194 protein-coding genes (2 of these 194 cut by a window edge) are annotated in these 230,686 nt (G+C 64.0%); 74 read left to right on the top strand and 120 right to left on the bottom strand.

Features of this window, described 5'->3' with window-relative positions; all coding sequences use genetic code 11:
• Positions 1-1,006, top strand: the 3' portion of a protein-coding gene (locus ACLRDN_RS06750; protein WP_413459517.1) for a c-type cytochrome. Its footprint begins 296 nt before the window's first position; the window shows 1,006 of its 1,302 coding nt (coding positions 297-1,302); its start codon lies beyond the left edge, outside the window; its stop codon occupies positions 1,004-1,006.
• A gap of 68 nt (positions 1,007-1,074) precedes the next feature.
• Here the strand turns inward: ACLRDN_RS06750 and ACLRDN_RS06745 are convergent, their stop codons facing one another.
• The 5 genes from ACLRDN_RS06745 to ACLRDN_RS06725 all read right to left on the bottom strand — a co-directional run bounded on the left by ACLRDN_RS06745 (position 1,075) and on the right by ACLRDN_RS06725 (position 7,274).
• Entirely contained in the window at positions 1,075-1,767 is a 693-nt protein-coding gene (locus ACLRDN_RS06745) for a winged helix-turn-helix domain-containing protein (RefSeq protein ID WP_413459516.1), read from the bottom strand.
• 25 nt (positions 1,768-1,792) lie between these two features.
• On the bottom strand, positions 1,793-3,127 hold the full coding sequence (glmM, locus tag ACLRDN_RS06740) for a phosphoglucosamine mutase (protein WP_413459515.1): 1,335 nt from the start codon (positions 3,125-3,127) through the stop codon (positions 1,793-1,795).
• Between the two features lie 134 nt (positions 3,128-3,261).
• Positions 3,262-4,110 carry a dihydropteroate synthase gene (gene folP, locus ACLRDN_RS06735; RefSeq protein WP_413459514.1) on the bottom strand — a complete coding sequence of 283 codons (849 nt, stop codon included), beginning with the start codon at positions 4,108-4,110 and terminating at the stop codon, positions 3,262-3,264.
• A 257-nt stretch (positions 4,111-4,367) separates the two neighbouring features.
• Positions 4,368-6,257, bottom strand: coding sequence for an ATP-dependent zinc metalloprotease FtsH (gene ftsH, locus ACLRDN_RS06730; RefSeq protein ID WP_145606504.1), 1,890 nt, complete (start codon positions 6,255-6,257; stop codon positions 4,368-4,370).
• Positions 6,258-6,626: 369 nt separating this feature from the next.
• On the bottom strand, positions 6,627-7,274 hold the full coding sequence (locus ACLRDN_RS06725; protein WP_413459513.1) for an RlmE family RNA methyltransferase: 648 nt from the start codon (positions 7,272-7,274) through the stop codon (positions 6,627-6,629).
• A gap of 76 nt (positions 7,275-7,350) precedes the next feature.
• On the opposite strand from ACLRDN_RS06725, the gene yhbY reads away from it, so the two are divergent.
• Positions 7,351-7,809, top strand: a complete 459-nt coding sequence (yhbY, locus tag ACLRDN_RS06720; RefSeq protein ID WP_413459512.1) for a ribosome assembly RNA-binding protein YhbY — start codon at positions 7,351-7,353, stop codon at positions 7,807-7,809.
• Positions 7,810-7,963: 154 nt separating this feature from the next.
• Here yhbY and greA read toward each other — a convergent pair whose 3' ends face one another.
• The 4 genes from greA to ACLRDN_RS06700 all read right to left on the bottom strand — a co-directional run bounded on the left by greA (position 7,964) and on the right by ACLRDN_RS06700 (position 13,967).
• Positions 7,964-8,440 carry a transcription elongation factor GreA gene (gene greA / locus ACLRDN_RS06715; protein ID WP_013233401.1) on the bottom strand — a complete coding sequence of 159 codons (477 nt, stop codon included), beginning with the start codon at positions 8,438-8,440 and terminating at the stop codon, positions 7,964-7,966.
• A gap of 407 nt (positions 8,441-8,847) precedes the next feature.
• The gene (gene carB / locus ACLRDN_RS06710; protein WP_413459511.1) at positions 8,848-12,081 is read right to left on the bottom strand and encodes a carbamoyl-phosphate synthase large subunit; all 3,234 of its coding nucleotides are present in this window, start codon (positions 12,079-12,081) and stop codon (positions 8,848-8,850) included.
• Entirely contained in the window at positions 12,074-13,237 is a 1,164-nt protein-coding gene (carA, locus tag ACLRDN_RS06705; protein WP_013233399.1) for a glutamine-hydrolyzing carbamoyl-phosphate synthase small subunit, read from the bottom strand. Before carA ends, carB begins: the two co-directional genes overlap by 8 nt.
• A 322-nt stretch (positions 13,238-13,559) precedes the next feature.
• Positions 13,560-13,967 (bottom strand): GlcG/HbpS family heme-binding protein, encoded by a 408-nt coding sequence (locus ACLRDN_RS06700; protein ID WP_034338629.1) that lies wholly within the window; start codon positions 13,965-13,967, stop codon positions 13,560-13,562.
• Positions 13,968-14,318: 351 nt separating this feature from the next.
• Between ACLRDN_RS06700 and ACLRDN_RS06695 the strand changes: the two genes are divergently transcribed.
• A complete protein-coding gene (locus ACLRDN_RS06695; protein WP_413459510.1) occupies positions 14,319-14,921 on the top strand; it encodes a C40 family peptidase in 603 nt (200 codons plus the stop codon).
• A gap of 91 nt (positions 14,922-15,012) precedes the next feature.
• On the opposite strand, the gene ACLRDN_RS06690 is transcribed toward ACLRDN_RS06695, so the two are convergent.
• On the bottom strand, positions 15,013-15,984 hold the full coding sequence (locus tag ACLRDN_RS06690; protein WP_413459509.1) for a patatin-like phospholipase family protein: 972 nt from the start codon (positions 15,982-15,984) through the stop codon (positions 15,013-15,015).
• 156 nt (positions 15,985-16,140) lie between these two features.
• Here ACLRDN_RS06690 and ACLRDN_RS06685 point away from each other — a divergent pair, with 156 nt between their 5' ends.
• The 3 genes from ACLRDN_RS06685 to ACLRDN_RS06675 all read left to right on the top strand — a co-directional run bounded on the left by ACLRDN_RS06685 (position 16,141) and on the right by ACLRDN_RS06675 (position 18,743).
• A complete protein-coding gene (locus ACLRDN_RS06685) occupies positions 16,141-17,034 on the top strand; it encodes a hypothetical protein (RefSeq protein WP_413459508.1) in 894 nt (297 codons plus the stop codon).
• A gap of 13 nt (positions 17,035-17,047) precedes the next feature.
• Positions 17,048-17,638 (top strand): IMPACT family protein, encoded by a 591-nt coding sequence (locus tag ACLRDN_RS06680; RefSeq protein WP_034338619.1) that lies wholly within the window; start codon positions 17,048-17,050, stop codon positions 17,636-17,638.
• 247 nt (positions 17,639-17,885) lie between these two features.
• Positions 17,886-18,743: a hypothetical protein gene (locus tag ACLRDN_RS06675; RefSeq protein ID WP_413459507.1), complete on the top strand. Its 858-nt coding sequence runs from the start codon at positions 17,886-17,888 to the stop codon at positions 18,741-18,743.
• Between the two features lie 13 nt (positions 18,744-18,756).
• Here ACLRDN_RS06675 and ACLRDN_RS06670 read toward each other — a convergent pair whose 3' ends face one another.
• The 6 genes from ACLRDN_RS06670 to ACLRDN_RS06645 all read right to left on the bottom strand — a co-directional run bounded on the left by ACLRDN_RS06670 (position 18,757) and on the right by ACLRDN_RS06645 (position 25,842).
• Positions 18,757-19,464, bottom strand: a complete 708-nt coding sequence (locus ACLRDN_RS06670) for a transcriptional regulator NanR (RefSeq protein ID WP_413459506.1) — start codon at positions 19,462-19,464, stop codon at positions 18,757-18,759.
• A 96-nt stretch (positions 19,465-19,560) separates the two neighbouring features.
• Complete coding sequence (gene oiaK / locus ACLRDN_RS06665; RefSeq protein ID WP_413459505.1) at positions 19,561-20,949, bottom strand: 3-oxo-isoapionate kinase OiaK; 1,389 nt, start codon at positions 20,947-20,949, stop codon at positions 19,561-19,563.
• Positions 20,946-22,190, bottom strand: a complete 1,245-nt coding sequence (locus ACLRDN_RS06660) for a ribulose-bisphosphate carboxylase large subunit family protein (protein ID WP_413459504.1) — start codon at positions 22,188-22,190, stop codon at positions 20,946-20,948. Before ACLRDN_RS06660 ends, oiaK begins: the two co-directional genes overlap by 4 nt.
• Before the next feature lie 12 nt (positions 22,191-22,202).
• A complete protein-coding gene (locus tag ACLRDN_RS06655) occupies positions 22,203-23,033 on the bottom strand; it encodes a phosphogluconate dehydrogenase C-terminal domain-containing protein (protein WP_171939640.1) in 831 nt (276 codons plus the stop codon).
• Positions 23,034-23,103: 70 nt separating this feature from the next.
• Positions 23,104-24,441, bottom strand: a complete 1,338-nt coding sequence (locus tag ACLRDN_RS06650; protein WP_413459503.1) for an MFS transporter — start codon at positions 24,439-24,441, stop codon at positions 23,104-23,106.
• Between the two features lie 450 nt (positions 24,442-24,891).
• Positions 24,892-25,842: a LysR family transcriptional regulator gene (locus ACLRDN_RS06645; protein ID WP_413459502.1), complete on the bottom strand. Its 951-nt coding sequence runs from the start codon at positions 25,840-25,842 to the stop codon at positions 24,892-24,894.
• A 128-nt stretch (positions 25,843-25,970) separates the two neighbouring features.
• Between ACLRDN_RS06645 and ACLRDN_RS06640 the strand changes: the two genes are divergently transcribed.
• From ACLRDN_RS06640 to ACLRDN_RS06630, 3 genes are all read left to right on the top strand, one after another.
• Entirely contained in the window at positions 25,971-26,891 is a 921-nt protein-coding gene (locus ACLRDN_RS06640; RefSeq protein WP_145606537.1) for a dihydrodipicolinate synthase family protein, read from the top strand.
• Positions 26,892-27,142: 251 nt separating this feature from the next.
• Positions 27,143-27,838, top strand: coding sequence for a hypothetical protein (locus ACLRDN_RS06635; RefSeq protein ID WP_413459501.1), 696 nt, complete (start codon positions 27,143-27,145; stop codon positions 27,836-27,838).
• A gap of 100 nt (positions 27,839-27,938) precedes the next feature.
• Complete coding sequence (locus tag ACLRDN_RS06630) at positions 27,939-28,541, top strand: flavin reductase family protein (protein WP_413459500.1); 603 nt, start codon at positions 27,939-27,941, stop codon at positions 28,539-28,541.
• A gap of 17 nt (positions 28,542-28,558) precedes the next feature.
• Here ACLRDN_RS06630 and ACLRDN_RS06625 read toward each other — a convergent pair whose 3' ends face one another.
• A complete protein-coding gene (locus ACLRDN_RS06625) occupies positions 28,559-29,200 on the bottom strand; it encodes a winged helix-turn-helix domain-containing protein (RefSeq protein WP_413459499.1) in 642 nt (213 codons plus the stop codon).
• Positions 29,201-29,792: 592 nt separating this feature from the next.
• Positions 29,793-30,119, bottom strand: a complete 327-nt coding sequence (locus ACLRDN_RS06620; protein WP_413459498.1) for a hypothetical protein — start codon at positions 30,117-30,119, stop codon at positions 29,793-29,795.
• Between the two features lie 480 nt (positions 30,120-30,599).
• Between ACLRDN_RS06620 and ACLRDN_RS06615 the strand changes: the two genes are divergently transcribed.
• Entirely contained in the window at positions 30,600-31,394 is a 795-nt protein-coding gene (locus tag ACLRDN_RS06615) for a helix-turn-helix domain-containing protein (protein WP_413459497.1), read from the top strand.
• A gap of 10 nt (positions 31,395-31,404) precedes the next feature.
• A complete protein-coding gene (locus tag ACLRDN_RS06610; protein ID WP_413459496.1) occupies positions 31,405-34,125 on the top strand; it encodes an ATP-binding protein in 2,721 nt (906 codons plus the stop codon).
• Between the two features lie 59 nt (positions 34,126-34,184).
• Here ACLRDN_RS06610 and ACLRDN_RS06605 read toward each other — a convergent pair whose 3' ends face one another.
• The 3 genes from ACLRDN_RS06605 to ACLRDN_RS06595 all read right to left on the bottom strand — a co-directional run bounded on the left by ACLRDN_RS06605 (position 34,185) and on the right by ACLRDN_RS06595 (position 38,109).
• Entirely contained in the window at positions 34,185-34,412 is a 228-nt protein-coding gene (locus tag ACLRDN_RS06605; protein ID WP_413459495.1) for a hypothetical protein, read from the bottom strand.
• Between the two features lie 129 nt (positions 34,413-34,541).
• Positions 34,542-36,362, bottom strand: a complete 1,821-nt coding sequence (locus tag ACLRDN_RS06600) for an EAL domain-containing protein (RefSeq protein ID WP_413459494.1) — start codon at positions 36,360-36,362, stop codon at positions 34,542-34,544.
• A gap of 13 nt (positions 36,363-36,375) precedes the next feature.
• Complete coding sequence (locus ACLRDN_RS06595; protein WP_413459493.1) at positions 36,376-38,109, bottom strand: methyl-accepting chemotaxis protein; 1,734 nt, start codon at positions 38,107-38,109, stop codon at positions 36,376-36,378.
• Between the two features lie 251 nt (positions 38,110-38,360).
• Here ACLRDN_RS06595 and ACLRDN_RS06590 point away from each other — a divergent pair, with 251 nt between their 5' ends.
• A complete protein-coding gene (locus ACLRDN_RS06590) occupies positions 38,361-39,374 on the top strand; it encodes a MerR family transcriptional regulator (RefSeq protein WP_413459492.1) in 1,014 nt (337 codons plus the stop codon).
• 224 nt (positions 39,375-39,598) lie between these two features.
• Here the strand turns inward: ACLRDN_RS06590 and ACLRDN_RS06585 are convergent, their stop codons facing one another.
• Complete coding sequence (locus tag ACLRDN_RS06585; RefSeq protein WP_413459491.1) at positions 39,599-41,320, bottom strand: methyl-accepting chemotaxis protein; 1,722 nt, start codon at positions 41,318-41,320, stop codon at positions 39,599-39,601.
• Between the two features lie 431 nt (positions 41,321-41,751).
• Between ACLRDN_RS06585 and ACLRDN_RS06580 the strand changes: the two genes are divergently transcribed.
• Positions 41,752-43,350 (top strand): diguanylate cyclase domain-containing protein, encoded by a 1,599-nt coding sequence (locus ACLRDN_RS06580; protein WP_413459490.1) that lies wholly within the window; start codon positions 41,752-41,754, stop codon positions 43,348-43,350.
• A gap of 11 nt (positions 43,351-43,361) precedes the next feature.
• Here ACLRDN_RS06580 and ACLRDN_RS06575 read toward each other — a convergent pair whose 3' ends face one another.
• From ACLRDN_RS06575 to ACLRDN_RS06560, 4 genes are read right to left on the bottom strand one after another with little or no spacing between them, the layout of a single operon-like run.
• On the bottom strand, positions 43,362-44,501 hold the full coding sequence (locus tag ACLRDN_RS06575) for an NAD(P)/FAD-dependent oxidoreductase (RefSeq protein WP_413459489.1): 1,140 nt from the start codon (positions 44,499-44,501) through the stop codon (positions 43,362-43,364).
• Between the two features lie 20 nt (positions 44,502-44,521).
• The gene (locus ACLRDN_RS06570; protein WP_413459488.1) at positions 44,522-44,872 is read right to left on the bottom strand and encodes a RidA family protein; all 351 of its coding nucleotides are present in this window, start codon (positions 44,870-44,872) and stop codon (positions 44,522-44,524) included.
• A gap of 42 nt (positions 44,873-44,914) precedes the next feature.
• Positions 44,915-46,435, bottom strand: coding sequence for an amidase (locus ACLRDN_RS06565; protein ID WP_413459487.1), 1,521 nt, complete (start codon positions 46,433-46,435; stop codon positions 44,915-44,917).
• A 19-nt stretch (positions 46,436-46,454) separates the two neighbouring features.
• Positions 46,455-47,690 carry an MFS transporter gene (locus ACLRDN_RS06560; protein WP_413459486.1) on the bottom strand — a complete coding sequence of 412 codons (1,236 nt, stop codon included), beginning with the start codon at positions 47,688-47,690 and terminating at the stop codon, positions 46,455-46,457.
• 140 nt (positions 47,691-47,830) lie between these two features.
• Between ACLRDN_RS06560 and ACLRDN_RS06555 the strand changes: the two genes are divergently transcribed.
• Positions 47,831-48,751 (top strand): LysR family transcriptional regulator, encoded by a 921-nt coding sequence (locus ACLRDN_RS06555; RefSeq protein WP_413459485.1) that lies wholly within the window; start codon positions 47,831-47,833, stop codon positions 48,749-48,751.
• A 4-nt stretch (positions 48,752-48,755) separates the two neighbouring features.
• Here the strand turns inward: ACLRDN_RS06555 and ACLRDN_RS06550 are convergent, their stop codons facing one another.
• From ACLRDN_RS06550 to ACLRDN_RS06535, 4 genes are read right to left on the bottom strand one after another with little or no spacing between them, the layout of a single operon-like run.
• Entirely contained in the window at positions 48,756-49,358 is a 603-nt protein-coding gene (locus tag ACLRDN_RS06550) for a TetR family transcriptional regulator (protein WP_413459484.1), read from the bottom strand.
• Positions 49,355-50,857: an AdeC/AdeK/OprM family multidrug efflux complex outer membrane factor gene (gene adeC, locus ACLRDN_RS06545; RefSeq protein ID WP_413459483.1), complete on the bottom strand. Its 1,503-nt coding sequence runs from the start codon at positions 50,855-50,857 to the stop codon at positions 49,355-49,357. Before adeC ends, ACLRDN_RS06550 begins: the two co-directional genes overlap by 4 nt.
• A 1-nt stretch (position 50,858) precedes the next feature.
• On the bottom strand, positions 50,859-54,008 hold the full coding sequence (locus ACLRDN_RS06540; RefSeq protein WP_413459482.1) for an efflux RND transporter permease subunit: 3,150 nt from the start codon (positions 54,006-54,008) through the stop codon (positions 50,859-50,861).
• A 16-nt stretch (positions 54,009-54,024) separates the two neighbouring features.
• The gene (locus ACLRDN_RS06535; protein WP_413459481.1) at positions 54,025-55,209 is read right to left on the bottom strand and encodes an efflux RND transporter periplasmic adaptor subunit; all 1,185 of its coding nucleotides are present in this window, start codon (positions 55,207-55,209) and stop codon (positions 54,025-54,027) included.
• Between the two features lie 143 nt (positions 55,210-55,352).
• Between ACLRDN_RS06535 and ACLRDN_RS06530 the strand changes: the two genes are divergently transcribed.
• Both ACLRDN_RS06530 and ACLRDN_RS06525 read left to right on the top strand, forming a co-directional pair.
• Positions 55,353-55,967, top strand: a complete 615-nt coding sequence (locus ACLRDN_RS06530; RefSeq protein ID WP_413459480.1) for a TetR/AcrR family transcriptional regulator — start codon at positions 55,353-55,355, stop codon at positions 55,965-55,967.
• Between the two features lie 325 nt (positions 55,968-56,292).
• A complete protein-coding gene (locus tag ACLRDN_RS06525; RefSeq protein WP_413459479.1) occupies positions 56,293-58,431 on the top strand; it encodes a type VI secretion system Vgr family protein in 2,139 nt (712 codons plus the stop codon).
• 12 nt (positions 58,432-58,443) lie between these two features.
• On the opposite strand, the gene ACLRDN_RS06520 is transcribed toward ACLRDN_RS06525, so the two are convergent.
• The 9 genes from ACLRDN_RS06520 to ACLRDN_RS06480 form a co-directional block, all read right to left on the bottom strand.
• Positions 58,444-59,220 carry a class II aldolase/adducin family protein gene (locus tag ACLRDN_RS06520; protein WP_413459478.1) on the bottom strand — a complete coding sequence of 259 codons (777 nt, stop codon included), beginning with the start codon at positions 59,218-59,220 and terminating at the stop codon, positions 58,444-58,446.
• 38 nt (positions 59,221-59,258) lie between these two features.
• Positions 59,259-60,341, bottom strand: a complete 1,083-nt coding sequence (locus ACLRDN_RS06515; protein WP_413459477.1) for a ketopantoate reductase family protein — start codon at positions 60,339-60,341, stop codon at positions 59,259-59,261.
• A 41-nt stretch (positions 60,342-60,382) separates the two neighbouring features.
• Positions 60,383-61,132: an ABC transporter ATP-binding protein gene (locus ACLRDN_RS06510; RefSeq protein WP_413459476.1), complete on the bottom strand. Its 750-nt coding sequence runs from the start codon at positions 61,130-61,132 to the stop codon at positions 60,383-60,385.
• Entirely contained in the window at positions 61,122-63,026 is a 1,905-nt protein-coding gene (locus ACLRDN_RS06505) for an ABC transporter permease subunit (RefSeq protein WP_413459475.1), read from the bottom strand. Before ACLRDN_RS06505 ends, ACLRDN_RS06510 begins: the two co-directional genes overlap by 11 nt.
• On the bottom strand, positions 63,023-64,057 hold the full coding sequence (locus tag ACLRDN_RS06500) for a branched-chain amino acid ABC transporter permease (protein ID WP_413459474.1): 1,035 nt from the start codon (positions 64,055-64,057) through the stop codon (positions 63,023-63,025). Before ACLRDN_RS06500 ends, ACLRDN_RS06505 begins: the two co-directional genes overlap by 4 nt.
• 133 nt (positions 64,058-64,190) lie before the next feature.
• Positions 64,191-65,366 carry an ABC transporter substrate-binding protein gene (locus ACLRDN_RS06495; RefSeq protein WP_413459473.1) on the bottom strand — a complete coding sequence of 392 codons (1,176 nt, stop codon included), beginning with the start codon at positions 65,364-65,366 and terminating at the stop codon, positions 64,191-64,193.
• 95 nt (positions 65,367-65,461) lie between these two features.
• The gene (locus ACLRDN_RS06490; RefSeq protein WP_413459472.1) at positions 65,462-66,205 is read right to left on the bottom strand and encodes an SDR family NAD(P)-dependent oxidoreductase; all 744 of its coding nucleotides are present in this window, start codon (positions 66,203-66,205) and stop codon (positions 65,462-65,464) included.
• A gap of 2 nt (positions 66,206-66,207) precedes the next feature.
• Positions 66,208-66,579 carry a hypothetical protein gene (locus ACLRDN_RS06485; RefSeq protein WP_075257467.1) on the bottom strand — a complete coding sequence of 124 codons (372 nt, stop codon included), beginning with the start codon at positions 66,577-66,579 and terminating at the stop codon, positions 66,208-66,210.
• A gap of 51 nt (positions 66,580-66,630) precedes the next feature.
• A complete protein-coding gene (locus ACLRDN_RS06480; protein WP_413459471.1) occupies positions 66,631-67,791 on the bottom strand; it encodes an acyl-CoA dehydrogenase family protein in 1,161 nt (386 codons plus the stop codon).
• A gap of 224 nt (positions 67,792-68,015) precedes the next feature.
• On the opposite strand from ACLRDN_RS06480, the gene ACLRDN_RS06475 reads away from it, so the two are divergent.
• Positions 68,016-69,557, top strand: coding sequence for an ATP-binding protein (locus ACLRDN_RS06475; RefSeq protein WP_413459470.1), 1,542 nt, complete (start codon positions 68,016-68,018; stop codon positions 69,555-69,557).
• Between the two features lie 338 nt (positions 69,558-69,895).
• A complete protein-coding gene (locus ACLRDN_RS06470) occupies positions 69,896-70,954 on the top strand; it encodes a porin (protein ID WP_413459469.1) in 1,059 nt (352 codons plus the stop codon).
• Positions 70,955-71,065: 111 nt separating this feature from the next.
• On the opposite strand, the gene ACLRDN_RS06465 is transcribed toward ACLRDN_RS06470, so the two are convergent.
• Complete coding sequence (locus ACLRDN_RS06465; RefSeq protein ID WP_413459468.1) at positions 71,066-71,995, bottom strand: LysR substrate-binding domain-containing protein; 930 nt, start codon at positions 71,993-71,995, stop codon at positions 71,066-71,068.
• A gap of 337 nt (positions 71,996-72,332) precedes the next feature.
• Between ACLRDN_RS06465 and ACLRDN_RS06460 the strand changes: the two genes are divergently transcribed.
• The 4 genes from ACLRDN_RS06460 (at position 72,333) to ACLRDN_RS06445 (ending at position 76,378) form a co-directional block, all read left to right on the top strand.
• The gene (locus ACLRDN_RS06460; RefSeq protein WP_413459467.1) at positions 72,333-73,499 is read left to right on the top strand and encodes an amidase family protein; all 1,167 of its coding nucleotides are present in this window, start codon (positions 72,333-72,335) and stop codon (positions 73,497-73,499) included.
• A 66-nt stretch (positions 73,500-73,565) separates the two neighbouring features.
• A complete protein-coding gene (locus tag ACLRDN_RS06455) occupies positions 73,566-74,852 on the top strand; it encodes an aromatic ring-hydroxylating oxygenase subunit alpha (RefSeq protein ID WP_413459466.1) in 1,287 nt (428 codons plus the stop codon).
• 5 nt (positions 74,853-74,857) lie between these two features.
• Positions 74,858-75,358, top strand: a complete 501-nt coding sequence (locus ACLRDN_RS06450; RefSeq protein WP_088757127.1) for an aromatic-ring-hydroxylating dioxygenase subunit beta — start codon at positions 74,858-74,860, stop codon at positions 75,356-75,358.
• Between the two features lie 51 nt (positions 75,359-75,409).
• Entirely contained in the window at positions 75,410-76,378 is a 969-nt protein-coding gene (locus ACLRDN_RS06445) for a PDR/VanB family oxidoreductase (protein WP_413459465.1), read from the top strand.
• 170 nt (positions 76,379-76,548) lie between these two features.
• Here the strand turns inward: ACLRDN_RS06445 and hpaC are convergent, their stop codons facing one another.
• Positions 76,549-77,106, bottom strand: coding sequence for a 4-hydroxyphenylacetate 3-monooxygenase, reductase component (gene hpaC, locus ACLRDN_RS06440; RefSeq protein ID WP_252696961.1), 558 nt, complete (start codon positions 77,104-77,106; stop codon positions 76,549-76,551).
• A gap of 316 nt (positions 77,107-77,422) precedes the next feature.
• Between hpaC and ACLRDN_RS06435 the strand changes: the two genes are divergently transcribed.
• Positions 77,423-78,055, top strand: a complete 633-nt coding sequence (locus ACLRDN_RS06435) for a response regulator transcription factor (protein WP_276840897.1) — start codon at positions 77,423-77,425, stop codon at positions 78,053-78,055.
• 96 nt (positions 78,056-78,151) lie between these two features.
• On the opposite strand, the gene ACLRDN_RS06430 is transcribed toward ACLRDN_RS06435, so the two are convergent.
• Entirely contained in the window at positions 78,152-79,699 is a 1,548-nt protein-coding gene (locus ACLRDN_RS06430; RefSeq protein ID WP_413459464.1) for a methyl-accepting chemotaxis protein, read from the bottom strand.
• A 417-nt stretch (positions 79,700-80,116) separates the two neighbouring features.
• Here ACLRDN_RS06430 and ACLRDN_RS06425 point away from each other — a divergent pair, with 417 nt between their 5' ends.
• The gene (locus tag ACLRDN_RS06425; protein ID WP_413459463.1) at positions 80,117-80,722 is read left to right on the top strand and encodes a nucleotidyltransferase family protein; all 606 of its coding nucleotides are present in this window, start codon (positions 80,117-80,119) and stop codon (positions 80,720-80,722) included.
• Positions 80,723-80,772: 50 nt separating this feature from the next.
• On the opposite strand, the gene ACLRDN_RS06420 is transcribed toward ACLRDN_RS06425, so the two are convergent.
• From ACLRDN_RS06420 to ACLRDN_RS06350, 15 genes are all read right to left on the bottom strand, one after another.
• On the bottom strand, positions 80,773-81,558 hold the full coding sequence (locus tag ACLRDN_RS06420; protein ID WP_413459462.1) for a molybdopterin-dependent oxidoreductase: 786 nt from the start codon (positions 81,556-81,558) through the stop codon (positions 80,773-80,775).
• A complete protein-coding gene (locus ACLRDN_RS06415; protein WP_413459461.1) occupies positions 81,555-82,169 on the bottom strand; it encodes a cytochrome b/b6 domain-containing protein in 615 nt (204 codons plus the stop codon). The genes ACLRDN_RS06420 and ACLRDN_RS06415 overlap by 4 nt, the downstream gene beginning before the upstream one ends.
• Before the next feature lie 12 nt (positions 82,170-82,181).
• The gene (locus ACLRDN_RS06410; protein ID WP_413459460.1) at positions 82,182-82,811 is read right to left on the bottom strand and encodes a DUF5666 domain-containing protein; all 630 of its coding nucleotides are present in this window, start codon (positions 82,809-82,811) and stop codon (positions 82,182-82,184) included.
• 217 nt (positions 82,812-83,028) lie between these two features.
• On the bottom strand, positions 83,029-83,442 hold the full coding sequence (locus tag ACLRDN_RS06405) for a hypothetical protein (RefSeq protein WP_413459459.1): 414 nt from the start codon (positions 83,440-83,442) through the stop codon (positions 83,029-83,031).
• A gap of 142 nt (positions 83,443-83,584) precedes the next feature.
• Positions 83,585-85,135 carry a dynamin family protein gene (locus ACLRDN_RS06400; protein WP_413459458.1) on the bottom strand — a complete coding sequence of 517 codons (1,551 nt, stop codon included), beginning with the start codon at positions 85,133-85,135 and terminating at the stop codon, positions 83,585-83,587.
• Positions 85,132-86,403 (bottom strand): GTPase, encoded by a 1,272-nt coding sequence (locus tag ACLRDN_RS06395; protein ID WP_413459457.1) that lies wholly within the window; start codon positions 86,401-86,403, stop codon positions 85,132-85,134. The genes ACLRDN_RS06400 and ACLRDN_RS06395 overlap by 4 nt, the downstream gene beginning before the upstream one ends.
• An 18-nt stretch (positions 86,404-86,421) precedes the next feature.
• Positions 86,422-87,642 carry a benzoate/H(+) symporter BenE family transporter gene (locus ACLRDN_RS06390; RefSeq protein WP_413459456.1) on the bottom strand — a complete coding sequence of 407 codons (1,221 nt, stop codon included), beginning with the start codon at positions 87,640-87,642 and terminating at the stop codon, positions 86,422-86,424.
• A 48-nt stretch (positions 87,643-87,690) separates the two neighbouring features.
• Entirely contained in the window at positions 87,691-89,058 is a 1,368-nt protein-coding gene (locus ACLRDN_RS06385; protein ID WP_413459455.1) for an MFS transporter, read from the bottom strand.
• Positions 89,059-89,156: 98 nt separating this feature from the next.
• Positions 89,157-89,567 (bottom strand): RidA family protein, encoded by a 411-nt coding sequence (locus tag ACLRDN_RS06380; RefSeq protein WP_413459454.1) that lies wholly within the window; start codon positions 89,565-89,567, stop codon positions 89,157-89,159.
• 34 nt (positions 89,568-89,601) lie between these two features.
• Entirely contained in the window at positions 89,602-90,390 is a 789-nt protein-coding gene (gene benD / locus ACLRDN_RS06375; protein WP_413459453.1) for a benzoate diol dehydrogenase BenD, read from the bottom strand.
• A complete protein-coding gene (benC, locus tag ACLRDN_RS06370; protein WP_413459452.1) occupies positions 90,387-91,412 on the bottom strand; it encodes a benzoate 1,2-dioxygenase electron transfer component BenC in 1,026 nt (341 codons plus the stop codon). The genes benD and benC overlap by 4 nt, the downstream gene beginning before the upstream one ends.
• A gap of 21 nt (positions 91,413-91,433) precedes the next feature.
• Positions 91,434-91,928, bottom strand: a complete 495-nt coding sequence (benB, locus tag ACLRDN_RS06365; RefSeq protein WP_413459451.1) for a benzoate 1,2-dioxygenase small subunit — start codon at positions 91,926-91,928, stop codon at positions 91,434-91,436.
• A complete protein-coding gene (locus ACLRDN_RS06360) occupies positions 91,925-93,298 on the bottom strand; it encodes a Rieske 2Fe-2S domain-containing protein (RefSeq protein ID WP_413459450.1) in 1,374 nt (457 codons plus the stop codon). The genes benB and ACLRDN_RS06360 overlap by 4 nt, the downstream gene beginning before the upstream one ends.
• A 112-nt stretch (positions 93,299-93,410) precedes the next feature.
• Positions 93,411-94,346, bottom strand: a complete 936-nt coding sequence (catA, locus tag ACLRDN_RS06355) for a catechol 1,2-dioxygenase (RefSeq protein WP_413459449.1) — start codon at positions 94,344-94,346, stop codon at positions 93,411-93,413.
• Between the two features lie 49 nt (positions 94,347-94,395).
• The gene (locus tag ACLRDN_RS06350) at positions 94,396-95,589 is read right to left on the bottom strand and encodes a muconate/chloromuconate family cycloisomerase (protein WP_413459448.1); all 1,194 of its coding nucleotides are present in this window, start codon (positions 95,587-95,589) and stop codon (positions 94,396-94,398) included.
• A 144-nt stretch (positions 95,590-95,733) separates the two neighbouring features.
• Between ACLRDN_RS06350 and ACLRDN_RS06345 the strand changes: the two genes are divergently transcribed.
• The 3 genes from ACLRDN_RS06345 to pcaD all read left to right on the top strand — a co-directional run bounded on the left by ACLRDN_RS06345 (position 95,734) and on the right by pcaD (position 98,062).
• Positions 95,734-96,687 (top strand): LysR family transcriptional regulator, encoded by a 954-nt coding sequence (locus ACLRDN_RS06345; RefSeq protein WP_034339111.1) that lies wholly within the window; start codon positions 95,734-95,736, stop codon positions 96,685-96,687.
• Between the two features lie 224 nt (positions 96,688-96,911).
• Positions 96,912-97,199, top strand: a complete 288-nt coding sequence (gene catC / locus ACLRDN_RS06340; RefSeq protein WP_013233325.1) for a muconolactone Delta-isomerase — start codon at positions 96,912-96,914, stop codon at positions 97,197-97,199.
• A 77-nt stretch (positions 97,200-97,276) separates the two neighbouring features.
• Complete coding sequence (gene pcaD, locus ACLRDN_RS06335; RefSeq protein WP_413459447.1) at positions 97,277-98,062, top strand: 3-oxoadipate enol-lactonase; 786 nt, start codon at positions 97,277-97,279, stop codon at positions 98,060-98,062.
• A gap of 10 nt (positions 98,063-98,072) precedes the next feature.
• Here the strand turns inward: pcaD and ACLRDN_RS06330 are convergent, their stop codons facing one another.
• Genes ACLRDN_RS06330 through ACLRDN_RS06305 form a run of 6 tightly spaced genes read right to left on the bottom strand, consistent with a single transcriptional unit; the run spans position 98,073 to position 104,199 of the window.
• Positions 98,073-99,635, bottom strand: a complete 1,563-nt coding sequence (locus ACLRDN_RS06330; protein WP_413459446.1) for a response regulator — start codon at positions 99,633-99,635, stop codon at positions 98,073-98,075.
• A 51-nt stretch (positions 99,636-99,686) separates the two neighbouring features.
• On the bottom strand, positions 99,687-101,501 hold the full coding sequence (locus ACLRDN_RS06325) for an ATP-binding protein (RefSeq protein WP_413459445.1): 1,815 nt from the start codon (positions 101,499-101,501) through the stop codon (positions 99,687-99,689).
• Positions 101,498-102,547 carry an ATP-binding protein gene (locus ACLRDN_RS06320; RefSeq protein WP_413459444.1) on the bottom strand — a complete coding sequence of 350 codons (1,050 nt, stop codon included), beginning with the start codon at positions 102,545-102,547 and terminating at the stop codon, positions 101,498-101,500. The genes ACLRDN_RS06325 and ACLRDN_RS06320 overlap by 4 nt, the downstream gene beginning before the upstream one ends.
• Entirely contained in the window at positions 102,532-102,945 is a 414-nt protein-coding gene (locus ACLRDN_RS06315) for an ATP-binding protein (protein WP_413459443.1), read from the bottom strand. The genes ACLRDN_RS06320 and ACLRDN_RS06315 overlap by 16 nt, the downstream gene beginning before the upstream one ends.
• A 30-nt stretch (positions 102,946-102,975) precedes the next feature.
• The gene (locus ACLRDN_RS06310; protein WP_413459442.1) at positions 102,976-103,332 is read right to left on the bottom strand and encodes an STAS domain-containing protein; all 357 of its coding nucleotides are present in this window, start codon (positions 103,330-103,332) and stop codon (positions 102,976-102,978) included.
• Positions 103,333-103,335: 3 nt separating this feature from the next.
• Positions 103,336-104,199 (bottom strand): STAS domain-containing protein, encoded by an 864-nt coding sequence (locus ACLRDN_RS06305; RefSeq protein ID WP_413459441.1) that lies wholly within the window; start codon positions 104,197-104,199, stop codon positions 103,336-103,338.
• 344 nt (positions 104,200-104,543) lie between these two features.
• Here ACLRDN_RS06305 and ACLRDN_RS06300 point away from each other — a divergent pair, with 344 nt between their 5' ends.
• Positions 104,544-104,834, top strand: coding sequence for a hypothetical protein (locus tag ACLRDN_RS06300; protein WP_413459440.1), 291 nt, complete (start codon positions 104,544-104,546; stop codon positions 104,832-104,834).
• Positions 104,835-104,886: 52 nt separating this feature from the next.
• On the opposite strand, the gene ACLRDN_RS06295 is transcribed toward ACLRDN_RS06300, so the two are convergent.
• The 15 genes from ACLRDN_RS06295 to ACLRDN_RS06225 form a co-directional block, all read right to left on the bottom strand.
• Positions 104,887-107,700 (bottom strand): ATP-binding protein, encoded by a 2,814-nt coding sequence (locus tag ACLRDN_RS06295; RefSeq protein WP_413459439.1) that lies wholly within the window; start codon positions 107,698-107,700, stop codon positions 104,887-104,889.
• On the bottom strand, positions 107,700-108,428 hold the full coding sequence (locus ACLRDN_RS06290; RefSeq protein WP_413459438.1) for a hypothetical protein: 729 nt from the start codon (positions 108,426-108,428) through the stop codon (positions 107,700-107,702). Before ACLRDN_RS06290 ends, ACLRDN_RS06295 begins: the two co-directional genes overlap by 1 nt.
• Positions 108,421-109,785 carry a hypothetical protein gene (locus tag ACLRDN_RS06285; protein ID WP_413459437.1) on the bottom strand — a complete coding sequence of 455 codons (1,365 nt, stop codon included), beginning with the start codon at positions 109,783-109,785 and terminating at the stop codon, positions 108,421-108,423. Before ACLRDN_RS06285 ends, ACLRDN_RS06290 begins: the two co-directional genes overlap by 8 nt.
• A gap of 174 nt (positions 109,786-109,959) precedes the next feature.
• Positions 109,960-111,123, bottom strand: a complete 1,164-nt coding sequence (locus ACLRDN_RS06280; protein ID WP_413459436.1) for an alginate O-acetyltransferase AlgX-related protein — start codon at positions 111,121-111,123, stop codon at positions 109,960-109,962.
• Between the two features lie 7 nt (positions 111,124-111,130).
• On the bottom strand, positions 111,131-112,561 hold the full coding sequence (locus tag ACLRDN_RS06275; RefSeq protein ID WP_413459435.1) for an MBOAT family O-acyltransferase: 1,431 nt from the start codon (positions 112,559-112,561) through the stop codon (positions 111,131-111,133).
• A 46-nt stretch (positions 112,562-112,607) separates the two neighbouring features.
• Complete coding sequence (locus ACLRDN_RS06270) at positions 112,608-113,276, bottom strand: alginate O-acetyltransferase AlgF (protein ID WP_413459434.1); 669 nt, start codon at positions 113,274-113,276, stop codon at positions 112,608-112,610.
• A complete protein-coding gene (locus tag ACLRDN_RS06265) occupies positions 113,273-113,944 on the bottom strand; it encodes an SGNH/GDSL hydrolase family protein (RefSeq protein WP_413459433.1) in 672 nt (223 codons plus the stop codon). Before ACLRDN_RS06265 ends, ACLRDN_RS06270 begins: the two co-directional genes overlap by 4 nt.
• Before the next feature lie 33 nt (positions 113,945-113,977).
• On the bottom strand, positions 113,978-118,015 hold the full coding sequence (locus ACLRDN_RS06260) for a cellulose synthase subunit BcsC-related outer membrane protein (RefSeq protein WP_413459432.1): 4,038 nt from the start codon (positions 118,013-118,015) through the stop codon (positions 113,978-113,980).
• Positions 117,991-119,208, bottom strand: a complete 1,218-nt coding sequence (bcsZ, locus tag ACLRDN_RS06255; RefSeq protein WP_413459431.1) for a cellulose synthase complex periplasmic endoglucanase BcsZ — start codon at positions 119,206-119,208, stop codon at positions 117,991-117,993. Before bcsZ ends, ACLRDN_RS06260 begins: the two co-directional genes overlap by 25 nt.
• Positions 119,201-121,510, bottom strand: a complete 2,310-nt coding sequence (gene bcsB / locus ACLRDN_RS06250) for a cellulose biosynthesis cyclic di-GMP-binding regulatory protein BcsB (RefSeq protein ID WP_413459430.1) — start codon at positions 121,508-121,510, stop codon at positions 119,201-119,203. The genes bcsZ and bcsB overlap by 8 nt, the downstream gene beginning before the upstream one ends.
• Positions 121,510-123,789 (bottom strand): UDP-forming cellulose synthase catalytic subunit, encoded by a 2,280-nt coding sequence (bcsA, locus tag ACLRDN_RS06245; RefSeq protein WP_413459429.1) that lies wholly within the window; start codon positions 123,787-123,789, stop codon positions 121,510-121,512. Before bcsA ends, bcsB begins: the two co-directional genes overlap by 1 nt.
• Before the next feature lie 50 nt (positions 123,790-123,839).
• Positions 123,840-125,186: a cellulose biosynthesis protein BcsQ gene (gene bcsQ / locus ACLRDN_RS06240; RefSeq protein ID WP_413459428.1), complete on the bottom strand. Its 1,347-nt coding sequence runs from the start codon at positions 125,184-125,186 to the stop codon at positions 123,840-123,842.
• Between the two features lie 596 nt (positions 125,187-125,782).
• Positions 125,783-128,089: an ATP-dependent DNA helicase gene (locus ACLRDN_RS06235; protein WP_413459427.1), complete on the bottom strand. Its 2,307-nt coding sequence runs from the start codon at positions 128,087-128,089 to the stop codon at positions 125,783-125,785.
• Complete coding sequence (locus tag ACLRDN_RS06230) at positions 128,086-129,738, bottom strand: VRR-NUC domain-containing protein (RefSeq protein WP_413459426.1); 1,653 nt, start codon at positions 129,736-129,738, stop codon at positions 128,086-128,088. The genes ACLRDN_RS06235 and ACLRDN_RS06230 overlap by 4 nt, the downstream gene beginning before the upstream one ends.
• Positions 129,739-129,860: 122 nt before the next feature.
• Complete coding sequence (locus ACLRDN_RS06225) at positions 129,861-130,742, bottom strand: LysR family transcriptional regulator (protein ID WP_413459425.1); 882 nt, start codon at positions 130,740-130,742, stop codon at positions 129,861-129,863.
• A gap of 182 nt (positions 130,743-130,924) precedes the next feature.
• On the opposite strand from ACLRDN_RS06225, the gene ACLRDN_RS06220 reads away from it, so the two are divergent.
• Positions 130,925-131,680: an SDR family oxidoreductase gene (locus ACLRDN_RS06220; RefSeq protein ID WP_413459424.1), complete on the top strand. Its 756-nt coding sequence runs from the start codon at positions 130,925-130,927 to the stop codon at positions 131,678-131,680.
• 108 nt (positions 131,681-131,788) lie between these two features.
• A complete protein-coding gene (locus ACLRDN_RS06215; protein WP_413459423.1) occupies positions 131,789-133,306 on the top strand; it encodes a lyase family protein in 1,518 nt (505 codons plus the stop codon).
• Positions 133,307-133,353: 47 nt separating this feature from the next.
• On the opposite strand, the gene ACLRDN_RS06210 is transcribed toward ACLRDN_RS06215, so the two are convergent.
• The 3 genes from ACLRDN_RS06210 to ACLRDN_RS06200 all read right to left on the bottom strand — a co-directional run bounded on the left by ACLRDN_RS06210 (position 133,354) and on the right by ACLRDN_RS06200 (position 136,631).
• Entirely contained in the window at positions 133,354-134,397 is a 1,044-nt protein-coding gene (locus tag ACLRDN_RS06210) for an alpha/beta fold hydrolase (protein ID WP_413459422.1), read from the bottom strand.
• 147 nt (positions 134,398-134,544) lie between these two features.
• Positions 134,545-135,894 (bottom strand): ATP-binding protein, encoded by a 1,350-nt coding sequence (locus tag ACLRDN_RS06205; RefSeq protein WP_413459421.1) that lies wholly within the window; start codon positions 135,892-135,894, stop codon positions 134,545-134,547.
• The gene (locus ACLRDN_RS06200) at positions 135,891-136,631 is read right to left on the bottom strand and encodes a response regulator (protein WP_413459420.1); all 741 of its coding nucleotides are present in this window, start codon (positions 136,629-136,631) and stop codon (positions 135,891-135,893) included. The genes ACLRDN_RS06205 and ACLRDN_RS06200 overlap by 4 nt, the downstream gene beginning before the upstream one ends.
• 360 nt (positions 136,632-136,991) lie before the next feature.
• Between ACLRDN_RS06200 and ACLRDN_RS06195 the strand changes: the two genes are divergently transcribed.
• The 3 genes from ACLRDN_RS06195 to maiA are packed head-to-tail and all read left to right on the top strand — an operon-like array spanning position 136,992 to position 139,585.
• Positions 136,992-138,755: a cytochrome c biogenesis protein DipZ gene (locus ACLRDN_RS06195; RefSeq protein WP_413459419.1), complete on the top strand. Its 1,764-nt coding sequence runs from the start codon at positions 136,992-136,994 to the stop codon at positions 138,753-138,755.
• A gap of 28 nt (positions 138,756-138,783) precedes the next feature.
• Positions 138,784-138,915: a hypothetical protein gene (locus ACLRDN_RS06190; protein WP_413459418.1), complete on the top strand. Its 132-nt coding sequence runs from the start codon at positions 138,784-138,786 to the stop codon at positions 138,913-138,915.
• 34 nt (positions 138,916-138,949) lie between these two features.
• On the top strand, positions 138,950-139,585 hold the full coding sequence (maiA, locus tag ACLRDN_RS06185; protein ID WP_413459417.1) for a maleylacetoacetate isomerase: 636 nt from the start codon (positions 138,950-138,952) through the stop codon (positions 139,583-139,585).
• A 13-nt stretch (positions 139,586-139,598) separates the two neighbouring features.
• Here the strand turns inward: maiA and ACLRDN_RS06180 are convergent, their stop codons facing one another.
• The gene (locus tag ACLRDN_RS06180) at positions 139,599-140,507 is read right to left on the bottom strand and encodes an SDR family NAD(P)-dependent oxidoreductase (protein ID WP_413459416.1); all 909 of its coding nucleotides are present in this window, start codon (positions 140,505-140,507) and stop codon (positions 139,599-139,601) included.
• Between the two features lie 38 nt (positions 140,508-140,545).
• Positions 140,546-141,316 (bottom strand): SDR family oxidoreductase, encoded by a 771-nt coding sequence (locus tag ACLRDN_RS06175; RefSeq protein ID WP_413459415.1) that lies wholly within the window; start codon positions 141,314-141,316, stop codon positions 140,546-140,548.
• Positions 141,317-141,426: 110 nt separating this feature from the next.
• Between ACLRDN_RS06175 and ACLRDN_RS06170 the strand changes: the two genes are divergently transcribed.
• Positions 141,427-142,353, top strand: a complete 927-nt coding sequence (locus ACLRDN_RS06170; protein WP_413459414.1) for a LysR family transcriptional regulator — start codon at positions 141,427-141,429, stop codon at positions 142,351-142,353.
• A 24-nt stretch (positions 142,354-142,377) separates the two neighbouring features.
• On the opposite strand, the gene ACLRDN_RS06165 is transcribed toward ACLRDN_RS06170, so the two are convergent.
• Positions 142,378-143,433, bottom strand: coding sequence for an aldo/keto reductase (locus ACLRDN_RS06165; RefSeq protein ID WP_413459413.1), 1,056 nt, complete (start codon positions 143,431-143,433; stop codon positions 142,378-142,380).
• A gap of 171 nt (positions 143,434-143,604) precedes the next feature.
• On the opposite strand from ACLRDN_RS06165, the gene ACLRDN_RS06160 reads away from it, so the two are divergent.
• The gene (locus ACLRDN_RS06160; RefSeq protein ID WP_413459412.1) at positions 143,605-144,501 is read left to right on the top strand and encodes a LysR family transcriptional regulator; all 897 of its coding nucleotides are present in this window, start codon (positions 143,605-143,607) and stop codon (positions 144,499-144,501) included.
• Here ACLRDN_RS06160 and ACLRDN_RS06155 read toward each other — a convergent pair.
• The 3 genes from ACLRDN_RS06155 to copC all read right to left on the bottom strand — a co-directional run bounded on the left by ACLRDN_RS06155 (position 144,490) and on the right by copC (position 146,290).
• Complete coding sequence (locus ACLRDN_RS06155) at positions 144,490-144,912, bottom strand: EamA family transporter (RefSeq protein ID WP_413459411.1); 423 nt, start codon at positions 144,910-144,912, stop codon at positions 144,490-144,492. The genes ACLRDN_RS06160 and ACLRDN_RS06155 overlap by 12 nt on opposite strands.
• Positions 144,913-145,043: 131 nt before the next feature.
• Complete coding sequence (gene copD / locus ACLRDN_RS06150; RefSeq protein WP_413459410.1) at positions 145,044-145,928, bottom strand: copper homeostasis membrane protein CopD; 885 nt, start codon at positions 145,926-145,928, stop codon at positions 145,044-145,046.
• Positions 145,925-146,290: a copper homeostasis periplasmic binding protein CopC gene (copC, locus tag ACLRDN_RS06145; protein ID WP_413459409.1), complete on the bottom strand. Its 366-nt coding sequence runs from the start codon at positions 146,288-146,290 to the stop codon at positions 145,925-145,927. Before copC ends, copD begins: the two co-directional genes overlap by 4 nt.
• A 329-nt stretch (positions 146,291-146,619) precedes the next feature.
• Here copC and ACLRDN_RS06140 point away from each other — a divergent pair, with 329 nt between their 5' ends.
• From ACLRDN_RS06140 to ACLRDN_RS06120, 5 genes are all read left to right on the top strand, one after another.
• Positions 146,620-147,099, top strand: a complete 480-nt coding sequence (locus ACLRDN_RS06140) for a DUF305 domain-containing protein (RefSeq protein ID WP_413459408.1) — start codon at positions 146,620-146,622, stop codon at positions 147,097-147,099.
• A 39-nt stretch (positions 147,100-147,138) separates the two neighbouring features.
• Positions 147,139-148,530: a hypothetical protein gene (locus tag ACLRDN_RS06135; protein ID WP_413459407.1), complete on the top strand. Its 1,392-nt coding sequence runs from the start codon at positions 147,139-147,141 to the stop codon at positions 148,528-148,530.
• 323 nt (positions 148,531-148,853) lie between these two features.
• On the top strand, positions 148,854-149,237 hold the full coding sequence (locus ACLRDN_RS06130; protein ID WP_413459406.1) for an acyl-CoA thioesterase: 384 nt from the start codon (positions 148,854-148,856) through the stop codon (positions 149,235-149,237).
• Between the two features lie 122 nt (positions 149,238-149,359).
• On the top strand, positions 149,360-150,607 hold the full coding sequence (locus ACLRDN_RS06125; protein ID WP_413459405.1) for an MFS transporter: 1,248 nt from the start codon (positions 149,360-149,362) through the stop codon (positions 150,605-150,607).
• Between the two features lie 62 nt (positions 150,608-150,669).
• The gene (locus tag ACLRDN_RS06120; protein ID WP_413460356.1) at positions 150,670-151,590 is read left to right on the top strand and encodes a LysR family transcriptional regulator; all 921 of its coding nucleotides are present in this window, start codon (positions 150,670-150,672) and stop codon (positions 151,588-151,590) included.
• A 109-nt stretch (positions 151,591-151,699) separates the two neighbouring features.
• On the opposite strand, the gene ACLRDN_RS06115 is transcribed toward ACLRDN_RS06120, so the two are convergent.
• Both ACLRDN_RS06115 and ACLRDN_RS06110 read right to left on the bottom strand, forming a co-directional pair.
• Positions 151,700-152,389 carry an SDR family NAD(P)-dependent oxidoreductase gene (locus tag ACLRDN_RS06115; RefSeq protein ID WP_413459404.1) on the bottom strand — a complete coding sequence of 230 codons (690 nt, stop codon included), beginning with the start codon at positions 152,387-152,389 and terminating at the stop codon, positions 151,700-151,702.
• Between the two features lie 225 nt (positions 152,390-152,614).
• Positions 152,615-153,535, bottom strand: a complete 921-nt coding sequence (locus ACLRDN_RS06110) for a LysR family transcriptional regulator (RefSeq protein WP_413459403.1) — start codon at positions 153,533-153,535, stop codon at positions 152,615-152,617.
• Positions 153,536-153,678: 143 nt separating this feature from the next.
• On the opposite strand from ACLRDN_RS06110, the gene ACLRDN_RS06105 reads away from it, so the two are divergent.
• The 5 genes from ACLRDN_RS06105 (at position 153,679) to ACLRDN_RS06085 (ending at position 157,350) form a co-directional block, all read left to right on the top strand.
• Positions 153,679-154,239, top strand: coding sequence for a carboxymuconolactone decarboxylase family protein (locus ACLRDN_RS06105; protein ID WP_413459402.1), 561 nt, complete (start codon positions 153,679-153,681; stop codon positions 154,237-154,239).
• Between the two features lie 135 nt (positions 154,240-154,374).
• Positions 154,375-154,908 carry a carboxymuconolactone decarboxylase family protein gene (locus ACLRDN_RS06100; protein ID WP_413459401.1) on the top strand — a complete coding sequence of 178 codons (534 nt, stop codon included), beginning with the start codon at positions 154,375-154,377 and terminating at the stop codon, positions 154,906-154,908.
• A gap of 38 nt (positions 154,909-154,946) precedes the next feature.
• Entirely contained in the window at positions 154,947-155,579 is a 633-nt protein-coding gene (locus tag ACLRDN_RS06095; protein ID WP_413459400.1) for a glutathione S-transferase family protein, read from the top strand.
• 64 nt (positions 155,580-155,643) lie between these two features.
• The gene (locus ACLRDN_RS06090; protein ID WP_413459399.1) at positions 155,644-156,315 is read left to right on the top strand and encodes a peroxiredoxin-like family protein; all 672 of its coding nucleotides are present in this window, start codon (positions 155,644-155,646) and stop codon (positions 156,313-156,315) included.
• A gap of 93 nt (positions 156,316-156,408) precedes the next feature.
• Positions 156,409-157,350, top strand: a complete 942-nt coding sequence (locus ACLRDN_RS06085) for a DMT family transporter (protein WP_413459398.1) — start codon at positions 156,409-156,411, stop codon at positions 157,348-157,350.
• A gap of 21 nt (positions 157,351-157,371) precedes the next feature.
• Here the strand turns inward: ACLRDN_RS06085 and ACLRDN_RS06080 are convergent, their stop codons facing one another.
• The 5 genes from ACLRDN_RS06080 to ACLRDN_RS06060 form a co-directional block, all read right to left on the bottom strand.
• On the bottom strand, positions 157,372-157,770 hold the full coding sequence (locus ACLRDN_RS06080; RefSeq protein WP_413459397.1) for a hypothetical protein: 399 nt from the start codon (positions 157,768-157,770) through the stop codon (positions 157,372-157,374).
• Positions 157,757-158,230, bottom strand: a complete 474-nt coding sequence (locus ACLRDN_RS06075) for a hypothetical protein (protein WP_413459396.1) — start codon at positions 158,228-158,230, stop codon at positions 157,757-157,759. Before ACLRDN_RS06075 ends, ACLRDN_RS06080 begins: the two co-directional genes overlap by 14 nt.
• Positions 158,231-158,283: 53 nt before the next feature.
• Positions 158,284-160,509 carry a TonB-dependent siderophore receptor gene (locus ACLRDN_RS06070; RefSeq protein ID WP_413459395.1) on the bottom strand — a complete coding sequence of 742 codons (2,226 nt, stop codon included), beginning with the start codon at positions 160,507-160,509 and terminating at the stop codon, positions 158,284-158,286.
• Between the two features lie 219 nt (positions 160,510-160,728).
• Positions 160,729-161,583, bottom strand: a complete 855-nt coding sequence (locus ACLRDN_RS06065; RefSeq protein WP_413459394.1) for an AraC family transcriptional regulator — start codon at positions 161,581-161,583, stop codon at positions 160,729-160,731.
• A 138-nt stretch (positions 161,584-161,721) separates the two neighbouring features.
• Complete coding sequence (locus ACLRDN_RS06060) at positions 161,722-162,630, bottom strand: LysR family transcriptional regulator (RefSeq protein WP_413459393.1); 909 nt, start codon at positions 162,628-162,630, stop codon at positions 161,722-161,724.
• Positions 162,631-162,739: 109 nt separating this feature from the next.
• On the opposite strand from ACLRDN_RS06060, the gene ACLRDN_RS06055 reads away from it, so the two are divergent.
• Both ACLRDN_RS06055 and ACLRDN_RS06050 read left to right on the top strand, forming a co-directional pair.
• On the top strand, positions 162,740-163,375 hold the full coding sequence (locus ACLRDN_RS06055; RefSeq protein WP_413459392.1) for an SRPBCC family protein: 636 nt from the start codon (positions 162,740-162,742) through the stop codon (positions 163,373-163,375).
• A gap of 102 nt (positions 163,376-163,477) precedes the next feature.
• On the top strand, positions 163,478-164,503 hold the full coding sequence (locus ACLRDN_RS06050; RefSeq protein WP_413459391.1) for an aldo/keto reductase: 1,026 nt from the start codon (positions 163,478-163,480) through the stop codon (positions 164,501-164,503).
• A 41-nt stretch (positions 164,504-164,544) separates the two neighbouring features.
• Here ACLRDN_RS06050 and ACLRDN_RS06045 read toward each other — a convergent pair whose 3' ends face one another.
• Positions 164,545-164,991 carry a winged helix-turn-helix transcriptional regulator gene (locus tag ACLRDN_RS06045; RefSeq protein ID WP_413459390.1) on the bottom strand — a complete coding sequence of 149 codons (447 nt, stop codon included), beginning with the start codon at positions 164,989-164,991 and terminating at the stop codon, positions 164,545-164,547.
• 78 nt (positions 164,992-165,069) lie between these two features.
• Here ACLRDN_RS06045 and ACLRDN_RS06040 point away from each other — a divergent pair, with 78 nt between their 5' ends.
• The 4 genes from ACLRDN_RS06040 to ACLRDN_RS06025 all read left to right on the top strand — a co-directional run bounded on the left by ACLRDN_RS06040 (position 165,070) and on the right by ACLRDN_RS06025 (position 169,153).
• On the top strand, positions 165,070-166,011 hold the full coding sequence (locus ACLRDN_RS06040; protein WP_413459389.1) for an aromatic alcohol reductase: 942 nt from the start codon (positions 165,070-165,072) through the stop codon (positions 166,009-166,011).
• Positions 166,012-166,154: 143 nt separating this feature from the next.
• Complete coding sequence (locus ACLRDN_RS06035) at positions 166,155-166,937, top strand: alpha/beta fold hydrolase (RefSeq protein WP_413459388.1); 783 nt, start codon at positions 166,155-166,157, stop codon at positions 166,935-166,937.
• An 84-nt stretch (positions 166,938-167,021) separates the two neighbouring features.
• Complete coding sequence (locus ACLRDN_RS06030; RefSeq protein WP_413460355.1) at positions 167,022-167,696, top strand: heavy metal response regulator transcription factor; 675 nt, start codon at positions 167,022-167,024, stop codon at positions 167,694-167,696.
• The gene (locus tag ACLRDN_RS06025) at positions 167,693-169,153 is read left to right on the top strand and encodes a heavy metal sensor histidine kinase (RefSeq protein ID WP_413459387.1); all 1,461 of its coding nucleotides are present in this window, start codon (positions 167,693-167,695) and stop codon (positions 169,151-169,153) included. Before ACLRDN_RS06030 ends, ACLRDN_RS06025 begins: the two co-directional genes overlap by 4 nt.
• A 60-nt stretch (positions 169,154-169,213) precedes the next feature.
• Here the strand turns inward: ACLRDN_RS06025 and ACLRDN_RS06020 are convergent, their stop codons facing one another.
• On the bottom strand, positions 169,214-170,341 hold the full coding sequence (locus ACLRDN_RS06020) for a porin (RefSeq protein ID WP_413459386.1): 1,128 nt from the start codon (positions 170,339-170,341) through the stop codon (positions 169,214-169,216).
• 28 nt (positions 170,342-170,369) lie between these two features.
• A complete protein-coding gene (dctA, locus tag ACLRDN_RS06015) occupies positions 170,370-171,698 on the bottom strand; it encodes a C4-dicarboxylate transporter DctA (protein WP_413459385.1) in 1,329 nt (442 codons plus the stop codon).
• Positions 171,699-171,890: 192 nt separating this feature from the next.
• On the opposite strand from dctA, the gene leuC reads away from it, so the two are divergent.
• Genes leuC through ACLRDN_RS06000 form a run of 3 tightly spaced genes read left to right on the top strand, consistent with a single transcriptional unit; the run spans position 171,891 to position 174,834 of the window.
• Positions 171,891-173,309 (top strand): 3-isopropylmalate dehydratase large subunit, encoded by a 1,419-nt coding sequence (leuC, locus tag ACLRDN_RS06010; RefSeq protein WP_413459384.1) that lies wholly within the window; start codon positions 171,891-171,893, stop codon positions 173,307-173,309.
• The gene (leuD, locus tag ACLRDN_RS06005; RefSeq protein WP_413459383.1) at positions 173,309-173,914 is read left to right on the top strand and encodes a 3-isopropylmalate dehydratase small subunit; all 606 of its coding nucleotides are present in this window, start codon (positions 173,309-173,311) and stop codon (positions 173,912-173,914) included. The genes leuC and leuD overlap by 1 nt, the downstream gene beginning before the upstream one ends.
• Complete coding sequence (locus ACLRDN_RS06000) at positions 173,902-174,834, top strand: alpha/beta fold hydrolase (protein ID WP_413459382.1); 933 nt, start codon at positions 173,902-173,904, stop codon at positions 174,832-174,834. The genes leuD and ACLRDN_RS06000 overlap by 13 nt, the downstream gene beginning before the upstream one ends.
• Here the strand turns inward: ACLRDN_RS06000 and ACLRDN_RS05995 are convergent.
• Entirely contained in the window at positions 174,816-175,715 is a 900-nt protein-coding gene (locus ACLRDN_RS05995) for a LysR family transcriptional regulator (RefSeq protein ID WP_413459381.1), read from the bottom strand. The two genes, ACLRDN_RS06000 and ACLRDN_RS05995, sit on opposite strands and share 19 nt — an antisense overlap.
• 806 nt (positions 175,716-176,521) lie before the next feature.
• Between ACLRDN_RS05995 and ACLRDN_RS05990 the strand changes: the two genes are divergently transcribed.
• The 5 genes from ACLRDN_RS05990 (at position 176,522) to ACLRDN_RS05970 (ending at position 182,401) form a co-directional block, all read left to right on the top strand.
• Positions 176,522-178,015 carry a hypothetical protein gene (locus ACLRDN_RS05990; RefSeq protein ID WP_413459380.1) on the top strand — a complete coding sequence of 498 codons (1,494 nt, stop codon included), beginning with the start codon at positions 176,522-176,524 and terminating at the stop codon, positions 178,013-178,015.
• Positions 178,012-179,328: a hypothetical protein gene (locus ACLRDN_RS05985; protein ID WP_413459379.1), complete on the top strand. Its 1,317-nt coding sequence runs from the start codon at positions 178,012-178,014 to the stop codon at positions 179,326-179,328. Before ACLRDN_RS05990 ends, ACLRDN_RS05985 begins: the two co-directional genes overlap by 4 nt.
• Positions 179,329-179,345: 17 nt before the next feature.
• Complete coding sequence (locus tag ACLRDN_RS05980; RefSeq protein WP_413459378.1) at positions 179,346-180,377, top strand: hypothetical protein; 1,032 nt, start codon at positions 179,346-179,348, stop codon at positions 180,375-180,377.
• A gap of 278 nt (positions 180,378-180,655) precedes the next feature.
• Positions 180,656-181,501 carry a fumarylacetoacetate hydrolase family protein gene (locus ACLRDN_RS05975; protein WP_413459377.1) on the top strand — a complete coding sequence of 282 codons (846 nt, stop codon included), beginning with the start codon at positions 180,656-180,658 and terminating at the stop codon, positions 181,499-181,501.
• Positions 181,502-181,648: 147 nt separating this feature from the next.
• Complete coding sequence (locus ACLRDN_RS05970) at positions 181,649-182,401, top strand: SDR family NAD(P)-dependent oxidoreductase (RefSeq protein WP_413459376.1); 753 nt, start codon at positions 181,649-181,651, stop codon at positions 182,399-182,401.
• 155 nt (positions 182,402-182,556) lie between these two features.
• On the opposite strand, the gene ACLRDN_RS05965 is transcribed toward ACLRDN_RS05970, so the two are convergent.
• From ACLRDN_RS05965 to pstS, 8 genes are all read right to left on the bottom strand, one after another.
• Positions 182,557-184,197 (bottom strand): methyl-accepting chemotaxis protein, encoded by a 1,641-nt coding sequence (locus ACLRDN_RS05965; RefSeq protein ID WP_413459375.1) that lies wholly within the window; start codon positions 184,195-184,197, stop codon positions 182,557-182,559.
• A gap of 448 nt (positions 184,198-184,645) precedes the next feature.
• Positions 184,646-185,962 carry a phosphate regulon sensor histidine kinase PhoR gene (phoR, locus tag ACLRDN_RS05960; RefSeq protein WP_413459374.1) on the bottom strand — a complete coding sequence of 439 codons (1,317 nt, stop codon included), beginning with the start codon at positions 185,960-185,962 and terminating at the stop codon, positions 184,646-184,648.
• Between the two features lie 105 nt (positions 185,963-186,067).
• On the bottom strand, positions 186,068-186,745 hold the full coding sequence (locus ACLRDN_RS05955) for a response regulator (protein ID WP_413459373.1): 678 nt from the start codon (positions 186,743-186,745) through the stop codon (positions 186,068-186,070).
• A 93-nt stretch (positions 186,746-186,838) separates the two neighbouring features.
• Entirely contained in the window at positions 186,839-187,549 is a 711-nt protein-coding gene (gene phoU, locus ACLRDN_RS05950; RefSeq protein WP_413459372.1) for a phosphate signaling complex protein PhoU, read from the bottom strand.
• 179 nt (positions 187,550-187,728) lie between these two features.
• The gene (pstB, locus tag ACLRDN_RS05945) at positions 187,729-188,529 is read right to left on the bottom strand and encodes a phosphate ABC transporter ATP-binding protein PstB (RefSeq protein ID WP_413460354.1); all 801 of its coding nucleotides are present in this window, start codon (positions 188,527-188,529) and stop codon (positions 187,729-187,731) included.
• A 35-nt stretch (positions 188,530-188,564) separates the two neighbouring features.
• The gene (pstA, locus tag ACLRDN_RS05940) at positions 188,565-189,461 is read right to left on the bottom strand and encodes a phosphate ABC transporter permease PstA (protein ID WP_039788929.1); all 897 of its coding nucleotides are present in this window, start codon (positions 189,459-189,461) and stop codon (positions 188,565-188,567) included.
• Complete coding sequence (gene pstC / locus ACLRDN_RS05935; protein WP_413460353.1) at positions 189,461-190,471, bottom strand: phosphate ABC transporter permease subunit PstC; 1,011 nt, start codon at positions 190,469-190,471, stop codon at positions 189,461-189,463. Before pstC ends, pstA begins: the two co-directional genes overlap by 1 nt.
• A 171-nt stretch (positions 190,472-190,642) precedes the next feature.
• Complete coding sequence (gene pstS, locus ACLRDN_RS05930) at positions 190,643-191,692, bottom strand: phosphate ABC transporter substrate-binding protein PstS (RefSeq protein ID WP_413459371.1); 1,050 nt, start codon at positions 191,690-191,692, stop codon at positions 190,643-190,645.
• Between the two features lie 415 nt (positions 191,693-192,107).
• On the opposite strand from pstS, the gene ppk1 reads away from it, so the two are divergent.
• Complete coding sequence (gene ppk1, locus ACLRDN_RS05925; protein ID WP_413459370.1) at positions 192,108-194,228, top strand: polyphosphate kinase 1; 2,121 nt, start codon at positions 192,108-192,110, stop codon at positions 194,226-194,228.
• A gap of 41 nt (positions 194,229-194,269) precedes the next feature.
• Entirely contained in the window at positions 194,270-194,749 is a 480-nt protein-coding gene (sixA, locus tag ACLRDN_RS05920) for a phosphohistidine phosphatase SixA (protein ID WP_039788936.1), read from the top strand.
• A gap of 132 nt (positions 194,750-194,881) precedes the next feature.
• Here sixA and ACLRDN_RS05915 read toward each other — a convergent pair whose 3' ends face one another.
• The 5 genes from ACLRDN_RS05915 to ACLRDN_RS05895 form a co-directional block, all read right to left on the bottom strand.
• The gene (locus tag ACLRDN_RS05915; RefSeq protein ID WP_413459369.1) at positions 194,882-196,621 is read right to left on the bottom strand and encodes a methyl-accepting chemotaxis protein; all 1,740 of its coding nucleotides are present in this window, start codon (positions 196,619-196,621) and stop codon (positions 194,882-194,884) included.
• 352 nt (positions 196,622-196,973) lie between these two features.
• Positions 196,974-198,710, bottom strand: a complete 1,737-nt coding sequence (locus ACLRDN_RS05910) for a methyl-accepting chemotaxis protein (protein ID WP_413459368.1) — start codon at positions 198,708-198,710, stop codon at positions 196,974-196,976.
• 403 nt (positions 198,711-199,113) lie between these two features.
• Positions 199,114-200,163, bottom strand: coding sequence for a glycosyltransferase family 4 protein (locus ACLRDN_RS05905; protein WP_413459367.1), 1,050 nt, complete (start codon positions 200,161-200,163; stop codon positions 199,114-199,116).
• 50 nt (positions 200,164-200,213) lie between these two features.
• Positions 200,214-201,104: a UDP-2,3-diacylglucosamine diphosphatase gene (locus ACLRDN_RS05900; RefSeq protein WP_413459366.1), complete on the bottom strand. Its 891-nt coding sequence runs from the start codon at positions 201,102-201,104 to the stop codon at positions 200,214-200,216.
• The gene (locus tag ACLRDN_RS05895) at positions 201,101-201,868 is read right to left on the bottom strand and encodes a GNAT family N-acetyltransferase (protein ID WP_039788946.1); all 768 of its coding nucleotides are present in this window, start codon (positions 201,866-201,868) and stop codon (positions 201,101-201,103) included. Before ACLRDN_RS05895 ends, ACLRDN_RS05900 begins: the two co-directional genes overlap by 4 nt.
• Positions 201,869-202,365: 497 nt before the next feature.
• Here ACLRDN_RS05895 and ACLRDN_RS05890 point away from each other — a divergent pair, with 497 nt between their 5' ends.
• The 3 genes from ACLRDN_RS05890 to ACLRDN_RS05880 all read left to right on the top strand — a co-directional run bounded on the left by ACLRDN_RS05890 (position 202,366) and on the right by ACLRDN_RS05880 (position 206,258).
• On the top strand, positions 202,366-203,148 hold the full coding sequence (locus ACLRDN_RS05890; RefSeq protein ID WP_413459365.1) for a 3-hydroxybutyrate dehydrogenase: 783 nt from the start codon (positions 202,366-202,368) through the stop codon (positions 203,146-203,148).
• Between the two features lie 164 nt (positions 203,149-203,312).
• Positions 203,313-205,445, top strand: a complete 2,133-nt coding sequence (locus tag ACLRDN_RS05885) for a DNA/RNA non-specific endonuclease (RefSeq protein ID WP_413459364.1) — start codon at positions 203,313-203,315, stop codon at positions 205,443-205,445.
• A gap of 48 nt (positions 205,446-205,493) precedes the next feature.
• Entirely contained in the window at positions 205,494-206,258 is a 765-nt protein-coding gene (locus tag ACLRDN_RS05880; protein WP_413459363.1) for an AraC family transcriptional regulator, read from the top strand.
• Here the strand turns inward: ACLRDN_RS05880 and ACLRDN_RS05875 are convergent.
• Both ACLRDN_RS05875 and katG read right to left on the bottom strand, forming a co-directional pair.
• Complete coding sequence (locus tag ACLRDN_RS05875) at positions 206,246-206,824, bottom strand: phosphonate degradation HD-domain oxygenase (RefSeq protein ID WP_413460352.1); 579 nt, start codon at positions 206,822-206,824, stop codon at positions 206,246-206,248. The two genes, ACLRDN_RS05880 and ACLRDN_RS05875, sit on opposite strands and share 13 nt — an antisense overlap.
• Before the next feature lie 165 nt (positions 206,825-206,989).
• Positions 206,990-209,239, bottom strand: coding sequence for a catalase/peroxidase HPI (gene katG, locus ACLRDN_RS05870; protein WP_413459362.1), 2,250 nt, complete (start codon positions 209,237-209,239; stop codon positions 206,990-206,992).
• Between the two features lie 581 nt (positions 209,240-209,820).
• Here katG and ACLRDN_RS05865 point away from each other — a divergent pair.
• Complete coding sequence (locus ACLRDN_RS05865) at positions 209,821-210,381, top strand: DUF4337 domain-containing protein (RefSeq protein WP_413459361.1); 561 nt, start codon at positions 209,821-209,823, stop codon at positions 210,379-210,381.
• Positions 210,382-210,534: 153 nt separating this feature from the next.
• Complete coding sequence (locus ACLRDN_RS05860; RefSeq protein WP_413459360.1) at positions 210,535-211,473, top strand: DMT family transporter; 939 nt, start codon at positions 210,535-210,537, stop codon at positions 211,471-211,473.
• A gap of 18 nt (positions 211,474-211,491) precedes the next feature.
• Here the strand turns inward: ACLRDN_RS05860 and tcdA are convergent, their stop codons facing one another.
• From tcdA to yajC, 4 genes are all read right to left on the bottom strand, one after another.
• Positions 211,492-212,340: a tRNA cyclic N6-threonylcarbamoyladenosine(37) synthase TcdA gene (tcdA, locus tag ACLRDN_RS05855; protein ID WP_413459359.1), complete on the bottom strand. Its 849-nt coding sequence runs from the start codon at positions 212,338-212,340 to the stop codon at positions 211,492-211,494.
• A 132-nt stretch (positions 212,341-212,472) separates the two neighbouring features.
• Positions 212,473-213,417, bottom strand: a complete 945-nt coding sequence (gene secF, locus ACLRDN_RS05850) for a protein translocase subunit SecF (protein WP_039788956.1) — start codon at positions 213,415-213,417, stop codon at positions 212,473-212,475.
• Positions 213,418-213,487: 70 nt separating this feature from the next.
• The gene (gene secD / locus ACLRDN_RS05845; RefSeq protein ID WP_413459358.1) at positions 213,488-215,392 is read right to left on the bottom strand and encodes a protein translocase subunit SecD; all 1,905 of its coding nucleotides are present in this window, start codon (positions 215,390-215,392) and stop codon (positions 213,488-213,490) included.
• 164 nt (positions 215,393-215,556) lie between these two features.
• Positions 215,557-215,889 carry a preprotein translocase subunit YajC gene (gene yajC / locus ACLRDN_RS05840; RefSeq protein WP_039788960.1) on the bottom strand — a complete coding sequence of 111 codons (333 nt, stop codon included), beginning with the start codon at positions 215,887-215,889 and terminating at the stop codon, positions 215,557-215,559.
• 266 nt (positions 215,890-216,155) lie between these two features.
• Between yajC and chrA the strand changes: the two genes are divergently transcribed.
• The gene (gene chrA, locus ACLRDN_RS05835) at positions 216,156-217,397 is read left to right on the top strand and encodes a chromate efflux transporter (protein WP_413459357.1); all 1,242 of its coding nucleotides are present in this window, start codon (positions 216,156-216,158) and stop codon (positions 217,395-217,397) included.
• A 22-nt stretch (positions 217,398-217,419) separates the two neighbouring features.
• On the opposite strand, the gene ACLRDN_RS05830 is transcribed toward chrA, so the two are convergent.
• A complete protein-coding gene (locus tag ACLRDN_RS05830) occupies positions 217,420-217,719 on the bottom strand; it encodes a hypothetical protein (RefSeq protein WP_413459356.1) in 300 nt (99 codons plus the stop codon).
• A 364-nt stretch (positions 217,720-218,083) separates the two neighbouring features.
• Here ACLRDN_RS05830 and ACLRDN_RS05825 point away from each other — a divergent pair, with 364 nt between their 5' ends.
• From ACLRDN_RS05825 to ACLRDN_RS05800, 6 genes are all read left to right on the top strand, one after another.
• On the top strand, positions 218,084-220,261 hold the full coding sequence (locus ACLRDN_RS05825; protein ID WP_413459355.1) for an ATP-binding protein: 2,178 nt from the start codon (positions 218,084-218,086) through the stop codon (positions 220,259-220,261).
• Complete coding sequence (locus tag ACLRDN_RS05820) at positions 220,258-221,295, top strand: HD domain-containing phosphohydrolase (RefSeq protein WP_413459354.1); 1,038 nt, start codon at positions 220,258-220,260, stop codon at positions 221,293-221,295. Before ACLRDN_RS05825 ends, ACLRDN_RS05820 begins: the two co-directional genes overlap by 4 nt.
• Positions 221,292-222,260: an HDOD domain-containing protein gene (locus ACLRDN_RS05815; RefSeq protein WP_413459353.1), complete on the top strand. Its 969-nt coding sequence runs from the start codon at positions 221,292-221,294 to the stop codon at positions 222,258-222,260. Before ACLRDN_RS05820 ends, ACLRDN_RS05815 begins: the two co-directional genes overlap by 4 nt.
• Positions 222,247-223,728 (top strand): PAS domain-containing sensor histidine kinase, encoded by a 1,482-nt coding sequence (locus ACLRDN_RS05810; RefSeq protein WP_413459352.1) that lies wholly within the window; start codon positions 222,247-222,249, stop codon positions 223,726-223,728. Before ACLRDN_RS05815 ends, ACLRDN_RS05810 begins: the two co-directional genes overlap by 14 nt.
• A gap of 131 nt (positions 223,729-223,859) precedes the next feature.
• Positions 223,860-224,471 carry a response regulator gene (locus ACLRDN_RS05805; protein ID WP_413459351.1) on the top strand — a complete coding sequence of 204 codons (612 nt, stop codon included), beginning with the start codon at positions 223,860-223,862 and terminating at the stop codon, positions 224,469-224,471.
• A gap of 3 nt (positions 224,472-224,474) precedes the next feature.
• Positions 224,475-226,292 carry a hybrid sensor histidine kinase/response regulator gene (locus ACLRDN_RS05800; protein WP_413459350.1) on the top strand — a complete coding sequence of 606 codons (1,818 nt, stop codon included), beginning with the start codon at positions 224,475-224,477 and terminating at the stop codon, positions 226,290-226,292.
• A 24-nt stretch (positions 226,293-226,316) separates the two neighbouring features.
• Here ACLRDN_RS05800 and tgt read toward each other — a convergent pair whose 3' ends face one another.
• Positions 226,317-227,447: a tRNA guanosine(34) transglycosylase Tgt gene (tgt, locus tag ACLRDN_RS05795; RefSeq protein ID WP_039788974.1), complete on the bottom strand. Its 1,131-nt coding sequence runs from the start codon at positions 227,445-227,447 to the stop codon at positions 226,317-226,319.
• A 26-nt stretch (positions 227,448-227,473) separates the two neighbouring features.
• A complete protein-coding gene (gene queA, locus ACLRDN_RS05790) occupies positions 227,474-228,490 on the bottom strand; it encodes a tRNA preQ1(34) S-adenosylmethionine ribosyltransferase-isomerase QueA (RefSeq protein WP_413459349.1) in 1,017 nt (338 codons plus the stop codon).
• A 223-nt stretch (positions 228,491-228,713) separates the two neighbouring features.
• Here queA and recG point away from each other — a divergent pair, with 223 nt between their 5' ends.
• Positions 228,714-230,686, top strand: partial view of an ATP-dependent DNA helicase RecG gene (recG, locus tag ACLRDN_RS05785; protein WP_413460351.1) — the 5' portion only. The gene runs 136 nt beyond the window's last position; 1,973 of the gene's 2,109 nt are visible here — the first part of the coding sequence; its start codon is at positions 228,714-228,716; the stop codon falls past the right edge of the window.

Genomic DNA, 230,686 nt, shown 5'->3' with positions numbered 1-230,686 from the left:
CCTGGGGGACTGGAATGCGGACGACTTCTGGCGCGCCCTGCACCACGGACGCGGACGCGACGGCCGCTTCCTCTATCCCGCCTTCCCCTACACCAGCTACACCAGCCTGACCCGCGAGGACAGCGATGCCCTGTTCGCTTACCTGCGTGCACTGGCACCGGTCGCTCAAGCAAATCGTTCACATGATGTGCGCTTCCCCTACGACCAACGCCAGCTGCTGGGGCTATGGCGCGCATTTTTCTTCACACCGGCCGTCTACCAGCCTGATCCGGCCCGCTCCGCGCCATGGAATCGTGGCGCTTACCTGGTGCAAGGTGCCGGCCACTGCAGTGCCTGCCATAGCGCGCGCAACAGCCTGGGGGGCAGCATCGCCCCGCTGGCGCTGGAAGGCGGCATGATCGCCGGCCTGGACTGGTATGCGCCCCCCTTGCACGGCGGTGACGGCGGCCTGGGCAGCTGGAGCGAGGCCGACATCGCTGCCCTGCTCCGGACGGGGGTCTCGCCGCGCGGCAACTCGCTGGGGCCGATGTCGGAAATCGTCGGGCGCAGCCTGCAGTATCTGAACGATGAAGACATCAATGCCATGGCGGTCTACCTGAAGTCGCTGCCGGCCCAGCCCCTGCCCTCTGCCAGCACCGCCGCGCAGCCGGAGCCCGCCGAAGCGGAACGCATCCTCAAACAAGGCAAGAAGCTCTATGGGGAATTGTGCGTGGACTGCCACGGCGGCAAGGGCCAAGGCAGTGCCCCGGACTATCCGCCGCTGGCGGGCAACCACGCCATCGGCGGGCCACAGCCGGTCAATGCCATCCGTGCGGTGCTCAATGGCGGCTTCCCGCCCTCGACGGCCGGCAATCCCTATCCCTTCGGCATGCCGCCCTTCGGTCCGCAACTGAGCGACCAGGAAGTGGCGGCATTGGTCTCCTATGTCCGCAACAGCTGGGGCAACCAAGGGGGATTCGTTTCGGCGTCAGACGTGAACCGCTATCGCAGCGTGCCGCTGGACTGATCAGATGCAAAAAAGGCGATCCGGGGATCGCCTTGTTCATTCATCTTGCTGGCAGACGGTAGCTCACCTCACTGCTCGGCGCTCAGCTTGTAACCCATCCCGCGCACCGTCTGCACGTAATGCGCCAGATCGCCCAGCGACTTGCGCAGCCGCATGATGTGCACATCTACCGTACGCTCCTCGATGAAGGTATGGTCACCCCAGACCTTGTCGAGCAACTGGGCGCGCGAGAAGATGCGTTCCGGATGCGCCACCAGGTAACGCAGCAGCTTGAATTCGGCCTGGTCCAGCGCCACTGGCCGGCCCGCCACCTCCACCTGGCGGCGTTCGACGTCGATGCTGATGTCGCGATATCTGAGCGCCTGGCTGCCGATCTCCGGCGCCTTGCGGCGCAAGAGGGCCTGCACTCGCGCCACCAGCTCCTTGGGAGAAAACGGCTTGGTGACGTAGTCATCCGCACCTTCGTTCAAGCCCTTGACCTTGTCTTCTTCCATGCCCTTGGCGGTGAGCATGATGACCGGCAGCGCCGCCGTGCGCTGGTCGCGCCGCAGTTCCGAGAGCAGCACCAGCCCGGAGCTGTCGGGCAGCATCCAGTCCAGCAGCACCACATGGGGCAGCGACTCGGCAATGAGCTTGCGGGCCTGGGCCACGTCGGTGGCGATGGTGGTGGCAAAGCCCGCCCCCTGCATCGTGAAGCGCAACAGCTCCGCGATGCTGGGTTCGTCTTCAACCATCAGGATGTGAGGGAGCTCTTTTGACATCGTCCTTGGATCCGCAACAACTGACTCAGAGCACCTTGGCCGCGATACGCTGGGCCATGCTGCGTGCCAGCTCGGCTTCCTGCGCCTCCACCATCACGCGGATCAGCGGCTCGGTGCCGGACGGACGCAGCAGCACGCGGCCGCGCTCGCCCAGTTCTTCTTCCACGGCAGCCTGTTCGGCTTGCAGGGCGGTGTTGGACTTCCAGTCGTAGCCGGCAGGAATCTTCACATTGATCAGCGATTGCGGATACAGGGTGATGTCGCCGGTCATCTGCGCCAGGGTCTGGCCGGCGCGCTTCAAGGCACACAGCACCTGCAGCGCCGAGACGATGCCGTCGCCGGTGGTGTGCTTGTCCAGCGCCAGCAGGTGGCCGGAACCTTCGCCACCGAGCAGCCAGCCCTTTTCCTGCAGCACTTCCAGCACGTAGCGGTCGCCCACCTTGGCTCGCGCAAAGGGCACGCCCATCTTCTTGAAGGCCACTTCCAGGGCCATGTTGGTCATGAGGGTGCCGACGGCGCCATCGACCGGGCCGGTGGCCAGGCGATCCTTGACCATCAGGTAGAGCAGCTCATCGCCGTTGTAGATGCGGCCGCTGCCATCGACCATGATGAGTCGGTCGGCATCGCCATCGAGCGCAATGCCGAGGTCGGCACGGTATTCGCGCACCGACGCCACCAGCGACTTGGGGGCGGTGGCACCGCAATCCTCGTTGATGTTGAGGCCATCGGGCTGGTTGCCGATGGTGATGACTTCCGCACCGAGCTCATGGAACACGTGCGGGGCGATGTTGTAGGCCGCACCGTTGGCACAGTCCACCACCAGGCGCATGCCGCGCAGGTCCATGGCACTGGGGAAGGTGCTCTTGCAGAATTCGATGTAGCGGCCGGCTGCGTCCGACAGGCGGCGCGCCTTGCCCAGCTTCTCGGAGGGTACGCACTCCATGGGCTGGTCCAGCGCCGCTTCGATGTCGGCCTCGACCTGGTCGGGCAGCTTGTTGCCCTTGGCCGAAAAGAACTTGATGCCGTTGTCGTGGTAAGGATTGTGCGAGGCCGAGATCACCACGCCCACCGAAAGACGCTGGGCACGGGTCAGGTAGGCCACGGCCGGGGTCGGCAGCGGGCCGGCCAGCCACACGTCCACGCCGGCAGCGGCGAAACCGGCTTCCAGCGCGGCTTCGAGCATGTAGCCGGAGATGCGGGTGTCCTTGCCGATCAGCACGGTCGGTCGGGCCACGCCATCCTTGGACTTGGCCAGTACCTTGCCGGCCGCATAGCCCAGGCGCATGACGAAATCAGGAGTGATGGGCGCCACGCCCACGCGGCCGCGCACGCCATCGGTGCCGAAATATTTTCCTGCCATGTTGGTCCCTTATTGCTTATCGCTTGTCGCGTATTGATGTCTTGCAGGCCCAGCGAGCGCACTGGCCTGTCTCCAATGAAATCTGTTGTCTTGCTTGAATTTCGATCACGTTTGCACGCGTACGGCGGGCCGCATCACAGGTCGCCGCGCCCTGCCTGCCACATGGCCAGCGCATCGACCGTTTCGGCCACGTCGTGCACGCGGATGATCATTGCTCCCTGCTGCGCCGCCGCAAGCGCCGCGCCGATACTGCCAGCCATGCGCCGTTCCAGGGGCTTGCCGGTGACCGCGCCGATCATGGACTTGCGGGACATGCCGGCCAGCAGCGGCAGCTCCAGCGTATCGATCAGTCGCCGCGTGTTCTTGAGCAAAGCCAGATTATGCTCCACAGTCTTGCCGAAACCAAAACCGGGGTCGATGCAGATTCGTTCACGTCCGATACCGGCGGCCTTCATCAAGCCGACCTGGGTCTGCAGGAATTGCTCGACCTCCGTGACCACATCGTCATATCGGGGTTCCTGCTGCATGGTCTGCGGCTGGCCCTGCATGTGCATCACGCACAGGCCGGCTTCGCTGTCCTTGACCGCATCGATGGCCCCCTCGGCCCGAAAACCGTTGATGTCATTGATCATGTCCACCTCGGCGGCCAGCGCCTCGCGCATGACGGCCGGCTTGTAGGTATCCAGCGACAGGGGCTTGCCGCAGTCGCGCAGGGCGTAGATTACCGGCATGACGCGCTCCAGCTCTTGCTGCAGCGACAGCGGCGCGATGCCCGGACGAGTGGATTCGCCACCGATGTCGATGATGTCCACACCCTCGGCAATCATCTGTTCGGCATGGGTCAGGGCCAGTTCCAGCGAATGATGGCGGCCGCCATCGGAGAAGGAATCGGGCGTCACGTTGAGGATGCCCATGACCAGCGGCCGGCGGCCGTACTGGACCGGCAGGCGGAACCTGCCGCATTTGAGGAAAGCTTGCGTCATCTTGCTGTGGTGGGTGATGCGGATGAGTTGCCCGAGGTGGCGGCTCTATCAATGCTGCGCCGCGCACCGTCGCCGTGCGGCAGCATGATACACCGCCGATGGACCGCCTTTACACTTTTGTCCGGCAAGGGCGCCATCGGCTGCACCATTTTTCATCTGCCAAATACATTCGCCAAATAAAAAAGGTGAGGATTTCTCCTCACCTTCATCGGACTGCGGCTTCAGGCATTCACGCCTTGCGCCTCACGCTGCACGCTTCAGGCCGGGGCCGTGGCGTTGGGCGAGACGTCGCCGGAGCGGTTGTTGTCCGAGGACGACTTCTTGGCCGGGACACCATTGCGCGGCGGACGCGGTTCGTCGCCGTTCATGATGTCGTTGACCTGGTCGGCGTCCAGGGTTTCCCATTCCAGCAGGGCCTTGGCCATGACGTCGACCTTCTCGCGGTTCTCTTCCAGCAGGCGGCGGGCCAGGGCGTATTGCTCATCCAGGATGCTGCGGATTTCAGCGTCCACCTTTTGCTGGGTGGCTTCGGACACGGTCTTGGAGGACATGCGGCCGAAGTAGGCATCCTGCTCGGAATCTTCATAGACCATGGTGCCGAGCGTGACGGACATGCCGTAGCGGGTAACCATGGCGCGAGCCAGCTTGGTGGCACGCTCGAAGTCGTTGGAGGCGCCGGTGGACATCTGGTGCATGAAGATTTCTTCAGCGATACGGCCACCGAAGAGGATCGAGATCTCTTCCAGCATCTTGTCCTTGTACATGTTCACGCGGTCATGTTCCGGCAGCTGCCAGGTCAGGCCCAGGGCATAGCCACGCGGCATGATGGTGACCTTGTGGACCGGATCGGCCTTGGGCAGCAGCTTGGCGACGACGGCGTGGCCGGACTCGTGGTAGGCGGTGTTGCGGCGTTCTTCCTCGCGCATCACGGCCGACTTGCGTTCCGGACCCATGACGATCTTGTCCTTGGCATCTTCGAAGTCCTGCATTTCCACCAGGCGCTTGTTGCGGCGCGCAGCGAAGAGCGCAGCTTCATTGACCAGGTTGGCCAGGTCGGCACCGGAGAAACCGGGGGTGCCGCGGGCCAGGATGTCGGCCTTGACGTCAGGGGCGATGGGCACCTTGCGCATGTGGACGTAGAGGATCTGTTCGCGGCCACGGATGTCGGGCAGGCCGACCATCACCTGGCGGTCGAAGCGGCCCGGACGCAGCAGTGCCTTGTCCAGCACGTCGGCGCGGTTGGTGGCGGCGATCACGATGACGCCGGAGTTGGCTTCAAAGCCGTCCATCTCCACCAGCATCTGGTTCAGGGTCTGTTCGCGTTCATCGTTGCCACCGCCCATGCCGGCGCCGCGATGGCGGCCGACGGCGTCGATTTCGTCGATGAAGATGATGCAGGGAGCGTGCTTCTTGGCGTTCTCGAACATGTCGCGCACACGGGAGGCGCCGACACCAACGAACATTTCCACGAAGTCCGAACCCGAGATGGTGAAGAACGGGACCTTGGCTTCGCCGGCGATGGCGCGGGCCAGCAGCGTTTTACCGGTACCCGGGGGGCCAACCATCAGCACGCCGTGGGGGATGCGGCCGCCCAGCTTCTGGAACTTGGTCGGGTCACGCAGGAATTCGACCAGCTCCTGGACTTCTTCCTTGGCCTCGTCGCAGCCAGCGACGTCGGCGAAGGTGACCGAGTTGCTGTTCTCATCCAGCATGCGCGCCTTGGACTTGCCAAAGGAGAACGCGCCGCCCTTGCCGCCGCCCTGCATCTGGCGCATGAAGAAGATCCAGACGCCGATCAACAGCAGCATCGGGAACCAGGAAATGAAGATTTGCGACAGGAAGGACTGCTCTTCCGGCTGGCGCACGTCGAACTTGACGCCATTGTTGAGCAGGTCGCCGACCAGGCCGCGGTCCAGGATGGTGGTCGCGGTCTTGACCTTGGTGCCGTCCTGGGTGGTAGCGATGATGGTGCGATCCTCGATGGTCGCATCCTTGATGTGTCCGGCCTTGACCTCGGAGATGAAGTCCGAATACGCGATCGACTTGGCGTTGGTCGCCAGGCTGCGGTTGTCGAACTGTTTAAAGACCATAAACAGCACGAGCGCGATGACTACCCAGATGGCAGCCTTGGAAAACATATTGTTCACTGGAACTCCTCCGACGCCTGCGCGCCACGTTGCCTTTGTATCGTCCGATTTTACCCGGATTCAACCACCCTTACACGGAAAACCGCCGTCCGCCTGGCCTCGCCCTGCCCCGCTGTGCCACCGCGCAACGCACAAACACGCGTCACACACGGCGGCCGCCGCCATTTACTTGCCATTCCAACATCAGGATGGAAACTGCCGGGGAAGAATTCTTGCCTGCGATTCAGCCAGACTAACGATTCACAAAAATCGATATAAGGCTGAAATCAGGCAAAACAAGGCAGGAAAATTCACTAAATTGCCGGGTTTCCAGCAGATTTTGCGCCAGATTGCGGAAAGCGAAACCGCTCTGTGTCAACTTTAACCGATTTAGCTGCGAGGATTTTTAAGGATTTTCCCGAGCAGGAAGATTTCGGAAGACTTGTCGCGGCTGGCCTTGGGCTTCTTGGACATCACTGTCTTGAATTCGGCCCGGAATTTGTGCACCAGTTCGTTGTAGCCGGTCCCGTTGAAACACTTGACCAATAAAGCGCCGCCAGGTTTCATGTGCAGCTGCGCAAATTCGATGGCCAGGTCGATCAGGTACTCCACCCGTGCGGCATCGGCAATGGCCACGCCTGACAGGTTGGGCGCCATGTCCGACAGCACCAGGTCGGCCTTGCGGCCATCCAGCAGGGCTTCGAGCTGGCGGACCGGTTCGTCTTCGCGGAAGTCGCCCTGGATGTAGTGCACGTCGGCAATCGGGTCCATGGGCAGGATGTCCAGGCCGATGATGGTGCCGTGGATGCCGCCGCCCTCGGCCCCGGCCAGCTTGTTGCGGGCGTACTGGCACCAGCTGCCGGGGGTGCAGCCGAGGTCGACGATGACCTGCCCGGGCTTGATGAGACGCTCTTCCTCGTCGATTTCCTTGAGCTTGTAGGCGGCACGCGCGCGATAGCCTTCCTTCTGTGCCAACTTCACATAAGGGTCGTTGATATGGTCGTGTAACCAGTTTTTGTTCAGTTTGTTCTTTGCCATTCGCGTAGAATACTGGTTTTATCTCATTGAGGGACAACTTGGCTTCGCCGAGACCTCGTCCCGAACCCGCACTCCCATGTTGAATCTGACTCCCGCCGAGCGCAGCGAACTGCGCGCCCAGGCCCATGGCTTGAACCCCGTCGTGATGGTAGGCGAAAGTGGCCTGACCGAATCCGTCATGAAGGAAATCGACAAGAGCCTGAACGCCCACGGCCTCATCAAGGTCCGTGTCTTCGGCGACGACCGCGAAGCGCGCATCGCGATTTATGAAACCATCTGCGCCGAGCTCAAGGCGGCCCCGGTACAACACATCGGCAAGCTGCTGGTGCTGTATCGCCCGCAAAAGGACGAAGGCAAGAAAGCCGCTGCCGGTGCCAAGGGCGGCCTACGCGAAGTGACCATCGTCAAGTCGCACGCCACCAAGCGTCCTTCGGTGAGCAAGGTCATGCTCAAGGGCAATGAACGTATCACCTCCGGTGGCCTGGTCAAGAAGGCCAAGCCGCGCCAGCGCAGCACCAAGAAGTCGCTCGGCTGATCCTTCGATCGTCCGTCGCACCGGGCTGCAGCTTGCTGCAGCCCACAAAACAGAATGCCCGCTGATGCGGGCATTTTCATTTCCGGCGTCGGTGTTGCGGCAGGATCATTGCCGCATCCGTCAGGCGTTGGCCGGACGGATGCGGCGCGCTACGTCAGACGTAGCGCACTTCCAGGATTTCATATTCCTTCAGGCCCGACGGTGCTTCCACGGCCACCACGTCACCGGCGCTCTTGCCGATCAGGGCACGGGCGATGGGCGAGGTCACCGAGACCTTCGATTCCTTGATGTCGGCTTCGTCCAGGCCCACGATCTGGTAGGTCACCTTCTCGCCGCTGTCCAGGTTTTCCAGGTCCACGGTGGAGGCAAAAACCACGCGGCCTTCGGCATTCAGTTCGGCCGGGTCGACGATCTGGGCCGCGCCCAGCTTGCCTTCCAGGTCAGCGATACGGCCTTCGATGAAGGCCTGGCGCTCCTTGGCCGACTCGTATTCAGCGTTTTCGGACAAGTCGCCCTGCGCACGCGCTTCGGCGATCGCGTTGATGACTTCCGGACGGTCTTTGGTTTTCAAACGGTGCAATTCTTCCTTCAGAAGTTCGGCGCCACGCTTGGTAAGGGGAACTGTGCTCATAAGTCTCTTGCTCAAGGTTAGGGTTACACGGAAGACGCATCCAAGGTCCGCCGGCAGCTGAACACGCAAAAAGAGAGCCGCGCCGCCAACCTGGCGGACAAGCGTTGTTTTTACGGGAACAGTCTGGCTGGTGAACGGACCGTTGCTGCAGGATTCCGTCAGCTCTTCAACAACACGCGCTCTGACTCAGAGCCGCTAAGGACATGACGCCACGCGCAAGCCCAAAAGAATGTGGCCCGATGGCGTCATGTCCTTAGCGTCCCCGGACGGATCTGCCCTGCAACATTGAACATGTTGTGGCCGCAGGGTGTCGTCCAAAAGTCAGAGAGGGCATCGATTGCTCAGATGCCCTCTTTGCCTGCCGGCGCCTATCAAACTAACGCCGGCAAAAGTAACGTGTTGTGGGTTTAGTGTATAGCTTTATGCAGGCCTTGTAAATCGTAGACGTCCAGCGCGTCCAGATGGCGCATGCCTTCCACTGCCGCTTCGGCACCGGCGATGGTGGTGAAGGTGGTCACGCGGGCGGCCAGGGCCGAGGTACGGATCGCTCCGGAGTCGGCAATGGCGTTGCGCTTTTCTTCAACGGTGTTCACCACCAGGGCGATCTCGTTGTTCTTGACCATGTCCACGATGTGCGGACGGCCTTCCACCACCTTGTTGACGGTGGCCACCGGGATGCCAGCTGCGCTGATGGCAGCCGCCGTCCCCTTGGTGGCAACGATCGAGAAGCCCAGGGCGACCAGGTCGCGCGCCACTTGCACGGCACGCGGCTTGTCGTTGTTCTTCACCGACAGGAACACCTTGCCCGACTTCGGCAGCTTCACGCCCGCACCCATCTGCGACTTCACGAAGGCTTCGCCGAAGGTCTTGCCCACGCCCATGACTTCACCGGTGGACTTCATTTCAGGGCCGAGGATGGTGTCCACGCCCGGGAACTTGACGAACGGGAACACGGCTTCCTTGACGCTGTAGTAAGGCGGCACGACTTCGTTCTTGATGCCCTGGCTGTCCAGCGACTGGCCGACCATGCAACGCGCGGCGATCTTGGCCAGCTGCAGGCCGGTGGCCTTGGAGACGAAGGGCACGGTACGCGATGCACGCGGGTTCACTTCCAGCACGAAGACGGTATCGACGGTCTTGCCATCGACTTCACTTTGCTGAATGGCGAACTGCACGTTCATCAGGCCGACCACGTTCAGGCCCTTGGCCATCAGTGCGGTCTGGCGCTTCAGTTCTTCAATCGTTTCCTTGGACAGCGAGTACGGCGGCAGCGAGCAAGCCGAGTCACCCGAGTGCACGCCAGCCTGTTCGATGTGTTCCATCACACCGCCGATGAAGGTACGTTCACCGTCGGAGAGGCAATCGACGTCCACTTCGATGGCATCGTTCAGGAAGCGGTCCAGCAGCACCGGAGAGTCATGCGAAACCTTGACGGCTTCACGCATGTAGCGCTCCAGGTCCCGCTGCTCGTGGACGATTTCCATGGCGCGGCCACCCAGCACGTAGGACGGGCGCACCACCAGCGGGTAGCCGATTTCCTGCGCCAGTTGCAGCGCGTCGGCTTCGGTACGGGCGGTACGGTTGGGCGGCTGGCGCAGGCCCAGGTCCTGCAGCAGTTTCTGGAAACGCTCGCGGTCTTCGGCAGCGTCGATCATGTCAGGCGAGGTGCCGACGATGGGCACGCCATTGGCTTCCAGGTCCAGCGCCAGCTTCAGCGGGGTCTGGCCGCCGTATTGGACGATCACGCCGACCGGCTTTTCCTTGTCGACGATTTCCAGCACGTCTTCCAGCGTCACCGGCTCGAAGTACAGGCGGTCGGAGGTGTCGTAGTCGGTCGAGACGGTTTCCGGGTTGCAGTTGACCATGATGGTTTCGTAACCATCGTCACGCATGGCCAGCGCGGCATGCACGCAGCAGTAGTCGAATTCGATACCCTGGCCGATACGGTTCGGGCCACCGCCCAGCACCATGATCTTCTTCTTGTCGGTCGGGTTGGATTCGCACTCTTCGTCATAGGTCGAATACATGTAGGCGGTATCGGTGGAGAACTCGCCCGCACAGGTATCGACGCGCTTGAAGACCGGACGCACACCCAGCTTCTTGCGCTGTTCGCGCACGGCGGTGTCGGTGGTCTTCAGCAGCTTGGCCAGGCGGCGATCCGAGAAGCCCTTCTGCTTCAGCTGGAACAGGGTGGCCTTGTCCAGCGACTCCAGCGCCACATCCTTTTCCAGCCACAGTTCGATGTCGACGATCTCCTTGATCTGCGACAGGAACCACGGGTCGATGTGGGTCAGGCCGTGCACTTCTTCCAGCGAGAAGCCTTGAGCAAAAGCGTCGCCCACGTACCAGATGCGGTCCGGACCGGGTTCGCCCAGTTCCTTCTCGATCAGCTCGCGGTCGGTGGTCTTTTCGTTCATGCCATCCACGCCCACTTCCAGGCCGCGCAGGGCTTTCTGGAAGGATTCCTGGAAGGTGCGGCCGATGGCCATGACTTCACCGACGGACTTCATCTGGGTGGTCAGGTGCTTGTCGGCCTGCGGGAATTTCTCGAAGGTGAAGCGCGGGATCTTGGTCACGACGTAGTCGATGGACGGCTCGAAGGACGCCGGGGTCGCGCCGCCGGTGATCTCGTTGCGCAGTTCGTCGAGGGTGAAGCCCACGGCCAGCTTGGCGGCGATCTTGGCGATCGGGAAACCGGTGGCCTTGGAGGCCAGTGCCGAGGAACGCGAAACGCGCGGGTTCATTTCGATGACGATCATGCGGCCATCGGCCGGGTTCACCGAGAACTGCACGTTGGAGCCGCCGGTATCCACACCGATTTCACGCAGCACCGCCAGCGAGGCGTTACGCATGATCTGGTATTCCTTGTCGGTCAGCGTCTGGGCCGGTGCGACGGTGATGGAGTCACCGGTGTGCACGCCCATCGGATCCAGGTTTTCGATGGAGCAGACGATGATGCAGTTGTCCGCCTTGTCGCGGACCACTTCCATTTCGTATTCCTTCCAGCCGATCAGCGATTCCTCGATCAGCAGTTCGGAGGTCGGCGAAGCTTCCAGGCCGCGCTTGCAGATGGTTTCGAATTCTTCGGCGTTGTAGGCGATACCGCCGCCGGTGCCGCCCATGGTGAAGGACGGACGGATGATGACCGGGAAGCCGATGGTCTTTTGCACTGCCCACGATTCTTCCATCGTGTGCGACACGCCCGAACGGGCCGAACCCAGGCCGATCTTGGTCATGGCTTGCTTGAACTTGGAGCGGTCCTCGGCCTTGTCGATGGCTTCCGGAGTGGCGCCGATCAGTTCGACCTTGTACTTGTCCAGCACGCCGTTGCGGTGCAGGTCCAGTGCGCAGTTCAGCGCGGTCTGGCCGCCCATGGTCGGCAGGATGGCGTCCGGCTTTTCCTTGGCGATGATGCGCTCGACAGCTTGCCAGGTGATCGGCTCGATGTAGGTGGCATCGGCCATTTCCGGGTCGGTCATGATGGTGGCCGGGTTGCTGTTGACCAGGATGACCTTGAAACCTTCTTCACGCAGGGCCTTGCAGGCCTGGGCGCCGGAATAGTCGAATTCGCAGGCCTGGCCGATGATGATCGGGCCAGCGCCAATGATCAGGATGCTTTTGATGTCAGTACGCTTAGGCATTTTGTTTCTTCTCCATCATCGCCACGAACTTGTCGAACAGGGGAGCGATGTCATGCGGTCCAGGGGATGCTTCGGGGTGGCCCTGGAAGCAGAAAGCAGGTTTGTCGGTGCGCTCGAAGCCTTGCAGCGAGCCATCGAAGAGCGACACGTGGGTCACGCGGCAGTTGGCCGGCAGAGTCGCCTGGTCCACGGCGAAACCGTGGTTCTGCGAGGTGATCATCACCTGCTTGGAATCCAGGTCCTGCACCGGGTGGTTGGCGCCGTGGTGGCCGAACTTCATCTTGAGGGTCTTGGCGCCCGAGGCCAGGGCCATGATCTGGTGACCCAGGCAGATGCCGAAGGTCGGGATGCCGCGCTCGATCAGTTCCTTGGAGGCGGCGATGGCGTAATCACAGGGTTCCGGATCGCCAGGACCGTTGGAGAGGAAGATGCCGTCCGGGTTCAGGGCCAGCGCTTCGGCGGCGGTGGCTTGCGCCGGCAGCACGGTTACCTTGCAGCCGCGCTCGGCCAGCATGCGCAGGATGTTGTACTTGACGCCGTAGTCGAAGGCGACCACGTGGAATTTCGGGGTGATCTGCTGGCCATAGCCGCGGCCCAGGCGCCATTCGGTCTCGGTCCAGTTGTAGGCCTTCTGGGTGGAAACCACCTTGGCCAGGTCCATGCCGGCCAGGCCCGGGAAGGCGCGCGCCAGTTCCAGTGCCTTGGCGGTCGCCGCAGCGATGTCGGCTTCACCGGCGACGATGGCGCCGTTCTGGGCACCCTTCTCGCGCAGGATGCGGGTCAGCTTGCGGGTATCGATGCCGGCGATGGAGACGATGTTGCCTTCTTTGAGGTAATCCGACAGCGATTGCTGGCTGCGGAAGTTCGACAGCAGGCGCGGCAGGTCCTTGATGATGAGACCGGCGGCGTGGATCTGCGAAGCTTCGACGTCTTCACGGTTCACGCCCGTGTTGCCGATGTGCGGATAAGTGAGGGTGACGATCTGGCGGCTATAGCTGGGGTCGGTCAGGATTTCCTGGTAGCCGGTCATCGCGGTATTGAACACGACCTCACCGGTGGTGTTGCCTGCGGCGCCGATGGAAAAACCTTGGAAGACAGACCCGTCTGCGAGCGCGAGGACGGCCGGAATCGCGGGACCGGAAAGAAGAGGCAGCAAGGGTAACTCCTGAGATTGTTACCGCCGCGGCTGGATGACCGGTAGACCTTTGCGCGCCAAACTGACCGGCGCGAACACCCCGACTCATTCGGTACGGAAGCGTGGCTGGGCCTGTTGGGAACGAGGAAGAGGAATGGGTATGCGCTACGGCGGATAAAATTGGCTAAACCGCTCGATTATAGCGCAAAAGCCTCCCTCCGGCAAATCGTCGATTGCCGAAAGTTGGCGCAAATTGCACCGGGACCGCACCGGTATTGCACCGCAACGGGGTGCAAGCAAGGCGGGAACGCCGGCCGGCAAGGCCGCCGGCGTCGAGGGGAAATTACAGGCCCAGGGCAGCGATACCGGCCTTGGCGATCTGCACGTCTTCCGAGGACTTCACGCCGGAAACGCCGACGGCGCCCACGTAATGGCCTTCAACCACGACCGGCACGCCGCCTTCGAGCAGGCCGTCCAGGCCGGGGGCGCTCAGGAAGGAGACGCGGCCGTTGTTGATCATGTCTTCATAGATCTTGCTTTCGCGGCGGCCCAGGGCAGCGGTGCGGGCCTTGGCCGGGGCGATCTGCGAGGAGATCGGGGCGGCGCCGTCCATGCGCTGCAGCCACAGCAGGTGGCCACCGTCATCGACCACCGAAATGGCCACGTTCCAGTTGTTGGCACGGGCTTCGGCTTCAGCGCCGGCAGCGATCTTCTTGACGTCGTCCAGCGACAGGAACGGTTTGGTTTGCATGTTTGCTCCGATAGGCAGAAAAAATTGAACGCTGATTGTACGGCCAGAATATCTTTTTTGACATCCCGCCCGGCCAACTCATCCTTCACCAATAGATGAAGATTTTTGCATCATGCCGGCCCTGCCGATTTGTTTTTGCATGCATCACGGAAACTTTCCGTAAAAACGTAAATCATTTAGCGGAAATATTTTCCTACCCCGTGTAGGAAAAACGCTTACTGGGAGAAGCCGGCAAATACCCTGCTTTTGCCCCATAAATGATTTCAGTTTGACAAGCTGGCACGAATCCAGCTTTTGACAAGCCGTAAGATTTACCTTACAGTCCCGCAATCCTATTTTGAGAGGATCCCGATGACCCTACGCCGATCTGAACGAATCCGACGACAAACCGCTCGTGCGTGCGCGCTCGCAGCCGGCCTCTGGATCAGTGCATCGGCCTACTCCGCTGACCTTTCCCTGGCAGCGCAGGATCTTCCCCCTCCCCAAGCGTCCTCCCCGCAAGCCCAGCTGCTGATCAGCAAGACCAATCTTGCGATCGCCCGCCTGCAAGACATCACCAACCGCGCTTCCGAACTGGCGACCCAAGCCCTGGCCATGCTGGGCATCAATTACCGCTACGGTGGCAATTCGCCCGATACGGGCCTCGATTGCAGCGGCCTGGTGCGCTATGTCTTCAAGGAAGCATGGGGCACCGACCTGCCGCGCACCTCGCTGGAAATCAGCCGCGTGGGCGAGAAGATCGGCAGCGACAATCTGCAACCGGGCGACCTGGTCTTCTACAACACACTGCGCCGTGGTTTCTCGCACGTGGGCATCTACCTGGGCGACGGCAAGTTCATCCACTCCCCCTCGGCCGGCGGCCAGGTGCGTATCGAGAGCATGGACGAGTCCTACTGGAAGAAGCGCTTCAATGGTGCACGCCGCATCATCGCAGGTGAAGAAGAGCAGAAATGATCACCATCGCGGTGCAGACCGCATGGCAAAAGGCCGCTGGAGACAGCGGCCTTTTTTTTCGTTCATATCACGGCCAAAAACGGCCAAGCCGTCAATTCCCGCCAGTCGCCATGAGCTTGAGCTTGCGCTTGATTTCCGGCATGGCAGCGGTGGCGGCCTGCTCGCCAGCCAGAATGGCCACGTTGCGGCTGGCGAAGTCGCTGCCCTTCATCGAACCCAGGCCCGGCTGCAGGACGATGTCGGCGTTCTTCAACTCATACTGGTTGATGGTCTGGCCCATGATGGCGAAGGTCTGCAGCAGCACGTCGATGGAGCTGCTGGAGGCTGCCTGCGCCTCCGGATTGGCCGAGATGTTGACGGCGATCACGAAGTCCGCCCCCATCTGCCGCGCGAAACGCACCGGCACCGGCGACACCAGCCCGCCATCGACATAGGTGTGGTCGCCTATCCTGACCGACTGGAACACCCCCGGCACGGCCGAGGAAGCCCGCACGGCGGTGCCGGCATTGCCACGCTGGAACAGGATGGGCTGGCCGGTGCGCAGGTCGGTCGCCACCGCGCCGAAGGGAATCTTGAATTTCTCGATGGGGACGTTGTGCACGGCCTTGTTGACGTAGTTCTGCACACCCTCGCCCTTGAGCACGCCGCTGACCTTGGAGAAGAGCGGCACCGACCAGTCCGAGATGGCCGCCTCGTCCATGGCCAGCGCCAGCTTCTGCAGGGCGAAGCCATCATTGCCGGCTGCGTAGAGCGCCCCGACCAGGCTGCCGGCGCTGGTGCCGGCCACCACATCGACGGTGATGCCCTGGGCTTCCAGCGCCTTGATCACGCCGATGTGGGCAAAGCCGCGCGCTGCGCCGCCGCCCAATGCCAGGCCGACCTTGATCTTGCGCGCAGTGGGTGCGGCCGTGGCGCTGGGCGCGACAGGCGTGACGGCAGGCGTGGAAGCGCTGGCCTCGACCGGCTTGGACGCGCTGCCGGGCAGCAATGAGGTGGTACCACAGGCAGAAAGAAGGAACACCGAAGCGATGGCCGCAGCCATCAAGCGAGAGGAGAGGCGCATGACGCGAGGGAAAGCAGTGACGAAGCCCGACATTGTACTGCAAGCGCCCTGCCCGGCCGGCGGCTGCGAGGGGCGGTGGTGTAGAATGCGGCCCCTGGCTTTACGATCCGGTCCAGCCCATCCAGGCATCATAGGCATCATAGGCAGCACAGGCACATGAATATCGTCATCAACGAAGAACTCAAGCAGTACATCGATCCCCTCACCCCCAACGAATACGCGGCGCTGGAACGCAGCCTGCTGGCTGAAGGCTGCCGCGATGCGCTGGTACTGTGGGGCGATGTGCTCATCGATGGTCACAACCGTTACGAAATCTGCAGCAAGTACGACCTGCCTTTCAAGACGATCCAGAACGACAGCTTCGGCTCGCTGGAAGACGTGCTGCTCTGGATGATCGACAACCAGCTCGGCCGCCGCAGCGTCTCGGACTTCCAGCGCGGCATGCTGGCCCTGCGCAAGCGCGACATCATCGCCGCCCGCACCAAGGCCGAGGCCACGCCAGCGAAAAACACCAGCACTGAAGAGAACGAAGGCGCGGCTGCCAGCGATGCGCCTGCGACCAGTGACGATCCCTGGCACGCCGACGACAACACCGGCCGCATCAAGACCCGCGAAGACATCGCCCGCGCCGCCGGCATCAGCAGCGCCACCATCGGCCAGATCGACCGCATCCGCAAGACGGCGGCGCCCGAACTGGTGGAGGCCGTGCGCAGCGGCGCCATCTCCATCAATGCCGCAGCCGCCGTGGCGACCCTGCCCAGCGAGGCACAGGTCAGCGCCGTGGCCGGGGGCAAGAAGGAATTGCGCGAAGCCGCCAAGAAGGTACGCGAACAGAAAGCCGCCACCCGCCCCCCGCGCGCACCCAAGCCCGATGAGGCGATCACGGAAAACGCCATCCCGCTGGTGGAGGGCCAGGAAAACGAACTCACAGCCACCCTGCGCCGCGAAATCGCCGCGCTGCAGTCGCGCGTGAGCCGCCTGTCAGAAGAGAACCAGGGGCTGCGCGCCGAGCTGGCCCTGCTCAAGGGCGCCGCTCCCCAGCAGGACTGAACCGCCCTCCCTCATGGCCACCTTCACCATCGCCCGGCGCGCCGAGATCGAACTGGAGATCCGCAAGAGCCGCTTCATCGGCATCGTCACGCCGGTCCCGGGCCGCGAAGCCGCCATGCAGGAAATCGCCAGAATGCGCGATGCCCATCGCAGCGCCACCCACGTCTGCTGGGCATTGATGGCCGGTGGCCAGTCCGGCATGTCCGACGACGGCGAACCTTCAGGGACTGCGGGACGCCCGATGCTGGAAGTGCTGCGCCATCATGAACTCGATGGCGTGCTGGCCATGGTGGTGCGTTACTACGGGGGCGTCAAACTCGGTGCAGGCGGCCTGGTGCGCGCCTATACCGAGGCGATTGCGACTGCGCTCAAGAGTACCGAGCGCACCGAACGCGTAGCACAAGCCGAGATCGAGATCGGCGTGGTCTATTCAGCCGAACCGCAGCTGCGCCACTGGCTGGCCCAGCAGAAATACGAATTGCTGGACAGCCGCCACGACACCCTGGCCCATCTTCACCTGCGCTTGCCCGAAGCGGCGCTGTCGCAGGCCGAGGAGGCGATCCGCCGGCTGTCCTCGAACGCCGAGATCAAGCGCATCATCTGAACCATGCGCGCCCGCAGGGCCGCCTCAACGGTCGCGGGTCACACTGGGTGCCACGACGACGGCCAATGCCGGCGTCAGCGCAAACAGTACCAGCAGCAGCGCGTCGGCATGCGCCATCGCTTGCGCACCGCCCTCTCCCAGCCCTGCCGGAAATGTGCGAAGATCGCGCTCGCCGCGCCGCCTCGGGGGAGGCCGCACGGCCATCGCCACAAGCCAACGCGCCAACGTACCAACACCAGGGGAAGCCATGCCGCCAGACCAGAGTGATTTCGATCCCGTACTCTTCATCAAGGATGGGCCGTCAAAGCCCTTGCTCGACCCCAAGCAATATCCGTACATGCGCAACGACAGGGGCGTGGGCAGCCAGAGCGAGACCGCCGTGGGCGAGATCATCACCCTGGCGCCTGAAGCGCCGGCCCTTGAACGCGGCGCGACCTACCGCGACATCGCCCATTGGCAACGCACCGTCACACCCAAGGACTGGCCCTCTTACGAGATTACCGAATTCGATTTCCGTGTTCCCGAGGTGCGCTACGAGCCGCTGCCCGCCACCCCGGAGAACGCCCAGGCCTTCGGCGCGACCCTGTTGCGCGACGGCCAATGCCTGCACTTCCCCTTCGACAACCTGGTGATGGCCGACTACACCTATGGCAAGTGGGCCGGCTATGAATCGCCCTACCTGGGCGATGGCCGCAGCCGCGAGCTGCTGAGCTGGAATGCCACCGACCTGGAGTATCACGATTTCGCGCACATCTTCTTTTCGCGCGGGCCCGAACCGCTGGTGATCACGGTGGCGCGCTGGCGTCCCTACGTCAATGAAATCAGCCTGGCCGACCTGTGGGTGGAACCGGGCGATGCCCTGGTGATCCCGCCCAAGCGCATGGCGCCGCCGCCCACGCCGGGCATGAGCGAACAGGAGAAGCGCCTGCTGGTGGTGGACATGCACAACAACCGCAATTCAGCCCAGGCCTGCCGCCGCTACGACGGCCCGCCCGCCCTGTTCACGGTCACGGTGCTGGCCGATGCAGCGGTGATGTCGGCACCGCTGACCCGCCCTTATTATCACGAAGAAAAACAGCCGACCTGGCACGGCATGCTGCGTTAGGGCCTCTTCCCCTTTACTGCTGGCCCAGCTCCCGGTACAGGTCATTGGCCCGCATCAGGTGCGCGCGCATGGCTTCAGCGGCGGCATCGCCGTCATGCGCGGCAATGGCGTCGACGATGCGCTGGTGCTCGGCCAGGGTCAGTTCCTCCGCGCCGGGGGCGCGCACCAGGGTGGTGTAGAACTCGCTGGCCCAGCGGAACATCGACTCCACCACCGAGGGGAAGATGGGATTGCCGCTGATGTCGGCGATCTCGCGATGGAACGCCATGTCGCGTTCGATGAATTCCTCCAGGTTGACCATCGACGCGCGGTGCGCAGCGATGGCCTCGCGCAGGCGTGCGACCTGCTCCTCGGTGGCGCGTTCGGCTGCCATGCGGGCGGTGCTGGTTTCCAGGAAAACGCGCGCTTCCTTCATATGCCTGAGCATGTCCGGCTTGGTACGCAAGAGATGCTGGGCGCCGGCCGCGATTTGGGCGATCAGGCGGTCGGCCGTGGGATCGACCACGCGCGCCCGTTCACCATGGGCAATTTCCACGAAGCCGGAGCGCTCCATGGCCTGCAGCGCTTCGCGCACGGCCGGGCGGCCCACGCCGTACTGGTCCATCAGGTCGCGTTCGGAAGGCAACTGGGTCCCCGGCGGAAATTCCCCTTGATGAATGCGCGCCATCAGGCGCTCCAGGACTTCCTGGTAAAGCTTGCGTCGCTGTATCGGTTCCGGCATGGCTGCACTGTCTCAATTGTAGGTTTCGTTGGACGCGCACTCTACCACAATCCCGCGCCAGCACTGTGATTGCGGCCGTCCGACGAAACTCTTCTTTCAACTGCGCCGGCCCTCCAGCACGTCGCCGAAGAAGCTGCGTGCACCGACCTGCCCGCCCTTGAGCACCAGCTGCAGGCCATCGCGTCCCGGATGATCCGACCACGCCCGGCACAAGGGCGCGCCCGGTGCCAGCCCGGCACAGACCGACAGTGCCGCAATGTCCAGCGCACTGGCCACCTCGCCCGAGCTGTCGCCGCCGGCAATGGCGATGCGTTGCACGGGGTTGGCATCGAGCAGGCGGCGCATGGTGGCGGCCAGTGCCATGCCGACCTTCTGCCCGGCCTGCGGGCGCGCCAGTCCGGCAGCAGCGGCGATCGCATCAAAACCGGCCACCTGGGGATCGTCCGGCCCTTCGGCCGAAAACACCAGCGGACTGCGTCCGTCCTGCAGCGCCGCCACGGCCGACGTGACCAGCCGTGCCAGTTCCGCCTCCTGCGTGGCCTCGGACAAGACCGCCGGCAAGTCCATGCGCAGGCACACGAAGCCATGTTCGCGCGCCCAGCCGATCTGCCCTGCGGTGACCGGCGAACAGCTGCCGCTGACGGCCGCGATCACCGGTACCGGGCCCGCCTGCGGCAGTCCGGCTTGGGGAGCGATCCATCCGCGTGCGCGCCAATAGGCCGTGAGCGAATATTGCAAACCCGATGAAGAGGCCGTGAAGACGCCCGCCCCACGCCCTTCCCAGACCAGCCGCCCGGCTTCGCGCAGGGTCTCCTCATCGAGCACATCGATCATCACCACCGGCACATCCTTGCCACGCAAGCAAGGCAGGCGCGCATGCGCGGCCTCGCCCCCCTCGCGCAATTGCAGCATGTCCACCAGTTCGATGCGGCGTGCCGTCTGGCGCCGCAGATGGCGGCGCAGATCGGACTCGTCCATGGGCGTGACGGGATGACGGGCCATGGTGGGATGGCGATCAAGCCGATGGCCCTCACCGTCAACAGCCGCAAACAGGTTACCGAAGACCTGATAGCGCTTCAGCCGTGGCGCGCCCACGATCATGGGGGAGAAGTCGCCCGCCATGTGGCGTACGCCCAGGTCGATGGCGCGGCCAATGGAGCCGATGGCCGGCGAGGAATCAAAGGTGGAGCACACCTTGTACTGCATCAGCGGCGCGCGCAGCGATGCCAGCGCGGCAAAGGGGGCGGGCAGGTGTTCGTCCATCCACTGCGGCGAACGTCCGCGCGAGGCCCCCGCGATGCCGATGCAGCGGGCCTCGGGAAAGCGCGCCAGCAAGGCCGCATCGGGCGTCCGCAAAAACAGTACCGTGGACAGGCCGGCCGCGCTCATTACCTCCATGGCATCGGTGGAGCCGGTGAAATCATCGCCGTAATACGCCAGCAGCAAGCCCGGCGGCAGGCCGTCATGATCGGGCAGCAGGCTCATTTCCAGAACTCCAGCGCCGCCTGCAAGGCCGGATGCTTGCTCGCATGCTGCTGCAGCGGCACGCCTTCGATGGCCGCCACCCAGGCCTCGCGCAGCGCCTGCACCCCGGCGGCTACGCCTTGCGGATGGCCGAAGATGCCGCCACCGGCCGTGTGGATCAGGTCGGCGCAGCCGATGGCCGCATAGGTATCGGGCGCCTGCAGGCCGGTCTGGCCCGAGCTGAACACCGGCATGGTGCTCACCATCTCCACCCCCGGCACCACCGGCTGCAGAACCGAGCGCGCAGCGGCGACGACGCTGTCGTCCGGCTCGCTGAACTTGTTGCGCAAGCCGTTGACGTGCATGTGGTCGGCCCCGGCCAGTCGCCACAGCTGCTGCCATGGTGCATAGTCCCAGCCCAATTGCGGGCTGCGCGTGAGATAGCCCCAGCCGGCGCGGTGCGCGTGGATCGGCAGCTGCGCATGGCGGCGCAATTCCTGCAGGCCGACCAGGCCGATGGAGTTCAGCACCGCCATCACGCAGGTACCGCCTTCGGCCAGCACCAGGTCGTGGCGGCGGCGCATCTGGTCGAGGTCGCCGGTCAGGTTGAAGGCCACCATCACCTTCTTGCCGGTACGTTCGGCGTGCTCGTTGACCACCCGCATCACTGCCCGCACGCGCTCATCGAAGGGACAGCGGCCACCATCGGCCTGCAATTCATCATCCTTGATGAAGTCGATGCCACCGGCCACCAGTGCGCGCACCTGCTCTACCGTCTCCTCGACCGACAAGCCGATGCTGGGCTTGATGATGGTGCCGATCAGCGGCCCGTGGGTGACGCCAGTGAGCTTGCGCGTCCCCGCAATGCCGAAGGCGGGGCCGGGATAGGCTTCCACGAAAGCGCGCGGCAAGCGCAGTCCGGTCAGGCGCAAGCCCGAAACCTGGCGCAGTTCGAACAGGTTGCCGGCCACCGTGGACATCAGGTTGGGCAGCGAGGCGCCGGTGTTTTCCAGCGGCCAGGATAGTTCCAGCCGGCACTGCGTATAGCGCGCGGCGGGCATGCCGCCGGGCAGGCTGGGCGAGGTGCTGTGTCCGAGAATTTCCAGCTTTTCCACCCGCGCGCCGGAGCGCTCCTTCAGGGCGGGCGTTTCGGTGGCCAGGGCCACGAAAGTGCCGCTGGATTGTTCGCCTGCGATGACCTCGGCCGCGCGGGCCGGATCGTCGCCGGTTTCCAGCCAGTAGCTGGCGTAGATGCGTTCCATGCGCGCTCCTGGTCAGGTGATGCGGCGGATGCTCTCCGCGATCTCGTCGTGGTCGAAGACCTTGAGCCAGTCATCGCGCAACAGGCGCGGCAAGCCGTTCTGGATGGCCTTGTTGCAGGCATCCGAAAACGCGCCCGGGATTTCCTTGAAGATCACCGCGCCCAGGATATTCATGTGGCCCAGCAGGAAGTCGCGCGCCGCCTCTTCCGGTACACCCCGGCGCACGGTCTCGTCCATGGCCTGCTTCATCGCGTAGAGCAGCGTGGCGCAGACCGTCTCCGACAGCCCCGGCTCGAGGATGGCCATCTGTTCCACGGTCAGGCGATAGCTGCGCAGGATGGGCTGGTAGATCACCTTGGCCACCTCTTCCCCGAGATCGAAGGCCGACTCCGGTCCCTGCATCAGGGCGCTGGTGATCGATTGCCGGGCCGCGCCGCCGCCGAAGAAATCGCGCCGTCCTTCGGCCGTGGTTTCATCGTTGAAGATGGGCGGATGGCAGGGGTGCGCCACGAAGTAGACCAGGTCCGGCCGGTCCGGCAGATGGCCGGCGAAGGGTGCTGCGGCGTCCAGGGTCATCACCATGACGCCGGCGCGCAGCTTGGGCGAGATCTCGGCGGCGATCCTGCCGATCAAGGTATCGGGCACGGCCAGGATGACCACGTCCACATTGTCCAGCGCGGCATCGATGCTGACGCACTCGACACCGACTTCGTCGCGCAGGCGCTGCTGGCCGGCTGCACTCACCTCCACGTGAGCCACGCGGTAGTCGGATTTCTTCAGGTTCTTCGCCAGGCGCACGCCCATCTTGCCGCCTGCGCCGAAGAGTGCAATTTTTTCCTTCATTTCAGTTCTCCTGTGATCGTTGGCGGCCCGTTCGTCCATTGAACGGGCCGATTCTTTGCGTGCGCCGACCTCACTCGGCGATCACGCGTCCTTGCAACTCGCTGGCCTCTTGCCGGGCGCCGGCGCCGATGGCGAAGATCACCAGGGCCGACACCGCCATGAGCGCGCCCACCACGAACATCGGTGCCTGGTAGTTGCCGGTGGCATCCTTGATGGCGCCGGTGATGAAGGGCGCCATGAAGCCGGCTGCATTGCCCACGGTATTGATGAGCGCAATGCCCGCCGCCGCAGCCGCCCCCGAGAGGAAGCGCGCCGGAATCGACCAGAAGGCCGGCAAGGCCGAGAAGATGGCGCAGGCCGTCACGGTAATGGCCAGCACCGTGGTGGCCGGGCTTTGCATGTAGAGGGCGGCCGGGATGCTGATGGCGCCCAGCAAGGCGGGCAGCCCGACGTGCCAGCTGCGCACGCCGCGCCGGGTGGCGTCACGGCTCCACAGGAACAGCGCGAAGGCGGCCGGCAGGTAGGGAATGGCTGTGATCAGGCCCTTCTGGAAGACATTGAATTTGCTGCCGAACTGCGCTTCGAAGCCGCCGATGATGGTCGGCAGGAAGAAGGCCAGCGCATAGAGGCCATAGATCAGCCCGAAATACACCAGCGCCAGCAGCCACACGCGCGGGTTCTTCAGCGCGGCACCGGCATGGGCCACATGCTCGACACGCTTGCTGCTCTGTTCGGCCTGCAGGGCGGCGGTCAGCCATTTGCGCTCGGCCGGGTCCAGCCATTGGGCATCGGCCGGCCGGTCGGCCAGGTAGAACCAGGCGATCACGCCCACCACGATGGCCGGCAGCGCCACCCCGGCAAACATCACGCGCCAGCCTTCCAGCCCGAACAGGCCGTGCGCCTCGATCAGCAGGGCCGCCACCGGCGCGCCGATGACGATGGTCAGCGGCTGGGCCAGGTAAAAGAGCGCCAGGATATGGCTGCGGTGCCGCGCCGGGACCCACAGGCTCAGGTAGAGGATGGCACCGGGGAAGAAGCCGGCCTCGGCCACCCCCAGCAGGAAGCGCAGCACATACAGCCCCTCCACGCTGCTGACCCAGGTGAAGAGCAGCGCCACGATGCCCCAGGTGACCATGATGCGGGCCAGCCAGCGGCGCGCGCCGTACTTGTGCAGGGCCAGGTTGCTGGGGATTTCCAGCAGCACGTAGCCGATGAAGAAGACCCCGGCCGCAAACCCGAACTGGGCAGCGGTCAGGGCCAGGTCACGGCTCATGCCGTTGGGTCCGGCAAACGAGATCGCCGTGCGATCCAGGAAGTTGATGAAAAACATCAGGCCCACGAAGGGCACGAGCCGCATTGCGACCTTGCGGATGGCCGATCTTTCGACGGCGCTTTGGGGCGTCTCCATTGTTGTCTTGTCTCCTGTCGGGTTGAGAGGCTGTGCCTGTTCAACGACAACCTCTGCGGGTGGGGCCAGGAAACGCGGGGGCTATGCGCCTCGCAGTCGCCTGGCTGCCTTGGTTGTTTCTTTATTATTTCTTTGAGCTTCTTCGTCTTTGCCAGCAGGCAACCTATCCAAGAATACGGAGAGCACCAACTGGTATAATCACTATACCATTACACCAGATTGGAGATGCCTCAATTTTTTGCATGGATGAGGTGAATATCCTTTCACCACGGCCGGACTCCACCGTCGCACGGCACTTTGCGGCGGGGGCAGGATTCGTCCAAGGGCATGCAGAAGGGCGAACGCGCCCTTCCCGCGACCGCTTGGGCGGCGCAGGTGAAGCTTTGCGCGTTGAAGTGGGGATGAAAGAAAACGGTTAGCCGGAGATCAGCTCCGTGCCAGCGGACAAGCTCAGGCAACCCGGGGTCTTGGGCGCAACAAGTCCACGAAGGCCTCCCCTGCCCTGGACAACTGCCCGCCCTTGCGCGTGACAATGCCGATGGTCTGCGACATCGAGCGCAGCGTCACCGGCAGGATGCGCAGCATGCCGCGCTTGACGAACATCTCGGCCACCGCCGTGGGCAGGATCGAGACCATGTCGGTCCCCTGCTGCAGCAGCGCCACCGTCACGAAAGTGGAGGCGGTGGAGATCGCATTGCCCGGCATGCTGACCCCGGCCAGGTCCATCTCGCGCTCCAGCACTGCATGCAGCGGCATGTGGCTGGGATAGGTGACCCAGCGATAGCCGGCCAGCGCCGCCAGGCTCATCTGCTTGCCGCGCACACGCGGATGCTCGCCCGAGACCACCACCGACAGCGGCTCTTCCGACAAGGGCTGGTAGTGATACTTGCCGGGATTGTCCGAGACGCTGGCGCGCGCCACCAGCAGATCGAGATGGCCTTCGTCCAGGAGGCTCAGCAACTGCACGCTGGTCTCTTCGACGATATCGATGGAGAGCTCCGGATGGCGCCGCTGCAAGGCATCCACGGCCGGCACCACCAGTTCCGGCAAGGCCCCCATGACCGCCCCGATGGCCAGCCGTCCGCCGCGTCCGGAGCGGATCTGCGCCATCTCTTCGCAGAGCGACCCGAGATCGGTAGCCATCAGACGCGCATAGCGGATCACGCAGTGGCCGAACTGGTTGGGGATGAGGCCGGATTTGGTGCGCTCGAACATTTGCGCATCCAGCATCGATTCGAGCTCGGCCAGCGACTTGCTGGCCGCCGACTGCGTCATCGCCAGGGCGCTGGAGGCCTTGTGCAGGGATTGATGATCGTCCAGGGCGATGAGCAACTGCAGCTGCTTCATGCGCAGGCGGGACAGGAGGCTGTTGAGGCTTTGCTGGCTGGGCGCGGGTTTCATGGGTGATTCCAAAAAGCGATCACATGATGGAAAGTCTTCACTATACAGTCCATCGGGCCCCACGTATATTCAACGCCATCGCACCCGCCATCGCTGTGATGGCCCATGACAACCAAGACGGAGACTCCATGAGCACCCCCATTTACCGCGGCGTATTCCCGGTCGCCCCGACCATCTTTGACGAAAACGGCAAGCTGGACCTGGAAGGCCAGAAGCGCGCCATCGACTTCATGATCGATGCCGGTTCCAACGGCATCTGCATCCTGGCCAACTTCTCGGAGCAGTTCGTGCTCTCCGACGAAGAGCGCGTGCTGGTGCAGGACACGGTCTTGAAGCATGTGGCCGGCCGCATCCCCGTGATCGTTACCACCACCCACTTCGGCAGCCAGATCTGTGCCGAGCGCAGCCGCGCCGCGCAAGATGCGGGTGCGGCCATGGTGATGGTGATGCCGCCGTATCATGGCGCCACCTTCCGCGTGTCGGAAAAACAGATTTACGAGTTCTATGGCCGCGTCTCCGACGCCATCGACATCCCCATCATGATCCAGGATGCGCCGGTGGCCGGCACGCCCCTGTCGGCGCCCTTCCTGGCCCGCATGGCCAAGGAGATCGAGAACGTCTCCTACTTCAAGATCGAGACCGCCGGCGCCGCCTCCAAGCTGCGCGAACTGATCGAGCTGGGCGGCGACGCCGTGGTTGGCCCGTGGGATGGCGAAGAAGCCATCACCCTGATCCCCGACCTGGATGGCGGTGCGACCGGTGCCATGACCGGCGGCGGCTATCCGGACGGCATCCGCAAGATCGTCGATGCGTATTTCGCCGGCGACACCGAGAAGGCCGCCGAGCTGTACATGCAGTGGCTGCCGCTGATCAACTACGAGAACCGCCAATGCGGCCTGGCCGCCTGCAAGGCGCTGATGCTCGAAGGCGGCGTGATCAAGTCCGACATGCTGCGCCATCCGCAAGCCCCGATGCACCCCAAGGTGCGCGAAGGCCTGCTGCGCGTGGCGCGCCGCCTGGATCCGATGGTGTTGAGCTGGGGCAAATAAGGCCGGGTACGCCTGCCATATGCAGGGCGTCATCGGTCTCATCAAAGACGGGAGCTGCGGCTCCCGTTTTTTATTTTGTTGTCGCCTTGGAGCGAAGACGGCTTCCCATTCATCAAAATAGTTTGTAGTTTCCTCAAAACATTTCCTTCATTTCCACCAACGTCCCTCCCATCCCCCATCATCGCGCCTTCACACCGGACGCCTTCTCCAAGCGTGCATCCGGACTCCCTGAACTGCTCCCCGTGAAGACCATGCATCTCGAATTGAGCTACCCCTCGCCGCATGCCACGCTACCTGGCGTGGCCGATCATCTGCGCCAGTTGCTGCCGCTGCTTGAGTGGCTGGCCGTACAGGGACTCGCGCTGGAAAGCTGGTATGCACCGGCCGCCGAAGCCGGCTCGCCGGAATACCTGGCCTGCCCGCCCGCCTTCACCGGACAGGCGCCCACATCCGCCGCCATCGCGGTCTTGCACGATGAGGATGCGCTGCGCGACGACGACCGCTTTCGTCCGCTGGCCTTGTGGAGCGGAGAGGAAGACAGCGCCGGCGCCTTCCTGCTGCATTCCCTGGGCACGCAGCGCTACGCTGAGCCGTGCCACCTGCTGTTGCAAAGCCAGTTCATCCCGCAACTGGAGCAGCGGGATACGCTGATCTCACTGGTCAGCGCCATGGTGCAATGGTGGCCGGCATCCCGGTTGGAGATCGGCGTCAGCAGTCCACAAGGGGAGGATGCCCTCCTCGATGATCCGCTCGATGCGGTCTGGATGCGCTATCTCCCGCAGGTGATCGATGCGTCTGAAGTTGTCGCCGGCAACGGCCTGCGCGCGCTCCATGCTGCCGATGGCAGCCGGCTGGGAACGCTGATCCTGGCGGTGGATGCGGACCGGTTTGATCCCGCCAATGATGCGCATGGCCAAGCTGCCCGCGAACTGGCCGCACGCACATGATGATAGAGACGGCCCGCGCAGCCCCCTGCCACCGGGCGCATGAGCACGCCGCAGGCGGTTCTGTGGCATGCTTTCCCTTTGTCCCTGCAGAGGAAAATCCATGTCGCAGCCCCTCACCGGCGCCCCTTCCGGCCACTTCCGTCCTGTGGCCCTGGAACACGCCAGCCGCCTCATCAACCATGGCCCAACGGTCTTGATCAGCAGCGCCCATGGCGCACACCGCAACATCATGGCGGCCGCCTGGTCGATGCCGGTCGAGTTCACGCCCCCGCGCATTGCCGTGGTGATCGACAAGAACACCTGGACACGTGAACTGATCAAGCAATCAGGCCACTTTGGCATCATCGTTCCGGGCGCGGCGCAAATGGACCTGACCTACGCGGTCGGCAGCGCCAGCGGCCGCGACGAAGACAAGTTCGCCCGCCATCAGATTGCCGCCTTCACCGGCCCGGTGCTGGGTCTGCCTGTGCTGGAACAAGGCTGCGCGGCCTGGCTGGAATGCCGCTGGCTGCCGCAGGGCCAGACCGAAGATGCCTACGACACCCTGTTCGGTGAAGTCGTCAGCGCCGCTGCCGATGCGCGCATCTTCGAGAACGGCCACTGGAACTTCACCGAAGAGAACGCCGACCTCCACACCCTGCACCACCTGGGCGCGGGCAAGTTCGTGGTGGCCGGCAACCAGGTCCAGGCACGCCTGGGCTGAGATGCCGGGCAGCCGCGCTAGCAGGCCTGGATCGCTTCAGTGAAGCAGTAGCCCACGCCATGCACGGTACGCAGCGGCAGGTCACACATGGTGCTGTCGCGCCATTTGCGGCGCAGCCGGCTGACGGTTTTTTCCAGGATGCGCTCGTCGAAGCTGACCCACTCGACCCCGAAGGCATGCGCGATGGCGCAGCGGTCGGCCGCATGCCGGGAGCTCTCGGCCAGCGCTTTCAACAAGGCCACTTCACGCGAATTGATGCCCACGGCGTCGTGCTGCGGCGCGCGCAGCGTGCGTGCGCCCACGTCCAGTTGCCAGGCCTGCGGCGTTACGCGCCTGAGCATGGCGTCGAGGTAGGCGTTGAGCAGTTCGAGCCGCTGCGGCAATACTTCGCAGAAGTCGGCACCGCGTTCCAGTCCGGTGATGCGCACCGTCGCACTCTCATGCGGGGCGGCCAGCAGGAGAATGCCCATGCGGGCGTCGGCGCTGCGCAGTTGCCGCGTGAGCTGGTAGCCCGCCGCGCTGGCGCTGCCTACGTGGATGATGGCGATATCACTCTTGGGTATCGGCACCAGCAACTGCTCACCTTCGGCTCGCAGGCGGCCGACATTATGTCCCTGGTCTTCCAGAAAATTGCAAAGACTGCGGTTGCGATAGTTCATCAAAATATCTTCTACCAACAATATGCTGGCCATTTGGCTCTCCCTGATCTCATAGCGACGCATGTTCGATGGCGGACCTTGTACCCCGGTCCGTTCTGATGGTGGGCTGGGACGCGATCGCAGTTGCGGGGATCGGCTCCGGCTGCGGCAGCGATGCCATGCTCACCACGGAGAGGCAATCTAGCGCAAGAAAGCCGTGGGGTTTTCTCCCGGGTTTTGCGGGGTGGACGCCTGATTTTGCTGCAGGGAAGAATTTTTCGAATGGCAAATATCCGGCACCCGGCTTCAAGCTTGTTGAATTCAGCAGACTCTCTCTAAACCATCGCTGAGAAAATGCCTGCACCGAAACAAACAACCGATGGTCAACAGATCGAACAATGAGACTCCCTCCAGATGGAGCAAAGTCAGCGATACGGCGCCGCCCCCAAAATACGCATGCGGCAATTTCATGCACGACCCTTAATACCAAGTTAAAAATCGCACCTGATCATCAATATCGATTACTTCAACCATCCCTGACTGGCCCCTCTCCTGCCGGTTCTGACAATGAGTCTTCCCGTTGACTTCAGTCCTCGCATTTCGTAAATCAATTTCAAGTATCCTCGCGCGGAATTGGCGTCATGGAGTCATTCTTTTTTTGTTTTCGTCGCTGCGCGGCAAAATGTGCGAGAAGAAGGATCAGATAAACCATGAACGAAAACGCCAATGAAATCATCAGCAACCCGAACCATATATTGCCCCTCGGGTTGGGCGACGGAAACAACAGCTCGTTTAGGCCAAACACACAAAAAGCAGAACAACCAGCCAAGACTGAAAATTTTATCTTTTGAGAATGACGCCAAGCTGCCCCTCTCTCATGGCAGAGACCTGCAAAGAGCCCGCCTAACGCCTCCATGAGCGCCGCAATGACATCCGTCATCTGTACTCCCGAAGATGGTTAAAAAATCGGGTGAGTCACCCCACGTACAAGCTCTCATTCTTGCTGGCGCCGTCAGTACAAATGGACTCCAACGTTGCAAACGAGCGCATGCTGACACAGGCTCTATTCCCCGCCGCGATTCGCTACGAAATCCGTTCGCAATTTCGAAGCTATTCGAGATTTCCAGCCTTTTACGTTTTATGGATTGACAAATCGTTTTTATAAAACGCGGCCAGCCTGTCCGACGCCACATCGCGCTTGCCTGATGGACGCATCCGGCATCTGATCAAGCGACCACCGCCTGATGCCGGCCGCCTGACAACTCTGCGCTATCGAATTTTTTCGATAATTTCCTCGACGATGTTTTGCCCATCGACCGCATAGTTTTGATCCCGGGAAAAATATTTCCTGCCCGGCCGTTTTCGCTTCGTGTCTTCGATATTTCGCGGTAACTTCCCGCTCATTCAAGATGAGGCGAACATGGTCTACAAATCGATACACCCGGTGTACGCCGGGCCTTTGGCAGGGCAACGCATCCTGGTCGTCGACGACGCCGAGGAAGATCGCATGCTGCTCTCGGATTTCCTGCTGCGCCATGGTGCGCGGCTCTACGTGGCACGGGATGGACAGGACGGCTATCGCAAGGCACAGACGGTGCGGCCGGACCTGATCCTGATGGACATCCGCATGCCGGTCTATGACGGACTCACCAGCGCCCGCCTGCTCAAGGCCAATTCCTCCACGCGCAACATTCCGCTGATCTTCCTTTCGGCGGCTGCGGCCACCGAAGAAAAGGTCAATGGCTTGAGCGTGGGTGCCGTGGACTACATCACCAAACCCTTCGATTTCGAAGAAGTGCGGCTGCGGCTATGCGTACATCTGCGCTCGCCCATGCATGTGGATCTGCCACCGGTCACCCAGTCGCCCATCGGCCCGGCGCCACAAGGCGGCTCCAGCACCTTCGACATGGTGCTGTTCCAGGCGGCGCGCCGCCTGATGATGGACAAGCTCGACCAGCCGCTGGGACTCAATGCCCTGGCGGCGGCCGTGGGCACCAATGCGCGGCGCCTGTCGAGCGCCTTCAAGCATTGTGCCGGGGTGACCGTGTTCGACTTCCTGCGCGAGGAGAGGATGAAGGAAGCCCGCCGCCTGCTTTCTGAAAGCACCCTCGACATCGGCGCCATTGCGCTGGCCCTGGGCTACAGCAATACGGCCAACTTTTCTACGGCCTTCCGCGAACGCTTCGGCATGCCGCCCAGCCAGTTCCGGCGCTGACGAGAGGACGATGTCACGCCTGCGCGCAGCACTGCAATGGCCGTGGCTGCTGCTATGCGGCCTGCTGTCGCCGCTGGTGCTGGCCACGCCAGTGCCACCGTCCATCAACTTGGCGGGCATCGCCGCGCACCAGGTCATCACCCCGCAATTGCAGGTGCTGCGCGACGCCCGCGCCGGCGAGCTGCTCTCGGCTGCGCTGGCCAGCGCGCAATGGGAATCCATCAGCGTCCCCATGCTGCAGGAGGGCTACAGCACCGGCGCCTTCTGGCTGCGCGGGCAGGTCCGCAATGACAGCAGCGAGCATGTCACGCGCTGGCTGGCCCTGGGCTCGGCACGCTTGCAGGACGTGCGGCTGTACTGGCTGCCACCGTCCCCGTCGTCGTCCGCACGCCAGGCCGATGCGCTCATCCCGCGCTACGCGGGCACCCTGCATCCGCTCGGCCAACGCGACATCGCCAGCCGCACTCCCCTGTTTCCGCTGACGCTGGCCCCGGGTGAAGAGCGGCAGTGGGTGCTGCGGGTGGCCGGCGATTCGGCCATCGATCTCAATGTGGCGCTCTGGGAAAGCGCCGCGTTTCGCCAGGATGAAGGGCGCGAGCTGGCCATCCAGGCGTTCGTGCTGGGCGTGTCGCTGTTGCTGGTGACCTATGCGCTCATCCAGGGCATCGCCTGGCACGACCGCGGCTTCGTGCTCATGGCCGCGTGGATCGTGACGGCGCTGGCCTACATCTGGACCTTCCAGGGCTATTTGCAGCTCTACCTGTTTCCCCAGGGTGGCGCCTGGCTGGTGCGCACCCCGGCCACCCTGGGCTGCCTGGCCACGCTGCTCTACGTGCGCATGAGCTATGTGCTGGTCGGGCTGGAGCGCCTGCGCCCCTGGAATGGCATCTATGCCGTCATGCAGGCGCTGCTGATCGCGGTGATCGGCGGGACCGCGCTGGGCGACTACCGGGTCGCCGCCCCGCTGGCCAATGCTACCGCTGCGCTGGCCTATGTGATGTGGCTGGCCTCGCTGCTGCACGCCTGGCGATCTGGCCTGCCACATGCCCGGGTGTTGACGCTGTCCTTCGCCCTGGCCTGGCTGGGCATGTCGGTCAAGCTGCTGGAACTGAACGGACTGGTCGACCGCAGCCTGCTGCCGGACTGGCATTTCGCGGCGCTGTTCCAGATCGGGCTGTTGTGCATGACGGCCCTGGTGATCATCGGCCGCGCACTGGAACTGCATCGCAAGCATGACCAGATGCAGTGGGCCATGCTCTACCTGCGCGTGCGTGAGCAACTGAAACTGGAACAGGCCGTGGCCGCCCGCACCCGCGAACTGCGCGAAGCGCTGGAGGCGGCCGACCAGGCCAACCAGGCCAAGACCGGCTTCCTGACCCGCATCAGCCACGACCTGCGCACCCCGCTGACGTCCATCCTGGGCTTTGCCGACATGCTGCAGACGGGCGGCGACGAGCGTGCGCGTCACGGCCGCATCATCGTACGCAGCGCCCGTCACATGCTGGCCATGGTCAATGACCTGATCGACTATGCGCGCGGCGACCGTCCCGACCTGCCGCACCCGGCCCCGGTCTACGCCCACGCGCTGCTGCAGGAGATCGGCCAGGAAGCCAGCCTGCTGGCCCAGCGCCAGCACAATGCCTTTCGCCTGCAGGTGGCCCCGACGCTGCCGCCGGTGCTCACCCTTGATGCCCGGCGCGTACGGCGCATCCTCGGCAACCTGCTGGACAACGCCGCCAAGTACACCCGCGATGGCCGCATCGTGCTACAGGTGCAATGGCATCCTGCCTCGGCGCAATCGGGCATGGGGGTCATGGAAATGCAGGTGCGCGACACGGGCTGCGGCATCCCGCTGCATTTCCAGAAACGGGTGTTCGAACCCTTCGAGCGCGCCCATGCGGACCGCTCGCAGCCGGGCATCGGCATGGGCCTGGCCATCGTGCGCCAGTGGATCCAGCAGATGGGCGGCCAGGTCGCACTGTCGAGCCGGCCCGGTGAAGGCACCACGATGACGCTGCGCCTGCCGGCGGCCATCGGCAGTGAGCGCGACGTGGCCCGCCATGATGCCCCGGAAGACGCCTGCGGCCGCCTCCTGATCGATGGCGAGGGGCGCCTGGTGCTGGTGGTGGAAGACCATGCCGACATCGCCCACTTGCTGGGCGACCAGCTGAGCAGCGTCGGCTTCGCGGTGGAACTGTATGCCGACGCCGAGCGCGCCATCGCCCGCATCGCCGCACCCGATGCCCCCGCCGTGGCGCTGGTGCTGACCGATTACCAGTTGCCGGGCCTGCATGGCGATGCCGTACTGCAGGCGGCACGGCACCATCTGCCGGGCATACCGGTCCTGCTGCTGTCGGCCACGCTGCAGCCCGAACGCAGCGAAGGGGAGAGTGAACAATTCGATGCCTGCCTGCTCAAGCCGGTCAATTTCCTGGAACTGCAGGAGACCATCGGCCGGCTGCTGGGCCTGCAAAAACAGGATCCGTCAAGCGAGGACAGCCCCGGCCCGCCCTTGCAGCGCCCGGCAGCGGCCGACCTGCAGGAGGCGCTGGCCCTCATCGAGATGGGGGCGGTGTCGGATTTGCTGGACTGGTGCGATACGCTGCAGCAGAGGAATCCGATCTGGAGCGGTTTTGTGGCCATGGCGCGGCAGCTGGTCATGGATGCGGACCTGAGCACCCTGGAGGCGCTGTGCCAGACGGATCAGCCGGTGCGATCCATTGATGAGTGAAGCCTGAAAGATAGAAAGGCCGTTCGCAAACACACCAAAGAAGCGCCGGCCCGCGGCTGCTAATCCCGCTCCCGGCTACGTTCATCCTCCCCCGCTGACTCGCCTTCAGGACGGCTGCGCGCCAGCTCCGCATTGCGCTGGTTGATCTGGTACTGCTCCTCGGCATGCTGGAAAGCCAGTTGCTCCTTGGGCGAACGGCTGCACGCCCCCAGCGTCAAGGGCAGTACCACAGCCAGGGCCAGGAGGGCGAGCGAGGCCAACGGGAGGGGGGCCGGTTGGATTGTCACGTATAGTCTCCAAATTTATATTTCTATCCGGCAATATACCCCTCACCAATCCTCACTGCAAGTCTCTCCTTCCTGCGCTACGGGCAGTCAAGTCAACCGGTCCGCTCCTGCGATACAGCCGGCAGATGCTCAATGGCGCGCCGCGATCCAGTCCCAGGTATCGGCCGCCTTCATCGGCCGTGCGATGCCATAACCCTGCCCGTATTCGCAACCGAGATGATGCAGGATGCGCCGGCACTTCTCGGTTTCCACGCCTTCGGCCACTACCGCAAAGCCCAGCTTCTGGCCGAGGTGGATCATCGAGGGCACTATCTGCTGGTCTGAATAATTGCTTTCCATGGTGCGGATGAAGGACTGGTCGATCTTCAGGTAATCCGCTGGAATGTTCTTGAGGTAGCTGAGATTGCTGAATCCGGCACCGAAGTCATCGATGGCCACCTTCACGCCCAGGCGCTTGATTTCCTCGATCCGGCCGTAGAGTTTTTCCGGGTTCTTGCTCATCGCGCTTTCGGTGAACTCGATCTCGATCAGGCCGGCCGGAATGCGATGCCGGCGCAACTGCACGGCTAGCGTCTGCACCAGGTCATCGTTGTCGAAGTCGCGCGCCGACACGTTGATGGCCACCGCAATGGCTCGCCCCTGGCGGGCCCACGCGGCAGCCTGTTCGATGCCATGCTGCAGCACCCACAAGGTGACCTGGCGAATCAGCGCGGTCTTCTCGGCCAGCGGAATGAAGAGTGCCGGCGAGATCACGCCGTGCACCGGATGGCGCCAGCGCAACAGCGCTTCGACGCCAGCGCACTGGCCCGAGGACAACGCAATCTTGGGCTGGTATTCCAGCCACAGCTGATCCTGCGCCAGCAAGGCCGCCGGCATGGCCGACAGCAATTCAAAAGAGTGCTTCTGCTGGCGCCCCAGCGGCTGCTCGTAACTGCATTGCAGCCGGCCGGACTCGCGGGCCATGTCGGCGGCCGTAAGCAAAGACGGTACCAACTCTCCGATCTCATCACATTGGGCCAGCGGCACGATGCCCACTGAAATCTGCAGACGATGCGGAATGCCCTGGTGCTCCACCGTGCCGGCAAAGGCCCGATCGACCCGCTCGACCTGGGCCTGCCAGCCATCTCGCCGCTCCAGGTAAGCGAAGGTGGTGGTCCCGATGCGATAGAGCGCCACCTCCCCGAGCGCCTGCCGCAGTTGGCCCATGGCCTGGATCAGGAAGCCCTCGACGTAGTCCCAGCCCAGCGCCTTGATCATGTCGCGCAGGTAGGTGCGGTCACAGATGTCGACTGCCACCGCCGTGAGCTTGCCCGAGAGCACCCCGGCCCCCTGCCCGAAGGCAGCCAGCTCCTGCAGATCAGCGTCCAGTCGGCTGCGATTGGGCAGCGCGGTCAGGCTATCCATGTAGCTGGCCGCCCGCAGCGTATCGAGGCGTGCCATCACCACGGCCGCCAGCTGCCGCAGCGTGAGCCGCTCGGCCCGGGTGAACGCGGTACGGGGGGAGGTGCTGATCACGCACAGCGTCCCCAGCCTGACCCCATCGGCCGTCTCCAGCGGTGCGCCGGCGTAGAAGCGGATGCCCGGTGCACCGGTGACCAGTGGATTGCCGGAAAATCGCGCATCCAGGCTGGCGTCCGGCACCACCATCACTTCGTCCTGCTCGATGACGTGGCTGCAGAACGATTGCGAACGCGGTGTGCCGGCCGCTTCCAGCCCGCGCCGCGACTTGAACCATTGACGCTTCTCGGCCACCAGCGAGACCAGCGCAATCTCGGTTCCGAAGAGCGTGCAAGCCAGTTCCGTCACCAGGTCACAGAGCACATCGGGCTGCGTGTCCAGCACGCAGTACGTGTCCAGTACCGCCAGGCGCTGCTGCTCGTGCGGCAGTGGCGCGTCCCGCGGGATCGCCGCTGTCAGCGCGGGCGGCAGGCGAAGGAGCTCGGCGTGCATGCGGCCGCCCTGTTCAGAAAGTGACCCATTCGTCGGAAGCGCCTGCCGCGTGACGGCTCGCCAGGGCGGGGGCTACCGGCTTGCTCAGGCGCGGCTCACGGGCTGTTGCTCGCGGTTTCGCAGCGAGCGGGGCCGGCTTGGCCGGTGATGCCGAAGCGATGTTCGCATCCAAGGCAGGCTCCTGCGCAGCATGGCCATCCAGGCGGAACACACTGACAGCCTTCGCCAGTTCTTGCGCCTGTTCCTGCAACGCTTGGGAGGCGGCAGCGGCTTCTTCCACCAGAGCCGCATTCTGCTGCGTGACCTGGTCCATCTGGCCCACGGCCTGGCTGACCTGTTCGATGCCGGAACGCTGTTCTTCGCCTGCGGCACTGATCTCGTTGATCATGCCGGTCACGCGCTGCACGCTTTCGACGATCTCGCGCATGGTGTCGCCGGCTTCGTTGACCAGCACGCTGCCCGATTCGACCTTGGCCACGGAGTCGCTGATGAGGGACTTGATTTCCTTGGCCGCGGCTGCCGAACGTTGCGCCAGGCTGCGCACTTCGGTGGCCACCACCGCAAAGCCACGCCCCTGCTCGCCGGCGCGCGCCGCTTCCACGGCGGCGTTCAAGGCCAGGATGTTGGTCTGGAAGGCGATGCCGTCGATGACGCTGATGATGTCGACGATCTTGCGCGAGGAGGCGTTGATTTCTTCCATCGTTTCCACCACGCGGCTGACCACGCCGCCACCGCTGCTGGCAATGTCGGAAGCGGCTTGCGCCATGCGGTTGGCTTCACGGGCATTGGCGCTGTTCTGCTGCACCGTGGAGGTCAGTTCTTCCATCGAGGAAGCGGTTTCCTCCAGGGAGCTGGCCTGCTGCTCGGTACGCGAGGAGAGATCCAGGTTGCCGGTGGCGATCTGCGAAGAAGCAGTGGCGATCATGTCGGTGCCACGGCGTACGCCGGAGACAATGTGCACCAGGCTGGCATTCATGTCCTTCAAGGCGCCCAGGAGTTCACCGGTTTCATCCCGCGAACGCACCTCGATGCGTGCGGTCAGGTCACCGCCAGCCACCTGGCGGGCCAGGCGCACGGCCAGTGCCAACGGACGGGTGATGTTGTTGGCCAGCCACCAGGCCAGCAGCATGGCCAGCACTACTGAAACGATGCCACCGACGATGAGGGTATTGCCGGTCACCGATTTGAGGGCGGCCGCTTCCTCAGCACGCGCAGCCAGCAGCGACGACTCGGCACCGTCCATCTCGGCCACCAGACGGCGCATGTTGTCCATCTCGGTCTTGCCCTTTCCGGCCTGCTCCAGCGCGGTCACGGCCGCCATCTGCTCGCGCCCGTCACGTACTGCACGGCGCAGGGTGATGGCCGGATCGATGGCCGTATTGAGCCAGCGCTGTTCGGCCTCCGTAATCTGCTGCAGTCGTTGCTGCTGGGCCGGGTTATCGGCGGTCAGCTCGCGGGCTTTTTCGAGGTATTTCTTGAAGTTGGCGTTGCCCAGCTGGTACGGTTCCAGCGAGGCGTCATTGCCGGTGAGCGAAAATCCGCGCTGGCCGGTTTCAATGTTGATGAGGCTCTCGATCATGCCTTGCAACTGGTCGCGCACGTCATAGGTATGCACGTTCCAGTCATTGGCCGCACCCAGCCGCGCAAAATTGGCATAAGCCACGCTGACCAGGATGACCAGGATGGCGGAGACGACGCCAAAGCCGATGTAGAGACGGGTGCCGATTTTCAGGTCCGATAGTTTCATGATGGTTCTTTCAGGAGACGGCAAGGTTTCTCGAATGGATCGACCCGTGTCCATCAGGAACGGGCCGATTCTTTTTATTGATCACAATGTTTCACATTCAGGCAGAAGCGTGACATACTGGGAAAAATCACAAAAACAAACAGTAATTTTTCACAGATCGCCTGCAACAAATCTGATTTGCAACGACTCTGAACAGATATATTTAAAAAATATCCGTACATTACAAAATATTTTTCGTTGGAAATATGACAATGACGAATCAACAATCCCCCTCTTCCCCCTTGGCAGCCCCTGAAACGGTAGAGCTGTCGGACCTGCCACTGCTGCGTCCCGGCGCGGTGGCGCGCCAGCTGGGCATGTCGGTCGAGACCCTGCGCGCCTGGGAACATCGTTACGGCATCACCTCTTCGCAGCACAGCGGTGGCGGCCAGCGCCTGTATTCGCAGGAAGACCTGCAACGGCTGCTGTGGATCAAGGCGCTGGTGGATGCCGGCCACCGGATCGGCAAGCTGGCCAGCCTGGCGCCGCAGGACTTGCAATGCCTGGCCCAGTCACTGCCTGCCGGACACATCGCTGCAGTGAGCACCGGCGCCGCCGATCCCCACACCAACCCGCCCGCACGGCTGGTGCTGGTCGGCCCCTGGATTGCCACCAAGGCGCTCGGCCAGGCGCTGGGGCAGCGCCAGTTGAGCGTGACGGCCGCCGTCGAGTCGCTCGACGAACTGGACCTGGCGCACTTCGAAGGCGACCTGCTCCTGCTGGAAAGCACGGTCCTCGACAGCGATCTCGACCAGCGTCTTGAATGCCTGCGCAACGCATCCGTCCAGGTACCCGTACTGATCCTGTATCGCTTCGGCTCGCCCGAGGTGGTGGCGCGCCTGACCGAGGCGGGACACCGGGTCGTGCGCAAGGCAGCCGAAGGCATCGACGTGGAATGGCTGTGCGAGATGATCCGGCGCATGGAGCCGGCAGCCGGCCAGGCCGAGGGCGGGCAGGACGCCCTGCCGGAGCCGCGCTTCAGCGAGAGCACGCTCGCCTCGGTGTCCGAGCAGTCCGATCGCATGCAATGCGAATGTCCGCGCCACCTGGCTGAACTGCTCACGGCATTGGCTGGCTTCGAGCGCTACAGCCGCCAGTGCGAGGACGACTCCGCCGAAGAAGCGGAGCTGCACCGTGAACTGCGCATCGCTGCCGCACGCGCGCGGCTGCCCCTGGAAGATGCCTTGCAGAAGCTGGTGCGCTTCAAGGGAATTTCGCTGGGTTAGACAGGAATGCGGAAGAGGGAAGCCGATGAAATCACGTACTCAATTCCGCCCCGAACAGACGCCTCAATTGAGCTCTGAATTCGGCCCCGAAATCTGCCCTCAATTCGCGCTTGAATTCAGCCTTTGATTCCGGCCTCAATCAGGCACGCAATCCGTACAAAAAAACAGCGCGCCCAATGGACGCGCTGCTTGTTCACTCTCCTGCTACCCTGCATTGAGCAAGCTCAGAACTGCTCCCAATCTCCCTCAGCGGCCGCCGGCTTCAAGGCCGGCTGCGCTGCCGGCAAGACCTTGGCCGGGGCACTCGCCTTGGGAGCCGGTTTGCGCGGGAGGGCCGCTGCCCGCGGGGTGACATCGACCGTACGCGGCGCACTCACGGGGGCTGCACGTCGCACTTCATGGCTGCTGAGCTTGAAGATGCTGACCGTTTGCACCAGGCGGCCGGACTGTTCCTGCAGCGATTGGGCTGCCGCTGCCGCCTCTTCCACCAACGCGGCGTTCTGCTGGGTCACTTCATCCATCTGCACGATGGCCTGGTTGATCTGTTCGATGCCATCGCTCTGCTCGCTGCTGGCCGCGGTGATCTCGGCCACCACATCGGTGACGCGCTTGACGCTGGCCACCACTTCATCCATGGTCGTGCCGGCCTGTTCGACCAGCCGGCTGCCGTTATCCACGCGCTCCACCGAGGCGTCGATCAAGGACTTGATTTCCTTGGCGGCGGCCGCGCTGCGCTGGGCCAGGGTGCGCACTTCGGAAGCCACCACCGCAAAGCCGCGCCCCTGCTCGCCGGCCCGCGCCGCTTCCACGGCCGCATTCAGGGCCAGGATATTGGTCTGGAAGGCAATGCCGTCGATGACGCTGATGATGTCCACGATCTTGCGCGAAGCATCATTGATCTGGCTCATCGTCTGCACCACTTCACCGACCACGCTGCCGCCCTGCATCGCTACCTGCGAGGCGGTCGCGGCCAGGGTATTGGCCTGGCGGGCGTTGTCGGCATTCTGCTTGACGGTGGAGGTGAGTTCCTCCATGGCCGAGGCGGTTTCTTCCAGGGCGCCGGCCTGCTGCTCGGTCCGCGAGGACAGGTCCAGGTTGCCGGTGGCGATTTCGCCGGAGGCCGTGTTGATGGTATCGCTGCCCTGGCGCACTTCGGTCACGATGCGGTGCAGGTTGTCATTCATGGACTTGAGCGCGCCCAGCAGTGCGCCGGTTTCGTCCTTGGCGGTATCGTTGATCTGCACCGTCAGGTCGCCGGCAGCCACTGCTGTTGCCACCTGTACCGCCTCATTGAGCGGACGGGTGATGGAGCGAGTGATCAGCAGCGCACACAGCGCCGAGAGAAGGATCGCCACGCCAGACAACACGAGCACCGTATTGACGGCATTGGACGAGACATCCACGCCCTTGACCACGCTCTGATCCATGATCGACACCTGGAAGGCAATCATTTCCTTGAGTACCACCAGGTATTTGTCCTGCGCCGGAATCAATTCCTTGAAGAGGAAATCTCCCGCCTCGGCTTTCTTTTGCTGACGCAGCAATTCAAGCATCCGGTCACGCGACTTGGCATACTCCGCACGCACATCCCTGAGCTTGGCAAACAATTCCTTGCCGCGCGGCGTATTGAGGCGCTTCTCCAGATCCGCCATGTGCTCGGTCACCTCGCGCGTATTGTTCAAGGCGCGCTCCACATATTTGTCCACGTTGGCCTGGTCAGGGGCGATGATGGCATTGCGCAAGGCACGAGCGGCCGTATTGACCTTGTCGTTGATCTGGTTCACCAGCGCTACCTTGACGTAGCGGTCATTGACGATTTCATCGGTGATCGCGCTGACCGCCCACAGATTCTTCACCGCCACAAATCCGATCACGCACATCACCACGATGAGGCCCGCAAAGGCCGCGCCGAGCCGAGTACTGATCTTGATATCCGAAATTTTCATACTGCCCCCTTGATCGTTTTACACCTGAGTCATCCCAAGAAACCCCTGGTCCCGGCAACGCCATCCGGCACGGGAACAGATTGACTATAAACGATTTATTTAACGAATTCGACAAAAATGTTTTTAAGGGGAATTTTCGTCGTTTTTTTACGGCAGAGTTGCCAAAGCGCTTATCCGGGCGTGAACAATGGCGAGGATTGATGCGCGGAAAATGCCGTTCCGCAAGGAAAAGCCTTGTGCAAGGCAACACGCCCGACTTCCCTCAAAAGCAACACCCGGTTTAACGCACATCAAACTTCGCGCGCTTAGCCGGTCGATTTGTATTGCAAAAAAGGAAATCAAAACACATCTGTATTAAAATACAAATGGTGAATTTGATTAATTTGATTTCAGATTGACATGACTCACCAGAAGTCAGCCCGGAGTAAGCCATGCCCCTCAAACGTCTCAACAACAAAGTCAGGATCACCTCGCTGGTGCTGGCCGTTCTCGGCAGTGCGCTGTTCGGCTATGCGCTGCTCAACGGCAGTCTCTCCAGCAGGGAAGCGGCCCTCAAGAGCGGCGAAACCGCGACCCTCAACATTGCCACGGGCTTGGCGACCCAGGTCAACCTGAGCTTTCGCGCGGCCGACTTGTTGATTCAGGAAATCGCCGAGCTGGAGGCCAACCGCAGCCTGCCGCAGGCCGAACTGCAGCGTCTGCTGCAAGACCTGCTCACGCGCCAGAGCCAGCTCTTTCCGGAGCTGGACAGTCTTTTGGTCATCGATGACCAGGGCCGCACCGTGCAACGCTGGCCCAGCCAGGCAAATGCAGCCGGCCTGCCCGGCATGGAACCGGCGGCCGCCGTGGCGCGCGTGCAGGCTGCTGCTGAGGGGCGCGGCAACGGCCTGCTCATCGGCACTCCCGTCATCAGCAGCGTCACCGGACGCTGGATCATTCCGCTCACGCGCCAGCGCCTGCGCCAAGGCAGGCCAGCCGGCACGATCCGTGTGGGCGTGAGCCTGGACCATTTCATGCACCTGTTCAACGAAATCAACATCGGCAAGCAGGGTTCGCTGGTGCTGGCCAGCACCGAGGGCAGCATGCTGCTGCGCCGGCCCTACAGCGCCGAGTTCCTCGGCAAGAGCATGGCCGAGCTGCCGCTCTACCGGGACCATGCCCAGCAGCGCCAGTCGGGCTGGGCCGTGATCCAGTCGGCCCAGGACGGGGTGCTGCGCCTGAATTATTTCACGCGGGTGCCGGACTATCCGCTGTTCGTGACGGCGGCCCTGGCCCATGAGGACATGCTGGCCGACTGGCGCGAGGCACAGCGTGCGCAATTGATGGTAATCGTCGCAGCGGGGCTGCTGGTGGGCCTGCTGACGGCCTATCTGCTGCGCGTGGTGCGCATGCGCGACCGCGCCGAGGAAGAAATCGAAAAGAAAAACCTGTCCCTGAAACTGCTCACCGAAAACCTGCGGGCGCAGGCCATGCTCGACGGCATGACCGGCATTCCCAACCGGCGCTACCTGGATGAACAGCTGCAACTGGCCATGCAGAATGCTAGCCGCAGCAAGAGCGCCTTGTCGCTGGTGATGTTCGATGTGGATTACTTCAAGAAATACAACGACCTGTACGGACACATCCAGGGCGACTACTGCCTGCAGGACATCGCCCGCGTACTGCGCGCAATGCAGCGCCGGCATGGCGACCTGGCGGCGCGCTATGGCGGCGAGGAATTTGCCCTGCTGCTGCCCGACACCGACCTGGGCGCCGCCCACCGCATCGCGCAGAAGGTCCTCGATGGCGTACGCGCCTTGCAGATCCCGCATGAAGGCAATGCCGGCGGCGTGGTCACCATCAGCGCCGGCGTCATGACCTGCGTGCCACGCCCGGACATGCGCATCGAGGATCTCTTTGCCGGGGCCGACCGGGCGCTCTACCGTGCCAAGGACAACGGCCGCGACCGGGTGGAAGACTGTCAGCTGCCGCGACCGGTGAAGGCGGCGCCGGCGGCCCGGACCGACATGTCTTCCGGCAACGGCAACTGAGAACGTCCGCCTCAGCCCAGCCGCGCCGGGCTCAAGGCGGCGGCATCGACCCCGAAGCGCGCGATATGCGCCGGCACCGGTTCGCCCCGGATCAGGGCCGCATAGGCCTCGCCGGCTGCCGGTGACGACTGGATGCCATACCCGCCCTGCCCGGCCGCCCAGAAGAAATCCGGCACCTGGGTGTCGTAACCGCCGACGAAACTGCCATCGCTCACGAAGGAACGCAGGCCGGCCCAGACGTGCGCCGGGCGGCGGATCTCCAGCGTCGTGCCGTTCTGGATATGGTCGATGGCGATGGCGATATCCAGCTCCTCGGCCTGCACGTCGTGCGGTCCGACCGGATCGGCATTGGCCGGCGAACCCAGCAGCAGGCCGGCATCCGGCTTGATGTAGAAAGATTCATCGACCGGCATGAACATCGGCCAGTGGGCGCTATCGGCCGGTGCCGCGAAGGTAAAGGCTGAACGCCGCTTGGGCACCAGGCCGATGGTGGCGGCTCCGGCCAGTTGCCCGATCTCGTCGGCCCAGGCACCGGCGGCGTTGACGATGACGCCCGCGCGCAACTCGCCCTGGCTCGTCCGCACATGCCACGTACTCTCGCCCTGCTCATGGTCATGTTGCAGCGACTGCACCTCGGCATTGCACAGTACGCGCGCGCCCGCTGCCCGCGCACCGCGCAGGAAGCCCTGGTGCAAGGCATGCACGTCGATGTCGCTGGCGTCTTCTTCGTAGACCGATCCGATCAGGTCTTCTTCACGCAGCACCGGCACCATGGCGCAGGTCTGCGCCGCATCGAGCCGCTGCACCTTGTCGGAGACGGAACGCACCAAGGCCTCATGGGCGTCGAGTTTTTCACGCAAGGCGGAGGTGGCGTAGAACAAGGCGCCCCGTGGCGTGAGCAGGGCATGTTCCGTAAAGCCCTGGGGCGGATGATCGAAGAAGGCGCGGCTGGCGCAGGTCAGTGCGCGCACTTGCGGCGGACCGTAGCTCTCCATGTAGAGTGCGGCCGAGCGGCCGGTGCTGTGATAGCCCGGCAGCGATTCGCGCTCCAGCAGCAGCACGCTGCCGTGACGCGCCAGCCAGTAAGCGATGGAGGCACCGGCGATGCCGGCGCCGATGATGAGATAGTCGACGCGACCTTGCTGGCTCATGGACAGGCTCCCCGGATCGGTCAAAGCGCGGCGATGACAGCCACTTCCACATCCAGCCCCGGCGCCATCAGCAAGGCCTGCACGCAGGCGCGCGTGGGCGCGTGGCCGGCCGGTACCCAGGCGTCCCACACGGCATTGAAGGCGGCGAAATGCTCGGGACTGGAGAGCCACACATTGGCGCTGACGATACGCTCACGGCCGATGCCCTGGGCCTGCAATTGCGCATCGACCTTGGCCAGCACTTCGCTGGCCTGCTGCGGGATGGGGGCGCCGGCGTGGTCGGCCACCTGGCCGGCGACGAAGGCAAAACCATTGGCCAGCACCAGCTGGCTCATGCGGGCATTGGTATTGAAACGTTGGATCGTGTTCATGGAATCGCTCTAATCGGTCAAGAGTCAAATAAGCTAAATGATTTATACCGCTGCCTGCCCTGCCGCCGCCGTCGCCTCGCCATCGAAGATGGGAGGATGCGTGACGATGGAGGTCAGCGGCGCGTGGACCGTCTTCAGCTTCGCCAGGTCAGGCCGTGGCCGACGCAATGTCTCATCGCCCGCGAACGCTGCCTCCAGCGCGGCGGCCCAGGAAAGCAGGCGCGCATCGTCACGGAAGGAGCCGGTGACCTGCAAGCCGAAGGGCATGCCGCGATGATCGCGGCCGCAGGGCAGCGAGATCGAGGGATTGGTAACCAGTGTGACCACATAGGTCAGGGCCAGCCAGCGATAATAATTTTCAAGAGGCGCGCCGTTGACCTCCTTCAGGTACAGCTCGCTCCACGGGAAGGGCGAGACCGGCGTGGTGGGCGAGAGGATCAGGTCATAGCGCGCATACAACTGCTGGAAGCGGCGGAACAGGCGCGTCTGCTCACCCTGCGCCCAGGCGCAATCAGACAGGCTCATGGCCGCGCCCATCTCGTAGTTGGCGCGGGTATTGGGGCCCAGCGATGCAGGATCGCGGCGATAGGCCGCCTCGAACCCGGCCACGAAGGCTTCGGCACGGATCACGTCGAAGGCGCGATGGGCCTCTCCCATGTCCATCTCCACGGGTTCGCAGACCTGCACAAAACGACTGATGGCGGCCATCTTCTGGCGGAATACCGCGCGAATGCCCTCGTCCACTGCGCACACGCCGAAGTCTTCGGTATAGCCGATGCGCAGGCGCGACAAGTCCAACGGAAGCAAGGCCGCAAAGCTGCCTTCATCGACGCCATAGCTCAAAGGATCGCTGGCGTGCAGGCCCAGCGTTGCGCGCAACTGCAGCACGGTATCGGCCACGTCGCGGCCCATCGGACCGACCACCGAGATCGGCGTCCAGCCCAGCAGCTTGCGCTCGCTGGGCACCAGTCCCGGCGAGGGGCGGAAACCGACGACGCCGCACTTGGCCGCCGGAATGCGCAGCGAGCCACCGGTGTCCGACCCCGAGCACAGGGGCAGCAAATCCACCGCCAGCGCCGCCGCCGAGCCGCCCGAGGAACCACCCGCATTGAGCAGCGGATTGAAGGGATTGCCGGTGGCGCCCCACACCGTATTGCGGCTGTTGGCGCCGGCCCCCATCTCGGGCACGTTGGTCTTGCCTGCCACGATGGCGCCGGCTGCACGCAGGCGGGCCACCAGTGCGTTGTCGCGCGAGGGCACATTGCCGCGATAAATGGGCGAACCGTAGGTGGTGAGCAGGCCCTCGGTCTCTTCAAGATCCTTGATGCCGATGGACAGGCCGTGCAGCAGGCCCAGCGGGCGACCATCCATCACGGCCTGCTCGGCCGCGCGCGCCTCCTGGCGGGCGCGCTCGAAGCAGGTGGCGGTCACGGCATTGATATGGGGATTGAGGTCTTCGATGCGGGCGATGCAGGCTTCCAGCAACTCGACCGGTGAGACCTGCTTGCTGCCGATCAGCTGGCGCAGTTCGACGGCAGTTTTTTCGACGAGGGAATCAGACATGAATTTCCTGGTGAGTGAATCAGGCCGGCTGCAGCTGGCTGCCGGTCTTGCCGGTACGGATGAACAGGCTCACCAGTACCGAGAACAGGGCTGCGCTGATCAGGAAGGCGAAGGCGTAATCGTAGTTGGCAAAGGCGCTCACCAGGAAGCCGATCACCAGCGGCGAAATGAAGCCCGCCAGTTGCCCGCCCAGGTTGACCATGCCCACGCCGCTGCCCACCAGTTGCGCCTGCAGCAGCTTGGTCGGCAGCGCGATGCAGGTGGCCAGCACGAAGGACTTGAAGAAATAGGCCAGGCATTGCCAGGCGATGACACCCTCCACCGTCTGCGCCGTGTACATGCAGTAGACGAAGACGGCTGTCAGCAGCGAGGCGGCGATCAGCAGCACTTTCTCGCGGCCGTCGAAGAAGCGCACCATCACCCAGCCGCCGATGGCGGTCGACAGACCGGCCATGATGTAGGGCAGCGGCAGCAACAGGCCCACCGCCTTGAGGTTGAGGCCGCGCACGGTCATCAGGTAGGTCGGCATCCAGGTATCGAGCCCCTTGTTGATGATGGACAGGCCAAACCACACCGCCACGATCTTCCACATCAGCGGCATCTTGAGCAGGGCCGCGAAGGCTTCCTTGTTGATGGCCTTGGGACCGTCCTTGCCAGGCCGCACCGGACGCACGCAGAACCAGTACACGAGGGCGAACACCAGTCCGGCAATGCCGATGGTATGGAACACCGCGCGCCAGCCGAAATGCAGGATCAGCGGTGCGATCAACAGCGGCGCCAGCATGCTGCCGATGTAGTTGGAGGACATGAGCAGCGAGGACATCTTGGGCCGTTCCTCACGGCTGAAATTTTCTGCCACGCCCTTGACGCTGGCGGCCGGAAACGCGCCCTCGCCCAGACCGAAGATGAAGCGGATCACCACCAGGCTGGTAATGGACCAGGCCATGCCGGTCACGCCGGTGAAGACCGACCACAGCAGGATGGAGATGACGATGACCGGCCGCGAACCATAGCGGTCGGCCAGCCAGCCGCCGGGCAGTTGCAGCAGGGAATAGCCGAGGAAGAAACTCGACAGCAGGATGCCGAGGTCGGAAGGCTTGAGCGAAAATTCGCTGGCGATCTGGGTCGCCGCAAAGGTGATGGCGGCGCGGTCGATGTAGGACACGCACCAGCCCAGATACAGCAGCACCAGCACCAGATACTTGTAGCGTCCCTCGACCTGCGCCTTCGTCATTGCAGCCTGTGCAGCATCCATGAAGCCTCCCTCGCGGCGTGACGGCGGGCACCTTGCCGCCGAATCGATGATGCATCCTATGCCGGAGAAGTGCTTTGCCACAAGTACAAGTTTTCGAATTAGCGATTGCCGAATCGGCAAACCATTCCTACAATTCATGGATGTCCATCATCCATACCCGTGTGCTGCAGGAGACGGCCGTGCGCTACTTCCTCGAAGTGGTGCGGCGCGGTTCGATCACCGAGGCGGCCAATACGCTCAATGTCGCCTCCTCGGCCATCAGCCGCCAGATCGCGCGGCTCGAGGCCGAACTCGACACGCCGCTCTTCGAGCGCGTCTCGCGCGGGATGCGGCCCAATGCCGCCGGGGAACTGCTGGCGGCGCACGCGCTGCGCCAGCAACTGGAAGCCGAACGCATCGGCAACGAGCTGGCAGCCCTGAAAGGCTTGCGGCGCGGAGAAGTGAAACTGGCCACCACCGAAGGCTTCGCGCTGGAATTCGTACCGGCGGCGATCGAACAATTCTGCCGCCAGCACAAGGGCATCCGTTTCCAGCTCTCGGTGGGCAATGCAGTCCACGTGGCGCAGCAGATCCGCGAAGGCGCAGTGGACCTGGGCCTGACCTTCACCATGGCCCCGGACCCGGACATCAAGGTCGAGTTCGCCCAGCGCGCGCCCATCATGGCGGTGATGCGGCCAGACCATGCACTGGCCCATCGCAAACAGGTCAGCCTGTCGGAGCTGGCCCCGTATCCGCTGGCCATGCCGCAAAAGAGCATCACCATGCGGCGCCTGATCGATGCCTGCTGCAGCCGCCGCAACGTGCTGCTGGAACCGACCCTGGCGGCGGACTCCATCAGCGCCCTGCTGTGCTTCGTGATGTCCGGCGACGGCATCGGCTTCTCGGCGGCGCTGCCCATCCGCCGGCTGGTGCGCGAAGGACAGCTGGCCGCCCTGCCCATCCGCGACAAGGACATGAACACCCTGCAGCTGGAAATCCAGTCCCTGGCCGGCCGCACCCTGCCCAATGCGGCGCGCGCTTTCCTCAACGCCCTGATTGCGCGCGCCAGCGGGCGGCACTGAACTTTTACGCCACTTCAGCGCCTTGCAGGACCAATAATGGCGCCAGGTGGAAGGAATGTTCCAGGCGCGCCTGCGGGTCTTCCATGTGCTCGGCAATGACACCCATGCAGGCCGCCACCAGGCAGCGCGCCACATCGATGGGCGTGAGCCCGCGCCGCAACTGGCCGCGTTCATAGGCGATATTGAGGGCGGCGGTGAGATGCTGCAAGGCGCGCAGGTTCAGCGACTCGATACGTTCACCCAATTGCTCCGGCAGCTCGGGGGTACCGCGATAACGCAGCACCACTTCCATGCGACGACGCTGCTGCAGGTTGCGCAGGAAATCGAGCATCTTCAGCCACAGCACCTCCCGCAGCAACAACAAGGGCTGCTCGCTCTGGCGGTAGACCGCCAGTTCCGGACCGATGTCGAAGGGCCAGACCAGGTCATCGAACACCGCATTGACCAGCGCCAGCTTGTCCGGAAAATGCCAGTACACCGCCCCGCGCGTCAGCGCCGCGCTGGCGGCTACATGTTCCAGCGTGGTGGCCCGCACGCCGCGCCGGGCGAACGCGGCCAGCGCGGCATCGAGCAGGATGGCGCGGGTCTTGCCGGCGCGCGGGCTCATGGCGCGGCCGTGGCCAGGTCACTGGCGACCGGATTGCCGGAGCGTTCCACCCAGCCGCCACCGAGCGCCTTGTAGAAGGTCACCAGATTGGTCCAGCGCGACAGGCGCGTCCCGATCAGGGTCTTCTGCGCCGAATACAGCGTGCGCTGCGAGTCGAGCACGGTGAGATAGCTGTCCACGCCGTTGTTGAAGCGCGCCTGCGAGAGCCGGTACGAAGCATCGCTGGCCTCCACCAGATCCTCCTGCGCCTTCAACTGGCGGCCCAGGGTATTGCGCTGGGCCAGTGCATCCGAGACTTCCTGGAAGGCGGTCTGGATGGCCTTCTCATACTGGGCCACGCTGATGTCGCGGCTGATGGTGGCGATATCCAGGTTGGCCTGGTTGGCACCGCCATCGAAGATCGGCAAGGAAATCTGCGGCACGAAACTCCACGAGCCCGAACCGCCCTTGAACAGGCCGGCCAGCCGCGCACTGGCCGTGCCCGCATCGGCGGTCAGGCTGATGCTGGGATAGAAGGCCGCGCGCGCCGCACCGATGTTGGCATTGGCGGCACGCAGCGTGCGTTCGGCCTCGACGATGTCGGCGCGCCGCTGCAGCAGGTCCGAGGGCAGCCCCGGCGGAATGGTCGCCAACGGACTGGCGGCAGCCAGTGCCGTATCGGGCAAGCCCTGCGGCAGCAGCCGCTCCGGCAGGTCCTTGCCCACCAGCAGCACCAGGGCATTGCGGTCCTGGTCGACCTGGGCGGTGTAGCTCTCCACGTCCACGCGCGCACTCTCCACGCTGGTCTGCGCCTGGCGCAAGGTCAGCGCCGAGGACGAACCCAGCTCGAAGCTGCGCCGCGTGAGTTCGTAACTGCTGCTCTGGCTGGCCAGCGTGTCCCTGGCCAGGCGCAGGCGGTCCTGGTCGGAGGCCAGCGTCAGCCAGGCGGTGGCGACTTCGGCGATCAGGCTGATCTGGGTGCTGCGGCGTGCCTCGGCGGTGGAGAGGAAGGATTGCAGCGCCTGTTCCTTGAGGCTGCGCACTCTCCCGAACAGGTCCAGTTCGTAGGCGCTGAAACCCAGCGTGGCGGTATAGCTGCGCGAGGTCAGCGCACGGCCGGTGGCCGACAGGTCGGCCGGCGTGCGGCTGGCCGATTCACTGGTGGCGGCGTTGATGGTCGGGAACAGTGCGGCGCGCTCCACGCCATATTGGGCGCGCGCCTTCTCGATGTTGAGTACGGCCACGCGCAGATCGCGATTGTTGGCCAGACTGAGGCTTATTACCTCCTGCAATGTCGGATCGGTGAAGACATCACGCCAGCCGATATCAGACACCGCCATGGCCGGCGTGCCGCTGGCGGCCGCTGCGCTGTGGTCGCCCGCGAACTGGCTCGCCACGGGGGCGGCGGGCCGCTGGTAGTCCGGCATCAGGGTGCAGCCGCCCAGCAGCATGGCCAGCAGCAGCGGTGTCATCCGCGCGCGGGGACGATGCGCGGCGCGATGGGTGAGAGAAAGATTCATGTCAATGCTCCGGGGAAATCGCGGGTTGGCCTTGCGGCGCGGAGGAAGGCTTGCGGGCGAACAGCTTCATGATGATCACGAAGAACAGCGGCACGAAGAACACCGCCAGCACCGTCCCCGAGAGCATGCCGCCGATCACTGCCGTGCCCAGCGCATGCTGTGCGCCGGCACCCGCACCACTGCCCAGCACCAGCGGCAGCACGCCGAGGATGAAGGCCAGCGAGGTCATCAGGATAGGACGCAAGCGCATGCGCACTGCATCCATGGTGGCGTCCACCAGGCTCTTGCCATGCTCGTGCAGATCCTTGGCAAATTCCACGATCAGGATGGCGTTCTTGCAGGCCAGGCCGATGGTGGTCAGCAGGCCCACCTGGAAATAGACGTCATTCATCTTCCAGGTCAGGATCGCGCCCAACAGTGCGCCGAACACGCCCAGCGGTACCACCAGGATCACCGAGAACGGCACCGCCCAGCTTTCATAGAGGGCCGCCAGCGCCAGGAACACGATCAGGATCGAGATCGAATACAGCAAGCCGATCTTGCCGCTGGAGGCCTTTTCCTGCAGCGACAGGCCGGTCCACTCATAGCCGATGCCGGGCGGCATCTTGGCCAGGGCCGCTTCCACGATGGCCATGGCTTCACCGCTGGAGGCCGCACCCGGCAGGGCCATGCCGAGGATTTCCATGGAGGGCACGCCGTTGTAGCGCTCCAGGCGTGGGGATCCGGAAGTCCAGCTGGCGGTCGAGAAGGCGCTGAAGGGCACCATGGTGCCGGCGCTGTTGCGCACGTACCAGCGATCGAGGTCGGAGGGCAGCATGCGGTATTGCGCATCGGCCTGCAGCATCACCTTCTTGACGCGGCCCTTGTCGATGAAGTCATTGACGTAGCTGCTGCCCCAGGCGGTAGCGATAGTGTCATTGATGTCGGACATGGCCACGCCCAGTGCTCCGGCCTTGTCGGTATCGACATTGAGGCGGAATTCCGGCGTGTCCTCCAGACCGTTGGGGCGCACCGCTACCAGGCGCTTGTCCTGCATCAGCGTGCCCAGCAACTGGTTGCGCGCCTGCATCAGGGCAGCGTGGCCGAGGTTGGCTTCATCCTTCAACATCAGGTCGAAGCCGGTGGCATTGCCCAGTTCGGACACGGCTGGCGGGGCGAAGGCAAACACGCGGGCATCGCGGATCTGCGCGAAGGCTGCACCGGCCTTGGCCGCCACATCGGTCACCGACAGTCCGGGGCCCTTGCGCTCATCCCAAGGCTTGAGCTTGATGAAGGCGAAGCCCATGTTCTGGCCGCTACCGGCGAAGCTGAAACCGGAGACGGCGAACACGCCTGCTACCGCATCCTTCTGGTCCACCAGGAAATGATGTTCGACCTGTTCAATGACTGCATCGGTGCGCGCCTTGGTGGCGCCGGAGGGCAACTGCAGGATCGCAAACAGCGTGCCCTGGTCTTCATCCGGCAGGAAGCCCACCGGCAGCTTCATGAAGCCCGTCACCACCAGTGCCAGCAGTACCGCGTAAGCGGCCATGTAGCGCCAGCCGCGCCCCAGCATGTGACGCACGATGCCCTGGTAGCGCAGGTTGCCGCGATCGAACTGGCGGTTGAACCAGCCGAAGAAACCGGTCGTGGCCAGCGCATGACCCTTGGCCGCGGGCTTGAGCAGCGTGGCGCAGAGGGCTGGTGTCAGCACCAGCGCCACCAGCACCGACAGCGTCATGGCCGAGACGATGGTGATGGAGAACTGGCGATAGATCACGCCGGTCGAGCCGCTGAAGAAGGCCATCGGCACGAACACCGCGGCCAGCACCAGCGCCACGCCGACCAGCGCGCCACTGATCTGGCCCATGGACTTGCGGGTGGCTTCCTTGGGCGGCAAGCCTTCCTCGGACATCACGCGCTCGACGTTTTCCACCACCACGATGGCGTCGTCCACCAGCAGGCCGATGGCCAGCACCATGGCGAACATGGTGAGCGTGTTGATGGTGAAGCCGAACGCCGCCAGCACGCCGAAGGTTCCCAGCAGCACCACCGGCACGGCGATGGTCGGGATCAGCGTGGCGCGGAAATTCTGCAGGAACAGGTACATCACCAGGAACACCAGCACCACCGCTTCGATCAGGGTGCGTACTACTTCCTCGATGGAGATGCGCACGAAGGGCGTGGTGTCATAGGGCTTCTGCACCTTCATCCCGGCGGGGAAAAACTTCTCCAGCTGGGCCACGCGGGCATCGATGGCCTTGACGGTATCGAGTGCATTGGCACCGGTGGCCAGCTTGATGGCCAGGCCGGCTGCGGGCTTGCCGTTGTAGCGGCCGACCGAGGTATAGCTCTCGCTGCCCAGCTCGATGCGGGCGACATCGCGCAGCTTGACCCGGGCGCCGTCGGAGAGCGTACGCAGCACGATGTTCTGGAACTGCTCGGCGGTGCGCAGGCGGGTCTGGGCCGTGATGGTGGCGTTGATCTGCTGGTTCTCGGCAGCAGGCAGGCCGCCCAGCTGGCCGGACGAGACCTGCACGTTCTGCGCCTGGATGGCGTTCTTCACGTCCAGCGGCGTGAGGCTGTAGCTGTTGAGCTTGTTGGGATCGAGCCAGATGCGCATCGCATATTGCGAACCGAAGAGCGTGGTGTCGCCCACGCCCTCCACCCGGCTGATGGCATCCTGGATATTGGCGGCCACGTAGTCCGACAGGTCGGAGCCGCTCATGCTGCCATCTTCCGAAGTAAAGGCCAGCACGTTCAGGAAGTTGGTGGCCGACTTGGTCACGGTGATGCCCTGCTGCTGCACTTCCGAGGGCAGCAAGGGCGTGGCCAGCGACAGCTTGTTTTGCACCTGCACCTGGGCGGTATCAGGATTGGTACCGTTCTCGAAGGTCAGGGTGATGGTCACCGAACCGGACGATTCACTGGTGGAGGCCATGTAGCTGAGCCGATCCAGCCCCTTCATCTTTTGCTCGATGATCTGGGTCACGGTGTCTTCCAGGGTCTTGGCCGATGCCCCCGGATAGTTGGCGGTGATGGCGATGGCGGGGGGCGCGATGGCCGGATACTGCGCAATCGGCAGGGTCAGCACCGAAATGGCACCGGCCAGCATGACGATGATGGCGAGCACCCAGGCGAAGATGGGGCGGTCAATGAAGAAGCGAGCCATGATGTTTTCCCGCCTCTCAGTTGTTGCCGTTGCCGGCGCTGCCGTTGGTGCTGGCCACGGTGGTCTTGGGCGACCAAGGCACCACCTTCACCTTGGCCCCGGCCGTGGCGCGCTGCTGGCCATCGATCACCAGCTGGTCGCCTTCCTTCAGACCACTGCTGACCAGCCATTGACTGCCGATGGCACGATCAGTCACCAGCGCGCGCTGCTCCACCACGCCCTCCGCATTGACCACGAAGGCCACCGGCTTGCCGGCGCCGTCACGGCTGACCGCCTGTTGCGGCACCAGCAGGCCCTGCTGGCGCACGCCCTCCTGCAGCACGGCGCGCACATACATGCCCGGCAGCAGGTCGGTCTTGGGGTTGGGGAAGACTGCGCGCAGCGTGATGGCACCGGTGTCCTGGTTGACCGTCACGTCGGAGAACTGCAGCGTTCCTTCCTGCGCGTAGGTGCGGCCGTTCTCCAGGATCAGCCTGACCTTGGCGCCGTTGCCGGACTTCTGCAGTTCGCCATTGGCCAGCGCTTCCTTCAGGTTGAGCCAGTTGGTGCTGGACTGGGTGACATCGACGTAGATCGGATCGAGCTGCTGGATGGTCGTCAGCGCCGTAGTCTGGCTGGCCGTGACCAGTGCGCCCGGCGTCACCGTGGACTTGCCGATGCGGCCGGAGATGGGCGCATCGACCTTGGCGTAATCGAGATTGATGCGGCTGGTCTGCACGTTGGCCCGGGCCGAACCGACGTCGGCCTCGGCTTCGCCCAGGGAGGCGACGGCGTCATCGTAATCCTGTTGGCTGACCGCCTTGATGGCCACCAGCTCCTTGTAGCGGCTGGCCTTCAGGCGGGCCGTCTTCACACTCGCCTCGGCCTTGGCCAGGGCGGCCACGCTGCTGTCATAGGCCGCCTGATAGCTGGCCGGATTGATCTGGTACAGCACCTGCCCGGCCTTGACGTCGCTGCCCTCGCGGAAATTGCGCGCCTTGATGATGCCGTTGACCTGCGGCCGCACGTCAGCAATCTGGTAAGGCGAGGTCCGGCCCGGCAACTCGGTATGCAGCTCCACCGGCTGGGCGCGCACCGTCATTACCCCCAGCACGGGCGTACCAGCGGCCGGTGGCGGCCCGCCCGGCGGCTTGCCGCAGGCACTGAGGACACTGAGGATGGCCAGTGCAGCGACGGGCCGTAGGAGGGGTGTGGTGCGCATGAAGGACTCTCCGGAAAAGGAAGAAGGTTTTTATAACGATACCGAACTGTACAGTATTATTAATTGACAGTTCTTCCCCGGTCAAGCAATACTGAACACATCTGTACGAAAATGACACTTGTAAAGAAAACGGAGACGGTTCGATGAGAGTCAAGACCCCTGCCCGGCGCGAGGCCATCCTGGCCGTGGCGGCCGAGGTATTCAAGGAAATGGGTTTCGAGGGTGCGTCCATGGCCGAGATCTCGGCCCGCATTGGTGGCTCCAAGGCCACGCTGTATGGCTACTTCAAGTCAAAGGAGGAGCTGTTCGTGGCGGTGACCCACGGCGAGGCGAAGAAGCAGATGGAGCCCGCCCTGGCCGCCCTGGACCAGGAGGTGGACGATCTGGCGCAGACCCTGCAGGTCTTTGGTGAGAAGGCGGTCAGCTTCCTGTGCCAGGAGAGCACCTTGCAGACGCACCGCATGATCGTGGCCGAAGCCGGCCGCAGCGACATCGGCCGGCGCTTCCACGAAGAGGGACCGAAGATGGGGATGGAACGCATCGCCGTCTTCCTGAAGAAGCAGATGGCGGCCGGCCGGCTGCGGGCCGCCGATCCGATGCTGGCCACGCTGCAGCTGTGCGCCCTGCTCGATTGCGAGACCGTCAGGCCGATGATGCTGGGGCTGGAGACCAGCATTTCGCGGCCACGCATGAAGCGCATGGTCGGCCGCGCGGTGGAGACCTTCCTGGCGGCCTACGCGGTGCATCGTCAGCCTTGAACGATACTGTTTGTCAGCACGGCAAAAACCAAACCGCCGTGCAGCACAACTGTTCGCACCTCTCTTCATTCAAGACGGAGAAGAGCGGCTAGCAATTCGGCAAAAAAATAGAATTTCTTCCATTGAGAAAGTGCCTCGCGCACCGGAGACTGTCGCCTTCGTCGCCCGAGGCCCTGCTCTACCGAGGAGTCCATGGGCATTGGCCGCATCCGGGACATCCTCCTTCAAACCGGGCAGGCGCGCTTCGCAAGAAGTCCTGCGTTTTTTCCTGTTTGTTCACTGGCATGGTCCCGACTGCGCGAATTCTCTCTGGAAGCCGCATCGCATGCCCTCCCTCTCGCCGAATGATTCACCACGCTCCCAAGCGCGCATCACGCAGCATCGCCGGCTGCTCCAGCTGGACTCGCCACTCGGGCCAGACGTCCTGCTACCGCAACGGCTGATCGCCACCGAGCGACTCAATGATGGTTACGAAGTCACCCTCGATCTGCTGAGCACGCACACCGGCATCGCGCTGGAGCAGTTGATTGCGCAGCCAGTCACGCTGTGGATCCAGCAGCATGACGGCCACACCCTGCCCTGGCATGGCTACGTGCATACCGCCAAGCGCCTGGGCAGTGACGGCGAGATCGATTTCTGCCAGCTCACGTTTTCTCCCTGGCTGCATTTCCTGCGCTTTCGCAAGGACGCCCGTATCTGGCAGGACAAGCGGACCGAGGACATCCTCGCTGACGTCTTCAACAACCATCCACAGGCACGCGGCCATTACCGCTTTGTCCTTGAACGAACTTACGTCCCGCGCTCCTATTGCACCCAGTACGAAACCGACTGGCATTTCGTGCAGCGCCTGATGGAAGAAGAAGGCTGGTTCGCCCATCACGAGCAGCGGGAAGATGGCAGCGGCCACGTTCTGGTCATCACCGACAACACGTGGAACCTGCCCGGCCTGCCGCAGCAAGGCATCGCCTTCCACGTTGCCGGGCCCCGCGATGAGCTCGACAAGATCCTGCATTGGAGCGCAAGCCGGACGCTTTCCTCGAAGTCATGGCAAGGGCGCACCGACGACTACAAATCGCCTCGCATGCAAAAGGAGGCCGAAGAACAGGTGATGCCCGAATACGGCTATCTGCCCGCGCAGCTGGAGATGTATGAGTACACCGGTGCTTACAGTTTCCGGCTGCAAGAACAGGGCAATCGCCAGGCCGACCTGCAGGTGGAACAGTGGGAGTCTTCCATGCAGCGCTACGCTGCCGTCTCGGGCGTGCGCAATCTGGCTTGCGGGCGCTGGTTCAGGCTGGAAGAACATCCCCTGCATCGGGCAGAGCCGGACAGGGAACGCCAGTTCGTCATCCTGGCCATCGACTGGTTCATCGAGAACAACCTGCCCCTGTCGCATCAGGCGCTGGATTTTCCGGGCAGCCTGAGCACTGCGCTGGCGGCCTTCAAGGAGTCGATCCGGCGCGAACGGCCGGTTGACGAAACGGACAACGAGCACACCGGCCATTGCTTCAACCGCTTCGAGGTACAGCGCCGCAAGCTGCCGTTTCGTGCTGCACGCTCGCATGCCAGGCCGGTCATGCTGCCGCAGACGGCCATCGTCGTGGGGCCGGCCAGTGAAGAGGTCTATACCGATCATCTCGATCGCATCAAGGTCCAGTTCCGCTGGGACCGGATCAATCCTGGCAACGAGGCGGCGTCGTGCTGGGTGCGCGTGAGCTATCCCAATGCCGGCCAGTCCTGGGGCGCCATCCAGGTGCCGCGCATCGGGCAGGAAGTCATCGTCTCCTTCCTCAACGGCGACCCGGATCGGCCGGTGGTGACTGGTCGCTTGTTCAACGGGGAACAGCGTCCGCAGTGGCATACCAACGGTCGGCTCTCGGGCATGAAGTCCAAGGAATTCGGCGGCACCGGCTTCAACCAGATGGTGATGGACGATACCCCTGAGCAGAACCGGATTCATCTCTACAGCACCCATACCCATGCGCAATTGAATCTCGGCCATCTGGTCAGCCAGACGGGCAACGAACGTGGCGGCTTCTTCGGTAGCGGCTTCGCGCTCAGCACCGATGCCTACGGTGCCATCGTCACGCACAAGGGCTTGTACATCAGCACCTATGGGCGGCCAACGTCGCCAGCACCGGGGAAGCGGTGCTCACCACTTACGCGATGGACGGGACCAGGACTGGCACGCCCCTCAGGGAAAAGGAGGGCGAAGCCGATCTCTACAAGCATGCGGTGCGGATCGCCAACGCCTGTCCCGAAGCGCAGCGCCCTGCCCCGAGCGCCGTGTAACCAAACTCTCGGACATCAAAGCTCTATGGATTCAGATAGGAAACAGGGTCAAAAACAAGCCAAGTCACTGACCGCCAAAAAAGTCACAGCGAATCCGAACAAAGGGCCACCGCACTGGCATACACCAACGTTTAGCCGCCGCCATCGCTGTCCAGTGCAACTGCACCACTGATTCCTCAAAAAATCACCATACCTGATAAACCCCCTTCAACATCTTGCGCACAATCGCCTCAAAGAAAATCACCGCAAACCCGTCATTGCGAATGAGCTGCTGCGTCAAGTCCGCGCATTTCTGCCTCACCGCATCCGGCAAGAGCTGATCCTCGCCCGCCATCGACCGTCCCGCCACCTGGATCTCGGCGGCCCGCTGCACCGTCCACAGCAGGAAGAAGGCGCGCTGGATATCACTCTCGCACACCGCCACCCCGTGATTGCGCAACACCAGAATGTGCTTCTCCCCGAGGCTTTGCAGCATGCGCTCCTTCTCCTCCGCAAACAGCGTAATGCCCTCGAACGCGTGATACCCGATGCGCCCGAACAATTGCGCGCCATAGAAATCGTTGTGCTCGAAGCCGCTCTTCTTCATCGTCACTGCCGAGATCGGCGTGGTATGCGTATGGATCACGCAGCGCAAGTCATCGCGCGCACCGTGGATGGCGCTATGCAGCGCAAACCCGGCCGGGTTGGCCTTGTAGTCCGATGGTTCGGCCAGTTGCCCATCCAATCCCACCTTGAGCAGGTTGGCCGGCGTCACTTCGTTGTAGTTCAGCGCAAAGGGATTGACCAGGTAATGATGCTCCGGCCCCGGCACGCGCACCGAGATGTGGTTGAAGATCATCTCCGTCCAGCCCAGGTAATCCACCAGCCGGTAACAGTGCGCCAGCTGGATGCGCAGCGCCCATTCTTCATCACTGCAGTGGGATGGCTTATCTGCGCCATAGCTGAATTGCATGATATTCATCGATTTGACTCCTGAATCCGTAAATGAGGTGATCGCGCTCAGGCGGCCCGTGCCGCCGGCTGCGGTTGTTGTGTCTGCTGCGCTCTCTGTTGTCCTGTCTGCCCTGTCTGCTGCTGCGCCGCCTCCCCGCGAAAACGCGCCAGCGATACGATGGCCCGCGTGATCGGCATCGGGATGGCATAACGCTCGGCCATCTCCAGCACCGCATCGCCGATGGCCGCCAGCTCCAGTGGCCGCCCGCGCTCCAGATCCTGCAGCATCGAGGTGCGAAACGCCCCCATGGCCTCGCCCAGCTGCAGGAAGGTCAGTGGATCGATATCCACCCGCGCCCCATGGCTGGAGGCCACCAGCAAGGTCTCGCGCATGATCTGGCTGACCACCTCGCGCAGCTCCGGCAAGCCGTACAACTGCTGCAGCGTGCCCTGCGTGATGACCGACAGCGGGTTGGTGCTGATGTTGGCGATGATCTTGGTCCACAGCTTGTCGCGGATGCGATCCGTGGCGCGGGCTTCGATGCCGGCCGCTTCCACCGCTGCACGCACGCGCATGAGCCGCTCGCTCATCTCGCCGGAAGGTTCACCCAGCACCATCAGGTGCGGATTGACCGAGCGGATCACGCCCGGGCTCTCGACCTCGGCCGTGATGAAAAGCACGCTGCCGATCAGCCGGTCCAGCGCGACCGCGTTTGACAGCGCACCATCCGGGTCCACGGCCTTGACGGCCTGGCCATCGAAGCGCCCGCCCTCGCGGTGGAAATACCACCACGGCACGCCATTGTTGGTCGGGATCACCACCGTCTCTTCGCCCACCATGGGCGCAATCTGGGGCAGCAGGGCTGACATGTCCTGACTCTTGGCACACAGGAAAATGACGTCCTGCATGCCGAACTCCGGCAACTGGCTGGTCGCCGGACGGGCTTGGGTGGTTCCGTGCAGGTCATGCAAAGTCAGGCCGCGCTCGCGGATGGCCTGCAGCGTCTGGCCGCGCGCCAACACGCTGACCTGGTGGCCGGCGGCCGACAGGCGCACGGCCAGGGTGCCGCCGATGGCGCCGGCGCCGGCGATGCAGATGCGCAAGGGTTCAGAAGGTGATGCAGCAGAGGGGGAAGTTGCGTTGCTCATGGCAATCACTCAATCACTCAATCAATCGATCAGGAAAATGTTCAGCCCGCCAGCTTGTCCTGGTGCTTGCCGGACAAGCCCAGGTAAGCCTCGATCACGCGGCGGTCATGGGCCAGTTGGCTGGCCGGGCCGTGCATGCGGATCTCGCCGTTCTCCAGCACGTAGCCGTAATCGGCCACCTGCAGCGCGGCGCGCGCGTTCTGCTCCACCAGCAGGATGGAGACGCCGCGCCGGCGCAGCTCGGCGATGATGCGGAAGATCTCGCGCACGATCAGCGGCGCCAGCCCCAGGCTGGGCTCGTCCAGCATCAGCAGGCGCGGCTTGGCCATGAGCGCACGGCCCACGGCCAGCATCTGGCGCTCGCCGCCCGAGAGCGTGCCGGCCTGTTGCGTGCGGCGTTCACGCAAGCGCGGGAAGAGCGTATAGACCTCTTCCAGCGTCGCCGCATGATCGCGCTGCCCGGTGCGGTAACGCTGGAAAGCCCCCAGCATCAGGTTGTCCTCGATGTTCATCTCCGAGAACAGCTCGCGCTTCTCCGGCACCAGGGTCATGCCGGCGGCCACCATCTCTTCGACCTCGGGCGAGTGGCGGATGGTCCCGTCAAACGCCGTCGCCCCGCGCGAGGGCAACACGCCCATGATGGCCGAGAGCAGCGTGGTCTTGCCCGCGCCATTGGGGCCGATCACGGTGACGATCTTGCCCTGCTCCACCGACAGGTCGATGCCCGACAGCACCTGCACCCGGCCATAGGCCGCCGACAGGTCGCGTACTTCCAATACATTATTGCCCATGATGTGCTCCTGCTGCGATGGCATTGCCCGCGCCTTCTTCGACTGCGGCGCCCTCTTCCTCGTCGGCCACGCCCAGATAGGCTTCCAGCACGGCGCGATTGTTCTGGATCTCTTCGGGCAAGCCCTCGGCGATCTTCTGGCCGAAGTCCATCACCACGATGCGGTCCACCAGTTCCATCACGAAATCCATGTCGTGTTCCACCAGCAGGATGGCCATGCCTTCGCTGCGCAGCTTGCGCAGCAGGTCGCCCAGCGCCTGCTTCTCGCCCAGGCGCAACCCCGCTGCGGGTTCATCCAGCAACAGCAGGCAGGGATCGGCGGCCAGCGCACGGGCGATTTCCAGGATGCGTTGCTGGCCCAGCGAGAGCGCACCGGCCTGCTCGAACATCTGTGCTTTCAATCCGACACGTTCGATCTGGCGCGCCGCTTCCGCCAGGATGCGCGCCTCTTCCTGGCGATCCAGACGCAGCATGGACGACAGCACACCGCGCTGGCCGCGCAGATAGGCACCGATGGCGACGTTCTCCAGCACCGTCATGCGCGGCATCAGGCGTACATGCTGGAAGCTGCGGCTCATGCCCAGCCCGGCGATGTGGCGCGAACCGCGGCCGGTGACCTCATGGCCGCGGAACTGCACGCTGCCCGAGGTCGGTGTATCGACACCGGAAATCTGGTTGAAGAGCGTGGACTTGCCCGCCCCGTTGGGACCGATCAGGGCCAGCACTTCACCGGCCATCACCTTCAGGCTCATGTTGTTGTTGGCCACCAGGCCGCCGAACTTGCGGGTCACGTTCCGCACATCCAGCACCACTTCCTGCGGCGCAGGCATGGGGCGGCGTGGCAGTGCTTCGGCTTGCGGATCGATCTCCAGCCGGAGGCTGCGCACCGGCACCAGGCGTGCCAGGTAAGGCCACAGCCCATCGCGCGAACGCTGCAGCAGCACCACGATCAGGAGCCCGAAGACGATGGTCTCGAAGTTGCCCGAGCGCCCCAGCACCACCGGCAGGATGCCCTGCAGCCATTCCTTGAGCACCACGATCAAGGTGGAACCCAGCACTGCGCCCCACACATGGCTGGCCCCGCCCAGCACCGCCATGAACAGGTAGTCGATGCCGAAGCCCAGCCCGAAGGGCGAGGGATTGACGAAGCGCTGCATGTGCACGTACAGCCAGCCCGACAGGGCCGCCAGGACGGCCGCGATCACGAAGACCACGATGCGCATGCGCGCCGTATTGATGCCCATGGCCTCGGCCATCACGATGCCGCCCTTGAGTGCGCGGATGGCGCGGCCCTCGCGCGAATCCAGCAGATTGCTCAGGGCCGCCACGCCCAGCAGCACGGCCACCCAGATCAGGCCAAACATGGCCCGGTCGGAACTGAGCGCGATGCCAAAGAACGTGATGGAGGGAATGCCCGACATGCCGGTCTGCCCGCCCATGCTCTCGAGCGTACCGAAGATGAAATACAGGCTGATGCCCCAGGCGATGGTGCCCAGCGGCAGGTAGTGGCCGGAGAGCTTGAGCGTAACGCTGCCCACCGCAAAGGCCAGCACGGCCGTCAGCACCAAGGCCACCACCAGTGCCACCCAGGGCGATTGCATCCACAGCAGCGCATCGGGCAGCGGCAGGATCTTGGCCGACAATGCCGCCGAGAAGTAGGCACCCAGACCGACGAAGGCCGCCTGCCCGAAACTGGTCAGGCCGGCCACGCCGGTCAGCAGCACCAGTCCCAGCACCACCAGCGAGGCCAGGCCGATGTTGTTCAACAAGGTCATGGTGAAGGGCGGCAGCACGAAGGGTGCGACTGCCAGCAGGACCACGAACAGGCCCAGCGCCGCGCGCGAGGACAAGCGCGCCACCGGACGTTTGGAAGAAGTGGAGGAAGCGGGTTTCATTCTTCTTCCTCCACGTGACGGGTCGAGAGAGAACGCCATAGCAGGATGGGAATGATCAGCACGAAGACGATGATTTCCTTGTAGGCACTGGCCCAGAAGGTCGAGAAGGATTCGATGAGGCCAATGGCCAGTGCGCCGATGGCCGCCACCGGGTAGCTGACCAGCCCGCCGATGATGGAACCGACGAAGCCCTTCAGGCTGATCAGGAAGCCCGAGTCATAGTAGATCGTGGTGATGGGCGCGATCAGCACGCCCGACATCACGCCAATCAATGAAGCCAGCAGGAACATGGCCTTGCCCGCAAACACCGGCGAGATACCCATCAGGCGTGCACCCATGCGGTTCAACGCGGCAGCGCGCAAGGCCTTGCCATAGAGCGTGCGCTCGAACATCAGGAACAGCCCCACGATGAGCAGCAGCGAGACGCAGATCACCCACAGCGCCTGGCTGGAAAAGCGCAGACTGCCCAGTTCCAGGCTGGTCTCGGTGAAGGGCGCGGTGCGCGCACCTTCCGGGCCGAACACCAGCAGCGCCACGCCGACCAGCGCCACGTGCACGGCGATGGAAACGATCAGCAGCACCAGCGGCGAGGCCGAGGCGATGGGCTGGAAAGCCATGCGATACATCAGCGGCCCCATCGGCACCAGCAGCAGCAGGGTCATGGCGATCTGCGCCAGCATGGGCAAGGCGGCGAAATTGAGATTCAGGGCCAGTCCCGCCACGACCACCGCATACGCCAGCTTGGCCGGCAGCCACAGGCTGGGCCGGCGGCGGCTGGTGCGCCACATGTCGTAGAGGTCGAAGGCACAGGCGCCCAGGCACATGGCCACCAGCAGCCAGGCGACGGTGAGCGGCTGGCCGTTCTGCATCATGCCCATGGTGAGGGCGCCAAAGGAGACGAACTCGCCCTGCGGGATCAGGAGGATACGGGTGACGGTAAAGACCAGGACGATGGACAGCGCCAAGAGCGCATAGATGGCGCCGTTGGTGATGCCGTCCTGTCCCAGCAGCGCCACGATTTGGAGATTCATTGCGACTTCCTTGTGGAGCCGGCGCGCGCTGCCATCCAGCCGGGAACGACGCGCCAGGTTCGGGATGCGTGTGGAGGTAGAACACTGCGCCGGTCCGGCGTGGAGGCCAGGGCCGGCGCAGCAGGCCAGCGTCTTACGGTTTGAGCAGGGTCCAGTTGCCGCCCTTGACGGTGATGAGTTCGCGTCCGCGTTCATCGAAACCGCTGTGGTCGGCCGGACTCATGGTGTAGACGCCCTGGGTGCCGACCACTTCCTTGGTGCTTTCCAGTGCATCACGCAGGGCGGCGCGGAATTCCTTGCTGCCCGGCTTGGCCTTCTTGGCGGCCACAGGAATGGCCTTCTCCAGCAGCAGACCGGCGTCATACACGTTGGCACCGAAGGTGGCGGGCACGGTGTTGTACATCTTCTTGTACGCTTCGATGTAGTCGGTGGCCACCTTCTTGGACGGATTGCTGTCCGGGATCTCGGGCAGTACCAGCATCAGGCTGGCCGCCAGGATGGTGCCCTCGACCTTGTTCTTGCCCAGCTGCAGGAAGGCCGGCAGGGCCGCACCATGGGTCTGGTAGATCTTGCCCTTGTAGCCCTGGTCGAACAGCGTGGTCTGCGGCAGCACGGTGGCTGCGCCCGGGGCCGCCACCAGCACGGCATCCGGATTGGCGGCGACGATCTTGAGCGTCTGCGCGGTGACCGAGGTATCGGTGCGCTGGTAGCGCTCATTGGCCACGATCTTGATGTTGTTCTTGGCTGCCAGCTCCGTGAAGACCTTGGCCCAGTTCTCACCGAAGGGATCGTTGACGGCAATGAAGCCGGCCGTCTTGACCTTGGTCTTGACCATCTGGGCCACCAAGGCGCTGGCGATCAGGTCATCGTTCTGGGTGGTCTTGAAGACCCACTTCTTCTGCTCCGTCATCGGCAGCACCACGGCCGCCGTGCCCACCGGCGCCAGCATCGGCACGCCGGCTTCGGCCGCAAAGGAGATCACGCCCATGGCATTGGGCGAACCGCTGGGGCCGATGATGGCATCGACGTTGTATTCGGCAATCAGTTTCTTGACTTCGGTGACCGACTTGGTCGGATCGCTGGCATCGTCCAGCGAAATGTATTCGATCTTCAGATCACCGGCCTTGGCCGGCAGCAGCGGCACGGTGTTCTTTTGCGGAATGCCCACCAGCGAGACCGGCCCGGTGGAGGAGGTGACGACCCCGATCTTGACCTGGGCCATGGCAAGATTGCCGGCGACGCTGGCAAGGGTTCCGGCAGCGGCCAGGACGGCGGTAGCGGCGGTGGCAATCAGGCGTTTGTGCAGCATGTGTTTCTCCCTTGTTGGTTGAGATGATGGCGGGCTTCCCCACGCCGCCACCGATCTGGGACAGCAATCTGACATCGGCACCAGGCCGATCCTCATCAACGCATGTAGAGCCCGCCGTTGATGTCGAGGCAGGCGCCGGTGGCCGAACCCGCATCGGGCGAAGCCAGCAGCAATACCGCATCGGCAATGAAATCGGGTTCGCCCAGCGTCTTGACCGGAATGGTGGCAATGGTCGCGGCCAGCTTGTCGGCCGGCACGATCTCGCGCACGATGGGCAGGTCCAGCGGGCCCGGCGAGATGGCATTGACGGTCACCCCGGCACCTGCGAGTTCACGGGCAAAGACCTTGGTCAGGGTCAGTACCGCACCCTTGGCCGCCGCGTAGTGCGCACCGGTGGCGGTGCCGCCGTTTTGTCCGGCCAGCGAGGCGATGTTGATGATGCGTCCGTAGCCGCGATCGGCGAAGCGTTTGCCGAACACCTGGCACGCAAGAAACGTGCCTTTCATGTTGATGGCGGTGACCTCGTCCCACTCCTCGGGAGTGATCTCCATCAACGCTGCCACACGCGAACGGCCGGCGTTGTTGACCAGCACCGCCGCACCGCCCCAGCGCAGTTCGATGGCGTCGCAGGCGGCGATGAAGTCCGGCTTGCGGCGCACGTCCAGCGCCAGCGGCATGGCGGTGGCACCGCTCGCATCGAGGCTGGCGGCCACTGCCGAGACCTGTTCCAGGTCGATGTCGGCCAGCGCCACCTTGTAGCCGGCCGCGTGCATCTTGCGTGCAATGCTTTGACCGAGGCCGCGTGCGGCGCCGGTGACCAGGGCAATCTTCTTGTCCATGATCAGGCGCCCTGGATGATCAGCGCGCGGCCCACGCGGGCTTCGATCTTGCCGTACTTCCACAGGCGGTGTTCACCGACCATGGTGGTACGGAACAGGTTGCAGGCCGCCACCACCGTATCGAGGTCGGCCACGTCGGCCATGATGTAGAAGGTCCACGGGGCGTCGTCGGACTTGCCCACCATGAGGCGGTCATCGTCCATGGTGCCCAGCACCTTGATGCCCTCCATGGTGGCCAGCGCCGTCATCATCTGGCCGTAGGCCTGCCACACCGGACCGGTCTCGGTGGCGGGCAGGTCGAAGAAGTTTTGCGTCACGCCGACACAGAAGAGGACGCGCAGCGGTTCTTTATCATTGCTTGGGACTTGGCTCATGAGGGCTCCGGGCTGAAAACTTGAAATCAAAAAGAGAAAGGACGCAACGGCTTACAGGAAGCCCGGCATCGGCGGCACGCCCAGCGTGACCGCACCGGCGCCGTCATAGATGCCCTCGCCCAGGAAGGCGTGCTGCTTGACCACGGCGGCATCGCGCAGGTAGCGCTGCAGCGGGTGGTTGCTGTAGATGGCGGTGGTGCCGGCCAGGCCGAACATGGCCTGCGTGACTTCATTGCCGACCTTGGCGATTTCCACGGCGGTCAGGCGCAGCAGGCTGACCTGCTCGGGCGTGACGGGGTTGCCGGCGAGGATCGAATGCCAGACTTCGCCGGTGGCGTCGTAGAGGAAGGCGCGCGCCGAACGCAATTTCGCTTCGGCCTTGGCGACCTCGATGCGCACGTAGGAACGGTCGGCCAGCTTGGGCGCACCGGTAATGGCCACACGGCCACCAGACATCTGGTTGATCTCGTCGATGGCGGCGCGTCCCACGCCCAGGTTCACCACCGCCAGTACCTGCGCGGCATAGGCGATGGTCGGATAGCGGTACAGCGGTTCATCGATGGTGGGTACGCCGCCACGGATGAAGGTCCATTCTTCGGGGACGAATTGCTGGCTGACCTTGAGGTCATGGCTGCCGGTACCGACCAGTCCCATCACGTCCCAGTTGTCGATGATCTCGACCTGCTCCGGCGGCAGCACGGCGGTGCGCGGCTTGGAACCGGCCTGGCCCGGTACGGCCGCACCGATGCCCACGCCCAGCACGTCGGCGCCCTTGCAGCCGCTGCCGAATTTCCAGGTGCCGTTGACCATCCAGCCGCCCTCGACCTGCTCAGCCGGCTGCAGCGGGAACAGACCGCCGGCGAAGGTCAGGTCCGGGCCATTGGCGTAGAGCCTGGCTTGCGTTTCCTTGGGCAGGGCAGCCAGGTACACCGAGGCCGACCCGAAGCTGGCGACCCAGCCCACCGAGGCGTCCGCTGCAGAGATCCTTTCGATCAACTGCAGGAAGGCCATCGGCGACATGCCGCTGCCGCCGAAGCATTGCGGGGTGGCGGCACGATAGACACCGGCCTTCTTCAACTGCGCGATGAAATCCTTGGGCACGAAACGCTGCGCGGCGAATTCATCGCGGCGCGCACGGATCTCGGCCAGCAGCGGGACCAGGGCGTCTTCTTCACGGGCGGCCAGTGCGGCCGGGTTCTCCATCACGGACATTGCATTCTCCAGGTGGCTTGCATCAGAATGAAGACGAGTGTAGGGAGCGGCGTATCCCGGTTCAATCGGGAGCGCTGCAGCTTTTTTAGGGGAATAGGTGAAGCCTTCTAAAGAAAACCCCTAGGGCCATTCCACAAAGCAGCGCCAGTGTGCACTCCCATGCGTGAACTCATCCATGCAGACGCCACCGCCTGAAGACCATGAAGCCATTACCGAGACGAGCAATGCCAGATCAATCCGCTGCCCCCGCTTCCCCTGCCCTGCCGGATGACACCATCCGCTTCGGCCTGGAGGATTTCCGCCGCATGATGGAGGCACTGCCCATGTGCATCATCCTGCATGACGCCCAGACCAAGTCCATCCTCTGGGCCAATCCCTCGGCCTGCCAGGTGCTGGGGTTCACGCTGGAAGAACTGCTGCCGCTCAAGGCCCCGGACATGAGCCGGCAGTCGCACGAATACCGCCGCGAGATCGGCCGCAAGTGGCTGCACGATGCGGTACTTCACGGCAGCAACATGGTGGAGTGGTGCTACCGCGCCAAGAACGGCGACGAGATTCTCTCCGAGGCGATCGCCACGCTGGTGCCGCTGACCGAGCGCGACGTGATCATGGTGCAGTTCCGCGATATTGCGCGCGAGGAACAGATCCGGCGCGAGATGAAGAAGCTGGAGAGCCGCCTCAAGGAATTCATGCAGGACTCCGACGAAGGCGTGACGGTGCTGCGTTCGGATGGCGGCATCGAGTACCTGAGCGACGCCGGCCGCAAGCTGCTGGGCGTGCGGCCGGGCCAGAACCCGCCCAAGAATTTCGTCGAGCAATGCCTGCCTGAGTCGCGCGATGAATTGCTGGAACTGCTCACGCTGGCGCTGCCGGATGCCATCAGCTTCCCGCTGCGCTACCAGATCCTGCGCAAGGATGGGCTGGTGCGCTGGCATCACGCAGTGTGCCGCTACATCGAGATCGAGAACGACCTCAAGGGCCACCTGCTGCACTTCCACGACATCACCGACCAGGTCGAAGCCGAAGAAGCGCGCCGCCGCGACCAGGCCTCGCTGGAATACCTGGCGCGCCACAATGCCATGGGCGAGATGGCCACCGCCATCGCGCACGAGCTGTCGCAGCCGCTGGCGGCGATCCGCAATTTCCTCGAAGGCTCGGTCTTGCGCATCAAACAGAGCGAGGCCCTGCGCGAACAGGCCGGACAGATCGTGTGGGGACTGGAGAGTGCCGGACGCCAGGTCGACCACGCCGCCACCATCACCAAGAGCGTGCGTGAATACGTGGTGCGGTTGGAGCAGAGCGAAGGCCTGATCGACCTCAACGCCGTGCTGGAGGAAGTGCGCTGGTTCATCGAGATGAAGGCCGCCGAAGGCCGGGTGCACCTGCACATCGAACCGGGCACACAGCCGCTGGTGGTGAGCTGCGAGAAGGTGCTGGTGGGCCAGGTGATTCTGAATCTCGCCTTCAACGCCATCGAGGAAATGATGGCCTTTCCCGAGGGCGCAAGACATGTGCGCATCAGCACCGCACGCAGTGCCGGCAATGCCCTGCTGACGGTGGCCGACGAGGGACGCGGCATCGATGCCGGCCACCGCGAGCGGCTCTTCGATGGCTTCTTTTCTTCCAAGGTCAGCGGCAACGGGATCGGATTGGCGCTGTGCAAGAACATCATTGCGCGCCATCGCGGCGATATCTGGGCACAGCCCGGAGAGACCTGCGGCACGCGCTTCTGTTTCACGCTGCCGTTGGTGGAACGCCACAACTAAAGATAGCTTTAGGCACACCGCAGCGCGCGCCGCCTTGGTGATCGCGCGCACTCGCGTGGTGAAGTTCTGCACGATTATCCCGTTCACCCGCCGATTCATGCACCGGATTCGAGAGCCGGGGACTTATCTGCCACATGCATGAATCGGGCTTATTCCATCTATCCGCTGCATCAATTTGATCTGGCGCAAATGTGCTTCCTATGATGGGCACACATGACGACTTGTCATGCACGCCACGCAGACCTCCACCGCACCAGGCTGCGTTCGCCGCTGCGCGCCGGCCTCACCCGGACCGCGGCGCGACCATCACACTGCAACACCACAGGGAGCCTTGTCACATGAAGAAGAAACTACTGGCCGCCGCCTTGCTCGCGGCCGGCACGGGGATGGCACATGCACAGAGCAGCGTTTCCATCTATGGCCTGATCGATCTCGGCCTGACTTATTACTCCAACGCCCCCAAGACCGGTGGCGGCAGCGCTTCGCTGCTGCGCATGGACAGCGGCATCGCCCAGGGCAGCCGCATCGGCTTCAAGGGAATCGAAGACCTGGGCGGTGGCTTGAACGCCTTCTTCACCCTGGAAACCGGCTTCGGCGCCGATGACGGCAGCCTGGGCCAGGGCGGCCTGATCTTCGGCCGCCAGTCCTTCGTCGGCCTGGGCAGCAAGGAACTGGGCTCCATCAGCGTGGGCCGCCAGTACGACTTCATGGCCAACATCGGTGGCCAGTATGCGATGGGTGCGCTCTCGCCGGCCGGCTCCTTCGGCTGGGGCCTGCATGCCGATGCCGCCCACGGCACGGCCTTGAACAACCACATCTATGCGGGTGACCGTACCAACAACTCCATCAAGTACAACAGCGCCAAGTTCGGCGGCTTCAGCTTTGGCGCCATGCTGGGCATGGGTGAGGTGGCGGGCAACAGCAATGCCGGCCGTACCGTCAGCGCCCTCGGCCAGTACGACAGCGGCGCCTTCAGCGGCGCCCTGGCCTACACCGACATCAAGAACAGCACCGGCAGTGCGGCCACCCGCATTTACGGTGGCGGTGCGCGCTACCAGATCGGTGCCTTCACTCCCTTCGGCGTGATCACCCAGGTCAAGAACACCGACACCAAGGCCAAGGCCACCACCTATGAACTGGGCACGGTCTATGCATTGACGCCGCTGTGGGATCTGGCGGCCGCTTACCAGTTCCAGAAGCGCAATCAGGGCGTGGGCAATGCCCAGGCACTGGTGGCGACGGTGGACTACAAGATCTCCAAGCGCACCGACCTCTACGTGGGCGCCGTCTATGACCGCGACAAGGGCTACAACGCCTATCCGGTCTTTGGTGGCGGTATCCAGTCGTCCACCGGCAACCAGACTGCCGTGCGCCTGGGCATGCGTCACCGCTTCTGAGCACGGGCTACTTGAGGAGGGAAGGCCGCTGCCGACATCCGGTGGTCTTCCCGTACGCAGGAGAGAACGGCCCGCCGCAGTGGCGGGCCTTCTGCTTTGAGGGGCGATGGATCAGCTGCTGCGGCCGTAGCTCTGCAGCATGTCGATGACGATCTGGCGCAGCCAGGTATTGCCGGCGTCGGCATCGAAGGCCGGATGCCAGTGCAGGGTGATGTCCACCGCCGGCAGCTTGACCGGCAGTTCGTAGGAAAGGAACACGTCCGGGTGCTCGCTGTGGAAGAGCTTGGCGATGCGCGCCGGGACGGTGGCCACCAGGTCGGATTTGCCGAGGATGCGCGGCAGCACCGTGAAGTGCGGGATCGACAGGCTGATCTTGCGCTGCACGCCGAGATTGCGGAACGCGTTCTCGACCTGGTGATGGCTGCTCTCGGCCGACTCCACCAGCACATGCGAGAGCGCCAGGAATTCGTCGAGCTCCAGGTGTTCCCGCGCCGGCAGGGCAGGACGCTTGCGCATCATGCAGACATAGGTTTCGCGGAACAGCTGTTCGTGACAGGTGACCGGCTTGAGCGCCGGCAGGTTGCCGAAGGCGAAGTCGAGCTGGCCGGTGCGCAGCGCTTCTTCCAGATGTGCGGGGGGGACCTGCTCCACCTGCAGGCGCGTATGCGGGGCCTGCGCGGTCAGCAGTTCGCACAGCTGCGGCAGGAACATCATCTCGGCCACATCCGTCATCGAGGCGCGAAAGACGCGCGTACTGGCGGCCGGGTCGAAGCGCTCGGTGTAGCGCAGCGCATCCTGCACCGCCTGCAGGGCGCGGTTGATGGGCTTGGCCAGTTCCAGCGCGGCCGGGGTGGGCTGCATGCCCTCCTTGGTACGGATGAAGAGCGGGTCATCGAAGATCTGGCGCAGCCGGCCCAGCGCATAGCTCACTGCGGGCTGCGACAGATGCAGGCGGTTGCCGGCCAGGGTCAGGCTGCGTTCGTCGGCAATGGCCTGGAAGACGCGCAGCAGGTTCAGGTCCATGTTGTTGAAGGTCGCCATAGCAGTCTCCGGATGGGGTCGCGCGGGGGCCTGGGCCCGATGAGTCAAATCAAGGAAAGCGGCGATCACTATCCATGCCGCTTATGTGAAAAATATTTTACATCAATTTGATCTATTTTAAGGCGACTTTTAGAATGCTTCACATCAGCCAAGGAAACCGCCTGCATGCCGCGCCCGACGTGGATTGCCAGCCTGGTCGGCCCCATTTGAACGGATGCGCCATGAGCCCCCAGCCAAGTTCTTCATCCCCCCTGCCGACGCCGCGCAAGCGCAATGGCCAGGCCGCCCTCGCCGCCCTGCAGCAGCAGGCCCGCATCGCCTTCCTGGGAGCGGCAGGATGAGCAACACTTCACCACGCACCGTCCCCGGCACCGGCCACGCCCTGCTCTCGCGCTTTCATCTCGGAGGCAGCGGCCCGACGGTGGCCATCAAGGATTGCATCGACATCGCCGGCCAGCCCACTTGCGGCGGCAGCGCCGCCCTGGCCGACGCGCCGCCGGCTGCAGCGCACGCCGACGTGGTGCGCAAGCTGCTCGACGCCGGCTGGCAACTCACCGCCCGCGCCAACATGCACGAGCTGGCCTACGGCATGACCGGCATCAATGACTGGAATGGCACCGCCGTCAATCCGCAGGACGCAAGCCGCATGACCGGTGGCTCCTCCAGTGGTTCGGCCTCGGCCGTGGGCGCGGGGCTGGTGGACATGTCCATCGGCAGCGACACCGGCGGTTCGATCCGCCTGCCCGCTGCCTGCTGCGGCGTGATCGGCTTGAAACCGACCTTTGGCCGCGTCAGCCGCGCCGGGGCCTATCCGGCCGTAAGCAGCCTGGATTGCGTGGGCCCCTTTGCGCGCACCATGGATCTCATCATCAGCGCCATGGCCAGTATCGCGCCCGGTTTTGACCGCGTTGCTGCTACCGCAGCGGTAGCACAGGCCCGCGTCAAACTAGTGACGGTGCAAGCTGATCCCGAGATCGCAGAGGCCGTCGCCACCGCCTTCGCCGCCAGCGGCTGGACGGGCGATGCCTGGACCCCGCACCACATGCACGCCGCGTTTGAAGCCGGCATGACCCTCATCAACCGCGAGACGCATGACGCCTTCGGCCACCTGCTTGGCCTCGGCAAACTGGGCGCCGACATCGAGAAGCGTCTCTCGGCCGCCGCCACCACCACCGATGACGCGGTGGCCCAGGCCGAAGCCGTGCGCGCCGCCTTCAGCGCCGAAGTCGATGCGGCCCTGACTGACGCCGATGCGCTGCTGCTGCCGACGCTGCCGTCGCTGCCGCCGACGCTGGAAGCGATCCGCCAGGGGGCCTCGGTGCTGATGCTGTCCTCGCTGGTGCGGCCCTTCAACCTGTCCGGCCATCCGGCCCTGAGCATCCCGGTGCCCATTGCCGGCAGCCCGCTGAAAGCCGGACTGCAACTGGTCGGCCGCAAGGGCGATGACGAACGCATTTGCGCACTGGCCCTGCATCTGGAACAGGCCCTCAAGCAACGCCCCTGACACGCACTGCCCCGACAAGCTCGCCCAATGAACACTGACAACGACTGCAAGCCACTGGAGAAAGCCATGAACGCACCGCTACGCTTCCACCCGCGCAAGACCGATTCATCCTATGCCGACCTGGTACAGGATGCGGTGGTGGACCCTTCGCTCTACACCGATCCGGCCATCTTCGAAGCGGAGATGGACAAGATTTTCTACAAGACCTGGATCTGGGTCGCGCATGAAAGCGAGATCAGGAATCCCGGCGACTTCAAGACCGCCCAGATCGGCCGCCAGCCGGTCATCGTGGTGCGCGACAAGACCGGCAAGATCAACGTGCTGGAAAACCGCTGCCGCCACCGTGGCGCCACGGTCTGCGAAAAGCACAAGGGCAACGCCACCGGTTTTACCTGCCCCTACCACAGCTGGTCCTATGGCCTGGACGGCAAGCTGCGCGGCCTGCCCTATCCGGAAGGCTATGAAGACGTCATCGAGAAGGCCGACCTGCCCCTGCAGAGCCTGCGTGCGGAGAGCTACAACGGCATGATCTTCGCTTCCTTCAACCAGGAGATCGAACCGCTGTCGGACTTCCTCGGCCATGCCAAGAAGTGGATCGACCTGTTCATGAAGCAAGGCGCGGGCTTCCCCGTGAAGGTGCAGGGCGAGCACAAGTTCAGCTTCAAGGGCAACTGGAAGATCCAGCTGGAGAACACCACCGACGGCTATCACTTCCCGGTGGTGCACAAGACCTTCCTGTCGTCGGTCGATGAAGAGACCTCCGAGATGCTCTCCTTCATGACCGATGACCAGTCCATCACCCGCTCGCTGGGCAATGGCCACAGCGTCATGATCATGGTGCCGGAACATGTGGACCTGGATGTGGACGATGGCAGCGAACAACTGCAGGAGCGCTTCGCTCATGTCACCGAAGAACTCTCCAAGACCATGCCGCCGCAACAGGTGCGCCGCATCGTGCGCTCGCTGCACGGCGCCGGCTTCAACCTGAACCTGTTCCCCAACGTGGCCATGTCGATGTCCTTCTTCCGGGTGCTGCATCCGGTGTCGGTGGGCGAGACCCAGATCCGCCACGTGGCCCTGGGCATGGACGGCGGACCGGAGATCGCCAACCGCGAACGCCTGCGCATCCACGAACACTTCCAGGGTCCGTTCGGTTTCGGCAGCCCCGATGATGCCGAAGCCTGGGAACGCGTGCAGGCGGGTTCGCACGCCGGCCGCGATGCACCGATCCTGGTCAACCGTGGCCTGAACCGTGAGTGGGTGGACGACAACGGCGACAAGGTGTCGCACTCGACCGATGAAACCGGCATGCGCGAAGCCTATGCCATGTGGAAAAAGATGATGGAGAAATGATCGCCATGAACCAACAAGATACCCTGCAAGGCATCCCCGCACCGATGGCGCGCGCCATCGCCTTCATCTGGAAGGAAGCCGAACTGCTGGACAAGAAGGACTACGCCGCCTGGCAAGCCCTGTGGACCGATGATGGCTACTACGTGGTGCCCATCGATCCCGACACCACCGACTACGCGGCCACGCTGAACTACGCCTACGACAATGCCCACATGCGCAAGATCCGCATCGAGCGCCTGACCTCGGGCCACGCGATGTCGGCCGTGGATGCGGCCGCGACCGTGCGCACCGTCTCGCGCTTCGTGCCGGTGCACCTGTCGGAGGAGCTGGTGGAGATCACCTCGGCCCAGGTCCTGGTGGGCTACAAGCGCCAGCAGCACACGATGTTCGTGGCCAACGTCACGCATCGCCTGCGCTTCACGCCCCAGGGTCCGAAGATCGAGCAGAAGGTGATCCGCCTGATCAACTCCATGGACAGCCTCAACGCCCTGGGCTTCCTGCTCTGAGCTGACGCACCGCACATTCGCAATTGAAATGAACCGACGAGTATTGGCCTCATGAAACTGATCGTAGACACCGTTACCGATGAAACCGGCGACATCCGTTCCTTCCGCCTGGTGCGCGCCGATGGCGCCCCGCTGCCGGCTTACGAGCCGGGAGCCCACATCGACGTCACCGGGCCGACCGGGATCATGCGCCAATACTCGCTGTGCGGTCCGCTGGAAGACCGTTGCGGCTACACCATCGCAGTCAAGCGCGAGCCCGCCTCGCGGGGCGGTTCAGCGGCCCTGCACGATGCCGTGCGAGCCGGCACGGAACTGGAAGTGGGCACGCCCCGCAACCTCTTCGCCCTCGACGCCAGCGCACCGGAGCACCTGCTCTTTGGCGCCGGCATCGGCGTGACACCGCTCTTGGCCATGGCCTATCGCCTGTGGGCCGAACAGAAGCCCTTCACCCTGCATTACTTCGTGCGGGCGCGCGAGCATGCGGCCTTTGCCGACCTGCTGGAAAACGCGCCCTTCGCCGCGCAGGTGCGTTTCCACTATGCGGTCATGCCGGCGCAGATGGACCATTACCTGACGGCCTGCCTGGAAGCCGGCAGCAAGGACGCCCACGTCTACACCTGCGGCCCCGCCCCCTTCATGGATGCGGTGGTCAAGTGTGCCGCGGCCAGCCGCAGCGAGGAGGCGATCCACCTGGAACACTTCGCCGCACCGGTGGCCCCTGCTGCCTCTGCGGAAGGTGCAGGCGGCGGCGATGGCGCCTTCGAAGTGAAGCTGGCCAGCTCGGGCAAGGTGGTGCAGATCCCGGTGGGTATTCCCATCGTCGATATCCTGGCGCGCGAAGGCATCGTCATCGATACCTCCTGCCGCGAAGGCATCTGCGGCACCTGCGTGGTGCCGCTCCTGGAGGGCGAGCCGGATCATCGCGACAATTGCCTCTCCAAGAAGGAGAAGGCGGCCAATGACCAGATTTGTACCTGTGTCTCGCGGGCCAGGTCGGGGATGCTGGTGCTGGATCTCTGAGGATCTCTGAGGCTCTCTGAAGACTGCCTCACGCCGTTCGGATTGAGTAGCCACGCAGCCGCTACCCGATCCGAACGGTTTTTTTTGGTCCGGATATGAGCGCCTGAAAGCATGAATGCCGTTCAGCATTGCGCTGAACGGCATTCATCTTTAACTCAAGGGAAACAATCTCAGAGCGCCGTGCGCTTGACCTTGTGGAACAGCCGATTGAAATAGATGAGGCTGTCCTTCTTCTCATTGACCTTGACCTCGGCCAGCTCCACGAACATCACCGAGTGCGTGCCCACTTCCTTGAATTCGCGGATGCGCCCCTGGAGCTTCACCAGCGCATCAGCCAGCACCGGCTGCCCCAGTTCGCCCGGCTCTTCCCAGATATCCCAGCCGAAACGCTCTTCCATCGGGACCTTGGTGGCACCGGAGAAGTGCATGGCCAGTTGCTCGAGCTCGTCCGACAAGACATTCACGCACAGCCGTCCATTCTTCTTGAACACGTCATGCATGGCGCTGCCGCGATTGATGCACACCAGGATCGTGGGCGGCGTATCGGTCACCGAACAGACGGCCGAGGCGGTGATGCCGCAACGGCCGCCTTCGCCATCGGTGGTGATGATGGACACGGCGGCCGGCAGGTGCGCCATGGCATTGCGGAATTCCAGTTGCTCGGCAGCAAGGGGGGCGCGCACCACGGGTGCGGATGGCGTTTCTTTTTGGATGGCGGTGGTGCTCATGGGATCTCCCTGTTATGCACGCCGATGAAGCACGGCGCTCGATGACAGCAGGTTAAGGCATGCCCATGGTGCGGGCAATCCGTGCCACACGCCCGCCCCACAGGGGATTGCGGCAGACGATCTAGGTAAAAATACCTAGACCATCGTCAGGACGGGGGTGTTACAGTGTCGCTGATCCCAAGAATTTCAGGCCTGCTTTTTGCATAAGTCAAAGCATGACGATTTGATTTGTGCCGACCAGTCCATCAAGAAATCGAGAGGGTCGGAAATAGCGCCGGTGCAAGCCGGCACCATTTTGACGAGACGAGGAGTGCAGATGGAAACCAACCCGCCGGTGGTCTACATCGTCGATGATGACGAAGCCGTTCGGACTTCGCTGGCCTGGCTGCTGAGCTCGGTCAATATCCGGACCGAATGCTTCGATGGCCCCGAGGCCTTCTTGAAAGCCTATGACGCCAACAGCCTGTCCTGCCTGATCCTGGACGTGCGCATGCCCGAAATCAGCGGCTTCCAGCTGCAGGATCGCTTGAAGGAGATCGGGGCCGACATCCCCGTGATCTTCGTCTCGGGCCATGGCGACATTCCCATGTCGGTGCGCGCCCTGCACAATGGCGCGGTCGATTTCCTGGAAAAACCCTACAACTCGCAGCAGATGCTGGAGCGCATCCAGATGACGCTCAAGAACGTGGCCGGCAACATGCACGCCCGCGAGCGCCGCCAGCAGCTCAAAGCGCGCCTGAAGACCCTCACCGCACGCGAACGCGAGATCCTGGAGAAGGTCATCATGGGCCAGTCCAGCAAGCTCATCGCGCGCGACCTCAACATCAGCGTCAAGACGGTGGATGTGCATCGCGCCAGCGTCAAGGACAAGCTGGGCTGCCAGAGCACGGCCACGCTGGTGCGTGACGTGCTGATGGATTTCGGGCCGGAATTTCTCAAGGCGGCCTGATTCTTTCTGATCCTTGCTGATCATTCCTGAGCCTGCATGAAAAGGGCCGCAGCATGCTGCGGCCCCTTCCACTATTTGCCGTTGCCCCCGTTTGGCCTACGCCGCCTGCAAGGCAAAGAAGGCCACCGCCCGCTTCAATTGCCCCGCCTGGTCTTCCAGCGACTTTGCCGCTGCAGCCGCCTGCTCCACCAGCGCCGCGTTCTGCTGGGTCACGCCATCCATCTGGCTCACCGCCTGGTTGACCTGATGGATGCCTTCGGCCTGCTCGCGGCTGGCGGTGCTGATCTCGCCCACCAGCGCATGCGCGCCCTGCACGCTGCCCACCACTTCCTGCATGGTCTTGCCGGCCCGTTCCACCAATGCGCTGCCGGCAGAGACATTGGAGACCGAATCATCGATCAACTGCTTGATCTCCTTGGCCGCTGAAGCCGAGCGCTGCGCCAGGCCGCGCACTTCGGAAGCCACCACCGCGAAGCCACGGCCCTGCTCGCCGGCACGTGCTGCCTCCACGGCCGCATTGAGCGCCAGGATGTTGGTCTGGAAAGCGATGCCATCGATCACGCCGATGATGTCGACGATCTTGCGCGAGGAGGCATTGATGTTGCCCATGGTGTCGATGAGCTCCTGCATCACCTGGCCGCCCTGCCCTGCAACGGAGGCCGCCGACTTCACCAGGTCATTGGCCTGATGCGCGTTCTCGGAATTGGTGCGCACGCTGGACGTGAGCTGCTCGATGGAGGCCGCCGTCTCTTCCAGCGCACCGGCCTGCTCTTCGGTGCGGGCCGAGAGGTCGAGGTTGCCGTTGGCGATTTCACCCGAGGCCACGGCGATACTGTCGGCCCCCAGGCGCACGGTGGAGACCACGCCGTGCAGGCGCTCGCTCATGCCCTGCAGCGAGGCCACCAGCTGGCCCAGTTCATCCTGGCCCATGGGCTGGGCGCGCGAGGTCAGGTCACCGGCGGCCACGCGTTGCGAGATGGCCAGCGCCGCGTGTACCGGCCGCGTGATGCTGCGCGTGAGCAGCAGTGCGAAGGCGATGCCACAGGCCAGGATCACCGCTTCCAGCGCGAAGATCTGCCACTGGCTGCTGGCCGCATCCTGCTGGATGTCGGCAGAGATTTCATCGATGCGCGCCCGTTCGAAATCCAGCAAGGAGCGCATGGCGCCCTGGGTGTTGTTGGCGATGCCCACGTATTGCTGCTGGTAGAGCTGGTCCACCTTGGCCGCATCGCCCTCCTTCTTGGCCGCGTAGATCTGGTCGCGGATGGCGAGGAACTGCTTGCGCGCCACATTGATGGCCTCGAAGCGCTTCTTCTCTTCCTCGCTGGTGAGCAGCTGCTCCACGTCCTTCAGGGTCTGTGCAGACTCCTTGCTGGAGGCGGCGGCTTCCTTGGCCAGGAAGGCTTCCAGTTCAGGGTCGCGGCTCTTGACCACGGTGGTGGTGCGCTGGATGGCGATGAGCAGCAGCGTGTTCCATTGCGAAACCAGCCGTTCGGTCTTCAGCGGCACGTCCATCATCTGCTGCGTCTGCTGCGCCACCGTCTTGAGGCGCCAGATGCCGACGGCCGCCACCACCATGGAAAACACCAGCACCACGGCAAAACCCGCCCCCAGGCGCGAGCCGATACGTATGTTCTTGATCATTTGCTTCTTCCCATCCCACCTGTTGTGTATGGCGCCCCGAAGACGGATTTTCCCCGGCCGTCCGGTGTGCCCCCTGATGCCCCAGCAAGACCGGTGCCAGCCCTTGCCGTCCGGTAATGCCGCCTCGATTCTAGGAGCGCACTGCCGAGGCGACCATATCAAAAAGAAGAAACATGGTATGCCGTTACGGCAACGCAATCCGCAACCCCTTGCCAGGCAAGGATAGGGCAATTTAGCAGGGCGGAAACATTATGAAATGTAAAACATTAATTTTTGTGGCGCGGATGCGATGGCGGGCCGCGCCCGGCGGCGTGTTGCTGGCACAGCAAGCTGGATCATCCAGGCCATGGCCGCGTGCCGGGCCAAACTTGGGCACAATGGCCGCTTGTCTTCCCGTTTTCGGAGCCTTGCCGCACCATGCCGACGCCCTCCTCCCCCCTCGCCCTGCTGCTGGCCGCCGGCCGCGGCAGCCGCTTTGGCGATCATGAAGAAAAACTGTTGCAGCCCTTCGTCCATCACGATGGCCGCCCCGGCATGGTGGCTACCGCTACGGCGGCGGCCTTGCTGGAAGTCATGCCGGTGCAGGCCGTGGTGCATGGAGAAGGACGGCTGGCCGATGCGCTGCGCGCGCTGGGCTGCACGGTCTGCATGACCGGCAAGGATGGGCCGCGTGAGATGAGCGCCTCCCTGCGCTGCGGTCTGCAGCACAGCGCTGATGCGTCGGCATGGCTGGTGGCGCTGGCCGACATGCCGCGCGTGCAGCCGGACACCGTGCGGCGCTTGCGCGATGCGCTGGCGGCGGGGGCGTCGATGGTGGTGCCGGTGATGCAGGGGCGGCGCGGCAATCCGGCCGGCTTTGCGCAGTCGCATCTGCCGGCCTTGCTGTCACTGCAGGGAGATCGCGGCGCGCGGGCCTTGCTGGAGAGCCCGGCGCTGGTGGAGATTGCGGTGGAGGATGCAGGGATTTTTACGGATGTCGATACGCCGGAAGATCTGGAAAGACTCCGGCAGAACCGGGGCTGATCTGCCGCCCGGTTTCCGCCGTCCGGATTCCGTCTTGGGGAATCCGCGCTTCAGATCCCGCTGAACCAGTTGTAGCCCTGGTCTTCCCAGTAGCCACCGGGGTTCTGGTTGCTCACGAAGATGGCCACCACATGCTTGGGATTCTTGAAGCCCAGCTTGGTCGGCACACGTACCTTCAAGGGATAGCCGTATTGCGTGGGCAGCGCCTCCTTGCCGAAGTCCAGTGCCAGGATGGTCTGCGGATGCAGCGCCGTGGGCATGTCCAGGCTGGAGTAATACCGGTCCGCACATTTGAAGCCCACGTATTTCGCGGTGAGATCGGCGCCGACCGCCTGCAGGAACAAGCTCAGCGGCACGCCCGACCATTGGCCGATGGCGCTCCATCCTTCGATGCAGATGTGGCGCGTGATCTGCGCCGCCTGCGGCAGTGCGCGCAGGCGCTCCAGGGTCCAGCTGCGCTTGTCGCTGACCAGGCCCGAGACTTCCAGCTTCCAGTCGCTGCCATCGATGTCGGGCGCGTTGAACTCGTCATAGAAGGCATTGAAGGGAAACGGATTGGTGATCTGGCTGGCCGCGTAGGTCGGCGCCAGTTTCTGGCCCCGGAACAGCAGCGCCTGCACCCGGTCATTCCAGCGCGACATGGCCCACAGGACCTTGTCCACGCTGTCGTTGTCCTGCAGGTCGCAGCCCGAGAGCATCGACAGCGCCCCTACCGAGAGCGCCGAGCGCAGCATCAGGCGGCGCTGCACGTTCAACAGCGCCGGGCGATGGTCGGCCAGCAGGATCTTGCCGGTCTTCTCCGCCGGCGGGGTCTTGCGTTCGTCCTTGTCGTTCATGATGCATTGGCCTTGTGGTCAGCCCCTCCGGTGAACATCGGGATGAGGGTCTTGGGAACGATGGCCACCAGGGCCAGGTGCACCACCACGAAGCCGGCGATACCGGCCATCGCGGCGAAATGCACCTTGCGCGCAAAGTCGAAGCCGCCGAAGAGATCGGCCAGCCAGTCCAGTTGCACCGGCTTCCACAGCGCCAGACCCGACAGCACCGCCAGGATGCCCAGCAGGATCACCGCCCAGTACAGCAGCTTCTGCACCGCGTTGTAGACGCCCGGCTGGTGCGGCAGGCGAAAGCGCATGGCCTGCACCGCATCGCTCACCACCTCGGTCGCGCGCAGCGGCAGCAGGTGGCGGCGGAAGTGCCCGCTCACGCTGCCATAGAGCAGGTAGAACAGGCCATTGGCCACCAGCAGCCACATCGCCGCAAAGTGCCAGGCGATGGCGCCGCCCAGCCAGCCACCCAGGGTCATCCAGGAAGCAAACTTGAAGCCGAAGATGGGCGAGGCGTTGTAGATGCCCCAGCCACTGCTGATCATGCAGGCGATGGCCACGGCATTGAGCCAGTGGGCAATGCGCACGGCCAGCGGATGAAGAACGGGTGAACGGGGCATCGCGGCACCTGCTTACATCGGCGGGGTGATGCCGTTCTTGCCGGCGCTCACGCTGTTGGCGGTCAGGCTGCCATCGGCGTTCTTGCGGGCGCGCACCACTACCTTCACGCCTGCAGCCAGCAGCGAGCGGTCACCGGCTTCGATGCTGACCACGGGCACATCCTCGGGCACCACGATCTTCTTCTCGCCGCCCTTGTATTTCAGCGTCAGGGTGCGGCCCTGGCTGGCCACCACGTCACCCACGGTGCCATTGGTCATGGTGCTGTTGGGCGCCAGGTCGAAGGGACGATGGCCGTCGCCGGTGCCGGCCATGGCGGGCGGGAAGACGTGCACTTCCAGCGCCTTCTGGGAACCGTCCGGCTGCGGGATGCCGGCCGCGCCGATGTAGCTGCCGGGCTTGATGTCGTTGATGTCGGCAATCGAAATGGCGGCCACGCGGGTGTCCTTGTCGAGCATCACGTTCTGCTCGGCGCCCTTGTTAGTCTTGATCACCAGCTGATCCTTGCTGACCGAGACGATGGCGCCACGGATGCCGACCTGCTGCGGCGTCTGCGCCATGGCCGACGAAGCGATCAACTGGCTGGCCAGCAATGCCGGGACAAGCGCGATGCGGACAACGCGGGGGAGGAATGTGTTCATCATGGGAATGTGCACCTGAAAGACGTCATTGAAGGGGGAAATTGATTTTAGGCAAAGCAAAACGTCATTCGAATGACGGTTGAATGACAAAATTGTCATTCTTCTCAGGCGCTGGCAGATGCGATCAAACACCCATAGCCCGCTCTGCCAGGCGGGCTATGGGTGAGGTTCGAACGGGCGGGGGAAACGGCCGATGATCGGCCGATGAATGCGCCGGGACTCAGTTGTCCTGATGCGCCCAGTTCAAGCTGAGCGAGACGGGCTTCTCACCCACGCTGACCTTGCTGGTCTTCTTGACGCCGTTGTAGACGGCGGTGATTTCGTAGTCGCCCTTGGGCAGCTTGATGTTGGTCATGGGGCCGGCGCCGGGCAGGCTGAAGACGCTCTTGCCGTGATGGTCGGCCACGTCCAGCTTGACGTTGCTGACGTAGGCACCGTCCTTGGCTTCGGAAAACAGCAGGCGCAGGTTGTAGTCCTTGGCCGCTTCACGCAGCTTGGCCTGTTCGCCGGCGCCGATGCCGCCGTTCATGTAGGCCACCGAGCCCTGCATGTCCTGGGCGTGGGTCAGGGGGGCCGCCATGCCGGCCAGACCGAAGACGATGGCACTGATGGCGGTGATCTTGTTGATGTCCATGATGGCTCCTTGTCGTGGTTCAGGATGAAAGCGCTGCCATCGGGGCCGCTCCACTGCTGAGCTGGCCGCCGATGCAGCTACTGTAGGTCTGCAAAATTAAGTGATCCTTAACACGACAAAAGATTCCGGGCCGATGGCGACATCAGCGCTGCGCCATTTCCTCCGGTACCGGCCGCAACTGTTGTTCAATGCAGGCCAGCCGCCGCGCGTGCTCCTCGATGAGGTCCTGCTGCGCGGACACTGCATCAGACAGTAGCGCCATGCGGGCAGTACAGTGCCCTGCCACTTCATCGGCCAGTTGCTCCAGGGTGGCCAGTACGCTTTGACTGAGCGCTTCGTACAGTTTTTCATAGGACGGCGGCAAGTCGTCGGCTACGCGTTCGTATCCGCTGCCCGCAGGCAGGACCAGCGCCACCGGTGCTGGCGTGGCCAGCACATGGCTGTCCAGCACGGCGCGTGCGTGGCGGTCGAAGGCGTGCAGCAACTGCGGCTGCAAGTGGGCCAGTACGGCATCCACCGCGCCGCTGGCGGCATGCTGCTCCAGCAAGGCCGGTACACCAGGCATCACTTCGCGCCAGGCCAGTTGCACGATGCGGGCGCGCTGGGCGGGCAGCGCAGCCAGTTCGCTCCCCAGCAGCTGCTGCAAGGCCTGCAGCGCCGGCAAGGTCTGTCCCTGCAGGGGCGCCAGTACATCCTCCTGAAGATGATGCAGCAGCACTTCGGCCGGCTTGCGGTCACGGTAGGCCAGGGCCGGCGCCAGCAGCTCGGAGAGCGCGGCATAGAGGCGTTCAAAACCGGCGCCGAGCATCGCTTGCTCATCCGCGCCGCCAGTGCGGGCTACATAGGCAGAGACCGACACAGGGGCCTTGAGCTGATGCAGCGCCACGCCCAGCGCCTGCAGTTTCTCGGCAGCACGCACACGCACGTCGGCTTCCTGGTCGGCGCGATTGGCATCGGATTTGTTGCGCAGGCATTTGACGATCTGGCCATCCACCTCATCCTCATCGATGACGTCGCTGCGCGTAAGTACCGGCAGCAGCGGCTTGCCACGGCGCAGTTCGCGCGCCAGTTCGTCGAGTTCCTGCACCTGTCCGGGCGAAGTCGAACTGGTCAGCCACAGCACCGCATCGGCACTGTCGAGGAAACGCTGCGTCAGGGCGGCATTCTCGCCGGTGGCCGAATGCAGGCCGGGGGTGTCCAGCAGCACCAGCCCGTCGCCCAGGCAGACGCCCTGCAGGCGCGCCGTGGTTTCGATAGCGCCCTCATGGAAAGCTTCTTCACTCTCCACCAATTGGCCGCCTTGCAGGTGGAAATACTGCACCGCCTGCTGGCGCTCGCGGAAGCGCTGTGCGAGAAAGTTGCACAGCGAGCTTTTACCGGCATTGAACTTGCCGAACACCAGCAGCATGAGCTTGCCTTCGAAGCGCTGGGCCAGCGCACGGGCGGGAGCGAGGGCAATCCACTGTTGCTCGCGGCGCCGGGCCTGATGGATACGGTCTTCGTGCAAGGCGGCGATACGGCGCGACATGGGGCTGGCCGACTGCAGGCCGCTGGCCGGCAGCGGGGCGGCTTCAAAGGCCTGCCCCAGCGCACCAAGCCAATCACGCAATGCAGAGAGCACGGGCTGCAGGTCGGCCTCGCCCTGGCCGGTGCGGCCGATGGAGTCGATGAAACGCTGTTCTTCGCGGCTCATGCGCCCTCTCCTTCGCGCAACCGCGCCAGCGCCTGCTGCGCGCGCGCATGCGCGTGCAACTCGGCCTGGCCGATGGCGATCTGCTGTTGCAGGGCCTGGCGGTCTTCCGACAGTTCGTAGTAGTGCAGGAAGGCCTCTTTCAATTGCGCCTGCCCTGCCGGTTCACAGAAACGGCGGCGCAGCTCGGCGCGGTATTTGATGGAGATGCCCAGCACGGCCACCATCACCGTATCGAGGCTGGCTACCGAGGTCTGCTGGCTGGCCGGCAGTCCTTCCACGCCATGCTGGATCAGGTGCGCACGAATGGCGATGCAGGCGCGGGAATAAGCGACGTGGATGCGCGCCCGCTCGCGCTTGCCGGCGGTGAGCTTGAATTCGTCGGCGGCGGTATCGGGTACCAGCGCGGGATCGTCCCCCTGAAACTCGACCACCGGGAGCAAATCCTGATGCACTTTCTCCAGCACGGCCTGCAACCCTTGCTCGAAATCCTGGCGTTGCTGTTGCTGGCGCTGGCGCAACGTTTGCAGCCCGCTCTCCAGCGCATCCTGTTGCTGCCGTACCTGCTGGCCGATCTCGGTGAAGAGCAAATTGCGCTCATGTCGGCGCGCACCCGGCACCTGCTCCACCACGTCACGCAACAAGGCCTGCAGCGCCGGAATGCCGCTACGCTGCAGCAGCAGCGACTTGCCGCCTTCCACGCCACTGCGATGCCGCGTGGAGGACACCGGATGCAGCGTGAGCCCCGGTGCCTGCGCAAGGATGGCGGCACTGACCTTGGCCAGCTGCTCGTCGTCGCTCATCTGGTCCACCTGCGTGAGCACGAACAGCGTCTGCCGCTGCGTGCGCTGCTGGTCTTCACGCAGGGCCTGCAGCAGATGGCGTTCGGCCGCATCCAGTTCACCTTCCTTGGCCGCATGCACGAACAGGCGCACATCGGCCTGCAGCCAGGTGGCTTCCTGGGCGTGGCTGTCATCCTGCAGGGCGACGTCGGCGTCGAGCCCCGGCGCATCCAGCCAGCGCAGTTCGGCGTGATGGTGTTCGGACAGCGTGACCGTCTCGCGCCGGTCGGCCACCGCAAACACGTCGCGCCCCATGAGTTCGTTGAGCAGGCGGCTCTTGCCGTGGTTGTACTTGCCGACCACCGTCACGGTTGGCGCGGCCTGCACTTGCGCCAGCACGCGCAGGCGCGCCAGGTCATGCGCGCGGCCCGGCACCACGGCCAGGACTTCGCTGGCGAGCGGATCAAAGGATTCTTGCTGAGGGGTCATTGGGGGGTCTCCATGTTTTCATTTTTTCCGGGCGGGACGGCCGATCAGCCAGTGCGCGGCCATGCCGATGACCACGCCCCAGAAGGCCGCGCCCAGTCCGAACAGGGTCATGCCGGACGCAGTCGCGAGAAAGGTGATGACGGCGGGTTCGGCATGGCTGCCGTCCTCGCTCATCAGGCGGATGTTGGACACGATGGCACCGATCAGTGCCAGCCCGGCCAGGGCCGCGATCAGTTCCTTGGGAAAGGCGGCAAACAGCGTCACGATGGAGGCCGCAAAGGTGCCGCCGATGAGATAGAAGACGCCGTTGGCAATACCGGCGATATAGCGCCGGCCCGGGTCCGGATGCGCATCCTTGCCGGTACAGAGCGCCGCCGTGATGGCGGCCAGTACGATGGTGATGCCGCCGAAGCAGGCCGTCAGCAGCGAGGCCAGCGCAGTGCCGGTGACCACGGCGCGGGTGGGCGGATGGTAGCCCGCCAGTTGCAGCACCGCCATGCCCGGCAGGAACTGGCCGGTCAGGCTCACCAGCACCAGCGGCACCGTCAGGCTGAAGAACATGCCAAGGCTGAAGTGCGGGGCGATGAAGACCGGCTGTGCCAATTCCAGCTGGAGGGCACCCAGTTCGGTGCGGCCGCCGGCAAAGGCCACTGCGAAACCGGTCAGTGCCACCACCACGATGCCGTAGCGCGGCCACCAGCGGCGGCCTGCGAGATAAGCGGCCAGCATGGCAAACACCATCAGCGGCGCACCCACGCTGGAGCGAAAGGCCTGCACCCCGAACTGGAACAGGATGCCGGCCATCATGCCGGCCGCAATGCCCTTGGGGATGAAGGCGAGAATTTTTTCAAAGCAGCCGGTCACGCCGATGACGATCAGGATGACGGCCGCCATCAGGTAAGCCCCCACCACTTCCGGCATGCCCACTGCGGGAAAGAGGCTCAGCAGCAGGGCCGTGCCCGGTGCCGACCAGGCCGTGATGATGGGCATCCTGAACCACCAGCTCAGCAGCAGGCCGCTCACGCCCGCCCCCATGGAGATGCCCCACACCCAGGACACCAGTTGCGCCTGCGGCACCTGGCCGGCATGGGCCGCCTGCACGAAAATCACCAGCGGACCGGCATAGGAAATCAGGACTGCCAGAAAACCCGCCACCCATGCGGTGAGCGAGCCTTGTCGTTGAACCATTGAAGCTTCCTTGCGAAAAGCAGCAGCATGAACGCAGAAAAGGTCCGGCACCCGTGGATCAATATCCCAGGTGCCGGACCGGCTTGACCAGCTACGATCTTAAACGCTGCGCGAAACCGGCGTAGCCGTCACGGTCGGCGCGGCCTCGGCCGTCACGGCACGCTGGCCATGACGATAGCGCAGCAGGAAGATGCCCATGGCCAGTGCGGCGACCAGCCCCGGTACCGCGAAGACCAGGAAATTCATCTTCAGCGGCAGCGCTGCCGCCATCAATGCACCGCCCAGCAGGGGACCGACGATGGCCCCCGAGCGGCCCACACCGGACGCCCAGCCCAGGCCCGTGGAGCGGATGGCCAGCGGATAGAACTGGGCCGTATTGGCATACAGCAGGATCTGTGTGCCGATGGTGGTTGCACCGGCCACGATGATGAGCAGGTACAGCACCGGGGTCGGGCTGTTGAAGCCCAAGAGCGCAATGGCCACCGTGCCGACTGCGAAGAAACTCACCACCACCTTGGGCAAGGGAAAGCGGTCACCCAGCCAGCCGCCGCCAATGGCACCGACCACGCCGCCGAAGTTGAGCGCCAGCAGGAAGGACAGCGACGACCCCAGGCTGTACCCGGCGCTGGCCATCAGCTTGGGCAGCCACGAGCCCAGCGCATAGACCATCAGCAGGCAGCAGAAGAAGGCGACCCAGATCATCAGCGTGCCGAGGGTGCGCTCCTGCTTGAACAAGTCCAGCATCGGTGCACCGGACCCCTTGGCATCACTCTGCACCAGCTGCACATCGGCACCCAGCGCCGCTTGCGGCGCGACCTGCGCCAGCATGGCACGGGCCTGCTCCTGCTTGCCCGCACGCAGCAGGAAGCCGACCGATTCCGGCAGCTTCCACAGGATCACCGGCAGCAGCACCAGCGGTACGGCGGCGGCGAAGAACATCGATTGCCAGCCGAAGTTGGGCAGCATCCAGATGCCCAGGCCCGCACACAGCACGCCGCCCAGCGAGTAGCCGCTGAACATGATGGCCACCAGGGTGCTGCGCAGGCGCTTGGGTGCGTATTCATTCATCAGCGCCACGGCATTGGGCATCAGGCCGCCGCAACCGAGGCCGGCGAGGAAGCGGAAGATGCCAAACTCACCGGGCGAAGTGGCAAAGCCGCTCAGGAAGGTGGAGACGCTGAAGAGCACGAAGCTGATTGCCACGCCCTTCTTGCGGCCGATGCGGTCGGCCAGTGGGCCAAAGACGAAGGCACCGAACATCATGCCGAAGAGCGCATAGCTGCCCAGCGCACCGGCCTGCACCGGCGACAGGGACCACTCCTTCATCAGCACCGGCAGCACGGCGCCGTAGATGAACAGGTCATAACCGTCGAACACCAGCAGCAATGCGCACAGGCACATCACCATCCAGTGGAATTTCGTGAAACGCGCGCCATCGATGATCTGGCTCACTTCCTGGGTCTTCATGGGTCTCCTCCGTTGTCGTTTGTCTTGCGGGATTGGCGTTGTTTTGTGTTCTTGTGTTTGTTGTGCCCGGCGTTTTTCTTGCAGTCATCCGGTGCGATTCAGGCCTGCCCCTTCTTGCGCAGATGCGCCACCGCCTTGATCTCGATGATGTAGCCCGGCGCACCGCCGAGCATGTGCGCGCCAATGGCCGTCCAGGCTGGCAGCGGATAAGTGTTCAGGTAGCGGTTGCGCACCTTGATGAACAAGGGCAGGTCGCGCATGTCGGTATGGAAGGTGGAGAGGTCGACGATATCCTCCAGCGTGCCGCCGGCCTTCTCCAGCACCCGCTTGAGGTTTTCGAAGGCCTGCACGATCTGGGCTTCGCGCGGCTCCACCAGTTGCATGTCGGGACCGCGCCCGATCTGGCCGGAGACGTATAGAACATCGCCGACCAATACGCCGGGTGCATAACCGATTTTTTCGTAGACGTCTTCCATTCCCTCGGGAATGATGGCCTGGCGTTCAGACATGGTGTCTCCGTTCAATGAGGGGGATAGAGCGGCTTCAGCCGTTGTCGCCACCGGCGACCGGCAATACGGCCCCGGTGATGTAGCTGGCCTCGTCGGAGGCCATGAAGAGGATCGGTGCGATCTGCTCTTCCAGCGTGGCGTAGCGTTTGAAGAAGGTGGAGCCGGTCACCTGCTGCACGGCCTCCTGCATCCACGCCTGTTCCTGGGCGCTATCGCCCTGCGCATTGCGCGGCACGCGCCGTGGTGGCGCCTGCGTACCGCCGGGGGCCGTGGCCACCACGCGGATGCCCTGCTCGCCGTATTCCATGGCCAGTGCCATGGTCATGGCATTGACGCCGCCCTTGGCGGCCGAATACGGCACCCGGCGAATGCCGCGCGTCGCGTTGGAGGACACATTGACGATGGTGCCCCGGCCCTCCCGCAACATGTGCGGCAGCACCGCATGGCAGCCATAGAGGGTGGGCATGAGCGAGCGGCGGATCTCGGCATCGATCTGGTCCGCTTCGAATTCGGCGAAGGGACGCATGCGGATGGCACCGCCCACGCCGTTGACCAGCAGGTCGATGCGGCCATGCAATTCGATGGCGCGGGCCATGGCGGCCTGGGCGCCGTCATGGGTTTCGAGGTCGGCGACGAAGCCGGTGGCCCGTCCTTCGGGCGCTTCCATCGCCACTTCATGGATGAAGCCGGCGCGGTCCACCATCAGCACCTGGCCGCCTTCGGCGGCGATACCCAGCGCCACGCCGCGCAGGATGCCCTGGGCGGCCCCGGTGACCACCGCCACCTTGCCGGCGAAGCGGGCGCGGGGGAGCGCTGCGCTCATGCCGCCACCGCCACCGGCTGGCTGGTGACGAACTTCTCGTAATGGAAGCTGGCCGGAGCGATGCCCTGGGCCTGGAAGTGCTTCTGCACCGCCTCCACCATCGGCGGCGGACCGCACAGGTAGACATCGACAGCGCCATCGTGCAGGACCTCGGCGGGCATGTGCTGGGTCACGTAACCCTGGCGCGGATGGGTGGTTGCGGCATCGACCACACAGGTGGTGAAGCTGAAGCCGGGCAAGCGTTTCGCCAGGTCTTCAAGACGATCCACCAGTACCAGGTCCTGGTCGCGGGTGACGCCATAGATCAGGTGCACCGGCTGCTGCACGCCCTGCTGCACCATCTCCTCCAGCATCGCCAGGAACGGCGCCAGCCCGGTACCACCGGCCAGCATCAGCACGGGCTTGTCGACCGGACGCAGGTAGAAGCTGCCCAGCGGACCGGTCATCTCCAGCGCATCACCGGCACCGGCCTTGCTGAGCCAGCTGCTCATCAGGCCACCCGGCACGTTCTTGATGAGAAAGCGCATGCGCGTGGCCCCCGAGGGCGAGCTGAACGAATACGAACGATGCTGGCCACTGCCCGGCACGGCGATGTTGACGTATTGCCCCGGCAGGAAAGCCGGTGCGTCGGCCGCCACCTCCAGCACCAGTTCGAAGGCCGCCTCGCCGAAGGCGGTGACCTCGGCCACCTTGCCGCCGAACTTCGCGCTGCCGGTCTTGCAGGCGGTCGAGGCCACCGGTACGGCGACCACGCAATCGGATTGCGGGATCATCTGGCAGGTCAGCACCAGGCCTTGTTCGGCTTCATCGCTGCTCAGAGCATCGTCGATGTAGTCGTCGCCCAGGTCGTAGCGTCCGCTTTCGGCGCGGCACTTGCAGGTGCCGCACACGCCGTCGGAGCAATCCATGGGCAGGTTGATGCGTTGGCGGAACGCCGCGTCCAGGACTTTCTCCTTGGGACCGCAGTCAATGATGCGGGTCACCCCGTCTTCGAAGTTGAGGGCGATGCGATAGCTGCTCATGTCATGTCTCCTGCGCTCTGGTCAGACGTGGTAGACGTCGATGACCTGGCGGATGTAGTCGTTCTTCAGGGCGATCTTCTTGCGGGCGATCTGGAAGCCGCCTTCGGTCTTGCGCAAGCTGACCAGGGTGGTGCCAAAGAACTGGTCGGTGATCTTGTAGCGGTGCGACAGCGTATGGAAGTTGTAGCGCACCTCCACCACGTCATCGCGCTCTTCCAGGATCTCCACGTTGGCGATCATGTGGCTGGTACGCGGCTCCGGCATGGAGGCGCTGGAGCGCTCGGTCTTGATGCGGAAGACACGGTCTTCCAGGCCATCGCGATTGGCATAGTAGATCAGCGAGATCTCGCTCTGCGGGTCTTCGGTCAACTGGTCGTCATCGTCCCAGGCCGGCATCCAGTATTCGGCGTCCGGGGCGTACAGTTCCAGCCAGGATTCCCACTGGCGTTCGTCGAGATAACGGGCCTCGCGATAGAGGAAAGCGCAGACCGCATCGAGTTGGGCAGGTTGGCTCATGCTTGTGCTCCTTGCGCTGCGGCTGCGCGTTCCTTGCTGACGGCCTGGCGCATCTGCTCGGTCCAGTAATGGTGCTGGCAGACGAAGAGGCCTTCGTCCTCGCTGCGTTCACCGCTCAGTTTGGGGTTCATGCCCATCTTCTTCGCATTCTCGTCCGGGCCCTGCTTCCACAGCGGCGCGCCCCGGCTCATGTCGTTGTAGCGCACGGCCGATCCGGCATAGCCGGCCTGGCAGGCGCGGAACTCCTCCAGGTCATCGGCGGTGCCCATGCCGGAGACATTGAAGAAATCCTCATACTGGCGAATCCGCACGCGGCGGTCTTCGGCGCTCTCGCCCTTGGGGCCGAAGCAGAAGATGCTGATCTCGGTCTGGTTCACGCTGATCGGACGGGCCACGCGGATCTGCGTGCCGAACTGGTCCATCAGGAACACGTTGGGATACAGGCACAGGTTGCGGGTCTGGGCCACGATGGTATCGGCGCGCGCCTGGCCCACGCGGGCGGCCAGTTCTTCGCGCTGGTTCCAGATCGGGCGCACTTCCGGATTGAGCGTATTGGTCCACAGGAGGATGTGGCCGTTCTCGAAACCGTAGACGCCGGCCACGGCCTTGCTCCAGTTGTTGGCATCGGTGGCCTTGGTGCCGCCTTCCTTGCGGCGGCTCATGGTGGCCGCGTAGTTCCAGTGCACCGAGCTGACATGGTAACCATCGCAACCATTTTCCATCTGCATCTTCCAGTTGCCGTCATACAGGTAGCTGGAGTTGCCGCGCAGGACTTCCAGGCCGTTGGGGGCCTGGTCGACGATCTGGTCGATGATGACACGGGTCTCGCCCAGGTACTCTTCCAGCGGTTGCACGTCTTCCGAGAGGCTGCCGAAGAGGAAGCCGCGATAGTTCTGGAAGCGCGCCACGCGGGTCAGGTCATGCGAGCCGTTCTTGTTGAAGGAGACCGGATATTCGGTGGTCTTCTCGTCCTTGACCTTCAACAGCTTGCCGCTGTTGGAGAAAGTCCAGCCGTGGAACGGGCAAGTAAAACTGCTCTTGTTGCCGTGCTTGCGACGGCACAGCATGGCCCCCTTGTGGGCGCAGGCATTGATGACCGCGTGCAGCTCGCCGTTCTTGTCGCGGGTGACCACCACCGGCTGGCGGCCGATCCAGGTGCTGTAGTAATCGTTGATCTCGGGCACCTGGCTCTCGTGAGCCAGGTAGACCCAGTTCGATTCGAACAGGTGCTTCATCTCCAGCTCGAACAGGTCGGCATTGGTGAAGATGTCGCGGCGGCAGCGGAAGATGCCGTTGGTGGCATCTTCGTCCAGGGCGGTGTCGAGCAGGCGCTCGACCTCGTCATACTTGTCGGCGGCAAGGGTGGTCATGTCATTTCTCCAGGGTGCAGCCCGCCTGTCGCGATGGAACACCATCGCGGCAAGGCAGTCGGCGGGGATGAGGCTGGCCTGCGCCAGCGGCGGGCGCAGGACGATCAGGCAATCAGGCGGCCAGGCGCGGACGCTCCACGACCTGGTTGTCGGCACCGTTGACCAGCGCGGTCAGGCTGATGTCGAAGACGATCTCGGCGAACGGACCTTCCAGTCCCTCGGCCTTGATGCTGGCCGCATCGGTGCGCTCGACCAGCGGCGGCACCAGGCCTTCGCGGGTGGCGTAGGCGAAGTCGTCATAGATCAGCGGATCGCCTTCGATGTTGATCTGGGTGGTCAGCTTGCGATGGCCGTCAGCCGTGACGAAGAAGTGGATGTGCGCCGGACGGTTGCCGTGGCGGCCCAACTGGTTCAGCAGGCCTTGCGTGGGGCCAGCCGGCGGACAGCCATAGGCGGCCGGCATGATGCTGCGGAATTTGTAGCGGCCCTGGGCATCGGTGATGATGGTGCGGCGCATGTTGAAGGGCTTCTGTTCACCGGTCGGGTCGAAGTGCGAATAGAAGCCCTTGGTGTTGGCATGCCAGACTTCGACCTGCGCGCCCGCCATGGGCTTGCCGTCCGAACCATAGACGGTGCCGTGCATGATGATGGTCTGGCCGTTCTTGTCGCTGCCGTCATCCAGGCGCGCGAAGCCCTGCTCCACCGGCGCACCGGCCACGTAGAGCGGACCTTCGATGGTGCGCGGGGTGCCGCCGGTGATGCCCAGGGCGGCGTCTTCGGCATCCATGCGCATGTCCAGGAAACGGTCCAGGCCCAGACCCGGCGAGAGCAGGCCGGCTTCGCTGGAAGCGCCCAGGCGATTGATGTAGGCCACGCCGGCCCAGTATTCGTCGGAGGTGATCTCCAGGTCTTCGATGGTCTTGAACAGGTCGGACAGGATGCGATGCACGATCTGCTTGGTGCGCGGGCTGCCGCCTTCGGTGTCGAGGCCGCTGGCCAGGCGCAGGAAGTCCTGGACTTCGGGGGTGCTGAAAATCTTGGCTGCCATGTTGAGTCTCCTTTTGGATTTGTTGATTGGGGAAGTGCGTTTTCTTGTTTTATCCGGCCAAGGTGGCCGGCCTCGCTGCTGTCACTGTCGCCCCTTGCTTGCGATCGCGCCGGAAGTATTGCACACGCTCCTCATCGAGCACGATGCCCAGGCCGGGGCGGTTGGGGATGGCCAACTGGAAATCCTGATACTGCAGTGGCTCGGCCAGGATTTCCTCGGTCAGCAGCAGCGGACCGAACAACTCAGTCCCCCACTGCAATTCACGGAAGGTGGCGAAGGCATGGGCCGAGGCGATGGTGCCGATGGCGCCTTCGAGCATGGTGCCGCCGTAGAGCTCGATGCCGGCCGCGTCGCCGATGGCGGCCACCTGCTGGGCGGCGCGCAGGCCACCCGATTGTTCGATCTTGATCGCAAACACATCCGCACCGCCGATACGCGCCAGCGCAAAGGCCGACGCCGGGCCAGTCAGCGATTCATCGGCCATGATGGCGATGGCGTGCTTGCCCTTCAAGCGGGCCAGCGCCTGGGCCGAGGCAACCGGCTGCTCCACCAGTTCGCAGCCGGCATCGACCAGGCCGGCCAGGCCGCGCTGGGCTTCCAGTTCGCTCCAGGCCATGTTCACGTCCACCCGCACCGAGCCACGGTCACCGAGGGCCTTCTTGATGGCGGCCACGTGGGCCACATCGGCCTCGACCTCGCGGCGGCCGATCTTGAGCTTGAAGATCTTGTGGCGGCGCGCGGCCAGCATGCGTTCGGCTTCGTCGATATCTTTGCCGGTGTCGCCGGAGGCCAGGGTCCAGGCGATCGGCAGGCTTTCGCGGGCGCGGCCGCCGAGCAGCTGCGAGACCGGCAGGCCGGTGCGCTGGCCCAGGGCATCGAAGAGCGCCGTCTCAATGGCGCACTTGGCAAAACGATTGTCCTGGATGGCCTTGTTCAGGCGTGCCATGATGGCCGGGATCAGGCTGGCATCGGCGCCCAGCAGCAGCGGCGCGAAGTAGGTATCGATGGCCAGCTTCATGCCCTCGGGTGATTCGGCGCCGTAGGCCAGGCCACCGATGGTGGTGCCCTCGCCCACGCCGACGGTGCCGTCGGAGCAGTACAGGCGCACCAGCATCAGGGTCTGCCCGTTCATCGTCGCCATGGACAATTGATGGGGACGGATGGTCGGCAGATCGACCAGGAAGGTCTCGACCCGGTCGATCAGGGCCGGGGCCGCAGCGTGAAGGTGTTGTGGGGTATCCATGGACTGCATTGAACACCCGGAAGCCCTGCCATTGCCAACACCAAATTCGTCTAGTTTCATACCTTTTTTATATAGTTTATAAAGGCTCCTATAAAAATCAAAGGATTAGACATCATTAGTTTCTGTGAGATATGATTTTCGGCCATGGACATCAGACAACTGAAATACTTCGTGGCCGTGGCCAATACGCGCAACTTCACGCGCGCCTCGGAACAGCTGCACATTGCGCAACCGCCGCTGTCGCGCCAGATCCAGCTGCTCGAAGAAGAGCTGGGCGTACAGCTGATCCTGCGCAACAGCCGCCCGCTGCGCCTGACCGAAGCCGGCCGGGTGTTCTATGAGCAGGCGCTGCAGATCCTCAACCGGCTGGAGCAGTTGAAGAACGCCACCCAGCAGATCGGCCTGAACCAGCGCCAGACGCTGTCCATCGGCTTCGTCGCCTCCACGCTCTATGGCGGCCTGCCGGTGCTGGTGCGCAAGCTGCGCCAGCACTATCCGGAGGTGGACATCCAGTTGCTGGAGCTGACCTCGATGCAGCAGTTTGCCGCCCTCAAGTCGGGCCGCATCGATGTCGGTTTCGGGCGCATCCGCAGCAATGATGCGACGGTGGCGCGCATCGTCCTGCGCGAAGAAAAACTGGTGCTGGCGATCCCGCCCTCTTTCCCGCTGGCCGCCAGCCATCAGCGGGTGAGCCTCAAGGAAGTGCATGGACAGAAGCTGATCGTCTATCCCAAGGAGCCGCGCCCCAGTTTCGCTGACCACATCCTGAGCCTGCTCAATGACCAGGACATCCACCCGGCTGAAGTGCACGAAGTGCGCGAGATCCAGACCGCGCTGGGCCTGGTGGCGGCCGAATCCGGACTGTGCCTGATCCCGGCCTCGGCACGGCTGCGCAATGACCTGCATTACCGGCTCATCGACGATCCGCGCGCGACTTCCCCCATCATCCTCACGCATCGCATCAACGACAATGCCTGGTACATCGAAGCCATCAAGCAACTGGTAGCCGACATGTATGCCGAACGCCCGGCCTGGCTGGATATCGAGACCAGCTCCTTCCCGGCGACCGGTTTTCCCAATCCCGAACGGCGCGATTGAGGCTTGGGCAAGCCGCCTGTTGCGCTGCGCACGAGGCAGCGTTGACCAGCAGAAACCGTCTGCCCAAGTTGACAGTTCACGGCGCTGGCGCCTAAACTCGTTTGTGCGAATAAAGGATTTATGTTCGTTTATCGAACATCTCGATTTCCCGCCCGGCGTTCAACCTCGCGATCACGGCGCGCGCTGCAAGACATTCCACCCATAACGACAACGGAGCAAACATCATGCTGTTCATGGTTCAAATGCAGGTCAACATTCCCGCCACGCTCGACAAGGCCGTGGCCGACCAGTTGAAGAAGGACGAGAAGGAGATGTCGCAGAAGCTGCAGCGCGAAGGCAAGTGGCGCGACCTGTGGCGCGTGGTCGGGCAGTATGCCAACGTGAGCATCTTCAACGTCTCCGGCAACGACGAGCTGCACAACATCCTCTCGGCCTTGCCGCTCTACCCCTTCATGACCATTTCGGTCACTCCGCTGACCCAGCATCCCTCGGCCATCGCGCAGATTGGCTGAGTCCCGGCGCATCTGACTCTTTTTGATTCACCCATGCCCGCACCCACCGTGATGTGGGGCGGGCCGAGGATCTCTTCATGCCCTTTGCAACACTGAACGGAATCAAATTGCATTACCAGCTCGATGGCGACGCGGCCCTGCCGGTGCTGGTGCTGTCCAATTCGCTGGGCACCTCGCTGGCGATGTGGGATCCGCAGATCCCCGCACTGAGCAAGCACTTCCGCGTGCTGCGCTACGACACGCGCGGCCACGGTCAATCGGAAGTCACGCCCGGCCCTTACACCATTGCGCAGCTGGGCAGCGATGTCATCGCCCTGCTCGACCAGCTCGATATCCAGCAAGCGCACTTCTGTGGCCTCTCCATGGGCGGCAGCACCTTCATGTGGCTGGCGGTGCATCATCCGCAGCGTGTGACCAAGCTCATCCTCTGCAATACCGGTGCCAAGATCGGCACGCCCGAGGCCTGGAACAGCCGCATCGAGACCGTGCAGCGTGATGGCCTCTCCGCCATTGCAGCAGCGGTGGTGTCGCGCTGGCTCACGCCCGAATATGCCCAACAGCATCCGGAGCAAGTCCAGGCCTTGACAGCCATGCTCTTGGCCACGCCGGCCGAAGGCTATGCAGGCGCTTGCGCAGCGGTGCGCGACAATGACCTGAGGGAAGCGATTGCGGGCATCCGCGCGCCCACGCTGGTCATTGCCGGCAGCGGCGACGTCCCGACACCACCGGCTGACGCGCAATTCATGCGCGCCACCATTGCGGGTGCGCTGTATGTGGAATTCGATGCGGCCCACATCTCCAACCAGCAACAGCCACGCGCCTTCACGCAGGCGGTGGTGCAGTTCCTGACCGGGCAGGCCTGACCCTGACGGATCAGAAGCCGGCGACGCTCACCGAGGGGGTCGGCGGTGAGCCGCGGCGCAGGTCGAGCCGCGCCAGGGTGTCGATGTCGACCGGCTTGACCAGGTAGTCATCGACCCCTGCATCAAAGGCGGTGCGCTTGTCGTCTTCGCTGCTGAAGCCGGAGCAGGCCAGCAGGTAGATGTCGCGTGTAGCGGGCAGCGCGCGCAGGGCGCGGGCCAGGTCGTGGCCGGTCATGTCCTTCAATCCGATGTCCAGCAACACGGCATCGGGAACCCACTCCTGGGCGCGCGCGATGGCGCGCGTGCCGCTGTAGGCCACCTCCACTTCGTGGCCCAGCAATTCCATGAGTTCCTTCATGGTATCGGCGATGTCCCTGTTGTCGTCCACCACCAGCACGCGCTTGCCGGTCTGCGGGATGCCCGCCGCCAGGTCGGCCAGGCTCGGCGCTGCCGTCTCCGGGGCCTGCGTCTGGCTTGGCGCCAGCTGCGGCAGGGCCACCGTGAAGAGGCTGCCTTGGCCGATACCGGCGCTGTACGCGGTCAGGGTGCCGCCATGCAATTCCACCAGGCTGCGCGCCAGCGACAGGCCGATCCCGAGGCCATCCTGGCGGTCATGGCCCAGCGCATTGGCCTGGGCAAACATGCCGAAGATGTCGCCCAGCCGTTCGGCGGCAATGCCAATGCCTTCATCGCGCACCGTCAGCACCACCTGGCCGGCCTCGCTGCGTGCGCCCAGGAAGATGCGGGCACCGTCCGGGCTGAACTTGGCGGCATTGTGCAAGAGGTTGATGAGCACTTGGGCCAGCCGCACTTCATCGCCCTGGACCGCCAGCAGCGGATCGGCGATGTCCACCAGCAAGGGCTGGTGCTTGCGCTCCATCATCTGCTGGGTCGATTCGGCGGCGTGCTGCATCACTTCGGCTACCTGGACCTGGCGCAACTGCAGCGCCAGCTTGTTGTGCGACAGGCGCGACACGTCCAGCAGGTCATCGACCAGCCGCACCATGTGATCGAGATGATGGGAAACGGTATTGCGCGCGCGCAGTTCCCACTCCGGAGCCTGCGGTGCGCGGGTATTGAGAATGCCGATGGCGTTGCGCATCGGCACCAGGGGATTGCGCAACTCATGCGCCAGGATGGCCAGGAACTCATCCTTGCGGCGATCGATCTCGCGCAACTCATGCTCCACCTTGGCCAGGCGCAACAGCGCGCGCACGTTGGCCACCAGCTCGGCCGGCTCGATCGGTTCGAACAGGTAATTGTCGGCGCCGCCTTCGAGCGCACGCACCTTGTCGGCCACGCCGATGTAGGAGGCCGAGGTCTGCAGCACCAGGATGAAGGAGGTTGCCGGATCAGCCTTGAGCCGCGCGCAGACTTCCATGCCGTGGATATCGGGCAGTTTCACGTCCAGCAGGATCAGGGCCGGTTTCAACTCGCGCGCCAGGGCCAGCGCTTCGGTGCCGCTGGCCGCCTCCACCACGCGCAGCCCGGCCTTGGTCAGGATGCGCGTGCGCGCGTAGCGGGCGGCATCGGTATCGTCGACGTTGAGGATCAGTTGTTCGGGATGACTCATGGCGTACAAGGATGACGTGGGTGGCTAAGGGCTGCGGGATGACGGGTCTGTTCAGTGATGGACCGCAGGGGCGCGTATTTCGTTTCGTGGCCAGCGTGAATCCACCAGCGAACGCAGTGCCGCCAGCAATTCATCGCGCCCCATGGGTTTCTTGAAATACGCATCCGCGCCCAGGCCCATGGCCTTGCCCTTGTCATCGACGTCGGAGACGATGAGGATGGGCACATCGCGGCGCGCCGGATCATTCTTGAGCTGCACCAGCCAGTGCCAGGCATCCTTGCCGTCCAGCAAGAGATCGAGTATCAGGGCGCAGGGCTCGCCATTGCGCCACAAGGCCTCGGCCTCGGCGACCGAGGCCGCCGGCACCATGCGGAACTCCGACTGGTGCAGGTAGCGCTGGTAGAGCAGGCGCAATTCGGCACGGTCTTCCACCACCAGCACCGGCAGGCTGGCCGCGTCCGGTTCGGCACGCGGGAGCAGTGCCTGCGGGCTGGCCAGGGGCAGCGGCGCACGCTTTTCCGGCTGATGGACCATCGGGATCACGGCGCTGAAGGTCGCACCCTGCCCCGGCGTACTGGTCACTGCAACCGACCCGCCCAGGAGCGTAGCCAGCTGGCGGCACAGCGGCAGGCCCAGGCCGGTGCCCTTGACGTGGCGTTGCAGGTGGTTCTCCACCTGGGCGAATTCTTCGAAGATGATGCCGATGTGCTCGGGCGCGATGCCGATGCCGCTGTCGGTGACGGAAAAGCGCACCGCCCGGCTCTGCGGCAGCGGCTCGGCGGTCACGGTAATGCTGCCCTGCTCGGTGAACTTGATGGCGTTGGAAATGAAGTTGCGCAGGATCTGCGAAAGCTTGCCTTCGTCGGTCTCCATCTCGCAATCCTCCGGCGCCACGAAGTTCAGGCGCAGCTTGTCCGACACCAGCAGCGGACGCAGCATGCCGCGCAAGGCGCTGAAGAGCTCGGCCACCTGGAAGCGGCCGGGCTGGATCTCGACCTTGCCGGCTTCGATCTTGGCCAAATCCAGCAAGTCATTGACCAGCTCCGAGAGCGAATTGGCGCCCTCCAGGATGTAGCGCACCTGGCGCTCCTGCTCGGTGGAGAGATCGCCATCGACCCGGTCCAGCAAGAGCTTGGCCAGCGCGCGGATGGACGACAGCGGCGTGCGGAACTCATGGCTCATGTTGGAGAGGAAGCGCGACTTGGCTTCGTCGGCGCGGCGCAGGTGGTCGGCCTTTTCATCCAGTTCTGCATAGAGGGCGACCACGCCGCGATTGGTATCTTCCAGCTCGCGCGTCAATTGCAGCAATTCTTCCTGGCGCACGTTCAGCTCGGCCAGGGTGGTCAGCAATTCCTGGTTCTGCTGCTGGGTTTCGAACAAGGCCACACCGGCCGGCGCAGCCGCTGCGGCCAGTGCCGCGCCGATGTCACCGGCTTCCCTTGGCGTGATCAGGCGTGCGGCCGGGGGCAGCAGCTTGCGCAGGGTCACGGTGGTGCCCTGCCCCTTGGCGGTCTGCACGTCAAAGGCATCCACGAGCTTGCGCGCCCCCAGCAAACCCATGCCCATGCCGGTGCTGGACTGGTATTGGCCGGAGAGCACCAGGGCCAGGTCGTCAATGCCCGGTCCCTGGTCGCGCACGGTCATCAGCAAGGTCTGCGGTGCGGTGCTGCCTTCGATGGCGAACTCCACCTGGCCGCGCCCGGCGTAGCGGAAGGCGTTGCGCGCCAGTTCGGAAACGCTGGTGGCAATGCGCACCTGGTCCTGCTGGGCGAAGCCGCACAGGTCGGCGATCTGCCGCGCACGCTGGCGCGCACCGACTACGTCGATCTCGCTGCTGATGGAAACGGTGAGCAGGCGCTGCGTCATGGGATCGCTCCCTGGCGAATGACCATGACGCTGACGTCGTCACGGCCACGATAACAATCACGATAGAGTACGGCTGCAATCAAAGCCGGATGGGCTTGCTCCAACCCGGGATACGGGTCCAGCGACCAGCGGCTGGTCAGTCCGTCCGAATGGAGGATGAGTACCATCTCCTCCTGCCAAGGGGTATCGAAGGCCTGCACCTTGCGCAGGTTGTGGCCGACGATGCCGTTGATGGACACCAGGTGCCGTCGCTGTCCGTCCAGGCTGGTACAGCAGGCGATGTTGCCGACCCCGGCAAACTGCACCTGCCCGGCATGGGCATCGATGCGGGCAATCGCCACGGCCGCCCCGCGCGTCCTTTGCAAGGCCGCGTGCAGGTGCATGGCCAGCACCGGCGGCGGCATGCCGGGACTGCTGGCGGCCAGCGCGGCCAGGGTGTGCACGGCGGTGTCGGCCGCATCGGCGGCGGCCTCGCCATGGCCCAGTCCATCGACCAGCATCAGCAGTACGCCATCATCGATAGCGGCCGCCCAGCCGGCATCGCCGCACTCCTGTTCGCCGGCCAGTGGCAGGCAGACCAGGCCGCATTGCCACGGCTCCTGCGCACCGGGGCTGGTCCACACGACGGCCCGCAAGACGGTGCCACGCTCGGGCCAGGTATAGAGATCGAAGCGGTCAGACTGGCGGCGGATCGCCCCCAGCCCAACCCCATACGTGCCCGCCGTGGAGTTGCCGTCGGCCATGGCGGTGGCGGTATCGTGCATGCCGGCCCCGCCGTCGATGGCCAGCATCTCGATGCCGTGCACGGCGACCCGGCCGGCATCGCGGCCGGTGAGGGAGCGCAGCAGGATTTCGCCGTGCCCGGCGTGCTTGAGGATGTTGGTGGCCGCTTCGGTCACCACCAGCGCCAGGCGCGCTGCCGGGTCCTGGCCGAAGTCCAGGCGCCGTGCCAGGTCTGCGGCTGCACGGCGGGCCGCAGCGACATCGACGGTTTCACTGACGGCCACGCATTGTTCGGTCCGCGAGGCGGTCAGAAGAGTTTCCATTTGATGATGCTGACGCGGGTTCCCGCGCCCGGCGCGGTATCGATATCGAATTCGTCGGCCAGCCGCTTGGCGCCGGACAAGCCCAGCCCCAAGCCGCCGCCGGTGGTATAGCCATCGGTGAGCGCCAGGTTGAGGTCGGCAATGCCTGGCCCCTGATCGGCAAAGACCATCCGCAGGCCGCGCTTGCTGCCGGTATGGAGTTCATCCACGCGGGCTTCGCCGCCACCGCCATAGCGCAGGGTATTGCGCGCCAGCTCGCTGGCGGCCGTCACCATCTTGGTCTGTTCCACCAGGGAAAATCCCAGCCGTACCAGGTGGTCGCGCACCAGCTTGCGCAGGCGCACTACGTCTTCATCGGTCTGCAGCGGCTGGGTCAGGAGGGGTTGTTCATCCACCATGTACCTCGCACGGCATCGCAAGCGCAGCCATCACTCGATCTCCGACTCGAGCAGCTTCACGCCGCGCTCCACGTTGAGCGCGGTGCGCACCCCGTCCAGGGTCAGGCCGAGTTCGACCAGGGTGATGGCCACGGCCGGCTGCATGCCCACCACCACCGTGCGGGCATCGAGCACGCGCGCCATGGAGGCGGTGTTGCTGATCATGCGGCCGATGAAGGAATCCACCACGTCCAGCGCGGAGATGTCGATGAGTACGCCGCGCGCACGGTCGCGCACGATGCGTTCGGTCAGGTCATCCTGCAGGGTCATGGCCAGGCGGTCGTGCATGTCGACCTGGATGGTCACCAGCAAGAGCCGGCCCATGCGCAGGATAGGGATGCGTTCCATGTCTTACTCAGCGTGCTGCACGGTCACGCGCGAGCCGGTCTTCTTGAGGGCCACCATGAAGGCATCGGCCAGGGTGGCCTTGGTGGTCACGTCTTCCAGGTTCACGCCCAGGTGCACGATGGTCTGGGCAATCTGCGGGCGGATGCCGCTGATGATGCAGTCCGCGCCCATGAGGCGTGCGGCGGCGATGGTCTTGAGCAGATGCTGGGCCACCAGGGTGTCCACGGTGGGCACGCCGGTGATATCGATGATGGCGATCATGGCGCCGGTCTCGACGATCTTCTGCAGCAGGCTTTCCATCACCACCTGGGTACGGGCGCTGTCGAGCGTGCCGATCAGCGGCAGCGCCAGCACGTTCTGCCACAGCTGCACCACCGGGGTGGACAACTCCAGCAGCTCCTGCTGCTGGCGCAGGATGACCTGCTCGCGCGCCTTCTGGTGCACTTCGATGGTGTAGAGGCCCAGCTTGTCGAAGAGCGTACTGGTGGCGGCGATCTCCTGGGCCAGCAGCTGGGGTTGTTCAGCGAGGCCGCTGCGCAGGTGCTCGAACAGGGGTTCCTTCAGGGCAAACACGAAGCTGGCCGTATCGATCGAAGAGAAACCCTGCAAGGCACGCGAGCGCGAGACTTCGCCCAGCAGGTGGCGCACATCGGCCCAGTCGGTGCCGTCGGTGTCGGCACTGGCGCCGCTTTCCACGGTGCGCGCCACGAGGCCCAGGAATTGTTCGGCCTGGCGGCGGATCTCGAATTCACCGCTCTTTTCCTTGCGGCCCAGCTTGGAAGTGAGCGTGCGCAGCCAGTCGTCGAGCAGGCTCTGGTGATGCTGGTTGAGGATGAGGGCGAGGTGTTCGGTGCGGGCGGAAGTCATGTTCTTGTTCTGTCCTTGATGAGCCTGGCATGGCTGCCTGTCATCGTGACGTGGCGGGCAGCATGGGGCGGCAGTGGCGGTAGGGAAACGCTCCGGCGTCACGGTCCCCCAGGACGCACGGTAATGGGTCATTTTAGGTGACTCGGCTTTGAAGCCATGCAGGACAACGACTACAAGCCTTGTAGGAATCCATTACCTCGGCGCGCGCCACGGCACTTTTTCCCGTTCGCTGGAAAACGCTGGCAGTCGGTTCCCGCAACGCAAGCTTTGGCAAGCTTGCACGACGATGTTTATAATGCGGCCGACATCACAGGAGGAAAGCTTTGGGTCAGCGTGCAGCGATGATGACTTGTTACGAAATCACGGGACATGCTTCACCGTTCCAGTTCCGGGTATGGTGCGCCAACCGCGCCGATACCTGGTACGTCAGCGGCGTGGAAATCCGTCATCAGACCATCGGCCCGCTGTTCCCCAAGCGCTCGCTGCCGGGCCTGTACGATTCCAAACCGCTGGCCCTGGCGCGCGGCATCCACTGGTGCGAGTGCGTGGCACACCAGTTGCTGGAAGCGGAAGTGCCGGATGTGCCGGCAAACCTGCTGCCGCCAGCACCGCGCCTGGTGCGCGAATTGCGCTGAAAAAAAGCCGGCATCGCCGGCTTTTTCCTTTCTCCCTGCAGTTCAACCGCGCTCAGGCATCCAGCCGCAAGCGCCGCTGCAGCACGCCGATGGGCGGCGCCCAGCGCGCTTCGCGCGGCTTCTTCGAAGTGACCAGCGTGATATCGGCCGGCTCGAAGACTTCCACGTTGTGCGTGATGGGCGTAGTCAGCACGTATTGCGCGCGGGTCGATTTCAAGAAGTTGCCGACCAGCTGGATGTTGCGCACGTCCAGGTGAGCAAAGGGTTCGTCGATGAAGACGAAACCGCCTGGCATGTCGTCATCCTTCAACAGCCCCACCAGCAGGATCAGCGACTTGATGACCTGCTGGCCACCGGACGCTTCGCCATCGTTCAATCCGATCTCGCCCTTGCCGTCGAAGTTGAAGCTGACCTTCAGTTCGGCCTGGCGCAGGATGGTGTCGTCATTGTCCAGGTGCGGCAGGTCGGCGCTGACCACCACACCGGCCAGGGCGCCGAGGTCGACGATGTTCTTGCGATAGCGGCGCACCGTCGCACGCAGCACGTCGATATAGCGTTCACGCGCATTGCCCACCGCTTCCTCGGCCTGGTGATTGCTGATCTTGCGCGAATCCAGTTCGTTGCGCTGGTTGCCCACCGTACCCTGCATGATGAGGTGCTTGTCTTCGACCGTGCCATCCTTTTCCCACTGGCCGGTTTCCAGTTCGTTTTCGACGGCAGCCATGCGCAGCTCGGCCTGCTTGGCGTTGCTGTATTTCTCGTACAAGGCCTGTACCGCGTCGGCGGCGATCCAGCGCGCCGGGAAGCGTCCCTTCTGCGCGCGTGAGGCCAGGGCACGGGCACGCTGGTCGTCGTGACGGCTGCGCCACTCGCGCTCCTGCCCGGCAAGATCCCCTTCGCTGTCGCGCAGGCGGCGCTGCAGGGCATCGAGCTTGCCATCGAGGATGGTGCGCTGTTCGATGGCCTCGGCATGCTGGGCATCGAACTGGCTGAACCGTTCACTGGCGGCTGCGCGCGCGGCCTTCAAGGCCGGCAGCTGGCGCCGCGCCTCATCGAACTCTTCACTTCTCCGGGCCAGCGCCTCTGCCGCGAGGTGGCCCTCGGTGGCTTTCTTGGCGGCGTCGAGCTGGCGCTTGACTTCGCTTTGCTTCAAAACGATGTCGGTCAAGTCCGCATCCAGCGAGGCCAGGCGCTTCTGGATGGACGCCTGGCGCGCTGCCATGGCGGCCGCGCCGAACTGGTAATCGCCCGGATCGCGCCACACGCTGCGCCCGCCCCGGCCATCGCGCCAGTAGGCTTGCGGCGTGATCCATTCGCCCCCGGTGCGCGCCCCTTCGACGGTATCGGCCACGCGGCGGATCTGCGCCAGTTGACGCAGCAGCCAGGACGGCGCCTTGGCCGAGAAACGCAGCACCGCCAAGAGGCTCTCTGCGGGCGGCTGCGACGTCGCCGTGGCGGCATCGGAGACCACGTAATGGCGATAGCGCTCGCGCTCGGCCAGCGCCATCGCGGCGGCTTCATCCTTGGGATCATCCAGCACCACCACCCAGCACGAGGCGCGCAAGACGCCTTCGGCGGCGGCGCGCCACTGGTCGTCGGCAATCTCGATCACGTCGGCCAGCAGGTGATGGGCGATGCCGGCCTGACGCAAGGCCCGCGTGAATTGCTGCACGTCGTTCGGGCGCGGCGCCTGGCGTTGTCCGGTCAGGCGGTCCAAGGCACCGCTGGCGTCCTTGCGTTGCTGTTCCAGGTCGCGCCAGCGATCATGCAGCGTGTTCTTCTGCTGCTCCAGTTCGTCCACGCGGGCCAGCAATTGCGTGGCATCGCCTTCCACGGCGGACAGGGCCAGCAGTTCATCGGCCTGCTTGACCAGTTCTTCCACCGGCTTCTCGGCCTCGCGCGCCTTTTGCTGGGCTTGATAGGCCTCGGCCTTGCCGTGCTCCAGCGTGGTCACTTTCTCGCGCGCGGCCTGTTGCTGCGTCAGCAGGGACGACAGCTGCAAGGTATCGCTGCTGCGCTGGCGGCGCAGGTGATTGTGATGCAGGCGCTGGCGATGCAGTTCGCGCAGGCGCGTGGCCGTGCCTTGCCGCTCTTCGTGCCAGCGCAGGACCGGAATGACTTCAGTGGCCAGCGTTTCGCGTTCGCGCAGCTTGCCCTGATATTGGCGATACAGCGTCACGCGGCTGTCCAGCTGCGCCAGTTGCGCTTCGCTGTAGGCCAGTTCCTGTTCGGCCAGCGTCACCTCGGCGGCCAGGTCGCGCTGATGGCGGCGGGCTTCCTCGTAGCGGTCCAGCACTTCCTGGTCGCCGAAGACTTCGAACACCAGGCGCAGCAATTCCTTGGGCGAGAATTCGCAGAGGCGGTCCGTCTGCCCCTGCTCCAGCGCCAGCACGCGCGCAATCGCACGCGACAGGCCGGCGCCTTCCAGGCGCTTGCGCCAGTGGTCCAGGCCCAGCCAATCCTTCTCGGGCAACTGCGCCAGGGTTTCGATGGCGACATCGCCATCACTCATGCAGTAGCGGCGCTGCCAGTCGCCGCCATTGCGCTCGATGCGGCAGGCCAGCGTGACCTGGTCGGCATAGAGCAGGTTGCGCGCGAACGGACGGGTCGAGGTCTGGCGGCCATGAGGACGGTTGTCTACCGTGGCGCGCAGCCAGGTGGTGTCGGCATTGGCGTGGCGGGCGTAGGTCTTGTAGCTGCGACCGCCCGAGCAATCCAGCCCCAGCAGGGTGCGCATGGCGTCCAGCAGCGTGGTCTTGCCGGAACCGTTGGGGCCGGCGATGGTGATGATGGAACCGTCCAGGGGCAGCGTCAGGCGCTGGCAATAATCCCACTGCAGCAGTTCCAGCGATTGCAGGTGGAACATCAGGCGTCTCTCTCTTCGGATGGTTCATCGGCGGCAGCGGCATCAGCCTCGGCCTGCGCTTCTGGCGCAGTGTCCGCCTCCTCGCGCGGGGTAGCGCGGGCCAGCACATCGCCCAGGGCGCCATCAAGAATACGCGGGGCCAGGGCATCGTAGTCCAGCAGCAGGTCCAGCAAGGGGCCTTCGGCGATATCCACGCCACGGCGCAAGATGAAGCCGTGGGCTTCGAGGCGGCGCAGGTTGGTGTCCATGCGCGTCTTCTTGCCGAGCTGGTTGCCGAAGTCGGCCAGCAGCGCCGTATAGGACACCACCGGGCTGACCTCGGCGGCGGTTGGCATGGGCTTGTCGGTGTGGAACATTTCGTCCTGCTGCTGGGCATCGTCGCCGGCGGCGCGCGCGGACTGGCGCTCGCGCTTGGGCAGCACGATCAGCGCCCACAGCACCACCAGCAGCGAGATGGCATCGCGCGGCAGGTCGAGGTTGTTGTTGGCGTTCATGCCGGCCTCGCCGAAGACGGCCGATTCGGCCGGGCGCACCAGCGCCACGCTGATGTGGTCGGCGTGGATGTTGTCCACCAGGCGCAGGCCGACCTGGGCCAGGCGGTCCTGCAGGGCTTGCCACAGGTCGGCATCGACCAGGGCGCGGCGCACGCGCGGGTGCTTGCGGGGCAGCCAGCGGCGCGCCAGCAGTTCGGCGGCCAACAGGCCGGCCTCGTCTAGGGTCTCACTCATTCGGTCTTTCCCGGGATGGATCTGGATGGACGGCCCCGGCGCTCATGGCAGCGACATCGGGGTCATCGACTTTATCGACACGCGGCAGGAAGCCGGCTTGCCATGGCAGGCGCGCCAGGTCGCCGGTCTGCCCTTGCAGCGTGCGCGCCTGGGCGTCCCCCAGCAGCGGCAGCAGTTGCAGGCGATAGGCGGCCTTGCCGAAGCTGCCGCCCAGCACCACCGAAGTCAGCGGCTGCGGTTGCAGTCCGGTGGCGTCCTCGCCTTCCGGCAGGGCGCCCAGGCGTGTCAGTTGTTCAATCAGTTCGCCCAGCTCGACCGGCATGCGCAGCGCTTCGATCTTGCCTTCCACAGCCTGGGCCGGCGGCGGCAAGCCTTGCTGGCGCTGGGTCTCGGGACGGTCGCGCTCGAATTCGCCTTCGGCTACGTCCAGCAATTCGTGGCCACTGACGAAGACGGGCTTCACCCCGATGGAGAGTGCCTCTCCCATCAGGGATGACAAGTCCGGATGCGATTGCAGCCAGCGCCGCACGTCCGAGCTGGTCACGCCGGTGCTGCCGAGGGTGACGCGCTGGCGGTCGGCCTGCTGCAGGGCGCGGGTAAACTGGCTGGCCATGGTCAGCAGGCGCGCCTGGCCATTGCCGAGCGCACGCGCTTCGCGTTCCAGGCGGGCGTCGGCGTGTTCGCTGCGGATGAGCGCAGTCAGCGCTTCACCGGCACGGTTGACCAGCTTCAGGGCCCGTTCGAAACGCGGCTGGGCCTGGCGCAGCAGGGCTTCCGAACCGCTGGCGATGGCATCGGCGAACTGGTCGTGCAGGCGCGCCAACTGCGCATGCAGGTGGCGGATCTGGCTGGCGTCCGACAGGCCTAGCGCCTGGGCCCCGGCCACTTGCGCCAGCAGCGCGGCCATTTCGTCATCCTCGCCGACGGCACGCGTGAGCGGGGCCAGCAGGGCTTGCACCTGCTGGGCGATGGGCGAGAGCTGGTAATCCTGGCCGGTGGCGTCCCAGACCAGCAGGCCCAGGTCGCGCAGGCGCTTCAGGGCCGCTTCCATGGCCTCGGACTTCAAGGCGTAGAACAGCTGATTCAGGTCTTCGCGCTGCAGGCGGCCGTGCGGCTGGGCCGCCAGTTCAAGGAACATCCAGATGCGCAGGCGCGCGGCGGCCTGGCCACCGGAGACCAGGCCGCGCAGCGCGTCCAGCACGTCCAGCCGCTGGCCCAGGCCCCAGGCCAGGGGCGCTTCGGCGGCTTGCGAGGGATCGCGGAAATAACTCTCGAAGGAGCCGGAGTCATGCTCGTCCGCAAGGGGAGCGGGGTCGAATTCTTCTGTCAATTTGTCGTGGAGGTTGACCAGGCACATGCCCGGGTCCTGCCCCGGTCGGTGGGCGGACCGGCAAGTTTAGCAGGCCCGGGGGACGGCCTCCAGCAAAGCGGACGGCGGCGCAGCGGAAATGCGCCGGAAAGGAAATGATTTATTGCATTAATGCAACGTTAATGCTGATTCAGGCAGCATTAACGTCAGCTTAATGATGGATTACCGGGCCAGTGGGATCGCTTCGTAGGGTGTCTGCAGGTCACGCTCGGGGATTTCCCAGACCACCAGCTTGGGCGGCGTCTGCGTGAAGGCGGGATTGGTGAAGTAATCGCGGGCGCTGCCGGAGAACTTGCCGCCATCCTTGGCGAAGCTGCCGATCTTTGCACCCAGCGCCTTCTGCAGGAAGCCGACGAAGTTGGAATTGCGCGAGAACGAGGTTCCGATCAGGGCCACGTTGGGCAACTGGCTGTCGCCCAGCAGGTCATCGAGATCATCGCCCTCCTTGGCGGCGGTGCCCTGCCCTGCTGCAGCTGCTTCGGTAAAGACGGTGGCGGCTACGCTTTCCGGCGTGGGTTGCCAGCGCAGCGGCAGCCAGTCCAGCCCGGCCAGGTGTACCAGGTCGCCGGGACGCTGCGCCAGCTTGCCCGGCTGGGCGGTAAAGGCCTGCTGCGGCGTGGCCTGCACGCCGGTGGCCGTGATGCGTGCGGCAATGGCCTGGGCGGCGGCGTTCGCGCCGGTCTCGTTCCAGTGGGTATCGGTGTGCAGGTAGGCTGAAGCGCCGAGTGGCGCCAGCGTGGGGGCGAGGTCGATGGCGGCCACGCCGTCCTGGTTCAGTTGGCTCACCCATTGTGCTGCGCGCGCATTCAATTCGGCCGGACGCGTCAGGCCACACAAGGCGCTGGCCGCGATGCGGCTCTTGTCCGGCACCACCGCCACCAGCAGCCCGATGCCGCGTTGGGCCAGCGCCTGCCGGATCGCCAGCACCGCGGCACGCTTGGCCTGCGCGTTGGCTTGGGCGTGGCGATTGACCTGCAACTCTTCGGCCAGGAACAGCCAGCCGGGGCAGCCGGTGCGCACGCGCGGGCCGGTATCGCCCAGCAGCAGCCAGCTGCCGGCGCGTTCCAGTTTGGCGGCCTGGTCCGGCAGCCAGGCGTTGGACAACTGCTTGGCCAGTTGATGCGTCAGTTCGCCATGCAAGGCGTCGTCGCGCGTCCAGCTGGCGGGCAGCCAGTCGATCTTGCCGGCGTACACCAGCCAGCCGCAGGAAATCAAACCGGCAGTCAGGACAGCGGCCAGCGCGCTACCGGCCCAACGGCTGGCGCGGCGCGCCATGGCGCTGGGCTCAGGGGGAGTATGTGCAGCGAGAACGGGAGGCGTGCTCATCGTCGGCTCAGAACTGGAAGTAAAGGAAGGGCACGGTCTCGCGGCTGGCGATCAGTGCAAAGGAAAGCAGGAAGGCGGCAATCGGCCAGGCGCGCACGAACCAGAGATAGGCCGTGCGTTGGCCGCAGCGCGCCTCCAGCGCCGCCTGCCACAGCGGCGCGACGATCCAGAACAGGCCCAGCAGGACCGCCAGTGCCTGCACCGGCCGCAGCATCACGGCCAGCGCGTCGCTCAGGCCCGTGCCATGCAAGCCGAACTGCCCCGCATACATCGTGGCAGCGGTGGCGAAATCCGGCGCGCGGAACAGGGTCCAGGCCAGGCAGACGAACAGCAGCGTCAGACCATGCGCCAGCCAGGACGGAATGGAGGGCAGCGAAGAGCGCGACCACGCGCGATCGATGCACAGCGCCACGCCATGGGCCGACCCCCACAGCAAATAATTCCAGCTGTCGCCGCCATGCCAGAGACCGGCGATGGCCATGGTCAGGAACAGGTTGCGATAAGTCTTCCAGACCCCGTGACGATTGCCGCCCAAGCCGATGTAGAGATAATCGCGCAGCCAGCTGGAGAGCGAGATGTGCCAGCGCCGCCAGAAATCCTGGATGCTGCCGGCCAGATAGGGATGGTTGAAGTTCTCGGGGAAGTGAAAACCCAGCATCAAACCCAGGCCGATGGCCATGGCGCTGTAGCCGGAGAAATCGAAGAAGAGCTGCATCGAATACGCCAGGCATCCGATCCAGGCATCGACCAGGGTCGGATGCTCCAGGTGGAAGGCTGCATCCACCAAGGGAGACAGCGTATCGGCCACCAGCACCTTCATGGCCATGCCGACCATGAAGCGGCGTGCGCCCAGCGAGAAATTTTCCCAATTGAACCAGCGCTCGCGCAACTCGCGCTGCACCCAGTCATAACGGATGATGGGGCCGGCAATCGAGTGGCCGAACATGGAGATGTAGGTGGCGTAATTGACGAAGCTGCGCTCCACCGCCACCGTGCGGCGATGCACGTCCACCAGGTAGGAAATGGCCTGCAGCACGATGAAGGACAGGCCCGCCGGCAGCGCCACCTTCTGCCACGCCAGCGGCATGGCGCCATAGTGCTGCATGATTTCGCTCACGGTGGCGGCGACGATGTTGGCGTACTTGTACCAGACCAGCACCGCCGTGTTGAACACCACCAGCGCGATCAGCAGCGCGGGACGGCGCAGGCTGCCCTGCCCTTCTTCCCGCGCACGGGCGCGGTCCACCAGCAGGCCGCCGACCCAGGCTACGATGGTCAGCACCACATGCAGCGAGAGGAACAGGGGACTCAGCCACCCATAGAACAGCCAGCTGCCCGCCAGCAGCACGCCATTGCGTGCGCGCTGCGGCGCCAGGGCATAGACCAGCAGGAACAGCGGCAGGAACAGCGTCAGGAATTCAAGCGAGGCAAAAACCATGGCGTGGTGCAGTCGGCGTCAGGGAGCGTAAGTCAGCGTGAATCGATCAGTTGGCCAGCTTGTCGGTCGCTGCCAGCAAGCGCGGACCGCTGGCCGAGGGCAGCAGCAGGACGCTGTAGCGCTCACCCGCCTTCAGTTCGCCCAGGTCCAGCACCGGGCCGGTATTGGCGCCGCCGCAGACCAGCTGCACCGAAAGCTTGACCGGATTGATGGACCGGCGCTGCAGGCTGCCTTGTGCCACGCCCTTGAACAGGTCGGCATTGCGGCCGGCCGGACGCAGGGCGGCGGCGGCACAGGAAGCGTCCAGATTGAAGAAGGCCAGCGAGGCCTTCAGGCCATTGAAATCATCCGGATTGTCCTGCACCGTGACCTGGCGGATACCCTTGGCGTCCGGCAGCACCACCACCGTGGCGAACTCGCCCGGCTTGGCCTGCACACCCAGTTCAAGGCTCTTGCCGGCCACCGTCAGGGTGCCTTTGATGGTGGACTTGGCCTGCACGGGGAAGAAGGACGAGACCGGCTTGGCCGCCTCCAGCTTCAGCGGCGGCTGGCCCTTCTGGGCCACCACTTGCAGTGCGTCCGGCGTGGCGTTGATGAAGCGGATGAAGGCGGCATCCTCGGCCGGGCCGGTCGGATACAGCGGGATGTCAGCGGCCATCGCTCCCGCGCAGCCCAGCAGGGCGGCGCTTGCGGTCAGTGCGCGCAGCACGCTCATTTCTTGGCTCCCTTGGCGCTCACGGCATCGGCCGGCAGCTTGCCCAGCGCATCGCCGATGGCCGAGCCCCAGGACTTGTAGCCGGCCACCGTGAAGTGCTGGCCATCGGTGGTGATCCACTGGCCCGGCTTGGACATGGCCAGCGAATCGATGTAGGTGCAGGGCGCCACGTTGGCAGCCAGGAACTGCGACATCAGCTGGGTGCGCGCATCGTTCTTCTGGTACATGCCACCAGCCTTGCCCCAGGCCGGGCCGACCCAGGCGCACTTGGCGCCGGTGGCGGCAATGGCCTTGGTCAGGCTGGTCACGCTTTGCCAGGCCCAGGCCTTGGGGAAGGCCGGCTTGTCGTAAGAAGCCATGGTGTCACCGATGACCAGCACCACCAGATCCGGCTTGTCCTTGGCGATCAGTTCGGCGATGGGCGTGGTGCTGGCATCGCGGCCCTTGATCTGGATCTTGCCGTTGTCGATCTGCTCGGCGCCGCAGTCGACCTTCTTGGTGGTCAGCCAGTCGCCGGCGCTGGCGCCGCAGGCGCCGATGGAGTGGACCTTGGCGCCCATCTGGACCAGCTTGGCGTTCAAGGGTTCGGTGAGGTGGTCGGCCAGGCTCATGTGGCTTTCGCCCAGGACCAGGATACTCAGACCAGCGAGAATGGATGCAGCTGCCATGGCAATCTCTCTATCAAAAAATGTTCAATCAAGTCAGTTGGAGTACGGCGAACGATACGGGCTGACCGGCAAGGTCAGGAAACTGCCCTGCATGTTCTCCAGGGTGTAACGCAAGTACATGGCGACGTTGAGTTCGCGGAAGTCGCTCGAATTGTTCAGGCGCAGCGTGCCGCCCACGAACAGGCGCGGCGCGAAGCGGTATTCGCCGCTGCCTTCCAGGCTGTAGCCGATGCCGGTCTTGGTCTGCTGCGCGTAAGTCTTGCCGCTGGCCGCTTGCAGGGCGGCGTCGGTGGGGAAGTAATCGGCCCCGTCCTGGCGGAAATACTGCATGCCCACCGAACCCTTGAGCTGGAAGCTGAAGCGGTCGGTGCGCTTGGCCCAGGTCACCGGCACGCCCAGTCCCAGGTAGGCCTGCGGGCTGAAGTAGCCGCCGTGGCCATAGGTGTAGAAGTTCTGGTTGTTGGCGTAGCTGATGACGGTGGCGGAGACCCCGGCCGTCATCTTCTCGTCGTTGCCGTTGGCCAGGTACTGGTAGGCACCGCCGCCCAGTTCCACCCGCGTGTTGGATTCGACATTGCGGCCCTGCAGGCTGTGCAGGGCGCCATAGGCGTAGACCCCGGTCTGGGCATCATCCGAACTCATCTCGGCACGGCCGCCGTTGGCGGTCACGCCGCCCCAGGAGCGGCCGATGCGCGGATCGGTGCTGCCGGCAAAGGAGGTGATGCTGTCGTTGACCGCACGGCGCGACAGGTTCACGCCGAAGCGATTGGTGCTGCTGCCGCCCACGGGCTGCTCCACGCTCACGCCGCCGACCACGTTGGAATACTTGAAGCCGCTGGGCGTGGTGCCGATGTCGGCCTTGATGCCATCTTCCGGGCGCTCATAGGCCACGGCCATACCGACTCCGCTGACGCTCTGCTTGCCAATGCCGGTGGCACTGGCACCGCCGCCGCCGAAGCGGCTGGCGGCCTCGTCGGTGAGGGTGCCGCCATCGAGCGACACCGGCGTCACGCGCACGGCCACGCGGTCGTTGCCCACGGGCATGTTCACTTCCAGCGGGGCTTCGATGTCGTTGATGCGGCTCAGGCCCGATTCGCTGGCGTTACCGCGCACCACCACGCCTTGCGTGACGTAGGGACTGCGGGATTGCAGGATGTCGTTGAGGGCGCGCTGCGCCGGCGTTAGATTGTCGGCCGGCAGGCCACCCTGCCCTTGCAGCGCCAGCAGCGCGCGCTGGGCGGCGGTCGCCGCGCCCGGCAAGGCCGTGGTCGCGGCCGCAGGTTGCTGCGCATAAGCGCGGGCCGAGCCTGGCTGGGGGGCCTGCACCATCTGCGCCGGGGCCGGGCTGGCATTGCTGAAGACCGGGCCCAGCGCCTGGCCGTAGGCCACCGCCGGGGTGGCCGGTGCAGCCACCGGACGGGCCGCTGCCGGCATCGGCAGCACGTCGGCCGCCGTCGGTGCGGCTGCGGTCATGACGGCCGGACGCAGCAAGGTTTCCGCCGGTGGCGGAATGGCGGCCACGTTCTCGTTGCCCGGCAGGCGGCGCTGGGTGCGGAAGGGATTGATGGCCGGATCGAAACCGTTGCCCTGGGCGGCCAGGCTGCGCTGGCGTGCGCCGTTTTCGATGGCCACCGCCTTGCGCAGCAGGGCCGTGGCTTCGCCCACGCGCCCCAGGGCGCGGTAGAGGCGGGCGGCTTCGGTCAGGGTCGCGGGGTCGCTGCTCTCGAGCTTGCCGAACTGATCCAGCAGTCCCAGGGCGTAACTGTTCTCGCGTGCCTGCATGGCCGTATCGGCCGCGCCCAGCAGCACGTTGACGTCGCGCGGGTTGCGCTGGACCAGCGGCTTGTAGAGCGCCAGGGCGCGCTCATTGTCGCCGGCCGCATTGAACATGCGGGCCAGCGCCGAGAGAGCGCCGACATCGGTGGGCCGCTGCGACAGCGCCGGGGCCAGCGTGTCGTAAGCCGCCGCCAGGTCGCCGCCCTCGCGCAGGCGTTCAGCCTGGCGCACGCGGTAGAGATAGCGCAGGTCGTCGAACTGCTTGCGCGTGGCCACATCCATGTTCTGGTTTTGCAAGGCCGTAAGGACGCTGTAGACCTGCGCATCTTCACCAGCCTTGAGCAGCACCGAGGCGTATTGCAGGCGCGTGGCGGCCGTGGGCGTAGCCGGCGGGGAGACCAGCGGCTGCATCAGCGCCATGGCGCGCGGGGTATCGCCCGCATCCACATAGGCCGAGGCCAGCGTGCCGGTGCGTTCGGCACTGCCGGCTGCTTCACCCTGCACGCGGTCCAGCAGGGCCAGGGCTTCCTGGCGCTGGCCGGTCTTGACCAGTTCAGTCGCATGGCCGACCTGGATGGTCAGCGTGACCTGGCGATACAGATCGGTCATCGCTGCGGTACGACGGGCATCGGGGATGCGGCGCAGGGTATCGAGCGCATCCTGCCACTGCTCCATCTCCGCCGACAGCAAGGCGCTGGCGTAGAGCGCATCGACGTTGTCACGATGTTCGCGGGTGAAGTCGTCGATGGTCACGCGCGCCTGGCGCGACTGGCCGGCCTTGATGTAGAGGCGGGCCAGGTCGAAGGTGGTCCAGACATTGTCGGGATCGTTGCGCACCGCCTCGCGCCGCGCATCCAGCGCGGCATTGAGATCGCCGCGCTGCTCGGCCAGGTTGGCCTGCTGGGTCGCACGCAAGGCGCGCAGGCGGCCCTGGTCGCCAAACTCGGCCTGCTGCTGCGGGGTGAGCTTGTCGAGCAGGCGCAGCGCTTCATCGGCGTGGCCGGTCTGCGAGAGGACGTTGACCAGTCCGCGAATGGCGCCCACCTGCGCAGGCTGCGCCGCCAGCACCTGGCGATAGTGCGCGGTGGCGGCCTCGAACTGGCCGGCCGTGGCTTCGATGTCGGCAATGGCGACCAGGCCGTCGGTGTTCTTCGGATCCAGGCGCAGCGCCTGGGTCAGCGCATCCTGCGCCTGGCGGGTCTGGCCGCGGGCCTGCAGTTCGCGGCCACGCTGGATCAGCAGCCAGTAGCGCACGCTCTCCAGCGCCTTCTTCCAGCCGCTGCCGCCCTTGGCGACGGCACGGGCCAGCAGCGGCTCGGCGTCGGCCAGGCGGTTCTGCTGCTGGCGCACCACGCCCAGGCCACCGAGCGCATCGGTTTCATCGGGATGGCTGGAGAGGCGCTCCTGGAACGCTTTCTCGGCTTCCTGCAGGTCGCCCTTTTCCAAGGCCTGCAGGCCACGCGAGAGCACCGTGGGCTGCTGTGCGGAGGCGACTTGCGAACGGCCCTTGGCCAGCAGGTCGCGGATGTCCTTGTCGTCCGGATGGACCTTGAGGAATTCTTCAAACAGCGGTGCCTGCGCCGGGCTCGGCGGACCCAGCCAGGTCAGGGCCAGGCGCCAGCTTTCATCGGCGTCGCCGGCGATGTCGGTCTGTTTGGTCAGGCGCGAGAGCACGCGGATGCCTTCCACGCGGCTGTCTTCATGGCGCGCCAGCTGCTTGCCGTAGAACAGCGCCAGGATGCTGTCCCCGGGGGTTTCGCGCAGCAGGCGTTCCATGCCCTTGCGCGCTTCCGGCCAGCTGGCATCGTTGAAGGCGAGGTTGTTGTAGTACTCGCGGCCGACCGTGCCCGAGGGCGTGAGGCCATTGAACATCTTGCGGAAGGTATCGGTGGCGCGGTCGCGCTCGCCGGCATCGACCAGGCGGCGCGCTTCGGCCAGCAGGGCCTGGTTTTCCGGACGGGCCAGGGCGATGTCCTGCATCAGCTGAGCGGCTTGCCAGGGTTGCGGCGAGAGCGCCTGCAGACGTTCCAAGTACTGGTTGGCCTGCTGCGGCTTGTTCTGCTTCACGCCAATGAGGCCCATGCCGTACAGGGCATTGACCTGCGCATTGTCCAACTGCAGCACCTTCTGCCAGACCTCGGCGGCGCGCTGGTTGTTGTTGCGCGCCTGCCAGTACTGGCCCTGCTCCACCAGCTGGGACTGCAGGTCCGCAGGCGCGGCCAGGGCCGGTGCGGCCGATGCGCCCAGCAGTGCGCTGAGCACTCCGATGGCTAGCGTGGTACGGCGCGTACGCATGACTTCTCCCAGGACAGATTGAGTGTTCCGTCATCGCGGAACTGATATCGCTGCTCCGCCCATCCGATTCCGAACAGGCCCAGCATGACGTTGTAGTAAAGGATTTCCGGCTGCATCGCAGGCTGCGTCAATCCGCTCTCCAGTTGCTGCGCGGCGCGGGCTTGCCAGAGCGCGGCCAGCTTGGCCTCGCCCTTGGCTTGCAGGTAAGGCAGCATCGCCGCACCAAAACCGAACGGTGCCTGCCCTTCGGCGGCACCGGTGGTGACTTTCACTTTCTCGGGGACGGCACCGGTGGCCAGGATGGCCTGCCGCATTCCGTCCAGCGCCGCCAGCAAGGGGGCGGCGTCGGGGTCGCGCGGCGAGGTCATGCCGGCCCACAGGTAGACGCGGATGGCGTCATAGCTGCCCAGCTCGCCCTTGGCCGGATCGACCATGAACTGCCCGGTCTGCACCGAGCTCATCTTGTAGCCGACCCAATCGGCCACATAGCCCTTGGGACTGGTAGCCTGGATCATGCGCACGGTGTTGCTGGCGACCTGCTGCCAGGGGCCCTTGGGGCGCTCCTTGTGCAAGCGGCGCAGCAGCGGCAGCGGCAGGTAGCTCGGATTGAGCGTCCAGGCCTGGTTGCGCTGGCTGAAGCCCTGCGGTCCCGGCAAGACCATCTTGCCCAGGCCCGGCAGGTCCACCACCAGGCGCGCTTCAATACTTTCGATCAGGCGCAGCGCATCGCTGCGATAGGTCGGGCGCTGCCACAGGCGCGCCGCTTCGAGCAGCGCATAGGCAATCCACAGGTCGGCGTCCGAGGCCGAATTGGCATCCTGCAATTGCCACTTGCCATCGGCGCCCTGCCCCCACAGCCAACCGGGCAGGCGGTTGGCGGCGTCGGCGGCCATCATGTTGTCGCGGGTCCAGCTCCAGATCTGCTCGAAGCGTTGCGCATCGTTGGCAATCAGGGACAGCAGCAGGTTGTAGGACTGGCCTTCGGAGGTCGTGTGATTGGGCAGCAGGCTGGAGTGCAGGACCCGGCCATCGGGCTGCACATGGGCACTGGCCCAGGCTTGCCAGGCAGGCCAGTCAGCGGCTGCACAAGCTGACGGCGCGGCACTGGCGGTGCCAGCGGCGGCGCCCAGCGCGAGTGCGGCCATGGCCTTGAACACGTTGCGTCGCAAGGGTTGGAACGGCAGGTCAGGCATTGAGACGCTTCCTCGCCTTGGCGCGCAGGGTCAGGTAGGCCAGGCCGCCCAGCAGCAGGATGCCGCCGCCGATCAGCACGAACATGGCCAGCACATGGCGCGAGAGCCACCAGCGCAGCATGCGCAGCGGTGACATGCTGCCGGCGAAGTAGCTCTCCTCGGCCAACAGCGGATCAATGACCGTCCCACGCACGGCCACCAGGCTGCCCTGGATGGTCTCGGCTTCGGGGTCCTTGCTGGCCATGGCGGCCAGGATCTGGTCCAGGCCCGTGGCATCGCCACCGGCCAGCACCACCACGCTGCGGCCACTGTCGAGGGGCGACTCGAAACCAGTCAGGTAGGAGGTCGGCTCGCCGCCCGAGAACGCCAGCGACAAGCGCGCACGGCGCTTGGCGGCATCGTCGTCATCGAGCTTCAACCAGCTGCGCACGCGCAGGGTCAGGTCGGCCAGCTCGAAGCGCTGCTTGTCGCCCGTCACGGCGGCCGGCAGGCGATCGGCCCACTGCTTGAGCAGGGGCTGGTTCTGGCCCGAAGCCAGCACCAGCAGGTCGCGCGAGGCGACCTTGTCCACCGTCGCCGCCTGGGTCACTGCCACGCCTGTAGCGGGATAGCCGGTCGCACTGCCGAAGCGGCCCATGAGCGACAGGTAGGCGCCAAGGTCCTCGGCGCTGGCATTGTCGGGCAGCACCACGGCCGACTCCGAAAGATCGGCCATGCGCGTGAAGGGGAACCCGGCATCCTTGAACACGCCCAGGTTGGGCATGGCCATGAAGTGGTCGTAGCCGCGCAGGTCGATGGTGGATTCCGGATCGATGCTGCCGCGCACGTTGTCGATGATGATGTCCTGGCATTCGCCCTGCTTGACGAAGTCATACATGTAGCGCAGTTGCAGGCGCGATTGCGGGCCGGCCAGGTTCAGCGGCAGGCGCACGTTCATCTCGCGGGTCAGCGCCTCATCCTTGATGGCGGCCAGCAGGCTCTTCTCCAGCTTGTCCTGCGGCAGCAGCACCTCGGACTTGATCAGGCCATCATTGAGGCTGACCATGAAGGACGAGTTGGACGACTTGGGCTGCGGCGTATAGCGATACACCAGCTTGAGCTTGGCGCCATCCTGGCGCCAGCTGGAGAGTGCCGGCGGGAAGTTGAGCGGAATGGTGATCTCGCCCGGATTGTAGCCGGACACGTTCAGGCGCTTGGGATCGATCAGTTCGGAAAGCTTCACCGGACGGTCGGTGGGCAGCCAGTTGGGCGCGTCATAGGGCTGGCGCGGGGTCAGCGGCTGCAGCTTGTCGATCACCACCGAGCTGCCCGAGAGGCCCTTGCCGCCCAGGGCCAGGGCAGCAGTGGCCTGCTTGAGTTCGGCCACGTTGCGGCCGGAGACGATGAGCAGCTTGCCGTTGGCATCATTGGGATTGGGCTGCACGGTCAGGGTCGGTCCCTTCGGTGCGGGCACGGCGACGCCGGCTACAGTGGCCGCGGCTTCACCGGCCACCATCACCACCGCATTGCCGCGCGGGGGCAAGGCATTGACCTGCACCGGGAAGCGCGCACCGCGATAGGCGGCCAGCGCACCGAACCAGGACGACAGCGACCCGGCAGCTTCCAGCGTGCCGTTGTCGGGATTGCCGGCAAAGACGAAAGGCAGGCTCAGCATGCGGATGTCACGCCGGTCAAAGAAGGGCAAGGGCATCAGCGCCAGGTCGTCCTTGGGAGGAAGTGCCGTAGTCTCCAGGTCCAGCGTGGAGCCGTTGGCCACGCGCGCCCACAGGCTGGAATGCAAGGGGTCTTCGCATCCCATGGTGTAGTGGCCGATGAACTGCAGGCTCAGGCGGTTGAATTCGGTGATGAGCTTGGCCGGGATCTCGACCTTGGCCGTCTGCATGCTGCCCGAGCTTTCCTTGGGCAACGGGATGCTGCCGGCCACCACGTCGTTGACGATCACGTTGATCTGCGACAGGTCCGGCAGGAGCGCCGGCGAATACGTGTAATACAGCGTCACATGCGCACCGGTGGCCACCAGCGAGACCGGCACGTCGAAGTTGACACTGTCGGTGGCATCCACGCCATGCAGGTTCATCGAGCCGTTGCGGCCCAGTTGCTTGAAGCTGAAGACGTAAGGGTCGCCCGCCACCGGCACCGCTGCGGGCTGTCCCGGCGTGGCTGCGGCAATCGGCGAGGCCGCCTGGGATGCGGCCAGGACCGGCAGCGGCAGGCTGCCTGCGGTCATCGCGGCGGCCAGCATCAGGCACAGGGAACGCTGGCGCAACCGGAGTCGTTGCGCTTGTGAAGCCTTGGATTTCATTATTGTTTTTCCAGAGTGTTGTCGAGAGCAGGCGCAGTGGCTGCCGGGGCTGCGGGAGCAGGCGCGCGCCGCGCGCTGCGCCAGTGGCGCAACTGCAGCAGCGTGGCCTTGCATAATTGCCTCACGCCGTTCATGCCGATGCCGGCCACTTCACGCAAGGCCTTGAGGGGAGTATCGGGACGGCTCTTGCCCCAGTTGTTGGCCCAGATGTCGGCGCGCGAGAAGGTCAGGCGCACCAGTTCGCTTTGCTGGCGCAGCGTCAGTTCGTGGAACTGCGCGCCCACCATGTCGTTGCGGCTGAACACCACGACCGCAGGGAAAACTTTTTCCTGCGCATTGCGGAACAGCGTCACCTCGATGCGGGCATTGCGCGCGATGCTGGCGCCGGCCGGCAGGCGCAGGCCGATGCCCTTCTGCGAGAAGTCCAGCGTCTTGCCCTCGATGATGCTCCCATCGTCGAGCTTGATGCGCACCGGCAGTTCGGCGGCCACGCGCGGCTCGCTGCGCACCTGGCGGGTTTCGGAAGCCACGGCCATGGCGGCGCTGGCGATGATGACGTTGTAGAGCGTCCAGGCCATGTTGATGAGGATGGTGGTGACCGCATTGGGGTCGCCATGGATCAGTTGCCAGATGCCGAAGCCCAGGCCCGCCACGTTGAGCAGCAGCAGCACGATGTAGGGACGCGCCAGCTTCCAGTCGAAGTGGTCATCGGTGATGATGCCGCCCTTGTCGGTGACGTTGAAGCCGCCCAGCTTGGGGTTCACCAGCGCCAGCAGCACCGGCCCCAGGATGTACCAGGCCAGCACGGTCTCGTAGACCTCGTTCCAGAAAGAGTGGCGGAAGCGCCCCTGGATACGTGAGTTGGTCAGGCTGGCGTGCAGCACGTGGGGCAGCACGTAGGCCGTGATCATCAGCGCCGAGGCCTGGAAGATGTGGGCCCCGAAGAACAGGTAAGTCAGCGGCGCGGTCAGGAAGATCAGGCGCGGCAGGCCATAGAAGAAGTGCAGCATGGCATTGAGGTAGCACAGCCGCTGGCCCAGCCGCAGTCCCCTGCCCTTGAGCGGATTGTCGACGCGGAAGATCTGCGCCATGCCGCGTGCCCAGCGCACGCGCTGGCGAATGTGGCGCGCCAGGTTCTCGGTGGCCAGGCCGGCGGCCTGGGGGATGGCGAGATAGGCGGTGTTGTAGCCGGCGCGGTTCATCTTCAGCGCCGTGTGGGCATCTTCGGTCAGGGTCTCCACGGCGATGCCGCCGATCTCCATCAGGGCAGTGCGGCGCATGACGGCACAGGAGCCGCAGAAGAAGGCGGCGTTCCACAGGTCATTGCCATCCTGCACCAGGCCATAGAAAAGCTCGCCCTCGTTGGGCACCGAGCGGAAGGTATTGAGGTTCTTCTCGAAGGGATCGGGCGAGAAGAAGAAGTGCGGTGTCTGCAGCATGGCCAGCTTGGGGTCCTTGTAGAACCAGCCCAGGCAGATCTGCAGGAAGGAACGGGTCGGCACGTGGTCGGCATCGAAGATGGCCACGAATTCGCCATCGGTGACCTTGAGCGCCTCGTTGAGGTTGCCGGCCTTGGCGTGATGGTTGTTGGAACGCACCAGGTAGTTCACGCCGATGTTGTCGCAGAACTCGCGGAATTCCTCGCGCCGGCCATCATCGAGCACGTGCACGCGCAGCTTGTCCTGCGGCCAGTCGATGGCCTGCGCGGCGAAGATGGTCAGCGAGACGATGTCCAGCGATTCATTGTAGGAGGGAATGAAGACATCCACCGTCGGCCACTCGGAAGGCGGCATGGTCAGCATCTGCGGCTTGCGGCGCAGCGGCCAGGCGGTCTGCAGGTAGCCCAGCGTGAGCACCAGCAGCGAATACAGTTCGGCGGCCAGCAGGCCATAGCCAAAGACGATGTCCAGCCAGCTCTCGAAGGCCAGTGTGGAACTGATGCGCCAGTACATGTAGCGCATCGAGACGGTCAGCGAGAGCGTGATGAGCACCAGCACCGGGAAGCGTCCCGACTGCTTGCGCAGCACCAGCGCGGCGGCGAAGCAGCCGATGGCGAAGACGCATTGTGCGGCGAAATCCAGCGGCACCGAAATGATCAGCAGGGCCAGCAGCGTGGCAAACAGCAGGATGGCCCATTGCACCACGCGGCGCGGGCCGCGCGGCAGGCCCTCAAGACGGTTGCCCGCAGCCTGCATCCATTGCTGCAGGCGGTTGGCCGAGGGCCGCGCGGAGGGTTCCTGCCCCGGCGGATGGGGGGACAGCATATCGGGCGATTTCATCTGGGTCGGTTCTTGCGAAGACAATTGCGATGGCGCTTGGGATCCGGTCGTCATGCCCTGCCACCTGCAACACGCGATTTGGCCAGGGCCGCACGCAAGACTTCGGCGACGACCTGCAGTTGCTCATAGGCCGGCGAATCGCCGCCCTTGACCAGGGGATTGAAGCCATAGGCCAGGCCTTCACTGATGGCGTGATCGAGTGCGATCACACCAGCCAGGCGCGGGCCCATCCAGCGCTTGAGCACTTCCAGCATGTCCTGGTTGAAGCTGCGGGTGCCATCGTATTTGTTGACCACATAGCGGCAGTTGTTGCGGCCATGCAGGATCTGGCGCATGTGTTCCAGCGCCAGGAAGGAGCCAGCGTCGGGCGTGACCACGGCCAGTACCTGGTCGGCCGCTTGCAGGGCTTGATCGAGGTAGGGCGTCTGGCCGGCCGGCAGGTCCAGCAGGACCACGTCGCCCGCTTGCAGCTGCATGGCTTGCAGTTGTCGCAGCAGCCATTGGCCATCGCGTACCATCTGCTGCGCCAGTGCCGCTTCCCCGTGATCGGCCACCAGCGCGTGGCTGACTACCTGGGTACCGGCCATGCCCTGGGCCAGGCCATCGCGCCAGGAGCTGGCCACACCCGCCGGCGCCGGTGCGGCAGCAGCTTCGGCATTCACGCCGAGATGGTATTGCAGGGCGTTCTGCGCATCGAGATCGATGGCGAACACGCGGCCATGGCGCGCCAGGCTACAGGCCAGCGCCGAACACAGGGTGGTCTTGCCGACCCCGCCCTTGGGCGAGACCACGGCGATGATCTGCGCCGGTGTCGAGGGCGGCTGCATATCTTCCCCATCACCCGGGCCGTCATTGCTGGCGCCTTGCTGCGCCTGGCGCGCACGAGCGGCCTCGCCCAGCATCGAGCGCAACAGCGAAGGGACGGGAGCATCGGTAGCGGGGGCGGCAATGGCCGGAGCAACTTGCGCAGGCGTGGCAGTGATGCGCGAGGCCGGGGACGGCATGAATTTGGCCACCGGTGCCGCCGGGGGAATCGGAGCAGCGGCAGGCGCCATCGCAGGCGCGGGGGACGCGGCGGCAGCCGTCTCGGAAACGCTCGCCGGTGTCACGGCAGGTTCAGCAACAGGCTCGATGACGGGTTCGATACGTTGCGGGGTGGCAAGCGAACGGCCAGCCAGGAGGGGAACCACTGCACTGGCTGCCACCACCGGCGCCGGCTCAGTGGCGGCGGTTTCAGTCTGCGGCGCGGGTGCCAGGGCGGGTTCCGCCTTGGCCACCACCAAAGGCGCCTTAACCTTGCGGACCGGTTCCTTGTAGTCGATCGTGGCCTCAATTTCGAGGTATCCATCCACCGTGGCCCCGAACTTGCTCAGCAAGTTGGAGATATCGTTTCCCATGCTTGACTCCCTGCCCAGCCTTGCGTGCGGCGGCTTTTGACCTGGCCTGCAAGACTTGCCTGCAACTCTGTTAAAAAGCGGTAAGTTTTCCCATTTGCTGCTATCCCCCAAGCTATTTTCGATATTCCGCTCTATCGGCGGTCCTTTTTCCCTTCTGGATACCCGTTGGCCCCCTTGCCAGCCAGGCGCAAAATATTGTCAATACGACCATATTTCGAGTTGCCATTAAAACAAATAAATCCTGACGGCGCAAGCGAACATGTTGTCAAAAAGGTAAAAATTCGTCAGCCTGCACGGTATTTCTTGTCAGGAACGAATCCAGTGCGAGGCGCGAATCTTACCCGGGCTGACGGGCATTTGTCGCTTTGCAGCGACAATTTGTTCCTGTCAACGTAGCGCTTTTGGCACAGTTTTTCCCCTGCAAGATCACAGTTGCCGCATGGCATCGTGAGCTGGGGCTTTTACTCTCAAATGACGGGAGTTATCGAGGGGCTTGCTGCACGTTGCGTACCGAACTCGTATGCTATGCGATCAGCAAAACTTGTCACTCGGGAAAACCCTGAGTGAACACACCGGCGGATGCCGGTGGCGAGGCTTCAGGCGCGCAACAGGCCGGGCGAATCCAGCTGCCACCATGCCGGCAACAGCGCTTGCACTTCCGGCCGGCCGAACCGCTGGTCGATCAGCCAGACCGTCCCTTGGTCGGTTTCGGTGCGGATCACGCGGCCGGCGGCCTGCACCACCTTCTGCAGCCCGGGGTAGAGATAGGTGTAGTCATAGCCACAGCCAAAGAGCTGCTCCATGCGCTCACGCAACTGCTCGTTGACCGGATTGAACTGCGGCAGGCCCAGCGTGGCCACGAAGGCGCCGATGAGGCGTTCGCCGGGCAAGTCCACCCCTTCGCCGAAGGAGCCCCCCAGCACCGCAAACCCGATGCCCTGCCCGCCGCTTTCAAAACGGGCCAGGAAGGCATCGCGGTCGGTTTCGGACATGCGGCGCGACTGTTGCCAGGTCGCGATGTGGGGGTGTGCTCGCGCGAAGGCATCGTGGGCCTGCTGCAGATAGTCGAAGCTGGAGAAAAACGCCAGGTAGTTGCCGGGCCGCTCTTCGAACTGGCGTGCCATCAGGCTGCAGATGGGCGCGATGGAAGCCGCACGGCGCTGCCAGGTGGTGGAGATCTGGTGCGCCACCTTCACCTGCAACTGGCTGGCCTGGAAGGGCGACTCCACATCGATCCAGGCGGTGCTGGCGGGCATGCCGAGCAGGTCCGCAAAATAATTCCAGGGCGCCAAGGTCCCCGAGAACAGCGTGGTGGCATGGGCAAAGGCAAAGCGCGGCCCGAGGAATGGCGCGGGCACCACATTGCGGATGCACAGCACGGTGTTGCGCTCATCGTCGCGCGTGAGGTCGAACAAGGAATGCGGGCCGAAGGATTCGGCCAGCCGCACGAAAGCCATGGCATCGAAATAGAAATCCCGCAAGGGCGGGTCCAGCGGCACCGCCACCTGGGCCAGGAAGTCGCTGATGGCCGCCACGCTGCTGCTCAAGGCCTCGACGAACCTGGCCGGTGGCGCCTCCAGCACCTGGTAAGGCAAGTCGGCCTTCTTGCCGGCGGCGGTCCAGGCGCGCCCCAATTTCTCCAGCGGCTTGGCCACCGAGGGCGGTGCTACGGCCCGCGCTGCACGCAAGGCGGCACGGCTCAGTTGCGCGCTGTACATGCTGCGGGCGCGCGAGACCAGGTTGTGCGCCTCGTCAGCCAGCACGCTCACGCGCCAGTCATGCGCCTGCGCCATGCCGTAGAGCATGGCGCCGCCATCGAACCAGTAGTTGTAGTCGCCCACGATGACATCGCTCCAGCGCGTCATCTCGCTGCCCAGGTAGTAAGGGCAGACCTGGTGCTGCAGGGCCACGCTGCGCAGGTGTTCGCGGTCCAGCAGCGGCTGCGTGAGGCAGGCCGCGCGCGCAGCCGGCAGGCGGTCGTAGAAGCCCTGGGCCAGCGGGCAGGAATCGCCCCGGCACAGGCGGTCCGGATATTCGCAGGCCTTGTCGCGGGCACACAGTTCCAGCACGCGCAGAGGCAGTTCGCCCTGCGCCTTGAGGGTGCTGGCGGCATCGAGCGCCAACTGGCGGCCGGGGGTCTTGGCGGCCAGGAAGATGATCTTGTCCAGGCGCTGCGCCGGTGCCGCCTTCAAGGCCGGAAAGAGCGTGCCCAGGGTCTTGCCGATGCCGGTTGGCGCCTGCGCCAGCAAGCTGCGCCGGCCGGTGTGCGCACGGAACACCGCCTCGGCCAATTGCCGCTGCCCGGGACGGAAGTCGCCATGCGGAAACCGCAGCGACTGCAGCGCCGTATCGCGCGCTGCGCGATGCGCCAGTTCCTGTTCGGCCCAGCGCATGAAGCGTTCGCATTGTCCGGCGAAGAGCGCGGCCAGTTCCTCGCGGCTGCGGGTTTCTTCCAGCACCGTTTCCTGCTGGCTGCCGATGTCGAAATACACCAGCGCCAGGCGGATCTGCGCCAGCCCCTCCTGCGCGCACATCAGGTGGCCATAGACGCGCAGTTGCGCCCAGTGCAGGTGGCGATGATTGTCGGGCAGGCTGGAGAGCTGGCCGCGATAGGTCTTCACTTCTTCGAGCAGCTGGCGCTGGGGATCGTAGCCATCGGCGCGGCCCCGCACGTGCAGCGCGCCGTGTTCTGCGCAAAGCGTCACTTCGCTCCGGTAGCCCTCGCCGCGCCGCTGCGCCACGATGGCGTGACCGGCGATGCCTTCCTGGGCGGTGGGCGTGGGCGTGAAGCGCAGGTCGAGATCGCCCTCTTTGGCGGTGAATTCGCACAGCGCGCGCACGGATACGGTGTAGCGCGGGGCCGGCTTCTCCTGCCCGGCGACGGGGGTACGGTCGGCACTCATGCGGCCACCTGCTCCCATTGCAGATAGCACACCGCCACCGGCATGGCATGTTGCGCGCAATAGTCCAGCCAGCGGCGCTGGTTGTCCTGCAGGCGGTCGCCCGGCCCCTTGACCTCGATCATGCGGTAGCGCCCCTCCTGGGGCCAGAACTGGATCAGGTCGGGGAAGCCGTTGCGGTTTTCGCGCACGTCGTCCAGGATGCGCTGGCACCACAGTTTCAGGTGCGCGGCCGGGATGCACGCCAGCGCCATCTCCAGCAGCTCGCGCGTGATCCAGCCCCAGGCCACGAAGGGCGACTGCAGGCCCTGTTTGGCCTCATGGGTGGCCAGGACGTGCGCGCGATAGCTGCCGTCATCGAGGCGGCCCAGGCAACGCTCCAGCAGATCCCGCCGGCGCACCGCAAAATCGGCGCTGAGCAGGTCGGCCGGCTCGCGCTGGAAGGGGTGGAAGAAGGCGCCGGGAAGGGCCGCGAAGACGGCCTCCCAGCACAACAGGCCCAACAGCGTATTGGCCAGCGCATTCTCGACATAGAACACCGGCGCCTGCGCTTGCTGCAAGTGGGCCTGTACGGCGCGCTCGACGCGGCTGCCGTCGGCGGGCAGCACCAGGTCGATCTGCTGGACCACCGCCGCACGCGCACGCAGGGCCGGCGGCAAGCCCAGCTGGCGCGCCAGGCGCGGGGCGATGCGCAGCAGCTGCTGGCGCTCGGCCTCGCTCTCCGGCGCCTGCTGGGCCCTCTTCAGCAGCGCATAGGCGGGACCGAAACGGCCCTGCTTTTCCAGTACGCGGATCGCACGCGCCCGCGCGCCGGGATAGCGGCAGCCGGCATAGACCTGCTGCGCCTGCGCCAGGTCGCCCGCCTTTTCGCATTGCTGGCCGAGCTGGAACAGCAGGCGTTCACGGCGGCTCTCCAGCCAGGGATTGTCGAAGCGACCGGAGGGCAGCGCGGCCAGGATCGCGCCAGCGTCCTCGCCGGCCTGGTAGCGCGCCTTGCAGGCCTGCAGCTGCAGGTAGAGGTCGATATCGCCCCGGCTGCGGAAACCCCGGGCCTGCGGCGCCAGCGCAATTTGTTCATAGCGCAGCGTGCCCAGGTCGGCCAGCACGAATTCGCTCCAGTCCTGGCGCAGGTTACCGAAAAACATCAAACGCAAACGTTCACACAGCCCGCTCACCCGCATGGACAGGACTTGTTCGCCGCCCGCTCCGGATCCCGTCCAGTGCGCCAGGCGGCGCGGTTCCGAGTGGGCCGGATCGGCTGCCAGGACGGCCAGCAAGTCCTCCTTGCGGGCAGTCCTGAGTGCGCCCCGCAGGCCGAACCAGCGCACCAGCTCGGGCTTGGTCGCCAGGGCAAACACCTGGGCCAGCGACAGCGCGGCATCCTGCTCCACCCATGCCGAGGGCAGGCCCTGCGCGGCCTGCACGGGGCAGCCGATCTCGGGGTAGTCCAGCCGGCTGGTACGGAAGTGCTCGCCCCGGCGCATCATCATGCGCACGAAGAGCGCCCGGGCCGCCAGCGGCAAACCCGCGAAGGTGTGGAGGAAGGCGCGCTCCTCTTCGCTGAGCAAATCGGCATAGCGCCCGGCCAGCCACCCCAGCGCCTGCTGGAAATTGCTCAGGTAGTAGAAGCGGTGATCGGGGATGACGGGCATTGCGGCAAAAGGGAGCGGGACAAGGACTGTATGGATGCACAGTATATCGTTTCCTGCCCGAAGCGACGTGTTTTCCTCCGTCACAGTGAAGGATCATGCGGCCCCTCCGGCCGCCCGGCCGCTCAGATCCTGCTGGCCAGCTCGGCGGCAAAGAATTCCGTCACCACCCGCACCCGTTGCGGGATGAAGCGGCGGCGCGGCCAGACCAGGCTGACGTCGCGCGTCTCGGAGAGGTAGGCATCGAGCACGGTGACGATGTCCGGATGGCGCATCTCGCCCACCAGCGAAGCCCGGTTGAAGAGGCCAATCCCCACGCCCGCGCGCACCGCCGAGAGGATGGCCTCGACCGTATTGGCCGACAGGTTGCCCTGCACCGGCACGCTGAAACGCCCCTGCGGTCCGCTGAAGGGCCATTCGCGCATGTCGTTGTAGATCAGGCAGTTGTGGCGCGCCAGGTCCTGCGGCGTGCGCGGCAGGCCATGCCGCCGGAAGTAGCTGCGCGCACCCACGCAGACCAGCGAGGTGCTGGCCACGCGCTTGACCACGGCATCGGGATGCTGCTGCGGACTGACGCGGATGGCCAGGTCGATGCCATCGGCCAGCAGGTCGCGCACGCCGTCGGCAAACTGCAGGTCGAGCCGGATGCCGGGATGGCGCTTGAGCAGCAGCGGCACCAGCGGCAGCACGTGCAGGCGGCCGAAGGTGGCGGAGGTGGCCAGCCGGACCAGGCCGGCGGGCTCCTGGGTCGTGCTGGAAAGCTCGGCATCGGTCTGGGCCATTTCTTCCAGCAGCGGGACGGTGCGGGCGTAATAGGTACGGCCGTGATCGGTCAGGGTCACGCTGCGCGTGCTGCGATGGAGCAGCGCTACGCCCAGGCGTTTTTCCAGCGCACCGACGGCCTTGCTGACGGCCGATTGTGATTCGCCCAGGCGGCGTGCTGCGGCGGAAAAACCACCGGTTTCGACGACGGCGACGAAGGCCGTCATTTCCTGGAATCTGTCCATGGAGTCTCGCAAAAAAGGAAAAGTGCGGGGCAATTTATTCCAAAACAGAATAACAGCAATGGCAATCCTCGGGATTATCACCAAAGCACAGGGCAATTAGCATCGTCCTTGCCACTGGCCGCTGCGCATTGCGAGGCCGGTTTCACTCAATACCTTTTTCTCTTGAACAGACAGGATCCATCATGACTACAGCAAGCCCCGCTCCCTCCCTCTCCCTCACCGGCAAGAAAGTCGTCGTGGTCGGCGGCAAGACCGGTATCGGCCTGGGCATCGCCCGTGCTGCCCTGGCCGCCGGTGCCACGGTGGTCGTCGCCAGCCGCCGCATCTCCTCCCTTGAAGCCCGCCCTGACCTGGCCGGTGTTGAGCAAGCCAGCCTGGACATGCGCGACGAAGCCGCCGTGCGCAGCGCCTTCGCCGCCATCGGTCCCTTCGATCACCTGGTGGTCACGGCCGCACCCGACATCGGCACCTGGGGCGGCTTCATGGATGCCGACATGGGCGGCGTGCGCAGCTATGTGGAAGGCAAGTTCCTCGGCACCTGGGCCTGTGCGCGCTACGCCGCGCCGCTGCTGCGCGAGGGCGGCACGATGACCTTCCTCAGCGGTGGCATGGCGGTGCGCCCCAAGCCGGGCTTCACGGCCGTGACCTCCAGCTTTGCAGCCGTTGAGGCGCTGTCGGCCTCGCTGGCGGTGGAACTGGCACCGACGCGGGTCAACACCATCCGTCCCGGCTTTGTGGAAACGGAGATGTGGAATTTCCTCCCGGCCGACGTGCGGGCCGGCATGGTGCAGCAGGTGGCCGCCAGCTTCCCGGCACGCCGCGCCGGCCAGGCCGGGGACATCGCCCATGCGGCGCTGTTCCTGATGACCAATCCCTACGTCACCGGCACGGTACTGGAGGTGACCGGCGGCGAGAACCTGGTCAACAGCATCGGCTGAGACTGGGACGCGCAGGGTGTGCGATTGAGCCGGCACAAACCAAGATTGCGTTTGCCCGCTAAGATAGGCGCCCTGCACAGACCCATTACATTGCCCCAGGAGACCGCCTTGCCCAAGCTTTCCACGCTCGCCTTTGCCCTGTCCGCCGCCCTGCTGGGCAGCGCTGCGCCCCTGCACGCGCAGCAGACCCCGCGCCATGATGAATTCTTCTGGCTGGGAGAAATCAACAAGGCCACCGCCGTCATCAATACCGACGAAGGCCTGCTGGACAAATCGATGACGCCGCTGGTGGTCAAGGGCATCCGCAAGGTGCTGGCCGATGGCGAGCTGCCCGGTGCCAAGCGGCCCACGCTGGTGATCACCTTCGAGCCGCTGCTGATCCAGGCAGCCGGTCCGCAGATCACGCTGCTGCATGCCGGCCGCTCCAGCCAGGACATGCTCTCCACCCTGCGCGCGGCGATCCTGCGCGAAGACCTGCTGACCCTGGCCAACCAGCTCAACGCCACTACGGCCGCACTGGTCAAGCTGGCCGCCAGCCAGCGCGACACCATCGTGCCCAACTACACCAATGGCGTGGCCGCCCAGCCCAACAGCTACGGCCACTACCTGCTGGGCTTTGCCGCCGCACTGGACCGCGATGCCCAGCGCCTGCGCGAAGCCTATGTGCGCGTGGACCGCTCGGCCATGGGCACCACTGTCTTGAACGGCACCAGCTGGCCGCTGAACCGCCAGCGCATGGCCGACTACCTGGGCTTTGCCGCCATCGTCGACAACGCCTATGACGCTGCGCAATTGTCGGCCGTCGATGGTCCGGTGGAAGCGGGCGCGGTGGTCTCCTCCATTGCCCTGCATGCCGGGGCCTTCATCCAGGACGTGATGACGCAATATGCGCAGCCGCGTCCGTGGATCCTGCTGCAGGAAGGCGGCGCCAATACCTACGTGTCCTCGGCCATGCCGCAGAAGCGCAATCCGGGCCTGCTCAACAGCACCCGGCGCGATGCCTCCACGGTCGTTGCCGAGGGCATGGGCGTGGCCATCGTGGCGCACAACCTGCCGCCCGGCATGAGCGATGCCAAGGATGTGAAGCCCAACAAGGAGATGGTGCTCAATACGGTCAAGGTGCTCAAGAACTGGGAGAGCATCCTGGGCGCGCTGGTGATCGATCCGAAGCGCGCACTGGAAGAACTCAACAGCGACTGGACCGCATCCCAGGAACTGGCTGACGTGCTCATGCGCAAGTACAAGCTGCCCTTCCGCGTGGGCCATCACTTCGCCTCGGAGGTGGTGGAGTACGCCAAGGCCAACAACATCCGGCCGCTGGAGTTTCCTTATGACCAGGCGCAGCGCATCTATCACGAAGCGGTGCTCAATTCGGAATTCCCGCAGGCCCTGCCGATGTCGGAACAGGAGTTCCGCAGCACCCTCGATCCGGTGGCCATCGTGCGCAATCGCGCCACCGTCGGCGGGCCGCAGCCAGCCGAGATGGACCGCATGCTGCGCGAAGCCACGGCGCGCGTGGCCCAGCAGGAAGCATGGATCAAGGCCAGGCAGCAGCGCATTGCAGGCTCGCTGCAGAAACTGGATGCCGATTTTGACCGGATGGCCGTCTCGGCCGGGGTGAAGTAACACCTGCAACGCGCAGCGCCGGCGAGGCCAGTTCGCCGGCGCCGGACTCACAATGCCTCGGCCTCCAGGATTGCCTGGGCGAACGCCTGCGGTGCTTCCTGCGGCAGGTTGTGGCCGATGCCTCCGCTGAGCGTGTGATGCGCATAAGGCCCCGTGAAACGCTTGCGGTACAGGGCGGGATCGAGGTGCGGCGCGCCGTTGGCATCGCCTTCCAGGGTCACGGTGGGCACACCGATGGCAGGGAAACTGCCCAGCCGCTGTTCCAGCGCATCATATTGCGTCTGCCCCGGTGCCAGCCCCAGGCGCCAGCGATAGTTGTGGACCACGATGGCGACATGGTCAGGGTTGTCGAAGGACGCCGCCGTGCGCGCATAGGTCGCTTCATCGAAATGCCAGCCTGGCGAGGCGGTCTTCCAGATCAGCCGGTTGAAATCCCTGCGGTATTTGTCATACCCGGCCACCCCACGGTCGGTGGCCAGGTAGAACTGGTACCACCAGTCCAGCTCGGCCTGGGGCGGCAGCGGCTGGCGCCCGGCCTCGACGTTGGTCATCAGGTAGCCGCTCACCGAGACCAGGGCCTTGACGCGCTCGGGCCACTGGGCGGCGATGATGCAGGCCGTGCGTGCGCCCCAGTCGAAGGCGCCGAAAATGGCACGGCCGATTCCCAGCGCATCCATGAAGGCGATGATGTCCAGCGCGACCACCGCCTGCTGGCCATTGCGCACCGTGCGTTCGGACAGGAAGCGCGTACTCCCGTAGCCACGCAGGTAGGGGACCAGCACCCGGTAGCCTGCCGCCGCCAGCAGGGGCGCCACCTCGACGAAACTGTGGATGTCGTAAGGCCAGCCGTGCAACAGGATGACTACCGGCCCGTCAGCCGGCCCCTGCTCGGCATAGCCCACGCTGAGCAGGCCCGCGTTGATTTGGCGGATGGGACCCAGGCTGGTCGGCCGCTGTGCGGCCGGTGCGCCGGCTGAAGCCTGCGCCATGGCCGGTGAGGACAGGCCCAGTTGCGCGATCACGGCGGTGGCTGCGGTGGCCGCAGTGGCACCAAAAAGACGGCGGCGTTGAAGGTTGATTTCGTGGGACATCGGATTCTCCGTTCAGGTCGATGGGACAGGAAGGAGAATGCCGGTCCGATGTATCCGGACTGTGTCGGCCAGCACGGGCTTTTGCAAGCCCGTGTAGATCCGCCGGGGATGGATACATTGTGCTACATGCGCGGCCGTGGAGAGGTCTCAGGAAAGCAAGGGCAGGACCAGTTCGGCCTCCAGGCCCTGGGTCCCGTCCACCCGATTGCGCAGCACCACCTGCCCCTGCAGCACTTGGGCCAACTGTTGCGCGATCGCCAGACCCAGGCCGGTGCCGCCGGTGCCACGATTGCGCGAGGATTCGAGGCGGAAGAATGGCTGGAAGACGGCCTCCAGCTGGGCCTCGGGAATGCCCGGGCCAGGGTCGCGCACCCGCACGCACAATTGCCCTGGCGGCAGCACGCTGGCCTCGATCTCGGCGGCGCCACCGAACTTGAGCGCGTTGTCGACCAGGTTGCCGAGCAGGCGGCGCAGTGCCTGAGGCCGGGTGACCATGGCCAGTGTCGGCAGCGACCCGCGCAGCGTGACCGGCTGGCCGCTGTCCTGGTAATCGAAGACCATGCTTTCCAGGAAGGAGGCGAAGTCGATGCGCACCGCTGCCTCGGCATTGCCATGGGCGCTGCGGGCATAGGCGATGCCCTCCTTGACCAGGCGCTCGATCTCGGCCAGGTCTCCCAGCAACTTGTCACGCGCCGTGCCGGGCTCGCCCATCTCGGCGCGCAGGCGCATGCGCGTGAGCGGCGTCTGCAGGTCGTGCGAGACCGCCGCCAGGATTTGCATGCGTTCCTGGAGATGCTCGGCGATGCGCTCGCGCATGGCGTTGAAGGCGCCCGCTGCATGGGCCACTTCGGCCGGTCCGTCCACCGCCAGCGCCGGCGCTGCCTGGCCCAGCTCCAGGCGGTCGGCGGCATCGGCCAGGTCGGCCAGGGGCCGCAGCGCCAGCCGCACGGCATACCAGCTGCACAGGACCAGCAGCAGCAATTGCGCGGCCAGCACATAAGGCAGCCATTGGGTGAGCGGCTTCATGGCCGGCAGGATGTCGACCGTCAGGGCGCTGCCGTCGGAGAGCCGCAGATGCGCCTGCAGATGCTCGCGCGCACCGGGGATGGTCTGCATGGTCATTCGATAGCGCCCGCCCAGCGCCGCCTGGACGCGCGCGGCGATCTGTACGGCCCGGGGCGACAAGGCGGCTACGCCCTGCGATCCCTCACCGAGTACATAGCCATAGGTCGAGCGCTGCAGCGGGCCGATCCACTGCGCCCGTTCGGCTGCAGGCAGGCGGTCGAGAATGGCCACCGCGATGGCCACATCGTTTTCCAGGGTATCGAGCATGACCGCGCGCGCGGCCGTATAGCGTTCCAGGAACAACACGCCGAAAGACAGGATGTGGGCCAGCGCCAGCCCGGCCAGCAGGATCAGGAACAGGCGCGATCCCAGCGTGCGCGGCAGGCGCAGCAGGCGGCGCGCACGCCCGGGCGCAGCAACGGTGGCGCTCATGAACGCGTTTGCTCGATGGCCACCGGCATCGAGAAGACATAGCCCTCGTTGCGAATGGTCTTGATGTAGCGCGGTTCGCGGGCGTCGTCCTCCAGCCGCTGGCGCACGCGGCTGACCAGCAGGTCGATGGAGCGGTCGAAGATCTCCGCCTCGCGGCCTTGCGTGAGGCTGAGCAACTGGTCACGGTTGAGCACGCGTTGCGGATGATCGACGAACACCCGCAGCAGGCGGTATTCGGCACCGCTCAAGGTGACCACCATGCCGTCCTCGGCCAGCAGGTGGCGTTCCGAGGTATCCAGCCGCCATGGGCCGAAACGCAGCAGCCTGCCGGCTTCACTGACCTGCAGGTTGGGCGGCAGCATGCGGGTGCGGCGCAAGACCGACTTGATGCGCGCCAGCAGTTCGCGGGCGGCGAAGGGCTTGGCCAGGTAATCGTCGGCGCCCATTTCAAGGCCGACCACGCGGTCGGTCTCTTCCGCACGGGCGGTGAGCATGATGATGGGCGTGGCCTTGTGCTTGCCCGCCCGCAGCTCGCGGCATAGGACCAGGCCATCGTCGCCGGGCATCATGATGTCCAGCACGATCAGGTCGACCGCGTTGCTGGCCACGAAGGCGCGCATCTGCCGTCCGTCGGCGGCCACGTCCACGCGCAGGCCGTTCTTTTTGAGATAGTCGGCGACCAGCTCGCGGATCTCGCGGTCGTCATCGACGATGAGGATGTGATCGGTATGTTCCACCTGCCTGCCCTTCCCTGTTGTGCGCTCGCCTGCGCCGTTCTCCGATGTGTTGCGCCACCCTTTTACGCGCCGCACGCGCGCCGCGCAAGCCGCTGCCCCGCCCGATTTGTACCGCCATGTATCCCGGCCGGGCCACGATACACGCAATGACAAAACCCGCCCCCGGCGCCCCACCCTGGCCGCAAAGCCGCCAGGGCAGCGCAGCGCGGGCCGATGCGGGGATTTGTCAGCCAATGTAGCCGCCACGTCCGCAGACACACAAGGATACACAGGGTATCCCTGCAGGACACATCCCGGATACACCGGCGCGATGTCATGCACGGGTCGCCAACCAGACCTGCCTCTTGCGAGGCCCTCATCATGTTCCTTCATCTTGCCGCCTTCCTGGGCGGGGCGCTCACGCTGGCGAGCCCCTGCATCCTTCCGGTCCTGCCCTTCGTGCTGGCACGTTCGGACCAGCCCTTCTGGCGGGGACGCCTGCCCATGCTGGCCGGCATGGCCGCCACCTTCGCCGGCGTGGCCACGCTGACCACCGTCGGGGCCCACTGGGCCATCCACCTCAACGAGATCGGCCGCATCCTGGCCTTGCTGATGCTGGCACTGCTGGGCGCAGCGCTGGTGTGGCCGGCGCTGGCCGACCTGCTGGCCCGGCCAGGCCTGCTGCTGGGCAATACCCTGGCCGCGCAGGGGCAGCGCCGTGGCCACGGCATCGCCGCTTCGCTCTTGCTGGGCGCCGCCACCGGACTGCTCTGGACCCCATGCGCCGGCCCGGTGCTGGGGCTGGTGTTGTCGGCGGCGGCCTGGCACGGACCGAGCGTGCATACGAGTTCCTTGCTGCTGGCCTATGCGGCCGGCGCGGCCAGCATGCTGGGGCTGGTCATGGCCGGTGGCGCCCGCCTGATGTCAGCGCTGCGCCCACGCCTGGGGCTCACGCTCTGGCTGCGCCGTGCACTGGGCATGGCGGTATTGGGCGGCGTGGCCAGCCTGGCCATCGGCGCGACACTGCCGTTGACGCCACCCGCCTCCGGCACGACGCAACTGGAAAACCGCCTGCTGGACCTGCTGGCCCCGGCGCGTGCCGACGCGCCCCCGGCCATGCTCGCTGCGAACGAAACGGCCGCCGCAGGGGGCGCACAGAAGCGCCCCTATCGCAGCACCCTGCCGGTCGAAGGCAGCCTGCCGGACCTGGAGGGAGCAGTGCAATGGCTCAATTCGCCACCGCTGAGCAGTGCGCAACTGCGCGGGAAGGTGGTGCTGGTCGATTTCTGGACGTACTCCTGCATCAACTGCATCCGTACGCTTCCCTATGTCCGCGCATGGGCCGAAAAATACCGTGACCAGGGACTGGTGGTCATCGGTGTGCATACGCCCGAGTTCGCCTTTGAACGCAAGGTCGACAACGTCAGGCAGGCTGCCGCCGAATTCAAGCTCGGCTTCCCGATCGCCGTGGACAGCGATTTCCGCCTGTGGCGCGCCTTCGACAACCAGTACTGGCCCGCCCTCTACCTGGCCGATGCCCAGGGCAAGCTGCGTTACCACCAGTTCGGTGAGGGACGCTACGCGGCCACCGAAGAGGCCATCGCGGCCCTGCTCAGGGAAGCCGGCAGCGCCGCTGCTGCGCCAGCTCCGGTGGCAGCGCAAGCGCCCGGCATCGAGGCCGCACCGGACCTGGCGCAACTGGGCTCGCCTGAAACCTACCTCGGCTACCGCCAGGGCAATGGCCCGGCCTCGCCCGAGCGGATTGCGCCCGATCGTTGGCAGCACTACAGCGGCGCGCCATTGCAGCGCAACCAGTGGAGCCTGAGCGGCCAGTGGCGGGTCGGTGCCGAGGCCGTCACGCTCAAGGAGGCCGGTGGCAGCATCCGTTACCGCTTCTCCGCCCGTGACCTGCACCTGGTGCTGGGTCCCGCTGAGGATGGCCGGCCGGTGCGCTTCGAGGTGAGCATCGATGGCCAGCCTCCGGGCGAGTTGCACGGTGCCGACATCGACGCCGCCGGTCGCGGCACGGTCGAACGGACCCGCCTCTTTCAGCTGGTACGCCAGCGCGGTGAGGTCAAGCCACGCCTCTTCGAGGTGCGCTTTCTCGACCCCGGCGCGAACGCCTACGTCTTCACCTTCGGTTGAACCCGCTTGCCCCTGACAAGGAACCCCCATGAGAAACCTGATCGGCTGGCTCACCGCCCTCGCCATTTCCGCCAGTCCCTGCGCCTGGGACACGCATGAGTCAGCCAGCGCCGGGCCCCCGGTCGCTGCTGCACTGGCCCATGCCTTGGCCACACGATGATTTTTTTCACCACTGACACCGAAAGGAAAACACCATGAAGCTCTACCTGAACGACATCTCCTCAGCCGCCTCACGCGTGCGCATTGCCCTGGCCCTCAAGCAGATCAGCGTGGAGACGATCCACGTCGGCATCCTCGGCGACCGCCCCGAAAACCGTGAGAGCGACTACCTGCGCCTGAATCCGCAGGGACTGGTTCCGGCCCTGGTGACGGACCAGGGCACGCTGCTGACCCAGTCCATTGCCATCATCGAGTACCTGGATGAGCTGCAGCCGTCGCCACCGCTGCTGCCGCAAGACCTGGAACAGCGGGCCCTGACGCGCGCCGTGGCCGTCGCCGTAGCCGCTGAAATCCATGCCCTGCTGCCCCCGCGCGTGGCGCGCCAGCTCACGGCCCTGGCCGCCATGGATGGCGCCACCCAGGCCCGTTGGAATCGCCACTGGGTCGAAGAAGGATTGCAGGCGCTGGAGCAGTTGCTGCAGGCGCGCCCGGCGGGCCCCTTCGTCGCCGGGGCGCGGCCATCGCTGGGCGACATCCTGCTGTTCCCGCAGCTGGTCAATACCGAACGCATGGGACTGGACCTGGCGCAATGGCCGGCACTGGCAGCGATCTACGCACGGCTCAAGGAGATTGCCGCCTTCGCCGAGAACGCACCGAAGCCGCGTTCATGAGCGTCATTGGCCATCAGGCAGCGACGCTCTTGCGTTGCGGCCTGAGCAGGTCCGCCATGCCGACCCGCTGCAGCATTTCCGCCCGCAGCCGGTCCAGCACGGCGAAGCCGACATCGGCCCCATCCTGCGCCGGGTCGATGTGGACCCGGAAGGGCCGCTGGCCGAAGGGCCGGCCGACCACGTCGACGATGGCCCCGGCCACCTCCCCGGCATCGGCCTCGGGCGGTACGATGGCCGCAAAGGCTTGCTGGATCTGCTCGCCAAAGCCGGCATAGGGCCCCTGTTCATACTGCGCCAGCACCCCCTGGTCGGCCGGACTGCCGGCATGCGCGAAGTGATTGGTGCCCGAGGTGAAGGCCCCCGGCACGATGATGCTGCTCTCGATGCCCCAGCGCGTGAGCTCGCGCGCATATTGCACCGCCAGCGCATCCATGGCGGCCTTGGCCGCGAAGTACGGCGACAGGTAAGGCGGCGTGCCACCGGCCGAACTGCTGCTCGATACCCACACCAGCAAGCCTTCGCGCCTTGCCCGCATGTGCGGCAGCACGGCGCGGTTCACGCGCTGGGTGCTGACCACGTTGACGTCGTAGAGCTGGGCGAACTGTTCGGGCGAGAAGGCCTCGGCCGGACCGAAGGCCATGTGGCCGGCGTTGTGGATCACCACGTCGATGCGCCCGTGCGCGGCAATGATGCTTTCAACGGCCGCATCGATGGAGGCCTGCGACTGCACGTCCAGCTCCACGGCCTGCAAGGCCACGCCATGCAGGTCGGCGAAGGCCGCCATCTGCTGCACTACCGCTGCATTGCGGCCGGTGGTGGCGCGCATCGAGGCGTAGACGACATGCCCGGCGCGGGCCAGCGCTTCGGCGCTCAGGCGGCCGAAGCCGCTGGAGGCGCCGGTGATGAGGATCACCTTGCCCATGAATGCTCTCCTTGGGTGGTCGGTTCGTTAAACGCCGCTCAGATCGAGCCGCCATTGGCCCGCACGGTCTGGCCGTTGATCCAGCTGCCATCAGGGCCGACCAGGAAGGCCACGATGCCGGAGATGTCTTCCGGCTGCGCCAGGCGTTCCAGCGGCGGCAGCTTGGCCAGGCGCTCGATCTGTTCCGGGGTCTTGTCCTTGAGGAAGAGTTCGGTGGCGGTCGGTCCCGGGGCCACGGCATTGACGGTGATGTTGCGGCCGCGCAGTTCCTTGGCGAAGACATTGGTCATCGTTTCGACGGCCGCCTTGGTGGCCGCATAGATGGAATAGCCGGGCGAGGCCATAGTCTTCATGCTGCTGGAGAAGTTGACGATGCGTCCACCCTCGCGCAGGCGCTTGGCGGCGATGCGCATGGTGTTGAAGCTGCCCTTGATGTTGATGGCCAGCAGCTTGTCGAAGAGCTCGTCATCGGTATCGGCCAGCATGGTCAGGCCGGGCTGGATGATGCCGGCGTTGTTGACCAGGATGTCGACCCCGCCAAAGAGCGTACTGGCCTGGTCGAACAGGGCCGCCACCTGGGCCGGCACGGCGACGTCGGCCTGGATGGCGGCGGCGCGTCCGCCGGCGGCGGCAATCTCGGCCACGACGCGCTCGGCGTCATCCTTGCGGCCGGCATAGTTGACGATGATGGCGATGCCTTCGGCAGCAAGCCGGGTGGCGATGGCTGCACCGATACCGCGTGAGGCGCCGGTGACGATGGCAACCTGCTGGTGGGCGGGACGGGTGGCTTGGGATGCGGTGGTGTTCATGCTGCTTCTCCTTGTGAAGGTGGGTGGGTTGAAATCGATGGAAGAATCATCCCACCGGGAGCGCAACGGCTGTAGCCGTATAATCGGCATATCGCTTATCCACTTTTTGCATGACCATGTTCAACGACCTGCACCTGCTGCGCAGCTTCGTCACCATCGTCGACTGCGGCAGCATCTCGGCGGCGGCGCGTGCCCTGCACATGACCCAGCCCACCCTGAGCCGCCAGCTGGGCGCGCTGGAAGAACAATGCGGCGCCGAACTGCTGCGCCGGGACACGCACCGCATGAGCCTCACCGACAGCGGCCAGCGTTTCCTGCAGGATGCGCGCGCCCTGATCGAACTGGCCGACGAGGCCCAGCAGCGCCTGCGCCAGGAACAGGGCGGGCTGCAGGGCAACATCCGGGTGTTTTCCACCATCGATTTCGGGCAGACGGTGGTGAGCCGGCTCATCAGCAGCTTCATCCAGGCGCATCCTGGCGTGACCATGGAGCTGTCCTACTCCAACCGTCCGGTGCACATGATCGAAGAGGGGTGCGACGCCGGCATCATTGCCGGCACCCTCACCGATGAGCGGGTGGTGGCGCGCTCGCTGGGCCAGATCCGGCGCCACGTGGTGGCCTCCCCCGGGCTGGTCGCAGCGCACAAGCGTTGCCGTCGTCCCGAGGACCTGCAGGCCTGGCCGTGGCTGATCCTGGCGTCGGCCAATTTCGGCGGCACGCGGGAAGTCATGCTCTACGGGGAGGGTGACCAGGAGCACCGGCTGCAGGTGCAGCCGGTGCTGGTCTCGGAAGGGGTCACCAGTTTGCGCGAGGCGGCGCGCATGGATCTGGGGGTGGCGGTGCTGCCGACCTGGCTGGCCGAGGAAGACCTGGTCTCGGGCCGGCTGGTGCGCCTGCTGCCGCGCTGGGAGGCCAGGAGCATCCCGGCCCACGTGGTCTATCCGGTGCGCCGGACCTTGCCGTTGCGGGTGCGCACCTTCGTGGACTACGCGACGCAGTACATGGCCACTGCCCTGGCCGCACCGCGCCGGGGTTAGCGCGTCGCGGCAGTCAGACGGCGATCAGGAATGCGTCGCCTCGGCCCACAGGTCCACCGGTCCCAGGCGGTCGGCGCCCTGGGTCGCGAGCATCCAGCCGGGATATTCGGGCGGCAGCGCGCTGACGGCATCGAGTGCCTGCAGCTCCTGGGGATCGAGCTGCAGGTCGATGGCGGCCAGGTTGTCGCGCAACTGGTCCAGGCGCCGCGCCCCCATGATGACCGAGGTCACCACCTGGCGCGAGAGCAGCCAGGCCAGCGCCACGCGCGCCACGCTCACGTCGTGGCGCCGGGCGATCGGTGCCATCACGTCGATGATGTTCCAGGCGCGCTCCTTGTCGACGATGGGGAAATCGAAACCGGAGCGGCGGCTGTCACCCGGCTTCTGGTGCGCGCGGCTGAACTTGCCGGACATGAGGCCGCCGGCCAGCGGACTCCAGACCATCAGGCCCATCTTCTCGGCCTCCAGCAAGGGGCCGATCTCGCGTTCGAGATCGCGCCCGGCGATGGAGTAATACGCCTGCACGGTTTCGAAACGCGCGAAGTCCTTCTCGGCCGAGACACCCAGCGCCCGGGCGATCTTCCAGGCCGGCCAGTTGGAGACACCGACGTAGCGCACCTTGCCTTGCGTGACCAGGTCATCGAGGGCGCGCAGGGTTTCCTCGATGGGGGTGAGGCTGTCGCTGGCATGCACCTGGTACAGGTCGATGTGGTCGGTCTGCAGGCGGCGCAGGCTGGCCTCGACCGCATCCATGATGTGGCCGCGCGAGGCGCCCACGTCATTGCGGCCGGGACCCATGCGGCTGTAGACCTTGGTGGCCAGCACCACGTCGCTGCGGGCCAGGCCGAGATTGCGCAGGGACTGGCCCAGGGTGGCTTCGCTGGCGCCGGCCGAGTAGACATCGGCGGTATCGAAGAAATTGACGCCGGCGTCGAAGGCGGTCTTGACCAGCTGGTCGGCTTCCTGCTGGCCGACGTTGCCGATGTGCTGATAGATGCCGCTGCCGTCGCTGAAGGTCATGGTGCCCAGGCACAGGCGGGAAACGAGCAGGCCGGTATGGCCGAGGGTACGGTATTGCATGCGATTCTCCTCTACGGGAACAGGGATACGAAGAAATACGAAGAACTCGGACGCCGCGCCCGGCGGGCTCAAGGGCCTGGCCGCTGCGGCGTCATGAGGACAATGTAGTCCTTGCATGCCGAGAGGAAAATGCAAATAATCGGCGAATCATTTTCCAAAAATGGAAAACCAATGGATTGGAACGACCTGCGCTATTTTCTGGAAGTGGCCCGTGGCGGCAGCCTCACGCGGGCGGCCGCCCGGCTCAAGGCCAGCCAGTCCACGGTGGCGCGGCGTATCACGGAGCTGGAGCAGAGCCTGGGTGCACGGCTTTTCGAGCGGCACCAGACCGGTTACTTCCTGACCGACGAAGGCCAGGAGATCCTGCAGCGCGCCGAGCTGGCCGAGGAAGGGGTACTGGCGGTGGAGCGCGGTGCAGCCGGGATGAGCGGCGAGGTATCCGGCACGGTGCGCCTGGCCACTTCGGAGAACCTGGCCACGGACCTGGTAATCCCGGCCTTGCCGGCGCTGGCGCGGCGCTATCCGGGGCTGAGCCTGGAGATCGTCACGCAGACGGCCACCGTGACCCTGGGCCGGCGCGAGGCCGACCTGGCCCTGCGCGTGGTGCGCCCGGCCAACGGCAACCTCAAGCTGCGCCAGCTGGGCCGCATGCACTACGCGGTCTACGCCAGCCGCAACTACCTGAAGCGCCATCCGCAGCAAGACGGCGACCCCTTCGCCGGGCGCAACATCATCACCTGGGATGAGGCACACAGCCACCTGCCGGCGGCGCAGTGGATGACTACGCATGCGGCGCAGGCACGCACGGTGCTGGCGGTATCGAACCTGCCGATGCAGATCGCAGCAGCCCGCGCCGGCCTGGGGCTGGCCATCATCCCGGACTTCCTGGCCACGGCCCCGGAACTGGTCAAGGTCGTCCCTTCCGATGCCCTGTTCGACAACGGCCTGTGGCTGGTCATGCACGCTGACCTGAGCGCCTCGGCGCGGGTGCGGGCGGTGGCTGATTTCCTGGCCGAGACGGTGGCGCGGCATCCGGTACTGGGATCCGCGCGCGGTTCATCCGCGTGAGATGACCAGCAGTCCGGCAGCAATGAGCGCGGCTCCGATCAGCTTGGCGGGGGTGATGACTTCATTGAGGATCCAGACCGCCATCAGCAAGGCCACGATGACACTGCCCTTGTCGATCAGCGCCACGGTCGAGACATCGCCCGCCTTGATGGCCTTGTAGTAGAACACCCAGGAGACCGCGGTGGTCACACCCGACAGGCCGAGCCAGAGGACGTTCTGCCAGGTAACCGCGCCCAGTTGCGCCACCGGCACCACGGCAGCGGCGAACATGAGCACGAAGACGAACACGAAGCAGGTCCGGATGGCCAATCCCAGGTCGCTGGAGATGCCGGTCAAACCCAGTTTGGCAATGACCGAGGTGAAGCCGGCGAAGGCCATTGAAATGAATGCGTAGGCGATCCAGCGTTCCATCTTTTCTCCCCTGGCTGAAAATTGAAGGCGGCTACCGGCCGACGGCCGACGATGCGGCATCGGCGCTACGGGGATGGTAACGGGTTTTCGCAACGGGGGCGTCCCCCCTCCGGTGGGGCAAGCCAAGCCACTCAATCCGGCGCCGCGATGCCGAGCACCGCGACCAAAGCGATGATGCCAGCCGCCAATACGATCTCAGCCAGCGTCAACCGACGGAGATATCGTGCGGCCAGGTCGCTGCGCCTTGCGGCCGGGACCAACCCGTAGCGATTGATCACGGCCGCAAGCACCATCGCTGCCGTCAGACCGATCTTCCCCATCAGCATGGCCTGATACCGATCGTGCGCGTCAGAGGGCACTCTGCCCAGCACGAGCCAGACGTTGCTCGCTCCCGAGACGATCACGCACAGCACTGCGACATGGCCTGCTGCTGAAAATCTTGACAAGGCCTGCCGCACGGCGGCGTCCGGAAAGGGCGCGCTGATATCCGACAGCAGCAGCACCACCACCGGCAGCGCACCCAGCCAGGCGCCCGCCGCCAGCACATGCGCGACATCATTGAGCTGATGCACGCGGCCGATGAGGCCATCGTGCATCACGGCGTGGCCGGTGAGCGCCAGACAGCCCAGCATGACGCCACTGGCCAGCGCCGTAGCATGCACCGGATACGGCGCCGGCAGCAATCTGGCCAACAGCAGCACCAGCAAAGCAGCCAGCTGGATTGTCCAGGCGCGCCCTGCCGAGGTTGCCCGCAGCATGTCGGCCATCACCTGCAGTGACATGGCATGGTCCCATCCGCCGACGATGACGCTGGCCTGCACCGGCAGTGACGCCACGACGGCCACTGCCGCCGTGACACGAAGGATCTTGCGCAGGCCGCGAAGCCTTGCCCACAGGCCCATCCTCAAGGTGGCCGGTACCCGCCAGGCCATGAAGGCGGACATGCCCCACAGGTTCAGCAGCGCGGCATCCTGGAGAAATCGACAGGCGATCCAGGCAATGGGCGCCGTATTCAAGGCGCCACCGTGAAGCGATAGCTTCCGCTGGTCTTGTGTCCATCCGTAGAGAGTACCTCCCAATGCACTTCATAGGGGCAGGCTTCCAGCTTTCCCTTGAAGGGCGCCACGAGCGTCTTGCCCTGGCCGGCGAGCACGGCGTCCTCCAAGGGGGCAGCATGACCATCGGCTGCGGCCAGCGAGAGATGGCTGAACGGCAGCACCAGCCCCTCCGAAAAATCCAGCCTGATCTCGGAGGGGGAAGCCACCGGCTTCTGCCCATCTGGCACTGCCCGCTCCAGATGGGCATGCGCCCACGCCTGGACGGGCGCAAGCAGGACGGCGCTCAAGAAGACAACTGCTGCAGGGACTGAACGTGGCATGGGACATTCCTTCGGATGAGGATGGCAGCATGAGGCCGCCTGTTGGACATCAACGTCTGGGCACCAGCACTGCCGAGACTTGCGCAACATCACGGCCTGGCCGGAACAAACACTTCATTTCGTCCGCAGCTTAGTGCCCTGCCTGGCGCAGCAGCATGACCATCGCATGACAATTTGGTCATCAGGTCCATAGCCGCCCTCCCCGCCTGCTTTGCATCGGCGCGGCAAAGCCCTGCCGGATGGAGATGTCATTAATGTCATCCGATTGTCACTCGTTCGTCTCTCGCCGCTGCCTACACTGGCCGCATCAACCCTGCCAAGGAGAGGCGATGAACACCACCAAGCGCACCACTATCCCCACCCCGCGATGGCGCAAGCTGTTCCTGTCAGCTTGTCTGATCGCGCCGCTGTCCGGCGCCGTGCTGGCACATGACATGAGCATGATGTCCGGCGCAGCCGGCCCCCATGGCAATCATGGCGATCATGGCGACCAACACGCAGCGCCCGCCCCCCCGGTCTTCATCGCCAGTACGGCAAAGTCGTACGCCGCCCTCACCCAAGATGCCATGGCGGTGATGGACTACGGCATGCAGCAAGCCCCCATGAACGGCAATGCCGAGCACGACTTCATCACCATGATGATGCCGCATCACCAGGGGGCGGTGGATATGGCGCGGGCCGTGTTGCTGTACAGCCAGGACCCCGAAATCCGCAATCTGGCGCTGGGCATCATCGCCGAGCAGCAGAACGAAATCCAGGTCATGCAGGCCTGGCTCAAGAATCAATCCGCCCCCTCTACGGCTCCTTGAGCCCGCTACTTTTTTCCGCCACCAGAAAGAACCGCAACCATGAAAACATTCGCCAAATCCGCTTCCCTGCTGGCCTGTAGCCTGGCCGCCTCCTCCGCCATGGCCCTGCCGACCGCGCATGACCGTGTCTACACGGCCGACCAGAACACCAACACGGTGTCCGTCTTCAATCCTGCCGACAACACGCTGGTGGGCCAGATCCGTCTTGGCAATCCACGTCCGGATGTGCTCTCTCCGCTGTACAAGGGACAGATCAACGTGCACGGCATGGGCTTTTCCCCTGATCACAAGACCTTGGTCGTGATCTCCAACGGCTCCAATTCGGTGAGCTTCATCGACACCGCCACCAACGCCGTCAAGGGCATCACCTATGTGGGTCGCTCGCCCCACGAGGGGTTCTTCAGCGCCGACGGCAAGGAAGTCTGGGTGGTGGTGCGCGGCGAGGACTACATCTCCGTGATCGACCCGACCACGTTCAAGGAGACCCGCCGCATCAAGACCGCAGTCGGCCCCGGCATGGTGCAATTCATGCCCGATGGGAAGCTGGCCTTCGCAGTGGCCAGCTTTACGCCTGAAGTCGATGTGATCGACGTCAAGTCCCACAAGGTGATCAAGAAGATCAGCGTGGTCAGCCCGTTCTCGCCCTTCCTGCAATTCACGCCCGACTACAAGGAAATGTGGATGACGCACAAGGACGTGGGCAAGGTCACCCGCATCGATACCCGTACCCTGAAGGTCACGGGCGTGATCGATACCGGCTTCATCACCAATCACCTTTCCTTCGCCACGGTCAACGGGCAAGTGCTGGCCTACGTGACCGTGGGCGGCGAGAACGTGGTCAAGGTCTACACCACCGATGCCGAGGCGAAACTGGTAGCAACCATTCCGACCGGCGCGCTGCCGCATGGCATCTGGACTTCCGATGACAGCAGCCGCGTCTACGTGGGGCTGGAGAACGGCGATGGGATGGAAGTCATCGATCCGGTGCAGAACAAGGTCATCGCCCATGTCGCCGGTGGCCAGGCACCGCAGGCACTGATCTTCCTGTCCAACGTCATCAAGGAGGGCGACGGCCGCCAGAACCTGGCACCGCTGGCCAATAGCGAACCGTTGAACATCCGGCTCAAGCCGGTCACTGCAGCAGAGGCGCGTGGCTTTGTGGTGTCACGCAACCTGGGCGTGGTCGACGCGCTGGAAGTGTCACTCTTCAAGCTCAAGCCGCAGACCAATTACAACGTCTATCTGAGCGGCGTGGCCGCGCCGGTCGCCAGCTTCGTCACCGACGCCAAGGGCATGTCCAACGGCACGGCCATTGGCCCGACACGCAATTTCTCCGCGCCGGCTGCAACGGCAGCTCCCTCCAGGCTGATCGTCATGGAAGGCAATGCGCCCGCCGACGAAGCCAAGGCGGCGCTGGTGAGCGATATGTAAAGCGCCAGCGGGCCAGTTGCCAACGATGGGCCCACGATATCAAGGTGCGCAGGGCCTCGGTCCTGCCGCTTGTGCAACTGGCCCAAGCTGGGGGCGCAACGCATTCATGTGGCGACAGCCCCGGCGGTACGGAGTCTGGCGGGCTATCTTGCTGCAACATTTTGCGCAGGCTCCGAATTGCTGTGCTTGCGCACCGAATTCATGACGGTGCCGCGTCGGCGGTGAGACGATTTGCCGCATAATCCTGCTTTCTGCAAAACGGATGGCAGCGCAGACCTGTCCAGCTTGCGCTGCCTGTCTCATTTACTGGAAAGATGACATCCATGTTCTCCAAACAATTCGAAGTAGATCCGAAGCATATCGATTTCCAAGGCGTGGTCGACGGCCTGTATTACCCGTTTTATATGGAATGGACGCGCCACGCCTTCCTGAAAGAAGGGCTGGGCATCGATATCGAAGAAGCCTTCAAGCAGGGCCAGGTCTTCATGGTGCTGGAATACTCCCTGCGTTTTCGCAAGAGCCTGCAGAAGGGAGACACGATGGAGGTCACCTGCGCACTGCAGAAACACGAGAAGCGCAGCCGGGTCAATTTCGTGCAGCAGATCAAGGTGGGCGACGTGGTCTACGCGGAGGCCGTCTTCGTGGGGGCCTGTTTCATGAACAATCGTCCGTTCGTGCCTGAGGCCATCGCAGCGGCGCTCGCCTGATTAGTGACTTCCTGTCACTTCATTTCTGATATTGATGCTATCGCCGACTCTTCAACAGAAGATGACAATCCGGTTGTGCGTTCACGCGCCCCATCCGAATCATCCTCTCTACAGGAGTCGCCATGTCCACCTCTTCGCCTGCCACTGGCACTGCCAGCGGCCATTCCCGCTCTTCTTCCGGCCTGTCCGCCGCCCATCCCCCCAAGGATGCCAGCCTGCGCACATGGCTGGCCATCCTCGCCCTGGCGGTCGGGTGCTTCAGCTTCGTCAGTTCCGAACTGTTGCCGGTAGGCCTGCTGGGCCCGATTGCCAACGGCATCCATCTGTCGGTCGGCATGACCGGCTTGCTGGTCACCGGCTTTGCGCTCTTCGTGGCCCTCACCGCCGGTCCCCTGACGGTACTGACCGCGCGCTTTGACCGCAAATGGCTCATGGTGGCGCTCATGGCCATCAACCTGGCCGGAAACGCCCTGGCCGCCTCGGCCGACAGTTTTGCCATGCTGCTCCTGGCCCGCCTCATCGTGGCCGCAGGCATCGGCATCTTCTGGTCCATCGCCACGGCCATGGCGATCCGCCTGGTCCCCGAGCACCAGGCCGTCAAGGCCACCTCCCTGGTACTGGGCGGACTGGCGGTCGCCTCGGTGCTCGGGGTGCCGCTTGGCACCTTCATCGGCCAATCCCTGGGATGGCATGCCGCCTTCCTGGTACTGGCGGGGCTGAGCCTGCTGGTGTGCCTGTGGGCCGGGGCACTGGTGCCGTCCTTGCCCTCGCAAGGCAGTGCCTCCCTGAAAGCCATTGCGGTGGCCTACCGGCATGGCCCGATCCGCTTCATCTTCTTTGCCACCGCGCTGGTGATGACGGGCAATTTCCTTGCCTACACCTACATCACCCCGTACCTGCAGAACGTGACCGGCATCGCGCCTTCCTGGATCAGTTCATTGTTGCTGGTCTATGGCCTAGCCGGGGTGCTGGGCAATTTCTCCATCGGCCGCTTCATGGCGCGCTCGCTGCGCACAGCACTCATCGGGACCCTCGTCGTGCTCATCGCAAGCATGGCCTTGCTGTGGGCCTTTGGCGATGTCAAGCCGGTGGCCATCGCCTCGCTCGTCCCCTGGGGGATGAGCTATGCCGCCCTGCCCGTCCTGCTGCAGACCTGGGTATTCCGGGCCGCCCGCCAGACCGGCGATTCGGAAGCCGCGCTATCATTGTTCGTGATCGCCTTCAACGGCGCCATCGCCACCGGTGCGCTGGCCGGCGGGCTGGTGGTCGACACCCTTGGCCCGAAGGCGCTTACGCCGCTGGCGGGCATGGCCATGGTGCTCTCGCTCTTGCTGGTCATGCGCTCCAGGCATGCGCGCGATCTGCCATGATGCGCTCGGCTTGACTGGCCATGCACGACAAGCAAATCATTCATAGTTTCTGGAAGGAAGGCATGACATTCGATGAACGCATGTTCAGCGGCATGGGGGTCCTGGCGGCGGTGGTCAAGGGCGGCAGCTTCGCGGCTGCCGCCGAGGCCCTGGACATGACGCCATCGGGCGTGAGCCGCGCCATCGCACGGCTGGAGCAACGGCTGGCGGTGCGGCTGTTCGAGCGCACCACGCGCTCGGTGTCGCTCTCCGAAGAGGGGCGCCGCCTGTACGACCAGATCGCGCCCCTCCTTTCGGCCCTGGAGGAAGCCGCCGGGACCATGGCCGAAGGGCGGCAGAGCGTGCGGGGACGGCTGCGGGTCAATATCGATCCCTTCTTTTCGCGGCTGATCCTGGGCCCGCGGCTGGGCAGCTTCATGCGGCACCATCCGGACCTGCGGCTCGATCTCATCACCCGCGAGCAGCTCGGCGACATGGTCGCCGAAGGCTTTGACCTGGCCATCCGTTTCGGGGAGCCCGCCTCCTCCTCGCTGATCTCGCGCAAGTTGCTGGACACCCGCATCCTCACAGTGGCGTCGCCCGCCTACATCAAGGCCCACGGCCGGCCTGACACGCCGCGCGAGCTGGAGTCGGGCAAGCATGTCTGCATCCAGTATCGCGATCCCGAGACCGGAAGACCTTTCGCCTGGAACGTCAAGCGTGGCCGCAAACTGATCGCCTTGCGCGTGGATGGCCCCTTGCTGGTCAATGATGTGGGCACGATGCACAGCGCCTGCCTGGCCGGCTTTGGCGTGGCACAGGTGATGGAACTGGGGGTGGAAAATCTGCTGGCCGAGGGACGGCTGATCAATCTCTTGCCGCACTGGAGCGATGAACGCTTTCCGCTGCATGCCTTCTATCCCTCCCGCAACTATCTCCCGGCCAAGACCCGCGCTTTCCTGGATTTTGTCTTGTCGATCACCGGGCAAGCGGCGGGAGACTGAACGTCTGCCAGACTGTACGCCTGTACGCCGTCGATGGCAGATGATGGGCCTCAACAGGCGTGTGCCCGGCAAGGGCCGGGCACACGGGTGATACAACGGCGATGGCAGATTACCAGGGCAAGCTGCGGTCGAAGCGGTCAACGAAGCGCAGGCCCGGCTTGCCGTGGTTCTTCTCCAGCATATCGACCACCAGTGGAATCGTCTCCTCCACGGTGAAGCTGGCCCCCGGCCCGCCCATCTCGGTCTGGATCCAGCCGGGCGCCACCACCAGCTTGGCGCGCTGGTCCCCGGGCCGCGCTCCCGCATAACACTTCATGAGCATGTTCAGGGCCGCCTTGCTGGAGGCGTACAGGTCCCAGCCCCCCTCATTGCCGGTGATGCTTCCCAACTCCGATGACATCGCGGCGATGGTGCCATCGGGCGCTACCATGTCATCGAAGATTTCGATGAAGCGCATCGGGCTGAAGGCGTTGACCAGCATCATGTCCAGAAAGTCCTGGACCGGCGCAGTGCCAGCGCTCTCGTTGATGGACTTTGCGATGCCCGCATTGATGAACAGCATCTCCAGGGTGCGGCCCTCAAGCCGCTGGCGCAGCGCCCTGACACTGCTTTCATCGGCGATATCCACCACCTCTTCTTCAAGTGCAGCGCCAAAACGCGTCTTCAAGCCCTCCAGCGCCGAGGACGGCGTACGAACCGTCGCCAGCACCTGCCAGCCGCGCTGGCAAAATTGCTCGACCAGCGCCAGACCAAGGCCGCGCGAGGCCCCGACGATGAGGATAGCCGGTTTCTTTTCCATATGATTCTCCCTATGAAAGTCTTCATGATGACCGCATCGCATGCGTTCGCTGCGACCGGAACAAGGTGGCCTGACCGCGTTCAGGGAGAGATAATTTAACGTAAAAGCATGGATGACTTTGACGCGATTAAGTCACTTGAAAAGTGACACTGCGTCATGAATCGAGATCGCGACATTCCCGCGGCAACTCAAGCTTGGTGGCCCACAACACCTGGACGGCTGGCCTCACGCCTGGCCCTCCGCCGGAAGCGCCGTACCCTCGCCCATCATGATCTCCTCCACGAAAGCCGCGAAGGCGCGCGCCTTGGCGCTGGCCAGGCGGCCCGAGGGATAGAGCGCCCATACATCGATGGTCGGCAGGGACCACTCGGGCAGGAGCTGGCAGACCGTACCGCGTGCCAGCTCAGGCGCGAACATCCATTCGGAGACGATGGCCACGCCCACGTCCGCACAGACGGCGGCCCGCACCCCCTCGGCCGCGCTCACACGCAAGTGCCCGCTGACCGTGACCGAGACCTCGGCGCTGTCCCGTTCGAATGACCAGGTGGTGGCGCCCCCGGCATCGGACAGGTAAACCACGGCCTCGTGATGCACCAGGTCGGCCGGCATCTGTGGCACGCCACGCTGCGCCAGGTAAGCGGGGGTGGCCACCACCATGCGGCGCCCGGTGGCGATCCTGCGCGCCGTCATCGAGGAATCGCCGAGATTGCCCATGCGCAGCGCGATGTCGATGCCGTTCTCCAGCAGGTCGATATGGCGGTCATCGAGGACCACTTCGATCTCCAGCTGGGGATGGCGCTCCATGAAACGTTTGATATGGGGAATCACATGCAGCCGCGTGAAGGTGACTGCCGCCGAGACGCGCAGCTTGCCGACCAGGTCGGCGCTGACACCCCGCACCACGCTGTCGGCCTCGTCGGCCATCGCAATGGCGCGCTTGGCCGACTCGTAGTAGGCCTGCCCGGCTTCGGTGGGCGTCAGGCCGCGGGTGGAGCGCAACAGCAGCCGCGCCTGCAGCCGCTCTTCCAGTTGCGCGATGGCCTTGGAGACGGCGGGCTGCCCTACCTGCAGGCGCCGTGCCGCCGCCGAGAACGAGCCGGTTTCCACCGTGCAGACATAGGTTTCCATCAGGGCGAGTCGGTCCATTGCATTCCTTTGGCAGGCGCCATGCCTGCGCTCAATTATTCCGTGAAGGAATGAATTATATGCGCGCGGCCGGTCTACCCGGGCCATGGGCGCTGGCCGATGATTCAGGGGTCGCAACGACATCCACCCACAGGAGAATGACCATGAGCAAGTTCACCGTCTACACGCAAGATACCGCCCCCGAAGCCGCCAAACCCGTCCTCAATGAGGTCAAGAAGGCCTTCGGCTTCATTCCCAACCTGCAGGCCAACATGGCGCACTCCCCGGAGCTGCTGGCGGGCTACACCGCCCTGTGGGACCTGTTCGCCAAGAGCAGCCTGACCCCGCATGAACAGCAGGTGGTCTACCTGACCGCCAACTTCGAGCACAACTGCCATTACTGCATGGCGGGCCACACCACGCTGGCCAAGATGATCAAGATGGACACCGCCGTCATCGCCGCCCTGCGCGCCGGTACTGCGCTGCCGGACGCCCGGCTGGAGGCCCTGCATCGCTTCACCACCCTGGTGGTGCGTGATCGCGGCTTCGTTGCCGAGGCCGACGTCGAGGATTTCATCGCCGCGGGCTACACCCGCCGCAATGTGCTGGAAGTGGTCCTGGGCGTGGCCACCAAGGTGATGAGCAACTACACCAACCACCTGGTCGGCACCGAGCTCGACAGCTTCATGGCGGGCAACGAATGGACCAAGCCCGCACTGGGCTGATGGCACCGCGCCTTGATCGCCGCTTCTGCGTTTGCAGGAATAAAGCCTATGCCATCCGGCTGGCTACCCCGGCGTGTTCAAGGCGCCCATAGTTCGCCCTGTCGCAACCCTTTATTGAATCCACGAGGACATCTCATGAAAACCTTCACCATCCCGACCGCCGCTACCGTCTCTCCCGCCAACCAGGCCATCTTCGACAATCTTCGCAAGGGCCTGGGCATGGTGCCCAACCTGTACGCCACGTTCGCCCACTCGGAACATGCGCTGGGCAATTACCTGACGCTGCAGAACGGCAAGAGCTCGCTCACGGCCAAGGAGCGCGAAGTCATCAACCTGGTGGTCAGCCAGGTCAACGAATGCGCCTACTGCCTGGCCGCGCACACGGTGCTGGGTGGCATGGTCGGCTTCACACCCGAACAGATCATTGCGATCCGCAAGGGTGGCGCTGCCTTTGACGCCCGCCTGGATGCGCTGGCCCGCCTGGTCAAGAGCGCCGCCGAACAGCGTGGCCATGCCGCGCCTGCCCTGGTGGAGGCCTTCTTCGCAGCTGGCTATACCGAAGGCAACCTGGTCGATGTCGTGATGGTGATCGGCGACAAGATTATCACCAACTACCTGCATGCACTGACCCAGGTGCCGGTCGATTTCCCGGCGGCGCCTGCGCTGTAAGCACGGCCGGCCCTCGCCACCCTACTTGAGGATGCACCATGTACCAGCTCCACGCCTTTGCCACGCCCAACAGCATCAAGCCCGTGATCGCCCTGGAAGAACTGGGCCTCGAATACCAGATCCACACCGTCAATGTGCGCCAGGGCGAACAACGGTCGGCCGATTTTCTCGCCCTGAACCCCAACGCCAAGGTCCCCGTGCTGACGGTGCTGCAGGACCAGCAGCGCATGGTGCTCAGCGAGTCGGCGGCGATCCTGGTTTATCTGGCTGAACGGCACGGGGCCTTGCTCCCCGTGGATGGGGTGGCACGCGCCCGCGTCTTCGAGCAGCTTTTCTTTCACGCTTCTGCGCTCAGTCCGGCATTCGGGCAGGCGGGCTATTTCCAGAAGCTTGCGCCTGAAGCGCTGCCCCATGCGATTGCACGCTTCCACGGGGAGGCACTGCGTACGCTGGGCCTGCTCGACCGTCTGCTGGCGCAGCAGCCCTTCGTCGCCGGCAGCAGTTATTCCATTGCCGACATCGCCCATTTCGGCTGGATCTGGCGCCGCCAGTTTGCCGGCGTCGATCTGGAGGCCAGCCCGCATGTGGCGCGCTGGTTTGCCACGATGTCGCAACGCCCGGCAGTACAGCGCGCCATCGCCCGCGTGGAGTCGCTGTTGCCACCGGCTTGACGATGCCGGCTGCCGTTGACCCGTTCACACGACATACCAAACAAACTGCAAAGGAAAAACCATCATGACACTGCAAGACAAACTCGATGCCTTCAAGGCTGACTTCAAGGGCGGCAAGGCCCCCTACTTCGCCCCGCCCGAAATCCATCCCGTGATGGAGCGCGCCACGGCCGAACTGATCGCATCCGGTCAAGCCGGCCGTGCGCTCAAGGCCGGCGACCGCGCACCGGAATTTACCCTGGCCGACCCGGACGGCAAGGCCGTTTCGTCGGCCGAACTGCTTGCCCGCGGGCCGCTGGTGATGAGCTTCTATCGCGGCGTCTGGTGCCCCTACTGCAACCTCGAACTGCAGGCCTTGCAGGAAACCTTGCCGCGCTTCCAGGAACTGGGCGCGAACCTGGTGGCGATCTCGCCGCAGACCGCTCCGAACAGCCGCAAGTCACAGCGCCAGAACAAGCTCGACTTCCCGATCCTCTCCGACGTACGCAATGAGGTGGCGGCCGCCTTCGGCCTGCGCTTCAGCCTGCCGGACTACCTGGTCGAGCTGTACAAGAACCTGAAAAATGACCTGCCCGCCTTCAACGACGACCCGGCCTGGACCTTGCCGATGCCTGCGCGTTACGTCATCGGCCAGGATGGCGTGATCGCCTATGCCGAGGTCAACCCCGACTACACCCGCCGTCCGGAGCCCGAGAGCCTGCTGCCGGTGCTGCAGCACCTGCTCGCGGCAAAGTAATCCACGGTCCTTGCCGTGAGCGCACTGGTGCCGGCCGCAGAGGCGTAGAGCACCAGTGCGGCCCTTCACCCACATCAAACGGGACGCCACCCCATGCAGAATTCACTCTCCCCCTCGGCCGCGCAGCCTGAGGGACATCACACTTTCGTCCGCGGGATACTGATTGGCTTGCTGGCCGCCGGTATCGGTGCGCTCTATACCGTCTTTGCCCGCTGGGGAATCAATCGCGGACTGCAGACCTTTGACCTGACCGCACTGCGTTTCGGCGTCGCCGGGCTGGTCACGGCGCCGGTACTGGCGATGGCCTGGATCAGGGACCAGCACCAGTTCACCGGCCGCTGGAAGACCTGGCTGGGCATCGCCCTGCTGGCAGGCGTGCCTTTCGGCATGCTCATGTTCGGCGGCCTGCAGTTTGCGCCGGTCAGCCATGCGGCGGTGTTTCCCTTTTCGGCCATGAGCGTCATGGGCATGCTGCTGGGCGCCATCTTCACCGGTGACCGCATCACCTGGCGCCGCTCCACGGGCATCCTCGCGGTGCTGGGCGGGCTGCTGCTGGTGGCCGGGCTCAATGCGTCCAGCTTCACCGGCACCACGCTCATGGGGGATGCCATGTTCATCCTGGCCGGCACACTGTGGGCGGGTTTCGGGATCGTCCTGCGCAAGAACCGTCTCGATCCGCTGCTGGCCACGGCCGTCATCGCTTTCTCCGCACTGGTCACCTACGTTCCGCTGTACCTGGTTCTGACCGGGGCGCGCTCCCTGCTGGCGTCGCCGCCGCAGGTGCTGTGGACGGAAGTGGTCATCCAGGGCCTGATCGCCGGTGCCGGCACCCTGTTCACCTATGCCAGGACGGTTTCCCTGCTCGGTGCCGGCCGTGCGGCGATCTTCCCGGCCCTCACACCAGGCCTGGCGGCCCTCTTGGCGTGGCCGGTGCTGGGGCACATGCCGACGGCTGCAGAGACGACGGGCTGTGTGGTGGTGATGGCCGGGCTGATCCTGGCGGTGACGGGTAATGCGCAGCGGCGTGGCAACTAGGTCGCAACAGGGCAAGAGAAGCTAGTCACGCTGCCCATTGTGCGCCAGCAGGTCCCTCGCCATCGTCACTGCCTGCTCACGCGAGCCCGCCAGCAGCAGCGGATAACCCCAGAACTTGGCAAAGACGACCGCGAAGGGCTTGAAGCCCATCCGTTTGGCCGCGTTGGGCTCCACCACGATCATCGCCAGCACCAGCTTGCGCAAGGCTTGCTTGTGCTGCTTCATCCAGAGGGCGGTGCGTTTCTTCTCCTCTGCGGAATGCTCGTGGTCCTCGGCAGGAACGGTATCGGTCAGCAGCACGAAGGGTTCTTCGCGCTGCAGATTGGTTTCAAATTCCGTGAAATCCTGCTCGTGATCATGTCCGGGTTGCTGGGCGAGGTTCATCCATACAAGCGGGAAATCCGCACTATTCATCGACATGGCCTTCTCCTTCGCGATTGAGGTTGCGCCAGGTGACCATGATGGCGAATACGCCCGGCAGGGAAATGAAGAACACCGCCGAGAAGGCAATGTGCCAGCCATCGCGCAATCCGTCGGCAATGCCGCCCAAGGTGTTGAGGACAACCAGCAGGCTGCCCAGGATCAGCGCGCTCCACCGGGCCGCGCGGTTGGCGGCCAGTGCGAGCAGGACTGTGACGATCCAGCAGCCGTAATAGGCGGAAAACATCCACAGCATCCGGGTCTCGAAGGTGATGGCGGGCGCGCTGCCCTGTGTTCTCACGAAATCGTTGACGTAGAAGAAGAGCTGGAAGCTTACGAAGAGCACGGCGCCCATGGCAGTGGTCAGCCAAAACGAGGCGGTCTTGTCCGGATTCCGGATCGGCAGTGGAGGCGTGGAGGAAAGCGGCGACTGGGTTGACATATCATTTTTCCAGATCATTAAAAGAAGGATTCATAAGAAGAGCTGATGATGAAAAAGCCGACCGTGCGGACTCAATACCGGTAATCCAGCGTCACCATCATGTTGCGTGGAGCACCGTAGGTCACGGTATCGAAGTCCCCCTTCTGCAACGCGTAAGTCTTGTCAAAGAGGTTGTTCACGTTGAGCGCCACCGTGGTTTTCTGCGAGACGACATAACGCGCCATCAGCGATGCCAGGGCATAGCCGCCCTGCCGGCCGCCCAAGGTGCTGGTGCCGGTATTGGCCGCCTCGTCAATGCCGCTCTGCCATCTCACGCCGCCCCCCACCGTCAGCTTGTGCCACGCGCCGGGCAGGCGATAGGTCGAGAACAACTGCGCCGTGGTGCGCGGCAGCTGCGAATTCAGACGCACACCGTTGCCATCCTCGGCGATGAAATGGGAGAGGCCTGCGTAGACGTTCCAGCCGCGTGCCAGCTCGCCCTGCAGATCCACTTCGACCCCGCGCGACTTGGTGCCATCTGCCCCGCTGTAGGCTTGCGCGCCCGCAGGCGTGAACGCACCGGCGACGATCTGGGCCGCGTTGTCCAGCCGGGTTTCGAACAGGGCCACCGAGGCATGCAGGCGTGCTTCGAGGTACGCGCCCTTCAGGCCGATCTCCGTCGTCTTTCCCGTGGCGGGGGTGAGGACATTGCCCTTGCTGTCCTGATAGTCGGTCTGTGGATTGAAGATGCGCGTATGGCTGAGATAGGCCGAATAGATCCGGTTGATGTCGTAGACCAGCCCCGCATAGGGCGTCAGGACACCATTCTTCTCGTAATGCATCGCCGCGCCGCCGACGCTGTTGTCAATTTCATAGTTGCTTACGCGTGCGCCGACGATGAGCTTCAAGGGGTCGGCCAATGACAGACGGGCCGCACCGTAGACACCACTTTGTTTGATCCTGGTGCTGGTGGGAACCGGCGACATCGCTGCGAAATCCGGACGGGCAAACGGTGTGCTGAGGTCATTGATATTGACCGGCATGAAGCCGGCATAGAACGGGGCGATGTCATCTTCGTCCGAGGTGCGGCGGGAGCTCGTGGCTCCCACTATGGCCTCATGATGGCGGCCCAGCAGTTCAAAGGGGCCGCTCATCATCACGTCGAAGGTGTCGGTACGGCTGCTGCCCTGCGACGCGAGGGCCACCGGATACGCCCCGAAGGGATAGGTGCCCAGCCCGGTAGTGCGGTCCGGACGGCCGACCAGGCCGAGCAGTTCGGCATTGAAATCGGTGCGGTACTGGCTGGCCATGGCATGCAGTTTCCAGCCGTTGGCAAAACGATGATCGAGCTCGGCAAAGGCTGTCTTGAGGGTCGTATCCCAATGGCTCCAATCCTGTGCATAGCTCTTCGACGAGGCGTAGGCCGCCTGCGTCCCGTCGCTGAACCAGAGCGGCAACCCGCCCCAGGTGGCGCCCGTCGAGGTGATGTGCTGATCGTCATAGCCCAGGCTGACGGTGGTGTGCGGGGTCAGGTCAGCTTCGACGATGCCGTAGAACGTCTTCTTGCCGGGACGGTAGCCATCGATGTAGGAATGTCCCTCCTGATCGCTGCCGACCAGCCGAGCGCGGATGCGGCCATCCGCTGTCACGGGGGTCGAGAGATCGACCATGGCGCGATGGGTATCCCAGCTGCCTGCGCCAAGCGAGGCCGTCGCCGCGAAATCCTGGGTCGGCCGCTTGCGCACCAGATTGATGGCGGCCGAGGGGTTGCCCGTTCCGGTGAGCAGGCCGGAACCGCCCCGCACCACCTCGACGCGATCATAGAAGGCGGTATCGAGCGCACTGATCCCGCTGCCGTTGACGGTATTGCCGAGCACCGTGGGGATGCCGTCGTACTGCACATTGTTGATCAGCAAGCCGCGTGAATAGAAACTCGTGCGCTCGCTGTCGGATTGGTAGACCGTGATTCCGGTGGTGTTCTCCAGCACGCCCTGCACCGAGTTCAATTGCTGGTCATCCATGCGCTGGCGCGTGACCACCGTCACCGCCTGCGGCGTCTGCTGCAACGACAGCGGCAAGCGCGTCGCCGCCGCCGTCTCGCCGGTGGTGTAGGCGCCGCTACCTTCCGTGGTCGCCGACTCCGCATGCCCGGTGACGGTGATGGCCGGCAAGGTACTTTGCGCTTGCGCAGCCGTCGCGGAATCGGGCCGGCTTTGCAGGTCTTGCGATGCATCCGCGGCGAAGCTGGCCTGCGCGCCCAGCAGAACGGCGGCCGCGACCGCCGAATTCAAGACCTTGTGGGGCGTGCGCCTGAGCAAGTCGCGCCTGGCCCTGGCGGAGAGCCGACAGGATAACGCGGGGGTGCTTGAAGCGATGAAGCGACGAGAAGATGAAACAGCATGGCGAGAGGACATAAACGATAATCATTGTTATTTGGAGCAGCCATTTAACAATGAAGGCGGGTTGTCGCAATAGCGAAACCAGGCCAGATTATTTCGCATTTCGGCCACGATCAGGGTGTGGCGGGTCGGCGCAATTCAGCAGCGGTGTCCGGTCGGCAGCGTGATGGCCGGTACCGGTGCAGGAACCGGGATAGCCATGCGATCGGACAGATAGCGTGCCGGTGACTTCCCGGTGGCCTTGCGGAACATGGTGATGAAGCCACTGGCGTTTTCGTAGCCCAACTCCAAGGCCACGGTCTGCACGCTGTCGCCCCTGGTCAGGCGTTGCAGCGCCAGGATCACGTGCAATTGGCGGCGCCAGCGGCCGAAGCTCATGCCGATTTGCTGCTGCAGGAGGCGGCTCATGCTGCGCTCGCTCATGCCGATGCGATGGGCCCAATCGCCCTTGGAAGTCTTGTCGGTGGGATCGGCCAGCAGCATGTCGGCGAGCCGCCGCAAGCGCAAGTCGCGCGGCATCGGCAGATGCAGGTCCTCTACCGGGGCACTCACCAGCTCGTCAAGCAAGGCGGCGATGAGGCGCTCTTCCCGTCCGCCCAGGGGATACAGCTCGGGAAAACCCGCCGCCTTGAGCAAGAGCTCGCGCAGCAAGGGCGACACGGAAATCGTGCAACAGGTGGCCGGAAGATCCGCAGCGGCATCCGGCTCCACGAACAGGCAATAGCATTCCGTCTGCCCTGCCCCGCGTGCGGCATGGGGCAGGTCGCCCGGGATCCATACGGCGCACTGCGGTGGCACGATCCAGACGCCGTCCTCGACTTCGCAGTTGAGAATGCCGCGCACCGAATAGATCAGTTGTGCCTTGCGATGCTGATGCCTGGCGTTCTCCCAGTCCTTTGCCACCGATGTGGTGCCGAGGGCCACGACGGGACGGGACACGCTGTCAACGTCCCTGGGCGCCAGGATCTGGCCGGTGAATGCAATGCGCGACATGATGTTCGGGATAGGCTGGCAGGGGACGAGGTGAGCAGGTCAAGGTGCAGACTATTATGACCAACTTGCAGACAAGGCGTCGATCCAGGTACTTTTACCTCTCACTTGTCGGCGGCATCTGCAAGCCGATCGCCTCCTTCAACGTGCATTCGAACAGCACCGCGCACAGAAGTCGATGAATGCGCGGATCTTGGCGGGAAGGTGTCGACGCGTGGGATAGATGGCGTAAAGCGGAAAGCGCTCCCCGTTCCATTCAGGAAAGAGGTTCACCAGTCTTCCCGTTGCAATCATTTCCTCAGCACCCAGCTCCAGGATCTGGGCGACCCCACCGCCCTCTGCGCAGGCGGTCAGCATGGCACCGACGTCGGAGACCAGCAACGGCCCCTTGGCCTCGACCTTGACCACTTTGCGTTGCCGGCGCAATTCCCATTCGAAAGGTCGACCCGTGGCGGCATTGTAAAAAAGAATCTTGCGGTGCCTGGCGAGTTCTGCCGGGGCCCCGGGATGACCGAAGCGCCTGATGTAGTCCGGCGAAGCGACGGTCAGTACCTTGGTTTCACACAGCCGCCGCCCGATGAAAGAGCCGACCGGAGGCGGGCCGAAGCGGATCGCCAGATCGAAGCCATCGGCCACGAGATCGCCCAGATCATCCCGCATGATCAGTTCGAGCTGAACATCGGGATAGGTCTCCATGAAAGCGGGCAGCTTCGCCGAGATCATGACCCGGGAAAAATACGGGTCGACGTTCACCCTCAGGCGCCCGTTGACCGCCTGTACGCCGCCACTGGCCAGCGCTGCGGCTTCGGTGATGCCCGTCATGAGCGGCACCACGTTCTGTAGCAGTCGCGTGCCTTCATCGGTGACGACCAGCGAGCGCGTGGTGCGCTCCACCAGTCTGACTCCCAGCCTTCTCTCCAGCCGGGAGATCGCTTTGCTGACCCCGGAAGGACTCAGGTCAAGTGCGGCGGCGGCGCGCGTAAAACTTTTTCCCTCGGCCACAGCGGCCAGTATGGTCAACTCCGCCATCAATGCGCCATCGAATTGCATGCCTCCCCCAGTTCGCACTTCAGTCACAAGTGTAATGAATTTCACCTACTTTATTACACAATGAAGCTGCGTCAAAGTGGCACCCTCTTCCATTCACAGCGAGCCACCCATGCGCAACCGAACCATTTCCCATGCCGCCCTGCTGGGCGCCCTTCTGCTGGGCACCTTGGTGCTTCCCGCCATCAGCCATGCCGGTGGCCCTGCCTCCGCAGGCAACCGTCACCCGATGGCGGCAGATCTCGCCCAGCGCGATGCCGACATCCACTGGCCGGCTGGATTCTCACCTGCAGAAGCCGACCTGTTCGCCCACAATGAAACTGACATCGATGCCTCCTGCGCGATCGTCTGGCGCCACATTGCCGCGGCTGGCGACTGGTCGCAGTGGTACCCCAACGGGACCCACGTCACACTCCCGGCGGGTACGACGACACTGGAGGCGACGACGGTTTTCCAGTGGCGCACCTTCGGCTTCGACCTGGAAAGCAAGATCGTCGAGTTCGAGCCCATCAAACGCATGGGCTGGTTTGGCTACGCACCAGGCAAGACGCCGAACTTCTACCACACCTGGTATCTGCAGCCCAGCGACGCTGGCTGCCACGTAGTGACGGAGGAAGTCGGCCGGGGTCCGGATGCCCGCAGTTTCCGCCAGGCCGACGAAGCCGCATTGCACCGGGGACATGACCTGTGGCTGGCAGGACTCAAGTGGGTCAGCGAGAACGCCCCTGCGGTCACCGGCCTGCCCTGAGCGGCCGGCAAGCCATTCACACCGATCATCGCGCCAGGCCAGGCAGGCCTCTCGTCTGGGCAGGCCGATGGCGCAAACACACTTTTCTGACAGGAGCACTTCATGCAATACAGCCTGCTGGGCCGTTCAGGCCTGCTCGTTTCCCGCCTCTCGTTAGGCACCATGACTTTTGGCGGGGGGACGGGTATCTGGGGGAAAATTGCCGGCGTAGACCGGCAAGCCGCCATGGCCTTGATTTCCGCCGCACTCGACCATGGCGTCAATCTGTTCGATACGGCCGACGCCTATTCACAGGGACAATCCGAAACCATCCTCGGCGAAGCACTTTCTGCATTGGGCATCGACGACACGCGCATGATGGTAGCAACCAAAGTGCGCCTGCGCACCGGGCCGGGGCACAATGATGTCGGTCTCGGACGATCGCATATCATGCGCTCCGTGGAGACCAGTCTGCGGCGACTCAAGCGCGATCACATCGATCTTTTCCAGTTGCATGATCGCGATGCTTTGGTGCCGTTGGAGGAGACACTGCGAGCGCTGGATGATCTGGTCACACAGGGAAAGGTGCGCCACATTGGCGCATGCAATTTCAGCGGCGCCGACCTCGAACGTGCACATGCAATCTCCCGGCAAGCGCACCTGGCCAGCCTGACCAGCAATCAGGTGTATTACTCCCTGGCTGCACGTGACATCGAGCACGACATCACGCGCATTGCCCAAGCCAACCGGGTAGGCCTTATCGTCTGGAGTCCCCTGTCAGGCGGTTACCTGAGCGGGAAATACACGGCCGGTGCACCGGGTGCCGGTGCGGGTCGTCGCGCCGATCTGAACTTTCCTCCGATCGATCCCTTGCGCGGGGATCCCATCGTGTTCGCGCTGCGGGAGATCGCTGATGAACTGCAGGCGCAGCCTGCGCAAGTGGCATTGGCCTGGACGCTCGCCAGGCCAGCGATCTCCTCCATCACGCTTGGCGCACGCACGGTCGAACAGCTGCGCGCCAACCTGGCCTCGATCGACATGACGCTTGCGGCTCCGCTCGACCAGCGCCTCTGCGAAGTATCGAAGCAGTCAACACCTTACCCCTATTGGATGCAGGAGTTTCACGACCAGGACAGGGTGGCTTCCTGAGGGCAGGGTCTGCCGCGAGAAAACGTCTTCGCGTGGAGGGACTACCAGCTCCGGTGGATATTCTCTGCGCCCTGGTTCTGGCGATCAAAGGTGTGGCGCGCCTGGCGGAAGTCCTCCGCGTGCTCCACCACCCAGGTCCAGATCGGTGACATGCGCAGCAGCAATTCCTTGCCCAGCACAGTGAGTTCGTACTCCACGCGCAGCGCCTTTTCATCGGTTTCGTGACGCAGCAGCAGGCCATCGCGTTCCAGTGCGCGCAGCGTCTTGGTGAGCATGCGCTGGGTCACGCCACTGAGCTGACGCTTGAGCTCGGCGTGGCGCAGCGTGCCATACACCCCGAGCGCGTGCAGGATGCCCAGCGCCCAGCGGCTGCCTGCATGCGCAAGGACATCCCGCCTGACGCCATCGTCATCCTCGCGCAATGTCTGGCAGATGGCCTCTGCCTGCTTGAGTGCTTCATCAGCGATGATTGCTGCCCTTGGTATCATCCGTGTGCCTTCTTGAGAGCGTTGCGTGATCGTGCAACCATGCGGCCATCTTATCAGCAACGACCCTCAGGACCGATCATGCATGGCACACCCCAACTCCCTCCCCAATCCATCCTCGTGTTAGGCGCAGGCGAACTCGGCCTTCCGGTATTGCGCAACCTGGCGCGCGTGGCAGAACGTGCGCCCGGCTCGGCCATCAGCGTTCTGCTCAGGGAATCGACGATCAACACCGAAGTCCCCGCAAAGAAAGCGGAGATCGACGAACTGCGCGCACTGGGTATCAGGATGGTCGCAGCCGATCTTGTGAACGATACGATCGATCAGCTGGCTGAAATCTTTGCGCGCTTTGATACCGTCATCGGCTGTGCCGGCATGGTCGCTGGCCGCGAGACGCCGATGAAGCTCGCCACGGCCGCCTTGCGCTCGGGAGTGAAACGCTACTTCCCGTGGCAATTCGGAGTCGATTTCGAGGCCATCGGGCGCGGTAGTCCCCAGGACCTGTTCGATGCACAGCTCGATGTGCGCGAATTGCTGCGCGCGCAGAGCAAGACGCAATGGGTCATCATCTCGACCGGCATGTTCACCAGTTTCATGTTCGAGCCGGTGTTTGAAGTGGTGGACTTCGCCAACGACACCGTCAACGCCTTGGGCAGCCTTGAGACCAGCGTGACGCTGACCACCCCGGATGACATTGGTTTGCTGACGGCAGAGATCGTCTTTTTCGAGCCCCGATTCAACAATGAAATCGTCTATCTGTCGGGCGATACGGTGACCTACGGCGAGGTGGCCAATATTCTGGAACGCGTCCTCGGACGTCCTTTCCGGCGCAATATCTGGAGCGTGCCTTACCTGCTCGACGAACTGAAAAAGGATCCTTCTCATCACATCAAGAAATACCGCGCCGTCTTTGCGCAGGGCAAGGGCGTGGCATGGCCGAAGGAAGGGACCTTCAATGCGCGTCAATCGATTGCAGTCACCACTGCCGAGCAGTGGGCGGAGAAGAACGTCAAGGGCAGATGATTCCAGGCAGCAATGAATGCGAGACGTGCGACCACGCTCGCTGCTGCCTTGCAAGCGTCATTTTTTTGTAATGGGTGCGTCATCGTTTTGTCTCCCCCGGCGATCTAGAGTGGCTGCTCTCTCATATTTCCCGAGGAGTTCTGATGAAACCCCGTTCGATCGCACTCTCCCTGTTTCTGGCTTGCGGCCTGATTGGCGCCACAGCCCTGCCCGCGGCCAATGCTGCCGAAGCCGCTTCTGCCGAACCGGTGAAAAACATCGTGCTGGTGCATGGCTTGTTTGCCGACGGGTCCAGCTGGTCCAGGGTCATCCCGCTCCTGCAAGCCAAAGGCCTGCATGTGACTGCGGTGCAAAATCCTACGACTTCGCTGGACGACGATGTGGCCGCAGTCAAACGCGCACTGGCCCAACAGGATGGCCCGGTCATTCTTGTGGCCCATTCCTATGGCGGCATGGTCATCAGCCAGGCCGGCGACGAGCCGAAGGTCAAGGGGCTGGTCTACATCGCAGCGCGCGCTCCTGAGGCTGGCGAAGACTATCCCGCCTTGACCCGGCGCTATCCGCCAGCCCCTGCGGGTGCTGGATTGAAATGGTCGGCCGACGGCTTCGGCAGCCTCAGCGAAGAGGCCTTCGTCAAGGACTTTGCGGGCGACCTGCCAAAGGCCGAAGCAGAAGCCTACTATGCCGTGCAGCAACCCATAGGCGAGGCCATCAAGACAGCCAGGACTACCGTCGCGGCCTGGAAGGACAAGCCGACGTGGTACGCGGTCTCCACGCAGGATCACACCATCAATAGCGACCAGCAGCGCTTCATGGCCAAGCGGATGAACGCGCACACCATCGAGCTCAACGCCAGTCACGTCTCGCTCATTTCTCAGCCGGAAGCCGTCGCCCGGCTGATCCTTGAAGCAGCGAATGTGAAATGAAAGGACGCCGCCGGTAAAATGGCGCAGTACGTGCATGTGCATGACATGTTCAGGTCGACCGACATTACCGGGCCAGGCAAGCCGATGAAGATTCTCATTATTGAAGATGAACCCAAGACGGCCGATTACATCGCGGGCGGTTTGGGCGAGGCAGGATATACCGTTGATCGTGCCGACAATGGAATCGATGGCTTGCATCTGGCCTCCGAAACGACGTACGACCTGATCCTGCTGGATGTGATGTTGCCCGGGCTGGACGGATGGACCGTCATGCAGCACCTGCGGTCGCAGGGCCGCGCGCCCGTGCTTTTCCTGAGCGCGAAGGGGCAGCTGGAAGACCGGCTGCGCGGCCTGGAACTGGGTGCTGAGGAATATCTGGTCAAGCCCTTTTCATTTGCCGAGCTCCTGGCGCGCATTCGCATCATTTTGCGGCGGGGCCGTCCGCAGTCGCCCCAGGAAGTGCTGCGCCTGGGCGACTTGCAGGTCGATACGGCAAAACATCGGTGTGAACGGGGCAACGTCAAAATTTCCCTGACCAACAAGGAGTTCAAGCTCCTGGTCTGTTTCCTGCAGCATCCCGAACAGGTGCTGTCGCGCACTTTCCTCGCTTCCCGGGTATGGGACATGAACTTCGACAGCGATACCAACGTGGTCGATGTGGCCGTGCGCCGCCTTCGCCAGAAGATCGATGAGCCCTTCGACGTCCGGCTGATCCATACGGTGCATGGCATCGGATACCGCTGCGAGCTCCCGTCGTGAGAAGCGGGTCCCTGACCATCCGGCTGGCGTTGTTGCTGCTGGCATTCTCCTTTGTCACGCTGGTGCTGCTGGGCGGTTCGCTGTACGTGGCTCTGGCCAGGCAGCTGGATATGCGGGATGACGGCGCCTTGCTGGCGCGCGTGGAACAGATGCGCGCGCTCTTGCATGATCTGGACGCCCGGGGGCTGGTACGGGACAAGCCGCAGCTCTTCGCCAACATGCTGGGCAATATGGAATCGCTGCTGGTAATTCGTCCGGTGGGCGGCGCGCCGCTGCTCGAAGTCAATCCGGCGCGCCGGACGCTGCCTCCACTGTCCCCTCTCCCCCCGGATAAAGTGCTGGATCCGGGGGACGTCAAGCGCAGGATCATGCCGGACGGCACTCCTTTCATTTATACCGCCGTATTGAGCGCATCACCTGGGGGCGATCAAACCCTGGAAATCATTTCCGGACGCCTGCTCACCGAACGCACGCGCATCCTGCGCGAGTACCGCAACAACATCATCCTGTTTTCCTCCGCGATGGCATTGCTGGCGGCGGTGCTGGCCTATCTCCTCGCGCGGCGCGGCCTGGCCCCCTTGCACCGCTTGGCTGAACAAACGGCGGGCATTGGCCTGGGCACGCTGTCGGTACGCTTGACGCGGCATGAAGCACCGGCTGAGCTCGATGCCCTGATCAGCCAGTTCAACGCCATGCTGGCCCGTCTTGAGCGGGGGTTCGAACAACTCAAGCAGGTGAGCGCGGACATGGCGCATGACCTGCGCACGCCAATCAACAACCTGCTCGGGCAGACCGAGGTGGGCCTAGGCCAGGAGCGGGATCCGCAGTATTACCAGCACCTGCTCGGTTCACATTTTGAAGAGCTGCAGCGTCTCTCGCGCATGATCGACAACATGCTTTTCCTGGCCGCTACGGAGCATGCTGGCGAGGCCATCGCGCTGGCCGATCTGGACGTGAATGCGGAGCTTGGCCGGCTGTGCGACTATTTTGAAGACCTCGCGGCCGAAAAGGGCGTGGCACTGCAATGGGAAGGCGAAGGCCCGCTGCGGGCCGATGGCGGCCTGTTGCGCCGTGCACTGGCCAATCTGCTTGATAACGCCATCCGTTTTGCAACGCCTGGCACCGCCATCGCGCTGAGCGCTCAAGCCCATGCGACAGGCATGTCGATCAAGGTCCTCAATCACGGACCGGACATTGCCAGTGCGGATCTGGAAAATATTTTCGATCGATTTTTCCGGGGGGATCCGTCGCGCCAGCACTCCAGCCAGTCCAACGGACTGGGCCTGTCCATCGTGCGTTCCATCATGCAGTTGCATGGTGGAGGCTGCCGGGTGGAGAGCGGCGGCGGCCTGACGTGTTTTCATCTGGAATTTCCGTATCGCAAAGCCGGCAGCGTCGCTGCCAGCTCTGCAGGCCGCCAGGCTGATATCGCGCATGAATTTCAGAAGGCACGCTGAATCGGCAGCCTGGGCGGATGATCCCATCAGACTGCCTGCACTGCCCTGCGCATCCGCGATTCAGAACTTGTGTCGAACGCCCAGCCGCAACACGTTCTGCGAACTGTCGTCAGCGGGCGAAGATGAGTACGCCGCATTGATGACACCCGGATTGATGACGCCATTGGCGCGCTGGCGGGTATAAAGCGCATAGAGGTCAGTGCGTTTGGACAGGTAGTAGTCCACGCCCACATTGAGCTGCGTGGTTGAGACCTGGGTCTTGCCCGCAGTCACGCGCTTGACGTTGGCGCGGTCATGGATCGCGCTGCCCAGCAAAAAGAAGTTGCCGGTGACGGCATAGCTCACCCCGGCATCGAAGACGTTTGACTTGGTGGCAGTGGTGATATTGACCAGCCCCGTGGAGGAAACGGCGGGCGCTGCCGGTTGCCTCGATTGCGACCATGCGGCGTACAGCTTGGCCGGGCCGAACTGGTAGCTGGTACCGATCGTGAAGGTCTTCAGATTGGCTTGCCCGGCACGCGCCGGCAACGCATCGGCCGCCAACTTGCTTTGATAGTACCCGGCCCCGATCCCGAATGCGCCCGCCGCATAGTTGGCGGCCAGGCCGAAGGCCTGGCCGGCAGATGTCTTGCCCGCCACTTCACCGAATCCATAGAAAAGGCTGCCGGTAAAGCCGCTCAGGTTGGCCGTATCGTAACGCACCGAATTGCTGGTCCGGGCGCCGCCTGCAGTCCGGTCGAGATTGTTGAAGTGGCCGCCTTTGACCCCGTTGCCGCCAAAGGTCTGCGCCGACGTGTACCTGGCGCCGATGTCTTCCAGGTAATCCGTCTGGCGACCGATGGTCACCGTACCGAAACCGCCGCTCAGGCCAACGACCGATTTGCGGTCAAACAAGGTATCGGCTGTGCCCAGTGATCCGTTATCGGCATTGAAGCCGTTCTCCAGATGGAAGTGGGCCGACCAGCCTCCCCCCAGGTCTTCCATGCCTTTGAACCCGATGCGGGAAGTGGCCAGATCGCCCGAGTCGATGCTCAAGCGGCTGCCGTTGCCGCTGCCCACCTTGCTGGTGTAGGTCAGGCTGGTGTCGATGATCCCGTAGACGCTGACACTGCTTTGCGCCTGCGCCCCGGCCATTGCGGCCAGGCCCATGCCGGTCATGGCCAAGGTGGTGAATGCGTTTTTTTTCATGATCTCATTCCTGTTTGATAGCGAGTTCTCAGTGGCTGGAGGGCTGCACCGCGTGAATGCCGGATTCCTGGCCGGCATGGACGTGTGCAGGCAAGATGGCCGGCTCATCCACCTGGCCATTCAATGCACGGGCCAGCTGATCGCGGTCCAGGCATTTCTCCCACGCCGCCACGGCGACTGCACCGATGGCATTGCCGATCGTGTTGGTGACCGAGCGCGCCTCCGCCATGAAGCGGTCGACACCGAGCAAGAGCACCAGGCCGGAGACAGGAATGGCATGCATCGAGGCCAGTGTGGCCGCCAGCGTGATGAAGCCTGCGCCGGCCACACCGGCAGAGCCCTTGGAGGTGAGCATCAGCACGCCCAGGATCGTCAATTGCTCTATCAGCGACAAGGGCGTGTTGGTCGCTTGCGCAATGAAGATGGCGGCAATCGAAAAGTAGATCGCGCTGCCGTCGGCATTGAAGCTCAAGCCTCCCGGCACGACCAGGCCCACCACCGGTTTCGGAACGCCGGCCGATTCCAGCTTGCGCATGAGCTGCGGCAGCACGGATTCCGAAGAGCAGGTCCCTGCCACGGTAAAGATCTCATCGCGGATGAACTTCAGGAATTTCCACAGCGAGAACCCGCTCAGACGCGCAACCAGTCCGAATCCCAGCAGCACGAACAAGAAGCAGCTGAGATAGACGCACAGGAGCACCTTGCCCAGGGCCAGCATGCTGCCGATGCCATAGGCGCCAATGGTAAAAGCCATGGCGCCGAATGCGCCCAAGGGCGCCACCCGCATCACCATCGACACCACCTTGAACACGCCGGCCAGGAAGCTTTCCATGAACGCCACGGCAGGTCCTGCCACCGGTCCGATCTGGGACAGGGCGATCCCCAGCAAGACACCGAAGAAAAGGATCTGCAGGATATCGCCCTTGGCAAAGGCTTCCACGATGCTTTGCGGTACGGCATTGACGATGAAGCCGATGATGCCGTCCTGCTTGGTGGCGGCGGCCGTGTACTGGCTCACTGCGGACGCATTCAGGCGTGCGGCGTCGACATTCATGCCCGCGCCGGGCCTGAGGACATTGACCACCAGCAGCCCGAACAGGAGCGCGACGGTGGAGGCCACCTCGAAGTAGGCCAGCGCCTTCACGCCCACGCGACCGAGCTCCTTCATGTTTTCCATCTTGGCGATGCCCAGCACGACCGTGCAGAAGATCACGGGAGCCAGGACCATTTTTATCATCCTGATGAAGATGTCACTGAGCACCTTCAGCTCGGTGCCAACATGGGGAGAGAAATAGCCCAGCGCTGCTCCTGCGATGACGGCAAGCAGCACCTGTACGTACAGTTTCCTGATGATCATTGTTGATGGTCTCCAATTGATTTTTTTGATGGTCCGGATGGCAAGGTGGATCGGCGCTTAGGCTAAGGCGCGCGCGCCGCCGAATCAATTTCGTTTATTCAATACACCTATCCACTATTTGCATTGGAGGCCAGACGCCGACCTGATTAGACTTTTCCAGGTTCGCAGTCCATCTAGTGCAAGGAAAATGACATGGGCAAGACGCTCTACAACAAATTGATCGATAGTCACCTGGTGCGCGTGCTCGACGAAGAGGCCCGTCAGGTGCTGCTCTACATCGACCGGACGGTGCTCAACGAATACACCTCGCCGCAGGCCTTTACCGGTCTGCGACAGGCGCAGCGGCCGGTGTGGCGGCCGGAGGCAGCGCTGGGCACGGTGGACCACGTCAATCCGACCGCAGCCCGTCGCAGCGCCCTGATGCCCGATCCTGGCGCCGCGCGCCAGACGGCATACTTTGCCGAGAACTGCGAGCAGTTCGGCATCGAACTGTTCGACGTGCTGCACCCGCTGCAAGGGATCGAACATGTGGTGATGCCCGAGATCGGGCTGGTGCTGCCCGGCATGGTGATCGCCGCCGGCGACAGCCACACCACGACCTATGGCGCCTTCGGCTGCCTGGGCTTTGGCATCGGCACCTCGGACATCGAGCACTATCTGGCGACCCAGACCCTGGTCTACCGGCGCCTGAAGAGCATGCGGGTCATGGTCGATGGCGTGCTGCCGCCGGGCGTGACCTCCAAGGACATCATCATGGCGCTGATCGAAAAGATCGGCGCCGCCGGCGCGACGGGCTATGCCATCGAGTTCCAGGGCACTGCCATCGAGGCACTGAGCGTCGAGGCGCGCATGACCATCTGCAACATGGCGGTGGAATGCGGCGCGCGCGGTGCGCTCATGGCACCGGACGACAAAGTGTTCACTTACCTGCAGGGGCGCCCCCGGGCACCCAAGGATGCGCTGTGGGAAGCAGCGGTTGCTGTATGGAAGACGCTGGCCAGCGACGAGGATGCGGTATTCGATGCCGAGGTGCATTTGCACGCGGCCGACCTGGTCCCGATGGTGACCTGGGGCACCAGTCCGGACCAGGCGGTGCGCATCTGCGAGAACATTCCGGACCCGGCCCGGGAAGCCGATCCCGTGCGCAGGCAGGGCATGCAGCGCGCGCTGGACTACATGGGCTTGCAGGCAGGCCAGCCGGCCAGTTCGATCTCGATCCAGCGGGCCTTCATCGGCTCCTGCACCAACGCCCGCATCGAAGACCTGCGTGATGCGGCGCGCGTCATCGGTGAGCGCAAGATCGCACCGGGCGTCTTCGCCATGGTGGTGCCAGGCTCCAGCTCGGTACGGCGGCAGGCCGAGCAGGAGGGGCTGGACCAAATTTTCATGAACGCCGGATTCGAGTGGCGCCAATCGGGATGCTCGATGTGCCTGGCCATGAATGACGACATCCTGGCCAGCGGCGAGCGCTGTGCTTCCAGCACCAACCGCAATTTCGAAGGACGGCAAGGCAGCGGCGGCCGTACCCACCTGATGAGCCCGGCCATGGTAGCCGCCGCCGCACTGGCAGGCCATCTGGTCGATGCACGTCACTATCGGGGGAATATCTGATGCAAGCGTTTTCCATTGTCCAAGGCATCGTGGCCCCGCTGCCTGCCGCCAATATCGACACCGACGTGATCATGCCCAAGCAATTCCTCAAGGGTATCGATCGCCGGGGCTTGGAGCGTGGCCTCTTCCACGAACTGCGCTTCGACGCCGCCGGCCAGGAACGGCCGGAGTTCATCCTCAACCAGCCCGGCTGGAGAAATGCGCAATTCCTGGTGGTGGGCGACAATTTCGGCTGCGGTTCCAGCCGCGAACACGCGGTGTGGGGGCTCATGCAATATGGCGTACGTGCCCTGTTCGGAACTTCCTTCGCCGGCATCTTCTCCGACAACTGTGCACGCAACGGGCTGCTGACGATCACGCTCCAGCAAGAAGAGCTTAGTTGCATCATGCAACTTGCTCATCAACCTGGCCTGAACGTGGTGACGGTGGACCTGCAGCAGCAAACCATCAATGGACCGGATTTTGAACTAAGCTTCGCTATTGATCCGATGCGCAAGACAGCGCTGTTGCAGGGACTCGACGGGATCGGCCAGACGCTGACCTGGCGCGATCAGATCCAGGCATTTCAAGACAAGCATTTCAAGGACAATCCATGGTTTCGCTGAGTGTAGAGAATTCGGGACATTTCACCCCGATCGGGCCATCGCCGTTCCTGCAGGGATTTGCGCTGCAGGACTTCACGAGCGCCGAGAACATCCGGATCCGCTTCGCCATCGCCGGCGCCGGACCGGCCTTGCTGTTGATCCATGGCCATCCGCAGACCCATGTCACCTGGCGCAAGATCGCCCCCGAACTGGCCAGGCGCTACACCGTCGTGACCGCCGACCTGCGCGGCTATGGAGACAGCGACAAGCCCGAAGGCGGACCCGGGCACATCCATTATTCCAAGCGCGCGATGGCGGCCGACCTGGTGCAGCTGATGCAGGCGCTGGGGCACCGCCAATTTGCCGTGGTCGGTCATGACCGGGGCGCACGGGTGGCGCATCGCATGGCGCTGGATTATCCGCAAGCGGTTTCCCGCGTGGCCTTGTTCGATATCGCACCGACGGCGACGATGTACGCGCGCACCGACAAGGAATTTGCCACGCGCTATTTCTGGTGGTTCTTCCTGATCCAGCCCTATCCGCTACCCGAGCGCCTCATCGATGCCGATCCGGAATTTTTCCTGCGCAAGCACATCGACGGCCAGAACAAGATCGCCGGTGCCACCGAAGCGGCGGCCTTTGAGGAATATCTTCGCTGCTATCTCGATCCGAGAACCCGTCACGCCATCTGCGAAGACTACCGTGCCGCGGCCAGCATCGACCTGCAGCACGATGAGGAAGACAAGGCCAATCGGATTTCAGTGCCGGTGCTGGCCTTGTGGGGAAAGAGGGGAACCGTAGGGCAGCTCTACGACGTGTTGCAGACCTGGCGCGAAAAAGCCGTCCAGGTCAACGGCCGCGCACTCGATTGCGGCCATACCCTCCAGGAAGAATCCCCGCAGGAGGTCCTGGAGGAACTGCATCAGTTCCTCGGCGCCTGAGCCGCACGTTCCAGCGCGCGTTCCCAGAAACGTTCGGCCGCCCTGAGCTGCCGAACGCGTGGCCGGAACAGGTGGATTTCCATGCGCACCTCGTCGCTGGCCGCACCCAATTTCACCAGCCGGCCGGATTGCAGATCTTCCTGCACCAGGCTCAATGGGGACCACGCAACGCCCCGCCCGTCGCGCGCCATCATCACCAGTACAGACGCCATATGCGAGGTGAAGACGGCCTCCGGCAACGGAGCCTGGCCTTTCTCTTCCCACGCCGCACGCAATATTCTCCCCATGCCCGAGGATTCGGCATAGGCCAAGAAGGGGCCTTTCGATAGCGGGTCGCCAGCGAGGGTGGGCGCAGCCACCGGCACCAGCACGTCCTCGCCCAGCATGACGGACTTGAAGCGGTCCGCCGAGAGCAGGCTGGAGGCGGCGGGATGATGGTGGCACAGCAAAAATTGCGCTTGCCCGTCGATCATCAGCCGCTCACATCCCTGCATGCTGTCGGCCGTCAGCTGGATCGTCGACATCAGCGGTTCTTCCCTTTCCAGCGACCCCAGCCAGGGCGGGAAGAAGGTCAGCGACAACGAATGCGTGGCCGCAAAAAAGAGCTTCTCGCTGCTCGCCTGGGTCGCGCTCAGTGCATCCTTGCGGCCGGTTTCCAGCTGGCGCAATATCTCTTCGGCAAATGGTTTCAAGCGCTCACCGGCCGGCGTGAGCTGCACGGTCCGAGCACTGCGGTCAAACAGCGGTGCGCCCACCCACTCCTCCAGGCAGCGGATCCGCCTGCTGAAGGCAGGCTGGCTGATCGCACGTTCTTCTGCGGCGCGCGAGAAGCTGCCTTCCCGGTTTGCCGCCACAAAATCTTCCAGCCAGGTAGTGTCCATCCGAATCCTGTTCCTGTTGCCCGTTTCAACCATGATTGACGCAGGGTGCGCTCAAGGTGTCGCATTCTCCTGGCGTTCATCCATCCCGTCCCTCGCTGCGTCAGCCGATGGCGACCTGCAGAGAACTCCGGGAATTGTATGCTCCGCCCGGGAGCCAGGCAAAGAGAACAGCGGACGAGGGGCTGCAGGGCTCAAGTGACCTGCAGTGACCAGCGGACACACTCCGTGCTCTCCTGCCAGATTGCTCGTGCCTGCGGCAACGGCCCGCGTCAGCGCATCACGCATTTCTTAAAGAGGGGCTGGGCGCCGCTCCAGAAGAGGCCTTAAAGCAAGGACAGGTTTTCATGGCGCTGGAACACTACCTGCGCTTGCGCGAGTGCCTGCGGAGAGGCAAAAAAATAAAGGGAACCTGCAAACTGCAGAGGCGCGAAAAGTGCAGCAGATGGAGGTGGGGAAGTGAGCTAGGGGAAATCCTGCTTCAGGAACATTCGTCAGTTCGTGCCAGAGGCCATCGTGCAGGCGCTCGCATAGCGCTTCTCCTGATCACGCCACCGCAACATGCCCCGATACTCTTCGGCGCGGTTACGGACGATGGCCTATTTCCATGAAGTATCAATTACGGAACGCCCCTGCTGTTGCATCTTGCTGACCGTGTGATCGAACACATCCCTCTGGTCGATTTATTGGACCACATCCTGGCGAGCAAATCGCCAGAAGCGACACAGAAACATTTTTTTCTATCGAAAATGGGATTGAAGTTTTTAATTCGCTAACTATAGTTAGAAAAAAGTATCTCGGGGGAGATCATGAAAAATATTCGAAACGCCACGTTACTTCTTTTTGTGCTGCTCATTTCTGGCTGCACTTCGTTATCGCCAACGCCCACACCGGACTCTGCGTTGTTAGCGAAATACGTCAAATCCAAATCCTTGCCCGATGCTGTTGCAGTAACTCAATCTCTCAGAACGAAATACCTGGAGCGTGCTTCGGCCCAGCGCAGCGAAGCGCGCTTGGCGGGCTTGGGACTCGTAGGTATGGGCCTGGTGGCGGGCGATCTGGCGACACGCGGCGTGGGCAGCAACGTGGTGCTGGGTCTGGGGCTGGCCGGAGCCGGCCTCTATACGGCCAACAATTGGGCGAACCCGCAGACGGAGGGACTGATCTACATCGAAGGCGCTGCGGCGCTGCAATGCGCGCTGGCCGCCATCCAGCCATTGAATTCCGCGTATGGGAGTAAGGATAATTTAGCATCCCTCATCGATCGTTTGCGCACCGATGCAAATGAACTCAATGCATTAGTCATCAAGGAGTATTGGGGGACTGAGAATGCTGATCTGGTGCAGAGCAGGGATGCTATTGCAAATGCCTATGCGCTTATCCCATTGCTCATTGAAGCGCAGGCAAGATTGGCATCCGCCGGCGGCGAACTTTATTCCGTGGTGAGCGATATCGAAGTGCAGGTTGCCAGAATGCTGGCCAATGCCTCACCCGATATGGGTTCCTTGGTAACCACCCTGATCGGGCAAAAGCTGTATGCACCCATGACTTCATCAAGCACGCCGCTGGCGAACGGGGCATTACCCAAAGCTGCCGCCGATCCAAAGATCCGGGTGCTGGCAGCAAGACTGCAACACACTATCGAAGAGGCACAAGGCATCCTTGCCGCCATCAACGTCAAACCTCCATTGGCGGCCATGCAGGCCTGCAAGGTCAACGTAGTTGCAGCCGGTCTGACCATGAAACTTGAACCTGCAGCCCTCACGCTGACTGCTGGACAAACAGGTGTTGCGCTGGTTAGTGGGGGCGTACCCGCGTACAGCATCGTGCCATCGGCCATAGCACCGTTGCCCGATCAAGTCTCAACGAAGGTCGAGAGCAACGGTGTCATCAGCATCACCGTGAGCGAGGGCGCCGCTGCGAGCAATTACAAATTCAGAGTCAGGGACGCGGCGAAAGGCAGCGAAATACTGGACCTGACCATCGTCGCAAAGCCGGGTGCGCAAGCGGGTGTACAACCGGCTGCGCTCGCAGCTACATCGCCCAAGGCGCAGCCCTGTCAATGGGACGACCGGGTTGCAAAGGTCCAGCAGGCGCTGCTGAATCAACGCGCCAAGCCGGGCGATACAGGGAAAAACAAGGATCCGCTCGTCGTCGACGGTTGCCAGGGACCGATCACCAACAAGGCAATGGTGGACTATTGGCGTGAAAACGGTGGGACAACGGGAGCAGACATGAGCAAAAGCGATCCAAAAAAGCTATTGGCCGATACTGAAGCCCTGCTGCGGAAGCAAGAACCATGAAAACAACGAACGACCTCAACCCGAAAGCAGCGTCGGCTTCGACGCTCTTTTGCGCTGGCCTGATCGCTTTGGTCATGCCTGTAGTGATGTTGGCTGCGTATCAAACCCCACCCGGGCCAGGGCAATTCGACTGGGCCCGCGTCAGTGCCTGGCTGTGCTGCATGACGGGGATCCTGTCCCTGCTGGCGCTGACCGGTTCACAACTGCGCGGGCGTTATGGCGGAATTTTTATAGATGAGCGCAACCGCTATTCATTGGCGAGGCTACAGATGTCGATGTGGACCATCGCGGTCCTGGGCAGCGTATACGTGGTCTTCATGTCTAATGCGATCAGGGGTGAGCCGAAGTTTGATGCCCTCGGGGTGGAGATCGATTGGGAACTGCTGACGCTCATGGGATTGAGCGCGGCCAGTTTTCTGGGGTCGCCGCTAGCATTGAGTCGCAAGAGTGAACAGAGCAGTCCGGTTGACGAAGTGGCCGATCTGAATCGACAACTGGTCCCACAACAGAACTTGTCCGGTCCGGTCTCTGCAGTCGGGCAATTGATGACGAAGGATCAGCCCTCTGATGCCAGAATCTCAGATCTGGTGCGCGGAGAAGATATCCGTTCCGCAGCCACGATCGACCTGCCCAGAGTCCAGATGTTGTTGATCACCATGGTAATCGTGCTTGGCTACTGCGCTGCCATGATCTATCTGCTCGGCCGAGGTGATTGGCTCATTGGCAAACTGCCCACGTTGAGCCCAACGGTGCTCTTACTGGCCATGGTCAGTCACTCCGGATATATCGCTGGCAAGTTGCTGCCCTCCGCAACTGGCGATGCGCAGCCTGTGCCACAAAGCATTTCCAGGGCGGTCACCGTCAGCCAGAAAGCTAGCGCGCTGGCAGCCGAACTTACCGCTTCGCTGGCACGCCTGTCGCGAGATGATCCACACCGCACGATCTTACAGAACGCCCTCCCCCAGGTCCGCATGCTGGCCGATGAAGCAGCCACGCTACCATCTCGCGCCAGTTTCGCCGGCTTCGATGTGCAGCAGATCTCCTTGATGGAGGTCCGACTGGAAACGTTGCGGAAATCGGTCACATCCATGCAGGATCTGGCACCTGTGGTGGTCAATGCGCCGGCGCCGGAAACGGTCCATAAGGTGCAATCCAAGCTGGCTGCTACCGGGTTTCCGGTTCTGATCACCGGTATTGCCGATCTGCAGACCGAGTCGGCGATCACGAAATGGTGCCAGGACAATGGCGTGGACCGGTCCCGTTTGCATCCGAACAGGATGCGCCATTACGAAGAACTGGCTCAACGTATCTAAGCTCAAGGGGATTGCAATTGGCGCACATTTTTCCGGTTCAGCAGCAGCGATATCCCAAGTCCAGCCAATTTCTGGGAGAGCATCTTCCGCTGCTACAGCGCGATAGACCCGAGGTCTGGCAACAATTTTTGTACTACTCACATCTGGATGTTCATGAAGCGACCGCCGCACTCTCTTTGGATGGGAGCGCACCAATGATCTTCGTGTCGACATTAGGCTCGTCCGTGTGGGGGCAGTTTGTTCCAGCGCTTTCATGGCGCATTGAGATCAGTTCGGATGTCTGCGCGAGGTTTGAAACCGCGGCTGGAAATCCGGAGGCCGGACGTTTCCTCACTGCTAAGGTGTTGCACGAGCTATGCCATTGGGGATGCTTCAGGAAGCAGGTACCTGAACTCGAAGAGGTGGGCGAGCGGTTTGAGAGCGCCGCCTTCGGAGCGTACCTTTTACCTTGGTGGACTTCGGGGGCGCAACCTATAACCGCCGAACTGGCTCCTTCCGTCTTCAACGACCCATCATTGCGTGCACAGGCTTGCAAACGGCTGTTGAGCGAGGGAGAAAACATGCCCGGCAAATTGGCCGATCCGGCGCATGCGGTCTTCAGCTCCGCGGACGTGGCCTTGTCACTGCCACGCGGTTATCGCAACAACAATCCGGGCAATATCCGCCCCTCGGCTTCCATGTGGACAGGGCTCTCCGATCCGGCGCAGATGACGGACTTCCAGCAGCAGGAAAGGGCCTTTTGCGTATTTCGGGAGCCGGAGTGGGGCTTGCGGGCGATGATGGTGATTTTGCGCAACTACAAACTTGTACATGGACTGGTCACCCCGCGCAGCATGATTGCACGATGGGCCCCAGCGTCAGACAATAATAACGTCAACAACTACAGCAGCGTGGTTGCGGCCGCCTTGGGCGTTAGCCCGGACAGCCTGATCAATGTAGAAGACGACGACACGATGCTGACCATGACAAAAGCAATGGTGAAAGTGGAAAACGGCGCGAAGGTCCCTTACAGTGACATCCAGTTCAGAGCTGCTCTACGATTGATCTAGACCCACCTGAAATTTCCTTCACCCAGTGTCGGGTCAACGATCCAACAACATCGTCCGGTGTTCATGGGCGCAAGGCACATGTCTACCTCATTAAAATCACTCTGCCCTGCACTTGGCGCTCCAAGAATGTGCTACGCCCTATTGGTCTTACCAATAAACTGGTAATATCGTGCTTCCCAACACGACAGTGTCCCGCATGTCGCCCGTCCTCGGCAGCCTGAGGCCGCGCCACGGCACCGCGCTGTCATCCAGAGACAAATTTTCTCAAAGGAAACACGATGAAATTACTGCGTTACGGCCCGGTGGGGCAGGAAAAGCCCGGCGTCCTCGACCAATCCGGCAAGATCCGCGATCTGTCCGCCTACATCAAGGACGTCAACGGTGCCGTACTGGATGACGCCTCGCTGGAGAAGATCAAGAAGCTCGACCTGGAAAGCCTGCCCGCCGTGGAAGGCTCGCCGCGCATCGGCGCCTGCGTGGGCAACATCGGCAAATTCATCTGCATCGGCCTGAACTACGCCGATCATGCCGCCGAATCCAACCTGCCCATCCCCGCCGAACCGGTGGTGTTCAACAAGTGGACCTCCGCCGTAGTGGGCCCCAATGACAACGTCAAGATCCCGCGCGGGTCGAAAAAGACCGACTGGGAAGTCGAGCTGGGCGTGGTCATCGGCAAGGGCGGCACCTACATCGACGAGAAGGACGCCATGTCCCACGTGGCCGGCTATTGCGTGGTCAACGACGTCTCCGAGCGCGAATACCAGATCGAACGCGGCGGCACCTGGGACAAGGGCAAGGGCTGCGATACCTTCGGCCCCATCGGCCCCTGGCTGGTCACCCGCGATGAAATCGCCGACCCGCAAAAGCTGGGCATGTGGCTGGAAGTGGATGGCAAGCGCTACCAGAACGGCAATACCAGCACCATGATCTTCGGCGTGGCGCACATCGTCTCCTACCTGTCGCGCTTCATGAGCCTGCAGCCGGGCGACGTCATCTCCACCGGCACGCCGCCGGGCGTGGGCATGGGCGTCAAGCCGGAAGCAGTCTACCTGCGCGCCGGCCAGACCATGCGCCTGGGCATCGACGGCCTGGGTGAACAGCAGCAGAAGACCATCGACGCCTGATCCACCAGGGTCGCCGCGTCACCCCGCGCTGCCATCCGGCGGCGCGGTTGCATCTCCATCGACATCCACAAGAACAAGAACGACCATGTGCGGGCGCCAGTGCGCCTGCGCGATCCAATAGACCGCAACAGGGAAGGAGAAGACACGATGAATCACTACGATTTCCAGGGCCGCAGCGCCATCATCACCGGGGGTGCCCAGGGCTTCGGCTATGCCGTGGCCGAACGCCTGCTGCAAGGCCGCGCCAAGGTGGTGCTGTGGGACATGGACGAAAAAGCGCTGGCCGAGGCCCGCGCCAAGCTGGAACCGCTGGGCCATGTCGAGACCATCCGCGTGGATATCGCCAGCCAGGCCGATGTCCAGCAAGCCATCGAAGCCACCGAAAAACTGACCCAGTCCATCGACATCCTGGTGCACAGCGCCGGCATCGCCGGACAGAACAATCCGGTGGCGGACTACTCGCCCGAAGAATGGCGCCGCGTGATCGACATCGATCTCAATGGCGCCTTCTACGTCAACCAGGTGGTGGTCCAGCGCATGATCGCGCAGAACTACGGCCGCATCGTCAACATCGCCTCCATCGCCGGCAAGGAGGGCAATCCCACCGCCTCGGCCTACAGCGCCGCCAAGGCCGGCATGATCGCCCTCACCAAAAGCCTGGGCAAGGAAACCGCGACCCGCAACATCGCCGTCAACGCCATCACCCCGGCGGCTGCACAGACCCGCATCCTGGAGCAATGCACCCAGGCCCACATCGACTACATGCTCTCCAAGATCCCACGCGCGCGCTTCGTGAAGGTGGAGGAGCTGGCGGCGATGGTGGCGTGGCTGGTGTCGGAGGAGAATTCCTTCACTACGGCGTCGGTCTTCGATCTCTCGGGCGGACGGGCGACCTACTGACGGCGCGGGGGCTCGGCCCCCGCTCATACGCTGTCGAGGTGCAGAGATTGTTTCACCCGCATCGCTACCGCCGTGTTGACGGCCTGCCAAAACAAAGAACCCGCCAGGATATGAAGGGCGGGTTCTCTGTTTGTGGCGTCAGTTTCGTCGCGGCATCAGCGCAAGGCCGGTCGCGGCGGGGTGATATCCACTGCCACCCGGCTGGCCACTTCCCCACTGCCATAGCCTGCCTGGTCCTGCGCCAGCACCTTGAACTGGCTCACCACCTCGGACAGGCGCGCAGCCTGTTCCTGCATGGCTTCGGCAGCGGCAGCGGCCTCTTCGACCAGGGCCGCGTTCTGCTGGGTGGTCTGGTCCATGTCGGTGATGGCGAGATTGACCTGGCTGATGCCGTCACTCTGCTCGCTGCTGGCAGCCGTGATCTCGGAGACGATGTCGGCAACCTGGCGCACGCTGGCCACCACTTCATCCATGGTCGTGCCGGCACGTTCCACCAGTTCACTGCCGGAGCCGACCTTGGCCACCGAGTCATCGATCAGGGTCTTGATTTCCTTGGCAGCCGAGGCCGAACGCTGGGCCAGTGAACGCACTTCGGAGGCCACCACCGCAAAGCCCCTGCCCTGCTCGCCAGCACGGGCTGCTTCCACCGCTGCATTCAGGGCCAGGATGTTGGTCTGGAAAGCAATGCCGTCGATGACGCTGATGATGTCGACGATCTTGCGCGAGGATTCGTTGATGGAGCCCATGGTGGAGATGACCTGTGACACCACTTCCCCGCCCTGCTGCGCCACCGACGAAGCGGAGGCCGCAAGCTGGTTGGCCTGGCGCGCGTTGTCGGCATTCTGGGCCACGGTAGAGGTCAGTTCTTCCATGGCCGATGCAGTCTCTTCCAGCGCGCCGGCCTGGCGTTCGGTGCGGGCCGAGAGGTCGAGGTTGCCGGTGGCGATCTCGCGCGAGGCGGTGCCGATGGCATCGGTACCGCTGCGCACCTGGCCGACGATGCGGGCCAGGTTGACGGTCATGGCGTGCAGGGCGTGCATGAGCTTGCCGGTTTCATCCTTGCGGGCAATGAGGTTGTCATCGACACGCGTGGTGAGGTCTCCGGCGGCCACGGCTTCGGCCACATTGACCGCCTTTTCCAACGGCCGCGTGATGCCCAGCGCCAGACTGCGCGCAAACAGCCAACCCAGCACCACTTGCAGGATGGCCAGACCGATCATCAGGTTGCGGCTCTCGTGATAGACCTCCTGGATGTGCACGGCCACCTGGTCGATGTTAGCGCGCTGCAGGTTGAGCAATTGCTGCAGCAAATCCAGATAGCCCTTGGCTGCGACATCGAAGGGGCCGGCCAGGATCTTGGCGGCTTCCTCGGCATTGCCGTCGGCCTTGGCCTTGGAGATGGCATCGCGCTGCTTGATGTAGTCCTTGCGCACCTCGCCCAGTTTGGCGAAGACGGCTTTTTCTTCCGGCGACTCGATCAGGGCTTCGATGGCCTTCTGCTGTTCGGTGGACGTGCGGCTGGCCTCGGCCGCATCGGCCGCAAAGAAGGTAGCCAGGCTGGGATCGGCACTCTTGGCAATGGCCGTGGTACGGCGCACGCTGGTGTGGATGGTGCGGTACCAGTCCGAGACCAGGCGTTCCTTGGTCAGGGGCTCGTGCATCATTTCGTTGGTGGCCTCGGCAATGCCTTGCAGACGCCAGATCGACAGCGCAACCACCACGCTGGCAGCGGCCAGGATCACGGCGAATCCTACGCCCAGGCGGCGGCCTATCTTCATGTTGGCGAAATAGCTCATCGTTTTCTCTTTTGCGCAGTAAGTGGAAAGGCAGACCGGGCCATGCAGCACACCGGGTGTTGACACTTCGGTACATGGTGCGACGAATACCGTCGCGGCGCGATCAGGGTTTTCCTGACAACAAGCTTTCGACACGACAACGGGATGACCGCCGCCGGTTCAACAGGGCTACCGTGCACACGGCGTGATGGGCCGCGTGCCTTGCGGGAATGCAAAGCCCGCCTGGGACTCGCATTGTTCCAGGCCCTGCGGATTCCCCATGAACCGCACGGGCTGGCGAGGCGCTATTGTTGCCAGGAAGACAGACAAGCGGGCATTCGTAATTTCACTTACTGACGAGGTGTCAGCATTGAGCTATGGCGCCATGGTACGCCGCTGCGTTCGATTCAAAGATGAAAAAAGGATGCCGAAGCATCCTTTCCAATTCGTTTGGACTACTCCGCACGGATCAAGACTGCGGCTGCGCTGCGTAATCCTCGATGGTCTGGCTGGCCGGGAAGTGCACGGTGAAGGTGCTCCCATGATCGGGCACGGAGGCAATTTCCAGCGTGGCATGGTGGCGCAGCAGGACGTGGCGCACGATGGCCAGACCCAGGCCGGTGCCCTGGGTCTCGCGCGAACGGCTCTTGTCGACGCGATAGAAGCGTTCGGTCAGGCGGGAAATATGTTCGGGGCTGATCCCGATGCCGGTATCCTGCACCGCGAAATGGGCGCCCTGCTCATCGCTCTGCCAGCGCAGGGTGATGGTGCCGCCTTCCGGGGTATAGCGCACGGCATTGGTGACCAGGTTGGTGAAGGCACTGCGCAGTTCCTCGGCATTGCCCTTGAGATCGGGACCATCGACGATGAGGCGGATATCGTGCTTGCCCGCCGACAGCGCCAGTCCTTCCTCGGCGATGCGCTCCAGCAGCGGCTGCACGTGCAGCACTTCGGAGCGCAAGGGATAGTCGATCGATTCCAGGCGCGTCAGCGTGAGCATGTCGTCGATCAGGTTCTGCATGCGCCGGCCCTGCTCGGTCATGAGCTTCAGGTGGGCCATGCGGGTGGACTCTTCCAGGTTCGGCTGCGCCAGCGCGATTTCCAGGAAACCGTTGATGACCGTCAGCGGCGTACGCAATTCGTGCGAGGCATTGGCCACGAAGTCACGGCGCATCATGTCGATGCGCTGCGATTCGGTGACGTCGTGGGTGACCAGGATCTGGCGCCGGTTCTCGAAGGGGATGATCTGGATGATCAGCTTGCGCTCATGCAGGGCCAGTGTGAGCGGCTGCTCGTAGCGGCCCAGGATGATGTAGTCGATGAAGGCCGGATTGCGGATCAGGTTGGTGACGCGCATGCCCTTGTCGCGGTCCAGCTTCAGGCCCAGGTGCGACTGTGCGGCCGGGTTGCACCATTCCAAGAAGAGCACGTCGTCCATGATCACCACGCCATCCGGCAGCAGGCTCATGGCCTGGCGGAAGCGCGCCAGCCACTCGGCCAGTTCGGCCTGGTTCTTTTCATCGTCGCGGCGCATGCGGTACAGGCGCGCATAGACATCGGTCCAGGCGCCCCAGCCATCGGGCAGGCGCGACTGGCCGGAATCATCCAGCCAGGTCGACAGGCGCAGCAGGTAGTGAAGATGCGCAATCATCATCGCCCCCACGCCCAGCACGGCGGTGACCAGTCCGATGATGGGACCAAAGAAGAAACCGACGACTCCCGCTCCGGCCAGGCACAACACCAGGCGCAATACAGCAGGAATCCAGAACAAAAGTTGTGGACTCATTAATTTGACAGATAAATCTGGAAAGCGCCCGCGCGCCGAATTTTTAATTTTGCTGATTATGAACGACGCGGGCTGTTTGGTCTTTGATCTTTATTTGCTTGATCGTTATTTGGTCGAGAGCATGTAGCCCACGCTGCGCACCGTCTTGATGAGGTACTCGGCATCGCGCAGGGCCTTGCGCAGGCGCAGCACGTGGACGTCCACGGTGCGCTCTTCGATCACCACGTGATCGCCCCAGACGCGGTCGAGCAGCTGGCTGCGCGAGAACACGCGGTCAGGATGCGCGAGGAAAAACTTCAGCAGCTTGTATTCGGCATGGCCGATATCGATGCGTGCGCCCGACAGGCTCACCGAGCAGCTGGCCGGATCGAGCGTGACCGGACCGGCCGACATCACTTCCTGGGCATGCTCCGGGCTCTTGCGGCGCAGGAGCGCCTTGATGCGTGCGGTCAGTTCGCGCGGCGAGAAGGGCTTGGTGATGTAGTCATCGGCGCCGTTGTCGAGGCCGGCGATCTTGTCTTCTTCCATGCTCTTGGCGGTGAGCATGATGACCGAAAGCTGCTGCAGCTGGCGGTCGGCGCGGATGCGCGAGAGCAGGTGCAGGCCGCTGCGGTCCGGCAGCATCCAGTCCAGCAGTACCAGTTGCGGGGCGCGGTGCTGGACGAAGTCCCAGGCGGCGGCCGCGTTGGAGACGACGAAGCTGGACCAGCCTGCCTCCTTGACGGTAAAGGCAATCAGTTCGGCAATGGAGGGTTCGTCTTCGACGATGAGGATAGTGGTCATGATATTCGGGCTGGTAAGCAGTATCGCGGGTCTCCCCTCCGCAATCCGGTGCTGGCAGCGCTTCCCCCGCTGCCAGCACCGGTGCCGTCGTGCTTAGTCTTCTTCTTCCGGAAGCGTCTTGGCCGAACCGAAATCGGTGTGGCGGATGTCCTTGCCACCGACCACGTAGACCACGTATTCAGCGATGTTCTTGGCGTGGTCGCCGATGCGTTCGATGGCCTTGGCCACCCACAGGGTGTCGATGGAACCGGAGATGGTGCGCGGGTCTTCCATCATGAAGGTGATGAGGCTGCGGGTGATGGAGCGGAAGCCGTGGTCGATGCGTTCATCCTGCTTGATGAGTTCAGCGGCCTGCTGGTCGTCCAGGCGGGCGAAGGCGTCCAGGGCGCTGCGCAGCTGGTCCATGGCCTGTTCGGCGATGAGGCTCACGGTTTCGTAGTGCGAGACCAGGCCGATACCGCGCTTGTGCAGGTGGATGGCGGTACGGGCGATTTTGGTCGCCTCGTCGCCCACGCGTTCCAGGTCGGTGATGATCTTGATGGTCGCCATGACGGTACGCAGGTCATTGGCGGTCGGCTGGCGGCGAACGATCAGGTGGCTGCAGGCGTCATCGAGTTCGACTTCGAGGCGGTTGACGGCTTCGTCGTCCTTCATCACGCGATGGGCGACGTCGAGGTTGCCGTTGCGGAAGGCTGCAATCGCGTCCTGGAACTGGTGTTCCACCATGCCGCCCATGGCGAGCACCTTGGAGCGGATCTGCTCCAGATCCTGGTCATACTGTTTGGAGGAATGATCGCCGGTCATGTGACGTCCCTAAAAAGAATTTCTATAAATAATTTATACAGTGCAATGACTACTCTGTGGAATCGTCGTATCGGCGTAGCGAGCGCTTCGAGTTCGCGTCGAGAAGCGCAGCCGTACTGGGTACGGCGAGCATCGCAGACGCGAAATCGGAGCGCGCAGTAGCCGAGACGACGGTTCGATCAGCCAAAGCGGCCGGTGATGTAGTCTTGGGTTTCTTTGCGCACCGGATTCATGAAGATCTGGTCGGTCTCGCCAAACTCCACCAGCTCACCCAGGTACATGTAAGCGGTGTAATCCGAGCAACGCGCCGCCTGTTGCATGTTGTGGGTCACGATGGCGATGGTGTAGTCGTTCTTGAGCTCACCGATCAGTTCTTCCACCTTGGCCGTCGAAATCGGATCCAGCGCCGACGTCGGTTCATCCAGCAGCAGCACTTCCGGCTTCACGGCCACGCCGCGTGCGATACACAGACGCTGTTGCTGGCCACCGGAGAGCGACAGGCCGCTCTTGTGCAGCTTGTCCTTGACTTCACCCCACAATGCCGCCTTGTTGAGCGCCCATTCGACGCGCTCATCCATCTCGCCCTTGGGCAGGTTTTCATACAGGCGGATGCCGAAGGCGATGTTGTCATACACCGACATCGGGAACGGGGTCGGCTTCTGGAACACCATGCCGACCTTGGCGCGCAGCATGTTCAGATCCTGGCCGGCTTCAAGGATGTTGTTGCCGGCATAGATGATCTTGCCCTCGGCGCGCTGGCCGGGGTACAGGTCATACATGCGGTTGAAGGTACGCAGCAGCGTGGACTTGCCGCAGCCCGAGGGGCCGATGAAGGCGGTGACCTTGCCTTCGTAGATGTTCAGGTTGATGTTCTTCAAACCCTGGAATCCGCCGTAGTAGAAGTTCAGTTGCGAAACTTCCAGCGTGGTCTTCTGGGCCGCAGCGGCGTTGTTGGGTGCGGTCGAAGCGTGGCTTGCCATTTGATGAGCAGTAGTCATGTCGGTCACTTGGAGAATTAGCCGGGGATTTGTTGTTTGAACAGGGTGCGCGAGAGCACGTTGAGCAGCAGCACGCTGAAGGTGATCAGCAAGGCGCCGCCCCATGCCAGCGAGACCCAGTTGTCATACGGGCTCATGGCGAACTGGTTGATCACCACCGGCAGGTTGGCGATCGGACGGTTCATGTTGGTGCTGAAGAACTGGTTGTTCAGGGCGGTGAACAACAGCGGAGCGGTCTCACCCGAGATACGCGCCACGGCCAGCAGCACGCCGGTCACCACGCCCGCCTTGACCGCACGCAGGCGCACGATGATGGCCACCTTCCAGCGCGGGGCACCCAGGGCGAAGGCAGCTTCACGCAGACCGCTCGGCACCAGCTTCAACATGTTGTCGGTGGTCCGCACCACCACCGGAATGGCGATGAGCGAAATGGCGAAGGTACCGGCCCAGCCCGAGAAGTGGTTCACGTTGGCCACGTAGATGGCGTAGATGAACAGGCCAATGACGATCGACGGCGCCGACAGCATGATGTCGGTGACGAAGCGGGTGACCTGGGCCAGCTTGCTTTCCTCGCCGTATTCGGCCAGATAGACGCCGGCCAGGATGCCGATCGGGGTGCTGATGATGGTGCTGATGCCGACCATCAGCAGCGAGCCGACGATGGGGTTCAGCAGGCCGCCGCCGGCATCGCCCGGACCGGGCGTGTTTTCGGTCAGCAGGCCCAGGTTCAGGGCGGCCACGCCCTTGAAGACCAGGGTCAGCAGGATCCAGGCCAGCACGAACAGGCCCAGGCCCATGGCCAGGAAGGAGAACAGCATGCCCATGCGATGCTGCATCAGGCGACGGCGGTAGACAGGGTTCATGGCTTGCGCCTGGTCGGTGCTTTTCACACCGGCTTGTACGGTCTGGCTCATTATTTGGCTCCTTCCTTGCGGGTCATGCCCATGAGCATGATCTTGGCGGCGGACAGAACGATGAAGGTGATGACGAACAGGATCAGGCCCAGTGCAAACAGGGAGGACACGTGCAGCTTGCTGGAGGCTTCGGCGATTTCATTGGCCAGGGTCGAGGCAATCGAGTTGCCGGCCGAGAACAGCGACCAGGACAGGCGGTGCGAGTTGCCGATCACGAAGGTGACCGCCATGGTTTCGCCCAGCGCACGGCCCAGGCCCAGCATCACGCCACCGACCACGCCGGTCTTGGTGTAGGGCAGCACCACCTTGCGCACCACTTCCCAGCGGGTGCAGCCGAGACCGTAGGCCGATTCCTTCAGCACGGCCGGGACGACTTCAAACACGTCGCGCATCACCGAGGAGATGAAGGGGATGATCATCACCGACAGGATCAGGCCGGCGGTGAGGATGCCGATACCCATGGTGGGACCCGAGAACAGCACGCCGATGCCGGGGATCTGGCCCAGGGTGGACTTCAGGAAGGGCTGGCCGTATTCGGAGAAGAGCGGCGCGAACACGAACAGGCCCCACATGCCGTAGATGATGGAGGGCACGCCGGCCAGCAGTTCCACACAGGTGCCCAGCGGGCGACGCAGCTTGGCCGGGCAGATTTCGGTCAGGAACAGGGCGATGCCGAAGCTGACCGGGAAAGCGATCAGCAAGGCGATGATCGAGGTCGACAGCGTGCCGACGATGGCGATCATGGCGCCGAATTCGTTATTGGTCGGATCCCATTCGACGCGCGTGATGAAGCCCGGGCCGAAGGCCTGGAACGCCGGTGCGGCACCGATGATGAGGGAAACGATGATCCCGCCCAGCATCAGCAGCACGGACAGGGCGAAGATCAGGGTGATCTTGTGGAAAAAGAAATCCTGCAGACGCTGGTGGCGCATGACGACCATCAGCTTCTCGCGCGCCACTTGCGCGCTTTCAGTCTCTGTCGGGGATTTTTTGACTTCGGTATTCGACATTGCCGTGGTGGAATAATTAGCGCTCATTTGAATTCACCATTAAAACGGGCCATCGCCGCGAATGCTCTGTGCTCCAGAGTTGCTCGTTCTCGCTGCGATGACCCGAATGCTCCGTAGGGGAGAGGCTGCTATGACCGGATGTTCATGGCATCCGGCCGGACTGGGCTTGGCTTACCAGAGTGCCTTGCCGCTGCTGTCCTTGACGTTGCTCTTCCAGGAATCTTCCACCAGCTTGGTGACCGAATCCGGCAGGGGCACGTAGTCCAGTTCAGCAGCAACCTTGCCGCCGTTCTTGTAGGCCCAGTCGAAGAACTTCAGGACTTCCTTGCCCTTGGCGCCATCGCCAGCCTGTTCCTTGTGCAGCAGGATGAAGGTGGCGCTGGAGATCGGCCAGGATTCCTTGCCGGCTGCGTCGGTGAAGTCCACAGCGAAGCCAGGGGTCTTGGCCCAGTCGCCAGCGGCGGTAGCGGCCTTGAAGGTGGAATCGTCCGGGGAGACGAAGTTGCCATCCTTGTTCTTGAGCTGGGTGTAGTTCAGCTTGTTCTTCTTGACGTAAGCGTACTCGACGTAGCCGATCGCGCCCTTGACCTTCTGCACGTTGGCGGCAACGCCTTCGTTACCCTTGCCACCCACGCCGGTGGGCCACTTCACTGCAGTACCGGCACCGATCTTGCTCTTGAAGTCGGCGTTGGCCTTGGACAGGTAGGAGGTGAAGACGTAGGAAGTGCCCGATGCGTCCGAACGGTAGACGACGGTGATGTCTTCAGCCGGCAGCTTCACGCCCGGGTTCAGGGCGGTGATTTCAGCGGCGTTCCACTTGGTGATCTTGCCAGCGTAGATGTCGCCCAGCACCTGGCCCGACAGCTTGATCTGGCCGGGGGTCACGCCGTCCAGGTTGACCACGGGGACCACGCCACCGACCACGGCGGGGAACTGGGTCAGGCCGGCTTCAGCCAGCTCGTTTTGCGGCAGCGGGGCGTCGGAGGCGCCGAAATCGACGGTCTTGGCCTTGATCTGCTTGATGCCACCGCCCGAGCCGATGGATTGGTAGTTCAGGCTGTTGCCGGTGGCGGCCTTGTACAGCTCAGCCCACTTGGCATAGACCGGGTACGGGAAGGAGGCGCCAGCGCCGGTGATTTCTGCTGCATGCGCGGCACCGCTGAAAGCGAAAGCGCCAGCCACTGCGATTGCAACAGACTTGATCAGATGGTTAAAACCCATTTCTGCTACTCCTATGATTTTGAAGAGAGGACGGTCACCGAGAAACATCACGTCGGGAGGGATGACTTTCGAGACAGGGCGAACTTTAACCAGCTAATGTGACGAGTTTATGACCCGAACTTGTCATCCAGTCCAGATTGCACGGGCCTTTGCGCTGCAGTGCAACAGCCCCGTCCGGCGCTGCGCAACCGCCCGAAAACCCGCATGCCATGCGCAGTGCGGCTTTCCTGACAGTTCGATGTCAGGGCCCGGCCCGCTGATGGAAAGGATTGCCTGGCGACAAATATGATTTTGTCATCATATAGAGATGCATTTATACTGGAACAAATGTGACAAAGTAGCCAAGGTGTTGTCATAAACTCGTCATACCTCCTAAATACACTGCCCGCTCAAAGTGGATGGACAGGGACCATTGATGACCAGAAAAGCAAAGCCGGAAAGCAGTACCCAACCTGAACTTCCAGCCAATACGATTTACCTCAACCGAGAACTGTCGCAACTGGCCTTCAACCGCCGCGTGCTGGCCCAGGCCGAAGACGACAGCGTGCCGCTGCTGGAGCGCCTGCGCTATTTGTGCATTTGCAGCAGCAATCTTGATGAATTCTTTGAAGTGCGCATCGCCAGCCTGCTGGCCAACCGCATCGAGGGCGAAAACATCGACCCGCCCGAACTGCGCGCCGCGCTCGAACGCACCAGCGCCGAATGCCACCGCATCGTCACGCGCCAATATGAACTCTTGAACGAAGAGATCCTGCCGCAGCTGGCTGCCAACGGCATCCACCTGCTGCGCCATGACGACCGCAACGAAGCCCAGCGTGCCTGGGTGAAGCACTATTTCGAGCAGCACGTGCGGCCGCTGTTGACACCCATCGGGCTGGATCCGGCCCACCCCTTCCCGCAGGTGCACAACAAGAGCCTCAATTTCATCATCGAGCTCTCCGGCAAGGATGCCTTCGGACGCGGCACGGCCATCGTCATCGTCAAGGCGCCGCGCGTGCTGCCGCGCGTGATCAAGCTGCCGGACCACCTGTCGGCCAAGGGGCAGTCTTCGTTCTGCCTGCTCTCTTCGGTGATCCATGCGCATATCGCGGACCTGTTCCCGGGCCGCGACATCACGGCCTATTCGCAGTTCCGCGTCACCCGCAACAGTGACCTGTGGGTTGATGAAGAAGAGGTCAAGAACCTGCGCCAGGCGCTGGAGACTGAACTGCAAAGCCGCCAGTTCGGCGTGGCGGTGCGCCTGGAAGTGGCGGCCAACTGCCCGGAACACCTGGCGCAGTTCCTGCTGAACCAGTTCAACATCGAGCGCAATCGTCTCTATGCCGTGCAGGGTCCGGTGAACATGGTGCGCCTGGGCGAGATCGTCAACCTGGTGAACCAGCCGGAGTTGCGCTTCCCGCCCTTCTCGCCCACGCTGCCGCCGCAGCTGGCCAATGAAAACATCTTCGCCGCGCTGGACAAGAAGGACGTGCTGCTGCACCACCCCTTCCAGTCCTTCCAGCCGGTGGTGGATTTCATCCGCACCGCCGCCCATGATCCGCGCGTGCTGGCCATCAAGCAGACCATCTACCGTACCGGCATGAACTCGGACCTGATGGAGGCCCTGATCTACGCCGCCCAGCACGGCAAGGAAGTGACAGTGATCGTGGAACTGATGGCGCGCTTCGATGAAGAAGCCAACATCAACTGGGCCGTCAAGCTGGAGCAGGCCGGCGCGCAGGTGGTCTACGGCGTGGTCGGCCTGAAGACGCACGCCAAGCTGGCCCTGGTGATCCGCCGCGACGACGACCAGAACCTGCGCTTCTATGCGCACCTGGGCACCGGCAACTACCACCCCAATACCACCAAGTTCTATACCGACTTTGGCCTGTTGACCTCCAACCAGGAGCTGACCGCCGAAGTCAACGAAGTCTTCATCCACCTCACCAGCCTGACCAAGCCGCGCAATCTCACGCACCTGTGGCTGGCCCCCTTCTCGCTGCAGAAGGAAATCATCCGCGCCATCCGCAACGAAGGGCAGATCGCCCGTGAGGGGCGTCCGGCGCGCATCATCGCCAAGATGAATGCGCTTTTGGATGAATCGGTGATCCGCGCGCTCTATGCGGCCTCGGCCGACGGCGTCAAGATCGACCTGATCGTGCGCGGCGCCTGCGCGCTGCGGCCGGGCGTGCCGGGGCTGTCAGAGAACATCAAGGTGCGCTCCATCATCGGCCGCTACCTGGAACACTCGCGCATCTATTACTTCCGCAACGACCTCAAGCACGACGTCTACCTGGCCAGCGCCGACTGGATGAACCGCAACCTGTTCCGCCGCATCGAGGTGGGCTTCCCGGTGCTGGACAAGGTGCTCAAGAAGCGCGTGATGACCGAGGGATTGAATCCCTACCTGAAGGACAACACCAATGCCTGGCATCTCGACGTCAATGGGGTCTACACCCTCAAGAAGGCGCGCAACAAGCAGCAGTGCTTCAACGCCCAGCAACACCTGATGACCACGCTGGGCATTCCGGCCACGCCGCCGGAAGAGCCCGTGTAACGCCGCGCATGGCGGCCTGCTGATTTCCTCAAGGAGCTGAGATGGACCTGATTCTGTGGCGTCATGCCGAGGCCGAACTGGGCGAGCCCGACGAGGGCCGCGCCCTTACCCCGAAGGGGCACAAGCAGGCGGCCAAGATGGCCGAATGGCTGGACCGCAACCTGCCCGAGAGTTGCCGCATCCTGGTCAGCCCGGCCACGCGTACGCTGCAGACGGTGGAAGCCCTGAAGCGCAAGTACAAGGTGGTGGCCGACCTGGCCCCCAACATGAGCGCCGACGACCTGCTGCGCGCGGCCAACTGGCCCGACAGCCGCGAGCCGGTCCTGATCGTGGGCCACCAGCCGACGCTGGGCCAGGTGGCGGCCCGGCTGATCTCGGGGCAGCCGCAGGAATGGTCGCTGCGCAAGGGCAACGTCTGGTGGATCGCGCAGCGCGACCGGGGCGACGTCACCACCAATTACCTCAAGGCCGTGGTCGCCCCGGAATTGCTGAACAGTCCGGGCAAGCACCCTCCCCGCTAAAACACCCACGCAGTGGGCGGCTCGCCCCTCCCAAGGCCGGATGTGAAGAAAAAAATCGCCGCACCCTGCGCAAGCGGGCTGCGGCGATTCTTCATGGGAACGCGTGAAGTTTCTGGCAAAAAATCCGCAAGATCAGAACGTCTCCCAGTCACCGTCATCGCTGCCGGCAGGCAGGCGCGAGGCAGGCTTGGCGGCGGGAACCGCCGCTGGCAAGGCCGGACGCTTCAGGACCGGTGCTGCCTTGGGCGCCGCCGGCTTGAGCGGTGCGGCGACCGGTTTGGCGACAGGCTGCATCACCTGAGCCGGCGCACGCACGGCCACCGCCTCGCCCTGGCCGACGCGGAAGATCGCCACTTCCTGCATCAGCGCCTGGGCTTGCTGCTCCAGCGACTTGGCGGCGGCACTGGCTTGTTCCACCAAAGCGGCATTCTGCTGGGTGGCTTCATCCATCTGCGTGACCGCGCGCGAGACCTGGTCGATGCCGGCGCTCTGTTCGTTGGAGGCCGCCGAGATCTCGCTCATGATGTCGGTGACGCGCTGCACGGCCTGGATGACGTCGTTCATGGTGTCGCCCGCCTGGCCCACCAATTGGGACCCGGCCTGCACGCGTTCCACCGAGTGCATGATGAGCTCCTTGATTTCCTTGGCGGCGCTGGAGGAGCGCTGGGCCAGCGCCCGCACTTCGGTGGCCACCACGGCAAAGCCACGGCCCTGCTCACCGGCACGGGCCGCTTCCACGGCCGCGTTCAGGGCCAGGATATTGGTCTGGAAGGCGATGCCATCGATGATGCTGACGATGTCGGTGATGCGCGCCGAACTTTCGCGGATCTCTTCCATGGTCTGCACCACCCGGCCGACCACGGCATTGCCGTCGGCGGCGATGGTGGAGGCGTTGACCGCCAGCGTGGTGGCCTGGCGGGCATTGTCGGCGTTGTGCTTCACGGTGCCGGTCAGTTCTTCCATGCTGGAGGCGGTTTCTTCCAGCGAGGCCGCCTGCTGTTCGGTGCGTGCCGACAGATCCAGGTTGCCCGAAGCGATCTCGCGCGTGGCCGTGGCAATGGCATCACTGCCGCCGCGCACGGCACGCACGGTGCGGGAGAGGCTCTCCTGCATGCGTGCCAGTCCCTGCAGGAGCTGGCCCATTTCATTCTTCGAATGCACGTGGACGGGCTGGGTCAGGTCGCCACTGGCGATGGCATCGAAGTGACGCAGCGCGCGCTGCATCGGCTCGCCGATGGCACGGCGCAGCGACCACCAGCTGAAGAAGGCCAGCAGCAGGCCGCCGATGACGGCCGCGATGGAAAACATGCGTGAGGCCTCGAAGCGGGCCATGGTCGCTTCCACACTGGCGGCGGCCTGCTCGGTCTCATACTTGCTCAGGGCCTGGCCATCCAGTTGCATGGCGGTGTAGATGGTGCCGACCTTGCGCGCCTGGTCGGCGATGGCCTGGCGGTCCCCGCCCTTGATCACCTCGGCGAAGCGGGCCAGTTCCTGCTCGGTCTTGTCGATGCCTTCGGAGACTTTCTTGACCAGTACCTTGCCTTCTTCGGTCTGGGGCAGCGCGGTGTACTTGCCCCACCATTGCAGGGCTTCCTTGCGGGCGTTGGCGTCCATGCCCATCATGCGCTCGGCCCAGGCCGGGTCGTTGGTCATGGCGGCCTGGTCCAGCGAGGTCCGCTGGCGGCCGATCCAGATCAGGGTATTGTCGGCCGCCACCGTCTTGGGAATGCGTTCTTCGGAGAGCTGGCGGTTGATGCTCACGGCGGCCGACATGCCCAACAGGCCCGACAGGCCAAGCGCAAGCAGCAGGAGGGACAGGACAAGGACGGCAATGGCGAGTTGCGCCTTGATCGAAAGGTTCTTGATGGACATGGACTGGTTCCGGTGGATGAAGGGAAAGTGCCGCATTGTGATCCCCGGGGCCGCGTGCTGCGCGCAATCGGCATGGTCGTCTTCGGGCCTGTGGACCCGCTTCTGTGACGCCGTGCTCTTCCCCCCCGGTTGCGCAGGCCACCGCCCTCCCCTTGCAGGAACGGTCTGCCTGCCGCATTGATATAGCTTTACGGCAACTTCGCAATTATCTTGAATTCTCACAGAACGTGCTTGCTCTTCCTTGAAAAAAAAAAAGCGCCGCCACCTGGGCGGGTGGCGGCGCTTGCGCGCATTCTTGATTTTTACTTAACTATTCATTCATTGAAATCACGTAGCGACTGCAAACCGGGCCTCAGAATTCTTCGAAATCATCATCCCGTGCCGCAGCGGCCGGCTTGCGGTTGGCAGGCGTACCCGCTGCCGGCAGGCTGGCCACCGGCCGGCTCTTGGCCACGCTCACGGCCGGCGGTGCGTTGACGGTACGCGCCGGCTGCACGCTGCCCATCACCGGCGCGGGATGCGGCATCGCCGCCGGCGCCGCACGCGCGGTCTTGAGCTTGAACACCGCCACCGCACGGGCCAGCACATCGGACTGCTCCTGCAGGCTTTCGGCAGCGGCCGCGGCCTGCTCCACCAGTGCCGCATTCTGCTGGGTGATCTCGTCGATCTGGGCGATGGCATTGTTGACCTCGGCGATGCCGGCACTCTGCTCCTGGCTGGCGGCCGTGATCTCACCCATGATGTCGGCCACGTGCTTGACCGAGCTGACGATCTCGCTCATGGTGGCCCCGGCTTCATCGACCAGCTTGCCGCCGGCATCGACCTTGTCCACCGAGTCGCTGATGAGCTCCTTGATTTCCTTGGCGGCCGCCGCACTGCGCTGGGCCAGCGCGCGCACTTCCGAGGCGACCACCGCAAAACCGCGTCCCTGCTCGCCGGCACGGGCGGCTTCCACGGCCGCGTTCAGGGCCAGGATGTTGGTCTGGAAGGCGATGCCATCGATGACGCCGATGATGTCGACGATCTTGCCCGAGCTTTCCTTGATCGAGCCCATGGTGGCCACGACGTCGCCCACCACGCGTCCGCCCTTGGTGGCGTAATCCGAGGCTGACAACACCAGCTGGTTGGCCTGCTGCGCGTTGGCGGCGTTCTGCTGCACGGTGGAGGTGAGCTGCTCCATGGAGCTGGCGGTTTCTTCCAGGCTGGAGGCTTGCGACTCGGTGCGGTTGGACAGATCCACGTTGCCCCGTGCGATTTCATGCGAGGCCACCGCGATGACGGCGGCACTTTCCTTGACCTCGTTGAGCGTGGCCGCCAGGTTGCCCTGCATGGCGTCGAGGGCGTTGACCAGGTGCGCGGCTTCATCGCGGCCCTGGTCGTGGAAATCGTGGGTCAGGTCGCCGCGGGAAATCGTTTCCGCAATGTGCCCGGCGCGCTTGAGCGGATTGACGATGGAGCGCGTGATGACGAAGGTGAAGAAGAAGCCCAGCCCCAGTGTCAGCACTCCCATGGCCAGCATGCCGACCTGGGCCTTGCGGTAGCTGTCCTTGGCATCGGCATGGGCCTGCTTCATGTCGTCCTGCTGGAAGGTGGCAAGCGCCGCCACGCTGGCCATCCACTTGTCATGGGCCGGCAGGAAGTCGCTCTTCAACTGCTGGGCGGCATCAAAATAATTGTTGCTGGCCACCTGCTGGCGGATCTGCTCCACCACAGGGAACAGCTTCTTGCTCTCGCCACGGGTCGCCTCCAGCAAGGACTTGCCCTGGCCATCGGAAGAAAGCTCGGTGATCTGCTTCTCGAATCCCGCATAGGCTTTCAGGATCTGGCCCAGGTGCGCGTCCTCCGCCTTGCCCTCGGCAGCATCGGTGGGGGTGACCACCTTGCGCAGGGCCAGCGCCAACTCGCTGCCGGCTTCGCGCATGTTCATGGCGGCGGTCATGGCGGTGACCTTTTTCTCGATCACGTATTCACTGCTGGCTTCCAGCTCGGCCATGCGCCACAGGCCGATCAGCAGGATGGCCGTGGCCAGCAGCAGGATGAGGCAGAAACCGAAAGCCAGGCGGCTGCCGATCTTGAGATGTTGAATCATGGATGTTCTCTTCCTTGTAACGCGCACTACGACGGTGATGCGGATGCCGGCACCGGTGAGGGCCATGTGCAGATGTCCGTTTTGCTTTGCTGTTCTTGCGCTCGCGGGTGAGCATGATTCATGCCTGCTCCGCGCCCGGCCTTTGTCAGAGTGCGCCAGGCGGACCTGTCGGACCGGCACTACCGGGCTGTGATGCGCGACATGGGCGTCTCTGTTGGCGTTTTGTTATGGGCGTTGCACCATGCAATGTGCGACTTGCGACATCGGCGTACGCGGGCGTGGCGCATCTTAGAAGAGGCGCGCGCGGGCATGCCAATGCTTTGTCGGCATGCCGCCATGTTCGTCTTGCATAGTTATCAAAAGATGAAGAATGGGACGGCTGCGCACGGCAGCCGTCGCCCGCTCAGCGGGTCTCGCGTACCGGCTTGATGGCGGTGGCCTTGCCGGGCGCAGTGCGACGCGCCAGGTGCAGGTGTTGCAGGAACTGCTGGGTGGCCGATTCCCAGGAACGGGTGGCGGCATGGGCGCGCACGGCTTCCTGATCCAGCTTCAGGGCTTGCAGGCAGGCCTGCTGGAGGTCGTGGCGCAACACGCCGGAGACGCCGTTGTCGACCACGTCGATGGGCCCCTCGACCGGATAAGCGGCCACCGGAATGCCGCAGGCCATGGCTTCGAGCAACACCAGGCCGAAGGTATCGGTCTTGCTGGGGAAGACGAAGACATCGGCGCAGTTGTAATAGGCCGGCAATTCGTCATGGCCCTTGGCGCCCAGGAAACGCACTTGCGGATAGCGTGCGCTCAGGTCTTCCAGCTGCGGGCCGTCACCGACCACCCATTTGGTGCCGGGCAGGTCGAGTTTGAGGAAGGCTTCAATGTTCTTTTCGACCGCCACGCGGCCCACGTAGAGGAACAGCGGACGCTCGATGCAGGCGTGGTCTTCCACCGCCGGACGGAAGTGATTGGTATCCACGCCCCGTCCCCACAGGACGACATTGCGGAAGCCCTCTTCTTCCAGCGCCGACTTCATCGCCGGGGTAGGCACCATGATGGCTTCGGAGCGGCCATGGAACCAGCGCAGCAGGCGATAGGTGATCGCCTTGGGCAGCAGCTTGCGCGCGGCAAGATATTCCGGGAAGCGGGTGTGATAGGCCGTGGTGAAATTGAGCTTGTGGCGCACGCAATAACGGCGCGCCGCCAGCCCCATCGGTCCTTCTGTGGCGATGTGGATGCAGTCCGGCTGGAAGGATTCGAGCGCCGCCGCGATACGGGCATAGGGCTTGTAGGCCAGCCGGATTTCAGGATAGGTCGGACAGGCGAAGGTGCGGAAGTCGCGCGGCGACAGCAGCAGCACTTCGTGGCCGAGACCGCGCAGGCAACGCACGGTGGAGCGCAAGGTGTTGACGACGCCGTTGACTTGCGGCTCTCCGGCGTCGCTGATGATGGCAATGCGCATAAACTATATAAACAATATAAACGATATGTATCGCAATGAACTCGCTGCCTTCAGGCGGTGGCCAGTTCGCGGGCAGCCTGGCGCGCTTCCTTGCCGGCGCGCTTGGTCTGCATGATTTCCTGCCAGGTCACCAGGCGCAGTTCACCGTTCGGATCTTCCACCAGTGCCGAGAGGCTCTCGACCCAGTCGCCGTCGTTGCAGTAGACGACACCGCCGATGTCGCGGATCTCGGGCTTGTGGATGTGGCCGCAGATGACGCCATCCAGGCCCTTCTTCTTGGCTTCGTCGGCCAGTGCATCTTCGAAGGAGGTGATGTAGTTCACCGCATTCTTGACCTTGGATTTCAGGTACTGCGAGAGCGACCAGTACGGCAGCCCAGCACGGGCGCGCCAGCTGTTGAACCACTGGTTGAACTTGAGGATCATGGTGTAGAGGCTGTCGCCCACGTAGGCCAGCCACTTGGCGCAGGCGATCACGCCATCGAAGCGGTCGCCGTGCAGTACCAGCATGCGCTTGCCCTCGGCAGTCACGTGCACCAGCTCGTCGCGGATCTTGATGCCGCCGAAATCGAGGTCGATGAACTGGCGAATCACTTCATCGTGATTGCCGGGGACGAAGATGACGTTGGTGCCCTTCTTGGCTTTCTTGAGCACGGTCTGCACCACGTTGTTGTGGGACTGGTCCCAGTACCAGCGACGCTTCAATTGCCAGCCGTCGATGATGTCGCCGACCAGGTAGAGCGTTTCGGATTCGGTGGCGCGCAGGAATTCCAGCAGGCGCTCGGCCTGGCAGCCGGTGGTGCCCAGGTGGATGTCGGAAATCCAGATGGTGCGGAAGCGCAGCGGATCACGCTTGGCTTCCTCGTCACCGGCATCGTGGTCGGGACCCAGGTCGGCGAACAGCCCCTGGGCTTTTTCCATGAACTGTTCGCGTGGCTTCATGCGGTCCTCGAATCCTTGAGGTAGTGGCGGGCATAGCGGCTGTCGAGCTTGGAGAGCGGCAGCAGCAGGAAGAAATCAGCCGAGTGGAAATCAGGATCCCAGGCCGGTTCGCCGCACACCCATGCACCGCTGCGCAGGTAGCCGCGCAGCAGCGGCGGGATCTGCGGATCGACGCCGGCCTGGCGGTCTTCCAGCGGGAAGGGCAAGAGCGGCGTGACGCGGTAGTCCGGCGGCGCCAGGTTCTTTTCGCGGAAGGCGTGGTACAGCGCGGCAGCGTTGTGGCCACCATCGGCCAGGCTCACGCTGGCGCAGCCCATCAGGTACTCGCAGCGTTCCTTGCGCATGTAGGCGGCAAGACCGGCCCACAGCATCATGATGACGCCGCCGCTGCGGTAGTCCGGGTGGATGCAGGCGCGGCCGGCTTCGGCGATGACGCCGCGGATGTTGTCCAGGCGCGAGAGGTCGAATTCCTGTTCCGAGTAGAACTTGCCCATGCGGCGCGCGCCGTGCGGGCTCAAGACGCGATAGGTGCCGACCACCGAGAGGGTCTTGCTGTCGCGCACGATCAGGTGATCGCAGTAGTCGTCGAACTCATCCTTGTCCAGGCCTTCGGGGTTGGCCAGGGCCGACAGGTTCATCGCTTCGATGAAGACCTTGTAGCGCAGGCGCTGTACTTCGCGCACTTCTTCCGGGGTGCTGGCCAGGCTCAGGTTGAGCTTGGCGAAACTCGGATTGGCATCGGCAGGAATGGTAAGCAGTCTCATGCATTGTCCTTTGTGGTGATGTTGAAGGGGACCGTGGAAGACATCTGCCAGGTCGACCAAACAACATAAGCGACCTCGCCTGCCCTGCTTCCGGTATCCCCCTCAGAATTGCGGCTGTCTCAAATGAAATCGAAGAATTGATCGATGGTTTTCGAGAAACAGCCGATGTCCCCGGGATAACGCTGCACAGACTAACCAGCGAATGTTTCACGCACATGACCTCTGCAACGGTTTTGGCAGTGCAGCAACAACACGCTGCCCAGCGTTACAATGGCACGACAAAGCGGCGCCGGGAGACCTCCCATCGAGGAGCAGGCGCACGCGCGAGGGCAAGGAAAGCGGGTGCAACGGCGAGATCGGCACCCGTGGAATCTTTCGATGCGCAGTCCATCGAAACCAGGGATAGCTGGCCGCCATGCGGGCCGTGCGCAACTGCGCCGGTGGCATTGGCGGCCTGGCTTTGCAATGTCCGTCAACTCGAAACATAAAGGAAGATCATGCTACTCAAGGATAAAGTCGCTCTCATTACCGGTTCGGCCAGCGGTATCGGCAAGGAAATCGCGGTCGAATATGCCAAGCAGGGCGCCAAGGTCGTCATCGCCGACCTGGCCCTGGAAGCGGCCAAGGCCACGGCCGAAGAGATCGTCAAGAATGGCGGCACCGCGATGGCGGTGGCCATGAACGTCACCGATGAAACCCAGGTCGACAAGGGCGTGGCCGATGCCGTCAACACCTATGGCGGGCTGGACATCATGATCAGCAATGCCGGCATCCAGATCATCAGCCCGGTCACCGAACTGTCGCTGGAGAACTGGCGCAAGATGCTGGCGATCCACCTGGACGGCGCCTTCCTGACTACCCGTGCGGCGATGAAAGCCATGATCAAGCAAGGCCGTGGCGGCTCCATCATCTACATGGGTTCGGTGCACTCGCACCAGGCCTCGGCGCTGAAGTCGCCCTACGTGACTGCCAAGCACGGCCTGCTGGGCCTGGCCAAGACCGTGGCCAAGGAAGGCGCCAAGGACAAGATCCGCACCAACGTCATCTGTCCCGGCTTCGTGCGCACGCCGCTGGTGGAAAAGCAGATCCCCGAACAGGCCAAGGAATTCGGCATCAGCGAAGAAGAGGTCATCAAGAAGATCATGTTGAAGGACACCGTGGACGGCGAATTCACCACCACCCAGGACGTGGCCCAGACCGCCGTGTTCCTGGCGGCCTTCCCGACCAATGCGCTGACCGGCCAGTCCGTCGTGGTCAGCCATGGCTGGCATATGCAGTAAGCTTCACCCGCATCCAGACCGCTCCCAAAGCCGCCGTGGCGCAAGCCCGGCGGCTTTGTCTTGGCCGCCAGAAATACTGATGTTTTGCAAGATGTTTCAGGTCATGCAGATGTCATGTGAAGGGAATACCGTCCCCAGACCCACCCCGAGACTCTGGAGAGGCCATGGATGCACAAGCCGTCAAGGATTTCCGCGCCTGCGTGGCCGACACCGAGAGCCAGCGCCAGCATGTGCGTTCGCTGGTCGCCTGCGGGCAATGGCGCCTGGCCGAGCCCGACAGCGAGCGTGCCCGCGCCTATGCCTTGCGCCAGCGCAACCTGGGCCATCCGGGCGGCCCCGAATCCATCATCGGCGACAGCGAGGATTTCCTGCGCGCCAGCTTCCTGGCGCAAGGCGCAGCGGTGGCACGCGCGGTGGCCTATGTGGAGGTCAACAGCGATCAGGCCAGCGAACTGGCCACGGGCTTTTTGATCAGCCCGCGCCTGTTCCTGACCAACCAGCACGTGATCGCGGATACCGCCGCCGCGCGCGGCACGCGCCTCACCTTCCTGCGCGAACTCGATGCGCGCGGGGTGCCGCGTGCCACCACCAGCTTCCTGCTGGCACCGCAGCGGCTGGCGCTGTTCTCGCCAGCCGATCAGCTGGACTATGCCGTCATCGCGCTGGGCGAACGTCAATCAGGAACGGCCACCCCCGAGGAACTCGGCTTCTGCCCCCTCTCGGACCAGCCCGACAAGCACGTCATCGGCATGGCGGCCAACATCATCCAGCATCCGTCTGGCTGGATGAAGATGATCAGCCTGCGCAACAATACCGTCACCGCGCGCACCGATCACACCCTGCTCTACGAAACCGATACCCAGCAAGGCTCCTCCGGTTCGCCGGTCTTCAACGACGACTGGCAGCTGGTGGCCCTGCATCACTGGGGGGAGCCTTACCGCGATGCCGGGGCGGGCGATCAACCGCTGCGCAAGGTCAACGAAGGCATCCGCATCAGTGCCCTCTACCGTGACCTGATCGCACGCCTGCCCACGTTACCGGCCGAGGCCCGGGCGCTGCTGCAGGAAGCCTTGAGCTACCAGGTGGCCGGCGCGCCAGCTGCCCTCAACGTGGAGGACCACACAGCAGCATCGGACATGACACAGGAGATCAGCATGAACAACACTGGCAATCGCATGGAGCCGCAGAGCGCAACCCTGACCATTCCGCTGGAAGTGACAGTAAGAGTTGCGCCAAGCGCAGCGACGCTGGCCCGCACGACCACACCCGGTGCGGGCGATGCAGTCCTCCCTCCCGGCACCGCCAGCGCCACCTTGCAGCCACCACGCCGCCTCTCGCCGCCCCGCCCCTCTGCAGGCGCAGAAGCCTTGCGCATCGATCCGGATTACGGCAATCGCAGCGGCTACGATGCCGCTTTCATCCCCGGCGCAGAGCTGCCGCTGCCGCAGCCGGATGCGCAGCTGGCGGGCGACATCGTCCCCCTGCTGCCCACCGTGGCCGGTGCCGCTGTCGACGACGGCGAACTGAAATACGAACACTTCAGCATCAAGCTGTTGAAGCGCCGCCGCATGGCTGCCTTCACCGCCACCAATATCGACGGCACGCACTACCTTGCGGTGGATCGCGGCAGTGGCCAGGTCAATGCGGCCGAAGGCGATGCCTGGTTCCGCGATCCGCGCGTGGCGGCCGCAAGCGTGCTGGAGCAGGATTTCTATTCGGCCTGGTCGACCTATTTCGATCGCGGCCACCTCACGCGCCGTTCCGATCCCAGCTGGGGCGCGCGCGACGAAGCCGAGCGCGCCAATGCGGACACCTTCCATTTCACCAATTGCTCGCCCCAGCATTTCCGCTTCAACCAGAGCGCTACCTACTGGCAGGGCCTGGAGCGCTATGTGCTCGAGAATGGCGTACTGGCCGCCAGCAGCAAAGGCCGCCTGTGCGTCTACCAGGGGCCGGTGTTCAATGACCAGGTCGACCTGTGGGCCGATGAGGTGCAGATTCCTTCGGCCTTCTTCAAGATCGTGGTGTGGAAGGGCAAGCAAGGCTTGAAAGCAGTAGGCCTGCTGGCCGACCAGTCGGCCCTGCTCTCGGAGAGCCGGCACAGCCTGGGCGCGCCGCATGAACTGCCTTCGGTGGACGTGAACCACTGGCGCGTGGCCATCCCTGAGCTGGAGAGGATGACCGGGCTGGACTTTGGGACCGAGGTGCGCGCGGCCGATACCATCGCCGACGGCAAACAGCCGCAGGTAGGGGAGGCGCGCCTGCGCATCACGGCCTTCGAACAGATCCGGCTCTAGCAGCGAAGTCCGCTATCATGGCGCGATTGCTTCCCAATCCAGCGCGCCATGATCCCCTCCCCGCTACCGCATCCCGACACTGCCCCGCCCGTGGCGCAGCTGCACCTGCGCAGCTATCGCGAGGAGTCATTGGCGCACCGGCATGATTTTGCGCAACTGGTGCTGCCTTTGGCAGGCCATCTGTCCATGGACATTGCCGGCCGCGAAGGCCTGGCCGACACCGCCACGGCGGCCTTCGTCGAACCCGGTGCGCGCCACGCCACGCGCGCGGGTGGCGAGAATCGTTCGCTGGTGGTCGACCTGGCTCCCGGTGCGGTCGGCAGCCTGCAGCTGGAGGCACTGGCGCACCGGCCTTTCCTGCCCTTGTCAGGCGCGGCCGGGAAACTGGTGGAATTCATGGCGCTGGCGGCCAGCGACACCCGGCCCGCCGGCAACACCCTGCAGCATTGGGTTCCCCTGCTGCTGGACGCGCTCACCCAGCAGCCGCAGGCACTGTCGCGGCTGCGCCTGATGCTGGCGCGGGTGGAGGCGCGGGCCGAACACCCCTGGACGGTGGCGCAGATGGCGCAACTGGCGGCGATCTCCCCCAGCCGCCTGCATGAATGGTTTCGCGCTGAACTGGACACGTCGCCGCGCGCCTGGCTGGCCGAAGTGCGCGTGGCCCGGGCCTGCCAGCTGCTGCGCACCAGCAGGCTGCCGCTGGCGCAGATTGCCCAGCGCTGTGGCTATGGCGACCAGAGTGCGCTCACGCATGCGCTGCGCAAGCTGCGCGGCACGACGCCCTCGGCCTATCGGAAGACTTACCTGGCCTGAGGACGGCTGGCCTTGACCGGCCGCAGCAGGCACTCATTGAAGTAACCTGCATAGTGCGCATAGTCGGGCGTGGGCAAACCCGCCGTCTTGGCGCGATCGTCCCAGCGCCGCAACCTGACGGCATCCTCGGCATAGGGCCGGTCAATGAAGGCTGCGGCCTGTTCCACATCGAAGATCCCGCCCTGCAATTGCAGGCTGCGCACCGAATCGGCCGAGAGCTGCGCGAAATAGTCCGGATCGGTGGCGCACAGGTAGCGCTTGGCATCCACGTGCAGGGCGATCGGGGCCAGCACGGACTCATCGAACAGGCCGCGCAGGAAAGGCAGTACGCGGTACTGGTGCAGGTCATCGATGCCGGCCAGCGTAGGCGTCTGGCCCAGGTCTTCCAGCAGGTGGCCGAGATCATGCAGCAGACTGGCCACGATCAGGCTGGGCGCTGCGCCCTCCTGCTCGGCCAGCAGCGCCGATTGCAGCGCGTGCTCCAGTTGCGTGACCGGCTCGCCGGTGTATTGGGTGTGGCCGTGCCGTGTGAACAGCAGGGCAATGTCATCCAGGCTCAGGGCCATCATGCACCTCGCAGGTGAAGAAAAAGAACGAACGCCACTATAGCCCCTGCACTGGCGCGCTACGTGACATCTCCATGACATGCGCACACGCAAAGAAAAACGGCGAGCCTTGCGGCCCGCCGTCGTTCATCGCTTCACTGTCTGACTGCTTGGCTGCGTTGCTGCTTACTTCTTCAGGTCATAGCGATCCAGATCCATCACCTTGACCCAGGCGGCCACGAAGTCCTTGACGAACTTTTCCTTGGCGTCCGCGCTGGCATAGACTTCAGCCAGGGCGCGCAGTACGGCGTTGGAACCGAACACCAGGTCCACGCGCGAGCCGGTCCACTTGACGGCACCGCTCTTGCGATCGCGGCCTTCGAACTCTTCCTGGGCGGGCGAGGTGGACTTCCACTCGGTGCCCATGTCCAGCAGGTTGACGAAGAAGTCATTGGACAGCACACCGACCTGGGAAGTAAACACACCCTTGGTGCTGCCACCGACCGTGTTGCCCAGCACGCGCAGGCCACCAACGAGGACCGTCATTTCCGGCGCGGTCAGGGTCAGTTGCTGGGCCTTGTCGATCAACATGTCTTCGGCACGCACTGCATAGCGCTGCTTCTGGAAGTTGCGGAAACCATCGACGATGGGTTCGAGCGGCTCGAAGGAAGCAACGTCGGTCTGCTCCTGCGACGCATCCACACGGCCTGCGCTGAAGGGCACAGTGACTGCTACGCCCGCAACCTTGGCGGCCTTTTCAACGGCTGCGCTGCCGGCCAGCACGATCAGGTCAGCCAGCGATACCTTCTTGGCACCCTGGTTGAACTCAGTCTGGAAACCTTCCAGTGCCTTCAATACCTTGGCCAGCTGGGCCGGCTGGTTGGCAGCCCAATCCTTCTGCGGCGCCAGGCGGATGCGCGCACCGTTGGCACCACCGCGCTTGTCGCCGCCACGGAAGGTGGAGGCCGAGGCCCAAGCGGTCGAGACCAGCTCGCTCACCGACAGGCCCGAGGCCAGGATCTTGCTCTTGAGGGCCGCCACATCGGCGGCTTCAATCGGTGCACCCTCTGCCTTGGGCAGCGGATCTTGCCAGATCAGTTCTTCGGCCGGCACTTCCGGGCCGAGGTAGCGCACGCGCGGGCCCAGGTCGCGGTGGGTCAGCTTGAACCAGACGCGGGCGAAGACATCGGCGAACTGGTCAGGATTTTCCAGGAAGCGGCGCGAAATCTTTTCGTAGGCCGGATCGAAGCGCAGCGCCAGGTCCGTGGTCAGCATCGTCGGGCGCTGCGGTGCACCGCCATGCGCATCCGGGATCACTGCCTCGGCGTCCTTGGCCACCCACTGGTGGGCGCCGGCCGGGCTCTTGGTCAGCTCCCATTCGTAGTTGAACAGGTTCTCGAAGAAATCGTTGCTCCACTGGACCGGTGTGCGGGTCCAGGTCACTTCCAGCCCGGAGCTGATGGTGTGGGCGCCGGCACCGCTGCCAAAGCTGCTCTTCCAGCCCAGGCCCAGGTTTTCCAGGTCGCTGCCTTCGGGCTCGCGGCCTACGTGCTTGGCATCGCCTGCGCCGTGCGCCTTGCCAAAGCTGTGGCCACCGGCGATCAGGGCCACGGTTTCTTCGTCATCCATCGCCATGCGGGCGAAAGTTTCGCGGATGTCATGGGCGGAGGCCACCGGATCGGGGTTGCCGTCCGGGCCTTCCGGGTTCACGTAGATCAGCCCCATCTGGACGGCGGCCAGCGGGTTTTCCAGATTGCGGCCGGCAGGGCCGGTGCGGCTCTGCTCGTTGCCATGGCGGTCGGCATCGGCGGTAATTTCGCCGTGGCTGGCGCCAGCCTTGCCCTTGCCGTAACGGTCGTCGCCACCCAGCCAGGTGGTTTCCGTACCCCAGTACACGTCCAGGTCCGGTTCCCACACGTCCTGGCGGCCGCCGGCAAAGCCGAAGGTCTTGAAGCCCATGGTTTCCAGCGCGACGTTGCCGGTCAGGATCAGCAGGTCGGCCCAGGAGATCTTGTTGCCGTATTTCTGCTTGACCGGCCACAGCAGGCGGCGCGCCTTGTCCAGGTTGACGTTGTCAGGCCAGCTGTTCAAGGGCGCGAAGCGCTGCTGGCCACGGCCGGCACCGCCACGGCCGTCGCCGATGCGATAGGTACCGGCACTGTGCCAGGCCATGCGGATGAACAGCGGACCATAGTGGCCGAAGTCGGCCGGCCACCAGTCCTGCGAATCGGTCATCACCTTGGCCAGGTCGGCCTTGACGGCGGCCAGGTCGAGGCTCTTGAAGGCTTCTGCGTAATCGAAATCCTCGCCCATGGGGTTGGACTTGGAAGAATGCTGGGCCAGCAGGTCCAGACGGAGCTGCTTGGGCCACCAGTCGCGGTTGCTGGTGCCGCCGCCGGCGGTATGGTTGAAGGGGCACTTGGCTTCATTCGACATTGCGTTCTCTCCTGTTGATCGACCCGATGGTCATGACGCCCGGACCGGGGGACGGGCATCGTGTGGCCACTCTCAGCCTGGCTGGCGAGTGGCGGCTTGATGATTCGGCATAGACTGACTGCGTTCTGCTACGGCGCCGTGACGCCGTGCTGCGGGGCCAGCCTTGCCTTGTCCCGGTCATGCTTGCGAAGAACCATTAATATAATTGATCGAAAACAATTATGTGATTGTCTTTTTGTATAACCCCTGTCAATAAATCCAATCCCGCACATTCAGAATTTGTGGCTCAACAGTGTAGCCAAAGGCAACCAGGCCTGCAGGAGCAGTGATCTGGCCAGGTCTCGGTACCTGGTCTCTCCTGTGTCGGCTACGGCCATTGGCGGGCAGCCTGTGAGGAAATGCGAATGTTTTACCCGAGAATCGTCCGTTGGGGCAATTATCCCTGAGGATAGGAAGCACTCGGCCTACGGGAAAAGACGAGTTTCATGATGATTCAGGTCAACCGATGTGCATGTGAACCGTTGTTGAAACGCTACCCGACAGCCGGGCCGGCCTCCTTTGCTCCCACACCAAAAACGATCATGACGGAAACCACCGAAAACCTGGAACACGCCGAGCACGCCCATGCCTCCGGCAACAAGAAGCTGGCCCTGCTCATTGCCATCCTGGCGCTGGTGCTGGCCATTACCGAAACCCTGTCCAAGTCGTACCAGACCGAAGTCATCCTGAAGCATCAGGAGGCCGCCAACCTGTGGTCCTTCTTCCAGGCCAAGTCGGTACGCGGCAATGCCGCGCAGCTGGCCAAGCAGCAACTGACCCTGCTGGGCAATCCCAAGGATGAACGCATCAGTGCGGCCGTGGCCAAGCTCGACGACGCCATCGCCCATTACGACAGCGACGAGAAGACCGGCGAAGGCAAGAAGGAGCTGTCCCACAAAGCGCGCGAAGCCGAGCATGAGGCCCATGCCTACATGGAGAAATACGAGAAGATGGAAATGGCCGCCGGCATGCTGCAAGTGGCCATCGTCCTGGCGTCGGCCACCATCATCACGGGCGTGGCCGTACTGGCCTACCTGTCGATGGGGATTGGCGTGGTGGCGCTGGCCTTTGTGGGTGCGGGCCTGTTCGGCACCGTCATCTGAGCTTCACGCTCGCTGCAGTCAAACGCCGGCTTCATGCCGGCGTTTTCGTTTCTCCCCCCGAAACCCACAAGAAAACCGTAGCCTGCAACAATCCTTCCCGCGCCGGCTGGGGCATACTGCCCCCCTTTGCAACATGGCTGGCTTTGATTTCCGATGAGTTCCAACACGATCCTGCAAGGCATTTTCTATGGCGCGCTGGCCGGTGCCGCCTGGGGCCTGGTGTTCCTGGCACCTGAACTGACGCGCGCTTTCTCGCCCTGGCAACTGACGGCCGGGCGCTATCTGGCCTATGGACTGTTCGCCGCGCTCTTGATCGCGCCGCGCATCAAGAAGCTGCTGCCGCACCTGGGCCGTGCCGAATGGCGCGCGCTGGTGTGGCTGAGCCTGTTGGGCAATGTGGTGTATTACGTGTTCCTGGCCAGTGCCGTGCAACTGGGCGGCATGGCGATGACCTCGCTGGTGATCGGCTTCCTGCCGGTGGCGGTGAGCATCATCGGCAGCCGCGGCCATGGCGCGGTCTCGCTGCGCAAGCTGGCGCCGTCGCTGGCCCTGGGTCTGGCGGGGATTGCCTGCGTGGCCTGGCAGTCGCTGTCCGGGTCGGCTGGAGGCGATATGAAGCAAAGTGTCATCGGCTTCTTCTGCGCCCTGGCCGCATTGGTCTCCTGGACCACCTATGCGGTGGGCAACAGCCGCTGGCTGGCGCGCCTGCATGAAGTTTCTGCGCATGACTGGAATTTGCTGATCGGCGTGGTCACGGGGCTGCTGTCGCTGTTCATCGCAGTACCCGCCTTCACGGTAATGCTGCAGCCGCATCCGGGCAGCCAGTGGATGCATTTCGTGGCGGTATCGGCGGGGGTGGCGATCTTTGCCTCTCTGTTCGGCAATGCCTGCTGGAACAAGGCCAGCCGCCTGCTGCCGCTGACCATGATCGGGCAGATGATCCTCTTCGAGACCCTCTTCGCCCTGCTCTACGGCTTCCTGTGGGAACAGCGCTGGCCGACCCTGCTGGAGATCGCGGCCATGGTGCTGGTCACCCTCAGCGTGCTGCTGTGCGTCTCCGCGCACCGGGTCGATGAGGGCGGCGGGCACTGAGGCCCGGCCTCCCCCGGCTTAGCCGGCCTTTTCGGCCAGCTTCTTCAAGACATGCGCTGCAGCCACCAGGCCAAAGGTGGCCGTGACCACCATGGCCGAGCCGAAGCCGGCGCAGTTCAATCCTGTCAGGCCAGCTTGCGTGCTGTCAGCGGCATCCTCGCCCACATCCAGGTCTTCTGCCGGCGCAATCTCGCAGGCGTCGCCCTCGGCCAGTTCCGGGAAACGCAGCGGTTCGGTGGAGAACACGGCGTCAATGTGGAATTTGTTCTTGGTCCCGCGCGGGAAACCATGCTGTGAACGCAGGCGCTTGCGCACCTTGGCCAGCAGCGGTTCCTGCTCGGTGCGGCACAGGTCGCGGATCTCGATCCGGGTCGGATCGATCTGCCCGCCGGCGCTGCCGATGGTGACCATGGGCATGCCGTTCTTGCGGCACCAGGCGATCATGGCGACCTTGGCCGGGACGTTGTCGATGGCGTCGATGACGTAATCGAAACGGCCAACGCCCAGCATCTGCTCGACATTCTCCGGATCGACGAAATCCTCCACCTCGGTGACCACGCAGGTCGGATTGATCTGCCGGATGCGCTCATGCAGGGCCGTCACCTTGGCCTGTCCCAGCGTGCCGGTGAGCGCATGGATCTGGCGATTGACATTCGATTCAGCCAGGTTGTCCAGGTCGATCAGGGTCAGGTGGCCGATGGCGCTGCGGGCCAGCGCCTCGACGATCCAGGAGCCCACACCGCCGACGCCGACCACGCACACGCGCGCCTGGCCGAAGCGTTGCAGGGCTGCCGCACCGTACAGGCGGGCCACGCCGCCGAAGCGGCGTTCATAGTCGATATCGTTCAGATCGATGGATGCAGTCATGATGAAAAAGGGGAATGCAGTGATGCGCTGTCGTGAAGATCAGCATTATCCCGCCTTTGCGGGCCTTTCATGAGAAAGGGCCGCTGCGTGAACGCGGCGGCCCTCCCTGTGCAACGCAGGTGAATCTGGAAATCAGACCACTGCGCCGCCGTTCTCGTCCTTGACCTTGACCGGCTTGATCAGGTCTTCGCGCTTCACGCCCAGCCACATGGCCAGGGCGGCGGCAACGAACACCGAAGAATAAATACCGAACAGGATGCCGATGGTCAGCGCCAGCGCGAAATAGTGCAGCGTCGGGCCGCCGAAGAAGAACATCGCCAGCACCATCATTTCGGTGCTGCCGTGGGTGATCACGGTACGCGACATGGTGCTGGTGATCGCGTGGTTCAGCACTTCGGGCGCGGAGAGCTTGCCGAAGCGGCGATCCCGGAAGGCCTCGCGCACCCGGTCGAACACCACCACCGATTCGTTGACCGAGTAACCCAGCACGGCCAGGATGGCGGCCAGCACGGTCAGCGAGAATTCCCACTGGAAGAAGGCGAAGAAGCCCAGGATGATGATGATGTCGTGCAGGTTGGCGATCACCGCCGCCACCGCGAACTTCCACTCGAAGCGGAAGGCCAGGTAGATCACGATGCCCAGCACCACCATGCCCAGGGCCAGCAGACCATCATGGGCCAATTCGTCACCCACCTGGGGGCCGACGAATTCCACGCGCTGCAGGCGCACGTCCGGATCCTCGGCCTTCAGGGCCGCATTGACCTTCTCGCTCTGCTGGCTGGCGTTCACGCCGGCTTGGGCAGGCAGGCGGATCATGACGTCCTGGGCGGTGCCGAAGCTTTGCACCAGGGTGTCACGATAACCCAGTCCTTCGATGGACTTGCGGATCTTCTCCAGGTCGGCCGGCTTGTTGTAGGCCACTTCCATGACCGTACCGCCGGTGAATTCGATGGAGAAGTGCAATCCCTTGGAGAACAGGAAGAACACCGCGGCCACGAAGGTCAGCGCCGAGATCGCATTGAAGATCAGGGCATGACGCATGAAGGGAATATCTTTTTTGATGCGGAAAAATTCCATCACTATCCTTTCGGTGCCGGCGCCGCCTTTGGCAGGGCGCCCGGCTCAAATCTGGCTGTGCTGCTGATGATTACTTGGCGTCGCGCTTGGCGGCAGCCTTGCCGGAGGTCGAGAGCACGTCGCCCTCGGGCTTCCAGATCTGGCCGATGGCCAGGCCCGTCAGGCGCTTCTTGCGGCCATACCAGAGGTTGACCACGCCGCGCGAGAAGAACACGGCCGAGAACATCGAGGTCAGGATGCCCAGGCAGTGCACCACGGCGAAGCCGCGAATGGCGCCCGAACCAAAGATCAGCAACGCCAGGCCGGCGATCAGGGTGGTCACGTTGGAGTCCAGGATGGTCGCCCACGCACGGTCGAAACCGGCAGCGATCGCTGCCTGCGGCGAATTGCCCGCGCGCAGTTCTTCACGGATGCGTTCGTTGATGAGCACGTTGGAGTCGATCGCCATACCGAGTGCCAGCGCAATGGCGGCAATACCCGGCAGGGTCAGCGTGACCTGCAGCGTGGACAGCAAGGCCACCAGCAGCAGCACGTTCACCGACAGCGCCAGGGCGCTGAAGAAACCGAACAGCTGGTAGTAGATCACCATGAAGACGGCCATGGCCAGGAAGCCATACAGCACCGAATCAAAGCCCTTCTTGATGTTGTCGGCACCCAGTTGCGGGCCGATGGTGCGTTCTTCGATGATGTCCATCGGTGCGGCCAGCGAACCGGCGCGCAGCAGCAGGGCCAGGTCGCTGGCCGCTTCGGGCGAACCCATGCCGGTGATCTGGAAGCGCGAACCCAGTTCGGAACGGATCGTGGCCACGGTCAGGACTTCGCCCTTGCCCTTTTCGAACAGGACGATGGCCATGGCCTTGCCGACCTTGTCACGGGTGGCTTCACGCATCTTGCGGCCGCCGTCGCCGTTGAGATCGATACTCACCGCCGGCTGGTGGTTTTCATCGAAGCTGGCCGAGGCGTTGGAGATGTAGTCGCCGGTCAACACCGGTTCCTTGTTCAGGACCACCGGTGCGCCCTTGCCGATCTTGAACAGTTCGGAGCCGAAGGGGATGGCCGAGGTTTCTTCGGTGCCGCGCACCACGCTTTCATCGACCATGCGCACTTCCAGAGTGGCGGTACGGCCGATGATGTCCTTGGCGCGCGAGACGTCCTGCACGCCCGGCAGCTCGACCACGATGCGGTCGGCGCCCTGGCGCTGGATCAGCGGCTCGGCCACGCCCAGTTCGTTGACGCGCTTGGACAGGGTGCTGATGTTCTGCTTGACGCCGTCTTCCTGGGTCTGCTTCAGGGCTTCCGGACGCAATGTCGCGATGAGCTTCAAGTCATCGCCGCTGCCGGCGTCGGTGAGCACCATTTCCTGCAGTTCGCCCAGGGCGGCGCGCGCCTTGTTGCGGGTATCGGCATCGCGGAAGGAAACCTCGATGCTGTCGCCGGAGCGGTTGATGCCGCTGTGGCGGATGTTCTTGTCACGCAGCAGGCTGCGTACGCTGGCTTGCATGCCTTGCAGGCGCTTGTTCAGGACCGCCTTGATGTCGACCTGCATCAGGAAGTGCACGCCGCCGCGCAAGTCCAGGCCCAGGTACATCGGGAAGGCGTGCAGGCTTTGCAGCCATTGCGGGGTATTGGGCAGCAGGTTGAAGGCGACGATGTAGGTCGGGTCGCTGGGGTCGGTATTGAGTTCTTTCTCCAGCAGGGCCTTGGCCTTGAACTGAATGTCGGTGGTGGCAAAGCGGGCGCGCACCGACGGCTGCGAACCGGCATTGTCGAACGCCACGCTCTCTGCGCCGAGATTGCCTTGTTTCAGGATCTGATCGACACGGCCGGCCACGGCAGGCTCGACCTTCAGGGTCGACTTGGCACTGCTGATCTGCACCGCGGGGGATTCGCCGAAGAAGTTCGGGACGGTATAGATCACGCCGAACAGCAGGGCCAGGACGATCAGTGCGTATTTCCAGAGAGAGTAACGATTCATGGTCTTGTGCTTCTTGCTTGCGGGAGAGGGAGGCAGGGACCTGCCGCCCTGTTCAGAACCGGCGCCAGGAACCGGAAGTTTCTGCGCGCCGTTCTAACGACATGGGCGCATCAGTGATGCGCCCATGGGTTCGCCGGTTCTGGCCGGCCAACCGGTGAGGCCGATTACAGGCCCTTGATGGTGCCCTTGGGCAGCAAGGTGGTGACAGCGCCCTTTTGCACGATGACTTCGGTGCCTTCGGAGACTTCGATGGTGATGTAGCCATCGGCCACCTTGGTGATGCGGCCCAGCAGACCACCGGAGGTGACCACTTCGTCGCCCTTGCCCAGTGCGTCCATCATGGCTTTCTGTTCTTTCTGACGCTTCATCTGCGGGCGGATCATCAGGAAGTACAGGACCACGAACATCAGGATGATCGGCAGGAAACTGGCCAGATTGCCCATCACGCCACCAGGGGCTGCTGCGGCCGTTTGCGCGTATGCGTCGGAAATAAACACGTGAGGCTCCAATGTTGATTGAAAAATAGCCCTGCATTCTAGCACTGCGCAGGCACCAAACCGCCAAATCGGGATGCATTGCCGCAGATCAAGGGGGAACCGGGCAAAATCGGGCTTTTTTGTCACCTGCGGCGACAGAAAAATCGCTGCGCCCCCCATGAAATGGGAGGGCGCATGAAAAAAGCTTCATTTCGCCCCCAAGCCGCCACTAATATAGGCGGCGCGCTGCCCCCCTGCCCCGCGCGCCCAATCCGATCCGACACCGCATGCCAGCTTCCCCCGCTCCTGAATCCGCCGCCACTGTCTTGCCTACCGCCCCGCGCCAGCCGGCGTGGGCGATTTTTCTGGTCTTCCTGCGGCTGGGGCTGACCTCCTTTGGCGGGCCGGCCGCCCATCTGGGCTATTTCCGCCATGAATTCGTAGCGCGGCGGCGCTGGCTGTCCGAACAGACCTATGCCGACCTGGTGGCCATGTGCCAGTTCCTGCCCGGCCCCTCCAGCAGCCAGGTCGGGCTGGCCATCGGCCTGATCCGGGGCGGCTATCGCGGTGCGCTGGCGGCCTGGCTGGGCTTTACGCTGCCCTCGGCGCTGCTGCTGATGGTGGCGGCCTTGTCGGTGCTGGAGGATGCACACTGGCTCTCCGGCGAGGTGGTGCACGGCTTGAAGATCGTGGCCGTGGCCATCGTGGCGCAGGCCGTGTGGGGGATGGCGCAGACGCTGTGCCGTGGCCCGGTGCGCCTGGCCATCATGGCGCTGGCCGCACTGGCGGCCTGGCAGCTGCAGGGCAGCCTGGTGCAGCTGGGGGTGATCGTGGCCGCCGGCCTGGCCGGACGGCTGCTGCTGCACGGCCCGCAGGTCGCGCTGCAGGAACATCTGCCGCTGGTGGTCAGCCGCCGCACGGGGCGCGCCTGCCTGCTGCTGTTCTTCGTCCTGCTGGCGGGCATTCCGCTGCTGGCCGCAGTCTATCCGGCGGCGTGGCTGCAGCAGATCAACATCTTCTATCGCGTCGGCTCTCTGGTCTTCGGCGGCGGCCATGTGGTGCTGCCCTTGTTGCAGGCCGAACTGGTGCCCACGGGTTGGGTGAACAAGGACGTCTTCCTGGCCGGTTATGGCGCGGCCCAGGCCATCCCCGGCCCGCTCTTCACGCTGGCGGCTTATCTGGGGGTGGTGATGGCCGCCTGGCCCAATGGCGTGGCCGGTGGCCTGCTGTGCCTGCTGGCCATCTTTGCGCCGTCCTTCCTGCTGGTGACCGGGCTGTTGCCGTTCTGGGATGGCGTGCGCCGCCAGGGGGCGATGCAGGCGGTACTGGCGGGCGTCAATGCCGCAGTGGTGGGATTGCTGCTGGCGGCGCTCTACCAGCCGGTGTGGACCAGCGCCATCTTCAGCGTACGTGACCTGCTCATCGCCGGGGTGGCCTTCGCGGCACTGGTCTGGCGCAAGTGGCCGTCTTGGGCGGTAGTGCTGCTGGCTGTGCTGGCGGCCTCGCTGACTTCGCTGGCGGGCCTGTGAGAGCAGCCGCTACTCGTCCGTTTCAGTAGACCACCACCACCGAACGCTCCTGCTGGTTCACCAGCAGCAAGGCACGGCCGTCGGGACTGCCCGCTGCCACCGCACCGCAGGTGTTGGAAACGGCAGCGATGCCATTGATGACGTTGACCACCACATTGCAGCGCGTGGCCACCAGTACCGAGATGGCCAGCCTGGCCGTGGTTGCCGCGTGCAGGTGCGGCCAGCCCCAGCAGCCCAGCGTCAGCAGAAGCAACGCAGCGATCGCGCGCAGCAGATCAGGGCGGGCTAGCCGGGTGCGCACCGCGCAGAGAGGGGTATTCATCTTGCAGGCTCCTTTGATGTTGGCCACTGCATATTTTTTGCGTACTGTCACTATAAATAAATTAATCGAATAAATCAATAAACTTAATTTAAACAGTAAAAATAATAATATTGCTCGCACTGGCAAATATAAAAACGCTTGGATTGTCCTCTGTATATTTATCAAAACCCGATATTGCTTAAGAAACAACTCCGTTTTCTGCCGTATTTTGACCACAGACGTGCGGAATCTTCAGAAGCAAATAAAACAGTTTTAGCGATTTCCTTGTCGATTCGTTATAATTGATTTCAATCATGACGCCGGCGCTTTCCTTGCGCTAGCGTGCAGATCAACCGGAGTCGGGAATGATGGAGACAAATTCGTGATGCCAGGCCACACCCCAAGCCAGACGCAGCAACACCGGCGCGACGGGCGCCTGCTGCTCGCGCTGGCCGAGGCCGGCTTTGCCGTACTGACGGTGGCCGCGCTGTGGCAGACCGACCTGCCCGCCTGGCTGATCCTGGGGTTGCTGGCGCTGTGGCTGGTGCGCGCGCTGATCCTGATGCGCCTGCTGCGCGACAACCAGCGCGCTGCACGCAGCCTGGTACTGGCCAAGGAGGCAGCCGACCAGGCCATGCTCACGCGCGGCGCCTTCCTCTCCACCATGAGCCATGAAATCCGCACCCCCATGAATGCGGTGCTGGGCATGGCCGGCCTGTTGCGCAGCACGCGCCTGGATACGCAGCAGGCCGAGTTCGCCAAGGCGATCGAGGATTCGGCCCATGCCTTGCTGGGCATCGTCAATGACGTCCTGGATTTTTCCAAGATCGACGTCGGCAAGATGGATATCGCCGTGGTCGAGTTCGATCTGCTGGAAGTGGTGGAGGCCAGCGCCGAAGCGCTCTCCTTCAAGGCCCGCGAGAAACACGTGCGCTTGCTGGCCCATGTCGATCCGCGCCTGCCGCTGCGGCTGCTGGGCGACCCCGGCCGCATCCGCCAGATCCTCCTGAACCTGCTGGGCAATGCGCTCAAGTTCACCCATGTGGGTGAAGTGCTGCTGCGCGTACAGGCGCTGCACGTCTCCGGGGACCACTGCCGGGTGCATTTCGAGGTCCGCGACAGTGGCATCGGCATGGATGACGATACGCTGCGCCGGCTGTTTTCCCCGTTTTCACAGGCCGACAATTCGGTCACGCGCCAGTACGGCGGCACCGGCCTGGGCCTGTCGATCTGCAGGCGACTGGTCGAACTGATGGGCGGCCAGATCGGGGTGGAGAGCACGCCCGGCAACGGTTCCTGCTTCTGGTTCGAGCTGGGCATTCCCGTGGCGCAACCTGCGCAGTTCGCCACAAGTGCGCATGCAGCCAAAAAACGACAGGTGGCCCTGCTCGAAACGCATGACGCCAGTGCCGCCATGCTGCACGAATACCTGCGCGCGGCCGGAGTGGAGACGGTGCGCTACAGCAGCGCCAGCGATGCCCTGGCGGCCCTCACCGGCCCGGCGGCCACGGCCAGCGGCATCGATACCCTCATCGTCAGCAGCGAGATCCGCGATGTGCCGCCGGCGGCGGTGCTGGCGCGCATGCACGCCGAGAGACCGGCAGTCACGTGCGTGCTGCTTGACCACGGCGTACACGGCCTTAATATAGACGGAGCATCAACTTCGGCAGCACTGCAGTTGCCGCTGCGCAAGCAACAGCTGCTGCGTGCGGTCCATCTCCTGCCGGCGGAGAAGGCAGCGGTGCCAACAGAGGCCCCCTCCATTCGCCTGGTCAGGGGGCCCTCGCAGAAGGAGAAAAAGGGGCAGCAGGAACAGTACGGACTCCTGCTGGTGGAAGACAACGTAATGAACCAGAAGGTGGCGGTGTACCAGCTCAATGCCATGGGCTACGCGGTCGATATCGCCTCCAACGGTGCGGAGGCGCTGGAAAAGCTGGCGCAGCGCACTTATGCGCTGATCCTGATGGATTGCCAGATGCCGGTGCTCGATGGCTACGAAACCACGCGCCGCATCCGGCGCCTGCAGGGCGAGCTGGCCCATACCCCCATCGTCGCGATGACCGCCAATGCCATGGCCGGCGACCGCGAACAATGCCTGGAGGCGGGTATGGACGACTATCTGACCAAGCCCTTGCTGCGCTCGCAACTGGCGGCGATGCTGGAGCACTACCTGCCGGCCGCACAGCCTGAGCAAGGCGCTGCCGACGCAGCGCCGGTGGTGCTCGACGAGAGCCGCCTGCAGGAACTCTTCGGCGACGACACCGCGTTGGCTGGCGAAATGCTGGACATGTTCCTCGAGCACACCACGCCGGTGATGGACGAACTGGCGCGGCACTGCCAGGCCGCTGATCCGCTGCTGGGAGAGATCCAGGCACTGGGCCACCGGCTGGCGGGCAGTTGCCTGAACCTAGGCATCCAGGCGCTGGGCGAGACGGGGCGACAGATGGAAATCGCGGCGCGCCAGGGTGACCTGGCCCAAGTCCGCACGCTGGCCGAGGAGTGCGCACGCGCCTTCGCGGCCCTGCGAGAACACATACAAGAGAGGGGCCGGGGGAACACATGAAAATTCTGATCGTCGACGACGACAAGACCAATCTGTCGCTATTCACGCACATGCTGGCGCAACTGCCGGACACCAGCATCAGCACCTGCCCGGACGCCTTTGAAGCGCTGGACTGGTGTGGCAGCCACGATCCCGACCTGATCCTGCTGGACTACATGATGCCGGGCATGGATGGCCTGGATTTCCTCTCGCGTTTTCGCGCCATGCCGGGCCAGGAAATGACGCCGGTCATCATGATCACCGCCGACATGGGCCTGCAGGTACGCCACAAGGCGCTGCAGATGACGGCCAATGACTTTCTCTCCAAACCGGTGAACCGGGTGGAATTGCTGGCGCGCGTAAAGAACATGCTGGCCATGCGCAAGTCGCAGCTGGCCATGAGCCAGAAGATCGAGGACCTCTCTGAAGAAGTGGAACAGAAGGAGCAGCAGAGCAGCAGCCTGGCGCTCCATTCAGTGGACCTGCTCTCGCGCGCGGCCGGCTACCGGGATCCGGAGACCGGCGAACACCTGGTGCGCATGTCCAACTACACCCGCATCATCGCCGCCCGTCTGGGCTTGCCCAAGGAGGAGCAGGACCTGCTGCTGGCCGCCTCCCCCATGCATGACATCGGCAAGATGGGCATTCCCGACCACATCCTGCTCAAGCCCGGACGGCTGGACGAGGAAGAACTGAAGGTCATGCGGCTGCACGCCCAGATCGGTGCCGACATCCTGCGCGCAAGCCCGTCAGCACTGCTGCAGACAGCCTCCCGGATCGCCGAGACCCATCACGAAAAATGGGATGGCAGCGGCTATCCCAACGCGCTCAAGGGTGAAGATATCCCGCTCTATGGGCGCATCGTGGCGGTGGCCGACGTGTTCGACGCGCTGACCTCCTCGCGTCCTTACAAAAAAGGCTGGAGCCTGGAAGACGCCGCCCATTATCTGCGAGACAATGCTGGCAGCCACTTCGATCCACGCTGTGTAGAGGCCTTCTTTGCCGGATGGGAGGAAGTGGTCGATATCTACAACCGCAACCAGGACAGCAAATGATGCTTACCTTTGTTGAACCCACCCTGTTCGAGAAGCTCAGGAGCGCACAAGCCCTGCCCTCGCCAGGTGGGGTGCGCCTGACCATCATGCGCATGTGTGCGCAGGATGATCCCGACATGCATGAACTGATCCATCTGGTGCAGGGCGACCCGGCCCTGTCCGGACGCATCATCCGCATCGTCAACGTACTCAATGCCGACCGCGTGCGCCCGATCGCCTCGGTCAGCATGGACAGCATGCTGCTGGTCGGCCTGCAAGCCGTGCGCCAGCTTGCCCTGGCGCTGTCGCTGGCGGAGACCACCGCTCCCGCCTCCTGCGTGAATTTCAAGCTGCCGGCCTTCTGGGCGCACAGCTTCGCCATGGCCTGCAGCGCCCAGGCCATCAGCAGCCACACGCGCGTGGCGCCCCTGGGGGAAATGTTCACCACGGGTCTGTTGGCCAACATCGGCCGGCTGACCCTGGCCTCGGCCCATCCGGCCGGCTATTCGTCTCTGCTCACGCGCCCTCTGGAGCCTTCGGGTCAACTGGCGATGGAACAGTCGCTGTTCGGCTTCAACCACCTCAACATCGCGGCGGCCCTGATGCAGGACTGGAAGATTCCGGAACTCTTCTGCGACGCCGTGCTGCACTACGAAGCCCCCCCCGTGCCGCAAGAATGGCCGGTGCCGCGTCCGCTGGAAATCATCTGGACCCTGTACCTCTCGGCAGCCATGGCCGAGCTAGGCTGCGGTACGCCCCAGATGGCCGAGGCCGCCCTGCCCAAGATCGCCCGGGCGCTGCCGCACCTGCAACTGGCGCCGCATGATTTTCCCGAGCTCTATCAGGTGGCCGGCGAAGACTGGCAGGACTGGACCCAGACCATGCACCTGAGCGCCAGGAGCCTGTGGCAAGGCCTGCCGCCCCAGGTCCACGACAGACTGCTGCGCCTGCAAGAGGCGGTCGGCGACAGCGATGCAGCAACTTGAACAACTGCTGCTCAGCGAAGCACCCGATGCCTATGTCCTGATGGACATGCAGGGCGGGGTGGTCTACTGGAATCGCTGCGCCGAACAGATCTTCGGTTACGCCGCCCAAGAGGTGCTGGGCCAGCATCTCTCGGATTTCATCGTGCCGCCTGAGCGGCGCACCGAGGAAGAACGGGTCTTCGCCGATACGGTGGCGCTGGGCCATGCCGAATGCCAGTCCATCCGCCGCCGCAAGGATGGCTCGCTGCTGCATCTCTCGGTCTCCAACAAGCTGTTGCGCGATGAACGCGGCCAGCCGCAATACGTACTTTCCTGCAAGCGTGACATCAGCCAGGCCACCGTGCTGCGCGACATCAGCCTGATCGCCGCCAGTGTGCACGGGCTTTACGATTCGCTGCCCGACGGCATCCTCGTGGTCAACGCATTGGATCGCGTGGTGCTGGTCAATCGCCGCGCGGGCGAACTCTTCGGCTGGGAAGTGGCCGACCTGACGGGGCGCGCCATCGATGTCCTGATTCCGCAGCGCTTCCTGGCCATGCATGCGCAGAACCTGGCCAACTATCTGTCGGGCCGGGCCGGGCCGGCCAGCAATACCACCCCTGACCTGTGCGGCATGAAACGCGATGGCAGCGAATTCCCGGTCGACGTGAGCCTGAGCCCGCTGGTCATCGAGGGTGAAACCTTCCTCATGATCGCCGTGCGCGACATCAGCGACCGCAAGCGCATCGAGCAGGACCTGGCCGAGAAGAACCGTGCCTTGCTGGAGGCCGTGGAGTCGCGCAACCGCTTCCTGGCCAACACTTCGCACGAGCTGCGCACGCCCTTGAACGCCATCCTGGGCTTTACCGAGATCCTGCTCACGCGCATGGGCGGGCCGCTGACCGCCGACCAGGAGCAGCAGCTGCAGACGGTGCACGACAGCGCCCAGCACTTGCTGGGGCTCATCACCAGCCTGCTGGATGTCTCGCGCATGGAAGCCGAGGAACAAGACCTGATCCCGGAAGCCGTACTCTGCTCGGAACTGATCGAGGAGGCGGTGGCGGTACTGCGTCCGGCGGCGGTCAAGAAGGGCTTGCAACTGGTCCTGGCACCCTATGTGGGCGAAGTGCGGATCCATGCCAACCGCCGCGCCCTGGCGCAAATCCTGCTGAACCTGGTGAGCAACGCCATCAAGTTCACCGAGCAAGGCCAGGTACAGGTCAAGCTGCGCCAGCAGCACCGGGGCGAGCGCCTCACCAGCTGGATCGATGTGACCGATACCGGCTGCGGCATCAGCGAGCAGGACCAGCAGAAGCTCTTCCGGGCTTTTACCCAGCTCGATGCCACCGCCTCGCGCAAGCATGAGGGCATGGGCCAGGGCCTGTACCTGAGCCAGAAGCTGGCTCACCTGATGGGGGGCACCATCTCCGTGCAAAGCCGTCCCGGCGCGGGCAGCCGCTTTACGCTCTGCCTCGAAGAAGGCGCCTGAAGCAGCAGCACCTGCCAGCTCATCGCAGCGTGCGCCCTTGCCCCACAACAGCGTAGAATCGCGGCACAACAAAAACAGTTTCCGAAAGCCGCTGACGATTGTGCGGATGCGGCTTCGGGAGGGATTCCAAGATGCCGAGTTCACGTCTGCTGATCATCGACGATCACGCACTCTTTCGTTGCGGCCTGCGGCTGGTGCTGCAGGCCGCCTTGCCACACGCCAACATCGCCGAGGCCGCCTCGCTGGAGGACGCCATGCGCCTGGACGACGGCCAGGCCCCCGGCATGGTGCTGCTGGATATCCAGCTGGGCGGGCTCAATGGCATCGACGGCATGTCGGTGCTGGCACGCAAGTGGCCGCAGGTCCCCGTCATCATCCTCTCGGCTGACGATACCGACGAGACCGTGCGCGAAGCCACCCGGCGCGGGGCGGCCGCCTTCGTCTCCAAGGCTGCCACGGCCGAGCATATCCTGCAGGTCTTGCTGGACGTGGCCGGTGGAGGGCATGCGATGACGGCGCCTGCGGTGGCGGCCGACGCGGCCGGCAAACCCCAGTTCACGCCGCGCCAGTACGAGGTCCTGGGCCTGCTCAGCCAGGGCCTGACCAACAAGGCCATCGGGCGCCGCCTGAACCTGTCCGAAAACACCATCCGAGGCCATGTTCAGGCCATCCTGCTGGCCCTGGATGTGGACAACCGGGCCGAAGCCGCCTTCGCCGCACGCCGGCGCGGGCTGGTGAGCTAGCGCATGAAAGCCGGCGCGGCGCTACAGGGCGCGGCGGTCCACACGGTGGCTGCAGACACGCTGCATCGCGTGCGGGTCGAACAGGTTCGCCTCTTGTGCGGCAACCTGGGCAGCTCAGTCTTGCCCGGCATCCTGGTGGCGCTGCTGGTGGCCTATGCCTTGCGCAGCAGCGCCGGACTGTGGCCGCTGCTGGGCTGGGCCGGCGTGGTGATCGCCTCCAAACTGTTCGACTACGCCGATGCCCGGCGCATGCTGCGCATGGAGATCACTCCGGCCAATATCGGCCAGGTCACGCGCCGCCTGGTGCTGCTGCATGGCATCGATGGTGCCGCCTGGGGCCTGCTGGCCCCGCTGGCGCTGGACACCGCCAGCCCCGGCGGCAGCATCCTGCTCATTGGCGTGCTGGCCGGGGTGGCCGGCAACTCCATGTCCATCCTCTCGCCGGTGATGCCGGCCTTCGTTTCCTTCTGCCTGGTGGAGCTGGGCATGCTGGCGGCCAGCGCCTGGCATACGCACGAAAATGCGCTGCAAGTGCTGGCCGTGGCCGCCCTGCTCTACGTGGCTTCGCTGCTGGTCCAGGCGCGCAACAGCGCGCGCGCGGCGCGTGCGGCCATCATGCTGCGCTTCGAGAACAATGCCCTCATCGAGCGCCTGCAGCGCGAATCCGAAAAGACCCAGCAAGCCCTGCAGCAGGCCGAACAGGCCAATGCCGCCAAATCGCGTTTCCTGGCCGGGGCCAGCCACGATCTGCGGCAACCGATCCATGCCCAGGGTCTGTTCCTCGAAGTGCTGTCCAATACGCCGCTCGATCCGATGCAGCGCGAAGTGGTCGGCCGCCTGCGCAGTGCCGCCGACAATTGCGCCGACATGCTGCACACGCTACTGGATTACTCCCGCATCGAAGCGGGCGTGGTGACGCCTCAGGTCGCGCCTTTCCGTGTACAGGCACTGCTCCATCGCATCAGCCGCGAGATGGCCGCGCAGGCCGAGGCCAAGGGCCTGGTCTTCCGCACCAGGGAAAGCCAGGCCGTGGCCAGTGCCGACGCCGGGCTGACCGAACTGATCTTGCGCAACCTGGTGTCCAACGCGATCCGCTACACCGAGCGGGGCGGCATCCTGATGGCCTGCCGCCATCGCGGCGACCAGGTGTGGCTGGAGGTGTGGGATACCGGTATCGGAATCGCGCCCGAACAGCAGCAGGAAATCTTCAGAGAGTTCCACCAGCTGGGCAATCCGGAACGCGATCACAACAAGGGCATGGGGCTGGGACTGGCCATTGCCGAGGGATTGGCGAAGATGCAGGGCTTGCAGCTCACGGTGCAGTCGCAGCCAGGACGCGGGAGCGTCTTCAAGCTGCGGCTGCCTGCAGCGGTGATGCCGCAGATGGCGCCAGCGGCCACGCCGGCAGCGGCGCTGACGGCACAGCGCGACTTGCACGGCCTGCGCATCCTCTTGATCGATGACGACCAGCGGGTACGCGACAGCATGGCGCAACTATTGGGCCAATGGGGCTGCCATTGCATCGACGTGGAAGGATTGGAAGATGCCCGGACCCTGGCGCGCACCCAGGATTTCGACGTGGTCATCAGCGACTACCGCCTGCGTGCGCACCGCAATGGCACCGAGGCCATCGCAGCAGTGCGGCATGCCAGCCGGCGCCATGTCGGTGCGCTGCTCATCACGGGCGACACGGCGCCGGCCAGGCTGCGCGAAGCCATCGAGAGCGGCATTCCCATGCTGCACAAGCCGGTGGCGCCGTCCCAATTGTGGGATGCACTGCTGCGACTGGCGCCCGCTGCGCAGGGAGCGCAGCCGCACTGATGCAGCAGCACCGGCCGCCGCGTATCAGTCCACGCCGCGTGCGCGGTCTTCCTTGAATTTCTTGACGAAGTCCTGGAAGGTGCCGGCGTCGATGGCGTCGCGCATCTCCTGCATCAGCTGCAGGTAGTAGTGCAGGTTGTGCACGGTGTTCATGCGGGCACCCAGGATTTCACCGGCGCGATGCAGGTGGTGCAGGTAGGCGCGCGAGAAGTTCTTGCAGGCGTAGCAGTCGCAGCTCTCGTCGAAGGGACGGTCGTCGTTCTTGTACTTGGCGTTCTTGATCTTGACGTCGCCATAGCGCGTGAAGATCCAGCCATTGCGCGCATTGCGGGTCGGCATGACGCAGTCGAACATGTCCACGCCGTTGGAGACGCCTTCCACCAGGTCTTCCGGCGTACCCACGCCCATCAGGTAGTGCGGCTTGTCGGCCGGCAGGCGCGGGCCGACATGTTCCAGCACACGCATCATGTCTTCCTTGGGCTCGCCCACCGACAAGCCGCCGATGGCGAAACCATCGAAGCCCAGTTCTTCCAGGCCAGCCAGCGATTCATCGCGCAGGCCTTCGAACATGCCGCCCTGGACGATGCCGAAGAGCGCGTTCGGATTTTCGCCGCGATCGAATTCATCCTTGGAACGCTTGGCCCAGCGCAGCGACATGCGCATGGATTTGCCGGCTTCTTCACGCGTCGCGGGACGGCCATCGATCTCGTAGGGCGTGCATTCGTCGAACTGCATGACGATGTCCGAATTGAGCACGCGCTGGATCTGCATGGAGATTTCCGGCGAGAGGAACAGGCGGTCACCGTTGATGGGTGAAGCAAAGTGCACGCCCTCTTCCGTGATCTTGCGCATCTCGCCCAGCGAAAACACCTGGAAGCCGCCAGAGTCGGTCAGGATGGGCTTGTCCCAGCCGATGAACTTGTGCAGCCCACCAAACTTGCTGACCACCTCCAGCCCCGGGCGCAGCCACAGGTGAAAGGTATTGCCGAGGATGATCTGGGCGTTGATTTCCTTCAGTTCCAGCGGCGACATGGCCTTGACCGAACCGTAGGTGCCCACCGGCATGAAGATGGGCGTCTCGACGGTGCCATGGTTCAGTTTGACGCGGCCGCGGCGGGCCTTTCCGTCGGTTTTCAGCAGGGTGAATTCCAGCATGCGGTTCTCTGTTCTCTCGGGGTTTCTCAGGTACGGGTCAGCAGCATGGCATCGCCATAGCTGAAGAAACGGTATTGCTGTGCAATGGCGTGCGCATAGGCCGCGCGAATATTTTCATAGCCGGCAAAGGCCGACACCAGCATCAGCAGGGTCGACTTGGGCAGGTGGAAGTTGGTCACCAGCTGGTCGACGGTCTTGAAGGTGTAACCGGGCGTGATGAAGAGTTGCGTGTCATCGCTGCCAGCCTTGAGCTCACCGCTCTGCGAGCCGGACTCCAGGGCGCGCATGCTGGTGGTCCCCACCGCGATGACACGGCCCCCGGCGGCCTTGGTGGCGCGCACGGCCTCTACCGTCTCGGGCGAGATGGTGTACCACTCGCTGTGCATCTTGTGCTGCGACAGGTCTTCCACCCGCACCGGCTGGAAGGTACCGGCACCCACGTGCAGGGTGACGAAGGCTTGCTTGACGCCACGGGCGGCCAGTTGCTGCAGCAGGGCTTCATCGAAGTGCAGGCCGGCGGTCGGCGCGGCAACTGCGCCGGGTTCCTTGGCGTAGACGGTCTGGTAGCGCGTTTCGTCATAGGCATCGGCCTCGTGGTCGATGTAGGGCGGCAGTGGCAGGCTGCCGTATTGCTCCAGCAGTTCGAAGGCATCGGCGGGGAAATGCAGGGTGAAGAACTCGCCGAAACGTTCACCTACGGTGACATCGAAGGCATCGGCCAGTCGGATGCGGGTGCCTGGCGGCGGCGACTTCGAAGCGCGCACCTGGGCATGGACGGTGCGCGGATTGAGAATGCGCTCGACCAAGGCCTCGATCTTGCCGCCGGTTTCCTTCACCCCGAACAGGCGCGCCTTGATGACGCGGGTATCGTTGAAGACCAGCAGGTCGCCGGGCTGCAACAGCTCGACGATGTCGGCAAAGCGGCGGTCGGTCAGTTGCGCCCCCTGCACCTGCAGCAGGCGCGAAGCGCTGCGCTCGGCCAGCGGGGTCTGGGCGATGAGCTCGGAGGGGAGCTCGAAATCGAAGTCGGATAATGAGTACATGCGAGAGTACAGGCTTGCAAAATAATGATGGAGGCGATGCGCGCGGCGGCGGCAGACGGGCTGGCACCGGGCGTTCCCGGGCAAGAACTGTTGCCGGCGGGATTGATACTGTAAATATTCACAGTAAAATAGCGTAACCCGCTATTTTACGCTGTCTGCGCGTTTTTCCCATATGCGCTTGCGGCTAACCACTATGGCCCTCCGTCCAACCAACGCCGACCGCATGCCCGCTACCGCGAAGAAAAACAGCCCGCCGGCCTCGAAGAAAAAGGCCGCACCCGCCTCCAAGGCCGCCGCCAAGCCCGAAAACAAGCTGGCCAAGCTGGGCCTGCACAATGACATGGACCTGGTGCTGCACCTGCCGCTGCGCTATGAGGATGAAACCACCCTCATGAGCATCGCCGAGGCCTCCATGCGGGGGCTGCAGACGGTGCAGGTCGAAGGCGTGGTCACTGCCTGCGACGTGCAGTTCCGCCCGCGCCGGCAGTTGATCGTCACAGTGGGCGACGACAGCGGGCAACTGACCCTGCGCTTCATCAATTTCTACGGCAGCCAGACCAAGCAGCTGGCCGAAGGCACCCGGGTGCGGGTGCGCGGGGAGTTGCGGCATGGTTTCTTCGGCGCCGAGATGGTCCATCCCTCTTACAAGGTGGTCAACGAAGGCGCGCCGCTGCCCGATGTCCTCACGCCCGTCTATCCGGCTGGCGAAGGGCTCTCCCAGGCCTATCTGCGCAAGGCCATCGCCAATGCCATGAGCCGGCTGGACTGGAGCGATACGCTGCCGCCTTCGATGCTGGAGACCCTGAACCTGGCCGGCTTCGAGCCGTCGGTGCGGCTGCTGCACAATCCGCCGCCGGACGTGGACGAACATGCCTTGATCGAACGTTCCCATCCTGCCTGGATCCGCATGAAGTTCGATGAATTGCTGGCCCAGCAGCTCTCGCTCAAGCGCGCCCAGGCCGCGCGCCGGGCCAAGACCTCGCGCGCCTTGCCCATCACCGGGCGCATCACCGAGGAACTGACCAAGATCCTGCCCTTCCAGCTGACGGGCGCCCAGCAGCGCGTACTGGAGGAGATCCGCGCCGACCTGCGCCAGTCCTTCCCCATGCAGCGCCTGCTGCAGGGCGATGTCGGCAGCGGCAAGACGGTGGTGGCCGCGCTGGCGGCGGCCCAGGCCATCGACAGCGGCTGCCAGGCGGTGCTGATGGCACCGACCGAAATCCTGGCCGAACAGCATTTCCGCAAGATCGCGGCCTGGATGGAGCCACTCAATGTCGGCGTGGCCTGGCTCTCCGGCAGCCAGAAGAAAAAGGAAAAGACCGAAGCGCTGGCCCACATCGAATCCGGTGCGGCGCGCCTGGTCATCGGAACCCATGCGCTGATCCAGGACACGGTGCAATTCGAGAACCTCGGCCTGGTGATCGTCGATGAGCAACACCGCTTCGGCGTGGGCCAGCGCCTGGCCCTGCGCAACAAGAGCTTCAATCCGGCCGACCGCGAAGCGGCTGCCGTGCCGCACCAGCTGATGATGTCGGCCACCCCCATTCCGCGCACGTTGGCGATGACTTATTACGCCGATCTCGAAGTCTCGGTGATCGATGAATTGCCGCCGGGCCGCTCGCCCATCGTCACCCGCGTGATCGACCAGAACCGCCGCGATGAAGTCATCGAACGGGTGCATGCGGCGGCGCTGGAAGGCAAGCAGATCTACTGGGTCTGCCCGCTCATCGAGGAATCCGAGGCCTTGCAGTTGCAGACTGCGACCGACACTCATGCCGCCCTCTCGGCCGCCCTGCCGGACCTGCAGATCGGCCTGGTACACGGCCGCATGAAACCGGTGGAAAAACAGATCGTCATGGAAGGCTTCAGCCGGGGTGCCATCCACCTGCTGGTGGCGACCACTGTCATCGAAGTCGGGGTGGACGTGCCCAATGCATCGCTGATGGTGATCGAACATGCCGAGCGTTTCGGCCTGTCGCAGCTGCACCAGTTGCGCGGACGCGTGGGCCGGGGCTCGGCGGCCAGCGTGTGCCTGCTGCTGTACCAGGGGCCGCTGGGCGGCACCGCCAAGCAGCGCCTGGCGACCATGCGCGAGACGACCGATGGCTTCGAGATCGCACGACGCGACCTCGATATTCGCGGGCCGGGCGAGTTCCTCGGCGCAAGACAGTCCGGTGAGGCCATGCTGCGTTTCGC

Origin of the sequence: Herbaspirillum huttiense, assembly GCF_047300815.1 — a bacterium.
Taxonomy (GTDB): Bacteria; Pseudomonadota; Gammaproteobacteria; order Burkholderiales; family Burkholderiaceae_D; genus Herbaspirillum; species Herbaspirillum huttiense_A.
This window is presented reverse-complemented; position numbering and strand designations above follow the sequence as displayed.

Bases quoted from the DNA above. Each gene is read 5' to 3' on its own strand.
- ACLRDN_RS06745 (WP_413459516.1), bottom strand. From the start codon at position 1,767: ATGTCAAAAGAGCTCCCTCACATCCTGATGGTTGAAGACGAACCCAGC.
- glmM (WP_413459515.1), bottom strand. From the start codon at position 3,127: ATGGCAGGAAAATATTTCGGCACCGATGGCGTGCGCGGCCGCGTGGGC.
- folP (WP_413459514.1), bottom strand. From the start codon at position 4,110: ATGACGCAAGCTTTCCTCAAATGCGGCAGGTTCCGCCTGCCGGTCCAG.
- ACLRDN_RS06725 (WP_413459513.1), bottom strand. From the start codon at position 7,274: ATGGCAAAGAACAAACTGAACAAAAACTGGTTACACGACCATATCAAC.
- yhbY (WP_413459512.1), top strand. From the start codon at position 7,351: ATGTTGAATCTGACTCCCGCCGAGCGCAGCGAACTGCGCGCCCAGGCC.
- greA (WP_013233401.1), bottom strand. From the start codon at position 8,440: ATGAGCACAGTTCCCCTTACCAAGCGTGGCGCCGAACTTCTGAAGGAA.
- carB (WP_413459511.1), bottom strand. From the start codon at position 12,081: ATGCCTAAGCGTACTGACATCAAAAGCATCCTGATCATTGGCGCTGGC.
- ACLRDN_RS06700 (WP_034338629.1), bottom strand. From the start codon at position 13,967: ATGCAAACCAAACCGTTCCTGTCGCTGGACGACGTCAAGAAGATCGCT.
- ACLRDN_RS06695 (WP_413459510.1), top strand. From the start codon at position 14,319: ATGACCCTACGCCGATCTGAACGAATCCGACGACAAACCGCTCGTGCG.
- ACLRDN_RS06690 (WP_413459509.1), bottom strand. From the start codon at position 15,984: ATGCGCCTCTCCTCTCGCTTGATGGCTGCGGCCATCGCTTCGGTGTTC.
- ACLRDN_RS06685 (WP_413459508.1), top strand. From the start codon at position 16,141: ATGAATATCGTCATCAACGAAGAACTCAAGCAGTACATCGATCCCCTC.
- ACLRDN_RS06680 (WP_034338619.1), top strand. From the start codon at position 17,048: ATGGCCACCTTCACCATCGCCCGGCGCGCCGAGATCGAACTGGAGATC.
- ACLRDN_RS06675 (WP_413459507.1), top strand. From the start codon at position 17,886: ATGCCGCCAGACCAGAGTGATTTCGATCCCGTACTCTTCATCAAGGAT.
- ACLRDN_RS06670 (WP_413459506.1), bottom strand. From the start codon at position 19,464: ATGCCGGAACCGATACAGCGACGCAAGCTTTACCAGGAAGTCCTGGAG.
- oiaK (WP_413459505.1), bottom strand. From the start codon at position 20,949: ATGAGCCTGCTGCCCGATCATGACGGCCTGCCGCCGGGCTTGCTGCTG.
- ACLRDN_RS06660 (WP_413459504.1), bottom strand. From the start codon at position 22,190: ATGGAACGCATCTACGCCAGCTACTGGCTGGAAACCGGCGACGATCCG.
- ACLRDN_RS06655 (WP_171939640.1), bottom strand. From the start codon at position 23,033: ATGAAGGAAAAAATTGCACTCTTCGGCGCAGGCGGCAAGATGGGCGTG.
- ACLRDN_RS06650 (WP_413459503.1), bottom strand. From the start codon at position 24,441: ATGGAGACGCCCCAAAGCGCCGTCGAAAGATCGGCCATCCGCAAGGTC.
- ACLRDN_RS06645 (WP_413459502.1), bottom strand. From the start codon at position 25,842: ATGAAACCCGCGCCCAGCCAGCAAAGCCTCAACAGCCTCCTGTCCCGC.
- ACLRDN_RS06640 (WP_145606537.1), top strand. From the start codon at position 25,971: ATGAGCACCCCCATTTACCGCGGCGTATTCCCGGTCGCCCCGACCATC.
- ACLRDN_RS06635 (WP_413459501.1), top strand. From the start codon at position 27,143: ATGCATCTCGAATTGAGCTACCCCTCGCCGCATGCCACGCTACCTGGC.
- ACLRDN_RS06630 (WP_413459500.1), top strand. From the start codon at position 27,939: ATGTCGCAGCCCCTCACCGGCGCCCCTTCCGGCCACTTCCGTCCTGTG.
- ACLRDN_RS06625 (WP_413459499.1), bottom strand. From the start codon at position 29,200: ATGAACTATCGCAACCGCAGTCTTTGCAATTTTCTGGAAGACCAGGGA.
- ACLRDN_RS06620 (WP_413459498.1), bottom strand. From the start codon at position 30,119: ATGACGGATGTCATTGCGGCGCTCATGGAGGCGTTAGGCGGGCTCTTT.
- ACLRDN_RS06615 (WP_413459497.1), top strand. From the start codon at position 30,600: ATGGTCTACAAATCGATACACCCGGTGTACGCCGGGCCTTTGGCAGGG.
- ACLRDN_RS06610 (WP_413459496.1), top strand. From the start codon at position 31,405: ATGTCACGCCTGCGCGCAGCACTGCAATGGCCGTGGCTGCTGCTATGC.
- ACLRDN_RS06600 (WP_413459494.1), bottom strand. From the start codon at position 36,362: ATGCACGCCGAGCTCCTTCGCCTGCCGCCCGCGCTGACAGCGGCGATC.
- ACLRDN_RS06595 (WP_413459493.1), bottom strand. From the start codon at position 38,109: ATGAAACTATCGGACCTGAAAATCGGCACCCGTCTCTACATCGGCTTT.
- ACLRDN_RS06590 (WP_413459492.1), top strand. From the start codon at position 38,361: ATGACGAATCAACAATCCCCCTCTTCCCCCTTGGCAGCCCCTGAAACG.
- ACLRDN_RS06585 (WP_413459491.1), bottom strand. From the start codon at position 41,320: ATGAAAATTTCGGATATCAAGATCAGTACTCGGCTCGGCGCGGCCTTT.
- ACLRDN_RS06580 (WP_413459490.1), top strand. From the start codon at position 41,752: ATGCCCCTCAAACGTCTCAACAACAAAGTCAGGATCACCTCGCTGGTG.
- ACLRDN_RS06575 (WP_413459489.1), bottom strand. From the start codon at position 44,501: ATGAGCCAGCAAGGTCGCGTCGACTATCTCATCATCGGCGCCGGCATC.
- ACLRDN_RS06570 (WP_413459488.1), bottom strand. From the start codon at position 44,872: ATGAACACGATCCAACGTTTCAATACCAATGCCCGCATGAGCCAGCTG.
- ACLRDN_RS06565 (WP_413459487.1), bottom strand. From the start codon at position 46,435: ATGTCTGATTCCCTCGTCGAAAAAACTGCCGTCGAACTGCGCCAGCTG.
- ACLRDN_RS06560 (WP_413459486.1), bottom strand. From the start codon at position 47,690: ATGGATGCTGCACAGGCTGCAATGACGAAGGCGCAGGTCGAGGGACGC.
- ACLRDN_RS06555 (WP_413459485.1), top strand. From the start codon at position 47,831: ATGTCCATCATCCATACCCGTGTGCTGCAGGAGACGGCCGTGCGCTAC.
- ACLRDN_RS06550 (WP_413459484.1), bottom strand. From the start codon at position 49,358: ATGAGCCCGCGCGCCGGCAAGACCCGCGCCATCCTGCTCGATGCCGCG.
- adeC (WP_413459483.1), bottom strand. From the start codon at position 50,857: ATGAATCTTTCTCTCACCCATCGCGCCGCGCATCGTCCCCGCGCGCGG.
- ACLRDN_RS06540 (WP_413459482.1), bottom strand. From the start codon at position 54,008: ATGGCTCGCTTCTTCATTGACCGCCCCATCTTCGCCTGGGTGCTCGCC.
- ACLRDN_RS06535 (WP_413459481.1), bottom strand. From the start codon at position 55,209: ATGCGCACCACACCCCTCCTACGGCCCGTCGCTGCACTGGCCATCCTC.
- ACLRDN_RS06530 (WP_413459480.1), top strand. From the start codon at position 55,353: ATGAGAGTCAAGACCCCTGCCCGGCGCGAGGCCATCCTGGCCGTGGCG.
- ACLRDN_RS06525 (WP_413459479.1), top strand. From the start codon at position 56,293: ATGCCCTCCCTCTCGCCGAATGATTCACCACGCTCCCAAGCGCGCATC.
- ACLRDN_RS06520 (WP_413459478.1), bottom strand. From the start codon at position 59,220: ATGAATATCATGCAATTCAGCTATGGCGCAGATAAGCCATCCCACTGC.
- ACLRDN_RS06515 (WP_413459477.1), bottom strand. From the start codon at position 60,341: ATGAGCAACGCAACTTCCCCCTCTGCTGCATCACCTTCTGAACCCTTG.
- ACLRDN_RS06510 (WP_413459476.1), bottom strand. From the start codon at position 61,132: ATGGGCAATAATGTATTGGAAGTACGCGACCTGTCGGCGGCCTATGGC.
- ACLRDN_RS06505 (WP_413459475.1), bottom strand. From the start codon at position 63,026: ATGAAACCCGCTTCCTCCACTTCTTCCAAACGTCCGGTGGCGCGCTTG.
- ACLRDN_RS06500 (WP_413459474.1), bottom strand. From the start codon at position 64,057: ATGAATCTCCAAATCGTGGCGCTGCTGGGACAGGACGGCATCACCAAC.
- ACLRDN_RS06495 (WP_413459473.1), bottom strand. From the start codon at position 65,366: ATGCTGCACAAACGCCTGATTGCCACCGCCGCTACCGCCGTCCTGGCC.
- ACLRDN_RS06490 (WP_413459472.1), bottom strand. From the start codon at position 66,205: ATGGACAAGAAGATTGCCCTGGTCACCGGCGCCGCACGCGGCCTCGGT.
- ACLRDN_RS06485 (WP_075257467.1), bottom strand. From the start codon at position 66,579: ATGAGCCAAGTCCCAAGCAATGATAAAGAACCGCTGCGCGTCCTCTTC.
- ACLRDN_RS06480 (WP_413459471.1), bottom strand. From the start codon at position 67,791: ATGTCCGTGATGGAGAACCCGGCCGCACTGGCCGCCCGTGAAGAAGAC.
- ACLRDN_RS06475 (WP_413459470.1), top strand. From the start codon at position 68,016: ATGCCAGATCAATCCGCTGCCCCCGCTTCCCCTGCCCTGCCGGATGAC.
- ACLRDN_RS06470 (WP_413459469.1), top strand. From the start codon at position 69,896: ATGAAGAAGAAACTACTGGCCGCCGCCTTGCTCGCGGCCGGCACGGGG.
- ACLRDN_RS06465 (WP_413459468.1), bottom strand. From the start codon at position 71,995: ATGGCGACCTTCAACAACATGGACCTGAACCTGCTGCGCGTCTTCCAG.
- ACLRDN_RS06460 (WP_413459467.1), top strand. From the start codon at position 72,333: ATGAGCAACACTTCACCACGCACCGTCCCCGGCACCGGCCACGCCCTG.
- ACLRDN_RS06455 (WP_413459466.1), top strand. From the start codon at position 73,566: ATGAACGCACCGCTACGCTTCCACCCGCGCAAGACCGATTCATCCTAT.
- ACLRDN_RS06450 (WP_088757127.1), top strand. From the start codon at position 74,858: ATGAACCAACAAGATACCCTGCAAGGCATCCCCGCACCGATGGCGCGC.
- ACLRDN_RS06445 (WP_413459465.1), top strand. From the start codon at position 75,410: ATGAAACTGATCGTAGACACCGTTACCGATGAAACCGGCGACATCCGT.
- hpaC (WP_252696961.1), bottom strand. From the start codon at position 77,106: ATGAGCACCACCGCCATCCAAAAAGAAACGCCATCCGCACCCGTGGTG.
- ACLRDN_RS06435 (WP_276840897.1), top strand. From the start codon at position 77,423: ATGGAAACCAACCCGCCGGTGGTCTACATCGTCGATGATGACGAAGCC.
- ACLRDN_RS06430 (WP_413459464.1), bottom strand. From the start codon at position 79,699: ATGATCAAGAACATACGTATCGGCTCGCGCCTGGGGGCGGGTTTTGCC.
- ACLRDN_RS06425 (WP_413459463.1), top strand. From the start codon at position 80,117: ATGCCGACGCCCTCCTCCCCCCTCGCCCTGCTGCTGGCCGCCGGCCGC.
- ACLRDN_RS06420 (WP_413459462.1), bottom strand. From the start codon at position 81,558: ATGAACGACAAGGACGAACGCAAGACCCCGCCGGCGGAGAAGACCGGC.
- ACLRDN_RS06415 (WP_413459461.1), bottom strand. From the start codon at position 82,169: ATGCCCCGTTCACCCGTTCTTCATCCGCTGGCCGTGCGCATTGCCCAC.
- ACLRDN_RS06410 (WP_413459460.1), bottom strand. From the start codon at position 82,811: ATGATGAACACATTCCTCCCCCGCGTTGTCCGCATCGCGCTTGTCCCG.
- ACLRDN_RS06405 (WP_413459459.1), bottom strand. From the start codon at position 83,442: ATGGACATCAACAAGATCACCGCCATCAGTGCCATCGTCTTCGGTCTG.
- ACLRDN_RS06400 (WP_413459458.1), bottom strand. From the start codon at position 85,135: ATGAGCCGCGAAGAACAGCGTTTCATCGACTCCATCGGCCGCACCGGC.
- ACLRDN_RS06395 (WP_413459457.1), bottom strand. From the start codon at position 86,403: ATGACCCCTCAGCAAGAATCCTTTGATCCGCTCGCCAGCGAAGTCCTG.
- ACLRDN_RS06385 (WP_413459455.1), bottom strand. From the start codon at position 89,058: ATGAAGACCCAGGAAGTGAGCCAGATCATCGATGGCGCGCGTTTCACG.
- ACLRDN_RS06380 (WP_413459454.1), bottom strand. From the start codon at position 89,567: ATGTCTGAACGCCAGGCCATCATTCCCGAGGGAATGGAAGACGTCTAC.
- benD (WP_413459453.1), bottom strand. From the start codon at position 90,390: ATGAGCGCAGCGCTCCCCCGCGCCCGCTTCGCCGGCAAGGTGGCGGTG.
- benC (WP_413459452.1), bottom strand. From the start codon at position 91,412: ATGAGCAGCTATCGCATCGCCCTCAACTTCGAAGACGGGGTGACCCGC.
- benB (WP_413459451.1), bottom strand. From the start codon at position 91,928: ATGAGCCAACCTGCCCAACTCGATGCGGTCTGCGCTTTCCTCTATCGC.
- ACLRDN_RS06360 (WP_413459450.1), bottom strand. From the start codon at position 93,298: ATGACCACCCTTGCCGCCGACAAGTATGACGAGGTCGAGCGCCTGCTC.
- catA (WP_413459449.1), bottom strand. From the start codon at position 94,346: ATGGCAGCCAAGATTTTCAGCACCCCCGAAGTCCAGGACTTCCTGCGC.
- ACLRDN_RS06350 (WP_413459448.1), bottom strand. From the start codon at position 95,589: ATGGATACCCCACAACACCTTCACGCTGCGGCCCCGGCCCTGATCGAC.
- ACLRDN_RS06345 (WP_034339111.1), top strand. From the start codon at position 95,734: ATGGACATCAGACAACTGAAATACTTCGTGGCCGTGGCCAATACGCGC.
- catC (WP_013233325.1), top strand. From the start codon at position 96,912: ATGCTGTTCATGGTTCAAATGCAGGTCAACATTCCCGCCACGCTCGAC.
- pcaD (WP_413459447.1), top strand. From the start codon at position 97,277: ATGCCCTTTGCAACACTGAACGGAATCAAATTGCATTACCAGCTCGAT.
- ACLRDN_RS06330 (WP_413459446.1), bottom strand. From the start codon at position 99,635: ATGAGTCATCCCGAACAACTGATCCTCAACGTCGACGATACCGATGCC.
- ACLRDN_RS06325 (WP_413459445.1), bottom strand. From the start codon at position 101,501: ATGACGCAGCGCCTGCTCACCGTTTCCATCAGCAGCGAGATCGACGTA.
- ACLRDN_RS06320 (WP_413459444.1), bottom strand. From the start codon at position 102,547: ATGGAAACTCTTCTGACCGCCTCGCGGACCGAACAATGCGTGGCCGTC.
- ACLRDN_RS06315 (WP_413459443.1), bottom strand. From the start codon at position 102,945: ATGGTGGATGAACAACCCCTCCTGACCCAGCCGCTGCAGACCGATGAA.
- ACLRDN_RS06310 (WP_413459442.1), bottom strand. From the start codon at position 103,332: ATGGAACGCATCCCTATCCTGCGCATGGGCCGGCTCTTGCTGGTGACC.
- ACLRDN_RS06305 (WP_413459441.1), bottom strand. From the start codon at position 104,199: ATGACTTCCGCCCGCACCGAACACCTCGCCCTCATCCTCAACCAGCAT.
- ACLRDN_RS06300 (WP_413459440.1), top strand. From the start codon at position 104,544: ATGACTTGTTACGAAATCACGGGACATGCTTCACCGTTCCAGTTCCGG.
- ACLRDN_RS06295 (WP_413459439.1), bottom strand. From the start codon at position 107,700: ATGTTCCACCTGCAATCGCTGGAACTGCTGCAGTGGGATTATTGCCAG.
- ACLRDN_RS06290 (WP_413459438.1), bottom strand. From the start codon at position 108,428: ATGAGTGAGACCCTAGACGAGGCCGGCCTGTTGGCCGCCGAACTGCTG.
- ACLRDN_RS06285 (WP_413459437.1), bottom strand. From the start codon at position 109,785: ATGTGCCTGGTCAACCTCCACGACAAATTGACAGAAGAATTCGACCCC.
- ACLRDN_RS06280 (WP_413459436.1), bottom strand. From the start codon at position 111,123: ATGAGCACGCCTCCCGTTCTCGCTGCACATACTCCCCCTGAGCCCAGC.
- ACLRDN_RS06275 (WP_413459435.1), bottom strand. From the start codon at position 112,561: ATGGTTTTTGCCTCGCTTGAATTCCTGACGCTGTTCCTGCCGCTGTTC.
- ACLRDN_RS06270 (WP_413459434.1), bottom strand. From the start codon at position 113,276: ATGAGCGTGCTGCGCGCACTGACCGCAAGCGCCGCCCTGCTGGGCTGC.
- ACLRDN_RS06265 (WP_413459433.1), bottom strand. From the start codon at position 113,944: ATGGCAGCTGCATCCATTCTCGCTGGTCTGAGTATCCTGGTCCTGGGC.
- ACLRDN_RS06260 (WP_413459432.1), bottom strand. From the start codon at position 118,015: ATGCGTACGCGCCGTACCACGCTAGCCATCGGAGTGCTCAGCGCACTG.
- bcsZ (WP_413459431.1), bottom strand. From the start codon at position 119,208: ATGCCTGACCTGCCGTTCCAACCCTTGCGACGCAACGTGTTCAAGGCC.
- bcsB (WP_413459430.1), bottom strand. From the start codon at position 121,510: ATGAAATCCAAGGCTTCACAAGCGCAACGACTCCGGTTGCGCCAGCGT.
- bcsA (WP_413459429.1), bottom strand. From the start codon at position 123,789: ATGAAATCGCCCGATATGCTGTCCCCCCATCCGCCGGGGCAGGAACCC.
- bcsQ (WP_413459428.1), bottom strand. From the start codon at position 125,186: ATGGGAAACGATATCTCCAACTTGCTGAGCAAGTTCGGGGCCACGGTG.
- ACLRDN_RS06235 (WP_413459427.1), bottom strand. From the start codon at position 128,089: ATGAGTGCCGACCGTACCCCCGTCGCCGGGCAGGAGAAGCCGGCCCCG.
- ACLRDN_RS06230 (WP_413459426.1), bottom strand. From the start codon at position 129,738: ATGCCCGTCATCCCCGATCACCGCTTCTACTACCTGAGCAATTTCCAG.
- ACLRDN_RS06225 (WP_413459425.1), bottom strand. From the start codon at position 130,742: ATGGACAGATTCCAGGAAATGACGGCCTTCGTCGCCGTCGTCGAAACC.
- ACLRDN_RS06220 (WP_413459424.1), top strand. From the start codon at position 130,925: ATGACTACAGCAAGCCCCGCTCCCTCCCTCTCCCTCACCGGCAAGAAA.
- ACLRDN_RS06210 (WP_413459422.1), bottom strand. From the start codon at position 134,397: ATGTCCCACGAAATCAACCTTCAACGCCGCCGTCTTTTTGGTGCCACT.
- ACLRDN_RS06205 (WP_413459421.1), bottom strand. From the start codon at position 135,894: ATGAGCGCCACCGTTGCTGCGCCCGGGCGTGCGCGCCGCCTGCTGCGC.
- ACLRDN_RS06195 (WP_413459419.1), top strand. From the start codon at position 136,992: ATGTTCCTTCATCTTGCCGCCTTCCTGGGCGGGGCGCTCACGCTGGCG.
- ACLRDN_RS06190 (WP_413459418.1), top strand. From the start codon at position 138,784: ATGAGAAACCTGATCGGCTGGCTCACCGCCCTCGCCATTTCCGCCAGT.
- maiA (WP_413459417.1), top strand. From the start codon at position 138,950: ATGAAGCTCTACCTGAACGACATCTCCTCAGCCGCCTCACGCGTGCGC.
- ACLRDN_RS06180 (WP_413459416.1), bottom strand. From the start codon at position 140,507: ATGGGCAAGGTGATCCTCATCACCGGCGCCTCCAGCGGCTTCGGCCGC.
- ACLRDN_RS06175 (WP_413459415.1), bottom strand. From the start codon at position 141,316: ATGAACACCACCGCATCCCAAGCCACCCGTCCCGCCCACCAGCAGGTT.
- ACLRDN_RS06170 (WP_413459414.1), top strand. From the start codon at position 141,427: ATGACCATGTTCAACGACCTGCACCTGCTGCGCAGCTTCGTCACCATC.
- ACLRDN_RS06165 (WP_413459413.1), bottom strand. From the start codon at position 143,433: ATGCAATACCGTACCCTCGGCCATACCGGCCTGCTCGTTTCCCGCCTG.
- ACLRDN_RS06160 (WP_413459412.1), top strand. From the start codon at position 143,605: ATGGATTGGAACGACCTGCGCTATTTTCTGGAAGTGGCCCGTGGCGGC.
- ACLRDN_RS06155 (WP_413459411.1), bottom strand. From the start codon at position 144,912: ATGGAACGCTGGATCGCCTACGCATTCATTTCAATGGCCTTCGCCGGC.
- copC (WP_413459409.1), bottom strand. From the start codon at position 146,290: ATGCCACGTTCAGTCCCTGCAGCAGTTGTCTTCTTGAGCGCCGTCCTG.
- ACLRDN_RS06140 (WP_413459408.1), top strand. From the start codon at position 146,620: ATGAACACCACCAAGCGCACCACTATCCCCACCCCGCGATGGCGCAAG.
- ACLRDN_RS06135 (WP_413459407.1), top strand. From the start codon at position 147,139: ATGAAAACATTCGCCAAATCCGCTTCCCTGCTGGCCTGTAGCCTGGCC.
- ACLRDN_RS06130 (WP_413459406.1), top strand. From the start codon at position 148,854: ATGTTCTCCAAACAATTCGAAGTAGATCCGAAGCATATCGATTTCCAA.
- ACLRDN_RS06125 (WP_413459405.1), top strand. From the start codon at position 149,360: ATGTCCACCTCTTCGCCTGCCACTGGCACTGCCAGCGGCCATTCCCGC.
- ACLRDN_RS06120 (WP_413460356.1), top strand. From the start codon at position 150,670: ATGACATTCGATGAACGCATGTTCAGCGGCATGGGGGTCCTGGCGGCG.
- ACLRDN_RS06115 (WP_413459404.1), bottom strand. From the start codon at position 152,389: ATGGAAAAGAAACCGGCTATCCTCATCGTCGGGGCCTCGCGCGGCCTT.
- ACLRDN_RS06110 (WP_413459403.1), bottom strand. From the start codon at position 153,535: ATGGACCGACTCGCCCTGATGGAAACCTATGTCTGCACGGTGGAAACC.
- ACLRDN_RS06105 (WP_413459402.1), top strand. From the start codon at position 153,679: ATGAGCAAGTTCACCGTCTACACGCAAGATACCGCCCCCGAAGCCGCC.
- ACLRDN_RS06100 (WP_413459401.1), top strand. From the start codon at position 154,375: ATGAAAACCTTCACCATCCCGACCGCCGCTACCGTCTCTCCCGCCAAC.
- ACLRDN_RS06095 (WP_413459400.1), top strand. From the start codon at position 154,947: ATGTACCAGCTCCACGCCTTTGCCACGCCCAACAGCATCAAGCCCGTG.
- ACLRDN_RS06090 (WP_413459399.1), top strand. From the start codon at position 155,644: ATGACACTGCAAGACAAACTCGATGCCTTCAAGGCTGACTTCAAGGGC.
- ACLRDN_RS06085 (WP_413459398.1), top strand. From the start codon at position 156,409: ATGCAGAATTCACTCTCCCCCTCGGCCGCGCAGCCTGAGGGACATCAC.
- ACLRDN_RS06080 (WP_413459397.1), bottom strand. From the start codon at position 157,770: ATGTCGATGAATAGTGCGGATTTCCCGCTTGTATGGATGAACCTCGCC.
- ACLRDN_RS06075 (WP_413459396.1), bottom strand. From the start codon at position 158,230: ATGATCTGGAAAAATGATATGTCAACCCAGTCGCCGCTTTCCTCCACG.
- ACLRDN_RS06065 (WP_413459394.1), bottom strand. From the start codon at position 161,583: ATGTCGCGCATTGCATTCACCGGCCAGATCCTGGCGCCCAGGGACGTT.
- ACLRDN_RS06060 (WP_413459393.1), bottom strand. From the start codon at position 162,630: ATGCAATTCGATGGCGCATTGATGGCGGAGTTGACCATACTGGCCGCT.
- ACLRDN_RS06055 (WP_413459392.1), top strand. From the start codon at position 162,740: ATGCGCAACCGAACCATTTCCCATGCCGCCCTGCTGGGCGCCCTTCTG.
- ACLRDN_RS06050 (WP_413459391.1), top strand. From the start codon at position 163,478: ATGCAATACAGCCTGCTGGGCCGTTCAGGCCTGCTCGTTTCCCGCCTC.
- ACLRDN_RS06045 (WP_413459390.1), bottom strand. From the start codon at position 164,991: ATGATACCAAGGGCAGCAATCATCGCTGATGAAGCACTCAAGCAGGCA.
- ACLRDN_RS06040 (WP_413459389.1), top strand. From the start codon at position 165,070: ATGCATGGCACACCCCAACTCCCTCCCCAATCCATCCTCGTGTTAGGC.
- ACLRDN_RS06035 (WP_413459388.1), top strand. From the start codon at position 166,155: ATGAAACCCCGTTCGATCGCACTCTCCCTGTTTCTGGCTTGCGGCCTG.
- ACLRDN_RS06030 (WP_413460355.1), top strand. From the start codon at position 167,022: ATGAAGATTCTCATTATTGAAGATGAACCCAAGACGGCCGATTACATC.
- ACLRDN_RS06020 (WP_413459386.1), bottom strand. From the start codon at position 170,341: ATGAAAAAAAACGCATTCACCACCTTGGCCATGACCGGCATGGGCCTG.
- dctA (WP_413459385.1), bottom strand. From the start codon at position 171,698: ATGATCATCAGGAAACTGTACGTACAGGTGCTGCTTGCCGTCATCGCA.
- leuC (WP_413459384.1), top strand. From the start codon at position 171,891: ATGGGCAAGACGCTCTACAACAAATTGATCGATAGTCACCTGGTGCGC.
- leuD (WP_413459383.1), top strand. From the start codon at position 173,309: ATGCAAGCGTTTTCCATTGTCCAAGGCATCGTGGCCCCGCTGCCTGCC.
- ACLRDN_RS06000 (WP_413459382.1), top strand. From the start codon at position 173,902: ATGGTTTCGCTGAGTGTAGAGAATTCGGGACATTTCACCCCGATCGGG.
- ACLRDN_RS05995 (WP_413459381.1), bottom strand. From the start codon at position 175,715: ATGGACACTACCTGGCTGGAAGATTTTGTGGCGGCAAACCGGGAAGGC.
- ACLRDN_RS05990 (WP_413459380.1), top strand. From the start codon at position 176,522: ATGAAAAATATTCGAAACGCCACGTTACTTCTTTTTGTGCTGCTCATT.
- ACLRDN_RS05985 (WP_413459379.1), top strand. From the start codon at position 178,012: ATGAAAACAACGAACGACCTCAACCCGAAAGCAGCGTCGGCTTCGACG.
- ACLRDN_RS05975 (WP_413459377.1), top strand. From the start codon at position 180,656: ATGAAATTACTGCGTTACGGCCCGGTGGGGCAGGAAAAGCCCGGCGTC.
- ACLRDN_RS05970 (WP_413459376.1), top strand. From the start codon at position 181,649: ATGAATCACTACGATTTCCAGGGCCGCAGCGCCATCATCACCGGGGGT.
- ACLRDN_RS05965 (WP_413459375.1), bottom strand. From the start codon at position 184,197: ATGAGCTATTTCGCCAACATGAAGATAGGCCGCCGCCTGGGCGTAGGA.
- phoR (WP_413459374.1), bottom strand. From the start codon at position 185,962: ATGAGTCCACAACTTTTGTTCTGGATTCCTGCTGTATTGCGCCTGGTG.
- ACLRDN_RS05955 (WP_413459373.1), bottom strand. From the start codon at position 186,745: ATGACCACTATCCTCATCGTCGAAGACGAACCCTCCATTGCCGAACTG.
- phoU (WP_413459372.1), bottom strand. From the start codon at position 187,549: ATGACCGGCGATCATTCCTCCAAACAGTATGACCAGGATCTGGAGCAG.
- pstB (WP_413460354.1), bottom strand. From the start codon at position 188,529: ATGGCAAGCCACGCTTCGACCGCACCCAACAACGCCGCTGCGGCCCAG.
- pstA (WP_039788929.1), bottom strand. From the start codon at position 189,461: ATGAGCCAGACCGTACAAGCCGGTGTGAAAAGCACCGACCAGGCGCAA.
- pstC (WP_413460353.1), bottom strand. From the start codon at position 190,471: ATGTCGAATACCGAAGTCAAAAAATCCCCGACAGAGACTGAAAGCGCG.
- pstS (WP_413459371.1), bottom strand. From the start codon at position 191,692: ATGGGTTTTAACCATCTGATCAAGTCTGTTGCAATCGCAGTGGCTGGC.
- ppk1 (WP_413459370.1), top strand. From the start codon at position 192,108: ATGACCAGAAAAGCAAAGCCGGAAAGCAGTACCCAACCTGAACTTCCA.
- sixA (WP_039788936.1), top strand. From the start codon at position 194,270: ATGGACCTGATTCTGTGGCGTCATGCCGAGGCCGAACTGGGCGAGCCC.
- ACLRDN_RS05915 (WP_413459369.1), bottom strand. From the start codon at position 196,621: ATGTCCATCAAGAACCTTTCGATCAAGGCGCAACTCGCCATTGCCGTC.
- ACLRDN_RS05910 (WP_413459368.1), bottom strand. From the start codon at position 198,710: ATGATTCAACATCTCAAGATCGGCAGCCGCCTGGCTTTCGGTTTCTGC.
- ACLRDN_RS05905 (WP_413459367.1), bottom strand. From the start codon at position 200,163: ATGCGCATTGCCATCATCAGCGACGCCGGAGAGCCGCAAGTCAACGGC.
- ACLRDN_RS05900 (WP_413459366.1), bottom strand. From the start codon at position 201,104: ATGAAGCCACGCGAACAGTTCATGGAAAAAGCCCAGGGGCTGTTCGCC.
- ACLRDN_RS05895 (WP_039788946.1), bottom strand. From the start codon at position 201,868: ATGAGACTGCTTACCATTCCTGCCGATGCCAATCCGAGTTTCGCCAAG.
- ACLRDN_RS05890 (WP_413459365.1), top strand. From the start codon at position 202,366: ATGCTACTCAAGGATAAAGTCGCTCTCATTACCGGTTCGGCCAGCGGT.
- ACLRDN_RS05885 (WP_413459364.1), top strand. From the start codon at position 203,313: ATGGATGCACAAGCCGTCAAGGATTTCCGCGCCTGCGTGGCCGACACC.
- ACLRDN_RS05880 (WP_413459363.1), top strand. From the start codon at position 205,494: ATGATCCCCTCCCCGCTACCGCATCCCGACACTGCCCCGCCCGTGGCG.
- ACLRDN_RS05875 (WP_413460352.1), bottom strand. From the start codon at position 206,824: ATGGCCCTGAGCCTGGATGACATTGCCCTGCTGTTCACACGGCACGGC.
- katG (WP_413459362.1), bottom strand. From the start codon at position 209,239: ATGTCGAATGAAGCCAAGTGCCCCTTCAACCATACCGCCGGCGGCGGC.
- ACLRDN_RS05865 (WP_413459361.1), top strand. From the start codon at position 209,821: ATGACGGAAACCACCGAAAACCTGGAACACGCCGAGCACGCCCATGCC.
- ACLRDN_RS05860 (WP_413459360.1), top strand. From the start codon at position 210,535: ATGAGTTCCAACACGATCCTGCAAGGCATTTTCTATGGCGCGCTGGCC.
- tcdA (WP_413459359.1), bottom strand. From the start codon at position 212,340: ATGACTGCATCCATCGATCTGAACGATATCGACTATGAACGCCGCTTC.
- secF (WP_039788956.1), bottom strand. From the start codon at position 213,417: ATGGAATTTTTCCGCATCAAAAAAGATATTCCCTTCATGCGTCATGCC.
- secD (WP_413459358.1), bottom strand. From the start codon at position 215,392: ATGAATCGTTACTCTCTCTGGAAATACGCACTGATCGTCCTGGCCCTG.
- chrA (WP_413459357.1), top strand. From the start codon at position 216,156: ATGCCAGCTTCCCCCGCTCCTGAATCCGCCGCCACTGTCTTGCCTACC.
- ACLRDN_RS05830 (WP_413459356.1), bottom strand. From the start codon at position 217,719: ATGAATACCCCTCTCTGCGCGGTGCGCACCCGGCTAGCCCGCCCTGAT.
- ACLRDN_RS05825 (WP_413459355.1), top strand. From the start codon at position 218,084: ATGCCAGGCCACACCCCAAGCCAGACGCAGCAACACCGGCGCGACGGG.
- ACLRDN_RS05820 (WP_413459354.1), top strand. From the start codon at position 220,258: ATGAAAATTCTGATCGTCGACGACGACAAGACCAATCTGTCGCTATTC.
- ACLRDN_RS05815 (WP_413459353.1), top strand. From the start codon at position 221,292: ATGATGCTTACCTTTGTTGAACCCACCCTGTTCGAGAAGCTCAGGAGC.
- ACLRDN_RS05810 (WP_413459352.1), top strand. From the start codon at position 222,247: ATGCAGCAACTTGAACAACTGCTGCTCAGCGAAGCACCCGATGCCTAT.
- ACLRDN_RS05805 (WP_413459351.1), top strand. From the start codon at position 223,860: ATGCCGAGTTCACGTCTGCTGATCATCGACGATCACGCACTCTTTCGT.
- ACLRDN_RS05800 (WP_413459350.1), top strand. From the start codon at position 224,475: ATGAAAGCCGGCGCGGCGCTACAGGGCGCGGCGGTCCACACGGTGGCT.
- tgt (WP_039788974.1), bottom strand. From the start codon at position 227,447: ATGCTGGAATTCACCCTGCTGAAAACCGACGGAAAGGCCCGCCGCGGC.
- queA (WP_413459349.1), bottom strand. From the start codon at position 228,490: ATGTACTCATTATCCGACTTCGATTTCGAGCTCCCCTCCGAGCTCATC.